The sequence below is a fragment of the Pantoea brenneri genome (genome assembly GCF_038594305.1).
GTDB classification, from domain to species: domain Bacteria; phylum Pseudomonadota; class Gammaproteobacteria; order Enterobacterales; family Enterobacteriaceae; genus Pantoea; species Pantoea brenneri.
In genome coordinates this window covers 1-229,520 of sequence record NZ_JBCGBG010000005.1, presented here as the reverse complement: position 1 = coordinate 229,520, position 229,520 = coordinate 1, and the positions used below count along the sequence as shown (strand labels likewise).

Here is a 229,520-nt window from a genome sequence, read left to right as displayed (position 1 = left end):
ACAGGTGCACAGTGGGTAGTTCAGGCTTTACGCGCGCAGGGTGTCGATACCGTATTCGGTTACCCTGGCGGCGCCATCATGCCGGTATACGACGCGCTCTACGATGGCGGCGTGGAACACCTACTGTGTCGTCATGAGCAAGGCGCTGTGATGGCTGCGATTGGTTATGCGCGTTCGACCGGTAAAACCGGTGTCTGCATTGCGACCTCCGGACCTGGCGCAACCAACCTGATCACCGGTCTGGCCGATGCGATGATGGACTCGGTACCGGTTGTGGCGGTAACCGGCCAGGTCTCTTCCGCCTTCATTGGTACTGATGCCTTTCAGGAAATCGACGTGCTGGGCTTATCCCTGGCCTGCACCAAACACAGTTTCCTGGTCGAGTCGTTAGATGAGTTGCCCGCAATCATGGCTGAAGCATTCGCCCTGGCACAGTCGGGACGTCCCGGTCCGGTACTGGTTGATATTCCTAAGGATATTCAGATTGCGCAGGGGGAGCCTGGGCCGCATCTGGTGCCGGTAGAAGAGGGAATGGATCTGCCACATCAGGCGATTGTCGAAGCCCGCGCGCTGATGGCGCAGGCAAAAAAACCGATGTTCTATATCGGTGGCGGCGTCGGGATGGCGCAGGCGGTGCCGGCGCTGCGTGCGCTGGCTGAAGAAACCGGCATCCCTGCCGTAGCAACCCTGAAAGGGCTGGGCAGCGTCGATGCAGACAGCGAACTCTATCTCGGCATGCTGGGTATGCACGGTACCAAAGCGGCCAACCTGGCGGTGCAGAGCTGCGACTTACTGATCGCGGTCGGTGCGCGCTTTGACGACCGGGTGACCGGCAAGCTGGATACCTTCGCTCCTCACGCCAGCGTCATTCACCTCGATATCGATCCGGCCGAGCTGAACAAATTACGCCGCGCCCACGTCTCACTGCAGGGCGACCTTAATCATTTGCTGCCAGCGCTGAGCCAGCCGTTGCATATCGACGCCTGGCGCAACGAAGTGAAAGCGCTCAAAGCCAGCCACAGCTGGCGCTATGACCATCCAGGTGACGCCATCTATGCGCCACTGTTGCTGAAGCAGCTCTCCGATCGCAAGCCTGCCAGCGCGGTGGTGACGACCGACGTCGGTCAGCACCAGATGTGGGCAGCGCAGCATATGGCGTTTAGCGCGCCAGAGAATTTCATCACCTCCAGCGGCTTAGGCACCATGGGATTCGGCTTACCGGCCGCGATTGGTGCGCAGGTCGCCCGACCGCAGGACACCGTCATCTGTGTCTCTGGCGATGGCTCAATCATGATGAATATTCAGGAACTGGGCACCATCAAACGCGGCAAGCTGCCGGTCAAAATCGTACTGCTGGATAATCAGCGTCTCGGTATGGTCCGCCAGTGGCAGCAGCTGTTTTTCGATGGTCGCTACAGCGAAACCAATCTGTCCGATAACCCCGATTTCCTGACGCTGGCCAGCGCCTTCAATATCCCCGGCCAGCGCATCACCCGTAAAGAACAGGTCGACGCCGCACTTGATGCTCTGCTGAACAGCGAAGGTCCTTACTTCCTGCATGTTGCAATTGATGAGCATGAAAACGTCTGGCCACTGGTACCGCCGGGTGCCAGCAATGCAAACATGATGGAGAAAACCGTATGAACCAGCACCAATTGTCTATCGAAGCCCGCTTTCGCCCTGAAATATTGGAGCGCATCTTACGCGTGGTGCGTCACCGCGGTTTTCAGGTTTGCTCAATGAACATGGCTTCAGTGGCCAACGCTGAAAACATTAATATCGAAATGACCGTTGCCAGCCAGCGCTCCGTCGATTTACTGTCTTCGCAGTTAAGCAAACTGATCGATGTCGCCTGCGTTCAGATTCAACAACAGACAACACAACAAATCCGCGCCTAGCCGCGAGAGGGAATAAAAATGAGCACGAAGAAAGCAGACTTTATTTGGTTCAATGGCGAGATGGTTAAGTGGGAAGAGGCGAAGGTTAGCGTCATGTCCCACGCGTTGCACTATGGTACGTCGGTATTTGAAGGCGTGCGCTGCTACGACTCTCACAAAGGACCGGTTGTGTTCCGTCATCGCGAACACATGCAACGTCTGCACGACTCCGCCAAAATCTATCGTTTCCCGATTAAAAGCAGCGTTGATGAGCTGATGGAAGCGTGCCGCGAAGTCATTCGCGTCAATAAACTGAAAAGTGCCTATATCCGTCCGCTGGCGTTCGTCGGTGATGTGGGACTGGGCGTGAACCCGCCAGACGGTTTCAGCACCGATGTAATCATTGCCGCCTTCCCATGGGGTGCTTACCTCGGTGCCGAAGCGCTGGAAAATGGTATCGATGCGATGGTGTCTTCATGGAACCGCGTAGCCCCGAATACCCTGCCAACAGCGGCTAAAGCGGGTGGTAACTACCTCTCCTCATTGCTGGTGGGCAGCGAAGCCCGTCGTCACGGCTATCAGGAAGGCATCGCACTGGACACCAACGGCTACATCTCGGAAGGCGCCGGGGAAAACCTGTTCGAAGTCAAAGATGGCATTCTGTTCACTCCGCCATTCACTTCTTCAGCGCTGCCAGGCATCACCCGCGATGCCATCATCAAACTGGCGATCGACATGGGTATCGAAGTGCGCGAGCAGACGCTGTCACGCGAATCGCTCTATCTGGCGGATGAAATCTTCATGTCCGGTACCGCAGCAGAAATCACGCCGGTACGTAGCGTTGACCGTATCCAGGTTGGCGAAGGCAAGCGCGGCCCGATTACTGCCCGTATCCAGCAGGCCTTCTTTGGTCTGTTCACTGGCGAAACCGAAGACAAATGGGGCTGGTTAGATCCGGTAAACCCGTAATCAGATTCAGCGCGGGCGTTATCTGACGCCCGCGAGCCTATTCTTACTGGAGTAAATAGAGCATGCCTAAGTACCGTTCCGCCACTACCACCCACGGCCGTAACATGGCGGGTGCCCGTGCCTTATGGCGCGCGACAGGAATGACCGACGACGATTTCGGTAAACCGATTATCGCAGTGGTTAACTCATTCACCCAATTTGTACCTGGCCACGTTCATTTGCGCGATCTCGGCAAACTGGTCGCCGAGCAGATCGAAGCGTCAGGCGGTGTGGCCAAAGAGTTCAACACCATCGCGGTGGACGACGGTATTGCCATGGGTCATGGCGGCATGCTGTATTCACTGCCTTCGCGTGAGCTGATTGCTGACTCCGTCGAGTACATGGTCAACGCGCACTGCGCCGACGCCATGGTCTGCATCTCTAACTGCGACAAAATCACTCCGGGAATGCTGATGGCGTCGCTGCGCCTGAATATTCCGGTGATCTTTGTATCCGGCGGACCGATGGAAGCGGGTAAAACCAAGCTTTCCGATCAGATCATCAAGCTGGATCTGGTTGACGCAATGATTCAGGGTGCCAACCCGAACGTCAGCGACGCCGACAGCGAGCAGATTGAGCGTTCAGCCTGCCCAACCTGCGGCTCCTGCTCCGGTATGTTCACCGCCAACTCGATGAACTGTCTGACCGAAGCGCTTGGCCTGTCACAGCCTGGCAACGGCTCCCTGCTGGCGACCCACGCCGATCGTAAAGAGCTGTTTATCAACGCCGGTAAGCGCATCGTCAGCCTGACCAAACGCTACTACGAGCAGGATGACGTCAACATGCTGCCGCGTAACATCGCCAACAAGGCCGCTTTTGAGAACGCCATGATGCTGGATATCGCCATGGGCGGGTCCACCAACACCGTGCTCCACCTGCTGGCAGCCGCACAGGAAGGCGAAATCGATTTTAATATCTCCGACATCGATCGCCTGTCACGCAAAGTGCCTCAGCTGTGTAAAGTGGCGCCAAGTACGCCGAAATATCACATGGAAGATGTGCATCGCGCGGGTGGCGTCTTCGCCATTCTCGGCGAGCTGGATCGTGCCGGCCTGTTCGACAGCAGCGCCCGTAATATCCTGCAGCAGACCATGCGTGAAACGCTGGATCAGTACGACATCATGCTAACCAAAGATCAGGCGGTAAAAGATATGTTCCGCGCGGGTCCGGCGGGTATTCGTACCACCCAGGCGTTCTCGCAGAATTGCCGCTGGGATACGCTGGATGACGATCGCGCAGAAGGCTGTATTCGCACCCGCGAGCACGCTTATTCACAGGATGGCGGCCTGGCCGTGCTGTACGGCAACATCGCGGAAGATGGCTGCATCGTTAAAACTGCCGGCGTAGATAAAGAGATCCTCACCTTCAGCGGTCCGGCCAAAGTCTATGAAAGCCAGGATGATGCGGTTGAAGCGATTCTGGGCGGTAAAGTGGTGGCGGGCGACGTGGTGGTGATCCGCTACGAAGGGCCTAAAGGCGGCCCTGGCATGCAGGAGATGCTCTATCCGACCACTTATCTGAAATCGATGGGTCTGGGCAAGAGCTGCGCGCTGATCACCGATGGCCGTTTCTCTGGCGGTACCTCTGGTCTCTCCATCGGTCACGCCTCGCCTGAAGCAGCCAACGGCGGCACCATTGCACTGGTCAAAGATGGCGACACCATCGAAATCGATATCCCTAACCGCGGCATCAAACTGGCCGTGCCGGATAACGAACTGCATGCCCGCCGTGAAGAGCAGGAAGCGCGCGGTGATGCGGCGTATACGCCGATCAATCGTCAGCGTGAAGTCTCCTTTGCACTGCGTGCCTACGCATTACTCGCGACCAGTGCTGACAAAGGTGCCGTCCGCGATAAGAGCAAGCTGGGAGGCTAAAATGGCCGAGTCTCAACCGCTACCCGAGGCGCCCTGCGGCGCCGAGTATTTGCGCGCCGTGCTGCGTTCGCCGGTGTATGAAGTGGCACAGGTAACGCCGCTGCAGGTTATGGAAAAAATTTCATCGCGTCTGGGCAACACCATTCTGGTGAAGCGTGAAGATCGTCAGCCGGTGCACAGTTTCAAACTGCGCGGGGCTTACGCGATGATCGCCGGACTGAACGAAGAGCAAAAAGCGCGCGGCGTGGTGACGGCATCAGCCGGCAACCATGCGCAGGGCGTGGCGCTCTCCGCCAGCAAGCTGGGCATTAAATCGCTGATTGTGATGCCGCTGGCGACAGCAGATATCAAGGTTGATGCGGTGCGCGCATTTGGCGGTGAGGCTTATTTGTTTGGCGCCAATTTTGACGAAGCGAAAGCCAAAGCGATTGAGCTGTCAGAGCAGCGCGGCTACACCTTTGTGCCGCCGTTTGACCACCCGGCCGTGATTGCCGGGCAAGGCACGCTGGCGATGGAGCTGTTGCAACAGGATGCACATCTGGATCGGGTGTTTGTCCCGGTTGGTGGCGGCGGACTGGCGGCTGGTGTGGCGGTATTAATTAAGCAGCTGATGCCGCAAATCAAAGTGATTGCGGTTGAGTCTGAAGATTCCGCCTGCCTGAAAGCGGCGCTGGAGGCCGGCCATCCGGTCGATCTGCCGCGCGTCGGGCTGTTCGCTGAAGGCGTCGCGGTCAAACGGATTGGCAGCGAAACCTTCCGGCTGTGTCAGGCCTATATCGACGACATCATTACCGTCGACAGTGATGCGATCTGCGCTGCGATGAAAGATCTGTTCGAAGATGTGCGGGCCGTAGCGGAACCTTCTGGCGCGCTGGCGCTGGCGGGCATGAAGAAGTATATCCAGCAGCACGACATCAAAGGCGAACGGCTGGCGCACGTCTTATCGGGCGCTAACGTCAATTTCCACGGTCTGCGTTACGTTTCTGAGCGCTGCGAGCTGGGCGAACAGCGCGAAGCGCTGCTGGCGGTGACCATTCCGGAACAGCAGGGCAGCTTCCTGCGGTTCTGTCAGACGCTGGGCGGACGGTCGATTACCGAGTTCAACTACCGCTATGCCGATGCCGACAAAGCCTGCATTTTTGTTGGCGTGCGGCTGACCCGCGGTCTGGAAGAGCGCAGCGAAATCATCAGCCAGCTCACCGACAGCGGTTATCAGGTGGTTGATCTTTCGGATGATGAGATGGCCAAGCTGCACGTGCGTTATATGGTCGGCGGACGGCCTTCCAAGCCGCTGCGTGAACGACTGTTCAGCTTTGAATTCCCGGAAGCGCCAGGCGCCTTGCTGAAATTTCTGCAAACGCTCGGTACCCACTGGAATATTTCGCTGTTCCACTACCGCAGCCACGGTACTGACTACGGTCGCGTACTGACGGCGTTTGAGCTGGGTAACGATGAGCCACGCTTTGAGGAGCATCTTACCGACCTGGGTTACGACTTTCACGACGAAACGCAGAACCCGGCATTCCGCTTCTTCCTGGCGGGCAGCTGATTACAACTGGCTCCAGAAAGCACTGATCAGCGGCTCGCCGAGCCGCTTTTTCTGCACGCAGACACCGAGTTCAAACGGTGCCACCGATTCAACATTCTCCAGCATCATGACGCGGTTACGCACCGGTTCCGGACTATTCTCCAGCACCACGTCCGGCAACAGGGCGATACCGCATCCCAGCGCCACCATGGAAACAATCGCCTCATGGCCGGATACCGTGGCGTAAATTAACGGATTCGCAATGCGATGACGGCGGAACCACAAATCGATACGCCGGCGCGCCGGCCCCTGCTCCGGCAGGATAAACGGGATTTGCGACCATTCCGGCAGCGCCTGAGTGGCCTGAGTCCGCACCGCGCAGGGTAACGCTGGCGCGATCAGCACCAGCGGAATCAGCCCGAGCGGCATAAAATCGATGCTGGCCGGTAAGGTTTCAGGCCGTCCGGCAATCGCCAGATCGGCTTCGCCGGTGTGCACTTTCTCTACCGCATCGGCGGCATCACCGGTGTTAAGTTTGATTTCTACCTGCGGGTGCTCGGCACGAAAACGGTCGAGGATCGGCGGCAGGTGGCTGTAGGCTGCGGTCACTGAGCAGAACAGGCGCAGCTCGCCGCTGAGCGACGGGCCGTTGAGATCCATCACGTGGCGCAGCTGCTGATATTGCAGCAGCGTCTGCTGAGCAAACTGGCGCAGGCGTTCGCCCGCTTCTGTCAGCGTGACGGTGCGGTTATCACGCAGAAACAGCGCATGTCCGACATCCTCCTCCAGCCGCTGAATCTGGCGCGAGAGCGTGGAGGGACTGACGTGCATCGCACGCGCCGTGCGGCCGAAGTGACAGCTTTCGGCCAGATGAAGAAACAGTTTCAGATCTCGTAAATCCATATGCGCGTCGCCTTAACGTGATGTTGCATTTATTGCAATGTGACGTTGTTAATATATCAATTTAAGCAACAGAATTCCTGTCATATGATGGGGTCATTCGCGGCGCTGCACTACACGCCGTCCCTGAACAAAAAAAAGCAAACACAACCTCACTGGAGTACCCATGGCTAACTATTTCAACACATTGAACTTGCGCAACCAGTTAGCGCAATTAGGTAAATGTCGTTTCATGGCACGCGAAGAATTCGCCGATGGCGCCAGTTTCCTGAAAGGCAAAAAAGTCGTTATCGTTGGCTGTGGTGCGCAGGGCCTGAATCAGGGTCTCAACATGCGTGATTCCGGTCTGGACGTCGCCTATGCACTGCGTGCTGAAGCGATTGCGGAGAAACGCCCTTCATGGCGCAAAGCGACCGATAACGGTTTCAAAGTGGGTACGTACGAAGAGCTGATCCCTCAGGCGGACCTGGTCGTTAACCTGACGCCGGACAAGCAGCACTCTGCGGTGGTTCAGGCGGTTCAGCCCCTGATGAAAGATGGCGCCGCGCTGGGTTACTCTCACGGTTTCAACATCGTGGAAGTGGGTGAAACCATCCGTAAAGATATCACCGTAGTGATGGTCGCGCCGAAGTGCCCGGGCACCGAAGTGCGTGAAGAATACAAACGTGGTTTTGGTGTGCCGACGCTGATCGCGGTTCACCCGGAAAACGATCCTAAAGGCGAAGGCATGGCGATTGCCAAAGCCTGGGCCGCAGCGACCGGTGGCGATCGTGCTGGCGTGCTGGAATCTTCCTTCGTGGCAGAAGTAAAATCTGACCTGATGGGCGAGCAGACCATCCTGTGCGGCATGCTGCAGGCGGGTTCACTGTTATGCTTCGACAAGCTGGTGGCGGAAGGGACCGATCCGGCCTACGCCGAAAAACTGATTCAGTTTGGCTGGGAAACCATTACCGAGTCGCTGAAGTTCGGCGGCATCACGCTGATGATGGATCGCCTCTCTAATCCGGCAAAACTGCGGGCTTATGCGCTGTCAGAGCAGCTGAAAACCATCATGGCGCCGCTGTTCCAGAAACATATGGATGATATCATTTCGGGTGAGTTCTCTTCCGGCATGATGGCTGACTGGGCCAATGACGATAAAAACCTGCTGACCTGGCGTGAAGAGACCGGCAAAACCGCTTTCGAAACGGCCTCGCAGTATGAAGGTAAAATCGAAGAGCAGGAGTACTACGACAAAGGCGTATTGATGGTAGCGATGGTTAAAGCGGGCGTTGAGCTGGCGTTTGAAACCATGGTCGATGCCGGCATTATCGAAGAGTCTGCCTACTATGAATCACTGCATGAGCTGCCGCTGATCGCGAACACCATCGCCCGTAAGCGCCTGTATGAAATGAACGTGGTCATCTCCGATACCGCTGAATACGGCAACTACCTGTTCTCATTCGCCGCGGTGCCGTTGCTGAAAGAGTTCATGACCACGCTGCAGCCGGGTGACCTGGGTAAAGCGGTTGAAGGAACGCAGGTAGATAACGCGCAGCTGCGTGACGTCAACGAAGCCGTTCGCCAGCATCCGATTGAAGCGGTCGGCCGTAAACTGCGTGGCTATATGACTGACATGAAACGCATCGCTGTTGCGGGCTAATTAGCGTCACCACCGTTTTCAGCAAAACAAACCCCGGCTTGCCGGGGTTTTTTGTTTATCAATCGATGGGCACCTCCTGTAGACGTGCCTATGGTCTGGCCGCTTCACTGTGAAACCGTGGCTGTACAAGCAACACGGTCAGATCGGAAAGACGCAAAATCCGCCTTCCCTGGCACGCCTGGCTCGCGCGATTACGCATCTCATCCCTGAGTGCACCCGTCACCGGGCCAATGACTGGCGTTTTTTTCCCGGGGACGGATGCTTTCCTCCTCTACCCGTATTGCCTGCGCATTGAGTTTATTCGTTGCGGCCAGAATTACCCTGATTGGGTTTGTGAGCCGTCTGAAGCGTTCCGCTGACCGCCTGAAACGTATGCCGAAGTCAACGCGATGAGCGCATACGCCTGTAGCAAAGCATCGCGGGCCAGGGACAAAAACGCCGGGAGCGTTTTTGAACAACGCAAAGCGTTGGCCCGTTTACGGGCGCACCTCAGGGATGAGGTGCGTAATCGCCCGCGCTGAGCATGCCAGGGATGGCGTCTTTTGCGTCTTTGCGAAAGGCGTATGCGCCCTGAGCCTGCGCACTAACCTCAACACGACGCCTTTAGTCCTGAGCCAGCGCACTAACCTCAACACGACGCCTTTAGCCCTGAGCCAGCGCATTAATCTCAACACGACGCCTTTAGTTCTGAGCCAGCCGGTTAACCTCAACACGACGCCTTTAGGGCTGCGCATTAACCTGAGCCTTCAGCCTGCCGTTTTTCTACCTGATGATGCCAGCGCCAGGCGAGAGCCATAAAAAAACCCAGCGGCTGCCGGGTTTTTCACTGACCTTCATACAACGGGATTAGACGTCATACAGCGTCTGATTGCGCGTCTCTTTACAGGCGATCAACGCAATCAGCGTCAGCACCGCCATCGAAGCCAGATAGAACCCTACCGCCTGCAAACCGTAATTCGCATTCAGCCAGGTGGCGATATAGGGCGCGACAGAGGCACCGAGAATCGACGACAGGTTATAGGAAAACGATGCGCCGGTATAACGCACTTCAGTCGGGAACAGCTCCGGCAGCAGCGCGCCCATCGGACCAAAGGTCAGGCCCATAATGCTCAGACCCAGCAACAGAAACGCCATCACCAGCGCCTGCGATCCTGAACCGAGCATCGCCGGGAACAGAAACGAAAAGGCGATAATCATCAGCGTAATGGTGATCATCGTCTTACGGCGACCAAAACGGTCAGCCAGCAGCCCGGCAATCGGCACCATCACGCCAAAGCCAATCACGGCTAACATCAGCATCCACAGCATACTGTTACGCGGAATACCCAGTCCGGCCGGTGCCGGCGTGGTGCCATAACTCATCGAGTAGACGGTCATGATGTAGAACAGGGTATAGGTCGCCAGCATGATAAAAGTGCCGAGAATGGTGGCAGTCAGATGCTTACTCAGCAGCGCGGCAATCGGTACCCGCACCTGCTTTTTCTCTTTCTGCACTTTGGCAAACACCGGACTCTCATGCAGCGACACGCGCACATACAGGCCGATCAATACCAGCACCGCAGAGAGAATAAACGGCACGCGCCAGCCCCACTGCATGAACTGCTCATCGGTCAGCAGCCATGACAGCAGCAGGAAGGTACCGTTAGCGAAGAAGAAGCCAATCGGCGCGCCAAGCTGGGGGAACGACCCATACAGTGCACGCTTCTTCGCCGGGGCATTTTCGGTGGCCAGCAGCGCCGCGCCGCCCCATTCTCCGCCGAGCCCCAGACCCTGACCGAAACGTGCCAGCGCCAGCAGAAGCGGAGCCAGCACGCCGATGGTTTCATAACCCGGCAGCAGGCCGATCACCACGGTCGAGATCCCCATGGTCAGCAGCGAGGCGACCAGGGTTGCTTTACGGCCAATGCGATCGCCAAAGTGACCAAACACGGCCGAACCAATCGGACGCGCAATAAACGCGATCGCAAAGGTCGCCAGTGACTGTAGCGTGGCGACGGTGGCGTCACCCTGCGGGAAAAAGATGTGCGGGAAAACGATCACCGCGGCAGTGGCATAAATATAAAAATCGAAGAACTCAATGGCCGTACCGACCAACGAGGCGATCACCACTTTGCTGCGCGAATTAACCGGCGTGGGGTCCTGTTGCTTGTCGAGTGTTTCTGAGATGGAGGCTTGCATAACTGTTTCTTATTTGTAAATACAGATAAAGAATCTTACGCACCTGCCAGACGTCATTCAATGCTGAAACCCGCGTCGTTACTGGCTTCGCCGGGCAAAGAGAGGATAATTTCTGTCGTCCGGGGAATGTCGGAGGATGCCGGGGTAAACCGGGCTAAATCTGGCGGGATACTCTACGAAAGGGCTAAATAAAAGTGACCCCTCAGCTATTCATCCTGTTATGTGGATAAAAAATAGCCTCGGGGTGATATTTTCCGCTGTTGTTAACCGCTGGTGATTATTGCGGGTGAGAAGGGCGACCCGCCTGTGGCATTTGCGGATCGTCTTTATATTTTGCAGTAGCGATCCAGGCGGCACAGAACAGCGTCAGGCGGGCGAAGAAATAGAAGAACGCCATCAGACCGAGTACCGAGCCAAACGCCGCGCCAGACGGCGAGGTCGCCAGCTTCGGCAGCGTCAGCGTCATGACAAATTTGATCACTTCGAAACCGACCGCCGCCAGCAGCGTACCGCGGAACAGCGCTTTCTTGCGCGGCTTGTGACGCGGCAGGATCCAGAAAATCCAGAGGAACAGCAGGTAGTTAGCCAGCACTGAAATCGAGGTGGCGATAATGGTCATTGCCGGGCGGAGCCAGTCGATGCCGTCCAGTCCCAGTGCGCTGACAATCATCGCCTGTGCCGAACCGGCAACCGAGGTCAGCGACAGCGTAATCACCAGCGCCAGCATCAGGCCGGTCAGCGACAGGAAATCGCGGATATAGCGTTTCCAGATTTTCTCCTTATCGTCGGGTTTGCGCTCCCACACGTCGCGCGACTGGGCCCGGATCGCTTCCCGCAGATTCCCCATCCAGTTAAGACCCGAATAGAGCGCCAGCAGTAACCCGGTAATACCGACGGTAGCGCGCTGCTGAATCGCGGTATTGACGGTATTTTTCAGGGTGGTAGCCAGCGTCGGATCGCTGATGCTGCTGACGATTTTGTTGATGATATCGGTCAGCAAATCCTGATTCGATGCCAGCACAAAACCCACGGCCGCAAACGAGACCATCAGAATCGGGATCAGCGATAAAAAGGAGAAGTAGGTAATCGCTGCGCCAAACTGGCTGCCGAGCCGATCGTTAAACCGTTCCAGCGCGCGGATAAAATGCGCCACCGCCGGAATCGCCTGAAACCAGGCGGCAAAACGCGAAACGCGCACAATCGATTGGTCAACAGAAGGGTTGCCGGTTTTAATATCGATCAGCGGTTTTGGCGGCTGCGTATCCTGTGGATTTTCCTGCTTGTCTGTCATAGACCTTCACTGTCCTGTTTATCATTAAAATCAAAGTATAGCCGCTCAGGTGACGTACTCCTGTAGTACCTGACTCAGCCACTCCATAAATACCCGCACCCGTCGGGCGACATTGCGCCGATGCGGATAGAGCAGGTGGATCGGCATCGGCCTGGCGGGAAAATGGTGCAGTACTTCAACCAGTTCACCCTGCTCCAGCAGCTTCTGAATGCCGATCGCCGGCACCTGAATAATGCCTAAGCCGGCCAGACAGGCGGCGCGGTAGGTCTCGGTGCTGTTCACCGTCACTACGCCACCGGTGTGCACATAGTGGCACTGCCTGCCGTCAAAATATTCAAACCCTGGCGACGGCTGACCCAGTTGCTGGCTGTAGTGCACCATGGCGTGCTGCGACAACTCTTCCAGCCGGATCGGTCTGCCGAAGCGCGAAAGGTAGCCAGGGCTGGCGCAATTGATCAAGGTGTAAGTCCCAATTTTTCGTGCAATTAAACCTGAATCTTTCAGCTCGCCGACCCGAATCACGCAGTCAAATCCTTCGCGGATCACATCGACCTGACGATCGCTGCTGCTTAGCTCAATCTCCACGCCCGGATAGTGCTGTAAGAACTCCGGCAGTCGCGGCAGGATAAAGCCGGTCGCCATCGCCACTGACATATCGACCCGCAGTTTGCCGCTGAGCGTGGCGGGATCGTGCTGAAACAGGCTGTCCATATCGTCAATCATCGACAGCAAATCAAGACAGCGATCGTAATAGACCAGCCCATCCTGCGTCAGCTGCACCCGGCGGGTGGTGCGATGCAACAGGCGGGTCGCCATCTGATTTTCCAGCGCCTGAATCTGCCGCGACACGCTGCCTTTGGGTAAACCTAAACTTTCTGCGGCGCGGGTAAAACTGCCCATTTCGGCAACCCGAACAAACACCTGCATTGCGTGAATTTTATCCATGTTGTGCACCGATTGTTGTTCTTATTGAAACAGTGATCTCTATTTCGATCTGTTTATAGATCAATTATTCAGGAATATCTTTAAACCGTGTTCAATTTTCCAACAGGTGTGCAACATGAATCATAAAATTGCGTTGATTACCGGAGCAAACCGCGGTTTAGGCCGCAATGGAGCGTTAAAACTGGCTGCCAGAGGCGTTGATATCATTCTGACCTATCGCAGTCACGCTGACGAGGCACAGGCGGTGGTGAAAGAAATTGAAGCGCTGGGTGCCCGCGCAGTGGCGCTGGCGCTGGATGTCGGTGAAAGCAGCCGCTTTGATGCGTTTGTTGAGCAGGTCCGCCAGCAGCTGCAGCAGTACTGGCAGCGCGAGCAGTTTGACTATTTAGTGAACAACGCCGGTCATGGCCATTACAAAGCCTTCACCGACACCACCGAACAGGAGTTTGACGCGCTGGTTAACGTCCATTTTAAAGGACCTTACTTCCTGACGCAGAAGCTGCTGCCGCTGATTCAGGATGGCGGGCGCATCCTCAATATTTCCAGCGGCCTGACGCGGCTGGTGTATCCGGGTTCCAGCACCTACGCGGCGATGAAAGGAGCGATGGAGGTCCTGACGCGTTATCAGGCGAAAGAGCTGGGCGCGCGGCGGATCCGCGTCAATATCCTGGCACCTGGCGCGATTGAAACCGACTTCGGTGGCGGTCGGGTGCGTGATACCAAAGAGCTTAACCAACAGATCGCTGGCCTGACCGCGCTGGGTCGGGTGGGATTGCCGGATGACATCGGTGACGCCATCAGCGCCATTCTGAGTGAGGAAACCGGCTGGATCACCGCCCAGCGTATCGAAGCGTCTGGCGGCCAGGGGATTTAATCGCCGGCGGCCTGGCGGACAGCAAATCCACCGGGCCGCGGCGTGTCAGAGTGAAATGGTGCCGTCAATCACCGTCACGGTATTGCCGCCAATCCAGATTTCATCCCCGGCAAAAGTGACCTGCACCCGACCCGCGCGTTGCAGTACGGTGCCCTGACGCACCCGGTAATCCGTGGTCTGGCCGGCCGCCGCGAAGTAGCGGGCCAGACAGGCATTGGCGCTGCCGGTGATCGGATCTTCGGTCAGGCTGCCATATTCAACCAGCAGGCCGCGCACTTCATACTGCTCACTTTCGCCCTGCGGCAAACGGCCAAAGGGCATCACACCCGTCACGCCTGCGTGTTTAATCAGCCGCTGCAGATCGCTGACGTTGGGCTGAAGCGCCAGCACCGCGTCGGCGCTGACCATCGGCACCAGCAGCCAGCGAATCCCCATATCCACCACCGTCGGGCTTTGGGTCAGATCGAACGCGTCGCTGTTTAACGCATTGCCCATCAGGGCGTCCTGCCATGGCGTAATGGTGGCCGCCGGCGCGGCAAACGCCAGCGCGCCGTCTGCGGCAATCTTGATCCGCACGTTACCGACGCCGCACTCCTGCACAATTTCGCCCGGCGTCCGGGTTGGCCAGCCTGCTTCCAGCAGCGCATGCGCGGTGCCGAGCGTCGGATGACCGGCAAACGGCAGTTCACCCTCGACGGTAAAAATGCGCACCCGATAATCGGCCTGGGCATCCTGTGGCGGCAGCACAAAGGTGGTTTCCGACAGGTTGGTCCAGCGGGCGATGGCCGCCAGCTGGCTGTCGCTTAACCCCTGTGCATCCATGATCACCGCCAGCGGATTACCGTTAAAGGCGGATGAGGTAAACACATCGACTTGCTTAAACGCGACCTTCATTGTCACTCCTTGCTTATTGTGGTCAGAATGGCCTTTTCTCTGCCGGATGATTGCTTATAGCAGGTAACAGGACTATGAATAAGTTAAAGATTTCACTGGAGACTGTGAATGTTAACCATCCTCGGACGTACCTCTTCTATCAACGTGCGCAAAGTGTTGTGGCTCTGCGACGAGCTTGACCTCGATTACCTGCGGGAGGAGTGGGGCGATGGCTTCCAGTCAACCCACTCACCTGAATTTATGGCACTTAACCCGAATGCGATGGTGCCGGTGCTGAAAGATGACGATCTGGTCATCTGGGAATCCAACGCCATCCTGCGCTATCTGGCAAACGCCTATGGCGGCGAATGGCTCTACCCGATCCATCCGCAATCGCGGGCACCGATCGATCAGTGGATGGACTGGCAGTCTACCGAGCTCAACACCTCATGGCGCTACGCTTTTATGTCACTGGTGCGTCACTCGCCGGCCCATCAGGACCCACGCCTGCTGGCGGCAGCCTGCAAAGGCTGGTCGCATACCATGAGCATTCTCAACCAGCAGCTGGAAAAAACCGGCCGCTACGTCGCCGGACGTAACTTCACTCTGGCGGATATTCCGATTGGCCTGGCGGTGAACCGCTGGTTTGAAACGCCGCTCGACCATCCTGATTATCCGGCGGTGCGCCACTATTACGAGCGCCTGACCGAGCGCCACGGCTACACCGTCTGGGGCCGCAACGGCACGCCGTGATCCTCGCCAGCGGGCAGGCCGGCTAGCTCGCAGGCTATTTCACCGGCGCGGCGGATTGCCCAGCTGTAGCGATCGTCAAACGGATAGCAGCAGGAGAGACGCAGCGCGTGGTTGTAGCGTTCACTGAGCGAGTAAAGGGCACCAGGCGTGACGCAAATCTGCTCCTGCAACAGCCGGTCAAACATCTCGGTAGTATTGACGCCGCCCGGCAGTTCGACCCAGAAGACAAAGCCACCGCGCGGCAGCGTGGCGCGGGTGCCCTGCGGGAAGTGGCGGGCGATTAACCCGCGCGCCTGATCCAGATTGGCGGCATAGCGACGGCGCAGGGTGCGCAGATGGTGATCATAGCCACCGTTAGCCAGGAATTCCGCCAGCGTTTCTGACAGCAGCGCCGATTCCGCCATCGATGACACCGCTTTTAACCGGGCAATGGCGCTGTGGAAGCGTCCGGCGGCGATCCAGCCGATACGAAAATCGGGTGCCACGGTTTTGGTAAAGCTGGTGCAGTAGAGCACCCAGCCATCGCGATCAAAAGCTTTTACCGCCGGTGAAAGCGGCCAGTCGAACTGCAGTTCGTCATACAGTCCATCCTCAATCAGCGGAACGTGGTAAGTATTCACTAACTTCGCCAGCCGCTTCTTGTTTGCCAGCGACATGCAGTAGCCAAGCGGATTCTGGGCGCTCGGCATGGCGATTAACGCCTTAATACGCTGCTCCTGTAGCAACATCTCCAGCGCATCCAGCGACAGGCCATGCTGTGGATCGGTCGGGATTTCCAGCGCCTTCAGGCCCAGCGACGCCAGCAGCGGAAACAGAAAGAAGTAGGTCGGCGACTCCAGCCCGACGCAGTCACCGGGTTGCGTCACGGCACGCAGCGCCAGCTGCAACGCCTCCATGCAGCCGTGGGTCAGGGTGATCTCATCGGCGGTCAGCGTCTGTCCGGCGTGCAACGCCCGCCGCGCGATCTCCTCCCGTAAGCGCTCACTACCGGGCGGAAGCGCATAGCGCCCAATCATATTGGGATGACGGCGCAGCAGCGCGGCGGTTATCCGGCCAATACGCGCCGCAGGAAACAGCTCACTATCCTGCGGGCAGGCCAGCGAAATATTGATGTAGTCGGGATGATTCTGGGCGGCAAACACCTTATCGATCAGGTCGAGTTTTTCACTGCTGGGATCGCGAACCCGGGCTTTATGTGGATCGTGCCGGGTCACCGCCGGCAGCACACCGCGCACGTAGTAGCCCGACTGTGGACGCGCCTCAATCAGGCCGCGATCTTCCAGCAGCTGCCAGGCATTCAGCACGGTATTGACGCTGACCTGATGCGATTGCGCCACGCGCCGGATGGCGGGCAGGCGTTTGCCGGGCTTCAGCGTGCCCTGATGGATAGCCTCAGCGAAGTTGTCAGCCAGCTGCTGATAGAGACGCTGATCGGGTAAAGGAGCAAGGGACACAATAGCCTCCGGACGCGATGGGTACAATTGCTGTTAATCGAAACTGTAACCATCACAATAGTGATTTTGTGTCACTGTTACCATTCCTTTTCACGCCGTAGCATGAAGCTCTGTTGATAATCAGGAGTGCCATCATGCTTGATCCCTCTTTTTTCAGTTACGTGACCGTTATGTCCATTACGCCTGGCCCGAATAACCTGCTGCTGGCGACTTCAGGCGTCAATTTCGGCATGCGCCGCACGCTGCCGATGGTGTTTGGCATTCTGGTGGGTTGCGCGCTGCAAACGGTGATCGCCGGGGTCGCGCTGGAGGTATTACTGCACTGGATGGCGGCGATTCGCCTGCCGCTGACGCTGGCAGGCTGTGCCTATCTGTTGTGGCTGTCGTGGAAGATTTTTCGGGCTGCGGCACCTGAAGCGCGCAGCAAACCGCAGCCAATGACGTTACTGGGCGGCGCCTGTTTCCAGGCGATCAATCCCAAAGCCTGGCTGATGGCGACCAATGTGGCGTTGTTGTACAGCGCCAGCAGCGGCGTGCTGACGGTGATGCTCGGCTTTATGCTGCTGAATCTGCCCTGCATTTTGATCTGGGCTGCGCTCGGCGATCGCCTGCGCAGCCATCTGCAAATTGCCTGGAAGCGTCAGCTCTTTAACAGCCTGATGGCGCTGTCGCTGGTGGCGACCACCGTCTGGATGCTGACGGACGCGTTGCAGGCCGTTTAATCCGGTGCGCCGGGTGCCGTTGCCGAAGGCCATTTCCAGTTCTGCACCTCCGGCACATCTTCACCGTGTTCACGCACATAGCGATGATGTTCAGCGATGCGCTCCTGCAGATCGTCCAGCAGTTCAGGATGCGCATCGGCCAGCCCCGGCACGCGCAGGATCGCCTCCTGCGCCAGATGATAACGGTCAAGCTCATTCAGCACCGTCATATCAAAAGGCGTGGTGGTGGTTCCCTCTTCAATAAAGCCGCGCACATGGAAGTTACGGTGGTTATTGCGCTGATACGTCAGCCGATGCACCAGCGTCGGGTAGCCGTGGAAGGCAAAAATCACCGGTTTATCCACGGTAAACAACGCATCAAACTCCGGGTCTGACTTGCCATGCGGATGTTGATCCTGGGTCTGCAGCGCCATTAAATCGACCACGTTGACTACCCGGATTCGCAGCTCGGGCAGATAGTCACGCAGCAGGTCGACCGCCGCCAGCGTCTCCATGGTTGGCACATCGCCGGCACAGGCCATCACCACATCCGGTTCAGCATCATCCGGCGTGGTACCGGCCCAGCGCCACTCTCCCATACCCGCTTCGCAATGGCGAATGGCGCTCGCCATATCCAGCCACTGTGGCGCGGGCTGCTTACCGGCCACAATCACGTTGATCCGATCCCAGGTACGCAGGCAGTGATCGCCAACCCATAACAGCGTATTGGCATCGGGCGGCAGGTAGATGCGTACGATATCGGCTTTTTTGTTGGCAACGTGATCGATAAAGCCTGGGTCCTGATGGCTGTAACCATTGTGATCCTGACGCCAGACGTGAGAAGAGAGCAGGTAGTTGAGCGATGAGACCGGTTTACGCCAGCCCAGTTTGCGCGTCACTTTGAGCCACTTGGCATGCTGGTTAAACATCGAATCGACGATATGAATAAAGGCTTCATAGCAGTTGAACAGGCCGTGACGGCCGGTCAGCAGATAGCCCTCCAGCCAACCCTGACACTGGTGCTCGCTCAGGATCTCCATCACCCGGCCATCACGCGCCAGCTGCTCATCGTAAGGTTCTATTGCTTCCAGCCAGGTGCGGCTGGTGGCGTCAAACACCGGCGTCAGGCGGTTAGAGGCGGTTTCGTCCGGGCCAAACAGGCGAAAGTTATCGAGGTTACGCTCAAACAGGACCCGCAGGTAGCGGCCGAGCTGCTCGGTGGCCTGCGCCATCTGCGAGCCCGGCTCGCCGGTATCGAAGGCAAATTCGGCAATGTCCGGTGTATTCAGCTCGCGACGCAGCAGGCCGCCGTTGGCATATGGAGAGGCGCCCATGCGCTTATCGCCCTGCGGAGCCAGCGCCTGCAGCTCCGGTTTCAGCCGTCCCTGCTCGTCAAACAGATCGTCAGGCTGATAGCTTCGCATCCAGGCTTCGAGAATCTGACGATGGCCTTCATCCTCACGGCAGGCCGCGACCGGCACCTGATGCGCCCGCCAGAAACCTTCCACTTTTTTGCCATCCACGGTTTTGGGGCCGGTCCAGCCTTTCGGGCTGCGCAGCACAATCATTGGCCAGCGCGGTACGCCGCTGCTGGCTTTGCCGGTGCGCGCCTGCTGCTGGAAGGCGGCAATTTTACTGAAAGCGTTATCCAGCGCTTCCGCCATCAGCGGGTGCATTTTTTCAGGCTGATCGCCGCTGACGAACAGCGGCTCATAGCCGTAACCGCTGAACAGCTGGCGCAGGTCTTCATCACTGCTGCGGCCGAGGATGGTCGGATTGGCAATCTTGTAACCGTTGAGATGCAGAATCGGCAGCACCGCACCGTCCCGCGCAGGATTGAGGAATTTAATACCGTGCCAGCTGGAGGCCAGCGGTCCGGTTTCCGCTTCGCCGTCGCCAATCACGCACGGCACAATCAGTTCCGGATGATCAAACGCTGCGCCAAACGCATGCGCCAGCGAGTAGCCCAGTTCGCCGCCTTCATTAATGGAGCCGGGCGTTTCCGGTGCCGCGTGGCTGGGAATACCGCCTGGAAAGGAGAACTGCTTAAACAGGCGTTGCATACCCGCTGCATCCTGACTGACATGCGGATAAATTTCGCTGTAGCTGCCTTCCAGCCAGGTATTGGCGACCATGCCGGGACCACCATGACCCGGTCCGCAGACATAGATCAGATTCAGATCGCGCTGGCGAATAATCCGGTTGAGATGAGCATAAATAAAATTCAGACCGGGCGTGGTGCCCCAGTGACCCAGCAGGCGGGGTTTGATGTGCTCTGGTTTCAGCGGTTCGCGCAGCAGTGGATTGTCCATCAGGTAAATCTGCCCGACAGACAAATAGTTAGCCGCGCGCCAGTAGCGGTCAAGAAGCTCGAATTCCGGTGCAACGTTGGGTTGAGACATGCCGTTTCCTTCTGAAAGTTCAGCTAAAACATCTCTTAACCCTAATAGAGAATAGCGCAGTCAACCAGGCGAGCGGCAAACAAAAAGGCCCCACAGCGGGGGCCTTGAGAGAGCAGGGACTGAATTACTTACCGACAACAAAGGCGGTTTCGCGCCCTTCATCGTTGGCAGCCATCGGCGTTACCGGGGTGTAATCGAGCTGCAGAATACGGCTGGTTTCCGCCAGCACTTTCTCGGTCAGCGCCACATCACCGTTCAGCTTGCGTCCCCATGACGGAATAACGGCGCGGATTTTATTCTGCCATTCTGGCGATGCCATCTGCTCAGGGTAGACCTTGTGCAGCAGCTCCAGCATGATCGGCGCAGCCGTTGAGGCTCCTGGCGAAGCACCCAGCAGCGCCGAAATCGAGCCATCCTGCGAGGCAACCACTTCGGTGCCAAGACGCAGTACCGCGCCCTCTTTCTCATCTTTTTTGATGATCTGCACGCGCTGACCGGCGGTGACTAAACGCCAGTCTTCCTGCTTCGCCTGTGGCACATAGGCGCGCAGGGCATCCATCCGATCGCGATCGCTTTGCAGCACCTGATCCATCAGATATTTCACCAGATCAAAGCTTTTCAGCCCCACTTTAACCATCGGCAGCATATTGCTGCTGTTCAGCGAGGTGAACATATCCAGCAATGAACCCTGCTTCAGGAACTTGGTGGAGAAGGTGGCAAACGGCCCGAACAGCAGCACCTGCTTGCCATCCAGCACGCGGGTATCGACATGCGGTACCGACATCGGCGGTGCGCCGACGCTGGCTTTGCCGTAGACCTTGGCCATGTGCTGCGCCACCACCTGCGGATTTTCAGTCACCAGGAATGAGCCGCCTACCGGGAAACCGGCATAGCCGTTGGCTTCCGGTACGCCGGCTTTCTGCAACAGCGGCAGTGCCGCGCCGCCAGCACCGATAAAGATATTTCTGGCGGTCAGCGTGCGGCGGGTGCCGCTCGCCAGACACTGCAGCGTAACCTGCCAGCGACCATCGCTCAGGCGCGTCAGTTCACGCACTTCCTGACGCAGACGCAGGCGGAAATTGGCCTTCTTCTGTAAAGAGGCGATCAGCTGGCGCGTCACTTCACCGAAATTGACGTCGGTTCCCATTTCGGTCCAGGTGGCCGCCACTTTCTGACTGCGATCACGGCCTTTCATCACCAGCGGGATCCAGCCAGCAATCTGCTGCGGATCTTCGGAGTAGGCCATGCCACGGAACAGGGTGCTTTTCTGCAGCGCCTGGAAGCGTTTGCGTAGGAACTCGACATTGTCGTCGCCCCAGACAAAACTCATGTGCGGCGTGCTGTGGATAAAGCTTTTTGGATTGCGCAGGTTGCCCTTCTGCACCTGTGAGGCCCAGAACTGACGGGAAATCATGAACGATTCGTTGATCGTCACCGCTTTAGAGATGTCGATGCTGCCATCGGCACGCTGTGGCGTATAGTTCAGCTCGGCCAGCGCGGCATGGCCGGTGCCTGCATTGTTCCAGCCATTGGATGACTCTTCTGCCACGCTGTCCAGCCGCTCTACCATTTCGATAGACCAGTCCGGTTCCAGATCCTGCAGCCATGCGCCCAGGGTGGCGCTCATCACGCCCGCGCCAATCAGCAACACGTCAACGTCTTTGCGCTCCTGCGCGGTAGTGGTGTCCTTTGCCATAGCGCTCATCGCGAGCGCAAGGTTTACTGCTGAATTGCACATGAGGCGACATCTCCTCTTCTGTTGACCTGAAGCTCAACAGTTTTGCAGGCGAAATAGTCACGCTTCTTTCGAGCGCGTTGCGCTATTTCTCAAAGGTTAAGACTCAGGTATAGGTTAAAGCGGTGATAACGGGTTAACTGCACGTTATGCTTTGTCATGCGAATATAACATTCTCGCATCTGAATTAAACATTTGTTTATTTTTTAAATGCAGAAATGATTCAGCATAAGAATTAATCATGGCGGCAGAGGCAGTATAAGTGATTTTCTATTGATAACTCAGTAGCTTAAGAGAGTTGGTTGTTGCAGGAACGCGCCATCATGGTGCAGCGCCCGCTGAGTGGGTTACAGAGAGGAATTATTTAATTCACTGAATTTCAGGCAGTTATCGGTGAGTAAGGAATAGTCTAAAAGTGCATCAGCGCCGGTTTCAGGCGGTCAGTGTAAAAATAATGTTACATTTTTGTGAGGATGAAATGCGCGCGCCACGGCGCACGCATCGGACTGGCTCACTGACCTGACACAGACGCCGGTAGCTTTTTCAGACTGATTGCCATGCGGTTGTAGGTGTTCATCAGACCGATGGCGATATTCAAATCGACAATCTCTTTGTCGCTAAAGCAGGCCTGCAGTGCGGCATAATCCTCATCGGGTGCGCCCGCGCTGGCGATCAGCGTCAGGCACTCTGCCCAGCGCAGGGCCGCCTTCTCGCGATCGCTGAATAAATTCCCCGATTCATTCCACACCGCGGTCAGCACAATTTTATCCCAGCTCACATTGGCTTTATGCAATGCTTTGCTGTGCATGTCGATGCAGTAGGCGCAGCCGTTAATTTGCGAGATGCGCAGGAACACCAGTTCCAGCAGGGGTAACGGCAAATCGGTTTGTGTCAGATAGTGGTAAACACCGCCGAGCGCTTTCATCCCGGCTGGGGCGACTTGATTAAAATCGATACGTTCACTCATTTTTTTGCCTCATTGATGTGGGTTGAGGCAATTGTCGGCTTTCCCATGGAACAGCAAAAGTGCCAAAAAATGACGATTTAATGGGCCCATCGCTTTTCGCCACGCTGACGCTTAAACGCGGCCAGGCGCGGGGTCTGAGCGAGCAGCTGCGGCAGCAGATTGAACAGGCGATCATCGACCAGCGCTTGCCACCCGGCGCACGGCTTCCTTCCTGCCGTGATTTAGCGGCCCAGCTCGGCGTCGCTCGCGGTACGGTGCGCGCCAGCTATGACATGCTGGTGGATCGCCAGTTTTTGCATACCCGGGGCGCGGCCGGTACCTTTGTGAACCCGCTGCCGGTGCTGAGCGAAGCCGCTGGCGCCCAGGCTGTGGTGCCGCTGTCACTGCGTGAGGGCGGAGAGGATTACGACTCGCCGCCCCTGACGTTCCAGATGGGCATCCCCGCCAGCGATAGCTTTCCGGCCAAAGTCTGGCTGCGCATCCTGCAACGTCAGACGCGGGCACTGGTCGGGAAACCGGCCAGTTACCCCGATCCGCGCGGCACGCCAGCACTGCGTCAGGCACTGGTAGCCTGGCTGGCGGTCGCGCGCGGGGTGCGCTGTCATGCCGATCAAATTTTTATCACCAATGGCTATGCCGGAGCGATGGGGCTGATTGGCCTGGCAATGGATTTTCAGGGGAAGCAGGCCTGGCTGGAAGATCCGGGTTTTATGGTCGCCCGGCAGGCGGTAGAAACCCTGCGGGTAAGGCCGGTTGCGGTGCCAGTCGATGCCGAAGGTCTGCAGGTTGAGGAAGGTCTGGCGCGGGCACCGGATGCGGCGTTTGCGCTGGTCACGCCGGGCCAGCAAGCCCCGCTCGGCGTCACCCTGTCGCCGGCACGCCGCCATGCGTTGCTTAACTGGGCCAGCCATCAACAGCGCTGGATCATTGAGGATGATTATCTGGGCGAACTGCAGCCTGGTCACCGGGCTGCACCGGCGCTGGCGGCGCTCGACAGCGAGGGACGGGTGCTGCATATCGGTACGTTCAGCAAATCGCTGACGCCGCGATTGCGGCTTGGCTTTATTGTGGTCCCGCCCGCCCTGGTCTCGCGTTTTGCGGAAGTTTGTGCGCTGTTAGCACCGGCCTCGTCGGGATTGCTTCATGATGCGGTGGCCGTTTTCCTGCGGGAAGGGCACTTCATGCGGCATCTGCGGCGCATGAAGCGGGTCTACCACGAACGACTGGAGCAGATGATGGCCGCTCTGCAACCCCATTTCCCCGAGGTGCAACGTGCCGGGCTGGCGGTGATTGTCAGGTTGCCGGCCGGTACGCCGGATCAGCTGATTGCGCAGCAAGCATTGGCCTATGGCATGGCCCCGTCACCGCTGTCGATCTGGTATCAGCGCGACGAACAACGCTGTGCCGGACTGCTGCTCGGTGCGGCTCAGTTACCGCGTGATGGCTATGCGCGCAGTGCAGCACGTCTGAAAGCGCTGGTCGATGCGCAGACTGCCTGACTCAGCTCCTGAACCAGCGGCGCCAGACGAAGCGAATCACAAAAAACTCCACCGTGCCCAGCAGTAAAAACCAGATGCAGAACACCACGGTGTAGAGCTGGTTAAGATCCTGCAAATGCAGCATCTGCTGCAGATGCTGTGCCACCGACAGGCTAAAAGCTGGCGCAGGCAGCAGCAGGGCAGAGAGAAACCCCAACAGCAAAATGCCGCCAGGCACGATTAAAGATTCAAAAGGGTTATTCATAACTGGCATCCCGTAATAATAAGCCGGGCATTTTCCGGCAATCAGCGCCGGGGTTCAATCAGGGAATGCAGACGCAGTGGCCAGACAAGCCGATTATCGTTGCGGAAAACTGTCAGAAAATGCTTTACCACCATCGACTTAGCGCGAAACATAGCGAATGATAAAAGTTATAGCCTTTGCTATACTTAAATCCATGATTTTACTGTCTTTTTATCTCTGCGGTTGCGTGGTAGACTGCGCGCACTTTTTCATTACTGAACACTTTGTGTGGTGAATACAGCGTGAATTGCCGCTTTTTCGCCCCAGGTGAATAAATCATGACCTTTATTGCCACCTTAATTCTTGCACTGGGTATGTCGATGGACGCGTTTGCTGCTGCACTGGGCAAAGGTGCCACCTTGCATCGTCCGGGTTTTAAAGAAGCGCTGCGCACCGGTCTGATTTTTGGCTCAATCGAAGCCTTAACGCCGCTGATTGGCTGGGCGCTTGGCCTGGCCGCCAGTCGTTACATCATGGCGTGGGACCACTGGATCGCCTTTATCCTGCTGGCGTTTTTAGGCGGCCGCATGATGATGGAAGGTTTCCGGCAAACCGCCGTCGCAGAACCCTGTGAAGCGCCGCAGAGCCATGGCTTTATGGTACTGGCCACTACCGCTGTGGCGACCAGCCTTGATGCGCTGGCGGTCGGTGTGGGTCTGGCCTTCTTGCAGGTCAACATTATTACCACCGCGCTGACCATCGGGGCCGCCACCACCGTCATGGCCACCACCGGCGTGCTGGTGGGCCGCTTTATTGGTCCGGTACTCGGCAAATGGGCGGAAGTGCTGGGCGGTCTGGTGTTGATTGCCGTCGGCGCGACCATTCTGCTGCAACATCTCGGTCAGGCCGCTTAACGGTTTTTTGCGCAAAATAAACTCAATTTTGTGATCTGGTTCAAAATTTATTGCCGAAAAAACGCGCTGAAGTTATACTTTTCGCATATTTCTTCAACTAATTTTGCATCAGGTGTCACATGAAACGCATTTTTAACTACGTGTTCCGCGCTTACGTCGAAACCTTCAAACACGTACCGCCGGGTGCGATGTACTAAGCACGCCGCAGAAAACCCTCGATAATCGCGGTCAGGGATCGACCGATGATTATCACTTTTTCTTCTGTTCCACCGCCCGCGCTTTACCCCATTCACCGCCTCGTTTCCGCCCGCAATTTGCCGTCAACAGCGATCGCTGACGCCACAGAAAATCCTTTTTGCTGATCATTCCAGCGCTTATTACGCTGCTGAATGATCAGCAGCAGATCCGATGAGCATAACTGTGTACGCTTTTGCCGATGACTTTTGTTACCCTGCGCGCCTCTTTTCTCAGTAAAAATCTGAAAATTCGCGATTACAACGGGGCAGCAATGCAGCTTTGCAGTTTCTCTCTTCCTGACCAGGACAAAAAAAGTTTCGGTATCGTGCGCGAGCACGGCGTGGTGGATCTCGGTTTACGCTTCGGTGCAGCCTGCGCCGATTTAAAAACCTTTCTGAGCCGCTCATCGCTGGCCGATCTCCATGCTTTTCACACCATGCCAATCGACTATCCGTTTAGCGCCATCCGCTTTCTGCCGGTGATTGAGAATCCTGGCAAGGTGTTTTGCGTCGGGATGAACTACGCCGATAAACGAAAAGAGTTTGCCGAGACGCTCGATGCGCCGACCCTGTTTGTGCGTTTCGCCGACTCGCTCACCGGCCATGACCAGCCGCTGCAAAAGCCCGCTACCACTCAGGAGTTCGACTTTGAAGGCGAACTGGCGGTGATCATCGGCAAAGCGGCCCATCAGGTCAGCGCTGCCAACGCGCTGGAGGCGGTGGCGGGTTACAGCTGCTTTATGGATGCGACCGTGCGCGACATGCAGTTTACCTGGTTTACCGCCGGCAAAAACTGGCCGCAGACCGGCGGATTCGGACCCTGGATGACCACTGCGGATGTCATCCCCGATCCGCAGCAGCTGGCGATCAAAACCTGGTTAAACGGGCGGGAAGTGCAGAACGATACCACCGGCAGCATGGTGCATCCGGTAGCAAAAATTATTGAATACATCTCGGCCTTCAGCCCGCTGTCGCCCGGCGATGTGATCATCACCGGTTCGCCGGGTGGCGTCGGTAAAAAACGCACACCGCCGCTGTTTATGTTCTCCGGCGATGTGGTTGAAGTAGAAATTGAGCAGATTGGGCGTCTGCGCAATGTGATTGCGTAACCCCCTCGCCGCGAAGCGCAATTTGTCACACCGTTAATCTGATAACCCGCCTGCTGCGAAATCCCGTCCTACACTGAGTTATCCCCCCGAAACAGGAGCAGCGGATGATCCAGAAGCATCGACGAAAACAGGCGGCCATCGTGGCAGGCGTTGGGTTAGGTGTGGCGGCCACACTGTGGGGCATGAAACGCTGGCAGCAGCTGAAGCAGACGCCGCCGGTGTCGCCGCGCAGTCACCACGCCGGGCTGGCCGGTTATTATCAGCAGATTGGCGACTGGCGGATGTTTACCCGCGTCACACCGAATGAGAGCCAGGGGTTGCCGGTGGTGCTGGTTCACGGTCTGGTGATGTCCGGCCGGGCGATGGAACCGCTGGCGCTGGCATTAAGCCGCGATTATCACGTGCTGGTGCCTGACCTGCCGGGTTTCGGGGCCAGTGCGCTGCCGGCCTCGGCGCCGGTGATGTCGGTGGATCAGCTGGCCGACGCGCTGTGGCTGTGGCTGCAGCACAACGGATTCCAGCGCGCCATCTGGGTGGGCAACTCGTTTGGCTGCCAGATTCTGGCGGCGCTGGCGGTGAAATATCCGCAGGCGGTGGCGGGACTGGTGCTGCAGGGGCCGACGGTCGATCGTCACGCCCGCAGCCTGCCGCGTCAGCTCTGGCGCGACTGGCGTAACGGTCGTCTGGAAGCACGTCGTCCGCCGGGACCGCTGGCGCGCATTGATTACGCCAAAGCCGGTCTGCGGCGCGCCTTCGGCACCATGCGTGCCATGATGCGTGACCATATCGAACATCGCCTGACGTACATTAGCGCGCCAACCCTGCTTTTGCGCGGCTCGCGCGACCTGGTGTGTCCGGCGCGCTGGCTGGATGAACTCGCCGCCCTGATGCCGCACAGCGAAACCCTCACGCTGCGCGACGGGACGCACACCCTGCATTATGTCTATCCGTGGAGTTTCTGTAGCGCCATCCGCCCGTTCCTGGCGCGTATCCAGCAGGAGGATCAGCATGAGTAAACCACCGAAAGGGATTGCCCGTTTCGACTCTGCCGCGGCGATGCTGCTGGCGCTGGCCAATGCGCTGCACGATCGGCCCTTCGCCAGCCCCAGTCAGTCACCGACGCTAGATCGTCTGCTGCCGTCGCTTAACCGCTTGCCGACCGGACTCCGCGAGTGGGGCTACGCGCTGGGCGGCATGGCAGAAGGCATCACGCTGCGTCAGGCCGGTGAGCTGGATGTAGAAGGGATCGCCGAATGGATGGTGAGTGAATACCCGCAGCAGGACTATCCGGCGGCCTTTATCGGCTCCTCGAACGGTGCGCTGATACATCTGGCGGCGGCGATGGGCGTGCCCTGGCTGCCCCAGACTTTCCTCTGCCCGGTGCGGGCCGCCAATAACGATCCGGATGATGCGCAGGCGAGCTTTGAGCAGGGCAAGGAGATTGCCGCCGCGCTGCTGGCTGCCTGGCCACGGCTGGCGGTGCATCACATGCAGGACCCGAATCAGGATCGGCTGATGCTCGATCAGATGCGTTACTTCCGGCTGAAACTGCGTGCGCTGCCGCTGGCGTTCAACGAATTCCTGATGGGCAGCCTGCCGGCCGGATCAACGCTGTTTATCACTCACTGTACCCGACAGTGGCCGGTGACCCGCACCAGCGATCGCTCGTTCTTTCAGTTTGGCGCGCTCGGCGGCGCAACCGAAAAAGAGTACTTACAGGGCGGTCCGCGGGTGGCGGAATACCTGGCGCGCTACGGCATTGATCGCGAACGCTGGACCCCGCCTGCCATTACCGATCACGTGCCGGAAGCGGAATGGGGACTGGATGGTTATCTGATCTCGCCGCTGAAAAAACTGGCGGAGGCTCAGGGCCTGAAGCTGATGGAGATTCGTTATGAAGATCCGGAAGCGATGAGTTATGTGGTGGCGGAGATCTACCGCGACTGGTATCTGGCCGCCGGCATTTTACCGACCCGCCTGACGGTGGACAGTTTTCTGCTGATGGACCCCTGGTGCAGCATGCAGCAGCACGCTATCCCGTTCTGGCTGGTGTTCTGCACCGAGCCCTCTGCTGCGGCACTGCAGCGTTTCCTTGAGAAACAGCCACCGTTCCGCAACATCGACATGATGCTGTTTTCGCACGGCACCGACAGCATCGGGCTGGCGGAGATTGCGCGCTGGCAGGCGCTACTGGCGTATGCCCGGGAGGAGGGTGCATTGATTGGCGTGGATGAGGAGCGCTTCCCGCGCGATTTCGCCACTTTCGCCCGCTTTGACTCGGCATTACGGGAACGGGCGCCGCTGTTACCGCCGCCGCCGCCGCTGAGTGTGGAGAAGGTGATCACCGGCATCCAGCGTTATGGCGCGAAACATGGAGTCACCCTGACGGCGCTGACGTAACGCCTGCGCCGTCAGGCCGGATTACTCGCCGTCGGTGATCGGTTTGCGCACCAGCAGCAGGTAAGCCAGTGCGCCAACCAGCGTCACGCAGGCACAAATCATCAGCGCCATGCTGAACGATTTGGTGGTGTCGAGCACCCAACCGGTGATCACTGGCGCGAAGGAGGCGAAGATAAAGCTGGCGAAGTTCTGGATACTGCCGACCGATGCGGTCATGCGGGCCGTCACATTAGCGTGAATCAGGCCCCAGCATGAGGTGCCGGCGAAGTGAATGCAGAACAGCGCCATGCCAATCAGGGTAACGGCACTGGTGGTATCGGTGGCGCGGGTCACCACGGCGGTAAAGCCGGCGGACAGCAGCATACCGCTGACGATGCAGACCTTGCGGGTTTTTACCGCGTTAAAGCCACGACGCACCAGCGAATCGACCACATAGCCATTCAGCAACATCCCCGCCGCACCAAACAGGAACGGAATCGCCGCCAGCAGGCCGGTACTTTTCAGATCCAGATGGTAGGTCGACTGCAGATAACCCGGCAGCCAGGCGATATAGAGCCACGCGGTATAGTTAATGCCGCTGAAGCCAATCATCATGCCCCACATGGTGCGCTGCTTAAACAGGCCGCGCCACTCTTTGAAGCTGATCGGCTCTTTACGCGAGGCGACGCTGCCCGCCTGCAGATAGTGGATCTCTTCAGCGCTCAGGGTGTTGTTATCGCGATCGCGGTAAACCATGTACCAGCCAATGGCGAGGAACATCCCGAGGATACCAATAGTGACAAACATGCCGCGCCAGCCCATCACCAGCATCATGGCAGCCAGAATCGGTGGCGCTACTGACAGGCCAATCATTGAGGCGGCATTAAACATCCCCATCGGCATGCCGCGATCTTTGATATTGAACCAGTCGTTGATCACTTTAACGCCGCACGGGTTCATCGGCGCTTCACCAATGCCGAGGCCGATACGCACCAGGATGAACTGGGTGAAGTTATGTACCAGACCCGATGCCGCCTGAAACAGCGACCAGATAAACATGCCGATGCCGAGCATAATGCGCGGCCCTTTACGATCCAGCAGCGCGCCACACGGCAGCTGCGCCAGGCCGTAGGCCAGAGAAAACGCGGAGAGCAGGAAGCCGATTTCGGTGGCGCTCAGACCCATCTCCTCGCGGATAGTCATGTTAGCCACCGACAGCGAACTGCGGTCGAGGTAGTTAATAATGGCGGCGAACAGCAGCAACAGCATGGCTGTCACCTGAATTTTACGGATGCGCGGTGAGCGGACGATATCGCCGCGCATTGGAACGTAATCCTGGCCTGGCGCTGCTCCGCCGGACACGTTGTCGTGGCCGGTCACTGATGTCTTTTCCATTGCACTCTCCCGAAGCTGGGTAGTTATCGTTATGGTGAAGAGGGGGGTTCGCGCAGCGGCAAGTGGCCGCCATGACGTTGCAGTCGAGACTAAGAGCAAAGGAGAAGAGATGTTGCAAAGATGTTTCTGAATCGTGCGGGAGCTAATGCTTTGTGGTTTTTAATCGGTTTTTAATTGTACTGACCAATCGAGCGCACCATCGAGGTTTTAGCCGTCGCCAGATGGTTATGTAATGCACAAAGCGCATCGACATCCTGTCGGCCAATCAGCGCGGTCAGAATCGCCATATGCTCCTCCAGCGCCACAATATTTCGTTGCTTCAGATCGCTCTCATCCCACTGATAATGTGAGTGAAATATCACAGAGATGATCTCCAGCGACTGGTTGAAAAACGGATTATTGGCGGCGGATAAAATCAGTGAATGCATCTGCCGATCCAGGGCGGCAAAGTGGCGGTAGTTGCTGGCGATGGTGTCACGCATCGATCGGTGACGATCCAGCAGATCCCGCGCCTGTACCCAGCGTTCATCGCTGGCTGGCAGATTTAAAAAACGGCTCAGCGCGTGGGTTTCCAGCATTTCCCGCAGCTCAAACAGCTTCTCCGCGTAATCCTGGCTGAATTTCTTCATCCGCCACTGGCCCCGTTTGACCGGCTCCAGCAGATCGTATCGCATAAAACGCAGCAGAAACTCCCGCACCACTACCGGACTGACTTTGACCTGCTGAGCCAGTTGCAGCTCGCTGAAGGTGTCGCCAGGCACCAGCTGGCGCTGATTAATCATGTTAAAAAACACCTGTTCGAAGTGGCTGGCCTGCTGCTCAATCGGCGGCGTTAGCGCACTGAACCCGTCGTCTTCGCACGGATCGCGCACGATCACCCAGGTTTGATCGACCTTTTCCAGCACGCCCCGCTGATGCAGATAGTGCAGGGTGTGACGCACCGTGGTGCGGCTGATATTGAACATCTCAGCCAGCGCCGCCTGCGGAGGCAGAGGCGACAGAATATGGCGCTGGGCGATGCTTTCCAGCATCTGGTTAATCACGTTATGTCGTAAATTCTGACTGCGGCTCATCCCGTCCTCCGGTTTTTTACGCATTAAAAACCATTCAAAGCCCAAAAAAATCGTCGTGCTTCACACTTCCCGCCATCGAATCCCGCGCCGCAGGCAGGATTCGCCATAACTGCGTGCAGGACAACCCGGAGAATCACCATGACAACAATGAAAGCACTGGTCATCGCCGAGCCACGTAAGATGGTCTGGGCCACGCGCGAACAACCAACACCCGGCGCCGGTGAAGCGCTGATTAAAATCCTCACCGCCGGAATCTGTGGCACCGATATTCACGCCTGGTCCGGCAACCAGCCGTTCTTCAGCTATCCGCGGGTGCTGGGCCATGAACTCTGTGCTGAAGTGGTGGCGCTGGGCAACGGCGCGAGCGGCGTTGAACCGGGTCAGCGGGTCGCGTTGATGCCCTACATCTCCTGCCTGCGCTGCGACGCCTGTCAGAGCGGCAAGACCAACTGCTGCGAGCAGATTTCAGTGATTGGCGTCCATCAGGATGGCGGTTTCTGCGACTACCTGAGCGTACCGGTCAGCACGCTGCTGGTGGTGGATGATGTCGCGCCGGAGGCGGCCGCGCTGATTGAACCGTTCGCCATCAGTGCCCATGCGGTCAGACGTGCCGCTATCGTGGCCGGTGAGCAGGTATTAGTGGTCGGCGCGGGTCCGATCGGCCTGGGCGTGGCGGCGATTGCGGCTGCCAGTGGCGCTGAGGTGGTGGTAGCCGATACCAGCGCGTTCCGTCGCCAGCACGTGGCTGACCAGCTCGGTCTGGCGGCGCTCAATCCGGCGGAAGAGGATTTTTACACTGCGCTACGCGAGCAGTTTGGCGGGCGTCTGGCGCTCAAAGTGATCGACGCCACCGGCAGCCCGGCGGCGATGAACAACGCGGTGAACCTGATGCGTCATGGCGGCACCATCGTTTATGTCGGACTGCATAAAGGCGATCTGGTGATCCCGGACAGCGAATTCCACAAAAAAGAGACCACCCTGATGGGCAGCCGCAACGCCACCCGTGAAGATTTTGATCGGGTACGTGAGTTAATGGCCAGCGGCGCACTGCGGGCTGAAATGATGCTTAATCACCATCTCGACTTTTCAACGCTGGCGGACACCTTTGAGTCGCAGGTGATCAACAACCGCGAACTGATCAAAGGCGTGATTCATTTCGATCGCTGATTGCTGTGCAGCAGCGTCAGGGTCTGAAAGAAGTGTGACCTTACCGCACCGGCATCTACCGCCAGTGCGATGCGCTGAGACGGCAGACCATCAAACGGATCGTGGCGCGAAGCCAGCGCGCTCAGCTTACGCACCGTCTGGCCGCAGGCGATCCCCTCGGTGATCACCCGCAGCGGGCTTTCCGTTAAGGTGAAGGCCGCCGGCAGACTGAGCCACGCCAGCGCCAGCGTGTCGTGCAGCGCCATGCCGGCAAAGCCCTCTTTCGCCAGGCTATAAGCAAGATAGGGCCGGCAGATGGCGCTCAGAACCGGCTGGTTAAGCCGCTGAACGTCATCGCCGGTGATCAGCACCTGGTGGGTGACATCCAGCGGTATCACCACCACCTTCAGCGCCGACGTCAGCACCTGATCGGCGGCGTGCGGATCTTTCCAGATGTTGAATTCACTGAACGGCGTCACGTTGCCGCTATGGCCGCCGGTACCGAATGCGCCGCCCATGATCACCAGCTCTTTAACCAGCGGAATAATGTCCGGTGCCTGATTAATGGCGCTGGCGATGTTGGTCAGCGGGCCAATCGCCACCAGAGTGATCTGCTGCGGATGGGCCCGCACGCTGTCGATAATGAACTGCACCGCACTGGGCGCTGCGTCGCTGAAAGGGTTATCAAACGCATCGCCCAGCCCATCTTCGCCGTGCAGCGTGGCGGGCGTACTCGTACGCTGCGCCAGCGGCCGGGAACAGCCGCGATAAACGTCCGCCTCAATCGCCATTTTCTGGCAGAACAGCCGGGCATTTTTCACCGCCTGGCCCACCGCCACGTTGCCAAAAACGGTAGTGATGCCCAGCAGCCGCTGAGTGCGTGCCGCGTAGGCCAGCGCAAACGCATCGTCGACGCCAATGTCAGTATCAATAATCAGGGTACGCATAGACTCTCCGGGTCGCTGCCTTCAACGCTCAGCATTACCCTGACCGCCGCGCCGTCGTCAAGGTTTTCAGCGGCAACCGCTGAGGTGGCCAGTCAGTTGCCAGCCGCAGAGTCGCATCGTATTATCCTTCGCTTAAGGTGATGGCGTGCCACCTTCCCCAACCGCCGGCGGGCTTTACCCCGGCTGATGACGCCTGACACTCGGTGTATCCTTTCGCGGGAGCTGAGGTGTCAGGCGCGGTTTATCTCTGCCTCTCCCCTCAGCCCGGCGTGAAATCTGCAATCAGGAGCAAGACATGTTGAAACCGTTGTTCGCCGTCATGATTGGCGGCTCTGCTGGCTGTGTGCTGCGGTGGCTGTTCGCGGTACGTTTCAATGCTTTATTTCCCAACCTGCCGCCCGGCACGCTGCTGGTTAATCTGATCGGCGGGTTGATCATTGGCGCGGCGATGGCCTGGTTTGTCCGCCATCCGGAAATTGACCCGGCGTGGAAGCTACTGATCATCACCGGCCTGTGCGGCGGGCTGACCACCTTCTCCTCGTTTACGGCAGAATTAATGGTATTGCTACAATCAGGTAAGTACCTCTGGGCGATGGCCAGTGCGCTGGTGCATGTCATCGGCTCGCTGCTGATGGCGTTTGCCGGTTTCGCACTGATGACGCTGCTGGCCTGACGGACCGTGAATCGCGGCTTGCCATAACGCTTAAGAGGTAGATACTGTTTTAGCTGCGATGTTGCCCAGGCCGCAAGGTGTGCGGCGTTGCAGCTGATTATTCTTCACCGATTATTCCGGACGATTAAGGAGCAGAGAGATGAGTCGTAATCCAACATTCCTTAACCTGGTGTTGTTAAACGGTGAGCCCGAAGAGAAGCTACAGGCGGCGCATAATGCCGGTTTTGACCAGGTCGAAATCTGGCGTGAGGACGTGGAGGCCTGCGACGGCGGTGCCGCGGCGCTGGCCCGGATTGCCGCTCAGCAGGGACCCGGCTTTACCAATCTGCAGGTGCTGCGTGATTTCACCGGCGCGCCCAGCGCGCTGCGCGGGCAGAAGCGCGAAGAGCTGCGTCAGTTTATCCACATTGCCCAGGCGCTGGGGTGTGACACCATTCAGGCTCCGGCCAGTACCCGTGAGGATTGCCGCGCCGATCAGATTGATGATGATCTGCGCTGGATGGCGTCGGAAGCCGCGCGCTACAACATGCGCATCATGTATGAGCCGATGGCGTGGTGCAGCGTGGATAACACCCTGCCGCTGGCGTGGCAGCGATTGCAGCGTCTCGATCAGCCCAACATCGGGCTGGTGGTCGATCTGTTCCATATCTGTGCGCTGGGCGGCGACGCTTCACAGCTGGATGGCATTCCTGCCGAGCGGATTTACGAGGTGCAACTGTGTGATATGGCTGCCGTTCCGCCGCAGGATAAGCAGAGTCTGATCGACATCGCGCGTCATCAGCGCCTGCTACCCGGTGACGGCATTATCGACATCGGACGCTTTGTGGATAAGCTGAAAAGTGCCGGTTATCAGGGTCCGGTTGGCATTGAAGTGTTTAATGATACGCTGAAACGCCTGCCGCCTGAGGTGGCTGCCCGGCAGGCGTGGCAGGCATTAAGCCGCTACTGGTCGTAGTGTTTAATCCTGCAGGCATTGCCCGATAAACGCGGCGGCATGCAGAGCGCCCTGTGCTGAAATGGTGTGGCCGGTCGCTGGCTCAAACAGGGTTTCAACCGGCACTGCCGCCTGTTTCAGCCGCGCAGCCGCGGATTCGCTCTCCTGCCACGGGATCACCTCATCGGCATGGCCGTGGATCAGCATGGCCGGCAGATGAGGCTGCGGCGTCAGCTCGCCGTCAAACGCCAGACGCCCTGAAAATGCCACCACGCCCGCCAGCGGATAACGGCCGGATGCCAGCGCATCCAGCGCCATAATCGACCCCTGCGAAAAGCCCACCAGCACCACCTCGTGCCAGCGTTCGGCGAAGCCGTGCTGGCTGATAATGTTGCTGAGAGTGGCGTCAAACGCTGCCCGCGCCGCCCGTACCCGCCCCGGACGGTTCTCTGGCGTAACGCCGGCCAGGCTGAACCACTGATAGCCAAAACCGCCATCAAACGCTGCAGGCGCATCCGGCGATGCAAACACCACATCCGGTAATAAGGCCGCCCAGTGACGCCCAATCGGTGCCAGATCGTCGCCGTTACTGCCGACGCCATGCAGAAATATCACCAGTGCTTTTGCCATTGCTGTTCCTTAAAAGGGGCTTTATAAACCGTACTCGCTTAGATCCGGGCCTGCCGGAACAATTCCGTTCGGGTTCAGCGCCGAAATCGAGTAATAACCCTGTTTGATGTGTTCAATGTTGACGGTCTCACGGATGCCGGAGACTGACAGCATGCTTTTCAGATAGCGATTGAGCAACGGGTAATCGCGCACCCGGCGCAGGTTGCATTTGAACAGGCCATGGTAGGCCACGTCAAAGCGAATCAGGGTGACGAACAGCCGGATATCGCTTTCAGTCAAACGTTCACCGAGCAGGAAGGTGCGGCCATCACTGAGCATCAACTCCAGTTCGTCAAGCTGGCTGAACACCTCGCTGAACGCCTGCTGGTAGCTGTTCGCGGTGGTGGCGAAGCCGGCGCGGTACACGCCATTGTTAAGCCGGGGATAGAGACTGGCATTGAGCGCATCAATCTCTGCACGCAGCGCGGCGGGATAGAGATCGAGGCGGTTGTCCGCCAGATCGCCGAAGCCGCTGTTAAACATCCGCACGATGTCAGCCGACTCGTTATTAACGATGGTGGCGGTTTTCTTGTCCCACAGCACCGGAACGGTGGCCCGGCCGGTAAAATCGGGCGCGGCGCGGGTGTAAATCTGATGCAGATAGTGCGCCCCGTCCAGCAGATCGCGGTCAGCAGCGGTCGCCTCACCGAAACGCCAGCCCTGCGCGCCGAGCTGCGGCTCGACCACCGTCACGCTAATCAGCGATTCCAGTCCTTTGAGTTTACGGGCGATCAGCGCGCGCGAGGCCCACGGACAGATCAGCGCCACATAGAGATGATAGCGGTCCGGTTCCGCAGCAAATTCCGTTGAACCATCGTGGCTGATCCAGTGCCGGAAACCGGCATCCTGACGGACAAAACCGCCTTGTTTATCGGTAGCCTGCACCGGATGCCAGTCACCACTCCATTTCCCCGCTACTAACATGATGCCACTCCTCTGTTGATCTGAGCAGTAGCTTAACTGATGACAGAATGAGTGATAATCCAGCCAAAAAGACAATCATTTATTCCATTATGGACGGAATCAATCTGGCGGAACCTCGCTGAAATGGGTGGCGAGAAAGTCAATCAGCAGGCGCGCCCGGTGCGCCAGATGGCGGGCTGGCGGATAGACAGCAAACAGGCCGAGGGGCGGAATATCAAAGTTCTCCAGCAATCGGACGATCTCACCGCGCCGCAGCGCGGGCGCGGCGATGAACCCCGGCAGTCGCGCAATGCCCAGCCCGGCAATCGCCGCCTGCAAACAGGCTTCGGTATTGGCGAAGCGCAGGCGGCCCTGAATCGGGATGCTGACCATCTCGCCGCTGCCATCGGCAAACGGCCAGTGCAGCGGATCGCGAAAGTTGGTGTCGATAATGCACTGATGCTGGCGGATATCCTGCCAGTGCTGCGGTTTACCGAACTGCTCAAGATAGACCGGTGACGCGGCGATGCGCACATGGACCTCGCCCAGCTTACGCGCCACCAGGCTGCTGTCGCTTAAGTTGCCGATGCGAATCGCCAGATCAAATCCCTCATCGACGATGTTCACCGCACGATCGGAAAAGCTGACGTCGAGTTCAATCAGCGGATAGCGCCGGGCGAACGCCACCAGCACCGGCGACAACACGGCGGTGCCGAAAGAGCCGGGTGCGCTGATCTTCAGCCGGCCGGTGGGCGTATTGGCGCTTTCGCGCACGCTGGCATCCAGTGCATCAAAGGCATCCAGCAGGTTTTTTACCCGCTCGTAATAGCTGCGCCCGACGTCGGTTGGCGACAGGGCGCGGGTGCTGCGTTTAAACAGCTGAACCCCAAGCTGTTGTTCCAGCTTCGATACCCGCTTGGAGGCCTGGCTGCTGCTGGTGCCCAGCCGTAACGCCGCCGCCGAAAAACTGCCGGTTTCCAGCACCGTGACAAACATCCGGTCACACTCGAGTCGATCCATGGCGATTCCAGTCAGGAGGCAAAATCGCAGTATAGGGCGTGCGGGCAGGCTGTGCAGCCTTCACATTGCGTGCCTTCACCCTTTCGCTGGCGCAGAAAACCTGCTTGACTGATCGTTCGCCCGTTGCTGTCTGGAGTTTTTCATGTCGCTGTTTCACCTGACTTCGCTGGCGGAGATCGCCGCCGCCGAGTGGGATGCGCTGTTGCCTGACGATCAGCCTTTTTTGCGCCACGCTTTTTTGCTTACCCTGGAACAGAGCGGCAGCGTGCGGCCCGAATCGGGCTGGCAGCCGGATCATCTGCTGTGGCGTGACGGCGGCATCACCCGTGCCGCGCTGCCGGGCTACCGTAAACGCAATTCGTGGGGCGAGTATGTGTTCGATCACGCCTGGGCAGATGCCAGCCAGCGGGCCGGCATCCGCTATTACCCTAAATGGCTGGGAGCTATTCCCTTCAGCCCGGTCAGCGGGGCGCGCCTGCTGGGCGACAGCGTGGCTGCGGCGCAGTTGCTGGCGGCGTTACCGGAAAGGTTGCAGCAGCAGGGGTTAAGCGGGGCGCACATTAACTTTACCGATGCGCAGGCCAACCAGCTGCTGGCCGAACAGCCGGACTGGCTGGCGCGGCTCGGTTGTCAGTATCACTGGCACAACCGCGGCTACCGGGACTTTCAGGATTTCCTCGACACGCTGATGTCGCGTAAGCGTAAACAGCTGCGCAAAGAGCGTGAACAGGTGATGCAAAGCGGTTTTGTGTTCGAGCGCTACCGTGGCGATCGGCTGCGCGAAGATCAGTGGGATTTTGTCTACACCTGCTACGCCAACACTTACGCGGTGCGCGGTCAGCAGCCCTATCTGACGCGGGATTTCTTCAGCCTGCTGGCGGAACGGATGCCGGACAACATCATGGTGGTGATTGCACGCCTGCAGCAGCAACCGGCGGCGATGGCGTTCTACCTGCGGGATGAAAAGGCGTTATACGGTCGCTACTGGGGCTGCCTGGCGGAGTTCGATCGGCTGCACTTCGAAACCTGTTTTTATCAGGGAATGGATTTTGCGATTGAGCACGGCCTGACGCGGTTTGATGCCGGAGCGCAGGGCGAACACAAGCTGGTACGCGGCTTTGAGCCGCAGATTACCCACTCCTGGCACTATCTGCTGCATCCTGGCTTACGCGATGCGGTGGCGGATTTTCTGCAGCAGGAGCGGGAAGGCGTGCGCGGCTGGGTCGAAGAAGCACGCGACGCCTTGCCTTACCGACGCGGCGATTAATCGACGCCGACAAAACCGCCGGTCTGATGCTGCCACAGGCGCGCATACAAGCCGTTGTGCGCCAGTAGCTCAGCGTGGCTGCCGGTCTCGACAATCCCGCCTTTATCCAGCACCACCAGCCGGTCCATCTTCGCGATGGTCGACAGACGGTGCGCAATGGCGATGACGGTTTTGCCCTGCATCAGTGACTCCAGGCTCTCCTGAATCGCCGCTTCCACTTCCGAATCCAGCGCTGACGTCGCCTCATCCATGATCAGGATCGGCGCATCCTTCAGCAGTACGCGGGCAATCGCCACCCGCTGACGCTGACCGCCTGACAGCTTCACGCCGCGTTCCCCGACGTGCGCATCAAGCCCGGTACGGCCCTGCGGATCGGAGAGTAGCGGAATGAACTCGTCAGCACGGGCGCGGCGAATCGCCATCTGCAACTCCGCTTCACTGGCATCGGGACGCCCGTAGAGCAGATTTTCACGTATCGAACGGTGCAGCAGCGAGGTGTCCTGAGTGATCATGCCGATCTGACTGCGCAGACTCTCCTGAGTCACCGTGGCGATATCCTGATCGTCAATCACAATCCGGCCACCGTTCAGGTCATACAGCCGCAGCAGCAGATTAACCAGCGTCGATTTACCGGCGCCGGACGGGCCGATCAGGCCAATCTTCTCGCCGGGTTTGATATCGAGGTTGAGCTGGTTAATCACCTGACGTCCGCCGCCGTAGTCAAAGCGCACATCTTCATAGCGGATCTGGCCGCGTGTCACCTTCAGCTGCTTCGCGCCGGGTGCATCCTGCACGCTGAGCGGCTGAGAAATGGTGTTCAGGCCATCCTGTACCATGCCGATGTTTTCGAAAATGCCGTTCACCACCCACATGATCCAGCCAGACATGTTCACCAGACGGATCACCAGACCGGTCGCCAGCGCAATCGCCCCGACGCTAATCAGCGACTGGCTCCACAGCCACAGCGCCAGTCCGGACGTCGAGACAATCAGCATGCCGTTCAGCGCCGACAGCGTCAGATCCATGCTGGTGACCATGCGACTGGCGTGCTGGGTTTTGTCGGTCTGCTCCTGAATTGCTTCGCGTGCGTATCGTCGCTCCAGATCGCTATGGGCAAACAGTTTGATGGTGGTGATATTGGTGTAGCCGTCGACGATGGTTCCCATCAGCTTAGAGCGCGCTTCTGATGAAACCACCGAGCGCGCCTTGACGCGCGGCACAAAGAAACGCAGCGAGGCGCTGTAGGCCAGAATCCACAGCACCAGCGGGATCATCAGTCGCCAGTCTGCTTCGGCAAACAGCACCAGCGAGGTGACGGAGTAGATCAGCACGTGCCAGATGGCGTCGACCAGCTGTACGGATGAATCCCGCAGCGAACTGCCGGTCTGCATAATGCGCTGTGCGATACGGCCGGCAAAATCGTTCTGAAAGAAGTTCAGGCTCTGACGCAGCACGTAGTTGTGATGCTGCCAGCGGATCATGCTGGTCATGCTCGGGCTGATGCTCTGGTGCACCAGCATGTCGTGCAGGGCGATGAAAATCGGTCGCAGGATCAGCGCCACCGCGCCCATCCACAGCAGCAGCGGCCAGTTATCGCTGAACAGGGTGGCGGGCGTCGAATGATTCACCAGGTCGATAATGCGGCTCAGGTAGCTGAACAGCGCCACTTCGATCAGCGCTGACGCCAGTCCGACCAGCAGCAGGGCAGCAAAACTCGGCCAGACCTGACGCAGATAGTAGGCGTAAAAGGACCAGACCGTAGCAGGGGGCGAATCGCTGGGAGCATCATGAAAAATATTGATAAAACGTTCAAAACGGCGATACAACATAGCAGTACTCTTTCCGTCCGATGAAGAGGTACAGCTTAGTGCATCAAACCCGTTCGGCTAACAGGAGAAAATATGGAAATTACCATCCGGGGACGAGAGCCTCACGATGCCGCCGCCTATCAGCGGCTCTACAGCCATCCTGATGTCTACCCCTGGACGCTACAGCTACCGTTTCCCAGCGTCGCGACCTGGGAGAAAAAGTTCCTGAAAATGGATGGCGAAGGTTATATCGCGTTTGTGGCGGAAATCGACGGGGAGATGGCCGGTGAGCTGACGCTGTTTGTCGACAATAAACCGCGCACCCGCCACAGCATCAGTTTCGGGCTGGGCGTGGATCCGGCATTCAGCGGCCGCGGCGTAGGCGAAAAGCTGATCCGCACCGCGCTCGACTATTCCCGTAACTGGCTTGGCATCACCCGCATGCAACTGGAGGTGTTCCACGACAACGAACGGGCGCTCCGGCTCTATCATCGTCTGGGGTTTGAGCGCGAAGGATTGCTGCGCCAGGCGGCGCTGCGTGACGGTAAGCTGCATGATGTCGTCGTGATGGCGAAATTACTGCATCAGCCGTGACCGATGGCGCGGCATCACGGCCGCGCCAGCCTGCCTTACGGATTTTTATCCTGATAATGCTGCCTGTTTTGTGGCGTCACCAGTTCAAACGGGATCCACTGGTGGGAATCGACCTTTTCACCTTTGATCATCTGCTGCGCCACCTCTACCGATTTTTTACCCTGACCCACGGCGTCCTGGAACACCGTCACCGCTAATTTGCCACTCGCCAGCGCTTTCAGGCCATCCGGCGTGGCATCAATGCCGCCGACCAGAATGGTTTTTTTCGGCTTCGCCTGGGCGATCGCCATGGTGGCGCCAATCGCCATTTCATCGTTGTTGGCGGCAACAATATCGATATCCTCCCCGTTCGACAGCCAGTTGAGCATCAGATCCATGCCTTCATTACGGGCGTAGTTGGCAGTCTGCTTCAGCACCACTTTCATATTGGGGTATTTCGCCACCACCTGCTCCACATCCCGCGTCCGTTGCAGCGCGCCGGCGTCGGTCAGGTTACCGATCATGATGGCGACGTTGCCGCGATAGTTGGCCTGCTTTGCCAGCGCTTCCATCTGCAGCGTGCCGGATTCACGCTCATCTGAACCGACGAACACCACGCCAGGCGGCAGAGTTTTATCGCCCGGCGTGCGGTTAACATAGACCAGCGGGATGTGGGCCTGCTGCGCCAGGCGGGTCAGGGCGGGCGTACTGGCCGAGTCCACTGGATCGACAATGATGGCGTCCACCCCGGCGCTGATAAAACTCTGCACCTGATCGGTCTGACGGCCGACATCGCCGCGCGCATCTTCGAACTGCGCATCCAGCTTGCGCGCTTTGGCTTCCTTATCGATCGCCTGACGGATGATGGTCAGGAAGTTCTGATCGAAATAGGCCATTGAGACGCCAATTTTCTCTGCCAGCGCCGGGGTGGAGAGCGACAGCAGACACAGCATTGCCCATGCACTTTTTTTCATTGCAGACTCCCAGAGGTGAAAGGATGGAATTTATTTTTCATTTATTTAGAAAGTGGATAAATGCGATCATTTGCAGCCTACGAAGGGCGGCAGAGTTTGACAATCGGGCGTTTTCACACTTGCAGGCGAGGCCACATTTTGCGGAAAAATAGCGCAGCCATAGCTGTCGCCTGGCGCTAATTCCTCGATCCTGCGCACATTCTTCTGCACAGCGCGGCGGCTTTTTCTGCTTTTGTGCAGCGCCGCACTGCTGTTTGTGGCGGTTGCCAGAATTAAGCTAAATCAGCGTCAGCGATCTCAACATTCGCACAATGACCAATGGTTAGCCTCCTACCTATATTTCCTCAACAGGGGAATCTCAGCGGTATTCCTGAAAAAAACCTCGCGGCATAACTGGCCGCTTTTTAAGGAATTCACCTCATGGTTAAAGACAAAATGACCACCCGCACTACCCATGTCCGCATCTGGATCCTGTGTCTGATCCTGTTGCTTTCGGTGGTGGCGTACGCCGATCGTTCGATCCTGTCGATCTCCGGATCGGCCATTAAAGAGGAGTTTGGGCTGTCGGCGATCCAGCTCGGCCTGATCCTCTCCGCTTTCAGCTGGGCCTACGTGATCGGGCAGATCCCCGGCGGGCTGTTTCTCGATCGCTTTGGTGCCAAAAAGGTCTATGGCGTGACGCTGGCGCTGTGGTCGATCTCGACGCTGGCGATGGGCTTTGTCGGCGAGTTCTCCAGCGGCCTGACCGGCGCACTGATGCTGATGTTCGGCCTGCGTTTTCTGCTGGGACTGATTGAGGCCCCGAGCTTTCCGGCCAATGCGCGGGTGGTCATTATGTGGTTCCCCGGCGCAGAGCGGGGTCGCGCCTCGTCGCTGTTCAGTTCGTCGCAATATTTCGCCGTTGCCATCTTCTCGCCGCTGTCGGGCTGGCTGGTATCGCGCTTCGGCTGGGAGTGGCCGTTCTTCGTGCTGGGCGGTATCGGCGTGCTGGCGGTGTTTGTCTGGGCCGCTTATATGCGGGAACCGCGCAACCATCCCGGCGTATCGGAAACCGAACTGCAGCACATTATTAACGGCGGCGGGCTGGTGGATATCGACGCCGAACAGACCCTTCGGGCGCGTCCACCGGTCAGTAAAGCGATGTTCAAAAAGCTGCTGACCAACCGCATGCTGTGGTGCGCCTACCTCGGTCAGTACTGCATTATCGCGCTGAGCTACTTCTTTATTACCTGGTTTCCGATCTATCTGGTGCAGGCGCGGGGCATGGACATCATGGAAGCGGGTTTCGCCACTATTGCGCCGGCGGTGTTCGGTTTCCTCGGCGGCATCAGCGGCGGCTATATCTCGGACAAACTGATCGCCCGCGGCTGGAGCGTCTCCTGGGCGCGCAAAACGCCTTATATCGTCGGCATGCTGATGGCGGCCAGCCTGGTTCTGGCGGCGATAATCCCCAGCAACGTCGGCATTGTCGCCGTGATGTCGTTTGCCTTTTTTGGCAAAGGGGTGGCGGCGGGTGCCGGTACCTGGACGGTTATCAGCGACACCGCACCGAAAGAAGCGGTTGGCCTGGCGGGCTCAATCTTTAACGGCATCGGCAATATTGCCGGTTTCACCACGCCACTGCTGTTCGGCATCATCGTCGGCCTGACCGGAAGCTACGGCATCGGGCTGGCATTCGTTGCCGCTCACTGTGTGGTCGCGGCACTGCTGTTCCTGCTGGTAATGGGCCCGATTGAGCGGGTCGGTGAGCAGAGTGAACGTCCGGCATCGTATGAAAAACAGGGGAAAGAAGATGGCATTAAAGCAATGTAATGTGCTGATTAAGGGAAAGTTTCTGCCACCGCAGCTGATAGAGAAAATCGAAAACACTTTTACCGCCTTTCGGTTGTGGGAGGCGGAGGACGAAGCGGCGTTTCTGGCGGAAATGGGGGGCAAAATCGACATGCTGGTTACCAGCGGCAATGCGGTGATGGGCGCATCGGCCGCGCTGATTGCGGCGCTGCCCAATCTCAGGGCGATCTGCAGTAACGGCGTCGGCTACGACAGTATCGATATTGAGGCTGCCCGGGCGCGCAACATTGCGGTGACCAATACGCCGGAGGTGCTGAATGAGTGTGTCGCGGACCTCGGTATGGCGCTGCTGCTGGATGTGGCGCGGCGCATCAGTGAAGCAGACCGCTTCACCCGCGCCGGCCACTGGCAGCAGGGACGTTTCCCGCTGAGCCGCAAGGTGAGTGGCAAAGTATGCGGTATCGTCGGGCTGGGCAATATCGGTCAGGCGGTAGCGAAGCGGGCGCAGGCATTTGATATGGCGATTCACTACTACAACCCGCGCTCACGTCCGGATGTGCCCTATACCCGTCACGACAGCCTCGTCTCGCTGGCACAGCAGGCTGATTTTCTGGTACTGACCCTGCCTGGCGGGGCGGCCACACGGCAGATCATCAACGCGGAGGTACTGCAGGCGCTGGGACCGCAGGGTTATCTGATCAATATTGCGCGCGGCAGCGTGGTCGATCAGCAGGCGCTGATTGCGGCGCTGGAAAGCGGACAGATCGCCGGGGCCGGGCTGGATGTGTTTGAGCAGGAACCGCAGGTGCCTGCGGCGCTGCGTCAGTGCGACAAGGTCGTGATCACCCCGCACATCGCCAGCAACACCACAGAAACCATGGCGGCGATGGCCGATCTGGTGTTCGAAAACATGCTGGCGTTCGCCGCTGGCAAACCGTTGCTGACTCCGGTCATATAGCGCCACTCGCTCCAGAGGCGATGCCGTGGCGGGCATCGCCATCGTACCCGCATCAACCGGTGGACCCGCCGGCTCCCCCCGATGAATGCCGCCTCCTCCGACCACACACTCCGCACAAAACGGCCTGAAGAAATTTTGCGCAGCTGCCGATATCACCTTACCATCCGCTGATATTAAGGAGTGATATCGTGATAAAGCTGATTACCGTTGACGAACTACGTCCAGGCATGTTTATCCACAAGCTGGAGGTCTGGTGGATAAAAGACAAACGTATTCGCAACCAGATGCTGATCACCGATCCACGACAAATCGCTATGTTACGCAACGAAGGGATCCAGCAACTGTGGATCGACCTCGATCGATCGGTGCAGGCTCCGATCGCGCCGGTTGTGGCAAAAAGATCGATAGCCCGGACGCCGTTTTTTCAGGAGCTGGATCAGGCGCAGCAGATCTTTCAGCAGGGCAAATCCAAAGTGCTGGCGATGTTCAACGAGGCGCGCCTCGGTAACAGCCTGAACCTTGATTATATGATCGATCTGGTGGATGAAATCTCCGGATCGATTCGGCGTGAACCCTCTGCACTGCTGAGCGTGGCGCGGCTGAAAAATCACGATGACTACACCTATCTGCATTCGATGGCGGTCTGCGGGCTGATGATTTCGCTGGGGAAAAGGCTCGGGCTGAATGAGATCCAGCTGCGGCGCGTCGGGATGGGCGGCTTGCTGCACGACGTCGGCAAAGCGGCCGTGCCGCTGGAGATCCTTAACAAAGCCGGCAAGCTGACCGAGGACGAGTTTACCATCATGCGTCAGCATCCGATCGTCGGTGCACAGATGCTGATGGAGGCCAGTGCCGATGCCGATCTGCTGGATATTGCGCTGCACCATCATGAAAAATATGACGGTAGCGGTTATCCGCACGGCCTGAAAGGTGAGGAGATCTCGCTGTATGCCCGCATGGCGGCGGTGTGTGATGTCTATGACGCCATCACCTCGACGCGCGTCTACCGCACCGGCTGGACGCCCGCCGAGGCGATGCATCACATGCTGAGCTGGCGTGGCCACTTCGATAACGGCCTGCTGCACGCCTTTGTCCGTACCATCGGCATTTATCCGGTCGGCTCACTGGTACGGCTGGCATCAGGCCGGGTGGCGCTGGTGGTCAAAGCGGGTGAGAAATCGCTGATGAAGCCCTGTGTCCACGTCTTCTGGTCGCTGCACGCCCAGCGCGAAGTCAAACCGGAAGAGCTCGACCTGGGCGATAGCTTCTGTACCGACAGCATTGTCGGGGCGGAAGACAGCACGCTGTGGGGCAATGTCGATCTCAACCGCATCTGGGCGCTGGAAGTCGCCTGATATTTCGCCATTTTTACACTATTTTTACGCCCGCCCGCTGCATTTTAACCCCTTCTTTATACGCCGCCGCGCAAGCTAATCAGCAAATCCAAACCTCTGGAGGTTCCTGTGAGCGTGGGCGTAATAACCGGCATTGTGCTGGTGGTGTTGTTACTGGGCTATCTGATCTATGCCCTGTTAAATGCGGAGGCCTTCTGATGGCGGCCAATGCTTTTTTACTCATCGGATGTTATCTGCTGCTGTTAATGGTGCTGGCGCAACCGCTTGGGCGTGGCCTGGCGGCGCTGGTTGCCGATAAGCCGCTGTTCGCCCGGGTCGAAGCGCCGCTGTGGCGGCTGCTGGGCGCACAGCAAAGCGGGATGCGCTGGCCGCATTATCTGCTGGCGATTCTGCTGTTTAACGCGCTCGGCTTTGCGCTGCTGCTGGCGATTTTACTGCTGCAGGGCACGCTGCCGCTTAACCCACAGGGATTGCCGGGTCTGAGCTGGCATCTGGCGCTGAACACCGCGGTCAGCTTTGTGACCAATACCAACTGGCAGTCCTACAGCGGCGAAAGCACCCTGAGCTATTTCAGCCAGATGGTGGGGCTGACGGTGCAGAACTTCCTGTCGGCGGCCACCGGTATTGCGGTTGCGTTTGCGCTGATTCGCGGATTCGCTCAGCGCGGAAGCGGGATGCTCGGCAACGCCTGGCGTGACCTGACGCGCATCACGCTCTATGTGCTGCTGCCGATCAGCCTGCTGATGGCGCTGATTTTTGTCAGCCAGGGCAGCATCCAGACGTTGTCGCCGTACCACACGCTCACCACGCTGGAAGGCACACAGCAAACGCTGGCGATGGGTCCGGTGGCCTCGCAGGAAGCGATCAAAATGCTCGGCACCAACGGCGGTGGCTTCTTCAACGCCAACTCCGCTCATCCGTTTGAAAACCCGACGCTGCTGACCAACCTGATACAGATGCTGAGCATCTTCCTGATCCCGGCGGCGCTCTGCTTTGCCTTTGGTGAAAGCGTGCGCGATCGACGTCAGGGCCACATGCTGCTGTGGGCGGTGACGCTGATGTTTGTGGTGGCAGTGGCGGTGGTGATGTGGGCAGAACTGCGCGGCAATCCACATCTGCTGACGCTGGGCGCCGACAGCGCGGTCAACATGGAGGGCAAAGAGACCCGGTTTGGCATTCTTAACAGCAGCCTGTTTGCGGTGATCACCACTGCCGCCTCATGCGGCGCGGTTAACGCCATGCACGACTCTTTTACCGCGCTGGGCGGAATGGTGCCGATGTGGCTGATGCAGCTGGGTGAAGTGGTGTTCGGCGGCGTCGGAGCTGGCCTGTACGGCATGCTGCTGTTTGTGCTGCTGGCGGTGTTTATCGCCGGGCTGATGATCGGTCGTACCCCGGAATTCCTCGGTAAAAAAATCGACGTCTGGGAGATGAAAATGACCGCGCTGGCGATTCTGGTGACGCCTGCGCTGGTGTTAATCGGCACTGCGCTGGCGATGATGACCGACGCCGGACGGGGCGCGATGGCTAACCCCGGTATTCACGGCTTCAGTGAAGTGCTCTACGCGGTCTCCTCGGCGGCCAATAACAACGGCAGCGCGTTTGCCGGACTGAGTGCCAACACCCCGTTCTGGAACCTGCTGCTGGCCAGTTGCATGCTGCTGGGCCGCTTCGGCATCATCATCCCGGTGATGGCGATTGCCGGTGCGATGGCGGTGAAAAAAGTGCAGCCGGTGGGCAACGGCACGCTGCCAACGCACGGCCCGCTGTTTATTGCGCTGCTGGTCGGCACCGTGTTGCTGGTCGGTGCGCTGACCTTTATTCCTGCTCTGGCGCTGGGCCCGGTGGCTGAGCATCTGCAACTTGTTCAGGGACAATCCTCATGAGTCGTCAACAACAGGCGTTATTTGACGCGGCGCTGCTGCGTACTTCAGCCTGGGATGCGCTGAAAAAGCTCGATCCTCGGGTGCAATTCCGTAATCCGGTGATGTTTGTGGTCTATCTCGGCAGCGTGCTGACCACCTTACTGGCGCTGGCTATGCTGACTGGCAAGCTGAACGGCAGCGCCAGTTTTACCGGTGCGATTGCGGTCTGGCTGTGGTTCACCGTGCTGTTTGCTAATCTGGCAGAGGCGCTGGCAGAAGGGCGCAGTAAAGCCCAGGCCAGCAGCCTGAAAGGGGTGAAAAAGACCAGCTTTGCGAAAAAACTGTCGGCGGCGCGCTATGGCGCGGACTGGCAGCAGGTCGCGGCCGATCAGCTGCGCAAAGGCGATGCGGTGCTGGTGGAAGCGGGCGATATCATTCCGTGCGACGGCGAGGTGCTGGAAGGGGGGGCGTCGGTGGATGAGAGCGCAATTACCGGCGAATCCGCGCCGGTTATCCGTGAATCGGGCGGCGATTTTGCCTCGGTAACCGGCGGGACGCGCATCCTCTCTGACTGGCTGGTGATTACCTGTAGCGCTAACCCCGGCGAGACCTTCCTTGACCGGATGATCGCCATGGTGGAGGGGGCCAAACGCCGTAAAACCCCGAATGAGATCGCCCTGACCATTCTGCTGGTGTCACTCACTATCGTGTTTCTGCTGGCGACCGTTACCCTGTGGCCGTTCTCGGCGTGGGGCGGGACGCCGGTCAGCGTCACGGTGCTGGTGGCGCTGCTGGTCTGTCTGATCCCGACCACCATCGGCGGCTTGCTGTCGGCGATTGGCGTGGCGGGGATGAGCCGTATGCTCGGTGCCAACGTGATCGCCACCAGCGGCCGCGCGGTGGAAGCCGCGGGCGATGTTGATGTGCTGATGCTGGATAAAACCGGCACCATTACCCTCGGTAACCGGCAGGCGACACAGTTTCTGCCGGCTCCGGGCGTCAGCGAAGAGCAGCTGGCGGATGCCGCGCAGCTCGCCTCACTGGCGGATGAGACGCCGGAAGGCCGCAGCATCGTCATCCTGGCGAAACAGCAGTTTAACCTGCGTGAACGCGATCTCAGCAGCATGGGCGCCAGCTTCATTCCGTTCTCGGCGCAGACCCGGATGAGTGGGGTTAACGTACAGGATCGGCTGATCCGTAAAGGGGCGGTCGATGCGGTACGTCGTCATATTGAAGCCAGCCATGGCGCGTTCCCGGCCGAGGTGAACGCCCGGGTCGAAGAGGTGGCGCGCACCGGCGGCACGCCGCTGGTGGTGGCAGAAGGGGCGAAAGTGCTGGGCGTGGTGGCGCTGAAAGATATCGTCAAAGGCGGCATCAAAGAGCGGTTTGCCGAGCTGCGCAAGATGGGCATCAAAACCGTGATGATCACCGGCGATAACCCGCTGACGGCCGCGGCGATTGCCGCCGAAGCGGGGGTGGATGACTTTCTTTCCGAGGCGACGCCCGAGGCCAAACTGGCGCTGATCCGTCAGTACCAGGCGGAAGGACGGCTGGTGGCGATGACGGGTGACGGCACCAACGATGCGCCGGCGCTGGCTCAGGCGGACGTGGCGGTGGCGATGAACTCCGGCACTCAGGCGGCGAAAGAGGCGGGCAACATGGTCGATCTCGACTCTAACCCGACCAAGCTGCTGGAAGTGGTGCACATCGGTAAGCAGATGCTGATGACGCGCGGTTCGCTGACCACCTTCAGTATCGCCAACGACGTGGCCAAGTATTTTGCCATTATTCCGGCCGCGTTTGCCGCCACCTATCCCCAGCTCAACATGCTCAACGTGATGCACCTGCACTCACCGGCCAGCGCGATTCTGTCGGCGGTAATCTTTAATGCGCTGGTGATTGTGTTTCTGATTCCGCTGGCGCTGAAGGGCGTCAGCTATCGCCCACTGAGCGCGGCCGCCTTACTGCGCCGCAACCTGCTGATCTACGGGCTGGGTGGCCTGCTGGTGCCGTTTGTCGGCATTAAAGCGATCGATTTGCTGTTAGTCCTGTCAGGCATGGCCTGAGGAGAAGAAGATGAGTCAGTTACGTCCGGCGATTTTACTGTTGTTGCTGCTTACCGTTATCAGCGGCGTGGTTTATCCTTTGCTCACCACCGGCCTGGCGCAGTGGCTGTTTCCGGCGCAGGCCAACGGTTCGTTACTGGAGAAACAGGGTGTGGCGCACGGGTCGGCGCTGATTGGGCAGAACTTTACCCAGCCCGGTTATTTCTGGGGTCGTCCCTCTGCCAGCGGCGATCGGCCCTATAACCCGCTGGCGTCGGGCGGCAGCAATCTGGCCGCCAGTAACCCGGCGCTGGATAAAGCGGTCGCCGAACGGGTTGCCGCGCTGCGGGCCGCCAATCCTCAGGCACCGGCCGCGGTGCCGGTTGAGCTGGTGACCGCCTCAGCCAGCGGACTGGACCCGGATATTTCACCTGACGCGGCGCGCTGGCAGGCCCCTCGCATCGCCGCCAGCCGTCAGTTACCGTTAGCCCAGGTAGAGGCGCTGATTGATCAGCAGACCCACCGGCCGCTGATGCCGTTCCTCGGCGATCCGACGGTCAATGTGCTGCAGCTCAACCTGGCGCTCAGCGATCTGTAATGCCGACAAGGACCCTATGAATCAGGAACCGACGCGCCCCGATCCCGATGCTCTGTTGCAGGCTAGCCGCGACAGCCATCGCGGCCGGCTGAAAATCTACTTTGGCGCCTGTGCGGGCGTCGGGAAAACCTACGCCATGCTGCAGGAGGCGCAACGGCTGCGTGCGCAGGGGCTGGATGTGTTGATCGGCGTGGTGGAGACCCACGACCGGCCGGAAACGGCGCAGCTGCTGAGCGGCTTAACCCTGCTGCCGCGCCGGGCGACCGGCCGCTCGCGCCATGCCGAGTTTGACCTTGATGCGGCGCTGGCCCGCCATCCGGCGGTGATCCTGATGGACGAGCTGGCGCACACCAACGTTCAGGGCTCGCGTCATCCCAAACGCTGGCAGGACATTGAGGAGCTGCTGGAAGCGGGCATTGACGTGCTGACCACCGTCAACGTTCAGCATCTGGAGAGCCTCAATGACGTAGTGGGCGGCGTTACCGGTATTCAGGTGCGGGAAACCGTGCCCGACCCCTTTTTCGACAGCGCCGATGAGGTGGTGCTGGTCGATCTGCCGCCTGACGATCTGCGGCAGCGGCTGAAAGAGGGCAAAGTCTATATCGGCGACCGCGCCGAACGGGCGATTGAGAATTTTTTCCGCAAGGGCAACCTGTTCGCCCTGCGTGAGCTGGCGCTGCGCCGCACTGCGGACCGGGTAGACGATCAGATGCGCGCCTGGCGCGATCAGCAGGGACGGGATCGCGTCTGGCACACCCGCGATGCGATTCTGTTGTGTATTGGCGATGATACCGGCAGTGAAAAACTGGTGCGCACCGCTGCGCGGCTGGCGGCGCGACTGGGCAGTGAATGGCATGCGGTGTATGTCGAGACGCCCCGGCTGAACCGGCTACCGGAAGCGCGGCGGCGGGCGATCCTGCGTACCCTGCAACTGGCGCAGGAGCTGGGCGCAGAGACCGCCACGCTCTCCGAGCCTGATGAAGCGGAAGCGGTGCTGCGTTACGCGCGTGAACACAATCTCGGCAAAATCGTAACCGGCCGTCGTCCGCTGCGGCGCTGGCGGCGTGACAGTTTTGCCGAACGGCTCGGCCAGCTCGGCCCCGATCTCGATCTGCTGGTGGTGGCGCTGGATGAGCCGCTGCACGACGCGCCGCATCCGCTGGCGGACGGCCGGGTCACCAGCGACAAGTGGCGTATTCAGCTACGCGGCGTGATGATGGCGCTGGTGCTGTGCATCGCGGTGACCGTTGCCGGCCAGTCGCTGTTGATCGGTTTCGATCCGGCCAACTGCGTGATGATCTATCTGCTGGCGGTGGTGATCGTGGCGCTGCGCTATGGCCGCTGGCCGTCGGTGATCGCCACGGTGATGAATATCCTCGCCTTTGACCTGTTCTTTGTGGCTCCTACCGGCACGGTGGCGGTCTCCGACCTGCAATATCTGGTGACCTTTGGCGTGATGCTGGCGGTGGGGGTGATCGTCGGCAACCTGACGGCCGGGGTGCGTTATCAGGCGCGGGTGGCGCGCTACCGCGAGCAGCGTGCGCGTCAGCTGTATGAGATGGCCAAATCGCTCGGCAGCGCGTTAACGCCGCAGGATATCGCTGCCACCAGTCAGCGGGTGCTGGACGCCACCCTGCAGGCGCGCTGTCTGCTGCTGCTGCCGGATGAGCAGGGCGAACTGCAACCGGTGGGCGATGCGCTACCCGCCAGTGAGCCTGACCGCGCCATCGCTAAGTGGAGCTACAGCAAAGGCCAGCCGGCCGGTGCCGGAACCGACACCTTACCGGCGGTGCCGTATCAAATCCTGCCGTTAAAAAGCGGCGCGCACTGTCGCGGCTTGCTGGTGGTGGAACCGCAAAATCTGCGTCAGCTGATGATCCCCGAGCAGCAACGGCTGGTGGAAACCTTTACCGTGCTGATCGCCAACGCGCTGGAGCGGATGGCGCTGTCGCACAGCGAGGCGGCATCGCGGCTGTCGGCGGAGCGTGAGCAACTGCGCAATGCGCTGCTGTCCGCGCTGTCACATGACCTGCGTACTCCGCTGACCGTGCTGTTTGGCCAGGCGGAAATGCTGATGCTCGACCTCGCCAATGACAACTCGAAATATGTGCCGCAGGCCAGCCAGATCCGTGAGCAGACGCTGAGCACCATCCGCCTGGTGAGTAACATGCTGGATATGGCGCGCATTCAGTCGGGCGGGCTGAACCTGCGTGAGGAGTGGCTGTCACTGGAAGAGGTGATCGGCGGGGCGCTGAGCAGCATGGCACCGTCGCTGAAAGGGCACGAGGTGCAGCTCGATCTGCCGGACGACATCGTGCTGATCAAGGGCGACAGCAGCCTGCTGGAGCGGGTCTTTACCAACCTGATTGAGAACAGCCTGAAGTATGCCGGTAACTGCGCGCCGCGCGGGATTCGTGCCTGGCGTGCCGGGACGCGGCTGGAGATTGCGCTCTGGGATGGCGGACCCGGCATTGCAGAGGCGGATTTAAGCCGGATTTTTGATAAGTTCACCCGGGGTGATAAGGAGTCAGCCGTGCCGGGCGTCGGGCTGGGACTGGCGATCTGTAAGACCATTATTGAGAGTCATGGCGGGCAGATCTGGGCTGAGAATCGGCCCGAAGGCGGCGCTGTATTTCGTCTGTCGCTGCCGCTGCCACCGGTTCCGGAAATTTCTGACGAAGGGCTGAAATAACTTCACAGTTGATCAGTTATACTGCCCGACCTGTCTGATTATTATTGGGAATTTATGGAACGTTTTACCGAAAACCTGATGTATGCATCGCGCTGGTTGCTGGCTCCGGTTTACATTGGACTTTCACTCGGCCTGCTGGCGCTGACCATCAAATTTTTCCAGGAAATTTTCCACCTGCTGCCCAACATTTTCAGCATTGCGGAAAACGATCTGATCCTGCTGCTGCTGTCGCTGGTCGACATGACGCTGGTTGGCGGGCTGCTGGTGATGGTGATGCTGTCGGGCTACGAGAACTTTGTTTCTAAACTCGATATCGACGAAAGCAAAGAGAAGCTGAGCTGGCTGGGCAAGATGGACTCCGGCTCACTGAAAAACAAAGTCGCGGCGTCGATTGTGGCCATCTCCTCGATTCACCTGCTGCGGGTGTTCATGGAAGCGCGCAACGTCGCCAACGACAAGCTGATGTGGTACGTGATTATCCACCTGACGTTTGTGCTCTCTGCCTTTGTGATGGGCTGGCTGGACAATATGTCGCGTGGTGATAAGAAAGGCCACTGATGAAGGCGGGTGCACAGGCACCCGCTTTTTTTTGCCTGCGGCAGCAGCAGCTTATTCCTCTGGCTCTGCCTGACGGCGTGCAGCCGTGGCCGGCCGGGTGCCCGCCAGCTGCGGCATCACCGCTTTAATCATGGTAAAGAAATGCTGCAGCCTGGCCGGATAGTAGCTGGCCCACGGATAGGTCAGCCAGATCGGCAACGGCGGGGCCTGCCACTGCGGCGTCAGCTGAACCAGCCGCCCCTCGGCTAAATCCTGCTGTACCACCCACGACGACACGATCGCCGCGCCCATTCCGGCCAGCGCTGCTTTACGCACCGCATACAGGCTGTCACTGCTCAGCCTTGGGGTAATCGCCAGGTTAACCGGCTGGCCATCGTCGATCTTCTGTAATGCGACTTCATTACGATAAAAGCTGGTCAGCGCCAGCCACGGCAGATCGCGCAACTGTTCAACCTGCTCAATCGGCGGATGACGGGCCAGCAGCCCGGGCGACGCAACCACAATACGCGGCACTTCTGCCAGCAGAATCGCCACCACTGACGGATCGGTCGGCGCGCCAACCTGAATGGCGCAATCGATATTCTCGGCCATAAAGTCAGGCGTGCGGTCATTCAGCATCCACTCAATATTGAGCCGCGGATAGCGGCGCAGGTAGTCGACCAGCGGGGCGATCAGCTGATCCTGACCAAATGCGTGCGGCGCACGGACCCGCAGGGTACCGACCGGATCGTCGCTGGCCCCGGTCAGCTCATCTTCCAGCGCATGCCAGGTCGCCAGCAGTTGCCGCGCCTGAGCGTAACAGCGCTCACCATCATCGGTGAGTTTAAGCGCGTGCGTGGTGCGCAGAATTAACTTCAGCCCGAGCCGCTGCTCCAGCGTTTGCAGCCGCCGGCTGATGGTCGGCTGGGTAGTACCGAGCTGGGCGGCGGCGGCCGATAAACTGCCGCTCTCCACGATACGAATAAAGGTCTGCATCAGTTCGATGCGGTCGCTGGTATTAGGGTTGCTCATACGTACCACGCATAACAGTTTTGTCTGATGGCAGTCTACCGCGTATGGCCGCAGTGTGCGCTAATAGCGTTACGCATTTATGAGGATCACACCATGTCAGCGACCCGCAGTATGACTCATTCTTCGAGCGAAACGCTCCCCGCTCCGCTGGTTTTTACCCTGGCGGCAGGCGCCGGACTGAGCGTGGCATCGATTTACTACAGCCAGCCGATGCTGGATATCATCAGCAAACAGTTTAACGTCGGCGTCGGCGCGGTCGGCATGGTGCCGATGCTGACCCAGGCGGGTTATGCCCTCGGCATTCTGCTGCTGGCGCCGCTCGGCGATCGCCATGACCGCCGCACCATTATCTTTATCAAAGGATTACTGCTGGTGGCGGCGTTGCTGCTGTGTGGCTTCTCCGGCGGGCTGAGCGCGTTGCTGATCGCCAGTTTCGTCACCGGCCTGACCGCCACGGTGGCGCAGGATATCGTGCCAGCGTCGGCGGCGCTGGCACCGGAACGCAGCCGTGGCAAAACGGTCGGTACGGTGATGACCGGACTACTGGTCGGCATTCTGCTGTCGCGGGTGATCAGTGGCGTGGTGGCCGAATACTTCGGCTGGCGCACCATGTATATGGTGGCGGCGCTGGCGGTGCTGCTGATCAGCCTGACGCTCTGGCGGGTGCTGCCGCGCTTTACGCCCGGCACGTCGGTCAGCTATCCGCGTCTGCTGCTGTCGCTGGCGCATCTGTGGCGTCATCATCAGACGCTGCGTCGTGCCGCGCTGGCCCAGGGGCTGCTGTCGGTTGGTTTCAGCGCCTTCTGGTCAACGCTGGCGTTAATGCTCAGTGAGCGTTTTCACCTCGACAGTGCGGTCGCCGGGGCCTTTGGTTTAGCCGGTGCGGCCGGTGCGATGGCCGCGCCGCTGGCCGGCAGCTTCGCCGACCGCATCGGTCCGGCCAGAGTGACCCAGGCCGGTGCCGCGCTGGTGACCGTCTCGTTTGCCCTGATGTTCCTGCTGCCATTACTGCCGCTGCCGGCTCAGCTGGCGTTGATTGTGGTCAGCACCATCGGTTTCGATTTAGGGGTACAGGCGACGCTGGTGGCGCATCAGACGCTGGTATATGGCCTGGCGCCGGAAGCGCGCAGTCGCCTGAATGCGCTGCTGTTTACCGTGGTGTTTATCGGCATGGCAAGCGGTGCGGCGCTGGGGAGCCTGGCGCTGGCGCACTGGGGCTGGAACGGCGTCGTGGCGCTGTCAACGCTGGCTGGCGCGGCCAGTCTTGCGGTGCGCTTCGCCAGCCGCCATCTGAAAAACTGATTTCTGCGGCCGTCAAAAAATGTGCCAGGCTTAGACATAAACCCGAAATAATCTGGAGTGTTATGAGCTTTTTAGCCTGGACAGCCGCGACAGGCGGCCTGCTGCTGCTGATGTCACTGGCTTCCGGTTGGATACACCGGGGGCCGGTAACTTCTTTTGGCCTGTTTCTCATCGCCGGGATGTTATGTGGGCCGTGGGCGTTTGACGTGCTGCACATCGATATCGTCACCCATTCAGAAGCGGTGGCGCATATTACTGAAATCACCATGGCCGCCTCGCTGTTTATTACCGGCCTGAAGCTGCGTCTGCCGCTACAGAATAACTGCTGGCATACCGGCCTGCGGCTGGCTTTCCCGGCCATGCTGCTGACGGTAGCGGCGATGACACTGCTGGCGCACTGGCTGGTGGGGCTGGACTGGCCGATTGCGCTGGCGTTTGGTGCGATTGTCGCCCCGACCGATCCGGTGCTGGCGAGCTTAATCTCGGTCAACGATGCGCAGGATGACGATTCGCTGCGCGTTGCCATCTCCAGCGAAGCCGGGATGAATGATGGCTCGGCGCTGCCGCTGCTGGTGCTGGCCCTGCTGTTGTTCAATGGCGAAAGCCTGAGCGGATCGCTGCTGACCCATTGGGGAGCGAAAGAGGTGATCTGGGCAATCGGCGGCGGTCTGGCGATCGGTTTTGGCCTGGGCCGCTTAATCGGCGTACTGGCCACCAAATTGCGAAACGCCAATGGCGACGTGGCGCCCAACGATTTCCTGGCGCTGGCGCTGATTGCGCTGAGTTATTCGCTGGTGCAGTGGCTGGGTGCCTCGGGTTTCCTGGCGGCCTTTGCTGCGGGTCTGGGATTGCGCCGCGCTGAGCTGGGTGTTTTTCATCGCCATCAGCCCGAGGATCTGTCAGAGGATGAGCGGGTGCTGCCTTCCGAGGCGCTGGTCAATCCGAATAAGCGACTGGCGCATCAGGGCGATAACAGCATGGTGAAGTCGATAGGCTTTGTGGTGGGTGACGCGCTGTCGTTTGGTGACACCATTGAACGGTTACTGGCGGCGGGCATGATGGTGGTGCTGGGCGTCACGCTGGCGCAGCACTGGAACATCTATGGCGTGCTGCTGGGGCTGGTGCTGTTTGTGGTGGTGCGCCCGCTGGCCGTCTGGCTGGTTACGCTACGCGCTGGCCTGCCGATGGGGCAGCGGCTGCTGATTGGCTGGCTCGGTATTCGCGGCATCGGCAGTCTGAACTACATCGCCTACGCCTGGACGCACGGCATGGAAGGGTCGCAGATGGAGATTATGACCAATATGGCGTTAACCCTGGTGGTCTGCAGCGTGGTAATACACGGCATAACCGTGTCACCCCTGCTAAACTGGCGTCAAAGGCGTCTGGAAGCCCTTCAGCGCAAGGTTTAACCCGAAAACAGGAGTAGAGAATGAAAGTGACTCACATACTGCTGCTGAGCGTACTGGCCTCTGGCAGCGCCCTGGCGGCGGACGATAGTGAACAGAATGTCTATGCCAGCCAGCTGTGTCACATTGTCAGCAGCGAAAAACAGGTCGCCAGTGCCGATCAATATGTTGAGCAGATGAAATCTTACGTGGCGCGCAGCCAGTCACCGACGGCGATGAATCAGCCCGGTTTTGATGAAGATACCGCGCGTGAAGTGGCCAGCGCCTGGTTGCAACTGGGTGATGACGAGCGCGCCAAACTGCGCGTCAATGAGCAGCAGTGTGAGCAGGCGGTAATGGCCCAGTTCCAGCAGGAAGATTAATTCCTTCCTTCAAGGCAAAAACGCGCCGTCCGGGCGCGTTTTTTTATGGATTTTGGCAGCGCGTTGCGTACATAATCGCCAGCGTCTGGCACCAGACTTGCATCACACTTTTTTCTGCAGCCCGCCGCAATAGCTGGCTGAGCGTTTTGATATCACTTAACAGGCATCATGATTACGCGTCGACGCTTTATTCTCGGCACGGGAGCGCTTGGGCTCTCCATGACCACCGGCAAATTATTTGCCCGCGATGACATTATTCCTCTCTGGCCGGATGATCCGCCCGGCGGCGGCGGCCCATCGGGCGAACTTCATGTTAATGCCAGCGGCTCGTGGTCGAATATTGTCAGCCCGGCGATTCAGCGCTTTAAACCGGAAAATCCTAACGGTGAGGCGGTGCTGATTGCTGCCGGCGGCGGCTACCGCTGGATTGGCATGGGACGCGAAGCCTGGCCGGTGGCGCGCTGGCTGAATGCCAACGGCTACACCGCCTATGTGCTTAGCTACCGCCTGCCGCATGAGAAGTGGCAGGCCGGCCGGCTTGCCCCGCTGCAGGATGCACAGCGCGCGATTCGGCTGGTGCGCTCGTTTGAGCGTAAGGTCCACGTGCTGGGCTTCTCGGCCGGGGGACACCTGCTGGGCATGGCGGCCGCGCGCCCTAACTTTGAATCTTACCCGGCCATCGATCCGCTGGATGAGGTGGTGCCAAAAGTCGACAGCGTTGGCCTGATCTATCCGGTGATTACGCTGGAAGCCCCCTACCAGCACACCAATACCCATCTGATGATGGTTGGCAAAAACGCCACGCCACAGGATGAAGCGAACTGGTCGGTACAGAATTACGTCACCCGCCAGTATCCGCCGACCTTTCTGGCGCAGGCTGAAGATGACCACACCTCGAATCCGTTTAACACCGAACTGATGCACGACACCTGTCGCCGCAATCGCGTGCCGGTCGAGCTGATTCAGATCAGTAAAGGCGGTCACGGTTTCGGGCTTGGCAAGGCCGGGACGCCCGCGGCGTTATGGGATCAGGCCTATGTGCGCTGGCTGGATCGCGTGAGCTGAATTGCCCCATAGCGGTGCAGGCCTGCACCGCTATGCCTGTCGCAGGCAAAAAAAACAGGCGACCGGAGTCGCCTGTCAGAAGCACACCGCCGTGGCGGCTTAGCGCATGGTGACGAACTCTTCCGCTGCCGTCGGGTGAATCGCTACGGTATTGTCGAAGTCTTTTTTGGTGGCCCCCATCTTCAGTGCCACCGCGAAGCCCTGCAGCATCTCATCCATGCCAAATCCGATACCGTGAATACCGACGATTTTCTCCTCGGCACCGACACAGACCAGCTTCATCCGGCACGGCTGGCGATGCTGGGTGACGGCGGTGTACATGGCGGTGAACGCCGATTTATACACTTTCACCTGGTCGTCGCCATACTGTTCCCGCGCCTGCGGTTCGGTCAGACCGACGGTGCCAATCGGCGGATGGCTGAAGACCACGGTCGGAATGTTGCTGTAGTCGAGATGCTCGTCCGGCTTGTTGTTAAACAGGCGCTCAGACAGGCGACGGCCGGCTGCCACCGCCACCGGCGTCAGTTCTACCGCACCGGTGTTGTCACCGACCGCATAAACGCCTGACACGTTGGTGTTCTGGAATTTATCGACCTTAATGTAGCCTTTCTCGTCCAGCGCTACGCCCGCCGCCGCAATGTTCAGGCTGTCATTGGCCGGTTCACGGCCAATCGCCCATACCAGGCAATCCACCGTGAAGTCGCTGCCGTTTTCCAGCTGCAGCGTCAGGCTGCCATCGTCGTTTTTGATTACCGCTTTCGGGATCGCTTCGGTATGCAGCGTCGGGCCTTCGCTGTTCATCACTTCAACCAGCGTGTCGGTGATCAGCGGGTCGAAGCTGCGCAGCGGAGCATGCCTGCGCACAAACAGGTGGGTTTCCGATCCCAGCGCATTCACCACGCCCGCCAGCTCAACGGCGATATAACCCGCGCCGACGACCGCAGTACGCTTCGGCAGCGCGTCCAGCTCAAAGAAACCGTCGGAATCAATCCCGTACTCAGCGCCCGGAATCGACGGATGGCTGGGACGGCCACCGGTGGCAATCAGAATGTGGTTAGCGGTGATGATCTCGCCGTTCACTTCGACGCTGTGCGCATCGACAAAACGGGCGAAGCCTTTGATCACTTCAACCTTGTTTTTACCCAGCACGTTGTCGTAAGAGGTGTGGATACGATCGATATAGGCGCTGCGGTTTTTGACCAGCGTGGCCCAGTCGAAGCGGTTAACGGTGGTATCGAAGCCGTAATCCGGCCCGTACAGATGGATAGCTTCGGCAATTTGCGCAGCATGCCACATGATTTTCTTCGGCACGCAGCCTACGTTAACGCAGGTGCCACCCAGTTCTTTGGCTTCAATCAGGGCGCATTTCTGGCCATACATGGCCGCACGGTTGATCGAGGCGATGCCGCCGCTGCCGCCGCCGATGGCGAGATAGTCGAAATGTCGGGTCATTGAAGTATCCATCCGGTTGCATGAAAAATTGGCATAGAGTGTAACGCTGCGGGTCGAATTGACGCAAAGTTTGCGCCTATGATTGTAATAGGGTTCTGTTTTTTCTCACACTGACAGGGAAGCATACAATGCACCTTACTTTTCTCGGCACCGGCGGCGGTGCGCCCAGCCTGCAGCGTAACGTGACCGCCATCGCCTTTACCCGGGCGCAGAGTGGCGAAAGCTGGCTGTTCGACTGCGGCGAAGGGACCCAGCTACAGTTCATGCGTTCCGACCTGAAACCGGGCAAGCTGGATAAGATCTTCATCACCCATTTACATGGCGACCATATTTTCGGGCTGCCAGGCTTACTCACCAGCCGTTCTATGGCCGGGCTGACCACGCCGATGACCGTGTATGGCCCCAAAGGTTTAAAAGTCTTCCTTGAAACCGCGCTGTCGATCAGTGGCTCTTACACTGATTATCCGCTGACTATTGTTGAGATTGAGGCGGGCTGGACGCTGGATGACGGTGAGTTCCGCATCAGTGCCTGGCCGCTGAATCATACGCTGGAATGTCTGGGTTATCGGATTGAGCAGCACGATAAGCCGGGTTTTCTCGATGCGCCGCGCCTGAAGGCCGAAGGCGTACCGCGTGGTCCGTGGTATCAACAGTTGAAGCAGGGCGAAACCGTGACGCTGGAGGATGGCCGGGTAATCAATGGCGCGGACTATCTGGGGCCGGCGATTAAAGGTAAAACGCTGGCGATTTTTGGTGATACCGCGCCAACTGAGGTGGCATTACAGCTGGCGGCGGACGTTGATCTGATGGTGCATGAAACCACGCTGGAAGCGGCGATGATTGAGAAAGCCAACGGACGTGGCCATTCGACCACCTTACAGGCGGCGGAAGTGGCGAAGCGCGCCGGCGCAAAACGGCTGATCGCCACGCACTTCAGTTCACGCTATCTGGCGAAAGATATGCCCCGCTTGCTGGCTGAATGCCAGACCATTTTCCCCGCTACCGAGCTGGCCTATGATCTGGCGGTGTTTACTCTTTAATGATGCAGTGCGGGATAAGTGAAAAGCAGTAAATGGGTGATGTTGAGGGCAAAGTGCAGGGCGGTCGAAATCCATAACCGGCCGCTCCAGTGCCACGCCAGCCCATACAGCAGCCCGGCGAGGGTCGCGAAGATCACCAGCAACAGACCGCCGCTCAGATGCACCAGACCAAACAGCAGCGCACTCAGCAACAGCGCGGGTATGCCGCCCAGTGCCAGCGTTAATTTCTGCTGCAGATAACCACGAAACAGCGCCTCTTCCGCCAGCGATACAAAGAACAGATTGGCGAGCATAAAGGTGCCAAGCCAGGCCGGGAAGTGCGGTTCAAACGCTAATCCACCCAGTAATACGGCACTGTATAACAGCAGCGGAACGGCGGCGATCAGCGCCAGCGCGGCCAGCAGCTTATAACGCGGCGGGCTGGCCGGGGCGCGAAACAGCGTCGGCAGACAGGCCAGCAGCACAAAGGGGATCAGCGCTTTATCGAAATTAAACGAGAAGCCGAAAGCCACACTGCGGGCGCCGACCTGCACGTCATCAAGTTTGCGTGGATTATCAAAACCCGGAAACAGATGGAGGAATAACCCGATGGCGATCAGCACCAGCACCGCTTCAGTCAGCATTTGCCGCCGATGATGGTCACGATCGTAAATACGGCATGCCACCACGCCGGCGGTGACCGCGAACAGCAGCAGCGCGGGCCACGCCAGTACGTCCTGATAAAACCCCAGCAGCGTGGCGAGCGCAAGTAATAATAGTGCCAGCCGCCGGGCCGGTTGCAGCGCGGCTAGCGCGCCAGCCAATATGATCCACATGGTGACAGACCTGCAGTACCACGCCGCAGCACCGGCAGTGTGCGGCGTAAAAGGAGAAGAGAGTTATTCGGGTACGATCTGGTTGACCACAAAGTGGCCGGTGCCAGCCGGAACCAGTTTTTTATGCAGCCACGGCAGCAGCTCGTTCATCTGGGCAGCCAGCTTCCACGGCGGATTGATCACAATCATGCCGGATGCGGTCATGCCGCGCTGGTCGCTGTCGGGACGGGCGGCCAGTTCGATCTGCAGAATATTGCGAATGCCGGTCGCTTCCAGATCGCGCAGCATATGCTTGATCTGCTGGCGCAACACCACCGGATACCACAGCGCGAAGACGCCGGTACCGAATCGCTTATGGCCTTCCTGAATCCCTTTCACCACCGCCTGATAATCGCTTTTCATCTCATACGGCGGATCGATCAGAACCAGACCGCGACGGGATGGCGGCGGCAGTTTGGCTTTTAACTGCTGATAGCCGTCACCGCGTTCTACGCGGGCGCGGCTATCTTTACTGAACTCGTTACGCAGCAGCGGATAGTCACTGGAGTGCAGTTCGGTCATTTGCAGACGGTCATCTTCACGCAGCAGATGGCGGGCAATCAGCGGCGAACCCGGGTAATAACGCAGCGTCCCGTTACGGTTGAGCGCACGGATGGCGTCGAAGTAGGGTTGCAGCAGGGCTGGCGCGTCCGGCTGCTGCCAGATGCGGGCGATACCTTCCAGATATTCGCCGGTGCGCTCAGCGTGTTCACCGCTCAGCAGATAACGTCCGGCACCCGCGTGGGTATCGAGATAAAAGAACGGTTTCTCTTTCTCTTTCAGTGCGGTGATGATCAGGCTCAGTACGGTGTGCTTCAGCACGTCAGCGTGGTTGCCAGCATGGAAGCTATGGCGATAACTCAGCATTGTTTATCCTGTTGAATGTATAAGGTTTTAATTGATGGAAAATCAATTTATACCAATTATTACCTCACGTATTACCCACAGAACGACGCACAGCAACCGACGCAGGAACAGCATGAGAACCATTAAGCGGGCGATTATATCAGGGATGTCCCGCCGATGGGTCGAAAGCATGATAACTAATCCCGCCGGGGCCGCACGCTGCAGGTGAAAAGCCGGCAGCTGTCGCAACGGCGGCATTACACCCTAACCGCAGCGGCTGCGCTTTGATGCAACGCAAATTCTGCCGGTCGATCGGCGATCGCATTCCGCTCGTTTCTTCCGCAGCGAAGCCAGGCCCCATTGATTTTCGCTACACTTAGCCGCATGTTACTTAGATTGCGTTGCGCGACCCATCGCGCCCCACACATCAATAAAGGACTGCGCTATGACCAATCCGCTACTGACATCTTTTACGCTTCCCCCTTTTTCTGCCATCCAGCCTGAACATGTGGTTCCTGCCGTTACGGAAGTCCTGAATGACTGCCGCGCGATGGTCGAAAAAGTGGTGGCGCAAGGCGCACCCTATAGCTGGGACAACCTGGTTCAGCCGCTGGCGGAGAGCGATGACCGTCTGAGCCGCATTTTCTCTCCGGTCAGTCATCTGAACTCGGTTAAAAACAGCCCGGAACTGCGTGAAGCCTATGAGCAGACGCTGCCGCTGCTGTCTGAATACAGCACCTGGGTCGGCCAGCATGAAGGCCTGTATCAGGCGTACCGCAACCTGAAAGAGGGTGACCAGTACGCCGCGCTGGATCTGGCGCAGAAGAAAGCGGTCGATAACGCGCTGCGTGATTTCGAACTCTCCGGTATCGGCCTGGCGAAAGATAAACAGCAGCGCTACGGCGAAATTGCTGCCCGCCTCTCCGAACTGGGATCGGCTTACAGCAACAACGTGCTTGATGCCACCATGGGCTGGAGCAAGCTGATCACCGATGAAAACGATCTGGCAGGGATGCCGGAAAGCGCGATGGCTGCGGCCAAAGCCCAGGCGGAAGCCAAAGGTCAGGAAGGCTGGCTGCTGACGCTGGATATCCCCAGCTATCTGCCCGTGATGACCTACTGCGATAACGCCGCGCTGCGCGAAGAGATGTATCGCGCCTACGCGACCCGCGCATCCGATCAGGGGCCGAATGCGGGTAAATGGGATAACGGCCCGATCATGGCGGAAGAACTGGCGCTGCGTCATGAACTGGCGCAACTGCTGGGCTTTGACTCCTACGCCGATAAATCGCTGGCGACTAAGATGGCGCAAAGCCCGTCTCAGGTTATCGACTTCCTTAACGATCTGGCGGAGCGCGCCCGTCCGCAGGGTGAAAAAGAGCTGGAGCAGCTGCGCGCTTTCGCGCAAAAAGAGCACGGCGTGACCGAGCTTAATCCGTGGGATCTCACCTATTACGGTGAAAAACAGAAGCAGCACCTCTACACCATCAGCGATGAACAGCTGCGTCCTTACTTCCCGGAATCCCGTGCGGTGGCTGGCCTGTTCGAAGTGGTTAAGCGTATTTACGGCATCACGGCAAAACAGCGTACCGATGTGGAAGTTTATCATCCTGACGTGAAGTTCTTCGATCTGTTCGATGAAACCGGCGAACTGCGCGGCAGTTTCTATCTGGACCTGTATGCGCGTGAACACAAACGCGGCGGAGCCTGGATGGATGACTGCGTCGGTCAGATGCGTAAAGCCGATGGCAGCCTGCAAAAGCCGGTCGCCTACCTGACCTGTAACTTTAACCGCCCGGTGCAGGGCAAACCGGCGCTGTTCACCCACGACGAAGTGATCACCCTGTTCCATGAGTTTGGTCACGGCCTGCATCACATGCTGACCCGGATTGAAGTGCCTGGCGTTTCCGGCATCAGCGGGGTGCCGTGGGATGCGGTCGAATTACCAAGCCAGTTTATGGAAAACTGGTGCTGGGAGCCGGATGCGCTGGCGTTCATCTCTGGCCACTACGAGACCGGTGAGCCGCTGCCGAAGGCGTTGCTGGATAAAATGCTGGCGGCCAAGAACTACCAGGCGGCGCTGTTCATCCTGCGCCAGCTGGAGTTCGGCCTGTTCGACTTCCGTCTGCATACCGAATTTGACCCGGCTAAAGGCGCCCGGATTCTTGAGACGCTGCGCGAAGTGAAAAGCCGCGTTGCGGTGGTGCCGAGCCCGGAATGGGGCCGTTTCCCGCACGCCTTCAGCCACATCTTCGCCGGTGGCTATGCGGCCGGTTACTACAGCTACCTGTGGGCGGATGTACTGGCGGCAGATGCCTATTCACGCTTTGAAGAAGAGGGCATTTTCAATCGCGAAACCGGCCAGTCGTTCCTCGACAATATCCTGACGCGTGGCGGTTCCGAAGAGCCGATGGAGCTGTTCAAACGCTTCCGCGGCCGTGAACCGCAGCTCGACGCCATGCTGGAACATTACGGCATTCAGGGATAAGTCGTTACGTGAAAATCTGTTTGCTCGATGAATCAGGCGCCGGAGACGGCGCCTTATCACGTTTAGCGCAGCGCTGGCAGCTGGAGCACGACGAAAATGCCTTGCTGGCGCTGGTACAAACCCCGACGCATCTTGAGCTGCGTAAGCGGGATGAGCCGAAGCTGGGCGGCATCTTTGTCGATTTTGTCTCAGGTGCAATGGCGCACCGTCGTCGCTTTGGCGGCGGTCGCGGTGAAGCCGTGGCAAAAGCGGTGGGCATTAAAGGCGACTATCTGCCGGATGTGGTGGATGCCACGGCCGGACTCGGGCGTGATGCCTTTGTCCTGGCGGCACTGGGCTGCCGGGTGCGGATGCTGGAGCGCCATCCGGTGGTGGCAGCGCTGCTGGAAGACGGTTTACAGCGCGGCTATCAGGATGCGGAAATCGGCGGCTGGCTGCGTCAGCGCCTGACGCTGATTCACGCCGCCAGCGCCGAGGCGCTGAGCGATATCACCCCGCAGCCGGACGTGGTCTATCTCGATCCGATGTATCCTCACCGGCAGAAAAGCGCGATGGTGAAAAAAGAGATGCGGGTATTTCAGTCGCTGGTGGGTCCCGATGAGGATGCTGACGCGCTGCTGGAACCGGCCCGTCGGCTGGCAAAGAAGCGGATCGTGGTGAAGCGGCCCGACTATGCGCCGCCGCTGGCAGGCGTGGTTACCCAGGCGGCGGTGGTGACCAAAAGCCATCGCTTCGATATCTATCCCCCACTGGTCAGTTAACCCGATAAAAAAGCCGGCAATCAGCCGGCTTTACGGGTCCTGCACGTCACTCAGGCTTCATCTTCATCGCGTAGCGGCACAATCAGCATGTCGATATGTACGGTGTTGATCAACTGGCGCGCCGACGACATCAGCTTGCTCCAGAAGTCCTGATGATGACCACACACCACCAGATCGACGTCATACTTTTTAATCGCATCCACCAGCACCTGGCCGAGATCGCCGCTGCCGCTCAGGGTTTCACTGATCGGGTAGCCCGCGGAATCAGACAGACCTTTCAGCGCAGAGTGCGTCTCTTCAGAAATACGCTTCTGCATATCGCCCAGGTTGACATCAATCAGGCCGGTGTAGAGATCGGAATAATTCACATCGACGTGAATCAGGGAAATTTTGGCATCGTAAGGGCGGGCCAGCGAAACGGCTTTATCCACCAGTAACTGACTTTCGGGAGAAAGGTCTACTGCAATCAGGATATGTTTATAAGCCATGATAAAACTCCTTTCACGAGATTAAGGATGGCATCCGGGGTTCCTGCCGCGTCACAGCTTAGCGAAATCCTTTGCGCGAGCGGGCGATGAGCGCCACCAAAGTGTGTACCTGCGGTGCAGGTGGTCATGTTGTTATGTCTCTGAGTATAGCCTTCTCTGCGGGCAAATGCTGCCGTTGCCGCCTGGCTTGTGAATAAGATCAACGATGCGGTAATTTTACTCGCGCCAAACGAAATTCATCGCTGGAAAAAATTTAAACATTTCTCCTACACTGAAAAAAGGCGGTCTGGTTTGTTACCGCCCAGGCGTTCAGAACACTATCGCAGTTGGGTGATTCAGAGGTTGGCTATTTCTGTGGGCGTGCTCAGCGTTTTCCCGCTGCGTCTGTTCCTGCGGCTCCAGCCAGGAGGGGAGAATATGATCAGTACTATTGCGCTTTTTTGGGCTCTTTGTGTGGTGTGTATTGTGAATATGGCGCGCTATTTTTCTTCTCTGCGTGCGTTGCTGGCGGTATTACGCGGTTGCGATCCGCTGCTGTATCAGTATGTCGACGGGGCGGGCTTTTTCACCTCTCACGGCCAGCCCAGCAAACAGGTGCGACTGGTGACCTATATCTGGGCGAAACGCTATCTTGATCATCATGATGACGAATTTATTCGTCGCTGCGAGCGGGTAAGGGGACAGTTTATGCTGACCAGCGCGCTGTGCGGACTGGTGGTGATCAGCCTGGTGGCGATGGCGATCTGGCATTAAAAAGGGCGACTTGCGTCGCCCTCTGATCTCGCTGGCATTACACCAGTTTTAAGGCAATCCAGTAGAGCGAACCTGACAGCACAATACATACCGGCAGCGTGAAGATCCACGCCATGGCGATGTTTTTGATGGTCCGGCTCTGCAATCCGCCGCCGTCAACCAGCATGGTACCGGCGACTGACGAAGAGAGGATGTGGGTGGTCGAAACCGGCATTCCGGTATAGCTGGCGACGCCGATAGAGAGCGCTGCCGTGACCTGGGCTGACATTCCCTGTGCATAGGTCATGCCTTTTTTACCAATCTTCTCACCAATGGTGGTGGCAACACGACGCCAGCCAATCATGGTGCCGGTGCCGAGCGCTAACGCAACCGCAACGATAATCCAGACCGGCGCATACTCGATGGTGCCAAGCAGATCGCCTTTCAGCTTATTGAGGAAGCGCTGATCGTCCGGGGTGGTTTCCGGCAGCTTGGCCGCTTTGTCCGCCGTATCTGAGATACACAGCAGCAGGCGACGCATCTGGCCGCGCTGATCCACCGTCAGCTGATCGTAACTTTGCAGATTATTCAGCAGCACCTGTGCGCGCTGAACCGCCTGTAACGCGCGGGCGCTGTCACAGTGGAACTCCTGCGGGCTGGTTGATGGCACTTCTTCCGGCGTCGGCAGCTTAGGCGGCGCCATCTGGATGATATGCGTCAGCGAAGCGTTGTGCTGCTGATAATACTGCTCCAGATGATTGACCGCATCGCGGGTCCGGGTGATGTCGTAGCCCGAGGCATTCATGTTTACCACGAAGCCGGCCGGAGCCACGCCGATCAACACCAGCATAATCAGACCGATGCCTTTCTGGCCGTCATTCGCGCCATGCGAATAGCTGACGCCGATCGCTGAAACAATCAGGGCGATGCGGGTCCAGAACGGCGGCTTTTTCTTGCCGTCGATCTTTTCGCGGTCGGCTGGCGTCATATGGATGCGGGCACGCTTTTTGGTGCTGCTCCAGTAACGACGCAGAATAAAGATCAGGCCACCGGCGATCGCCAGGCCGACAATCGGCGACAGGATCAGAGACAGGAAGATGTTCAGCACTTTCGGGATGTTGAGTGCATCAACCACCGAGGTACCGGTCATCAGGGCGTTGGTCAGACCGATACCAATAATGGCGCCGATCAGGGTATGGGAGCTGGATGCCGGCAGACCCAGATACCAGGTGCCGAGATTCCAGATAATCGCCGCCAGCAGCATAGAAAACACCATGGCGAGACCGTGAGCCGATCCAACATTTAATAACAGATCGGTGGGGAGCATATGAACAATGGCATAGGCGACACTCAATCCACCGAGTAGCACGCCAAAAAAGTTAAAGACGCCTGCCATAACCACAGCAAGCTGGGCACGCATGGCACGCGTATAGATGACCGTCGCAACTGCGTTGGCCGTGTCGTGGAAGCCGTTGATTGCTTCGTAAAACAATACAAACAGCAGGGCAAGAACCAATAACAGGCCAGTACTGAGGTCTAGACCAGCAAACAGATGTAGCATAAACGTTACGCCATTTTTGGAGGACATGAACGCGGCGCATTATCCGCGACAACGTGCTGTATGGGAAAGGAAAATATAGCCTTAATTTGACCTTTAGCAGTAACGTAGCCGGGTTAAAGGGGGAAAAAGGCCCAGATATTAGTCAGTTACATTATGACACATTTACGGCAAATTTTTGACGCTGGCGTCTCAGTGAGCAGATCACTACAATCTGCGCCTTTCCGATTAAGTGAGTAAACCGCCGTGGAACAGTTTGACGTTATCATCATTGGTGCCGGGGCCGCAGGGCTGTTCTGTGCCGCCCAGGCCGGACAGCGCGGGCGTCGCGTATTGCTGCTGGATAACGGCAAAAAGCCGGGACGTAAGATCCTGATGTCGGGCGGAGGGCGCTGCAACTTCACCAATCTCTACACTGAACCGGCGGCCTATCTGTCACATAACCCTCATTTCTGTAAGTCGGCGCTGGCGCGTTATACCCAGTGGGATTTTATCGATCTGGTCAATCGTCACCAGATAGCCTGGCATGAGAAAACCCTTGGCCAGCTGTTTTGTGATGATTCCGCTCAGCAGATTGTCGATCTGCTGCTGGCCGAGTGCGAAAAGGGCCAGGTGACGCTGCGGTTACGCAGTGAAGTGCTGAGCGTGACGCGTGACGACAGCGGCTACACCCTGCAACTCAACGGCAGCACGGTTCAGGCGGAAAAACTGGTCATCGCCAGTGGCGGTCTGTCGATGCCCGGCCTGGGCGCATCGCCGTTTGGCTATAAGATTGCTGAACAGTTTGGTCTGACCGTCTTCCCGACGCGTGCTGCGCTGGTGCCGTTTACCCTGCATAAGCCGCTGCTGGAACAGCTACAGACTTTGTCCGGCGTGGCCCTGGAGACCACCATCGACGCGCAGGATGGCACCCGCTTTAAAGAGGCGATGCTGTTTACCCATCGGGGAATCTCTGGCCCGGCGGTGTTGCAGATCTCCAGCTACTGGCTGCCGGGTGAGTTCGTCACTATCGATCTGTCGCCTGCCACGCCGCTCGACGCCTTTCTGACCGTTCAGCGTGAGGCGCATCCGAACCTCAGCCTGAAGAACAGCCTGGCAAAAATTCTGCCGAAACGGCTGGTGGAGGTGCTGCAAACGCTGAAGGTGGTGCCCGATATCACCCTGAAGCAGCTCAACAGCAAGCAGCAGGCGGAGCTGGTGCAGACGCTGCACGCCTGGCGTATTCAGCCAAACGGAACCGAAGGCTATCGCACTGCTGAAGTGACGCTGGGCGGCGTGGATACCACCCAGCTCTCTTCGAAAACCATGGAAGCACGGACGGTACCGGGCCTCTATTTCATTGGTGAAGTGGTGGATGTGACCGGCTGGCTGGGGGGATATAACTTCCAGTGGGCGTGGAGTTCCGCCTGGGCGTGCGCCCAGGCGTTGTAAATCGCGCGACTACCAGCGCTGATGCACGTAAGGGGCGATCTTCGCCTGATAAATCTGCTTCAGCGCCGCCATGGTCTCGTCAGACAGCGCGTCAACGCTGCTGGCGCGGGCATTGTCTTCAGCCTGCTGGCGATTTTTCGCGCCGGGGATCACCACGCTGACATCGTCGTTCATCAGGATCCAGCGCAGCGCCAGCATCGCCATGCTGATGTCGCCCGGCACGTAACGACGAATCTCCTCTACCGCCTCCAGCGCCACCTCATACGGTACGCCGGAAAAGGTTTCACCCTTATCAAAGGCTTCGCCATTGCGGTTGAAGGCGCGGTGATCGTCGGCGGCAAACTGGCTGTCCGGGCCCATTTTCCCGGTCAGCAAGCCTGATGCCAGCGGGACGCGGGCGATAATCCCGACATTACGCCGTTTTGCCTCTCGCAGCAGCAGTTCCGCCGGACGCTGGCGGAAGATGTTGTAGATCAGCTGAATGGATGAGACGTTGGGAAATTCCAGCGCCTTCAGCCCCTCTTCGACTTTTTCTACCGACACGCCGTAATGGCGAATTTTCCCGGCGGCAACCATCTCATCCATCACTGCAAACACCTCCGGATTGTAATAAACCTCGGTTGGCGGGCAGTGAAGCTGCACTAAATCCAGCGTCCCGGTTTGCAGATTCTCGCGCGAGCGGTCGACAAACGCATTGAGGTTGCTGGCGTTATAACCGTCCGCCACGTGCGGCGACAGCCGCCGGCCCAGCTTGGTTGCCACAAACGGGCGCTCACCGCCGCGCTGATTCAGCACCCCGGCGATAATCTTTTCAGAGCGGCCGTCACCATACACATCGGCAGTATCAATAAAGGTTATGCCGGCATCCAGGGCAGCGTGCAGCGCGGCCTCGGCATCCTGCTGGCTGACTTCTCCCCAGGTCCCGCCAATCGCCCATGCGCCAAAGCCAATTTCGGAGACGCGCTGACCGGTACGACCTAACGTGCGTTGTTTCATCTGAATCTTCCTCAATACAGGGGTGACAGTAAGCTGACAAAGATTGAGCTTAGCGCTAACCGGCGAGGAAGGGATGACGCCCGGTCACAGACTGCTACGCTGAAAAAGGGCAGACGACACCGCCAATCTACTGGTTATGTTGGCTATTTCAGCAAAATGCGGCCAGAGATGAACACTAACCGCTTCGCTAATTAATTGATTTTAAGAAATTTCACCTGAAATTAACCAGGCGAGAGTGCCGTTTCGGTCACATACTTTCTCTTTTAAACCCGATAAGTGGATCGCCATGTTCAAATTTGTTAAATCGCTGTTTGCCAGTCCCGAGAAATTTCTGCAGATCATGTCCCGCCAGGACATCAACGACTCCATCGCTGAAGGTGAACGCATCATCATTGACGAGAACGGCAATATCTCGGTCAACACCCTTAGTGAAGAAGTGCACGAAGATTTTGCCCGCCATGTGAATACGTTAAAGGGAGTCTGAGGTGGGTACCGCAATATTCATGGTGTTAATGGTCAGTGGTTACTGGTACACCAGCCGCGATTTGAATAGCCGCTTTAAAATCCGCCGCTCGTCGGGCTGGGATGTCTATTTTCTGGTTGCCTTATACGGCTGTATTTTTGTTTTGCAGGGCGTGTTTGCCACCGGCATTGTCTGGTTACTGCTGCTCGCTATCTCTGCTATCGCCAATGCGGTACAGATGATCCCGGGCGTCCATCTCAAATGGCAGATGGAGTTTATGAACTGGAGCTTCCTCGGCATCCAGGCACCGATTGTGATCATGCTGGCGTTTGCCATTTTGTTTTGCCTGTATCGTTCGAACTGGGCGGGCAGTGCACGACTTAACGTCTCCGGGCGTAAAGATCTCTATCAGCAACTGTCGCGCTCGAATGGCGTTGAGCAGCTGCTGTTTCAGTGCATGGAAGAGGGTGAACTGGCGTGGATTACGCTCAAGTCGCGCCGCATCTACATCGGGATGGTGCACGCCTCGACCTTTGAGTATGAGAGCACCAAAAATATCGTCCTGATCCCGATGCTCAGCGGCTATCGCGACAGCAAAACGCTGAAGCTGGCGGTAGAGCATAACTACAGCAAGTGGTACGCCGAGCACGGCATCACGCTGGATTCCACGCCCAAAGACGCGATGTCATTTCGTAAAGTGATTATGGTCGATCAGATTGAAAGCCTGTCGCTGTTTGACCCGGCCAGCGCCACTGCACTGTCGATGGGTCATCCGCAGGAAGTCGAGAAGAGCCAGGGCAGCGATGACGGCCAGAGTCCGGATGATGAGAGCCGGGAGCCGCCGCAGTAACCTTTGTGCTGGCCCCTTAATGCGTGAGGGGTTACACCATATTCTCCGCCGTAAACAGCCGGAACGCGACTTTACCCTGCTGATAGACATCCGGCTGATAACCGGTTTCCAGATGCCGCAGCAGCAGGTCAATCGACAACCGGGCGTGCTGCCGGGCGTGCTGATCGAGGGTAAACGCCACTTCATCATTCAGCAGCAGCTGACGGGTCACTGAATAAAGCTCGTGGGTAATGTAAGTACAGCGGCCCAGCAGCTGATGGGCGCGCAGCGTTTCGCTGACGTCAGTATTGCCCATGCCGGTATTGTAGACGCCCGCAATCGCCTGCGACTGGGTCAGATTACGCGCCAGCAGGCTGCGGATGGTGCCGCGGTCGTCCTGACCAAGCAGCACTTCACGCAGGTGACGTTGCGGTGCGCGCTGGCTCATCACTTCGCGGAAACCGGCGATGCGCTGCCGGTGTGCCTGGTAATCGAAACGGCCGCTGACCATCACGATATCGCCGGGCTGATGGCTGGTTTTACTCATCAGCAAACCGGCTGTCCGTCCCGCCTGATACTGGTCGATACCGACATGGCACAGGCGATCGGCGGCGGGCAAATCGGTCACGATGGTGATCACCGGCACGTTACGGCTGCGACACAGCGCCAGCGCGCGATAGATCGGTGGCGAATCGTGGGCGAAAACAATGATGCCGTCACGATTGGCGCTGCGGGCAATAATGCTCTGCGCCAGTTTTTCGGGCTGCGCTTCGGTCACCAGGGTTTTGTGCAGCTTAAGACGGCGATAGCCGAGCTGGCTGGCGACGTCGCTGAAGTGGGCGGTCAGCTGCTGGAAAAACGAAGAACCGTTGTTGCTGAGGAACACTTCTATTTGCCACGGATGCTGATACTCCTCCGGCAGCAGGCGCTTCAGGCCGACTTCGCGTGCTGCTTTCAGCACTTTGCGGGTGGTTTCCAGCGACACGCCGCCACGTTCATTCAGCACCCGATCAACCGTCGCGATGCCGACGCCGGCCATTTTTGCCACCGTGTCTAAGGTGAGCTTTTTCATTCAGACTCCACGTGAAAAAAGCGGGCGAACGTCGCGCAGCCTGCCACTCAATCGATATCTTCTAACCGGTTAAAAGTAAAAGATAAAGCGAAATATTGATGGGAAACCATCAGGGAAAAGTGCCTGGCCGGTTTACCTGCTCGCCGGGCGCATTTTACCGGTTGTGCGGTTGCCGGACGAAATAGCACCTGCGGCTGCTGGCAGGGCGGATTTGCCGTTAAGCTGATAGATGACATCATCAATGAGGAATCAATATGGCTCAGCAAGGTAAAGCATTAGTGATCGGCGCATCACGCGGTATTGGACTGGCGGTGGTGCAGGCGTTTGCCGCCCAGGGCTGGCAGGTGACCGCCACGCATCGCAGCGGCATCCCGGCGCAGGGAGAACAGCCGGGCGTCACGTGGCATGCGCTGGATATGACCGAATCGTCGGCAGTGCAGCAGCTGGCAGGCCAGCTCGCCGGACAGATGTTTGATGCGATTCTGATTAACGCCGGGATTTTTGGTCCGGCGCACCAGACGCTGGCGCAAAGTGAGGCGCAGGAGCTGGCTCAGCTGTTTCTGACCAATGCGGTGGCACCGGTACGCAGTGCCGAAATTTTGCTGCCGCTACTTAGCAAGCAGAAGGGAGTGCTGGCGATCACCTCATCACAGCTGGCCAGCCTGAGCGAAAACCCGCGCGCTGACATGCCGCTCTATTCCGCCAGCAAAGCGGCGCTGAATATGCTGAGCCGGTCGCTGGCTGAGGAGGTTGAAGCCCAGGCCGGCACGCTGGTGACGCTGCATCCGGGCTGGGTAAAAACCGAGATGGGCGGTGAAGCTGCGCCGTTAACCGTTGAGGAGAGCGCTGAGGGTATTGTCCGGCAACTGACCGCCTGGCAGGGCCGCGGCGGTCATCACTACATTGATTACAGCGGTAAAACGCTGCAATGGTAACCCTCTGCGGGGCGGTTACGCCCCGATATCACGCAGGGCTTTGCCCTTCATCAGGTTGCGTTCGATATGCTCCAGCGTCACGTGCTTGGTCTCTGGCACCAGCAGCATGGTCAGCACGATAAACAGCAGATTGAGCGCCCCGTAGAACCAGAAAGTGTTGGCATTGCCCAGCTGATCGAGCATGGTCAGGAAAGTGGCACCGACAATCATGTTACCGACCCAGTTGGTGGTGGTCGAGGCGGTAATGCCGAAATCACGCCCTTTCAGCGGCTGGATCTCTGAGCACAACAGCCAGATCACCGGACCGGCAGCCATCGCGAAACCGACGATAAACATCAGCAGCATGGCAATGGCGAAATATTTGCGGAAGTCAGTCTCCACGCCCAGATGCAGTAATGTCCCGAGCACGCCCATGCCGATCGCCATCACCAGAAAACTGGTGGTGAGCATCGGTTTACGTCCCCAGCGGTCAACCAGGAAAATGGCAATCAGCGTCGCCAGCATATTGACCAGGCCGACGATAACGGTGCCCCACATCTGCTCGCTGGTGCTGGAGAAACCGGCGATATTGAAGATTTTCGGCGCGTAATACATCACCACGTTCATGCCGGTGAACTGCTGCATAATCTGCAACAGCATGCCAAGCCACACGGCGCGACGGAAATGGCTGTTAGAACGAAACAGTGACCAGCCGCGTTGCTTCACCTGCAGGCTTTCACGGATCTCTTCCAGCTCCTGGCGGGCCTGTTCGCTGGTGTTGCGCAGCCGATCCAGCACCCGCTGCGCCTCGTTAAAGCGACCGTGCGCGGCCAGCCAGCGTGGGCTGTTAGGCAGAAACAGCACGCCGACAAACAGGATCACTGCCGGAATAGCGATAATCCCCAGCATCCAGCGCCAGTTACCGCTATAGCTGAAGGCGGTATCGGAGAGGTACGCCACCACGATGCCGGTGGTCAGCATCAGCTGATACATCGAAATCATTGATCCGCGAATACGCTCAGGCGCAATTTCGGCCAGATAGAGCGGGGCGGTATAAGAGGCGATGCCGACCGCCAGGCCCAGCATTACCCGGGCGCAGACCAGCGATTCGACATCCGGTGAAAACGCCGACCACAGCGAACCGATCACGAACAGCGTGGCACCGGCCAGCATGCTTTTCTTGCGTCCCAGCTTTGATGACATCCAGCCAGCACCCAGCGCACCCAGCGCGGCACCAAACATCATTGAACTGACTACCCACTCCTGCTGATGGTTAGTGATCTGCAAATCTTTGGCGAGAAACGGCAGCGCGCCGGCAATCACGCCAATATCCAGGCCAAATAACAGGCCGGATAGCGCGGCCATAAAACAGACGAACCAGGTAAAGCGGTTCTGACGATCCCCCGATCTCTTTGCTGCAGCCATGCTTCTCTCCTTGCTCTGTGACTTTGTCAATATTGTTAATGTTATGTAAACATAGTCGAGGGCAGTGTGTTACCGGTCACAGTTTAAACATCCGCAGCCTGGCCATCGGCGGGAACGGCGCCAGCAGCCCGGCGGCACGCGGCCTGGCGGTCAGCGCGCCGACTGATAACAGCGCACAAATAGGCAAAAGCTCCGCCTGCCCGGGAAATTTTGCAACCGGTGGCGTGCGCTATTACACTGCGGTTTTTCAGCCAATGATTGAAGGTGCTTATGTCTCAGCCTTATCAGCGCCAGCCGCTGCCCTTACCTGGCGGCCACAAAAAAGTCCTTTTGCACTCCTGCTGTGCCCCCTGTTCCGGTGAAGTGATGGAAGCGATGCTGGCATCCGGCATTGACTACACCATTTATTTCTACAACCCAAATATTCATCCGCTCAAAGAATATGAGCTGCGCAAAGAGGAGAATATTCGTTTTGCAGAAAAATTTGGCGTGCCGTTTGTGGATGCTGATTATGACCGTGATGACTGGTTTAAACGGGCGCGCGGCATGGAATGGGAACCGGAGCGCGGCGAGCGTTGTACCATGTGCTTTGATATGCGCTTTGAACGTACTGCCTTGTATGCCCATGAAAATGGTTTTCCGGTGATCACCAGTTCGCTGGGTATTTCACGCTGGAAGAATATGCAGCAGATTAATGATTGCGGAGTGCGTGCGGCGGCCCATTATCCTGACCTGCTTTACTGGGAATTTAACTGGCGTAAGGGCGGCGGATCGGCGCGGATGATTGAAATCAGCAAGCGCGAAAGTTTTTATCAGCAGGAATATTGCGGCTGCGTTTATTCGCTGCGCGACACCAATCGTCATCGCGTCACGCAGGGCCGTGAGCGAATTCAGATCGGTGTGCAATATTATCAACCGGACGATATCTGATCATCACAGGCTACGGGCTGAGTCAGACGTACCATAGTGATGAGCGGATAAGGTGATATTCTGGCTTATTCCGCTGCTGATTTTTTCACGGGTTTCAGGCTGAGCGTAGCGGCATAGCGCACAGGGATTGGCGGCCTCAGATAACTGCTGGCACGTCGCCTCATCCAGCTGACGCCGACGGCAGACGCTCGGCGTACATCCCATCACCTGTTTAAATGAGCGGGTGAAAGATTGCTGGCTTTCAAAATGGTATTTCAGCGCCAGGCTAATAATTGGCGTACGGCTATTTTTTAAATCATTGACACAGGCAGCCAGCTTGCGCTTGCGAATATAACGCGCCAGCGTTTCATTGTGATAGCGGGCAAATAATTTCTGTAAATACCATTTTGAATATCCGGCTTTCTCCGCAATATCATCAACGCTTAACCGCTGATCGAGATTGTTATCAATCCACTCGGTGACAGAGACGATCACACTTTCATTATATTTACGCTCATTCATAACATCCCCCTTTTTATCTTCGGGGCAGTTTAAAATAACTTATCTTTTTCTGCGCATTTCTTACGTAAAGTTTTATCAGGAAATGAATCGTTATCTCCGATAAAGCAGTTTTAATAACTATTTGATAATATAAATGGCTTACTTGTAATTGATATGTTGATGAAGTGAGTGAAATAAGTAGTGTGAATAAGCGGGATGCGTAATATTAATTAAACGGTTTCGCTTAAGCGGGTTTAACCGGTGATAAGACGTCTCAGCGGCAGGGGGATGATCAACATCGCACAGCCCATCAATACACTTTTCAGCACTTCATGCCAGGCTTACACCTCACCTTTAACCTGGAGAACCCTGGATGAGCCCGACATACGCGTTGAAGAAACCGCTTGCCGCCTTGCTCACCTCGCTGACCTTACTCAGCACGGCACCGGCGCTCGCCGCCAACGTTTACGGCGAGCAGCTGGAAGGATTTCACTATCCTTACCCTCTGCAACATTTCAATTTTTCCTCTCAGCAGCAACCGCTGAGCATGGGCTACATGGATGTGAAACCGACGCAAAAAGCCAACGGACAAACCGTGGTGCTGATGCACGGGAAAAACTTCTGTGGTGCGACCTGGGAAGAGACGATTCGCGCACTCAGTCAGCAAGGCTATCGCGTGGTGGCGCCCGACCAGATTGGTTTCTGCAGTTCAACCAAACCGGCGCATTACCAGTACAGTTTTCAGCAGCTGGCGGAGAACACCCATCAGCTGCTGGCGCAGCTGGGGGTAGAAAAAGCGGTGATTATTGGCCACTCCACCGGCGGAATGCTGGCGACACGCTATGCGTTGATGTATCCGGAGCAGACCCGGAAGCTGGTGTTGGTCAACCCGATCGGGCTGGAAGACTGGAAGGCTAAGGGTGCGCCGTGGCGGTCCGTCGATCAGTGGTATCAGCGCGAACTCAAGCTGAGTGCCGAAGGGATTAAGAAGTATGAGCAGCAGACCTATTATGTCGGTCGCTGGAAACCGGAGTATGACAAATGGGTCGATATGCTGGCCGGGCTGAACAGCGGGCCAGGACACCAGAAAGTGGCGTGGAATTCAGCGCTGATTTACGACATGATTTTCACGCAACCGGTGTTTTATGAATTCGGCGATTTGACGGTGCCGACCACCCTGATGATCGGCACTGCCGACACCACCGCAATTGGCAGCGATATCGCACCTGCGGCGGTCAAAGCGCGGCTCGGTGATTACGCGGTGCTGGGTAAAGAGGTGGCGAAGCGGATTCCGGGCGCGCGGTTAATCGAATTCCCGGGAATGGGACATGCGCCGCAGATGGAAGAGCCAGCGAAGTTTAATCAGACCCTGCTCGACGACCTGGCGCGACAGTAACCCCTCAGGTGTAACCGGTCAGGCGCAATGGCGCCTGACGTTACAGCACCGCTCGCTTCTGCTTTTTACTGCGGTACATTTGCTCGTCGCTGTCATGCAGTAACTGCTCCAGCGACTGCGGATGGGCCGCATCAAACTCCACCACGCCATACGAGAAGTGCAGATGGTAACGGCGGTTCAGGCTGATCGACTGCTGGGCTAAGTAGTGGGCAAACTGCTGCAGCAGCGCTTCCGTCTGCTGCTGTTGCAGGCCGTTAAACAGCACCACGAACTCATCGCCGCCTAAGCGGGCAAACAGATCGGAATGTTTAAACACCACTTTCATCGCGTCAGCAAAATCCATCAGCGCCCGGTCGCCCTCACGATGGCCGAGCGAGTCATTAATCTGCTTAAACTTATCCAGATCGAGAAAGGTCAGACAGGCGGGCCGGTTCTTCATCCGGCACTCTTTCAGCACCATCTCGCCCAGCGTCATAAAGCCACGCCGATTGGTAATCTGCGTCAGCTCATCGCAGGTGGCCGCCTGAAACGCCACCAGTTCCGCTTCGGCCATCGCCGCCAGGTCGCGCAGCGTGGCCCGATCTTCTTCGTCGAACTGGCGCGGCTCACGGCCAATGATGCACAGCGTGCCCATTTTCGCGCCACCCGGTGCCCGCAGCGGACAGCCGGCGTAGAAGCGAATGTGCGGCTCGCCGGTCACCAGAGGATTGTCATGAAAGCGCTCATCGGTGGCGGCATCTTCCACAATCATGATCTCATCCTGCAGGATGGCATGGCCGCAAAAGGAGATGTTGCGTGGCGATCCGGCGGGCTCAAAACCCTGCGCCGACTTAAACCACTGGTGATCGGCTTCCAGCAGGCTGACTAACGCAATCGGAACGTCAAACAGCCGGCGTGCCAGACGGGTCAAACGATCAAAACGCTCTTCTGCAGGGGTATTCATAACGTTCAACGCACGCAACTGCGATAAACGTTGTGCCTCATCGGCAGCGATCTCGGGTGCTTTCATCGCAGAGCCCTTTATTTTTTTGGTGAAGCCAGGTTCTGATGTGTGCCTTACGGCAAAGAAAAAAGACAGTGATCGAAGCGATTCAATTCACTGTCTTATTGAGGAGGGGATCAGAGCACTTTTTGTTCGGCGAGATCAAGCGCGAAATAACTGAAAATCAGGTCCGCACCGGCACGTTTAATCGCACCCAGGCTTTCCAATACCACATTACGTTCATCAATGGCACCGGCCTGCGCGGCAAATTTAATCATGGCGTACTCACCGCTCACCTGGTAGGCCGCCAGCGGCAGCTCAGTGCGCTCACGAATATCACGCAGGATATCCAGATAGGCACCTGCCGGTTTCACCATCAGTGAATCTGCACCTTCCGCCGCATCAATCAGTGATTCACGGATCGCTTCACGGCGATTCATCGGATTCATCTGGTAGGTCTTACGGTCACCTTTCAGTGCCGTTCCCGCTGCTTCACGGAATGGACCGTAAAACGATGAGGCGAACTTAGTCGAGTAAGACATGATCGCGGTTTGAGTGAAGCCCGCCGCGTCCAGCGCCTGACGAATCGCCTGTACCTGGCCATCCATCGCCGCAGAAGGGGCGATAAAGTCCGCGCCCGCCGCGGCCGCCACTACCGCCTGCTTGCCAAGATTGATCAGCGTCGCGTCGTTATCAACGCCGTGATCGCACAGCACACCGCAGTGACCGTGGCTGGTGTATTCACAGAAACAGGTATCGGACATGACGATCATTTCCGGTACCGTCTCTTTGCAGATGCGGGACATCCGCGCCACCAGACCGTTTTCATTCCAGGCATCGCTGCCGGTAGCATCGGTATGGTGTGAAATACCAAAGGTCATCACCGAGCGGATACCGGCTTTCGCGATGCGTTCAATCTCATAGGCGAGACGTTTTTCCGGGATACGCATCACGCCAGGCATCGCCTGAATCGCTTTGTAATCGTCGACACCCTCTTCAACGAAAATGGGCAGAGCCAGATCGTTCAGGCTGAGGGAAGATTCCTGGAACATTTCGCGCATTGACGCGCTGGCGCGCAATCTTCTTGGGCGCTGGATAAGGGAATAATCAGACATATTCATTCTTACGCAGGTGAAAAAAGTGACAATAGTTTACTCCCTTTGCCGGGGAGGCATGAAGGTTTGTGTGCGGTAACGGCGCGGGAGAAAAACTCTCCCGCCGGGCGACGGGAGAGGGAAGACGATTACTCGTTAATGTCCGGGTGCTGCTGCACCAGGTTTTTACGTTTCGCTTCGAGGCGGGCGATCTCTTCGTCGATATCTTCGATTTTGTGCTCGATGTTATCGTGATGTTCCTGCAGGATTTCGCGCGCTTCTTCCATATCCGAGGCGGCTGGTGTTGCACCTTTCAGCGGTTTATTGGCGGTCTCTTTCATGAACAGACCGGTAATCAGGCCAATCACCGCGACCACCATCAGATAGTAGGCTGGCATATAGAGGTTGCTGGTGGTTTCCACCAGCCAGGCGGCCAGGGTCGGGGTCAGACCGGCGATCAACACCGAGATGTTAAACGCACTGGCCAGCGCACTGTAGCGGATGTGGGTCGGGAACATCGCCGGCAGCGACGAGGCCATCACACCGGTAAAGGCGTTGAGGATCACCGCCAGCAGCAGCAGACCGGCAAAAATCAGTCCCAGCACGCCACTGTTGATCATCATAAAGGCTGGAATCGCGAAGATCATCAGGGCGATACTGCCGATGATGACAAACGGACGACGGCCGAAACGGTCACTCATCATGCCGATCATCGGCTGGACAAACAGCATACCGATCATGATGGCGATGATAATCATCACCCCATGATCTTCGCTGTAGTGCAGGTTATGTGACAGGTAGCTCGGCATGTACGTCAGCAACATGTAGTAGGTGACGTTAGTGGCGATCACCAGACCGATACAGGAGAGCAGGCTGCGCCAGTGTTTAGTCGCAATCTCTTTAAACGAGACCTTCGGGCCATCCTGCAGGCCTTCGCGGTCGCCCTGTTCCAGTTTGTCCACGTGCTGCTGGAATGCCGGCGTCTCTTCCAGCGCATGGCGCAGGTAAAGACCGATAATCCCCAGCGGCAGCGCCACGAAGAACGGCAGACGCCAGCCCCACTCAAGGAAGCTATCTTCACCAATAATGGAGGAAATCAGCACCACCAGGCCCGCGCCGAGCACGAAACCGGCAATCGAACCAAAGTCGAGCCAGCTTCCCATAAAGCCGCGTTTGCGGTCAGGCGAATATTCAGCCACGAAGATCGAGGCGCCGGTATATTCACCGCCGACCGAGAAGCCCTGCGCCATCTTGGCTAACAGCAGCAGAATCGGTGCCCAGATGCCGATCGAGGCATAGGAGGGTATCAGGCCGATACAGAAGGTACTGACCGACATGATGATGATGGTGATAGAGAGAATTTTCTGACGACCATATTTGTCGCCCAGCATACCGAAGAACAGCCCACCCAGCGGGCGAATCAGGAAGGGAACAGAGAAGGTGGCGAGCGCCGCAATCATCTGAACGCCCGGCGAGACGTCCGGGAAAAACACTTTACCCAGCGCGTAAGCCACAAAGCCATACACACCGAAGTCAAACCACTCCATCGCGTTACCCAGAGAGGCCGCGGTGATGGCTTTACGTAAACGGGCATCATCGATGATAGTCACATCATCAATGCCAATTGGTTTTACACGCTTCCTACGCAATTTCATAGAATTACCCTGTAATGGAACATGAAAGTCCTCAACGGCGCGAACCGAGCGGAATCGTTCAGACCGCGGCGTTGAGGAAATTAAAGCATAGCCGTAAACAGGTGCATTTTATCGGCTAGCCAACGCAATAATTAGTGCCGGGATTATTGCATTAAGCGACAGAGTATACCGTTTTTGTGTGATATCTGTCATGTTTGAGCTAAAACTAACCCCTCTGGCCGATCGTTTACCCCGTTTATCACCCTGAAAAAAATAATCACTCTGCGTGACGAACGACGCTTTTTTCAGCAGAGTTGCCGCCATTTCTGCCGCTTCGGTTAGTTTTCAGGCGATTTACTGCGGAAAGGGGCGGGTGTCAGCGATGCTGAAACATTCAGATACATTTACCGGATCAGCCGAGCGCTGGCGAAAAGATCAGCAGCAGCGAGCAGCGCGGTGAAGCTGGCTGGCGGGTTGAGGCTGGCGAAACGGCAGCCAGGGTCGCCGATATTTCGCGCTGATAACTGGCTGGCAACCGTGGGATGTCAGAGGGGATCGTCATGCTGTAACGGGCGCTGTCCGTGTTGCTCCAGCCAGGCGATCAGCGCAACGTTATCCATCGGGCGGGCATAGTAGTAACCCTGAATAAACACCACTCCACGCTGTTGCAGATAGCGGAACTGCAGGGCGGTTTCAACCCCTTCGCCCAGCACCTCCAGCTGCAGTTTATGGCTGAGGTTAATAATGGCGTCCAGCACCGGCGTTTCACCGTCCAGCGATTCAATGGCGTTAATAAAGCCGCGATCGATTTTCAGGTAGTCCAGTGCGAAGGTCTGCAGATAGCTCAGTGAGCAGTTGCCCGTACCGAAGTCATCAATCGCCACCTTCATGCCGATCTGCCGCAGCTGTTCCAGCTTACGCGCCACGCCTTCGCCATCTTTAATCAGGCTGCGCTCCGTCAGCTCAAGGGTGATCATGAACTGCTTCTCTTTCACCCGCTCGGCAAAATGCAGCATATCGCTGACAAATTCAGGATGCTGCAGATGATCGGCGGCCACATTAATCGCCAGATGGAAGTGCGCAGGTACCTGCCAGCCTTGCACATCCTCCGCAATCAGATCGAGCAGATGACGGGTCAGCGGCACAATCATCCCTTCGGCTTCGGCAGCACCGATAAAAATGTCCGGCCGCACGCCAATGCCATCGGGCATGGTCCAGCGCAACAGCGCTTCTGCACCGCTGCAGCGCTGTAACCGTTCGTCATAAACCGGCTGATAGTGTGCCCTGAACTGGCCGCCAGCGATGGCGCGACGGATCTCATCACGCCAGGAGATACGGCGTCGGAGCCAGTTCGAGGTCAGGATCATCAGCAGAATGGAAAAAATGGCCGCCATCGGCAGGAAGATAAACAGCACCTGTCGCCAGGCCGTTATCAGTTCGCTCGGCGGCGCGACCACCGTAACGCTCAGCGGATAACGCCGGGAAGTGGCCTGGTAAACCAGCGGTTCAAACCAGCCCTGCGCGGTGGTTTGCGCTGCGCCATAAGCGATCGGCGCGCCGCCGCTAAACTGCATGCTCAGGTGATAGCCGCGTGCGCTGCCAATCGCCTGCATAAAATCGATCAGATACTGGCCATCGATCACTGCCCAGAAACCTTCTCCGCCCGGCAGTTCACGCACGAACACCACCGCCGGACGATACGGCACCGCGTACGTCCCGGCGATCGACAGACTCCACCAGGCTTTGCCGGTCACCGGCACATCACGCATCATCATTTGTGATAGCGAGCCAGAATTTAGTCCATAGGCGGAAGAGCAGGCGATCTGATCCTTTTCCAGTTTACCAATGGCACGGAAATAGGCGTTGAGGGTACCGAGTCGCTGCAGGGTGTTTTCAATCTGGCTGCAGGGTTGGTTCTGAAACTGGCGTAGTGAGCTGATCATATCCCAGGCGCTGTCGCTCATTTTCTCAGCCTGAGATAAAAGCGTATTGGCGGCGCTCACCTGCTGTTGGTGGACCGTATGGCGCGCATCGAGGGCGGTGAAAAAAATGCCAAGTATTAAAGGCAACACGCCGGATACGATGATAATCAGCCTGGCGTAATCGCGTTTTCGTTGCAATATCGGCACCGCAAAATCCTCTGAGTGTTATAGGCGTTATGAGGAGGTGCTAATCAATCGGCGCAGCATAGCATGTCTCCGGGCGATGCAGGTTAGCGTTTTGGCCACCAACAGAACTGATTAAGGTCAATTATCGTCCAGAGAATGCATTAGTTGACAATGTTTTGCTTTTGCTGGCATTCAGACATGATTTTAAACGTATTCCGAAAGAAAGGGCAGGTCGCGGGCGGCAACGCCGGTTGCTGTGGCATGGCGGGCACCGGACAAGAGGGCGGCAGAACGGAGCGCTCAACGGCGAAACCAGCCCCGGCCAGCTTCAGGCCGGACCCAGGGCCAGTCGGGTTAACTCAGTGGTTAAAATAGATCTGTTTCAGGGCCACTTCGACACCACGTAATTCCGCCAGTCCTTTCAGACGTCCAATGGCAGAGTAGCCGGGGTTGGTGCGTTTGTGCAGATCGTCCAGCATCTGATGTCCGTGATCGGGCCGCATCGGGATAGCCCGGCCGTTGCCAGCCTGACGGCGACGCTGCTCTTCAGCCAGAATCACTTTGATCACCCCGACCATATCAACGTCACCTGCAAGGTGGGCAGCTTCGTGGAAGCTGTTGGGATTGTCCTCACGCTTGGTGGCGCGCAGGTGCACAAAATTGATGCGGTCGGCAAAGGCTTCCGCCATCTCAACCAGCGGGTTATCGGCGCGAACGCCATATGAGCCGGTACAGAAACAGAAGCCGTTGTGCAGACTGTCTACCGTCTGTTTCAGCCACTGCATATCTTCCTGAGTCGAGATAATGCGCGGCAGGCCGAGAATCGGGCGCGGCGGATCGTCCGGATGCACCGCCAGTTTGATGCCCACCTCTTCCGCCACCGGCACAATGGCGCGCAGGAAGTTGGCCATATGCTCGCGCAACCGGGCTTTATCGATGCCGTCATATTGCGTCAGCTGTGCCTGGAACTGCTCAAGGGTGTAGCCCTCTTCGGCACCGGGCAAACCGGCAATAATATTGCGCACCAGGGTGTTTTTCTCTTCTTCGCTCATGGCGGCGAACAGTCGGGCGGCGGCCTGCTGTTCGGCGACGCTGTAATCCTGTTCGGCACCCGGCCGTTGCAGCAGATGCAGCTCAAAGGCGGCAAAAGCGTCGGCGTCAAAGCGCAGCGCTTTCGCCCCATCCGGCAGAGTCCAGGCGAGGTCGGTGCGGGTCCAGTCCAGCACCGGCATGAAGTTGTAGCAGACGGTATCAATGCCACAGGCGGCCAGATTACGTATCGACTGCTGATAGTGAGCAATATAGCGCAGGTAGTCGCCGCGCTGGGTCTTGATCGATTCATGCACCGGAATGCTCTCGACCACCGACCAGACCAGTCCTTTCTCTGCCAGCAACGCCTGGCGGGCTTTAATCTCTTCTACCGGCCAGATTTCGCCGTTAGGAATATGGTGCAGCGCGGTTACGATGCCGGTTGCGCCAGCCTGACGGGCATCATCCAGCGAGACCGGATCGTTCGGACCGTACCATCGCCATGTATGTTCCATGTTTACTCCTCAACTGTGATGTGGCCCAGTGGTCAGGCCGCTGGACCAAGAGTATGATAGTCAGCAAAATGAGGCCGTGATCCCGATCGCAGCATGACAAACTGCGCGATCGGTGAAGCCAGATAACAGGAGTGGATGATGGCGCTGCCAGTGGTAAAAACCGAACGTCTTTATCGTCAGATTGCCAACGCCATTATGGCGGGTATTGATCGCGGCGAGTTTGTCGCCGGTGGGATGCTGCCGCCGGAACGTGAGCTGGCGAAGCAGCTGGGGGTCAGCCGCTCTTCAGTACGTGAGGCGTTAATTGCGCTGGAGATGACCGGCTGGGTCGATATCCGTACCGGCACCGGCGTCTTTGTCTCTCAGCCGTTGCCCGAGACGGCAACCCCGCAGGAGAGCGAAGCCTGCAGCCTGCAGGATCTGTTACAGGCCAGAGAAGCGTTTGAAGGGATGCTGGCGGGATTTGCCGCGCGCAACGGCACCCCGGCACAGCGCGCTGCCCTGCTGGCGCTGCTGGCGCAGCTGCAACAGCACGCGCAAAATGATGCTGCCTTTCTGGAGCAGGATAAACGCTTTCATCTGTTGATCAGTGAGATGAGCGGCAACGACCTGCTGCGCGAGATGCTGGAGCAGCTATGGAACAAGCGCCACAGTCCGCACGTGCAGCGGCTGGAGCGCCATTTCGCCGATAACAGTTTTGCCCTTGAGATGAACGCCGATCATCAGCAGATCGCCAACGCGATCGTGGCCGGTGACGAAGTGGCGGCCCGTCAGGCGATGGAGAATCATCTGCGTCACGTCCAGCAACGACTACTTGGTTAAGCCTCGCGCCCGTTTTGGTCGCCCGGTGCCCAGCATAATCGCCAGCCGGCTACCGCCCGGCGTGGTCTCCATCAGGATTTTGGTAATGCTGGTGAGCGGCACCGATAATAGCATCCCGACCGGACCGAGCAGCCAGCCCCAGAACACCAACGACAGAAACACCACCAGAGTGGATAAACCCAGTCCCCGGCCCATCAGGCGCGGCTCCAGCATATTGCCAAACACCATATGGATAGCGGTAAACAGCGCCGCCACCATCGCCGCATCAAACAGGCTGTTGAGTAATAACGCCTGCAAAAACGGCGGAATGCCGGCAATGATCGGGCCGATATTGGGAATGAAGTTGAGGATAAACGCCACCACACCCCACAGCAGGGCGAATTTCACATCCAGCAGATAGAGGCTGAGCCACACCGACAGGCCGGTTATCACACTGACCAGCGTCTTCAGCGCCAGATAGTGCGTCACCCCTTTCAGCGCTTTATGCAGTCCGGCGATACGGATCTTGGGATTAACCAGCGCATTACGCATTTTGTAGGGCAGGTGATGCACTTCAAACAGCATAAAAACCACGGTCAGGATCAGCAGCACCGTATTGGTCATGGCACCCGAAAAGCCGCTCAGCGCCACCGTTGCCAGGTTCATCATGGTGTTCGGGTCGAAGCGCTGAATTAACACATCGGTCGAGATGTTGAGGTGAAAGCCAGCCGCCAGATGCTGCAATATCGTCATTTTCTGCTCCATGGTGGCGCGCAGCTGCGGGTAGAGATCGGAGAACTCACTCATTGAACTGGCCAGCACCGCGCCAAGCAGCAGGATGACGAAGAAGATCACCGTGATAACCAGCGTAATCGCCAGCCCACGGCGAAAACCGCGCCGCATCAGCATGGTGACCAGCGGGTTGAGCACAATGGCAAAAAAGGCCGCCAGCAACAGTGGCACCAGAATATCGGACGCGGCCCGCACGCCGGCGAGGATAATCACCAGCATCGCCAGTTTGATCAAAATATTTTGTCCGATTTTTTCCCGTTGCAGCTCGCTCATTCCCTCTCCCATCACACAAATTGGCTGAGCAAAGTGTAGCTGAAGTAAAATTAACAAGCTGATTTATCAGAGAAACGGTAAAAACAGCCGCCGGATTTGAGACCACCGGGACCTCTGGCGCGTCAGCCAGTGAATCCCCTGTCGGGTCTGACTCCGCCGTTTGCAGCATTTGCGCGGATGGCAAAAATAACGCCACCGGATGGCCGCCGTGATGCGTTGCCGGTGAAAGCAGGTATAGTTAACAGCTAACCGTTACCTTTCAGCCAACTACGCGCGCGAGGACTGATGCCTGACCAACCTGCAGCGGAGCCGACTACCGCATCCGGTAGCGTAAAAATATCTCTGCTGATCCTCTCTATCGTGATCTACAACTTCGCCAGTTATCTCACTATTGGTCTGCCACTGGCGATTCTGCCGGGCTGGGTGCACGACACGCTGGGCTTTAGCGCCTTCTGGGCCGGGTTAGTGATCAGCCTGCAGTATGTGGCGACGCTGCTGAGCCGGCCGCATGCCGGACGCTATGCCGATCTCTGGGGGCCTAAGAAAGTGGTGGTGATCGGGCTGGTGGGTTGCCTGATCAGCGGCGTCTGTATCCTGCTGGCGGCGCTGACGCTCGACAGTCCGTTGCTGAGCCTGACGCTACTGTGCATCGGCCGGTTGATCCTCGGGGTGGGGCAGAGTTTCACCGGCACCGGCACCTCATTGTGGGGCGTGGCGCGGGTTGGTTCGTTGCACATTGGCCGGGTGATCTCATGGAACGGCATCGTCACCTACGGCGCGATGGCGATTGGCGCGCCGCTCGGGGTACTGATTTACCGGCTCGGCGGGCTGCTGTGGCTGTCGGGGATCATCATCGCCATCTGCCTGGTAGGGATTGCCGGGGCCTTGCCGCGTCCGGCCGTCAAAGGCAGTAAAGCCAGACCGCTGCCGTTCCGCGCGGTGCTGGGAAAAATTGCCGGCTTCGGCGCGATTCTGGCGATGGGCTCTGCCGGTTTCGGCGTCATTGCTACCTTTATTACCCTGTTTTATCAGGATAAAGGCTGGGGAGGCGCCGCCTTTGCGCTGTCGCTGTTCAGCGGGGCTTTCGTCGGGGCGCGGCTGTTGTTTCCGAACGCCATCAACCGGCACGGTGGTTTGCGGGTTGCCAGCATCTGTCTGGCGGTTGAAGCAATCGGACTGTTTCTGGTAGCCGCCGCTGGCGATCCGTGGATGGCCAAAGCGGGGGCGTTTCTTACCGGAGCCGGTTTCTCGCTGGTGTTCCCGGCGCTGGGGGTGGTGGCAGTAAAAGTGGTGCCGCAGCAAAATCAGGGCAGCGCGCTGGCAACGTACACCGCCTTTATGGATCTGTCGCTCGGCATTACCGGGCCGATCGCCGGGCTGATCATGAGCTATGCCGGGGTTTCTCAGGTCTACCTGCTGACGGCACTGCTGGTCTGTCTGGCGTGCGTCTGCACTCTGCGTCTGCAGTTGAGGCAACCGGCTACAGAGCCACATCAGGGATAAAAAAAGGGCCCCAACCGGGGCCAAACGTCTTTTCAGACACAGACAAGAAGATGTTCGGACGATGATTTGTGCAGGCTCAGGCCTGCAGCAGTTCGATACTGTGACGAATCTGGCGTTCAATCTCAGCCGGTGTCCAGCTATCCAGCTGGCTGGAGAAGGGTTCAAACGCGTAAATTCCCTTGTAACCCAGCATCTCCAGCCGCTTGACCTGCACCACGCTGTTCAGCACATCGCCATCGCTTAACATCACCCGTTCCTCATCAGTCAGTTCCGCCGTCGGGCGCAGATCTTCCACGCCAGAGAGATGCACCAGCCCGATTTGCTCAACCTCAATGCCCAGCGGAAACTCCTGTTCAGCCTGCTCATAGAGATGATGATGGAAGGTATCCAGCACCAGCTTAAACGGCACCGCTGCCTCAGCAATCAGCTGTTGCGCCTGCACGGCCGAACGCAGTGAGCTGACCGGAAATCCCAGCGGCTCGACCAGGCCCTGAATCCCATAATGGGCAAAGCGCGGAGCCAGCTGCTGCAGCGCCGCCACGGTTTGCTGCGGCGATACGCTGATTCCCTCGTTGAGCGGACACATCACCAGCGCACGGGCGCCAATCCGTTGCGCCTCCTGTAACAACGCCTCCGTCCGGGTCAGCAGATCGTCATCAATGCGGTTAAAGGGATAGAGGGCGTTAATGGTGACAATATCAATGTGGTATTTGTCGGTCAGCGCGCGCAGCTGTTCAGCAGTGAGGCCGTCAGTCACCCTGCCGCCCGGCATATCATTACGCAGCTCCACCTTACTCAGCCCCAGGCGCTGGACCAGCTGGAAAAAAGCCTCCAGTGAGAGCCGGGGCGCGATTTTACGATTAATACAGAAGCGGGTGGGATCGATGGCCATGCTGCGACTCCGGTGACAGGAAAGAGGAAGATGGGGCTAAAGAGAACATTTATTTCATTATTTATGAATTATGAAATGGTAATTATTAGATCCGTCTCGCATTAATTCCATATTCCGTTTCACTGCGGACCGGTAAAACCCGATCGCGCCAGCAAAAACCGTGACTTTTTCACCCGGCTAACGGATTTGTCAGCGGCCGTAAAGCGCCTGACAGGCTGGCTTTGGCCCGATATCAGGCTGCCTCGATCGGGTGACGATAAAAATGCGATCTGTGCCGCTAAAAAGAAATTTTCTAAAAATATCCATTTGAAAAATTTGTTCCACTGTAATAGTTTCATAGCACGCTTTCAGGTTTGCCTGATCAGGCTGCGGGACAGGCCGCACAGTGAGTCTGCAGGGAACTTAACCATTTAAAGAGGCAACATCATGACTATCACAGGAAACTTTATTGGCGGTAAAACCACCTTCAGCGCCAGCAACGAAACCATCCCGGTTTACGATCCGGCAACCGGAAAAGTGGTACGTGAACTGACGCAGAGTACTGCTGACGAAGTGGCTCATGCGATTGAGGTTGCGCACAACGCCTTCCCGGCCTGGTCGAAAACCTCACCGCTGCGCCGTGCCCGTGTGCTGTTCAACTTCAAAGCGCTGATGGAACAACATCGCGATGAACTGGCGGCGCTGATTGTCTCCGAACATGGCAAAGTCTGGTCTGACGCGCTGGGCGAACTGACCCGCGGCATTGAAGTGATTGAGTTTGCCTGCGGGATCCCGCATCTGCTGAAAGGGGAATACTCACCGAATGTCGGCAGTGGCGTTGACAGCTTTTCGCTGATGCAGCCGGTCGGGGTTGTGGCGGGGATTACGCCGTTTAACTTCCCGGCGATGGTGCCGCTGTGGATGTTCCCGATCGCTCTGGCCTGCGGCAATACCTTTGTTCTGAAGCCGCCTGCGCTTGATCCGTCTGCCGCGGTCCGCATGGCGGAACTGCTTACCGAAGCGGGTCTGCCAGATGGCGTATTCAACGTGGTACACAGCTCAAATGAAGATGCTGAACAGTTGTACAAAGATCCGCGCATCGCAGCGGTGAGCTTTGTCGGGTCATCCGGCGTAGCAGAACACATCTACAAAACGGCCAGCGCCCACGGTAAGCGGGTACAGGCGTTTGGCGCCGCCAAAAACCACGCCATCGTGATGCCGGATGCCGATCTGGATGCCACCGTGAACGCCATTATGGGTGGGGCGTTTGGATCAGCGGGTGAGCGCTGCATGGCGCTGCCGGTGGTGGTCGCGGTTGGTGATGATACGGCTGACAAACTGATTGCCCGCCTGACGCCGCTGGTAAAAGCGCTGCGTGTCGGGCCTGGCATCAATAAAGGCGCAGAAGAGAATGAGATGGGGCCGGTGGTTTCGGCGGCGCATCAGAAGAAAGTGCTCGGCTACATTGATAAAGGTGAGCAGGAAGGTGCGAAGCTGGTGGTGGATGGCCGCACTATTCAGGTGGCCGGACACGCCGAAGGTTACTACGTCGGCGGCACGCTGTTTGATAACGTCACCTCTGACATGGTGATCTGGCGTGAAGAGATTTTTGGCCCGGTGCTGAGCATCATGCGTGCGCCGGACTACGACAGCGCGCTGCAACTGGTCAACAGCCATGAGTTCGGCAACGGCAGCGCCATTTTCACCAGCAACGGCAACACCGCGCGTGAATTTGTCCAGAACGTTGAAGCCGGCATGGTCGGGGTGAACGTGCCGGTTCCGGTGCCGATGGCTTTCCACAGCTTTGGTGGCTGGAAGCGTTCGGTGTTCGGCGCGCTCAACGTCCACGGTCCGGACGGTGTGCGTTTCTACACCCGGATGAAAACCGCCACGGTGCGTTGGCCAGCGGGTCAGCAGACCGTTTCAGAATTCAGTATGCCTACGCTAAGTTAATTCAATGAACTCTGTTTGAGGTGCCCGACCGGCAGGCCGCATTACGATGGCCTGCCGGTTAGCGGTTTCAGGCGGCTGGTTAAATCCGGGCCACTGCGACGGCAAGCGCATCTATCATGCAGAGAGGAGGAATGGGATGTCTTTACTTTCGAAAGCACAAGCACCAGACAGTCAGGGTCGCATTCAGCACGTCACGCCGGAGCGCGCCGGCTGGCGTTATGTCGGTTTCGACGTTTATCTGTTGAAGAAGGGAGAAACCCTGCGCCTCAGCAGCGGTGATAACGAGCTGTGCCTGGTGTTAGTCGCCGGGCTGGCCTCGGTTAAAACCCGCCACGCAGAATTCCCTGGCATCGGTAAGCGCATGTCACCGTTTGAGCGCGTACCGCCGTGGTCAGTCTATGTCCCGCATGACGATGAAGTCGACGTGCAGGCCGACAGCGATCTGGAACTGGCAGTCTGTAGCGCGCCGGGCCACGGCAATCTGCCTGCGCGGCTGATTGCGCCGGAAGATGTCGGGGTGGAGCATCGTGGCAAAGGACGTAACCAGCGGCTGGTACACAATATTCTGCCGGATAATAAACCGGCTGACAGTCTGCTGGTGGTGGAAGTCTATACCAATGAAGGCGATACCAGCTCTTATCCCAGCCACAAGCACGACCAGGAAGAGAGCGAAGACGAAACCTATCTGGAAGAGACCTATTATCACCGTTTCGATCCGGAACCGGGCTTTGCCATGCAGCGGGTTTACACCGACGATCGCTCGCTGGACGCGTGCATGGCGCCCTACAATCGCGATGTGGTGATAGTGCCGCGTGGCTATCATCCGGTGGCGACGCTGGCGGGTTACAACAACTACTACCTGAACGTGATGGCCGGACCGGTGCGGCTGTGGAAGTTTACCTGGGAGAAAGATCACGCCTGGGTCAACAGCGACGACTATCCGCGTCAGTCATAACTGTCTCACCGTCAGCCGTAACCGTTCTACAGCCGGCCGTGATTAAGCTCACCGCCGACCAATAAAAAAGGCAGCCAACAGGCTGCCTTTTTTAATCGCCTGAATCAGGGCGTTTCCGCATTGTTCAGTGCCAGTGACACCGCCAGCGTCTGCGCCAGACAAAGTGATGCAACCTGCGACCGGAAGCCATCCACCTGCGCTTCACGCACCACAAAACAGACGTCGCTGAAGGCGGCCAGCGGGCTGACCTGGCTGTCGGTGATGGCAATCTGATGCGCACCGCGCTTGGCACCCATTTCAACCACTTCGACCGCTTCACGCGCATACGGCGAGTAGCTGATGGCAATCACCACATCTTTAGGATTCACCAGGCTGAGCTGTTCGGTAAACATGCCGCCGAGGCCGTCGATCAGGAAGGCCCGGCGTTCCAGATGGCGCAGCGCATACACCAGATAAGAGGCGACGCTGAAAGAACGGCGCAGGCCAATCACATAGATATTCTCGGCCTCGTTCAGCAGCTTCACCGCTTTGTTCAGCTGCTCCGGATTAACCTGCATCGCCAGCTGCTGTAACGCCTGGCTGTTAACCATGGTAAACACGTTGAGGATCTCAGCCGGGCTTTCAGGCGCACTGGCGCTGTCATCGGTTGAGGTCTGACGAAACAGACGGGCGCGTTCAGTGTAGTTAACCGTCTCTTCCATCAGGTGCTGACGAAAAACCTGTTTCATTTCATTGAAGCCGCTAAAGCCAAAAGCGTTGGCAAAGCGAATCAGGGTTGATGGTGGGACATCAGCCTGCTGGGCAATAGAGGCCACGGTATCAAAGGCAATGCTATTGCTGTTATCAAGAATGTAACGCGCAACCTGTTTAAGACGTTTGCTCAGCGTTTCGTAGCGGCGACGAATATCGTCCTGCAATAAAGAAAGTTGGGTGGGATTATTGGTCATTACTTCTGCCCGTGTAATAAGAATAATGGCTGGATAATGAGCGCTATAGTACCAGATGGATGGAAAATTTCATTTGTTTGCGTCAACAGAGCGGTTTATTTCATGGCTTTATGAATTGCTTCACAGAATGTCCCGGCGTGGCCAGCCGGAGAGGCGGTTCGTGGCGCACAAGGATAAAACGGCGCTGATTTGCGGCTGTCAGGATGGGGAGAGTGAGGATAGCAGGGCGGGCGACAGCAGAAGGATGACGGTGTAAGACATAAAAAACGCCACCCTCTGAGCAGGATGGCGTCTGGCGGGCTGCATCAGGCGCGGGCGGCGCGCCAGTACTCAATCAGCCGCAGGTAGTTGCCTTTCACGGTGTCGATCAGCGACTGATCGTCCAGTTCGCCCTGTAACCACTGGCGCGATGGCTGACCAAAAATCGTCCGGCCGACAGCAAAGCCTTTTACCCATGGCGCTTTCGCCGCAGCGGCGAAGCCAGCTTTGAGCTTCTCTTCCGGCGCGTCCAGACCGAGTAACAGAATGCCGCGGCAGTGCGGGTCCTGCTGTTCGATCAATCCGCTGATCGCCTGCCAGCTTTCGGCCGACAGCGGCGGCAGTTTCCACCAGTCCGGCTGAATGCCGAGGCTGTAGAAGTGACTGAGAATATCAAAATAGTAACCTTCATTACGATCCGGGTTGCTCTCCGGCAAAATCACTTCCAGCAGCAGTTCATGGCCACTTTTGTTACAGCCGTTCCAGACATCCAGTACCTGCTCATCCTGCTCTTTACGCAGTTCGGCACTGTCGTGCGGATGATAAAACACCAGGCATTTCACGACGTGTTCGGCTGGCCAGTCGATTAGCTGTGAGCCGATGTTGCCATGTTCCAGCCGCAGCGGGCGCGAACCCGGCAGTTCAATCGGGCGACCAATCCACCACTGTTTACCGGTGATGGCATTCAGCGCTTTCTGGCCGTAAGTGGTATCCGCCAGAATACCGCTTTTGTTCTCCAGTCCGGCGGTTTGCGCCGCTTCCTCGGCCGCTTTCAGCAGCAGCAGTTTAAGCTGTGGAATTTTGCTCTCATCGACGCCCGCTTCGCGCGCCATATCCACCAGCTGTTTACGATGGTCAAAGGCGAACACGTTCAGTTCCGGCCACTGCTGTTTGCGGGTGGTCACGCGGTGCAGATGGTTGAGGCGACTGTCGAGATCGGGCCGTTTCACCTCTTTATCGCGACTCAGGAAATCATCCAGCTCCGCTTTGGTGGGCATGGCGGGCGCGCAGCCGTGGCGTGACACCACCAGCGCTCCGCAGGCGTTGGCGTAACGGCACGCCTGTTCCCAGCCTTCATCGTTCAGCCAGCCACGCAGCAGGCCGGACATAAAAGCATCGCCTGCGCCCAGCACGTTTAGCACTTCGACCCGCACCCCGCTGTGCAGCCGGGTCTGTTCCCAGCTATCCGGGATCTCACCTTCAAACACTACGCAGCCCAGCGGACCGCGTTTGCAGACCAGCGTCGCCTGACTGGCCTGACGCACGTTCTTCAGGGCGGTCAGCGTATCGGTGCTGCCACCGGCAATATGAAACTCTTCTTCGGTACCGACGATTAAATCGAAATAATGCACCACTTCCTGTAGCTGTTGCGTCACCTGCGACGATTCAATGAAACGGGTTTCACCGTCGCCGAGCGAGGTCAGTCCCCACAGCACCGGACGATAATCGATATCCAGTGCGGTACGCAGGCCGTTGCGGCGGGCAATATCCAGTGCTTTGAGCACCGCTTCGCGGGTCTGCGGGTGGGATAAGTGGGTGCCGGTCACCGCGACCGCGCGCGAAGAGGCGATAAAATCTTCCTGCACGTCGTCCGGTACCAGGCCCATATCGGCGCAGTTATCACGGTAGAAAATCAGCGGAAAAGTCTCTTCATCTTTAATACCGAGGATCACCATGCCGGTCAGGCGTTTTTCGTCGGTGATTAAGGCATCGGTATTACAGCCGACGCGCTGCAACTCTTCGCGCAGAAAGCGACCATTGTGCTCATCTCCCACCCGCGCCAGCATCGCCGATTTCAGGCCCTGAATCGCGGTGCCATAGGCGACGTTGCCTGAGGAACCCCCGAGATATTTGGCGAATGAGGTGACATCCTCCAGCCGCGCCCCGATCTGCTGACCATAAAAATCGACGGCGATGCGCCCGATACAAATCACATCAAGCCGCTTCTGTTGTGTACTCATACCTGTGGTTTCCTTCTGTGATTAGCAGACACTGCGGGCGAAAAGCCCGACGTTGCGCGCTTTGCTTCCGGGTCTATAGGTGCCTGATTGGCTATGAGGGCAGTATGAGGAATAAAAATTCCAAGTTCAACATGAAATGAAATATCCATCGCGATTTTGTGAACCAGGTAAAACTCCTGATTCCACTCAGCGATCGGCAGAGCCAGGTTGACGGCGCCCGGCATATCAGGGTTGTGAGAGAGATCGCAGGAATATCCCCATTAATAGAGGAAGCTGCTGAAGTGAAATGAATTTTTTCATCATTCGGTGATGTCCATAAAACGTTCCAGTTTTCCCGGTCCGGATCGCCTGTCAGCCCCGGCAGCGTCACTAAATTTGATCTCACTCGCAAAATGAAATGTTTCTTCTGTAATTGTATTTTATGAAAAATATATTTGTTTATAATCGCCTCACGTTTCAATTATACCGGTCGCCTTTTCCGCAGTATGACTTCGCCTGGCGCGTTGTACCGGAGTCAGGTACCACCAGCATGTAAAGGAAGAGCATATGGGCACAATCAGACTGACCACTGCACAGGCGCTGGTTAAATTTCTTGATAATCAATACATTGATGTTGATGGCGTTGAGACTAAGTTTGTAAAAGGCATCTTCGCCATTTTCGGTCATGGCAACGTGCTGGGAATGGGACAGGCGCTGGAGCAGGATAGCGGCGATCTGGTGGTGTATCAGGGACGCAATGAGCAGGGCATGGCGCATGCCGCCACCGGCTTTGCTAAACAGTCACTGCGTCGTCAGATCATCGCCTGCAGCTCGTCAGTCGGACCCGGCGCCGCCAACATGATTACCGCGGCTGCCACCGCCACCGCGAACCGTATTCCGCTGCTGCTGTTGCCCGGCGACGTGTTCGCTACCCGCCAGCCCGATCCGGTTTTGCAGCAGATTGAGCAGAGCTACGATCTTAGCATCAGCACCAACGACGCCTTCCGGGCCGTCAGCAAATACTGGGACCGCGTCAGCCGTCCGGAACAGCTGATGTCGGCCTGCATTAACGCCCTGCGCGTGCTGACCGATCCGGCCGAAACCGGCGCGGTAACGCTGTCGCTGCCGCAGGATGTGCAGGGTGAAGCCTGGGATTACCCGGACTATTTCTTCCAGAAGCGGGTGCACCGACTGGATCGTCGCCTGCCGGTTGCGGCGCAGCTGGCCGATGCCCTGACGCTGATCGGCCGTAAGCGCAAGCCGCTGATCGTCTGTGGCGGCGGGGTTAAATACTCTGAAGCGGGTGAGGCGCTGCGCCAGTTCGCCGAGCGTTATCAGATTCCGTTTGCCGAAACGCAGGCGGGCAAAGGCACGGTGATCTCCGACCATCCGCTTAACGTCGGCGGCGTCGGTGAAACCGGCTGTCTGGCCGCCAACCTGCTGGCAAAAGAGGCTGATTTAGTCATCGGCATCGGTACCCGTTACACCGACTTCACCACCGCCTCGAAATGGATTTTCCAGAATCCGGACGTCAGCTTCCTCAATATCAACGTCAGCAATTTCGACAGCTACAAGCTGGATGGCGTACAGCTGCTGGCCGATGCCCGTGAAGGGTTGACCGCGCTGACGGCCGCGCTGGCGTCACAGCATTACAGTAACGACTGGGGCAGCCAGATTGAACAGGCGCAGAGCAAACTGCTGAAAGAGACTCAGCGTGTCTATCAGGTGGAGTATCACCAACAGGACTTTGTGCCGGAGATTGCCGACCATCTCGATCGTGAAGCGGTATTCGCCGAGTTCAACCGCCTGACCCAGTCAGTCCTGACGCAAAGCAGCGTGCTCGGTACGCTGAACCAACAGTTACCCAAAGAGGCGGTGATTGTTGCGGCAGCGGGCAGCTTGCCCGGCGATCTGCAGCGCGTCTGGCGCACCAAAGATTACAACGCCTATCACGTGGAGTACGGCTACTCCTGTATGGGTTATGAAGTTAACGCCGCGCTGGGCGCAAAACTGGCGCAGCCGCAGCGAGAAGTCTATGCGCTGGTCGGCGACGGCTCTTTCATGATGCTGCATTCCGAGCTGGTTACCTCGATTCAGGAAGGGGCGAAGATCAACGTGGTGCTGCTGGATAACATGACCAACGGCTGCATCAATAACCTGCAAATGGAACACGGAATGGACAGCTTCACCACCGAGTTCCGCTTCCGTAATCCGGAAGGTGGCAAGCTGGATGGGGGCTTCGTGCCGGTTGATTTCGCCGCTATCGCGGCAGGCTACGGCTGTAAAACCTACCGCGTCACCACGCTGGAGCAGCTAAAAGCCGCGCTGGAAGATGCCAGAACGCAGACCGTTTCCACGCTTATTGACATCAAAGTGCTGCCGAAAACCATGATCCACAAATATTTCAGCTGGTGGCACGTTGGCGTCGCGCAGGCCTCCGATTCTGAACGGGTTCAGGCGGTAGCGGATAAGCTGAAAACCCATCTGGATCAGGCGCGTAAATACTAATTTCAGGGCCGGATCACGGCCCCTTTCCTCTTATCTCAGCACGAACCCTACACAGGTGTAATTATGACTTTGAAACTTGGCGTCATCGGTACAGGTGCAATTGGTCAGGAACATATTCGCCGCTGCAACCACGTGTTGCAGGGCGCACAGGTGGTTGCCGTCTCGGATATCAACGTTGACGGCGCGCGCGCTGCGCTGCAGCGCCTGAACATCGAGGCGCAAGTGTTCCAGAACGGACTTGACGTGATCCAGTCACCAGAGGTGGATGCGGTGCTGGTGACGTCATGGGACCCGACCCACGAAGAGTTCACCTTAGCTGCGATTGCCGCGGGCAAACCGGTGTTCTGTGAGAAGCCGCTGGCGATGAGCGCCGAAGGCTGTCGCCGGGTGGTGGACGCTGAAATCCAGGCCGGCAAACGGCTGGTGCAGGTCGGCTTTATGCGCCCTTACGATGCTGGCTACCGCGCGCTGAAAAAAGTGATTACCGACGGGGATATTGGCGAGCCGCTGATGCTGCACTGTGCGCACCGTAACCCGACCGTGCCGGAAAATTACACCACGCCGATGGCGATCACCAACACGCTGATCCATGAACTGGACGTGCTGCGCTGGCTGACCAATGACGATTATAAAACGGTGCAGGTGGTCTTCCCGCGCGTCACCTCAAAATCCCATGCCCAACTGAAAGATCCGCAGATTGTACTGTTTGAGACCCAGAAAGGGGTACGCATCGACGTCGAGATCTTCGTCAACTGCGCCTATGGCTATGACATCCAGTGCGAAGTGGTTGGGGAAGAGGGCATTGCCCGGTTGCCTGAGCCGTCGTCGGTGCAGCTGCGTAAAGATGCCCGATTGTCGAACACCATTCTGGTTGACTGGAAAGATCGGTTTATCGAAGCGTATGACGTGGAGCTGCAGGCGTTCATCAACGACGTGAAAGCGGGCACGCTGACCGGTCCGTCTGCCTGGGATGGCTTTGCCGCCTCAGTGGCCGCCGATGCCTGTATCAAAGCGCAAAACAGCGGTGCGATTGAAACGGTAGAGATGCCGCCACGTCCTGCTTTCTACTCTTAATTCAGCCCAGACAGGCGGGATGACCGCCCCGGCTCAGGAATAAAATGATGAACAAAGACAATGTAAAACTGGCTATCGCCCCGATTGGCTGGACCAACGATGACATGCCGGATCTCGGCAGTGAGAACACCTTCCAGCAGACGGTGAGCGAGATGGCGCTGGCCGGTTTTACCGGTAGCGAAGTCGGCAGTAAATATCCGCGCGATCCAGCGATTCTTAAACCGATGCTCGACATTCGCGGCATTGAGATCTGCAACGCCTGGTTCAGCACCTTTTTTGCCAACGGCGACAAAGCTAAAACCATCGACGAGTTCGTTAACCACATGAACTTCCTGCATGCGATGGGTGCGCGGGTGATTGGCTGTTCAGAACAGAGCAAAAGTATTCAGGGCACCACGCTGGCGGTGTTTGAGCAGAAACCGGTGTTCAGTGATGAGGAGTGGCAGCTGACGGCAGAAGGCTATAACGAACTGGCGCGGATTGCGGCTGAGAAGGGGATGCGGGTCACGCTGCATCACCATATGGGGACCGGTATTCAGACGACTGAAGAGATAGACCGCTTTATGGCCCTGACCGACGATCAGGTTGGCCTGCTGTATGACACCGGTCACGTCTACTACTCTGAGGGATCGCAGCAGAAGATGCTGGCGGTGCTGGAAAAATATCTGCCGCGCATTTTCCACGTCCACCTGAAAGACGTGCGTGACGAGGTCGTCGCCGAGGTGCGCGACAATCATCTCTCCTTCCTGGAAGGGGTGAAAAAGGGCACCTTCACCGTACCGGGCGATGGCGTGATCGATTTCAAACCGGTGTTCAAAATCCTCGACGATTACGGCTACAAAGGCTGGATGGTGGTGGAAGCGGAGCAGGACCCGGCGCTGGCTAACCCGTTTGAATATGCGGTGAAAGCGCGCAAATATATTCGTGAGAACGCAGGATTGTAAGCGCAGGCGGGAAACCGTGAGATAAACCGGCTTCCCCCAGATGGGGGAAGCCGCAAGCCAGCAGGGCAGTCGCCCGGCCTTATTTCAGCGCAATACTCTTCACAATATTGTCGGCATCGCTTTGTGCCTGCTGCTGGTTGTCGCCTGGCAGGGTAATCTGCAGCGTCACCAGTTTGCCGTCGACTTTGGCCAGAATCACCGATGACCATGAGGTCTGGTTATTGGCAGAAATCACCGTATCCAGCTGCTGTGCCGGCTGATCTTTCAGCGTGACCGCTTTGTTCGAGACCACCTGCAGTTGCGGATCGCGGTTGCGCTGCTGCTGCTCCATACGCTGTGACAGCACGTCCAGCCCATCACTGGTCGGCTCACCGGCAATCACAATAATCGCGCGCGCACCGGTTTCGTCGGCATACACGTGCATATTGGTGGTCTGTGAACCGAGCTTGCCGCTCTTGTCCGACATGCCCGGCGGCAGCGAGAAGCTCAGTTTGCCATCCATCAGCGTCACGGTCTGCGCCGACTGACTGGCGCTGACGCCGTTGTCATTCGCCGCGTCATCTTTCTTCTGGTCACAGGCGGCTAAGCCCAGCACCAGTAAGCCCATTCCTACATATTTCACCAGGTTGCGCATCAGAATCCCTTTTTTAAGTTTCCAGTCAGCCGTTAATACAACAGGAATCAGGTTGCAAACGCAACCTGATGATTGTCAGCAGATCTTAGCGGGTAATGGCGTAAATCGGTATGGCGGGTTAGCCGAAATTTATCTGGCTGGTGGCACGGCGCTCAGCCAGGCGTTTCAGCGCGGCATTGAGCAATACGCCGTAGGCCGGCAGGAAGAACACCATGCAGATCAGCACCTTGAAGCTGTAGTCAACCAGGGCGATCTCCACCCAGTGCTGGGCCATAAACGCATCAGGGCTTTTATAAAAAGCGATGAAGAAAAAGGCCAGCGTATCGCTGATGTTGCCGAGGAACATGGCGCAGCCTGGAGCGATCCACCATTGCGGCAGGGCGCGCAGACGGTTGAAGACGTGCACGTCGAGGATCTGACCCAGGGCGTAAGCCATAAAGCTGGCGCAGGCGATACGCGCGACAAACAGATTCACCTGTTCCAGTGCCGCCCAGCCCTGCCACTGACCCTGATAATAGAGCGAAGAAACGGCATAGGAGATAAACAGCGCCGGGATCATCACCGCCAGAATAATGCGTCGGGCCAGCGGCGCGCCAAAGATGCGCACGGTCAGATCGGTTGCCAGGAAGATAAACGGGAAGCTGAACGCGCCCCAAGTGGTGTGGAAGCCGAAAATGGAAATCGGCAGCTGCACCAGGTAGTTACTGGAGGTGATCACCAGCAGGTGAAACAGCGATAACCAGAACAGCGCGTGCATGCGCTGACGCGAAGAGAATGCGAGCATAATCAACCTTTTTAATGTTGGGGTGAGGGAACCCATTGCGGGACGCCGTTCGGGCAGCGCCTGGCAGTTTTATGAGCAAAAAGCGGCGGCATCTTACCGCGTTGTGCTATTTATGCAATGGTTAATTTTAGCGCAATCGTTATCGCCTTGCGTCAACGGCACCACGCGCTAGAATGAGCGCCCCAAACCTGAACCGAGTCCATTATGAGCGATGCTTTTTCCTCTGCCGACCATCAACTGGATGCCCGTGGCCTGCGTTGTCCGGAGCCGGTGATGATGGTGCGCAAAACCGTTCGCAGCCTGCAGGATGGCGATACGCTGTTGATCATTGCCGACGATCCGGCCACCACCCGCGATATTCCCGGCTTCTGCCGCTTTATGGAGCATCGCCTGCTGGCGCAGCAGACCGATAACCTGCCTTATCAGTTCCTGATCCAGAAAGGGATGGCGGAGTAACGCTGGGTGCCCATTGGCAGCGCGGCCCGTCATCTGACCGGCCGCTCGTCTTCAGCTTCGGTTGCGCAGTAATCGCAGCGCGTTAGCGGTGACCAGCGCCGTTGCGCCGGAATCCGCCAGCACCGCCAGCCACAATCCGGTCAGTCCCAGCAGGGTCGTGACCAGAAATACCGCCTTCAGCCCCAGCGCAATGGTCAGGTTCTGACGAATGATGCGGCGCGTACGGCGCGCCAGTACAATCATCGGTGCCAGATTGCTGAGCTGATTGCGCGTCAGCGCGGCATCGGCCGCCTCCAGCGCAACGTCGGTGCCGCTGCCCATCGCGATCCCCAGCGTCGCCGCTTTCATCGCCGGCGCATCGTTAATGCCATCCCCGACCATCGCCAGCGGCTGCTGCTGACTCAGTTCTGCTATCGCCGCCACCTTGTCGGCCGGTAACAGGCTGGCACGGTACTCAATGCCCAGTTGCCGGGCGATGGCTGCCGCTGCACGCGGGTTGTCGCCGGTCAGCATCAGACTCTCAATGCCCAGTTTTTTCAGCGCCTGTAATGCGGCGATCGCATCGCTGCGCAGCTGATCGCGCAAGGCCAGCGCGCCCAGCGCCTCGCCATTGCGGGCCAGCACCACCACCGTTTCACCTGCTGCTTCACGCTGGGTGATCTGTTCGGTTTGCTGCGCCGTCAGTCCGGTCATCTGCGCGGGCGTCAGCAACCGGATCGGCTGGCCATTGACCACCGCCGTAATGCCCCGTCCCGCCTGAACCTGCTGATCGCGGGCGGCCGGGATGGCCAGATTGCGTGCCGCCGCCGCCGCCACAATCGCACTGGCCAGTGGATGCGTCGCGCCCTGTTCAACTGCCGCGCTGAGCGCCAGCATCTCTGCTTCGCCGGTCTCGCCAAAGCGCAGAATCCCGGTGAGCTGCGGCTTGCCAACGGTCAGGGTGCCGGTTTTATCGAACGCCATCATGCGCAGGGAACTCAGACGTTCTAAGGCCGCGCCGCCTTTGATCAGCGCGCCCTGACGTGCAGCGGCAGCCAGCCCGGAGGTAATCGCCGCCGGCGTGGAAATCACCAGTGCACAGGGGCAGCCAATCAGCAGTAAGGTCAGGCCCTTGTAGATCCACGGCTGCCATTCTCCCGCGCCGAGCAGCGGGGGCACCACCATCACCAGCAGCGACAGCAGCATCACCAACGGCGTATAGAGACGGCTGAACCGATCGATAAAGCGCTCAACCGGGGCGCGGTGGGTTTCTGCTTCTTCAATCAGCTGCAGTATCCGGTCAATCGCGCTTTCGCCCGGTTTCGATACCACTTCCAGCGTGACCAGCCGGTCAATGCTGGTGGCACCGGCCAGTATTTTTTCGCCGCTGCTGCGCGTCACCGGCAGCGACTCGCCGGTTAACGCGCTTTCATCAAAGCTGGCGAGCGGCGTGATTAAGCGGCCATCGACCGGCAGGCGACTGCCGGCTGACACTTCAATCTGATCGCCGGGCTGCAGCGCAGCCAGTGGCACGTCGCTGCGCCGACCCTGCTCAAGACGGACCGCCGATTCCGGCCGCAGCGCCATCAGACGGGTCACGCCACTGCGCGCCCGCGAGGCGGCATAGCTTTCGAGCTGTTCGCCAAGCTGAAACAGCACCAGCACCATCGCTGCTTCGGCGTGAGCGCCGATGATCAGCGCACCCGCTGAGGCCAGCGTCATCAGGGTTTCGATGGTGAAAGGCGAGCCGCTGCGCAGCCGTTGCCAGGCGCTGCGCGCCACCGGAAACAGGCCGATCAGGGTAGTGACAATAAACAGGCGATCGCCCCACAGCGGCGCGAAATGGCTGAGCAGGCTGCTGGCGAGCACCAGCAGCGCCAGCGCAATCAGCATGCGGTTATGCTGCCAGCGTGGGACATCGGCTGCCGTTTCGGTCTGCGTACTGAGCTGGAAGCCGGCTTTTTTGACCGCCTGCTCCACCGCCTGGCGCACGTCGCTGTCCGCATTGACCACCAGTTTTTCACTGCTGAACAGGACGCGCGCCTCGGTGACGCCCGCGACCTGCTGAACGGCGGTTTCAATGCTGCGGGCGCAGCCGGGACAATCCATCCCGCTGACCTGCCAGCTATAAGGTAGAGTGCCGACGCGTCGTCGGTCACTTTCCTCATCGGCGTCGTTGCCGGGACTGCTGTTACTGTCGCAGCAGCAGCCCGCACTATCCGGCGTGACCGGAGTCGCGGCATGAATATAGAGCGTCAGGGGACGGGACTGAGGGATCTGGCACAGGGGTTTGGCTGCGGCGTGGCTGGCACGCGGTTTACCGCAGCCACAGGCGTGATGTTGATGCATATGACCTCCGGAAAAGGGATGGACGAAGCTGCCCATCCCGCTATCCTACACTCTGGAGTGAACTCCAGAGTCAAGGTCAATTTTTTAAATCACCCACAGCGAACGGACAATCATAAAGTGACCGGCAAAGTAGCAGGCCGCAACGATAGCGCTGTCGGCACTGAAACGACGGCGATAGTGGCTGATAAACCAGACAATGTTAGCCAGCAGCAGCAGACCTGCACCGACCATGATTGAGAAGCTGTAATCGGTAGGACGGAAGAAGTATTGCTCAGTAGCGATCCAGGTCATCACCAGCGTCATGCCGATAAAAGTACAAATCGGCCAGCGCAGATCTTCCAGTCTGCTCCACAGAATGCCAATCAGCACCACGCCGATAATCAGCAGCGTCAGCGGGATCGGCCAGAAAAAGGTCATGGTCATGCTGGCGGCAAAACAGAGGGTATACAGCAGATGCGACAGGAAAAATGCGCCAATCGCATAGAGCATCTGCTGACGGGGCAATAGCGTTAGCGCATCACCGACCAGCGTGGCGATCAGGCCGGCCAGAATCAGATAGTCAGTGGTATTCAGCGTCGGAGCCTGCCAGGCCAGGCCGACCAGCAGCAACAGTGTGACCGGTTTAAACAGCCAGCGTTGCCATTGCGGACCGCGATAGGTGGCATCAACGTAGAGCCAGCCGGAGAAAAGTACAGCGAGGAAAGACCAGAGCATTGTTTCTCCCTTTTTTAACCAAAATGGTGAAAGATCCCAAAATATCCCTTCCAGTTTAGGTTACGTCCCGACGATGTGACAATCAGGCAACTCTGGTTGTATGCTTTGCCGCGCAGTTAACGCCATCCGCACCCTTTAAGCCCGAGAGAATTATGAGCAAACCACCGCTAATCTTTATTATCGTTCTGGCAATTATCGCCGTGCTGGCAACCCGTCAGTTCATCAAGCAGCGCCGGGAAACCGCCGTCAATGACGCCTCTCCGGTGCGATCCCTGACGGCACAGGTTAAAACCAAACGGGAGTTTCCGGCACCCAATCGCCGCTCACGTCAGCGTGAAGTGATTGCCGGAGAAGAGATGCGCTACGAAGCGCTGTTTCATCCGCTTAACGGTGCCAGCGACATTAAAGTGCAGCTTCAGGAAGCGCAGTATCATCAGCTGGATAAAGGGGCGAAGGGCGAATTAAAAATGCAGGGGACGCGCTTTATCAGCTTTACGCCAGCGCAGTAATCAGCGGGCAGGGTGCCCGCTCTGAAGACTACTTTTTCCGCGGGAAGTGCTTTTTCTGCCAGGCGACCAGCTCAAATACGCCGAACACAAACACTTTCACCTGGGTCAGGCGGTCGATTGGCGGGGCATCTTTGGTCTGCGTTGCACGCAGTAACACCAGCTGCAGGCCGTGCATCATGATCATGAAAAACAGCGCGACATTAATGAAGTAGGTCAGCGGTTTCGGGTAGGGATGGACCACGTTAACCAGCAAAAAACCCCATACGCACAGCATCAACAGACGCCCCAAATTAAGTAACATCCTGCGTCTCCAGTTGACGTTGATATAAACGATAAGCCACTTGTCCGGCTATTTTCTCGCGATAAAGGTTCCACTCTGGCGGCACCGGCGGCGCGCCATTTTCCACTTCACTTTCGACGTAGATCAGCGCCTCGTCTGCCAGCCAGTGATTCTGTTCCAGCAGCTGCAGCGTCTGTTCCAGCAGGCCCTGACGAAACGGCGGATCGATAAACACCACGTCAAACGGTTGGCCCGGCTGGGCCAGAAAGCTCAGGGCATTGGTCTGAATCACTTTGCCGTTGCTGGCGTTCAGCGTCTGCAGATTCTTCATCAGTTGCTGTGCCACCGGACGCTCCAGCTCCAGTAGCGTAGCCGATCCAGCGTAACGCGACAGCGCTTCCAGACCTAACGCGCCGCTGCCGGCGAAACAGTCGAGACAACGTGCGTCGGGCAGTACCGGCGCCAGCCAGTTAAACAGCGTTTCACGTACCCGATCGGTGGTCGGGCGCAGTCCGGCACTATCGGGCACCGGCAATTTGCGTCCGCGCCATTGTCCGCCGATGATGCGGATCTGGCCGGCACCGCCGGTACTGCGGGGGTTTTTAGTCATCTTGCTCACAACTCGTCATAATTTGTTGCGTAGTTTAACGGGCGAATCGGTGAGAAGAAACGTTAAAAAAGGGTTCTGTGGTGAGCTGGCTGGAAAGTGTTAGACTACTGAGTTGCTGAAGTCATGCAGTATTCTGCGGTTTTACGCCGGTCTGGCGTTAGCCAATTTTAATTGATTCACCCCTGGAAACGACGTGCGACCGGGACAAAGCCATCGAGGAGTGTAGTCACACAATGGCAAAAGAGAAAAAACGTGGCTTTTTTTCCTGGCTGGGATTTGGCAAAGAAGAAGAGAAGCAACCCTCTGCGGAGGAGCAGGCGCAGCAGGCGGCTGAGTCTGCTCAGCAGCAGTCAGAGCAGCAAGCCGCAACCTTAACGCAGGCTGAAGCGCAAGCGGAAGAGACTGTCGCCATCACCGAAACGGTGGCCGGACAGCAGCGTGATGCGGATGTGACGGCCGCTGCGCCACACGAAGCCGCGCCGGAAGCCCTGGCGGAGCCGGAGCCGATTCAGGCTGACCCGGAAGCCTTACTGGAAACGGCGAGGGTGCCGGAGGCTGACGTTGCCCCGGTCGTCGAGGCTGATGCCGTTATCACACCAGCGGCTGATGCTGAACTGCATCAGGCCGACGCGCCGCTGAGCGATGAAGAGCTGGAAGCGCTGGCGCTGGGCGATGCAGAGATCATCGAAACGCCACCGGCCGACGCGCCGCTGAGCGATGAAGAGCTGGAAGCGCTGGCGCTGGGCGAGGCAGAGATCATCGAAACGCCACCGGCCGATGCGCCGCTGAGCGACGAAGAGCTGGACGCGCTGGCACTGGGCGAGGCAGAGATCATCGAAACGCCACCGGCCGACGCGCCGCTGAGCGATGAAGAGCTGGACGCGCTGGCGCTGGCAGAAAGCGAAGAAGCCGATGTCGTGCCGGATACCGTCAGCGATCTGCCGTTAGCCGCTGCGCCAATCATCACGCAGGAGCAGGAACGTCCCAGCAAGGAGGGCTTCTTTGCCCGCCTGAAGCGCAGCCTGGTGAAAACCCGTCAGAACCTCGGTTCCGGTTTTATCAGCCTGTTCCGTGGCAAAAAGATTGATGATGACCTGTTTGATGAGCTGGAAGAGCAGTTACTGATTGCCGACGTCGGCGTCGATACGACCCGCCGCATCATTACTCACCTGACTCAACAGGCGAACCGTAAGCAGCTGCGTGACGCAGAAGCGCTCTACGGCTTGCTGAAAGCCGAAATGGCCTCGATTCTGGCCAAAGTCGATGCGCCGCTGGATGTCTCCGGCAAAACGCCGTTTGTCATTCTGATGGTTGGCGTCAACGGTGTGGGTAAAACCACCACCATCGGCAAACTGGCGCGTCAGTATCAGGCCGAGGGCAAATCGGTGATGCTGGCTGCCGGCGACACCTTCCGTGCCGCTGCGGTAGAGCAGCTGCAGGTCTGGGGCCAGCGCAATAATATTCCGGTGATTGCCCAGCATACCGGTGCGGATTCCGCTTCGGTGATCTTCGATGCGATTCAGGCAGCCAAATCACGCGGTGTGGATGTTCTGATCGCGGATACCGCCGGTCGTCTGCAGAACAAATCGCACCTGATGGAAGAGCTGAAGAAAATCACCCGCGTAATGAAGAAGCTGGACGAAGATGCGCCGCATGAAGTGATGCTGACGCTTGACGCCAGCACCGGGCAGAATGCGGTCAGCCAGGCCAGACTGTTCCATGAAGCGGTTGGCTTAACCGGTATCGCGCTGACCAAGCTGGATGGCACGGCCAAGGGCGGTGTGATCTTCTCGGTCGCCGATCAGTTCGGTATTCCGATTCGCTATATCGGTGTCGGGGAAGGCATCGAGGATTTACGGCCGTTTAAGGCGGAAGATTTTATTGAGGCACTGTTTGCCCGAGAGGACTAATTAGGATGATTCGCTTTGAAGAGGTCAGTAAGGCATATCTCGGCGGACGTCAGGCACTGCAGGGGGTGGATTTCCATCTGCGTCCCGGCGAAATGGCGTTCCTGACCGGCCACTCCGGTGCCGGTAAAAGTACGTTGCTGAAGCTGATTTGTGGCATTGAGCGTCCGAGTGCCGGACAAATCTGGTTTAGCGGCCACGATATTTCCCGCTTGCGTAACAGTGAAGTGCCTTTCCTGCGCCGTCAGATTGGCATGATCTTTCAGGATCACCACCTGCTGATGGATCGTTCGGTGTATGACAATGTGGCGATCCCGCTGATTATCTCCGGTGCCAGCGGCGAAGATATCCGTCGTCGTGTCTCAGCAGCGCTGGATAAAGTCGGCCTGCTCGACAAAGCGAAAAGTTACCCGATTCAGCTGTCAGGCGGTGAACAGCAGCGTGTCGGTATCGCCCGTGCGGTGGTAAACAAACCGGCGGTGCTGCTGGCGGATGAACCAACCGGTAACCTTGATGAAGCGCTGTCGGAAGACATTCTGCGGCTGTTTGAAGAGTTCAACCGCGTTGGCGTCACGGTATTAATGGCGACGCACGACAACGGCTTAATCGCCCGTCGTAACTACCGCGTCATGACGCTGAACCAGGGACGCCTGCACGGAGGCCACGATGGTCAATAAACGCAATAAACGCCCGACGGCGCAGAAAGCGAAGCAGCAGCCGTCAAAAAGCAAAGCGCTGAAAGGTGGCTGGCAGGAGCAGTGGCGCTACGCGCTGCGCGGTACGCTGTCTGACATGTGGCGTCAGCCGCTGGCGACGCTACTGACGGTGATGGTAATCGCCATTTCGCTGACCCTGCCAAGCGTCTGCTATATGGTGTGGAAAAACGTCAGTCAGGCGGCGACGCAGTGGTATCCGGCACCGCAACTGACGGTCTATCTCGACAAAGCTCTGGATGACACCGCCGCGGAAAACGTGGTGGCGCAGCTCAAACAGGTTGATGGCGTGGATAACGTCAATTACCTGACGCGGGAAGAGGCGCTCAACGAGTTCCGCAACTGGTCAGGCTTTGGCGGTGCGATGGATATGCTGGAGCAGAATCCGCTGCCTGCGGTGGCGATTATCACGCCGAAGCTCAATTTCCAGAATTCCGACACCATGCAGAGCCTGCGCGATCGGGTCACCAAAGTGCAGGGCGTAGATGAAGTGCGGATGGACGACAGCTGGTTCGCACGGCTGGCGGCGCTGACCGGGCTGGTAGGGCAGATTGCCTCAATGATCGGCGTGCTGATGATTGTGGCGGTGTTCCTGGTGATCGGTAACAGCGTACGGCTCAGCATCTTTGCCCGTCGCGATACCATCAACGTACAAAAGCTGATTGGTGCGACCGATGGCTTTATCCTGCGGCCGTTCCTGTATGGCGGCGCGTTGCTGGGCTTCAGCGGCGCGGTACTGTCGCTGGTGCTTTCAGAAGTGCTGGTGCTGCGGTTACAGTCGGTGGTGGCCCACGTGGCGACCGTATTCGGCACTACCTTCTCACTGGAGGGATTCTCCTGGGATGAGGCGCTGCTGTTATTACTGATTGCCGCGATCATCGGCTGGGTGGCCGCCTGGCTGGCGACGGTACAACATTTACGCCGATTTACGCCCCAGTAAACGCCTGCAACATTTTTTTGTTATAATACTCCTCTGCTGCCGAAGACCGGATGCAGAGGACGTATTACCTCTTCCCTTCCTGTCATCTGTGTGTAAAATATTCACTGCTATAATTGTTGTTGTGGATAACTTTGTTGTCCCGGTAGCACAGATTGCTTTCGGATTTCGCGCGACGTTGACATACTGTATCGTCTGCGCAAGGAAATGTGCGGCAATTCCACTGAATTTGTGAGGGTTTGAATGACCAAAGAAATGCAAACTTTAGCTATTGCTCCTCTTGGTAACCTGGAGTCTTACGTCCGGGCTGCCAATACCTGGCCGATGCTATCGGCAGAAGAGGAAAAAGCGTTGGCTGAACGGCTGCATTACCAGGGCGATCTGGATGCGGCAAAGACGCTGATCCTGTCTCACCTACGCTTTGTAGTTCATATCGCTCGTAACTACTCCGGCTACGGCTTGCCGCAGGCTGACCTGATTCAGGAAGGTAACATCGGCCTGATGAAAGCGGTGCGTCGCTTCAACCCTGAAGTGGGCGTGCGCCTGGTCTCATTTGCCGTGCACTGGATTAAAGCCGAAATTCACGAATACGTGCTGCGTAACTGGCGTATCGTGAAAGTCGCGACCACTAAAGCACAGCGTAAGCTGTTCTTTAACCTGCGCAAAACCAAGCAGCGTCTGGGCTGGTTCAACCAGGATGAAGTCGAGATGGTGGCGCGCGAGCTGGGCGTGAGCAGTAAAGACGTGCGTGAAATGGAATCACGTATGGCGGCGCAGGATATGACCTTTGATATGTCGGCCGACGATGAGAGCGGTGAAGGCAAATCAATGGCGCCGGTGCTCTATCTGCAGGATAAAACCTCTGACTTTGCCGATGGCATTGAAGAGGATAACTGGGATGCCCACGCTGCCGATAAGCTGAGCTATGCGATGGAAGGTCTGGATGAGCGTAGTCAGCACATCATTCGTGCCCGCTGGCTGGATGAAGACAACAAAACCACGCTGCAGGAGCTAGCCGATCAATACGGCGTCTCAGCGGAACGTGTCCGCCAGCTGGAAAAAAACGCCATGAAAAAACTGCGCATGGCGATCGAAGCGTAATACCGCAAGGTAACCTTCAGGGGCGACATTATCATGTCGCCCTTTTTGTTTTCTGCGCCCGCCTAATCGACCGCTAATACCCAGCCATCCGCCTGCGCCCTGAAGCCACACGCCTGCATAAACGCCGCCCGCACCTGCTGATCGTCGCTGCCATCGTCTGCCATCCACCAGTCCGCTAATGACCCGTTCTGCCTGATGGTCTCTTCCAGCAAATATTGCCCGACTCCTCGGCGACGGGTGACATCGCGCACCGCCAGCCGCTGGATCTTGCCGTGAATACCTGAAATCTCCAGCTGTAACGCGCCCAGCAGACGATCGTTGAAGCGTGCCGCATAAAGGCGATGCCGTTCATTCAGGCGCTGTTCCAGACGATCAATCTCCAGATCCGGCCAGATTTTAGCCAGATCAATGCGGTCCTGCGGCGTCAGCGCGGTTAAACGCTGGATGGTGAGCTTCATGACAAACACCTGTACTTGTAAAAGGGGAAAGTGTAGCGAAAGTATACAACCAGAGCGCTGACACATTTTCATCAATAAAACAGGTCAAAAGATGGCCTGGCTGCCAGAATGATAGTTGTAAACAGGCCCTGGATGCGATCAATCCAGCATAAGCCGCTGGCAAAGTGGTGAAAAACCGGCCGTTGCATCCAGTGTATTATGCTGTTGCACTCAGGCAATTCTGAATATGCCAGTTGATTTACAGAAGAAACTTCCTGTTTAATAACCTGAAAAATAAAGCCTTATTACTAATAAATGCCAGAAAAGTGCGCTAACTCATTATTGCTTAATCAGTTTTTGATCTTTATCTGGCAGTTTGCACTCACACATACACGACATAACACATGGGGTAGTCCGGATGAAAATGAAAGGTCGCGCATTACTGGCGGGATGCGTAGCACTGGCGATGAGCCATGCAGCGCTGGCTGAAGATATTAAAGTGGCGATTGTTGGGGCGATGTCTGGCCCGGTTGCGCAGTATGGCGACATGCAGTTTGCCGGGGCTACTCAGGCGATTGAAGATATTAATGCCAAAGGCGGCGTCAACGGCAACAAACTGGTTGCGGTGAAATATGACGATGCCTGCGACCCGAAACAGGCGGTGGCGGTAGCCAACAAAGTGATCAACGACGGCATCCGCTATGTTATCGGCCATCTCTGCTCCTCATCGACCCAGCCGGCGTCTGACATTTATGAAGATGAAGGCGTGCTGATGATTACCCCTGCCGCCACCGCGCCGGATCTCACCGCCCGCGGTTATAAACTGATTATGCGCACCACCGGTCTCGACTCCGATCAGGGCCCGACCGCGGCCAAATACGCCATGACCGAGCTGAAGCCGCAGCGTATTGCCGTGGTTCACGACAAGCAGCAGTATGGCGAAGGCCTGGCGCGTTCAGTGCAGGATAGCCTGAAAAAGCAGGGCGCCAACATCGTGATGTTTGAAGGTATCACCGCAGGCGATAAAGATTTCTCCACCCTGGTGGCGCGCTTTAAGAAAGAGAACGTCGATTTCGTCTACTTCGGCGGTTACTACCCGGAGATGGGCCAGATTGTTCGCCAGGCGCGTGCAGCCGGTCTGAAAACCCAGTTCATGGGTCCGGAAGGGGTCGGTAACGCCTCGCTGTCCAACATCGCCGGTGCCGCCTCTGAAGGCATGCTGGTGACCTTACCGAAACGCTACGATCAGGTTGAGACCAACCAACCGATCGTTGATGCGCTGAAAGCGAAGAAACTCGATCCAACCGGTCCGTTCGTCTGGACCACCTATGCTGCCCTGCAATCGCTGGCGGCCGGGATGGAGCGCAGCAAGAGCGCAGAGCCGGAAGATATCGTGAAAAACCTCAAGGAAGGCGCTGCGGTGCCAACCGTGATGGGCAACCTGAGCTGGGATCAGAAGGGCGATCTGAAAGGCTTTGAGTTCGGCGTCTTCAAATGGCATGCCGACGGTACCTCGACCGCTGTGAAGTAAATCAGGCTGTTTACTGGCGGGTCAGGTAGCGGGTAACCGCTGCCTGCTCCCCTGCAACACTAACGCCTGGTCTGTGCTGCCAGGCGTTTTTTGTACTCCGTTCGGTCACGAGCGGATAAGTAAGGGTTAAGGTATGTCCGAGCAGTTCCTCTATTTTATCCAGCAGATGTTCAACGGTGTTACCCTCGGCAGCACCTATGCGCTGATCGCCATCGGTTACACCATGGTTTACGGCATCATCGGCATGATTAACTTCGCCCACGGCGAGGTTTACATGATCGGTAGCTACGTCTCCTTTATCGTGATTGCCGCCCTGATGATGATGGGCATCGACACCACCTGGCTGATGATTGCCGCCGGGTTTGTGATGGCGGTGATTATCTCCAGCGCCTACGGCTGGAGCATTGAACGCGTCGCTTACCGGCCGGTGCGCTCCTCCAAGCGTCTGATTGCGCTGATTTCCGCCATCGGGATGTCGATATTCCTGCAAAACTACGTCAGCCTGACCCAGGGATCGCGCGACCTGGCGCTGCCGAGCCTGATTACCGGTCAGTGGACCGTCGGCGAGAGCAACGGCTTTGCCGCCACCATCTCCACCATGCAAATTGTGATCTGGGTGGTGACGTTCCTGGCGATGCTGGCGCTGACCACCTTTATTCGCTATTCGCGTATGGGCCGCGCCTGTCGCGCCTGTGCCGAAGATCTGAAAATGGCCAGTCTGCTGGGTATCAATACCGATCGCGTCATCTCACTGACCTTTGTTATCGGTGCCGCCATGGCGGCGGTCGCGGGCGTGCTGCTGGGCCAGTTTTATGGATCGATCAACCCGTTCATCGGCTTTATGGCCGGCATGAAGGCGTTCACCGCCGCAGTGCTGGGCGGCATTGGCAGTATTCCGGGCGCGATGATTGGTGGCCTGGTGCTGGGAATCGCCGAAGCGCTGACCTCCGCCTATCTGAGCACCGAGTATAAAGATGTCGTCTCCTTTGCCTTACTGATTGTGGTACTGCTGGTGATGCCGACCGGGATTCTGGGCCGTCCGGAGGTGGAAAAAGTATGAAGTCTTCCTTGCTCAACGCCCTGATTTCGTCGCTGATGTTATTGCTGCTCGCCAGCTTCTTTATGGGTCTGCGCCTGAATCTGGACGGCACTAACCTGGTGGTGCAAAACGCCGGCAGCGTGCGCTGGAACTGGATTGCCGTCGCCTGTGTGGTGGTATTTCTGTTCCAGCTGCTGCGGCCGGTCTGGCAGAGCGGCCTGAAGAAAATCTCGGGTCCGGCGCTGGTGCTGCCAGGCATTGATGGCTCAACGCCGAAGCAAAAACTGGTGATGGCGGTAATGATCGTGGCGGCGCTCGCCTGGCCCTTCCTGGTGTCGCGCGGCACGGTCGATATTGCCACCATGACGCTGATCTACGTGATGCTCGGTCTCGGACTGAACGTGGTGGTCGGCCTGTCGGGCTTACTGGTTTTAGGTTACGGCGGCTTCTATGCCATCGGCGCTTACACCTTCGCTTTGCTGAACCACTATTACGGGCTTGGCTTCTGGCAGTGCCTGCCGCTCTCGGGCATGGTGGCCGCGCTGTTTGGTCTGCTGCTGGGCTTCCCGGTCTTGCGGTTGCGCGGCGACTATCTGGCGATTGTGACGCTGGGCTTTGGTGAGATCGTGCGTATTCTGCTGCTCAACAATACCGCTCTGACCGGTGGCCCGAACGGCATCAGCCAGATCCCGAAACCGACCTTCTTTGGTCTGGAATTTGGCCGTACACCGCGTGAAGGCGGCTGGGATACCTTTCACCACTTCTTTGGCCTGAAATACGATCCCAGTGACCGGATTATCTTCCTCTATCTGGTGGCATTGCTGCTGGTGGTGCTGACGCTGTTTGTGATTAACCGTCTGTTGCGCATGCCGCTGGGCCGCGCCTGGGAAGCGCTACGTGAGGATGAGATCGCCTGCCGTTCGCTTGGCCTCAGCCCGACCCGAATTAAACTGACTGCCTTCACCATCAGCGCCGCCTTCGCCGGCTTTGCCGGCAGCCTGTTCGCCGCGCGTCAGGGCTTTGTCAGCCCGGAATCCTTTACCTTTGTCGAATCGGCTTTTGTGCTGGCGATTGTGGTACTCGGCGGCATGGGCTCGCAGTTTGCGGTGATACTGGCCGCCATTCTGCTGGTGGTCTCTCGCGAGCTGATGCGTGATCTCAATGAGTACAGCATGCTGGTGCTGGGAGGCTTAATGGTGCTGATGATGATCTGGCGTCCGCAGGGACTGTTGCCGATGAAGCGTCCGCATCTGAAGCTCAGACAAGGTAAACAAGGAGAACAGGCATGAGTCAGCCTTTATTAGCCGTTGAAGGTTTGATGATGCGCTTCGGCGGCCTGTTAGCGGTTAACAACGTGGCGCTGGCGCTGCATCCGCAGGAAATCGTCTCGCTAATCGGGCCGAACGGTGCCGGTAAAACCACGGTGTTTAACTGCCTGACCGGCTTCTACAAGCCGACCGGTGGCAGCATTAAACTGCGTGAGCAGCATCTGGAAGGATTACCCGGCCAGAAGATTGCGCGGATGGGGATTGTGCGGACCTTCCAGCACGTTCGTCTGTTTCGTGAAATGACGGTGATTGAAAATCTGCTGGTGGCGCAACATCAACATCTGAAGAGCGGGCTGTTTGCCGGTCTGCTCAAAACCCCGGCGTTTCGTCGCAGTGAAAGCGAGGCGCTCGATCGCGCAGCCAACTGGCTGGAGCGGGTCGGCTTGCTGGATCTGGCTAACCGTCAGGCCGGTAATCTGGCTTATGGTCAGCAGCGGCGTCTGGAGATTGCGCGCTGCATGGTGACGCGTCCGGAAATCCTGATGCTGGATGAACCGGCGGCCGGTCTTAACCCCAAAGAGACGCACCAACTGGATGAGCTGATTGCCGAACTGCGCGGTGAACACAAGGTTTCAGTGCTGCTGATTGAACATGATATGAAGCTGGTGATGGGCATTTCTGATCGCATTTACGTGGTCAATCAGGGAACGCCGTTGGCTAACGGCACGCCGGAAGAAATTCGCAATAATCCGGACGTGATCCGTGCCTATTTAGGAGAGGCGTAAGATGGCAAATGCGATGTTAACCATTGAGAACGTGAGCGCCCACTACGGCAAAATTCAGGCGTTGCATAACGTCAGCCTTTACATCAATCAGGGCGAGATCGTCACGCTGATTGGGGCCAACGGTGCCGGAAAAACCACGCTGCTGGGGACGCTGTGTGGCGAACCGCGTGCCACTCACGGCACCATCACCTTTGACGGTAAAACCATTACTGACTGGCAAACGGCGCGCATCATGCGTGAAGCTATCGCCATCGTACCGGAAGGCCGGCGGGTGTTTTCGCGTATGACGGTGGAAGAGAATCTGGCAATGGGCGGCTTTTTTGCCAGCCGTCCGCAATATCTGGAGCGGATCAAGCGCGTTTATCAACTGTTCCCGCGGCTGGAGGAGCGCAAAATCCAGCGTGCCGGCACCATGTCAGGTGGTGAGCAGCAGATGCTGGCGATTGGCCGTGCGCTGATGAGCCAGCCCCGCCTGCTGTTGCTGGATGAACCGTCGCTGGGTCTGGCACCGATTATTATTCAGCAGATCTTCGACACCATCGAACAGCTGCGCAGCGAGGGGATGACCATCTTCCTGGTGGAGCAGAACGCCAACCAGGCGCTGAAGCTGGCGGATCGTGGCTACGTGCTGGAAAACGGCCATGTGGTGCTGGAGGATAGCGGGGCTGCGCTGCTTTCCAATGAAGCCGTCCGAAGCGCGTACCTGGGAGCTTAATATTCAGAGGCCTGGCTTACTGGTCAGGTTGTGGTTGGGCAGTGCTCGTAATCCTCACGTACTGAATGTACGCTCCGGTTACTGCGCGCTGTCCGCCCGCAACCTGCCTGCGCCGCCGACGGCCTTCGATATAAATGCTCGCTGCGCCGCCGACGGCCTTCGATATAAATGCTCGCTGCGCCGCCGACGGCCTTCGATATAAATGCTCGCTGCGCCGCCGACGGCCTTCGATATAAATGTTCGCTGCGCCGCCGACGGCCTTCGATATAAATGCTCGCTGCGCCGCCGACGTCCTTCGATATAAATGCTCGCTGCGCCGCCGACGGCCTTCGATATAAATGCCCGCTGCGCCGCCGACGGCCTTCGATATAAATGCTCGCTGCGCCGCCCACGGCCATCAAAATGGGTGCGTAATCGCGCGGGCCGGGCATGTCATGGATTGGCTTTAGCGTCTTTCCGATCTGACCGTGTTCTCTGTGCAGGGCTCAGCCTTACAGCAACCAGGCCAGACGTTGTCAAAAATCTCAGCCCGGCCGGTAGCCGCTCCGCCTTTTGCACGCTTAAGCCTGTCATCTGGCTGTCATCCGCCCGTTATTAATCCGTCATTTTCCCGTGTCATGTTACTTCGCGAACCACAAATGCGTGATTTCACGCGTATTTACCTGCACAGGAAAATTCTATGTCCGTCGTTACCTATCGTCGTAGCCTGATCGGCGTGCTGCTTGGCCTGACGCTCAGTGGCCAGGCGCTGGCCGCCACTGAGATCCCGTTCTGGCACTCTATGGAAGGCGAGTTAGGCAAAGAAGTTGACTCGCTGGCGCAACGCTTTAACCAGGCCCATCCCGATTACAAAATTGTTCCGACCTACAAAGGTAACTACGAGCAGAGCCTGGCGGCAGGTATCGCGGCAGTGCGCACCGGCAAAGCACCCGCCGTGTTGCAGGTGTATGAAGTCGGTACCGCCACCATGATGGCGTCGCAGGCGATTGTGCCGGTGCATCAGGTGTTTAAAGATGCCGGTATTCCGTTTGATGAAAAACAGTTTGTGCCGACGGTGGCGGGCTACTACAGCGACAGCAACGGTCAGCTGATCTCTCAGCCGTTCAACAGCTCGACGCCGGTGCTCTACTACAACAAAGACGCGTTCAAAAAAGCGGGTCTTAACCCGGACCAGCCCCCCAAAACCTGGCAGGAACTGGCGAAAGATGCGGCGGCGCTGCGTAAATCGGGCATGAGCTGTGGTTACGCCAGCGGCTGGCAGGGCTGGATTCAGATCGAAAACTTCAGTGCCTGGCATGCCCTGCCGGTAGCGACTAAAAACAACGGTTTTGACGGACGCGATGCGGTCCTGGAGTTCAATAAGCCGGTGCAGGTTCGTCATATCCAGATGCTGGAAGAGATGAATAAACAGGGCGACTTCACCTACTTTGGCCGCAAAGATGAATCCACCGCCAAGTTCTATAACGGCGATTGCGGTATCACCACCGCCTCATCCGGCTCGCTGGCGGATATTCGTCATTACGCCAAATTTAACTTCGGCGTCGGCATGATGCCGTATGACGACAGGGTTCCTGAGGCACCACAAAACGCCATCATCGGCGGGGCCAGCCTGTGGGTGATGAAGGGCAAAGACGCGGCTACCTACAAAGGCGTGGCTGAGTTTATGCAGTTCCTTGCCCAGCCGGAAATCGCCGCTGAATGGCATCAGAAAACTGGCTATCTGCCAATCACCACGGCTGCCTATGAGCTGAGCAAACAGCAGGGCTTCTACGATAAAAATCCGGGTGCTGATATCGCGACCCGTCAGATGCTGAACAAGCCGCCGTTACCGTTCACCAAAGGGATGCGTCTCGGCAACATGCCACAGATTCGTACCGTGGTGGATGAAGAGCTGGAAAGCGTCTGGACCGGTAAACAGTCGCCGCAGGGCGCACTGGATAATGCGGTGAAACGCGGCAATGAACTGCTGCGTCGTTTCCAGCAGCAGGTGAAGTAATCCGCTGTATCGGGCCAGCACCGGCCGGCCCTTTCTCTTTCTGAATCAGAGTGCGCCATGTCCTCATCTCGTCCGGTATTTCGCACCAGCCTGTTGCCCTATCTTTTGGTGCTGCCGCAACTGGTGATCACCGCCATCTTCTTTCTCTGGCCGGCTGGCGAAGCCTTGTGGTATTCGCTGCAAAGCCTCGATCCTTTTGGTCTCTCCAGCACCTTCGTCGGGCTGGATAACTTTAAACGGCTGTTTGCCGATCCTTACTATCTGGATTCATTCTGGACCACCATCAAATTCAGCGGTCTGGTCACGGTGTGCGGCATGGTGTTATCGCTGCTACTGGCGGCGCTGGTGGATTACGTGGTGCGGCTGCGCAAGCTTTACCAGACGCTACTGCTGCTGCCGTATGCCGTCGCGCCGGTCGTGGCAGCGGTGCTGTGGATGTTTCTGTTCAATCCCGGCCTTGGCCTGTTCAGCTACCTGCTGAACCACATCGGCTACAACTGGAACTACGCGCAAAACAGCGGCCAGGCGATGTTCCTGATTGTGCTGGCGTCGATCTGGCAGCAGATGAGCTACAACTTCCTGTTTTTCTTCGCCGCGCTGCAGTCGATCCCCAAATCGCTGGTTGAAGCCGCCGCGATTGACGGTGCCGGACCGGTGCGCCGTTTCTTTAATCTCTCATTACCGCTGATTACGCCGGTCAGCTTCTTCCTGCTGGTGGTGAACCTGATTTATGCCTTCTTCGATACCTTCCCGGTGATCGATGCCGCCACCGGCGGCGGACCGGTGCAGGCCACCACCACGCTGATCTACAAAATCTATCGCGAAGGCTTCACCGGCCTGGATCTCTCCTCATCCGCTGCTCAGTCGGTGGTGCTGATGGTGTTGGTGATCGGTCTGACGGTGATTCAGTTCCGCTTCGTTGAACGTAAGGTGCAATACCAATGATTGAGAATCGACGCGGGCTGGATATCTTCAGCCACATCGTGCTGATACTGGGCGTGCTGACCATCCTGTTCCCGCTCTACGTCGCCTTCGTGGCGGCCACGCTGGATAACGATGCGGTCTATCAGGTGCCGATGACGCTGGTACCCGGCACTCACCTGTGGGAAAACGTCTCGCGCATCTGGACCCACGGTGTGAACGGTAACGGCCCGGCATTCGGCCTGATGCTGCTGAACAGCACCATCATGGCGCTCGGGATCACCGTCGGCAAAATCACCGTCTCGATGCTCTCGGCATTTGCGCTGGTCTGGTTCCGCTTTCCGCTGCGGACGCTGTTCTTCTGGCTGATTTTCATCACCCTGATGCTGCCGGTCGAGGTGCGTATTTTCCCGACGGTGCAGGTGATCGCCGATCTGAATCTGCTCGACAGTTATAGCGGCCTGACCCTGCCGCTGATGGCATCGGCGACCGCCACCTTTTTGTTCCGCCAGTTTTTTATGTCACTGCCGGATGAACTGGTGGAAGCCGCCCGGATTGATGGTGCCAGCGCGATGCGTTTCTTCCGCGATATCGTGCTGCCACTGTCGAAAACCAATCTGGCGGCGCTGTTCGTTATCACCTTTATCTACGGCTGGAATCAGTATCTCTGGCCGCTGCTGATCATCAATGACGCCAGCCTCGGCACGGCGGTGGCGGGGATTAAAAGCATGATCTCCACCAGCGGTTCACCGACCCAGTGGAACGAAGTGATGGCGGCGATGTTATTAACCCTGATCCCACCGGTGGTGGTGGTGTTAGTCATGCAGCGTGCCTTTGTGCGCGGCCTGGTTGAGAGTGAGAAATAAGATGGCAGGCGTAACCCTTCAGGCAGTGACCAAGTCCTACGATGGTAAAAATCAGATCATTCAGCCGCTGAACGTCACGGTAAATGATGGTGAATTTATGGTGATGGTGGGCCCCTCCGGCTGCGGTAAATCGACGCTGCTGCGGATGGTGGCGGGCCTCGAGCGCGTCAGCTCCGGCGACATCTACATCGACAACAAACGCGTCACGCAGGAAGAGCCAAAAGATCGCGGCATTGCGATGGTGTTCCAGAACTATGCGCTCTATCCCCATATGTCAGTGGAAGAGAACATGGCCTATGGCCTGAAGATCCGCGGCATGGGCAAAGAGCAGATTCGGCTACGGGTGCTGGACGCCGCGCGCAGCCTTGAGCTGGATCATCTGCTGACCCGCCGGCCGCGTGAACTCTCTGGCGGGCAGCGTCAGCGCGTTGCCATGGGCCGCGCGATTGTGCGTGAACCGGCGGTCTTTCTGTTCGATGAGCCGCTCTCCAACCTTGATGCGCGCCTGCGGGTGCAGATGCGTCTGGAGCTGCAACAGCTGCATCGGCGTTTGCAGACCACCAGCCTGTATGTCACCCACGATCAGGTTGAAGCGATGACGCTGGCGCAGCGGGTAATGGTAATGAACAAAGGCGTGGTCGAGCAGCTGGGCACGCCGGTTGAGGTTTACGAGCGTCCCGCCAGTCAGTTCGTCGCCTCGTTTATCGGCGCACCGGCAATGAACCTGCTGAAAGGCGCATTCAACAGTGATGGCAGCCGCTTTAATCTGGACGCGTCGCATGCCCTGCCGCTAAGCGAGAGCAAAGCGAAGTGGGCCAACCGTCCGGTGGTGCTGGGTATCCGGCCGGAACATATCCAGCTCAGCAGCCGTGAACAGGGTGGGGTACCGCTGCGGGTTGATACGCTGGAAATGCTGGGGGCTGACAATCTTGCCCATGGCCGCATCGGTGATACGCCGCTGGTGGTACGCTTAGCCCACAGCGAGCGGCCACAGCCCGGCAGCACGCTGTGGCTGCATCTGCCCGCAGATGCGTTACACTTCTTCGATTCAACCCATGGAAAGCGTCTGGAATGAGCACACAACACTGGCCCTATCCGCACATCGTCGCGCATCGCGGCGGCGGCAAACTGGCACCGGAAAACACCCTGGCGGCAATTGACGTCGGGGCGAAATATGGTCATCAGATGATTGAATTTGATGCCAAATTATCGGGCGACGCGCAGATCTTTCTGCTGCACGACGACACGCTGGACCGCACCAGTAATGGCTGGGGTGTCGCGGGGCAGCTGCCGTGGGAGAAACTGTCGCAACTTGATGCCGGCAGCTGGTTCAGCAAAGCGTTTAACGGCGAGAAGCTGGCACGGCTGGATCAGGTCGCCGATCGCTGCCGTCAGCATCAGATGATGGCGAATATCGAAATAAAACCGACCACCGGCAGCGAGGCGGAAACCGGGCGGGCAGTGGCGCAGGCAGCAGCCAGCCTGTGGCAGGGGCAAACGCCGCCGTTGCTCTCATCCTTCTCGTACGTCGCGCTGGACGCGGCGATGCAGGCTGAACCGCAACTGCCGCGCGGTTTACTGTCGCACAGCTGGGATGACCAGTGGCGCGACAAGACCTCGGCGCTGGCCTGCGTTTCGATCCATCTCAATCACAAAGTGCTGACCGAAGCGCGGGTGGCGGAGCTGAAAGCGGCGGGCCTTAAAATTCTGGCTTATACCGTTAACAGCCCGGAGCGGGCGCGGGAACTGCTGAAATGGGGCGTTGATGCCATCTGTACTGACTGCATCGACATCATCGGCCCCGATTTTAGCTAGTTCTGATTCTGGTTCTGCTGGCCCGGCTGGGTGGTGATCACGCGTTGCTGGGCGCTGTTGCGTTGCTCCTGCATCTTACGCTGCATATCCTGCGTCTGACGCTGCTGGTCCTGACGCAGCTTCAACTGCTGTTGTTGCTGTTGCGCCTGCATCTGGCTCTGCATCCGTTGCTGGCTCGGGTTATAGCCGGGCCGGTTAGGATCGTTGGTACTGTTCAGCGTATTCGCCAGCGTGGCGAAGGGCAGCAGAGCCGCCAAAGCAATAATCCACTTCTTCATCATTCCTCCTTCCTTAAAGCGACAGGTGCTGGATGCTGAACGCCATCGTCCGGCGTCCAGGGTCGCATGCATAAGTTTACGCGATATCACAGACCTTACCTTCAGATGTATTCCTGATTTGACTTAACCCTGACTAATTTGCTGTATTTGTAGCCACTTGCGGAAATGATAAAAAAATGTAAATAACAAATAAGGATGGTGGCGGGATGAAAATGCAGGCAACAGTGCGCCAGCTCGGCTGGTCGTTGGTGATGAGCTTTACCGTGGTCGCGGGGGCGAACGCGGCCCCGACTCAGGCACCGCCGGTTTCCTACGGCGTCGACAGCGATACCTTCCACCCGGTAAAAGCACAGCACGGCATGGTGGCGTCGGTCGATGCGATGGCAACCCAGGTCGGAGTCGAGATTCTGCGTCAGGGCGGCAACGCCGTTGATGCCGCAGTGGCGGTGGGCTTTGCGCTGGCCGTCACCCATCCACAGGCCGGTAACCTCGGCGGTGGCGGCTTTATGCTGCTGCGCACGGCGTCCGGCCGCACCAGCGCCATCGATTTCCGTGAAATGGCACCGGGCCACGCCTCGCGTGACATGTTCCTCGACAAGCAGGGAAATGCCGACAGTAAGCTGTCGCTCACCTCGCATCTGGCCTCCGGCACACCCGGTACGGTGGCGGGCCTGGCGCTGGCAGCCCATAAATATGGCACGCTGCCGCTGAGTACGCTGCTGGCTCCGGCGATCAAACTGGCGCGCGACGGCATCGTGGTCAATGATGCGCTGGCGGATGACCTGAAAACCTACGGCAAAGAAGTGCTGATTAACCATCCCAACAGCAAAGCGATCTTCTACAAAGCGGACGGCACGCCGTGGCAGAAGGGCGACCGGCTGGTGCAGAAAAACCTCGCCCACAGCCTGCAATTAATTGCCCGTCAGGGACCGGATGCCTTTTATAAAGGCGCTATCGCCGATGAGATTGCGGGCGAGATGGCGCAGCACGGCGGCCTGATCAATAAAGCCGATCTGGCGGCCTACCGCGCGGTTGAACGTAAGCCGATCAGCGGCACCTACCGTGGTTATGAGGTCTTCTCAATGCCACCGCCGTCGTCCGGTGGCATCCACATCGTGCAGATCCTCAATATCCTCGAAAACTTCGATCTGGCGAAGATGGGCTTTGGCAGTGCTGACGCGATGCAGGTAATGGCCGAAGCGGAGAAATATGCCTATGCGGACCGCTCTGAATACCTTGGCGATCCCGATTTCGTTAAGGTGCCGTGGCAGGCGTTAACCAGCAAAGCCTATGCCAGAACCCTGGCGCAGCAGATTGATGTCGCCAAAGCGCGTCCTTCCAGCGAGATCAAACCCGGCAAGCTCGAACCCTACGAAAGTAACCAGACCACCCATTTCTCGGTGGTGGATAAACAGGGCAATGCGGTGGCGGTCACTTACACGCTGAATACTTATTTCGGCAGCGGTATTGTGGCGGGCAACAGCGGCATTCTGATGAATAACGAGATGGACGATTTCTCAGCCAAACCGGGAACGCCAAACGTCTATGGGCTGGTCGGCGGTGAGGCCAATGCGGTGCAGCCGGCGAAACGTCCGCTCTCTTCCATGTCACCGACCATTGTGGCGAAAGGCGGCAAAACCTGGCTGGTCACCGGCAGTCCGGGCGGCAGCCGTATTATCACCACGGTCTTGCAGATGGTGGTGAACAGCATCGATTTCGGGATGAATGTCGCCGAAGCCACCAATGCACCGCGTTTCCACCATCAGTGGCTGCCCGATCAGCTGCGCGTTGAGAAAGGCTTCAGCCCCGATACCCTGCGTCTGCTGGAAACCAAAGGTCAGCATGTGAAAGTGCTGCCAGCGATGGGCAGTACGCAGAGCATTATGATCGGGCCGGATGGGATGTTGTATGGCGCGTCCGATCCGCGCAGCATTGACGATCTCAGTGCCGGTTATTAAGGCGCAAGGTGTAATGCTCGTCAGTTAAGCAGCAGGTGATAACGCAGTCTGGCGCCGCTCAGGGGCTGGCGGTCCTCGCGCCGCTGTGCGGTTCCTTCACTTCATTCGTCTGCCTGACGGACCGCCGGAGATGGCTCATCCTGTGCTGCCCCGCCTTTCGCCCGCGTCCTGCGGGCTCTCCTGGCAGACTCATTCTGTTCAGCGCTGCGGATTGCCTGCCCCTGATCGGCACCCGCCTGCTCTGAAGCTTCAGTGTGTGCTGTTGAAAGGGCATGAGAGTGGTGCTCAGGCCCGCATTCCGGCACGCTCGCCCAGTAAAAAAAGCTGCCACGTTTGACCGTGACAGCCTTTACAAATTTAACCTTAACTGACGAGCATTATACCTCAGGGTGCCCTTTTTTATTCTGAGGCGTCAGGATTTCAGCCGCGCCATATAATACGCGTCGATCAGTTCACCGTGCCGCATTGCGAAGCCCTTAGCCGTTCCCTCGATCTCAAAACCGAAACGACGATAAAGGGCGATGGCCGGCGCATTATCAACAAACACCGTCAGTTCCATCCGCGAGACCTGCAGCCAGTTGTCGCACAAGCTGACCATCTCCTGCATCAGGGCACGGCCCACACCGCGCTGGCGGTAACGTTCGTCGACCCCCATGCCCAGCGTGGCGGAGTAACGCCGTCGGGCGCGCTCGGGCACTTCCAGGGCGCATTGCCCGACCACCTCGTCATCCATACAGGCGACCAACAGACGTACGCCTGGCTGGGGAGTGCTGAGCCGGGTTTGCCACATCTGTAACGACGAGTGGGGCAGATGTAGCGTATTCGCCTGGGTATCGGGCTGACTATAAATCCTGTGCAGTGCAGCCGCATCTTCCGGCATAACGTGGCGAATGGTTATCTCATTCATGGTGCCTCCCCCTGCGAATTAAATGGATAAATCCCTTTTAACATCAAGGGATTCACTCCAATAATCAACAAAAAAATCGGCAAAATCGCTTTACAGACGCGAATGATAATGATTATTATTGCGATGCGTTCTCGGGCAGTCGCCCGACAGCCTGAGAAAGCACGACATTGCTCACATTGCTTCCAGTATTACTTTAGCCAGCCCGGGTGCTGGCTTTTTTTTTGACTGACACTCACCGATCGGCAGGGATAAGCAGCAGGCACTCTGATCATCGTATCCAGCAGGATGACCCTGCGGTTAATATGCTGTCTGGCCGCCAGCGTAACCGCCTTCCTCTTCGCCACCTCTTCAGCTACAGCCATCATTCAATCAAAAATAAAGCCAGAAGGTTATATTGGGTGGTGTCAGTTGTTAATAAAAAACCTGTGTGGCGGTTTTTTACTGCGTCCTGAAATACCGAGACGAAACGGTATTGATGACGCGGGAAAATAAAGCCCGTGCGATGGGTTTATGTATAGCGGTTAACATCACACTTTCTCCCTACCCGTTGCCGTCGGCTGGTTAATAAATAACTTACCTTGATGCTAATGCTGTTATTTCAAAATTATCTGCTTTATTTAGCAGCTGGTTTACTCAATAATTTATTCTGTATATCCAGTAATGAGGTATTGATATGCGTTTTAATACGCTGTCCGATGGCGCCATTATTTCTGAATTGTGCTGCAGAATTAAAGAAACCCGTATGCAGCTTGGGCTCTCGCAGATTGAGCTTGCTGAACGCGCACGCGTCGGCACGGCCACCATTAAACGGGCAGAGTTGGGTGAATCAGTCACCCTGAGCACCTTAATTGGAATATTGCGTGGTCTTGGACGATTGCATCAGCTGGAGTCAATTTTGTCCGATTCACACATGCGAACCTTTAACGCGCAGTTTACCGCTGCGCCACCTGCCCGTATTCGTATCCGGAAAAAACAGAGCAGCCAGTTACCGGCGGCGGATACCACTGAAGCTGTTGCTGAGCGTCCTGCCAGCGCAACCATAAATGAGTGGTACACCTCTTCTGAAGTGCGCAGCATGGTCTGGTCCGATCTGGCCACGGAAAGCGAATCAAAATAACCCGACTCAAAGCATAACCTCTGTCAGGTCCGGGTTAATTAAAAAAACCGCCAGCCTCGCCGCCAGCGGTTTTCAGGCCGTTACGATTCACATATCGCAACTTTGATCGCCAGACCGCCGCGGGCTGTTTCACGGTATTTGGCATTCATGTCTTTGCCGGTTTCAAACATGGTTTCAATGATCTTATCCAGCGACACTTTGGGATCGCTGGTGCGGTACATCGCCATACTGGTTGAGTTAATGGCTTTGACGGCAGCAATCGCATTCCGCTCTATACAGGGCACCTGCACCTGTCCCGCAACGGGATCGCAGGTCAGACCAAGATTATGCTCCATGCCAATTTCAGCCGCGATGCAGACTTTCTCCGCATCGGCCCCCAGCAGTTCGGCCAGACCCGCCGCCGCCATCGAACAGGCCACGCCGACTTCTCCCTGACAGCCGACTTCAGCGCCGGAAATTGACGCATTCATCTTATAAAGAATGCCAATTGCGCCTGCCGTCAGGAAATAACGCATATAGAGTTCAGGCGTTACCGGCTTGATGAATCGATCATAATAAGCCAGTACCGCCGGGATAATGCCGCATGCGCCATTGGTGGGGGCGGTGACCACCCGTCCTCCGGCGGCATTTTCTTCACTCACCGCCATAGCGAACATATTCACCCAGTCCATGGCACTCAGGGGATTAATAGACTGGCTCTGTGGTGCCAGAATGCGATGCAGAGAAGAGGCCCGACGCGGCACCTTCAGCGGACCGGGTAATACGCCTTCAGTACTGATGCCACGGGTAATCGCATTACGCATGGTTTGCCACAGTTGTGCCATGTTGTCTTCGACTTCACGGCGGCCATAGCGTGCTATCTCGTTCTTCATCATGACGGCCGAAACCGACAGGTTGTTATTATGGCAATGCGCCAGCAGGTTACGGGCGGAGTAGAAGGGGAAGGGAATATCGACTTCGCTATCCAGGTTTTTACCAAAATCGTCTTCGGTGACAATAAAGCCGCCTCCGACAGAATAATAGGTCTGGGCGTGAACGATTTTTCCGTCACAAAAGGCGGTTATGCTCATGCCGTTTTCATGTAACGGCAGGAACTCGCTGTGAAAGCGCATGCACTCTGCCACCGGGAAGGCAATCTCCCGCCGCCCTTCTTCGATACGCAACTGTTGCAGCGTATTCACGTCGCGAATGATCGCTGGGATCTGATCGATATCCACGGTGTCAGGCAGATAGCCACTCAGGCCGAGAATAATCGCAATATCGGTATGATGACCTTTTCCCGTCAGGGAAAGAGAGCCATAAATATCCACCACCAGCCGGCTCACGCGATCCAGCAGGCCCTTTTCTTTTAGCGTATCAACGAAATGTTTACCCGCTTTCATCGGTCCGACCGTATGCGAACTGGATGGCCCGATGCTGATTTTAAAAATATCGAAAACGCTAATCATGATTCACCCATGCGGATTGCAATATGAAAGAGGCGCTGACCGGTACGGCAAGCGACGGCATTAGCTAACTAAAGAGAAAGCGATGGCGGAGATAGCAATCAGGCCAATGATGACGACAAAGAGATTACTCAGATGACCGCTATATTTGCGCATAGCCGGCACTTTATTAATGGCGTACATCGGCATCAGGAACAGGATCATGGCGATAACCGGTCCGCCCAGGGTTTCAATCATGCCAAGAATGCTGGGGTTGAGGGTGGCAACAATCCAGGTGGTAGCCAGCATAAAGAAGGCGGTGATCCGGTTCAGTTTATTAATTTCTATCGACTTGCCTTTGCTGCGAAGCGATTTAATCACCATGCCGTTGAAACCTTCACGCGCGCCCAGATAGTGGCCGAGAAAAGATTTGGTGATGGCGATAATGGCGATAATCGGGGCCATCCAGGCAATTAACGGGGCGTTAAAATGGTTAGCAAGGTAGGAAAGGATGGAAATATTCTGCGCCTTCGCCTCTGCCAGGTTTTCCGGGGAGAGACTCAGAACGCAGCTGAAGACGAAGAACATTACGGTGAGGACCATCATGATATGGGCACAGGCCAAAATGCGTGAACATTTTGATGCCGCCTGATCGCCGTACTCCTGACGCTTGGCTACCGCAAACGATGAAATAATCGGGGAGTGATTGAAGGAGAACACCATCACGGGAATGGCCAGCCACAGCGTGAGCCATAATCCGCCGCCGGTGGTTTCAGAACCACTCATCGAGAGCGTATTCAGAATGGCTCCGTTCCATTGCGGGATCAGATACAGCGCGAGCAGCATCAGTGCGGCCACGAACGGGAACACCAGAATACTCATCGCCTTCACGATAGCCTTTTCGCCGAAGCGCACGATGGCCATCATGCCGACAATCAGAATGAAAGCCAGTACCGCACGCGGCGGCGATATCAGGTGAAGCTGGTGGGTGAGAAAGCTGTCGACGGTGTTGGTAATTGCGACGCTATACACCAGTAGAATAGGGTAAATAGCAAAAAAGTAGAGCAGGGTGATGAGTTTTCCCGCGCCGATACCAAAATGTTCCTCCACCACTTCAGTAATGTCTTCTCCCGGATTCTTGCCGGAAAGAACAAAACGGGTGAGCCCACGATGGGCAAAGAACGTCATCGGGAAAGCCAGCAGTGCCATAATGATTAACGGCAGTAAACCACCGGTACCGGCATTGATCGGCAAAAACAAAACGCCAGCACCAATTGCAGTGCCATACAGTCCCAGCATCCAGACGGTATCGCTTTTTCTCCAGCGTGGAGTTTCATCTGATATCAGCGTATTTTGAACGGCATCCATAATTGGGTTCCTAATAATAATCAGAAATAAAATGAATCGGAGGGTATTTAAAGCAACAGGCTTTTTATTTGCTGACTATTTTAGTAGGGTTTATGAGGACAGGTTATTTACGGCGATCACATTATTCATTTTATAAATAAACTTTTAAGGTATCAAAAATCATCCCTTATTTAGCGTTATTTTTAAGGTATCATTTTTAATGCCTTAATAAGGTTGTGCGTGCTTTCACCTGAGCATAAATATGCCTGAGCCGGTGACGCGGCAAAATAAATTAACTGCTGACTATCCCGCGGCTATTATCCGGCAGATTTATCCGATTAACCTGTATGTCAGGTGTCCCTTCATCCCTTCATCCCTTCATCCCTTCATCCCTTCATCACATCCGGTTCGTTCGATCTGTTTCAGTGATAAGCCCGCTTTTGTTCAATGATTTTGAACAGAGGCGTGAAGTTTTTCAGCTATCAATCAAAGCGCCTCAGGGAGAGACTATAAAAAACATTGAGGAGATTTGAACATGATTTATGTACGTAAAGCTGAAGAACGCGGTCACGCTAACCACGGCTGGCTCGATAGCTGGCACACCTTTTCCTTCGCCAGCTATCACGACGCTAACTTTATGGGTTACTCCGCGCTGCGGGTGATCAATGAAGATGTGGTGGAAGGCGGCCAGGGTTTTGGTACCCATCCGCATAAAGATATGGAAATTCTGACCTACGTGCTCTCCGGAACAGTTGAGCATCAGGACAGCATGGGCAACAAAGAGCAGATCCCGGCCGGAGAATTCCAGATCATGAGCGCCGGCACCGGTGTGCGTCACTCGGAGTACAACGCCAGTGCCAGCGAGCCGCTGCATCTTTACCAGATCTGGATCATTCCTGAGCGTACCGGCATTGAGCCACGCTACGATCAGCGTCGCTTCCCGGATGTGCAGGGACGTCAGCTGGTGCTGAGTCCGGACGCGCGTGATGGCTCGCTGAAGGTTTATCAGGATATGACCTTATCGCGCTGGGTGCTGGCGGCGGGTGAGCAGGACAACGTCGCAATTGATGCCGGTCGTCGCATCTGGATTCAGGTGGTTAAAGGTGATGTCACCGTCAACGGTCAGGCGGTCACCACCAGCGATGCGCTGGCGATCTGGGATGAAAGCGCACTGACCATTGAGGCCAGCAGCGCCGCCGAAGTACTGCTGTTTGATCTGCCACCGGTCTGATTCGGGTACGGGCGCGCAACGTCGCGCCCGGTTGGCAATTTGGTGACAGAAAAGTGATAGACTCATCGTACTTAAGCTATGAGGGCGATCCCAGGCGCTACGATGAAGAAGAAAAGACCGGTATTACAGGACGTTGCCGATCGCATCGGCATTACTAAAATGACCGTCAGCCGTTACCTGCGCAATCCTGAGCAGGTCTCCATTGCCCTGCGCGATAAGATTGCCGTGGCGCTGGATGAGCTGGGTTATATCCCTAATCGCGCGCCCGACATGCTTTCTAATGCGACCAGCCGCGCCATTGGCGTGCTGCTGCCGTCGCTCACCAACCAGGTTTTCGCCGACGTTCTGCGCGGCATCGAAGCCGTCACCGATGAGGCGGGCTACCAGACGCTGGTGGCTCACTTCGGCTATAACCCCCAAAAAGAAGAGTTACAGCTGCGCTCGCTGCTCGGCTGGAACATTGATGGGGTGATCCTGACCGAACGCACTCACACTCCCGGCACGCTGCGGATGCTGGAAGTGGCCGGCATTCCGGTGATTGAGGTGATGGACAGCGTGACGCCCTGCCTGGATATGGCGGTAGGCTTCGACAATGTGGAAGCGGCACGTCAGATGACCCAGGCTATTCTGCGTAAAGGCCATCGTTATACGGTTTACCTTGGTGCGCGGCTTGATGAACGTACGCTGCAAAAGCAGCGCGGTTATGAAGCGGCGATGCGCGAAGCGGGGCTGACGCCGCGCAGCGTGATGATGGAAGATGCCTCGTCGTTCAGCGCCGGTTGTGATCTGCTGCGAGAAGCGCAACGACTCTATCCTGAAACCGACAGTCTGTTCTGTACCAACGATGACCTGGCGGTCGGCGCGATGTTTGAATGCCAGCGGCAAGGGTTGCAGGTGCCGAGCCAGATGGCGATTGCTGGTTTTCACGGTCACGACATCAGTCAGGTGGTGACGCCGCAACTGGCAACGGTACTGACGCCGCGCGACCGGATGGGACGTGAAGCGGCGGCGCTGCTGCTGGCGCGTATCGCCGGTGACAGCAGCGTGAATCAACCGCTCGATGTCGGTTTTGAAATCAGTGAAGGTGGCAGCATCTGATTCTGGCGATTTTATGAGTCAGCTCACACTTTCGTGCTTTTCCCGGTAAAAAGGTTGCCAGGCTGTTAAGCGGTCAAGACAATGAGAAACGACATTGTTATCGGTAACATTGGCAAATTCATCCCTGCCGGAGCAGAAAAATGACAACGCAATCCCCGTCGCATCACGTTTTTATCCTGATGGGCGTTTCAGGCAGCGGTAAGTCTGCCGTCGCCAACCAGGTTTCGCATCAACTGAATACCGCCTTTCTCGACGGTGATTTTCTCCACCCGCGTGCCAACATCCTGAAAATGGCCGACGGTCATCCGCTGGATGATAACGATCGTCAGCCATGGTTACAGGCGCTGAACGATGCCGCTTTTGCGATGCAACGTACCCAGGCGATTTCAGTGATTGTCTGCTCGGCGCTGAAAAAAAGTTATCGCGATATTCTGCGTCAGGGTAATGACAACCTGCGTTTCGTCTATCTGAAAGGCGACTTCGACACCATCGAAGCCCGTCTCAAAGCGCGTAAAGGTCACTTCTTCAAGCCGCAAATGCTGGTCACTCAGTTTGCGACGCTGGAAGAGCCCGGCAGCGATGAGTCAGATGTACTGGTGGTGGATATCGATCATTCACTCGACGAGGTTGTGGCGGCTACGGTTGCGACTATCAGGGACGCAATCAGCCAGGGTTAGAGATGAATACCGCAACACTTGTTTTGACCGCAGCAGGCTCTGTCCTGCTGCTGCTTTTTCTGGTGATGAAAGCGCGCATGCACGCCTTTGTCGCCCTGATGTTAGTGTCGATTGGTGCCGGTTTGTTCTCCGGCATGCCGCTGAATCAGATCGCCGAAACCATGCAGAAGGGGATGGGCGGTACGCTCGGCTTCCTCGCCATTGTGGTGGCGCTGGGCGCGATGTTCGGCAAAATCCTGCACGAAACCGGTGCCGTCGATCAGATCGCTATCCGGATGCTGAAAACCTTTGGTCAGAGTCGTGCCCACTATGCGATGGGCATTGCCGGCCTGATCTGCGCGCTGCCGCTGTTTTTTGAAGTGGCGGTGGTGCTGCTAATCAGTATCGCTTTTGCCGTGGCGCGGCGTACCGGTGGCAATCTGGTCAAGCTGGTCATCCCGCTGTTTGCCGGGGTCGCCGCCGCTGCCGCCTTCCTGTTGCCTGGCCCGGCGCCGATGCTGCTGGCCTCGCAGATGCACGCTGACTTTGGCTGGATGATCCTGCTTGGCCTGTGCGCGGCGATCCCCGGCATGCTGATTGCCGGTCCGCTGTTCGGCAATTTCATCGGGAATCATGTCTCCTTCAGCGCACCGCCGGAAAATCATCAGCCGGATGTCGATGAGAGTAAGCTGCCGTCGTTTGGCTTCAGCCTGTCATTGATTCTGTTCCCGCTGGTGCTGGTCGGCCTGAAAACTATCGGCGCGCGCTTCACCACCGAAGGCACCCCTTTATATGAGTGGCTGGAGTTCATCGGTCACCCGTTTACCGCCATTCTGCTGGCGTTGCTGGTGGCGATTTATGGTCTGGCCTACCGTCAGGGCATGGACAAAGAGCGGGTGATGCAGGTGTGCGGCAGTGCGCTGCAACCGGCGGGTATTATTCTGCTGGTGATCGGTGCGGGCGGGGTGTTTAAGCAGGTGCTGGTAGATTCCGGCGTCGGCCCGGTGCTGGGTAATGCGCTGACCGGTGCGGGACTGCCGATTGCACTGGCCTGCTTTATCCTGTCGGGCGCAGTGCGGGTGATTCAGGGATCGGCGACGGTCGCCTGTCTGACCACGGTCGGCTTGATTATGCCGGTGATTGAACCGCTGCACTACAGCGGCGCTCAGCTGGCGGCACTGTCGATTTGTATCGGCGGCGGGTCGATTATCATCAGTCACGTCAATGATGCCGGTTTCTGGCTGTTTGGTCGCTTCACCGGGGCCAGCGAAGCAGAGACCCTGAAAACCTGGACTCTGATGGAAACCATTCTCGGCACCGTTGGCGCGGTGGTGGGGATGATCGCCTTTACGTTGTTATCGTAACGGCGTGGCCACTCTGGTTCCGTTCTTCCCTGCTGTGACCGGGAAGAACGGAACTGACTACAGCTTCAGGTAGGCCCGAATCCCATCGAGGAACATCTGGGTCGCCAGCATAATCAGAATCAATCCCATCAGCCGCTCCAGCGCATTCACCCCTTTGTCGCCCAGCAGGCGGAGGAACAGGCCCGACAGCAGCAAAATACCGACCGTTACGCCCCAGGCAATCAACAGTGCGCCCACCAGATGCGTCATCTGTTGTGGGTACTGATGTGACAACAGCATCAGGGTCGCCAGCAGCGACGGTCCGGCGACCAGCGGGATCGCCAGCGGCACCAGGAATGGCTCTTCGCCTGCCGATAAGCCAGTACTGCTGCTCTCCGCCGACGGGAAAATCATCTTGATGGCGATTAAGAACAGGATTACCCCACCGGAAATCGACACCGTCTCGGTACGCAGATTCAGAAAAGCCAGAATGCGCTCACCGGTAAACAAAAACAGCAGCATGATGATTAACGCGATCAGCATTTCACGTATCAGTACCACTCGCCGCCGTTTCGGTTCCAGATGCTTTAAAACCGACATAAAAATGGGCAAATTGCCCAGTGGGTCCATAATTAACAACAATAATATGGTTGCTGAAATCATTTCAGTCATTCGTTTTGCGCCGTCTCGTGATCTAAAAATGGCTGTTATTAGTTACGCTGCTGAAAAAGTTAGCGTAATCGCATTAATTCACTTGCCAGAAAGCCTGCATTTTGTAGAGTTGGTAGTCACAGGTAAATCTTATTATTACGCAGAGCGACGTGAAATTAACACGTCGTTCTCTCCTCTGAAATGAAAAGCAGGTGTGAAACCGCCTGAGACGGACACGACATGAAGAATGTAGGTTTTGTTGGTTGGCGCGGTATGGTCGGCTCAGTGCTGATGTCCCGCATGAGCGAAGAGCGTGATTTTGATCTCATCAATCCGGTCTTCTTCTCGACGTCGCAGCACGGCCAGGCCGCACCCGCCTTTGGCGGTAAGCAGCAGGGCGTACTGCAGGATGCATTTGATATCGAGGCGCTGCGTGCGCTGGATATCATCATCACCTGCCAGGGCGGCGATTACACCAGCGAGGTCTATCCGAAGCTGCGCGAGAGTGGCTGGCAGGGTTACTGGATCGATGCCGCCTCTACGCTGCGGATGAAAGACGATGCGATCATCATCCTCGATCCGGTTAACCATCAGGTGATCCGTGAAGGTATCGATCGTGGCATCAAGACGTTTGTCGGCGGAAACTGCACCGTCAGCCTGATGCTGATGTCACTCGGCGGGCTGTTTGCGCAGGATCTGGTGGAATGGGCCTCGGTGGCGACCTATCAGGCGGCTTCAGGCGGCGGTGCGCGCCATATGCGTGAGCTGCTGACCCAGATGGGCATGCTGCACGATCACGTGGCACCTGCGCTGCAGAATCCGGCGTCAGCCATTCTCGACATCGAGCGTAGCGTCACCGACTTCACCCGCTCCGGTACCCTGCCGACCGATAACTTCGGCGTGCCGCTGGCTGGCAGCCTGATCCCGTGGATCGACAAGCAGCTGGATAACGGTCAGAGCCGTGAAGAGTGGAAAGGGCAGGCGGAAACCAACAAGATTCTCGCCACCCGTAATGTGATTCCGGTTGATGGACTGTGTGTACGCGTCGGTGCGCTGCGCTGTCACAGCCAGGCGTTTACCCTGAAGCTGAAACGCGACCTGCCGCTGGCCGAAATCGAGCAGCTGCTGGCTGCGCATAATGAGTGGGTCAAAGTGGTGCCGAACGATCGCGAACGGACAATGCGTGAACTGACGCCAGCGGCGGTGACCGGCACGCTGACCACGCCGGTTGGCCGTCTGCGTAAACTGAATATGGGGCCGGAGTACCTCTCCGCCTTTACCGTCGGTGACCAGTTATTATGGGGTGCGGCTGAACCGCTACGCCGTATGCTGCGGTTGTTAACCAACTAATCGATGAGACTCGCCAAGGGCCGGATTTATCCGGCCTTTTTTGTTTTTGTTGCGGCATCTTTGCGCTGCCGTTTCGCTTACTAAGTGATCAGCTTCCCTTTTTTACCGCTCGGTGAATAATTTTTTGTTTTCAGCCATGGCAACTGCCGCTACCAAGCTATGATTTAACCATGATGTGCCGCAAGTTGACTGTTTTGCTTTCCGGACTAAATGGTTGTTGTACACGGCAAAGACACTTTTCCCATGGAATGGCCTGACTCCTTTTGTCGTCGTACGTATGGCTCAATGAAGAGCAGTGCATTTGAAGCGCGACGAGCCGTGTCGTGTTGCTCATTTCGCCTGCCAAATATCACAGGAAGAAAGTCATGTCAGAGCTTCCCGATCGCGATGCGATCAATGCCCTGTTTGCAGGTAATTATTCTGACCCGTTTGCGTTACTGGGGATGCACCAGACTCAGCAAGGCCTGGAAGTCAGGGCGTTGTTACCTGAAGCGCTTGAGGTGTGGGTAATCGAAACCTCCACCGGGCGCAAACTTGCTCAGCTGGCGTGCGAAGATGCACGCGGCTTCTTCAGCGGCGTGATCCCACGCCGTAAAAACCGTTTCCGCTACCAGCTGGCGGTGAACTGGCACGGTCAGCAGAACCTGATCGACGATGCCTACCGCTTTGGCCCGCTGCTGCAGGAAATGGACCTGTGGCTGCTGGCCGAAGGGACCCACCTGCGCCCTTACGAAACGCTGGGCGCCCACGGTGACGTGATTGATGGCGTCACCGGTACCCGTTTCTGCGTCTGGGCGCCCAATGCCCGTCGCGTGTCGGTAGTGGGTGATTTCAACTTCTGGGATGGCCGCCGTCACCCGATGCGCCTGCGTAAAGAGATGGGCATCTGGGAGCTGTTTGTGCCAGGCGCGGTTAACGGCCAGCTGTATAAATTTGAAATTATCGATGCCAACGGCCAGCTGCGCATCAAAGCGGATCCGTTCGCCTTTGAAGCGCAGATGCGTCCGCAAACGGCTTCGATGATTTGTGGTCTGCCCGATGCTATTGAGATGAAAGAGGAGCGCAAGGCGGCCAACGCCTTTGATGCGCCGATCTCAATTTATGAAGTGCATCTCGGTTCATGGCGACGCCACACCGACAATAACTTCTGGCTGAGCTACAAAGAGCTGGCTGAGCAGCTGGTGCCCTACGTCAAAGAGATGGGCTTTACCCATATCGAACTATTGCCGATCAACGAACACCCGTTTGATGGCAGCTGGGGTTATCAGCCGCTGGGCATGTATGCGCCAACCCGTCGCTTCGGAACCCGTGACGAATTCCGTGCCTTTATCGACAGCGCCCATGCCGCCGGCCTGAACGTGCTGCTGGACTGGGTGCCGGGCCACTTCCCGAGCGATGACTTTGGTCTGGCAAAATTTGATGGTACCGAGCTGTATGAACACAGCGATCCGCGTGAAGGTTTTCATCAGGACTGGAACACCCTGATCTACAACTTTGGCCGGCGCGAAGTCAGCAACTACCTGTCGGGCAATGCGCTCTACTGGGTCGAACGCTTTGGCATTGATGGTCTGCGCGTCGATGCGGTGGCGTCGATGATTTACCGCGACTACAGCCGCGCTGAAGGCGAGTGGGTGCCTAACCAGTATGGCGGGCGTGAAAACCTCGAAGCGATTGAGTTTCTGCGCTACACCAACCGCACGCTGGGCACCGTGGCCTCCGGATCGGTGACCATGGCGGAAGAGTCGACCGATTACCCTGGCGTGACGCGCCCGACCGAAGGCGGTGGGCTGGGCTTCTGGTTCAAATGGAACCTCGGCTGGATGCACGACACGCTCGACTACATGAAACTCGATCCGATCCATCGCCGTTATCATCACAACCTGATGAGCTTCGGCATGATGTACAACTACACCGAGAATTTTGTGCTGCCGCTGTCACACGACGAAGTGGTGCACGGTAAGCGCTCGATTCTCGACCGCATGCCGGGCGACGCGTGGCAGAAGTTCGCCAACCTGCGCGCCTATTACGGCTGGATGTGGGGCTTCCCGGGCAAGAAACTGCTGTTTATGGGCAATGAGTTCGCCCAGGGCCGCGAGTGGAATCATGACGTCAGCCTCGACTGGCATCTGCTGGAAGGCGGTGACAACTGGCACCACGGCGTGCAGCGTCTGGTGCGCGATCTCAACCATACCTATCAATATTACACGCCGCTGCATCAGCTCGACTTCGATCCGCAGGGATTTGAATGGCTGGTGGTCGACGATGCGGAGCATTCGGTGTTTGCCTTTGTCCGTCGCGACCGTGAAGGCAATGAAGTGATTGTGGTCAGTAACTTTACGCCGGTGCCGCGGCCGGGATATCGCTTTGGCGTGAACCAGCCAGGCAAGTGGCGCGAAGTGCTGAATACCGACCAGCATGAATATCACGGCAGCGACGTGCGCAACCACGGTGTGCATACCGATCAGCAGCCGAGCCATGGGCGACCGCAGTCGCTGAGTCTGAATCTGCCGCCGCTGGCGACCCTGTGGCTGGTGCGGGAGGGCGAATGACCATAACGGCCGGCGATCCGCAGCCGCCTGGTGCCAGTTACGATGGCAAAGGCGTCAATTTCACCCTGTTTTCACAGCATGCCAGCCGCGTTGAGCTATGCCTGTTTGATGAAAACGGCGTGGAGCAGCGTATCGATCTGCCGGGCCGCAGCGGCGATATCTGGCATGGCTATGTTCCGACGCTAAAGCCAGGGCAGCGTTACGGCTATCGGGTTCACGGTCCATGGGCGCCCCGCCAGGGGCATCGTTTTAACCCGGCTAAGCTGCTGGTCGATCCTTGCGCCCGCGCGGTAGAAGGCGACGTGCCGGACGATGCCCGTTTTCACGGCGGCATTAACGCGCCTGACCCGCACGACAGCGCGGCGATCGCGCCGAAGTCACGGGTGGTGGCCGAAGATTTCGACTGGCAGGACGACGTTGCGCCGCGTACGCCGTGGGGCAACACGGTGATTTATGAGGCGCACGTGCGCGGCCTGACCCGGCAGCATCCGGAAATTCCGGAAACGCTGCGCGGCACTTACGCGGCGCTCGGCCATCCTGTTATGGTGGATTACCTGCGTCGTCTCGGTATCACGGCGATTGAACTGTTGCCGGTTGCCCATTTTGCCAGCGAACCGCGTTTGCTTCAGTTGGGGCTGAGCAACTACTGGGGCTATAACCCGTTTGCGCTCTGGGCGGTCGATCCGCGCTACGCCTCCGGACAGGATGGGCTGACCCCGCTGCAGGAGTTTCAGCAGGCGATCAAAAACCTGCATGCGGCCGGGATAGAAGTGCTGCTGGATGTGGTGTTTAACCACACCGCCGAACTGGACGCCATCGGTCCGACGATTTCAATGCGCGGCATCGATAACGCCAGCTATTACTGGCTGGACGAGCAGGGCGACTACCAGAACTGGACCGGCTGCGGCAACACGCTCAATCTGCATCATCCGCAGGTGATGGCGTGGGCGCTGGATGCGCTGCGCTACTGGGTGCGCGTCTGTCACGTCGACGGTTTCCGTTTTGATCTGGCACCGGTGCTGGGGCGTACGCCCGACTACCAGCGCGATGCACCACTGTTTGAGGCGATACGCGCCTGTCCGCTGCTGTCACAGGTCAAGCTGATTGCCGAACCCTGGGATATCGGACCCAATGGCTACCAGGTCGGCCATTTTCCTGCGCCGTTTGCTGAATGGAACGATCGCTTCCGCGACACCGCGCGACGTTACTGGCTGCACGGTGCGATGAGCAACGGCGAGTTTGCCCGTCGCTTTGCCGCCTCCAGCGATCTTTTTCAGCATGAGGAGCGGCAGCCACACGCCACCGTCAACCTGATCACCGCTCACGACGGCTTTACGCTGTGGGATGTGGTGAGCTTCGAACGCAAGCACAACGAAGCCAACGGGGAAGATAACCGTGACGGACACGGCGATAACTACAGCCATAATCATGGCAAAGAGGGGCTGAACGTCAGCTTCGATGTGATTGAGCGCCGCCGTCGCAGCGTGCGGGGCTTGCTCACCACCCTGTTACTGTCGCAGGGCACGCCGATGCTGCTGGCGGGCGATGAGCGCGGCCACACGCAGCACGGTAACAACAACGCCTACTGTCAGGACAATGCCCTGAGCTGGCTTGACTGGCAGGCGGATGAGAAGGGATTGGTCGGATTCACTGCGGCCCTGATCCAGTTGCGTCAGCGCATTCCGGCGCTGACGGCGGATCGCTGGTGGCAGGAAGGTGATGGCAATGTGCAGTGGCTCAATGCCGGTGGCCAGCCACTGCAACACGATGAATGGGCACAGGGGACGCACAGATTGCAGATCCTGCTGTCCGGCCGCTGGTTAATAACAATAAACGCCACGGACTCGGTGAATGACATCGTGTTACCAGACGGAGAATGGCGTGCCCTTCCTCCTTTCGCCGGGGACGATAACCCCATCCTGTTAACTGTCTGGCATGGTCCCGCACACGGTGTGTGCGTGTTCCAAAAGCAATCATAAGGAGTCAGACATGGTTAAATTAGACAGAACAGATCACCTGATGCTGGCGCGCCAGCTCCCTACACAAACGGTTGCTCTGATCCTCGCCGGTGGACGCGGTACACGGCTGGTCGACCTGACGGCAAAACGCGCCAAACCGGCGGTGCACTTCGGCGGCAAGTTCCGCATTATCGACTTTGCCTTGTCCAACTGCGTTAACTCCGGTATCCGCCGCATCGGCGTGATTACCCAGTACCAGTCCCACACCCTGACCCAGCACATCCAGCGTGGCTGGTCGATCTTCAATGAAGAGATGAATGAGTTTGTGGATTTGCTGCCAGCGCAGCAGCGCTTCTCCACCGAACAGTGGTATCGCGGCACCGCCGATGCGGTAACGCAAAACCTTGATGTGATTCGCCGTTATCAGGCGCAGTACATCGTGATCCTCGCCGGGGACCACATTTATAAGATGGATTATTCGCGCATGCTGCTGGATCACGTGGTCAATGAGGCGAAATGTACCATCGCCTGTTTGCCGGTGCCGGTGCATGAAGCCACCGCGTTTGGCGTGATGGCGGTTAACGAAGAGAACATGGTGATCGACTTCGTCGAGAAGCCGCCAAAACCGCCGACCATGCCGGGTGATGACACTCAGGCGCTGGCCAGTATGGGGATCTACGTCTTCAACGCCGATTATCTCTATGCGTTGCTGGAAGAAGATCTGCAGACCCCAGGCTCAAATCACGACTTTGGCAAAGATATTCTGCCGAAAATCGTAGCGAGCGGTGAAGGCTACGCGCACTCCTTTGCGCTCTCCTGCGTGCAGAACGACGACAAAGCGCCGCCTTACTGGCGCGATGTCGGCACGCTCGAAGCTTACTGGCGCGCTAACCTCGACCTGGCCTCGGTAATGCCGGAACTGGATATGTACGACGTGACCTGGCCAATTCGCACCCATATGGAGCCGCTGCCACCCGCCAAGTTTGTCCAGGATCGGTCCGGCAGTCACGGCATGACCATGAACTCGCTGGTATCGGGCGGCTGCATCATCTCCGGCTCGGTGGTGGTGAACTCGGTGCTGTTTCCCCGGGTGCGCGTTAACTCGTTTTGCAATATTGATTCAACCGTGCTGCTGCCCGATGTGGTGGTTGGCCGATCCTGCCGTCTGCGCCGCTGTGTGATTGATCGCGCCTGCGAGCTGCCAGAAGGAATGGTCATCGGCGAAAACCCTGATGAAGACAGTCGCCGGTTTCACCGTTCGGATGAAGGCATCGTACTGGTTACCCGCGCCATGCTGGCTAAATTGGCCAATGCGGGGCAGTAAGCGATAGCGGAACACACGCAATCGGCACGCGGATCGTGCCTGATAACTTAATGAGGTCGAGGATGCAGGTTTTACATGTCTGTTCAGAACTTTTCCCGCTGCTCAAAACGGGCGGACTGGCTGATGTAGTCGGGGCATTACCTCAAGCACAAATTGCGGGTGGCACGGATACGCGGGTGTTATTGCCCGCTTTTCCAGCATTGCGCAAGGGCATACCTGATCTTCAGGTGGTAACAGAATTGGATACGTTTGCCGGACATGTGCGCTTACTGTTTGGTGAGTTTAACGGGGTAGGCATCTACCTGATCGATGCGCCGGCGCTCTACGACCGTCCGGGCAGTCCGTATCATGATGAGTCGCAGTTTGCCTACGTCGATAACTATCTGCGCTTCGCGCTGCTCGGCTGGATGGGCTGTGAGCTGGCGTGCGGTCTGGATACGATGTGGCGTCCGGATATCGTTCACGCCCACGACTGGCATGCCGGCCTGACCTGCGCCTATCTGGAAGCGCGGGGCCGTCCGGCCAAATCGGTGTTCACCGTGCATAACCTGGCTTATCAGGGACTGTTCGCGGCGCATCACATGGAAGAGATCGGCCTGCCGTGGTCGTTTTTCAGCATGTACGGACTGGAGTTTTTCGGTCAGATCTCTTTCCTCAAAGCGGGCCTTTACTACGCCGATCACGTCACAGCGGTCAGTCCGACCTATGCGCATGAAATCACCTCGGCCGAGTTCGGTTATGGCATGGAAACCTTACTGGCGCAGCGTATGCGTGAAGGTCGCCTGAGCGGCATTCTGAATGGCGTGGACCCGTCAATCTGGGATCCGGCGCATGACCTGCTGCTCAACGCGCGCTATAACCGCGACACGCTGGAAGCCAAGGCGGAAAACAAACGCCAGCTGCAGGTTGCGATGGGGCTGAAGGTGGATGATAAGGCCCCGGTATTCTGCGTCATCAGCCGTCTGACCAAACAGAAAGGGCTGGACCTGGTACTGGAAGCGCTGCCGGGCCTGCTGGCACAGGGCGGACAGCTGGTGCTGCTGGGGCAGGGCGATGCCGAGCTGCAACAGGGATTCCTGGCCGCGGCGGCAGAGCATCCGGGTAGCGTCGGGGTGCAGATTGGCTACCACGAAGCATTCTCACACCGCATTGTCGGCGGCGCGGACGTAATTGTGGTGCCGAGCCGATTCGAGCCGTGCGGCCTGACTCAACTTTATGGCCTGAAGTATGGTACGTTGCCGTTAGTGCGTCGTACCGGCGGCCTGGCCGATACGGTCAATGACAGTTCATTAGAGAATCTGGCGGACGGTATCGCCAGTGGCTTCAGTTTTGAAGATGCAAATGCCTGGTCGCTGTTGCGGGCCATCCGGCGTGCGTTTGTGTTGTGGTCTCGTCCTTCGCTGTGGCGTTACGTTCAGCGCCAGGCCATGGGGATGGATTTTAGCTGGCAGGTGGCGGCACAAGCCTACCGTGATCTCTACCAACGTTTGATGTAACGGATTGGGAATACTGGATATGAATGCACCTTTCACTTACGCCTCACCAACGTTGACGGTTGATGCCTTAAAGCATTCGATTGCCTACAAACTGATGTTTACCATCGGTAAAGATCCTTCTATTGCCAATAAGCACGAGTGGCTTAACGCCTCGCTGCTGGCGGTGCGCGACCGGATGGTTGAGCGCTGGCTGCGTTCCAGTCGTGCCCAGCTGTCACAGGACGTGCGGCAGGTTTATTACCTGTCGATGGAGTTCCTGATGGGCCGCACGCTGGGCAATGCGCTGCTGGCGATGGGGATTTATGACGATCTGAACCAGGCGCTGGATGAGATGGGGCTGGACCTGGCCGAGCTGATGGAAGAAGAGAACGATCCTGGCCTCGGTAACGGCGGTCTGGGTCGCCTGGCGGCCTGTTTCCTCGACTCCCTGGCAACGCTGGGTATGCCCGGCCGCGGCTACGGCATTCGTTATGACTACGGCATGTTCAAACAGAACATTGTGGAAGGTGAGCAGAAAGAGTCGCCGGATTACTGGCTTGAGTACGGTAATCCGTGGGAATTCCAGCGCTTCAATACCCGTTACAAAGTGCGTTTTGGCGGCCGGGTGCAGCATGAAGGGGCGAAGGTGCGCTGGCTGGAGACAGAAGAGATTCTGGCGATGGCGTATGACCAGATCATCCCGGGTTTCGACACCGATGCCACCAACACCCTGCGGTTGTGGGGGGCGCAGGCGAGTAACGAGATCAACCTCGGTAAATTTAACCAGGGCGACTATTTCGCGGCGGTGGAAGATAAAAACCACTCCGAGAACGTTTCCCGCGTGCTCTATCCCGATGATTCAACCTATTCCGGCCGTGAACTGCGGTTGCGTCAGGAGTATTTCCTGGTGTCCGCCACCGTACAGGACATTCTTAATCGTCACTGGCGGATGCACCAGACCTGGGACAACCTCGCCGATAAAATCGCTATCCACCTGAATGACACCCACCCGGTGCTGGCGATCCCCGAACTGATGCGTCTGCTGATCGACGAACATAAGTTCAGCTGGGGCAACGCGTTTGACGTCTGCTGTCAGGTGTTTTCTTACACCAACCACACGCTGATGACCGAAGCGCTGGAGACCTGGCCGGTCGATATGATTGGCAAAATTTTGCCACGTCATCTCAGCATCATTTTCGAGATTAACGACTTCTTCCTGAAAACCATTCAGGACTACTACCCGGATGACTGGGATCTGCTGTCGCGCATTTCGATCATCGATGAGAACGACGGCCGCCGGATCCGCATGGCGTGGCTGGCGGTGGTGGTCAGCCATAAGGTCAATGGCGTCTCTGAACTGCACTCCAATCTGATGGTACAGTCGCTGTTTGCTGATTTCTCGCGGCTGTTCCCCGGCCGTTTCTGCAACAAGACCAATGGCGTGACGCCGCGTCGCTGGCTGGCGCTGGCGAACCCGGCGCTCTCTGAAGTGCTGGATGAGGAGATCGGCCGCAACTGGCGTACCGATCTCAGCCAGCTCGGCGAGCTGAAAGCGCAGATTGATTATCCGGCCTTTATCGAAAAAGTGGCGGTTGCCAAACATCAGAACAAACGTCGGCTGGCTGACTGGGTGGCGAAAAACCTTGATGTGGTGCTGGACCCGAACGCGCTGTTTGACGTGCAGATTAAACGTATCCATGAGTACAAGCGGCAGCTGCTCAACGTGCTGCATGTGATCACCCGCTATAACCGCATCAAAGCCGATCCGCAGGCGGACTGGGTGCCGCGCGTCAATATCTTTGCCGGCAAAGCTGCCTCGGCCTATTACGTCGCCAAGCACATCATTCATCTGATTAACGATGTCGCTAAAGTGATCAACAACGATCCGCAGGTGAAAAATAAGCTGAAGGTGGTCTTCATTCCGAACTACAGCGTCAGCCTGGCGCAGATCATCATCCCGGCGGCCGATCTTTCTGAGCAGATCTCTACGGCCGGTACCGAAGCCTCCGGCACCAGTAATATGAAGTTTGCCCTCAACGGCGCGCTGACCATCGGTACGCTGGATGGCGCCAATGTCGAGATGCTGGATCACGTCGGCGAGGAGAATATCTTCATTTTCGGTAACACCACGCCGCAGGTTGAAGCGCTGCGTAAAGGCGGATATAACCCGCGTCAGTACTACGAAGAGGACCCGGAGCTGCATCAGGTGCTGACCCAACTGGCCTCTGGCGTATTCAGCCCGCAGGAGCCAGGCCGCTACCGTAACCTGTTTGATTCGCTGGTGAATTTCGGCGATCACTATCAGCTGCTGGCGGATTACCGCAGTTATGTCGATACCCAGGATAAGGTGGATGCGCTCTATCGCCAGCCGGATGAATGGCAGCGGCGTGCGGCGATGAACATTGCCGGCATGGGCTATTTCTCGTCGGACCGCACCATTCAGGAGTATGCCGATGAGATCTGGAATATTTCGCCGATAAGGTTATAAGACGCGCACGTCACCGTCCGCGGTGACGTTATCATTCGCGGCGGCCGAGGGAGCGGCCGCACTGCTTCACGCCCGTCATTTCCGCTACCGCCGATCCACCGTGACGTTCAGCGCTTCCCCTGACCAGGCTGATACCTGTACTCATCCCGCTTTGCCGCGACGGCAGCGGATCGCCGATCCCGCCCGATTGACTCCCCGGCAGAAGTACCACGGCAGACATGCCAGATCATAACGCTCTCGCTGAGGTATCGGCTATTATGCAGCCCGGCTTACATGCGTTTCATCTTTTGACCAGACAGGCAGAACAGACAATGAGTGACAACATCAATCACGAGATTACCTTTCGCAAGCTCAGCGTCTTCATGATGTTTATGACCAAAGGCAATATCGCCCGCACCGCAGAAGCGCTGGAACTGAGCAGCGTCAGCGTCCATCGTGCGCTGCACACGCTGGAAGAAGGCATCGACTGTCCGTTGTTTATCCATAAAGGCCGCAACCTGGTGCCGCTGCCCGCCGCCTGGACGCTGCTGGAGTATTGCCGGGATGTGACGGCGCTGATGGGGAAAGGGATCGAAGAAGCACGGCTGGTGGCTGGCGTGGGCTGTGGTCGTCTGCGGATCGGCACGCTCTACTCGCTGACGCTGGAAACCATCCCGCGACTGATCATGGGCATGAAGCTGCGCCGACCGACGCTCGAGCTTGATCTCACCATGGGCTCAAATCAGATGCTGCTCAACATGCTTGAGGATGATGCGCTTGATGCGATCCTGATCGCCACCAACAACGGCGAGTTCAGCGATTCGCTGTTCGATGTGGTCCCGCTGTTTTATGATGACATTTTCCTGGCCGCGCCAGCCGGTGAAACGCTGGATCTGAGCCGTCCGGCGGATCTGCGCGACTATGCCGATCGCGATTTCGTTTCGCTGGCCGAAGGCTTTGCCACCTATGCCGGTTTTCAGGAGGCGTTTCAGGTTGCCGGATTTGAACCGCGAGTGGTGACGAAGGTGAATGACATCTTTTCGATGGTCAGCCTGGTGCAGGCTGGCATGGGGCTGGCGTTAATTCCGGGACGGATGAAAAAAGTCTACGAAAACAATATCCAGCTGGTCAGCCTGGCCGAGCCTTATCAGATGCGCCAGCAGATTTCGATTGTCTACTCACACCGCCGCGAACGCGATCAGGAGCTGCTGGCGCTGGCCGCAGAAGGGCGAATGTATGCCCGCGGCCTTACTGACTCAGCCGTTTAGCCAGATGCAGTGCCACCTCAACGCTGTTGCGCTCCATGCAAATGGCTTCGCCCTGCCAGCCCGCCTGCAGGGTGAGGCCGGTCAGCACATTGCCTGGCGGCATTTCAATCGCCAGGCGGGCATCGCGCTGGTTGGCTGAAATCACCGCATCATTCCACTGCACCGTTCGCGCCATGTTATAGGCGAGGTCGTCGGCAATTTTGCCCGGCTCCCAGATTACCCGACCGGTCGAACCGCTCAGGTAAGCGCAGCCAGGGCGAGAAAGACTGACAGACTCAAACGCGGCAGCCAGTTCAGCAGCAGGCTTATCCAGCAGTGCGCAGTGAGAAGGCACGCTGACCGCCAGCCTGACCGCTTTGCTGGCACCGGCCGCCAGCGCTTTTTGCGCCACCCGCGCCATATCCTCATCCCGTCCGGCAATCACGATCTGCGTTTCTGCATTGAGGTTGGCAATATAAGTATTGCTGTCGACCAGCAGCTTCTCCAGCCGGCTGAGCGTCAGTCCGGTAATTGCGGTCAGGCCGTAGCCCTGCGGATAGGCCTGCTCCATCAGATCGCCGCGCAGAGCCACCAGCCGTAGCGCATCGCTGAAATCGAGTGCGCCAGCAATCACCGCGGCGGGATAAGCGCCAATCGACAGGCCGCTGACAATGTCTGGCTTCAATCCGTGTCTGATCAGCTCACGCGCCCAGGCTACGCCGGCAATCAGCAGGCTGAGCTGGACGGCGCGGGTATGACGCAGTGCGTCAGCGCTGTCGAGCAGGTCGGTCTCTTCACCAAGCACGGCGCGCGCGCTGTTTAACACCGCCTCACCGTCGGGAAGATGTTGCAACATACCGACCCGCTGGGTGCCCTGGCCGGGAAAAGTAAAAAGGATTTTCATGCGGGATCTCTGCTCCAGGGTGACGCGGTCAGTCTCGGACCGGTGGCGGTTTTCAACAGTACGCGGCCTTCACGCAGCCATTCGTTGAGGGCAAAAGCGCCGAGCGGCGTTTCCACCTGCGTATCGACGCGGCAGGGCAGCGTTTCAGTCTGGCTCTGCCACTGCTGCAGCTCGTCGCGCGCCAGCGGCTGCGGCGCACGAATCAGTAAGTCCAGATCGCTGGCGGCGTGCAGCGTCGGCCGCTGTGTCGCCAGGGCATAACCGGTGCTGCCGGTGACGCCCCAGTACCATGGCCAGACGCTGTCGCTGAGCGCGATCGCCGCCCTGACCGGCGGATAATCAACAAACGGCGACGCGAGCAGTTGGCTGCGATCAGCCAGCATTTCCGGTGTGACGACGCGTTCAATATCGGCCGCGTCTGTCCATCCGGCGGCGCGCTGTTCACGTTTTTCACCGCGCACGCCGACCGGAATCAGCCCCGATTGATTCACATCGCGCCGCACCACCACTGGAAAAGCGTGCTGCCAGTGCTGGCTGACCCAGGCGTCGCTGATGGCTAACAGCGCGCTGTCTGAGCGCAGCCAGAGGAGATCGTGGGGGCGCGGTGTGAACGTCATATTACATTCCGGAAGTCAGAGTAATGAACAGGGGTAACGATAAAATACACAGAATCGAACTTAACAGCAGCACGGCTTCAGCATCCGGCGACTGCACACCGAAGCGGTTACCAAACACCACGCCAAAGAAGCCGGCTGACAGCGCAATCATCAGAATCGCAGTAATCGCCACCGGACCACTCAGACCCAGCGCCAGCACCAGACCCCAGGCAATAAAGGGCTGAATCAGCAGTTTGGTAATCGTGCCGACACCAACCACGGCGTTGAGTTTCAGTTTACGCGCAGAGAGGATCACCCCGGTCAGGAACAGCGCGGCTGCGGTCGCCGCCAGGCCCAGCGGTTTAATCGCCGCCAGCACCAGATCCGGCATTTTAACGCCCAGCGCTGACAGCACCACACCAATCAACGGACCCATCACGATCGGTTTCTTTACTGAACGCCACATCAGGATCGGCAGCATGGTCAGCGTTGAACCGTGTGCGGTTCCCGCCGCAAAGGCTTTTTCGCGTTCCAGAATCAGCAGGCACAGCGGCGTCAGCAGGACTGAACCACAGGCAATGGATACCGCTACAGAGAGCGAAGTTGTTGGGTTTTCACCCAGAACGCTGGCAAGAATCGGCAGGCCGAGTGCAGCGTAGTTTGGCAGCGCAACGGTCAGCGTCAGCACTGCGGCATCCTGCGGCGACTTTTTGAAAATTTTAGTCGCGGCAAAATAGATACCCGCGTAGGTGATCCACATGGCACCGGTAAGCACCACGATTAACGGCCATTGCGCCACGATGCCTGGCCAGGGGGTTTGTACTGTCGCGCTGAACAGGGCAGCGGGCAGGGCAAAATCCATTACAAAAATATTAAGCAGTGAAACGTCTTTGTTGTTGACCATTCCAGCCTTACCGGCCCAGAAACCCAGCAGCATGATCACAAAGATTGGAGCAAGGGCATGAACAATTATATAAATCATAAATCACCTGTATTTTAAGAAGAATTCTTGGCTAACACGATGTTTATAATTCTAAAAGCGGCCCTTATTGCGGGGCGGTCATCCGCCCCGTCCAGGCCGTTTCCGGCAGGTTTTTTTGTTTTGTAGTCGGGTTTACCAGCTGGCGCGCATCCGCTCACGGACCAGCGAGGAGCTGCGGCGATTTTCAGCGCCCAGCCGGTTTTTCAGGCTCGGATCCTGACGGGCATCAGCGATAGCTTTCTGCAGGGCAATCTCAACCATCGCCAGATCGGCATCTGACGGTGCATCAGGATCGGCCACGGTCAGCAGGTCAGACAGCAGGCCCAGGGTGTGGAAGTTGCTGACGTCATAGGCCATCGGTGGAATGGTGGCCGCCAGTTTTTCCAGCGCGTCGACGGTACGCAGCGTGATGCGCGCAGCGGACTCTTTGCCCATTGCATGCACCAGCACGCCCTGGTCGTTGAGCGCGATCAGCCGGTTCGCCTGATAGCCGTGCGCCAGAAATGCGCCGGACATCGCTTTACCGACAATCAGGCCAATCACCGGATGACCGGCCAGACGGGCTTTCGCATAGGCACCGGCGGCACCGGCCAGCGCCTGGTGAATACCAAACGCCTCTTCACGGCGGCCATAAGCCTGACTCGGCACATCGATCACTGCCACAATCGGACGTTTCACCGCGCTGTTGCTGTCAGCGTCGATGGTTTCATTTACCACTTTCGCCAGCGTCCAGCCTTCCAGCAGGCCGACTTCACCTCTGGCGGCACGGGGATAGTGATTGTCTGCGTCAGGGACTACGGCGATAAAGCGGACGCTTTCGCCATTAAGTTCGCCGTCAGCGACCTGAACAGAGGGGCACAGCCCACTCAGGCGTTGCGCATCGGGTGCGAGTTTTGCCAGCCATGTTGCACCGCGGCTGTTGGTCTGGGTCATTATTTATCCTCCCGGGCGAAAAGCTGTTTAATCGTAGCGGTATCGGCCTGCTGACGGGTGTCGAAGTTGCTCAGACGTGGCAGGAAATCCGCATATTTATCACTGCGATGCTGCGCCGGTACGCCTTTGGCAATGAAGTCATTCATGGCAGTTTTAACCGCATTGACGCCATCGCTGACCAGCGCATCCACCAGGCCGCTGGCGTAGCGGATTTCGCCGCCGGTCATGCTCCAGATAAACGGACGGTCGCGAGAGTCATACTCTTCAATGCCCGCTTCCTGCTCGATAACCTGTGGTCCGTTAAGGCCGAGGCGTGCTTCGCGTGTCACGATCAGGTAGCTGCAGAGCGCGGCAGCGATAGACATGCCGCCAAAACAGCCGACGGTGCCGGCAATGATGCCGATAACCGGGGTATAACGACGCAGGTCGACAATCGCCGCATGGATGTCGGCAATCGCCGCCAGTCCCAGATTAGCCTCCTGCAAACGGACGCCGCCGGTTTCGAGGCACAGCACCGCCTGAGTCGGTATTCCGTTGCGATTGTCTTCAGCGGCCAGTTCGAGCGCCGCGGCCATTTTCGCGCCGGATACTTCGCCCATGCTGCCGCCCTGGAAGGTGCCTTCGATGGCAATCACCACCGCCGGCTGACCGTTCAGCGTACCGCGTGCCACCACCATGCCGTCATCGGACTGTGGCACCACACCCTGCGGTGCCAGCCACGGCGACATAATGCCTTCGAAGGGATCCAGCAGTTCGCGATAGCTGCCGTCGTCCAGCAGCGCACGCGCACGCTCACGGGCACGTAATTCAATAAAACTGGCATCGTTACGCATGGCTCACCTCTTCAAATACCTGTTCAATACGGATACGCGCGACGCCGGGCGTTGCGCCAAAGTCGTGAATAACCAGCTGTCCGGCAGGCAGGCCGCTGATTAAATTCAGGCGGTCAAACAGCGCCTTCCAGCGGGCGTCGCTGTTATCCAGTGAAGTGGTGATATCAATATTCAGCGTTTGCCCTTCGGTTGCGGTGTACAGGACTTCCATATCACCGGAACCAACGACCCCTGCCAGGGCTTTACCGCTGAGTGCGCGGTTAGCAGGGAAAGATAATGTGATGTGTTCCATAACGACCTCTAATTAAAAGAGTGGTTGGTGGCCGGACATACCCTGTCGACAAACAGCGTAGCGGCCAGCAAATCGGCGGCACCGCCTGGGGATGCGTTCAGTGCCAGCATGCGGCGATCCAGACGGGCGAGGGCGGCCTGACCTTCAGCGGTACCGCAGCCACCGGCCAGCAGCACCGCGCGGGCACCGCGCTGCATGGTTTCCAGTCCGGTCATGCCGGCGCGTGACAGCACGCAGGTATCGCTGAGTGAGGTCATGATCGCCATCAGCGCATCCAGACGGGCTTCGCTTTCGCTGGCACCGGCTGCCCGGCTGCGCAATAACTGCGGCAGCGCCAGCTGCATCACGTGAGGAAAAGCCTGTTGCGCCTCCTCACGTGCGCCGGGTACCTGATAGCGGTGACTCGCTTTCAGCCCCTTGCTGAACACTTTCGGTGCCGCCCGATCGGGCAGGCTTGCCAGCATTGCGGCTGTCTGCGTCAGGCTGTCAGCCGTGGCGTGTCCGCCGTGCATTGCGGCCGCGCTGACCAGCAGACCCAGCGCCCAGATAGCACCACGATGGGTATTCACGCCGCCGGTGGCCGCCATCATCTGCCGCTCGCCCTCACGTCCCAGACGACCCACCGTTTCGCGCAGGGCGATGTCGGCTGGCCGCATCCAGCTCTGACGGGCCAGCGCCAGGAAGGTTGGCACCAGGCTTTCGGCGGAACGCTCCATCAGGGCCAGCGTCAGGTCCTGATGCGCCCCGTTTCCCCGACTGTCGACCAGACCCGGCTTGGGACTCAGCCGCGCTTCATCGGTCAGACAATCGCGCGCTGTGATCGCCAGCAGGCTGGCCTGCGCCTCGGGTTGAGTCTGCGACAGGAGTTTCATTACCAGCTCCGGAATTTTGCCGGTGGGTTATAAAGACCGCCCGACCATTCAACCAGGTCTGAGACACTGCTGGCGGCGAGCAGCGAGCGGGTCGCATCTGAACGACGGATGCCCATGTCTTCCGGATAGACGACTTTGCCGCTTTTACGCAGGGCTGCTACGCGTGCCGCATCAACGCCAAGACCGATATCGGTAATCCCGGCCACCGCAGCGACCATGGCGCGGCGCTCTTCAAGACTTTCTGCCCGATAGAGATAGGCAATACCTTCTTCGGTCAGCACGTGGGTAACGTCATCGCCATAAATCATCACCGGTGCCAGCGGCATGCCGGTCGATTTTGCGACCTCTACCGCATCCAGCGTTTCAACGAAGGTAGGTTTTGCACCGGCCTGGAAGGTTTCAACCATCTGAACCACCAGTTTTTTACCGCGCTGCATCGGATCTGGCTCGGTGATCATATTGAGCCAGGCGGGCGAAGCATGGCGGCGGCCGTGCGGATCGTGGCCCATGTTAGGCGCCCCGCCGAAGCCGGAAAGGCGACCGCGGGTCACGGTAGAGGAGTTCGCCAGCCCATCAACCTGTAAGGTTGCGCCGATAAACATATCAACCGCGTACTGGCCTGCCAGCTGACAGAAGGCGCGGTTAGAGCGCATAGAGCCGTCGCTGCCGGTGAAGAAGATATCGGGGCGGGCGCGAATGTACTCTTCCATGCCCAGCTCACCGCCGAAGCAGTGCACGCTCTCAACCCAGCCGCTCTCAATCGCCGGGATCAGCGTCGGATGCGGGTTCAGCGTCCAGTGCTTACAGATTTTGCCTTTCAGGCCGAGTTGTTCACCGTAGGTTGGCAGCAGCAGTTCAATCGCGGCGGTGTTAAAACCAATGCCGTGGTTAAGCGACTGCACCTGGTGTTCAGCGTAGATCCCTTTGATCGCCATCATCGCCATCAGGATATGTTCCTGCTTGATCAGGCGTGGGTCGCGGGTAAACAGCGGTTCGATAAAGAAAGGTTTGTCCGCCACCACGATATAGTCGATCCAGGAACCGGGGATGTCGACGCGTGGCAGGTCGGTTTCGTCATCGACCAGTTCATTCACCTGAGCAATCACGATACCGTCACGAAACGCGGCAGCTTCTACCAGCGCCGGCGTATCTTCGGTGCTTGGGCCGGTATACAGATTGCCTTTACGGTCAGCTTTATAACCGGCAATCAGCGCGACGTTCGGGCTCAGATCAACGTAGAGGCGGGAATAGAGTTCGATATAGGTGTGAATCGCGCCTATTTCCAGTTGTCCATCTTCTAACAGCTGGGAAATACGCAGGCTTTGCGGGCCGGAAAAAGAAAAATCGAGTTTGCGGGCGATACCTTTCTCGAAAATATCAAGATGTTCGCTGCGGCCGACGCTCGGCATAATCATATGCAGGTCGTGGACTTTGGCTGGATTAACTTCCGCCAGGGTACGCGATAAAAAATCTGCCTGTTTCTGGTTATTACCTTCCAGCACGACCCGGTCACCGGGCGCAATCAATTTTTCAAATGCTTCAACAGCTCTTTCAGTAGGAATGACTTTGCCATCAACAGGGAAGGATGCCAGACGCCGCGCTTTCTCACTGCGGCGTGTGTTCCATTCCCGGGCAGGCGTTTGGCCTGTGTTCATTTCAACCTCCTGATTAAAATAACGGATATGTCGTTTTTGCTGAGAGAAGTCTGAACTTTCTGGTTGCATGGTTCAATTAAGCAAAACACGCGAACGTTAGATTTTAAGTAACGATGAGCACGGCGTGGCCGGGATAACCGAAACATGAAAGATTGAGTTTAGGCGGTAATTCAGAAATTAAATGAATAAATATTGATCGGGGTTAATATTGGCGTGAATCTGACAGGATTAATAAAAATTTAATAAAAAGGAGATCTTCTGCTAATGCGGCTTAATAGCGGTGACCGCATGACAGTTATATTACCGTTAAATAACCTCAGCACTGACGTGACAATTCGCGACTGACGCTTACCGCGAAAGCCTGTTGCCGTAACCCGGTTGCGGCAGTTAAAAAAAGCAGGCCGGAGCCTGCTTTTTTCCGTGTTGCCTGATTATGACGCCAGTGACAGCGTGGGTTTGGCTTTCTGCGCCAGCCATTCTGCCACACGGGCCTGCTGCTCTTTGCTCAGCCACATGCCCTGCTTGGTACGGCGCCAGATGGCATCGTCAACTTCACGCACCCATTCATGCTGTACCAGGTAACGTAATTCGGCCTCGTAAAACTCATGACCAAAATTCTCACCCAGATCGTCCAGACTCTTCGCGCCGGCTAACAGCGTTTCGGTGTTGCTGCCGTAGGTACGGGCGAAGTGGCGCGCCATATTTTCGCTAATGAACGGATAACGGCGACGCAGGCTGGCGGCGTAATCTTCACGGGTACCGGAGATATTACCGCCCGGCAGCACGCAGTTCTTCGTCCAGGCCGGACCGGCATTCGGGTAGTACTTCGCCAGTTTCTCCAGCGCATGTTCCGCCAGCTTACGGTAGGTGGTCAGCTTGCCGCCGAACACCGACAGCAGCGGTGCCTGGCCGTTATCGTCACGCACATCCAGCGTGTAATCACGGGTAATCGCCTGCGGTGAATCGGATTCGTCATCACACAGCGGACGCACACCGGAGTATGACCAGACAATATCGTCCGTGGTCAGCTGCTTTTTAAAGTGGCCATTGAACACTTTCAGCAGGTAGTCGGTTTCGCTGTCGTCGATGTGAACGTTTTTCGGATCGCCTTTGTACTCCACGTCAGTGGTGCCGATGATGGAGAATTCATCCATCCACGGGATCACAAACACGATACGGTTATCTTCGTTCTGCAGAATGTAAGCCTGCTTCTCGGTATGCACGCGCGGCACCACGATGTGGCTGCCTTTGATCAGGCGAATGCCATACGGCGATTTTAACTTCAGGCTGTCGTCGAACAGCTGTTTAACCCACGGGCCTGCCGCGTTGACCAGGCCTTTAGCGCGCCAGGTGTAGGTTTTGCCGCTGTCGACATCTTCCGCTTCGACCATCCACAGGCCGCCTTCACGCCAGGCGCGGGTGACGCGGGTACGGGTACGCACTTCACCGCCACGCTTCACCACTTCCTGCGCATTCAGCACCACCATGCGGGCATCATCTACCCAGCAGTCGGAGTATTCGAATCCGCGCGTGATTTCTGGCTTCAGGGCCGAATCCGCGCCAAAACGCAAGCTCTTACTGCCTGGCAGACTGGTTCGTTTACCCAGATGGTCATACATAAACAGGCCGGTACGGATCATCCAGGCCGGACGCAGATGCGGGCGGTGCGGCAGGCGGAAGCGCATCGGGAAAGCGATATGCGGGGCCATTTTCAGCAGCACTTCACGTTCGGCCAGCGCTTCACTCACCAGACGAAACTCGTAGTGCTCCAGGTAACGCAGGCCACCATGAATCAGTTTTGAACTGGCGGAGGAGGTCGCGCAAGCCAGGTCCCGCGCCTCCAGCATCAGCACCGACAGTCCGCGTCCTGCAGCATCTGCTGCAATGCCGGCACCGTTGATGCCGCCGCCGATCACGATCAGGTCTTTGGTTTCCACGTCATCTCCTCCGATGTTCGGAATAGTTCATTAATGTTCGTTTTCGAGCATAATCATAATCGCAAACCAACATTGATGCCAGCTTTTAACCAGGTAAAAACAATTTTGCGTGATATAGCTAACATTCTGCCGGGGAAAAAATTACAAAGCCGCAATGATTGTCAGGTTATAGGCGCTGATTCTCGGGTTACACTAGGCGCCATTGTGACGATGTTATGAGAGACACCATGGAAACGTTTGAATGTATTAATGTGCAGCAGGCGCAGGACCGTCTGGCGCAGGGTGCCCTGCTGGTCGATATCCGTGACCCACAAAGCTTTGCCCTCGGTCACGCCGCCGGCGCACTGCATCTGACCAACAGCAATCTCAGCGACTTTGTTGCCGGCGCGGACCATAGCCTGCCGGTGCTGGTGATGTGTTATCACGGCAACAGCAGTAAAGGCGCCGCACAATTTCTGCTGGGCCAGGGATTCAGCGCCGCCTATAGCATTGACGGCGGGTTTGACTCCTGGCGTGCCGCTTTTCCCCAGCAGGTTGCTCACGGCAGCGAATAAATTGCCGCTCGTCACATGGAGAGTTACTGATGCGCATTACCCAATTTAACCAACCGCGCATGGCGCAGGCGTTTGTTGACTACATGGCAACGCGCGGCGTCACGCTGCGTATTGAACGTGAAAGCCACTACGTCATCATGCTGGATGATGAAAGTCAGCTGGAGATGGTCGAAAACGAACTTCAGCAGTTCGTGCAGGATCCTAACCATCCGCGCTATCAGGCGGCGAGCTGGCACAGCGGCAAAACGGACAGCGGCTTACGCTATGAGCGCAGCAACATCTGGGCCAACATCCGCGAGCGTGCCGGTCCGCTGACCATGACGGTGATGCTGCTCTGCATTGCGGTGTTTATCCTGATGCAGATCGTCGGCGATCGCACCGTGATGTCCTGGCTGGCGTGGCCGGACACCGATCAGCATCTTGAGGTCTGGCGCTGGTTCAGCCATGCGCTGCTGCACTTTTCACTGCTGCACATCCTGTTCAACCTGATGTGGTGGTGGTATCTGGGCGGCGCGGTAGAGAAGCGGCTCGGCAGCGGCAAGCTGTTCGTGATTATGCTGATCTCCGCGCTGCTGAGCGGCTGGATGCAGGCCAAATTCAGCGGCATCTGGTTTGGCGGTCTGTCGGGCGTGGTGTATGCGCTGATGGGCTATTGCTGGCTGCGCGGTGAACGCGATCCCGACAGCGGCATCTATCTGGAACGTGGATTGATCGGCTTCGCGCTGGTCTGGCTGGTGATTGGCTGGTTTGGCGCGTTTGGTCTGGCGATCGCCAACGCGGCGCACGTCGCCGGTCTGGTGGTCGGCTTAGCCATGGCGCTGGTCGATACGCGAAAAATCGCGCGCCGTTAGTCGCGGCATTTCAGGAATAAGCGAGAAAACAGGAGAGGAACGTGAAGCAGACGCAACGTCATGACGCGATTATCGATTTAGTCCGACGTCAGGGATATGTCAGTACTGAGGAGCTGGTGGATCATTTCGAGGTGAGCCCGCAGACCATTCGTCGCGACCTGAACGATCTGGCCGATCAAAATAAGATTCAGCGCCATCACGGCGGCGCGGCGCTTCCCTCCAGTTCTGAAAACACCGCCTGGCACGATCGTAAGATGATGTTGTCGGCGGAGAAAGCGCGGATTGCGCAGCGGGTGGCCAGCCAGATCCCGGATGGTGCCACGCTGTTTATTGATATCGGCACCACGCCAGAAGCGGTGGCGCATGCGCTGCTGAACCATAACGATCTGCGGGTGGTGACCAACAACCTGAACGTGGCGATGCTGCTGATGGGGAAACCCGATTTTCGGGTCATCATCGCCGGTGGCGAAGTGCGTACCCGTGACGGGGCGGTAATGGGAGAAGCCACGCTCGACTTCATCTCTCAGTTCCGCCTTGATTATGGCATTCTCGGCATCAGCGGAATCGATATGGATGGCTCACTGCTGGAGTTCGACTATCACGAAGTGCGTACCAAGCGCGCCATCATTGAAAACTCACGCTGCGTGATGCTGGTTGCGGACCACTCTAAATTTGGCCGTAACGCGATGGTTAACCTCGGCAACATGAACCTGCTGGATCATCTCTACACCGATAAAATGCCGCCAGCCAGCGTGATGAAGGTGATTGAGCAGCATGAGGTCCACCTCGAACTCTGCTGATTTCCGCCCTCGCCAGCTGCCCGGCTGGCGTTTTTGTTTGATTGCTGTCGCTTTTTTCCCCACTCCCGTCTTTACTTAACACGTCGCTGGCACCCTGTTGCCAGCCCGTGCGCTTGCTCGTTTTGCTTCACCTCATTGCGTAACAGAAGGGAGTGATATGCCGCAGCAAAAATTCAATAAAGCCCGTTTCAACGCCGCACTAACCCGTCAATGGCAACACTTAGGTCTCACCTCCGCACAACAGATGACCACGCACCAGTGGTGGCAGGCGATTAGCGCTGCGCTGGCGGAATTACTGGCTGCGCAACCGGCTCCCCGCGTCTCTGAGCGGCAGCGCCACGTCAATTATCTGTCGATGGAGTTTCTGATCGGTCGCCTGACCGGCAATAACCTGCTCAATCTTGGCTGGTATGACGACGTAAAAGCGCTGCTGGCTGGGCAGCAAATCGATCTAACTGAACTGCTGGAGCAGGAGGTTGATCCGGCGCTCGGCAACGGCGGGCTGGGTCGACTGGCGGCCTGCTACATGGACTCCATGGCCACCGTCGGTCAGTCGGCCACCGGCCACGGGCTCAACTATCAGTACGGCCTGTTTCGCCAGTCGTTCGATCAGGGACAGCAGATTGAAGCGCCGGATGACTGGCAGCGCGAACGCTATCCGTGGTTCCGCCACAATGCGGCACTGGATGTTGAGGTGGCGATGGGCGGCAGCGTGGAGAAACTGGAGCAGGGCGGCGTACGCTGGCAGCCCGATTTTTATCTGCGCGGCGAGGCGTGGGATCTGCCGGTTACCGGCTACCGCAATGGCACCACGCTGCCGCTGCGTTTGTGGCAGGCGACCAGCGCCCATCCTTTCGATCTGACCCGCTTTAACGACGGTCAGTTTTTGCAGGCGGAGCAGCCCGGCATTGATGCGGCAAAACTGACGAAGGTGCTGTATCCCAACGACAACCATCAGGCGGGCAAACGCCTGCGCCTGATGCAGCAATATTTCCAGTGCGCCTGTGCGGTGGCCGATATTCTGCGCCGTCACCATCTGGCGGGGCGCAGCATTCATAGTCTGCCCGATTTCGAAGTGATTCAGCTTAATGATACCCATCCGACCATCGCCATCCCGGAAATGCTGCGGCGGTTGCTGGACGAGCATCAACTGAGCTGGGATCAGGCCTGGCATATCACCAGCCGGTTATTCGCCTACACCAACCACACGCTGATGCCCGAAGCCCTGGAGCGCTGGGATGAAAAACTGATGCGCAGCCTGCTACCGCGTCACATGCTGATCATCAAAGAGATCAATCAGCGCCTGAAAAAGCAGGTGAAGCAGCGCTGGCCGGATGACAAAGCGCTATGGCACAAGCTGGCGGTGGTGGCGGACGGTGAGGTGCGCATGGCGAACCTTTGCGTGGTCAGCGGTTTCGCGGTAAACGGCGTGGCGGCGTTGCATTCCAGCCTGGTGGTGACCGATCTGTTTCCGGAGTATTACCAGCTGTGGCCGCAGAAATTCCATAACGTCACCAACGGCATTACGCCGCGCCGCTGGTTAAAACAGTGTAACCCGGCGCTGGCGTCCCTGATTGATGACACGCTGAAGGTGGAGTGGGTCAATAACCTCGATGCGCTCAAAGGGCTGGAAGCCTATGTCGACGATCCGGCGTTTTGTCAGCGTTACCGCAGCATCAAGCAGCAGAATAAAGCGCGGCTGACCGACTACATCGCACGGCACACCGGCATTATCGTCAACCCGGATGCGATGTTCGACGTGCAGATCAAGCGGTTACATGAGTACAAACGCCAGCATCTCAGCCTGCTGCATATCCTGCACTGCTATCAGACCCTGCTTGATAACCCGGACGATGCCCGCTTTATTCCGCGCGTCTTCCTGTTTGGCGCCAAGGCGGCTCCCGGCTATTACCTCGCGAAAAATATTATTTACGCTATCAATAAAGTGGCGGAAGTGGTCAACAACGACCCGCGGGTCGGCGACAAGCTCAAAGTGGTGTTCATTCCCGACTACCGGATCACCGTGGCGGAGATGATGATCCCGGCCGCGGACTTATCTGAGCAGATTTCCACCGCCGGTTATGAAGCGTCCGGCACCGGCAATATGAAGCTGGCGCTGAACGGCGCGCTGACCATCGGCACGCTGGACGGGGCTAATGTCGAAATCGCTGAACAGGTCGGCGAGGAGAATATCTTTATCTTCGGTCATCGCGTTGATGAGGTGAAAGCGCTGAAAGCCGCCGGGTATAACCCGAAAAAAGTGCGCAAGCAGAACAAGGGGCTCGACGCGCTACTCAAATCACTGGAGAAGGGCAAATTCAGCGGCGGGGACAAACAGGCGTTTGACCTGATGCTGGCGAGCCTGACCAAAAACGGCGACCCGTGGCTGGTACTGGCAGATTTTCAGGCCTACATCGAGGCACAGCAACGCGTGGAAGCGCTGTGGCGCGATCCGCTAAGCTGGACCCGCGCCGCCATCCTCAACACCGCGCGAACCGGCATGTTCAGCTCGGATCGCGCGATTAGTGATTATCAGCAACGTATCTGGCAGGCAGCACGCTAAGGAGCAGCATGAAACAGAACTCACTTGATCAGGCCGCCCGTGCGGCCGGTATTTCACTGGATTACATTAACGTTAACGGCGAGAAAGAGGCGATCAGCGACGACACCAAACGCGCGTTGCTGGCGGTGATGGGCGATCCTCATGATGCAAAGAAGTCACCCTTACCGCCGGTCGCGGTCTTCAGCGGCAGCGGTAAACGTCAGCTCACGCCGCAGGGTAGCGGTGTTTATCACTGGCAGCTCCAGACCGAGAAGGGCAAGCAGCTCAGCGGTGAACTGACGGCCGGCGAATCCTTTACGTTGCCAGGTCCGCTGGCGCAGGGCTATCACCAGCTGACGCTGAGTAAGGGAAAAAAGCAGTGGCAGACCCGCATCATTGTCACGCCGCGCCGCTGCTATCTGCCGCCGGCGCTGGAAGCGGGCGAGAAGCGCTGGGGCGCACTGGTACAGCTCTATACGGTTCGTTCGGCGCAGAACTGGGGCATCGGTGACTTCGGCGATCTGCAGACGCTGCTGGAGCAGCTGGCGGCCCGCGGCGGCGATTTCGTCGGGCTTAATCCGCTGCATGCGCTCTATCCGGCCAGCGCCGATTTTGCCAGCCCCTACAGTCCGTCGTCGCGTCGCTGGCTGAATATTATCTATATCGACGTGGGTCAGGTGGTCGACTTCCAGCAGAGCCCGGCGGCGCAGAAGTGGTGGAAAAGCGCTAAAACGCAGCGGGCGCTGAGCAAAGCGCGTGAGGCGGAGCTGGTCGATTATGAAGCGGTGATGGCGCTTAAGCTGGCCGCGCTGCGCCTCGCCTGGGCACACTTCCAGGCGCGGGATGCAGAGAGCGAAGATAAACAGTCGTGGGCTGCCTTTGTCCGTGAGGGCGGAGACAGCCTGCGCTATCAGGCGGCCTATGATGGCATACAGCTTGAGCGGCGGGCGGGCAATGCGCAGCACTGGGGCTGGCCCGCGTGGCCGGAAGGCTGGCGTAACAGCCAGTTGCCGGAGGTGCAGCACTGGTGCGAGCAGCACCAAGAGGAAATTGCCTTCTGGCAGTGGTTGCAGTGGCTGGCACAGCAGCAGTTCTCCCGCTGCTGGTCGCGCAGCCAGGCGCTGGGGATGAGCGTGGGTCTTTATCGCGATCTGGCGGTCGGCGTGGCGGAAGGCAGTGCTGAAACCTGGCACGATCCGGAGCTGTATCGTCTGCAGGCGTCGATTGGCGCGCCGCCCGATCGCCTCGGTCCGCTGGGTCAGTACTGGGGCCTGCCGCCGATGGATCCGCACGTGATGCAGGCGCGAGGTTATCAGCCGTTTATCGACATGCTGCGCGCCAATATGCGCGATTGCGGCGCGTTACGAATCGACCATGTGATGTCGCTGCTGCGCCTCTGGTGGGTGCCGGCCGGAGAAACGGCCGATAAAGGTGCCTACGTGGCCTATCCGGTTGATGATCTGCTCGGCATTCTGGCGCTGGAGAGCCACCGGCTGCGCTGCATGGTGATCGGGGAGGATCTTGGCACCGTACCGAAAGAGATCGTCAGCCTGCTGCGTAAAAGCGGGGTGTTTTCATGGAAGGTGCTGTGGTTCGAGCAGGAGAAAAACGGCAGCTATCGCGCTCCCGCAGCCTACCCGCGCCAGTCAATAGCCAGCGCCAGTACCCATGATTTGCCAACGCTGACCGGGTTCTGGGAGCAGGGCGATCTGTCGCTGGGCGAGAAGATTGGCCTCTATCCGGGTGATGCGGTTAAGGCGCTGCATCAGCAGCGGGCAGAACAGAAGCAGGCGCTGCTTGATGCGCTGCATCAGGCGGGAGCGCTACCGGCCCGCAGTCCAAAAAAAGCCGATAAGCTGGCGATGACGCCGACGCTGAACCGGGCGATACATCGCTTCCTGGCCGATACCGACAGCGCCCTGCTGGGCCTGCAGCCGGAGGACTGGCTCGGGATGACTACGCCGGTAAATGTGCCGGGCACGGTTGAGCAATACCCCAACTGGCGGCGCAAACTGAGTAAAACGCTGGAAGAGATGTTTGCTGACGAGGAAGTGAATAAGCTGCTTAACGCGGTCAGCCAGCAGCGTAAGCCTGGCTGAACAGATCAGCGCGACAGCCGGGCTGTCGCGCGTGATCATCAATAGAACGAGTGCTCACCGCGCTGGTGCTCGGTGATATCGCGTACGCCTTTCAGTTCCGGGAAGGCGGCCAGCAGCTCTTTCTCGATGCCATCTTTCAGGGTGACGTCGATCATTGAACAGCCATTACAGCCGCCGCCGAACTGCAAAATGGCGTAACCGTCATCGGTGATCTCCATCAGCGACACGCGACCGCCGTGGCCAGCCAGCTGTGGGTTGATCTGCGCCTGCAGCAGATACTCAACGCGCTCTACCATCGGCGCATCGTCAGAGACCTTACGCATTTTGGCGTTAGGCGCTTTCAGCGTCAGCTGCGAACCGAGGTTATCGGTGACGAAATCGATTTCAGCGTCTTCCAGATAGGGCGCGCTCAGTTCGTCAACGTAGGCGGAGAGCTTTTCGAACTTCAGCTCGGTATCCGTCGCTTCAACCGCATCGGGTGGGCAGTAAGAGACACCGCATTCGGCAGTTGGCGTACCCGGGTTAATCACGAATACGCGAATCTGGGTGCCATCTTCTTGTTTGGATAGCAGTTTGGAAAAATGCTCTTGGGCAGAATCAGTAATTCGGATCATGTCGATTGCTCAATAGTTGACTAATTTAGTTGGTTATAATACGCCCATCAATGACGCTCTACAAGGTACGGCACAGGCACCAGATCTGCACGCTGGCCGCTCCCTGCGCCAGTAACAGGCGACTGATTTCTTCTACCGTGCTGCCGGTGGTGACCACGTCATCCAGCAGGGCGATATGGCGTCCGTGCACCGCCATTTCAAGGCGGAAGGCACCGCGAAGGTTTCTGCGGCGCTGGCGGGCGTTCAACTGATGCTGTAACGCCCCCTGTCGCTGACGATGTAATCCCATCCCCCGCTCGCAACCCAGCCAGTGCGCCAGCGGCGCGGCCAGCAGATCGGTTTGATTGTAGCCGCGCTGCCAGCATCGTCGCGGGTGCAGCGGGACCGACAGTAGCAGGTCAGGGCGTGGCAGGTTGCCACGTCGGTAGCTATCCTGCCAGCTTAGCAAAAGCAGCCGCGCCAGCATCACCCTGAGTGCGGTAACGCGAGAAAATTTGAGCTGATTAACCCAGCGACTGAACGGCGGACGGTAGCTGTTTACGCAGATCAGCGCCTGCCAAGGCGGCGGCTTCAGCAGACAGCGTCCGCAGGGCAGCCGCAGGTTACCGGCTGGCAATCCGCAGCGCGGGCAGAGCCGCGGCAGGGCGGGCAGCTGACGTAAACAGAGGCTGCACAGACCGTGTTGCGCGATTCGCAACGGCAACCGGCATAGCCAACACAGGGCAGGCATTGATAGCATAGCGACCTCCTTATCACTTTCGGGATAGTAACTGATGACGTCGCTTTACTGGCACACCTGTGGAACAGGGAATGTGGATCTTGTGCTACTGCACGGATGGGGACTGAATGCGGAAGTCTGGCAAAGCATTATTCCGCGACTCAGCTCGCACTATCGCCTGCATCTGGTCGATCTGCCTGGCTATGGCCGCAGTCAGGCGTTTGGCGCGCTGACGCTGGACGAAATGGCGCAGCAGTTACTGCCGATGCTGCCTCCGCAGGCGATCGTCGCAGGCTGGTCGCTGGGCGGTCTGGTGGCAACCCAGCTGGCGCTGAACGCGCCGCAACGGCTGCGTGCGCTGATTACCGTGGCATCCTCTCCCTGTTTTACCGCCAATGCAGAGTGGCCAGGTATTAAACCCGACACGCTGCAAAATTTTCAGCAGCTGCTCAGCAATGATTTTCAGCGCACGGTCGAGCGCTTTCTGGCGCTGCAAACCCTGGGAACAGAGACCGCCCGGGCCGATGCGCGCCGCCTGAAAGAGGTGGTGCTGTCGCAGCCAATGCCATCGGTGGCGGTGCTGGATAGCGGACTGGATATTTTGCGGCAGGTCGATCTGCGCAGCGCGTTGCCGCAGATATCGCTGCCGTTCCTGCGGCTGTACGGCGCACTGGATGGTTTAGTGCCGCGCAGCATTGCTGCCCGCCTTGATCAGACGCTGCCCGCTTCGCCTTCGCGGGTGATAGACAAAGCCGCCCACGCGCCTTTTATTTCCCATCCGGAGGCGTTTTGTCAGCAGATTATGAATTTCATCAACGATTTGCCGACATAATTGCGCCGGTGACTGGCAAATTTGCCGGTAGCGGCAATACTTCTCTTCGTGAGCAAGGCCGCTGCATTTTTATGTGATTAGTCACGGAGGACTATGCCGTTCCATATAGCCTTACGCGTTTCGCGGCTGCTTACATCTCACAATGGACCATGAATGAGGGTAAACATAATGAAGGTTTTTAAATGGGTTGTGGCTTCAATGATGATGGGCGCGATTTCATTTTCTGCGATGGCGGCGAAAGAGGTCACCAAAGAAGAAGTTAAGAAGATGAACCTGCAGAAGATTGGTACGGTCAATACCACGGCGGAAACCACCTCGCCAATGGATGCGAAAAAAGTGCTGTCGCAGCTTGCTGATGAGAAAGGGGGCAAATATTACCTGGTCATCGCGGGCCGTGAGCACGGTAAATTCAGCGCCACGGCTGACGTCTATAAATAATTAGCGTAACCACATAAACTGCCAGGCATCCAGCCTCACCGGCTGGGTGCCATCAACCTTCCTGCCACTCACCACATCCTGCAAGGTATGCGCCACCGGCAACCGGGTCTCAACCGGACGCCCGCCGAGATTAAACACGCACAGCAGTCCGTCACCGCTTTCTGGCTGATGCCGCCGCATCACCAGCAGCGCATTTTCGCTGTCGTAGAGCGTCATCGGGTTATCGGGATGAAACGCCGGCTGACGACGACGCAGCTGAATCAGCTTACCCAGATGGGTATAGATTTGCTGGCGCAGCCAGTCACCTCCTGCCAGCGCTGCCTCAATCTCTTTTAAAGGGTACTTCTGACGATTAATTGCCCGGTTATGTCCTGCCGCCCGCACGCCATCATAGTGGTTGCGTGAGCCGAGAATGCTCTGGATGTAGATAGCCGGCACGCCGGGGAAGGCCAGCAAAATGGCATGCGCCAGTAAAAATCGCTGCAGGCGGGTCGCGTCATCATCGGTTTCGCGGTTTAACGCATCCAGGTAGGTGACGTTGATTTCATACGGGCTGGTGCTGCCGTCCGGGTTGTTTTTATAGGAGACCAGCGCGCCCTCCAGCGCCAGATCGCGCACCAGCGCCACAATCTCCACCTCGCTCAGAATGCCGCGCGCCGGATTCAGCCCGATACCGTCGTGCGACGCCAGGAAGTTGAAGAAGGTGGTGTCATTACTGCTGAGATCGAGGCTGCTGGCCCACTGTCGCAGTGCGCGCGCCGAGCCGGTGTGGATGCCGTGCAGCACCAGCGGTGGCAGTGAAAACTGGTAGACCATCTGCGCCTCATCATGGCCGTTGCCCAGATAGCTGATGTTGTCCTGATGCGGCACATTGGTCTCGGTGATAATCACCGTGCCCGGCGCGACAATATCGGCGATGGCGCGGAACAGTTTCACCAGCTGATGGGTCTTTTCCAGATGAATGCAGCGGGTGCCGGGCGTTTTCCACATGTAGCCCACCGCATCCAGCCGCACATAATCCGCCCCGCGCTTCAGGTAGTCGAGCAGTACGTTGACCATGCGCAGCAGCACCATCGGATTGGCGAAGTTGAGGTCAATCTGATCGGCGCTAAAAGTGGTCCAGATAAAGCGGGTCTCGCCATCGGCCATCTGAAACGGCGTCAGCAGCGGTGAAGTGCGCGGGCGGGTTACCGCGCTGAGATCGGTGGCGGGCGGCATGCTGATAAAGAAGTCATCCCAGCCCGGGTCCTGCGCCAGAAAGTGTCTGAACCACGCGCTGTGCGACGACATATGGTTACAGACAAAATCAAACATCAGCCGGGTTTCCTGATGCAGCCGCGCCACATCCTGCCAGTCGCCACACAGCGGATCGACCTGATGATAATCAATCACCGAGAAGCCATCGTCAGACGACCAGGGGAAGAACGGCAGCAGGTGCACCAGCGGGAAAATAGACTGCAGGTGCTGCTGATAGAAACGGGAAAAGGTGCTGAGCGTCGGCTTATCGGCTTCGCGAAACTGATCGGCGTAGCTGATCAGCACCACGTCCTGCTCATCCCAGTGCGCTTTACGCGGCAGCTTGATGACATCGCGCGCTTGCGCAATATCCGCCAGCAGCTGAGTACGCGTTGCCGCGGGAAAAGTGCCAGCATAAATCTTATCGATTAGATCGGTGATCGTTTCCATCGTGAGTTGGGTGCCACAGCAGGTGTTGTTTTTATGACAGGCGTCTTTCTAGCGTAGCGCTATGGCAGGGATTTTCCACTGAGGGAGTGAGATTGAAAGGGGGGCAAGCTGCGCCCCCCTGAAAAAGCTAGCGTTTCTTACCGAATGCGGCGGCCAGCGCATCGCCCATCGCGCTGTTACCGGCTGGCTGGCTGGCCGGACGAGGACGTCCTTTACCACCGGCGGGCCGTTTGTCGTCGCGCGGCGCGGCGTTTTTCGCTCCGCCACGGGCGTTGCCTTCACCGGGCTGCTCATCCAGACGCATCGTCAGGGCAATTCGCTTGCGCGGCAGGTCGACTTCCATCACCTTCACTTTGACGATATCGCCCGCCTTCACCACCTGGTGAGGATCGTCGACGAAGCGGTCGGAGAGTGACGAGATGTGTACCAGACCATCCTGATGCACTCCGATATCGACGAATGCGCCGAAGTTGGTGACGTTGGTTACCGCACCTTCCAGAATCATGCCCGGCGTCAGGTCATTCAGCGTTTCGACGCCTTCAGCAAACTGCGCAGTTTTGAATTCAGGACGCGGGTCGCGGCCCGGCTTCTCCAGCTCTTTCATGATGTCAGTTACGGTCGGTAAACCGAAACGCTCATCGGTGAAATCGTGGGCGCGCAGATTACGCAGGCTACCAGGGTTGCCCATCAGGTCGCTCAGCGCCTGTTCGGTGGCGGCCAGAATCCGCTCCACCACCGGATAGGCTTCCGGGTGGACGGTCGAGGCATCAAGCGGGTTGTCGCCATGATTGATGCGCAGGAAGCCGGCACACTGTTCAAAGGCTTTCGGGCCCAGACGGCTGACTTTCAGCAGCTGCTGGCGATTCTGGAACCGGCCGTTCTCATCACGCCAGCCGACAATATTCTGCGCCATCATTCGCGTCAGACCGGCAACGCGGGTCAGCAGGGGCACCGACGCGGTATTCAGATCCACACCGACGGCGTTCACACAGTCTTCCACCACCGCATCCAGTTTCTTCGCCAGCTGACTCTGACTGACGTCATGCTGGTACTGGCCGACACCGATCGACTTCGGGTCGATCTTCACCAGCTCCGCCAGCGGATCCTGCAGACGCCGCGCAATGGAGACTGCGCCGCGCAGCGAAACATCAAGATCCGGGAACTCCAGCGCCGCCAGTTCAGACGCCGAGTACACCGAGGCGCCGGCTTCGCTGACAATCACTTTCTGCGCCGTGACCTGCGGGAACTGCTGTTGCAGATCGAGGAAGAAACGCTCGGTTTCGCGCGACGCGGTACCGTTGCCAATCGCCACCAGCTCAACCTGATGTTTGATGCAGAGCGCGGCCACGGCAGCGGCCGCTTTCGCCGTCTGGCCGGTGTGTGGATAAACGGTATCGGTCGCCACCAGTTTGCCGGTCGCATCCACTACCGCCACTTTGACACCGGTACGCAGACCCGGATCGAGGCCCATGGTGGCGCGCATGCCAGCCGGTGCCGCCATCAGCAGATCGTGCAGGTTGCGGGCGAAAACGTTGATCGCTTCATCTTCAGCACGCTCGCGTATCGTGCCCATCAGCTCGGTTTCCAGATGCAGCATCACCTTGATGCGCCAGGTCCAGCTCACCACCGCTTTACGCCAGCTGTCCGCCGGGGCGTTATTCAGACGCAGGTTAAGGTGCTCGGCAATCAGCGTTTCGCCATGGCTTTCACGTGGCGCTTCATCGAACTGCGGATCGGCGTTGAGCGACAGCTGCAGTACGCCTTCATTACGGCCACGCAGCATCGCCAGCGCACGGTGTGACGGCACGCTGCTCAGCGCTTCATGGTGATCAAAATAGTCGCGGAACTTGGCACCCGCTTCTTCTTTACCTTCCACCACGCGCGAAACCAGATGGGCATTCTTCCACAGGTAGTTACGCACTTTCGCCAGCAGGGCGGCGTCTTCGGCGAAACGCTCCATCAGGATATAGCGAGCGCCATCCAGCGCGGCGCGCACGTCAGCCACGCCTTTATCGGCGTCGACGTAGCGTTCAGCCAGCTGTTCAGGCGAGTGGGACGGATCCTGCCATAAGGTGTCGGCCAGCGGTTCCAGACCGGCTTCAATCGCGATCTGACCACGGGTGCGGCGTTTCGGTTTATAGGGCAGGTAGAGATCTTCAAGCTCGGTCTTGCTGAGGGTGGTATTGATGGCGCGAGCAAGGTCGTCGGTGAGTTTACCCTGCTCGTCAATCGACTTCAGAATCGACTGACGGCGCTCTTCAAGTTCACGCAGATAGCTGAGGCGGGTTTCCAGCTGGCGCAGTTGGGTATCATCCAGCCCACCGGTGACCTCTTTACGATAACGTGCGATAAACGGCACGGTATTCCCTTCATCTAACAGGCGAACGGCGGCATCAACTTGCTCTGCCCGCGCCTGTAGCTCACTGGCAATTATCTGGCTCAGAACTTTCATCATCAGGACTGTCTTGCTTTCCGGGTTGAGAAATAGCGGACAGTTATACGGATTGATGGTTGAAATTGCCAGAGATGCGGCCGGCTTTCAGCGATATTCTGAATCACCCTTCCTGATAGCGGATTTCATTGACATACCACAGCGCCGGACCGGCTGGCGTCTCGACGGTAGCGGCATCACCAACCTCTTTTTTCAGCAACGCGCGTGCCATCGGCGAGTCAATGGAGATGTAATCTTTGCGGCCGAAAATCTCATCATAACCCACAATGCGAAAGCGCTTAACGTCACCGTCATCGTTTTCAATTTCGACCCAGGCACCAAAGAACACTTTGCCATCCTGCTGCGGCGAATAGTCTACGATGCGCAACTGTTCCAGACTTTTGGTCAGGTAACGTACGCGACGATCAATTTCACGCAGGCGCTTTTTGTTGTACTGATAATCGGCGTTTTCACTGCGATCGCCGAGGCTGGCAGCCCAGGTGACTTTTTTGGTCACTTCCGGTCGCTCTTCACGCCACAGGTAGTCGAGTTCTGCTTTCAGCTTATCGAAGCCTTCGCGGGTAATCAGTCGGGTTTTCATGCTGCATTGGCCAGAAAGAATCAAAGAGCGTCAGTGTAAGGCAAAGGGGGCGTGGCAAAAAAGAGTCGGGGAACGGGTTTTTAAAGTCTAAAAACCCACGTTGACTTCCCCGGCGGCGAAAAGGGTGGCTGCAAAAACGTGTTCTGAAGCCGATAGTGACTGAAGCCAATAAAGCAGAGGGTAAAAATTATTTTCCGGCGTGGGTCGCCGTGGTCGTCGAGGTGCTGCCGTGTCCGTCACCACCGCCACCGGCGGTAGCCAGTGCGACACCGAGCAGGGCGGCAACCGCGCCGACGCCGATGGCATTAGAGTTCCCTTGTGCAGTGGTGGTCGCCTGAGCGCCCGCCGCTTCACCTGTAGCGATAGCTGCGTAAGTTGGGCTGACGCTGCCAAATGCCAGCGCGCTCAGCAGTAAAATTGTTTTTTTCATTGTGTTATCCCCGTTGAGACGTCAATTGATGCCAGAGCAGTCTGGTTGAAATTTTCCGGGGCGAAAAGTTGGCTTTACTGATTGATTTAATGAACTTTATTTTTAACTGGCCTTGCTAAAGGCGTCGGTCAAAATAATCCGAGAGAAGTCTGGCGGGAATAAACGGTTTGCTGGAATTTTATGCTGCGAAAGCGGCAATGCTGTAGATTATCTGGAGCTAATCAATAATGATGGCTGATGTTTAAGTCAAATTCTCTGTTAACCTGCTGAATTTGCTGGCTGAATAAAAACTGGCGCGTTTCTGACGCCAGCGATGAAGAGAAATCAGAGCGATATTTCGGAATTGCCGTAATTCTATTTTTCAGGCTGAAAAGCGGTTATATCCCGGTGCTGATGCGGTTAAATTAAATATAAGCTGCTGTTTAATATGCTTTGTAACAATTTCGGCTAGAATATAAACCATTAATGACTGTCACTATAAGGCATCTTTTTTTAACAATGTTGGCTCAGGCAATAGCGCCTTTGGGAGTTGAAAATGCAAGAGAACTACAAAATTCTGGTCGTCGATGATGATATGCGTCTGCGTGCACTGCTTGAACGCTATCTCACCGAGCAGGGCTTTCAGGTGCGCAGTGTTGCTAACGCCGAGCAGATGGACCGTTTGTTAACCCGTGAATCTTTTCATCTGATGGTGCTCGACCTGATGTTACCTGGCGAAGATGGCCTGTCGATCTGTCGCCGTCTGCGCAGCCAGAGCAACCCGATGCCAATCATTATGGTGACCGCCAAGGGCGAAGAAGTGGATCGCATCGTCGGGCTGGAAATCGGCGCGGATGACTACATCCCGAAACCGTTTAACCCGCGTGAACTGCTGGCCCGTATCCGGGCGGTGCTGCGTCGTCAGGCCAATGAACTGCCGGGTGCGCCTTCACAGGAAGAGGCGGTCATCGCCTTTGGTAAGTTCAAGCTCAACCTCGGTACCCGTGAGATGTTCCGCGAAGATGAGCCAATGCCACTCACCAGCGGCGAGTTCGCGGTGCTGAAAGCGCTGGTCAGCCATCCACGTGAGCCGCTGTCGCGCGATAAGCTGATGAACCTGGCACGTGGCCGCGAATACAGCGCCATGGAACGTTCGATCGACGTACAGATCTCCCGCCTGCGTCGTATGGTGGAAGAGGACCCGGCGCATCCGCGTTATATCCAGACCGTCTGGGGCCTGGGCTACGTCTTTGTACCGGACGGCAGTAAAGCATGAGGCGACTGCGCTTCTCGCCACGCAGTTCGTTTGCCCGCACCTTGCTGTTGATCGTTACCCTGCTGTTTGTCAGCCTGGTAACGACCTACCTGGTGGTGCTGAACTTCGCCATTCTTCCCAGTCTGCAACAGTTCAATAAGGTGCTGGCCTACGAAGTGCGTATGCTGATGACCGACCGGTTGCAGCTGGAAGATGGCACGCAGCTGGAAGTGCCACCGGCGTTTCGCCGGGAAATCTACCGCGAACTGGGGATCTCGCTCTATACCAATGCAGCAGCAGAAGAGAGCGGATTGCGATGGGCGCAGCACTATGAATTCCTGAGCGAGCAGATGGGCCAGCAGCTTGGCGGTCCTACCGACGTGCGGGTTGAAGTTAATAAGAACTCCCCGGTAGTGTGGCTGAAAACCTGGCTGTCACCTGACATCTGGGTGCGGGTGCCGCTGACCGAAATCCATCAGGGCGATTTTTCGCCGCTGTTCCGCTACACCCTGGCGATTATGCTGCTGGCGATCGGCGGCGCCTGGCTGTTTATTCGCATTCAGAACCGACCGCTGGTCGATCTGGAGCATGCCGCCTTGCAGGTCGGACGCGGCATTATTCCGCCGCCGCTGCGCGAATATGGTGCCTCGGAGGTGCGTTCGGTCACCCGTGCCTTTAACCAGATGGCGGCAGGCGTGAAGCAACTGGCCGACGATCGCACCCTGCTGATGGCGGGCGTCAGCCACGATTTGCGTACTCCGCTGACCCGCATCCGTCTCGCCACCGAGATGATGAGCGAGCAGGATGGCTATCTGGCAGAGTCGATTAATAAAGATATCGAAGAGTGCAACGCCATCATCGAGCAGTTCATCGACTATCTGCGTACCGGTCAGGAGATGCAGACCGAGCGCGCCGATCTCAACAGCGTGCTGGGCGAGGTGGTGGCCGCTGAGAGCGGATATGAACGTGAGATTGAAAATGCGGTGATGCCGGAAGAGCTGATGCTGGATATCAATCCGCTGTCGATCAAACGCGCGCTGGCGAATCTGGTGGTTAACGCGGCGCGGTACGGTAATGGCTGGATCAAGGTCAGTAGCGGACGGGAACTGCATCGCGCCTGGTTTCAGGTGGAAGATGATGGTCCGGGCATCAAGCCGGATCAGCTGGCGCATCTGTTCCAGCCGTTTGTGCGCGGTGATAGCGCCCGCAGCACCAGCGGTACCGGGCTGGGGCTGGCGATTGTGCAGCGTATTATCGATGCGCATCAGGGATCGCTGGAGATTGGTGAGAGTGAACGCGGCGGGTTACGGATCCGTGCCTGGCTGCCGTTAGTTGAAACTCTGGCGCTGAGCCACAACAACAGCAGCAACAGCGTTTCAGGCTAAAAAAAACCGGCGCGGGCAGGGTGCCGCGCCGGTTTTTTTTAGCGTTGCGGACCGGCTTTGACCAGCGCCGCACCGGCTTCGTTATCGGTATATTTGGCGAAGTTATCAATAAACCGCTGCGCCAGACCCTCGGCTGCTGCGGTCCACTGCTCCTCGCTTTCCCAGCTGCGACGCGGATCGAGCGTATCGGCATTCAGCTCACCCAGACTCACCGGCATCTGCAGATTAAAAATCGGCAGCGTTTCTGTCGGTACATCATCCAGTTCACCGGCCAGAATCGCATTGATGATGGCGCGGGTGTTCTTCAGAGAGATACGTTTGCCGCTGCCGTTCCAGCCGGTGTTAACCAGATAAGCCTGCGCCCCGGCCGCTTCCATCCGCTTCACCAGCACTTCGGCGTACTGCGTCGGATGCAGCGTCAGGAACGCCGCGCCGAAGCAGGCAGAGAAGGTCGGCGTCGGCTCAGTCACACCGCGCTCGGTACCGGCCAGCTTGGCGGTAAAGCCCGACAGGAAATGATACTGAGTCTGCTCAGGGGTCAGGCGGGAGACCGGTGGCAGCACGCCAAAGGCATCGGCGGTCAGGAAGATCACCTTCTTCGCGTGGCCCGCTTTGGAGACCGGCCGCACGATGTTGTCGATATGGTCGATCGGGTAAGAGACGCGGGTATTTTCGGTTTTACTGCCGTCGGCGTAATCGACGCTGCCATCTTCGCGCACCACCACATTCTCCAGCAGCGCATTGCGGCGAATCGCATGGTAGATCTCCGGCTCGGCCTGCTCAGAGAGGTTGATGGTTTTGGCGTAGCAGCCACCCTCGAAGTTAAACACCCCGTCGTCATCCCAGCCGTGCTCATCATCGCCAATCAGCTGACGCTGTGGATCGGTGGAGAGCGTGGTTTTGCCGGTGCCGGACAGGCCAAAGAACACCGCAACGTCGCCCGCTTTGCCGACGTTGGCGGAACAGTGCATAGAAGCAATGCCTTTCAGCGGCAGCAGGTAGTTCATCACCGCGAACAGCCCTTTTTTCATCTCGCCGCCGTACCAGGTTCCGCCGATCAACTGCATCCGCTCGGTCAGGTTGAAGGCAACGAAATTCTCTGAATGCAGCCCCTGCGCCTGCCAGTCCGGGTTGGTGCATTTCGCGCCGTTCATCACCACGAAGTCGGGGGTAAAGCTGGCCAGCTCCGCCTCATCCGGCTGGATAAACATGTTTTTCACGAAGTGCGCCTGCCAGGCCACCTCGGTGACGAAGCGCACGCTCAGACGGGAGTCGGCATTGGCCCCGCAGAAGGCATCCACCACAAACAGGCGCTTGCCGGAAAGCTGCCGGGTAACGCACGCTTTCAGCGCGTTCCAGGTCTCCTGCGACAGCGGCTGATTATCGTTTTTGCCGGTGCCCTGATCGTTCCACCACAGGGTATCGCGCGTGGTGTCGTCACGCACAATGTACTTATCCTTTGGCGATCGCCCGGTAAAAATCCCGGTATCCACGGCAATCGCGCCGCTCTGCGTCAGGGTGCCACGTGCAAAACCATCGAGGTCCGGGCGTGTCTCTTCCTGAAACAGCGTGTCGTAATCAGGGTTGTAGACCACTTCCGTGGTATCCACGATGCCCAAAGCGGCAAGGTCTTGCGAGGTCAGGCCGTTAACGCGCATTTTACTGCTCCTTAAATCGGTGTCTGTTCTGCAAAGCAGAGATAGGTTGGGATCGTGCCGCCCGGCACCCTTCATTGAGGGTTAACAGCCCGTCGCCAGCTTGCCGCATCCGAAAAGCAGGCCGGTTCAGGCATCTGCCTCTGGATTATGGGCGGCTGCACGATCGCGCGCAGTTTACTCCTCTGCGTTTCGGGAAAAAGTCTGGTGATCTAAAAATGCGACTCAGGGCGCGTTAAGACTATGTTTCGAACGTTTTGAAGATGTTATGAAAGTAAAAAAAGATAATTTCTCAAGAAAATTATGGGGATAGGCGGAGCGGGGCGGGAAAGGGCGGCTAAAGCCGCCCGATAAATCAGTGCAGACGGTCGTTGTTTTCCAGCGAATGGCTACGGATGCCGGCAATATCGACAGCATCAAACACGTAGTTTGAGCCGCAGTAATCACAGTGCATGTCGATTTTGCCATCTTCCGCGATGATCTCATCGACCTCTTCCTGCGGCAGCGTTTTCAGGACTTCGCCACAGCGCTCACGCGAGCAGGTGCATTTGTAGATCACCGGCTGCGGATCGTAGAGGGTCGCTTCTTCCTGATGGTAGAGACGCCACAGTACCTCATTGGCCGGCAGATCGATCAGCTCGTCGGTTTTGATGGTTTCGGTCAGCGTTGCCAGATGGTCGAACGCTTCTTTCTCCGTCTCCTGCGCTGGCATAACCTGCAGCAGGATACCGGCTGCGCCTTTCTCGCTGGTGCGGATAAACAGCCGCGTCGGCAGCTGCTCTGAGCGCATGAAGTAATCTTCCAGGCATTCGGCCAGCGTCTCGCCTTCCAGCCCGACCACGCCCTGATAGCGTTCACCTTTCTCCGGAGAGATGGTGATCACCAGATAGCCGTTGCCGACCATGCTTTTCAGCGTGCTGTCGGCCGGAATGTCGCCTTTAATCCGCGCCACGCCGCGCAGCTCCTGATTGTTGTTGCCGTTAATTACCGCCAGCGACAACGGACCGTCACCCTGCAGCTGCACGGTGATTTCGCCGTCAAACTTCAGCGTGGCGGTCAGCAGGCTGGTTGCCACCAGCATCTCACCCAGCAGGGTATTCACCGCGGCCGGATAGTCGTGGTTCTTCACGGTTTCGCGCCAGGTGTTAGAGACGTTCACCAGCTCGCCACGTACCGCGGCATTTTCAAACAGATAACGGTGCAGTTGATCCTGGACTGACATATTTTTTTCTCTCGTTGGGGCGGGGCGGTGACGCGTCAGTTAAGACGGCGCTACTCATCGCCCGATAATTTAAACTTCATCAAATCGCGACGCTCTTTCTTATCAGGTCGCCGATCGGGATGTGGCATCGTCAGGGCATTCATCTTGCGCGCCTGCGCCACTTTCTCGCGTTTTTCGATGCTGGCATCCGTTTCCCGATAGAGCTGCTGGGCTTCACTGGCCGGGCGGCGTTGATTACTGATTTCCACCACCACCACCGTCCGTTCATCGTTGCCCTGGCGGAGTGTCAGCTCTGCATTCAGCTCCACCAGCTTGCCGGGTTTGCTGCGCTGACCGTTGTAATGCACCTTGCCGCCTTCAATCATCTCGCGCGCCAGCGCACGGGTTTTATAAAAGCGGGCTGCCCACAGCCACTTATCGAGGCGCACGCCTTCGCTGCTTTTCTCTTTCATTGCTGCTCCTGACTCAGATCAGCGTCTGGTAATCGCTCACCGCGACGTGACGCTCGAAGATTTGCTCAGGACGGCCCGAATCGGGATTACTTACGCCTAAGCACCAGCCGATGCCGGCTAACTTCGCCGCATCCAGAATCACTTCGCTGTCATCGATAAACAGCGTACGCCGTGCGCAATAGCCGGTGTGCTGTTGTACCGCCTGCCATAAACGTTGGTCTTCTTTCGGATACCCAAAGGTATGGGTAGAAAGTAATAAATCAAGGTGTGGCGCTAAACCTGTCTGCGCCAGTTTGACGTCCAGATTGTAAGGATGCGCATTGGTGAGCAGGATGGTGCGCTTGCCTGCGCGTCGCAGTGCCTGCAGAAACGGCAGCGTATCGGCACGAAGCGCCACGCGGCTGCGCAGTTCCCAGGTCATGGTGCGGATATCCAGCGCCAGTGCCTGCGCCCAGTAATCCAGACAATACCAGTTTAGCGTATGAGCTACGGCCTGATACTTTTCCGCGATGATCTGTTCCGCCTCATCCGGCGTGATGCCGCGTTGCTGGCTGAGGATGGCAGGCACATGCTCCAGCCAGAAGTGACGGTCAAACGCCAAATCCAGCAGCGTGCCGTCCATATCCAGCAGTACGGTATCAATCTCAGACCAGTCGACGATCATGGTGTCTCACCCTGTAAAAAACCGGGCGACAGGGTAGCACAGAAGGGCAGGGCTCAGAATAACGAGCGCACACCCTGCAAAGTGCCGAGGTTATGGTTGAAGCACTTGTCGTAATAGTGCTGGATATCGGTCATCCGCTGACGATTACGGTGCATGCGGCGCAGCGCCAGCAGACCGTTGATCACTGCGCAGGTAACCAGCACCAGCAGCAGCAGGGCGGTGCCGAGATAACGCCACTGCGCCATCGCATCCGGCTCATTATGCAGCGCGATGTGGCGGGTGCCGTTGGCATCGGTCGACAGGCTGGTGATAATGCCGCTGGCGCTGAACGGCGTGTGCAGCAGCATAGCGGACATACGCTGCAGCTCGCGCCACTGAGACGGCGGATCGAGGTCAAACAGGGAAACGCTCGGCTGAGGCTGATTCACCAGCTGGCGACCCTCATCGCTGACAATCAGGAAACCGCCTGGCGGTGGGCTGTTAAGGTTTTCCGCCGCGCGCCGGGTTTCACGAAAGAAGAAGGTCGAGGTGGCGGTATTCACCAGGTTTTCCAGCGCCTCGGCACTGACCGGACGCAGCAGCACATTCATACCGTTCAGCTGACCCGAGTCGGCCCGGCGCACCAGCGCTTCCCAGTCTTTCGCGTTGCCTAAATTGACCAGTGCGTTCTTTAACCGCACGCAATCCTGCGGCTGATTACACAAATCCTGCGTCTTCATCACCAGATCGGAGAAGTCATCCAGCAGGATCATGCCGGATTTCTGAATCGCGGAGGCCAGCTGCGGGTTCAGTTTCGGATCGGTGTTGGTTTCCGGGTGCAGCTGCCGTGTCGTGGTCTCCAGCAGGGCGGCGGCCTTGTCGATGATGTCCGACTGCGGCTGCGGCAGAGGCGTCGCGTTATTCCAGTAGACCGCCGAGCAGTCGAACGGCATAAAGGCGTAATTACGGTTGCTCTGATAATTGTCAGGCACCGAACACATGCCGGTGCCGGTGACCTTGAGGCTATCACCGATATTCAGCGGCACGCTGCTGAGCTTATCAACGCTGCTCACTTCCAGACTGTCGGTGCCTTTAGCCCAGGCCAGGCTGAGTTTGATCGGCATGCTGAGCGGGATCCAGGTCACCAGCAGAGCCAGCACCGCCAGCGAACCACAGGCCAGCACCACGTTTTTACGCCAGCGCTGGATGGGAAAGTTTTTCACTTCATCCTGCAGCGAAAGGAACCGGCCCTGACGCACCACCTGACGGTTCAGGTAGATTTCCACATCGGTAACCTGACCGAGATCGTGCGCCACATAAGGTTGCCAGTGCGGCGGATAGGCGAGGTCGATAATCCCCAGCGTGATGTTGCTCTGTTCCTGATTAGACTCGCTGAACAGGCCCCAGCGCTTCGGCGCGCCGCGCAGACAGTGAATATCACGCAGGCCGCGTTCACCAGGAACCCGATAGAGCAGCCACAGGCTGGCGGCGATCATCGCTGCGCCAGCCAGCACCAGCCAGATCATCAGGGTGGCCGGCACCAGCAGGCTGAAGAAGAATAACAACAGGGCGAGCGAGATAATGACCGCTTCACGGGTGCCATCCGGACGCGACAGACGATACTCTTCCGGCGTCTCTTTACGCACCTTAAGCAGCTCAACGCTCTCGGTTTCCGCTTTGCGGATCGACGCATTGGTTGAGACCGGACGCATCAGCGTCGGCAGACTTTGTTGATCAACAGCGTAATCGACCAGCGAATGACCGTTTAGGGAGATTACCAGCGGGATCGATTGGGTTCGGATCAGTTCAACGTAGTTTTCATCGGTGATGTACTGCTCCCACAGCGGCGGCAGATGAACTTCGACTTCATCGAGGTAGTAGCGCCATTTATGGGGATCGTCGGTCGACAGGCCGTAGCGGGTAATCGCACGGGTGACCGGATAGACGTTATTACTTTGTGCGGTCAGGGTCAGACGTTCAGGCGCGGCGCGTTTGCCCGTTGTAACGGTAGTGCGCGGCTGCTTTTCCAGCGCAGCGACATACTTATCGACCGCCTTACGCTCCTGATCAGACAGTTTGCGGCAGGGCGGACTGATAAATGGCAGTGGTTTCGCCAACGGCGGACGATGCCGCATAGCGTACCAAAACCCAATGCCTGCCAGAATTGAACAGGTTAGCACTATGGCCAATATCGTAAAGATTGTGCTCATACTCTGCTCAACTCAGCCAAAATGCTGTCTTCACTTTAAACTTACGCTCCCGGATACACCCATTATTTAAGACAAATTATGGGGGGTTAAACAACTCTGACGAGTCAAGCATACAAAAAAATAGTACTGAAAATCATTAAATTAGCATTTGTTAAACCCTGCCTTGCCCGAATGGTAACCGTCTCAGACTGAATTAAATATCGGTATTATCTGAAACTGATCGGGGTGTATTGACTAATGCAAATTTTTTCATACTGATAACCACAAGGGGGTAGTGGCTAACCGTAAACGGCGTAACGACAACCTCATGGTCTGACTGTCGCACAATTGTCTGCGGTTAGGTATGCTAATTCGTTCCTGAGAGCCGGCGCAGTAAAGTTTGAGGCTGATATGAAAAACCCGTTAAAAAAACCTGACATCCTCAATGTAACAGCCGTGGCGCGTTCACGATTGTTTACCATCGAAGCGGTCGATCTGGCCTTTAGCAATGGTGCGCGGCGCGTTTATGAGCGGATGAAACCCTCAGAACGTGAGGCGGTCATGATTGTGCCGATCATTGATGACCATCTTATTCTGATTCAGGAATATGCCGTGGGGCTGGAAAGCTATGAACTGGGCTTTCCCAAAGGGCTGATCGATGCCGGTGAGTCGGTTAATCAGGCCGCCGACCGCGAACTTAAAGAAGAAGTGGGCTTTGGCGCAGGTCAGCTGACCCCGCTGGGCAAGCTGACGATGGCACCCTCCTACTTTTCCAGCAAAATGAACATCGTGATTGCTGAAGGGCTGTATGCCGAAAAGCTGGAAGGGGATGAACCAGAACCGCTGATCGTGCATCGCTGGCCGCTGAGCGACATGTTGTCACTGTTACAGGAGCCTGATTTCCGTGAGGCGCGTAACGTCAGTGCACTGTTTATGGCGCGCGAATGGCTGGTGAAGCAGGGGCGTCTGGGTTACTGAGTCAGACCTACTGAGTAAAACATTCTGCATAAAAAAAGGCCGACATCTGTCGGCCTTTTATGATCTGCGTTGCACATCAGAACAGTTCGTGGCTCTGGCCATTATCCATAATGGTGGTGCCGACATCATGTACCGAATATTCGGTTGGCTGAGTCCCTTCGATGAAGTATTCCTGACGGGTGTTGCCACCGCCGTTCGCCAGCTTGCCGGTACTGCGATCGATGGTCACCGTGACAATGCCTTCTGGCGGCGTTAACGGCTGCACCGGCACGCCATCCAGCGCACTCTTCATAAATTCATCCCATGCTGGCTGCGCGCTCTTCGCACCGCCTTCATAGCCTGAAATCTGATCGGGGATCGCGCCTGACAGCGTGCTGCGGCCCAGATTGCGGCGGGCATCGTCAAAGCCAATCCACACTGAGGTCACCACGCCCGGACCGTAACCGGAGAACCAGGCATCTTTCGAGCTGTTGGTGGTACCGGTTTTACCGCCGATGTCATTACGCTTGAGATCACGACCGGCGCGCCAGCCGGTACCCATCCAGCCTGGCTCGCCGAAGATATTCGAGTTCAGCGCGCTCTTGATCAGGAAGGTCAGCGGCGTGTTGATCACGTGCGGCGCATAGTTGCCCTGCTCAGGCGGGGTGGGCACCTGCTCCAGTTCGGGCTGTGGCACCGCCTGATTCTGGTTTTTATCGGATGCCGCCACGTTTTCAACGCTCTCTTCGTTCAGTGCCAGCGCTTTTTTGGTATCGCCGTAGATCACCGGCAGATTGCACTGCGGACAGGCAATTTTCGGTTTCTCTTCAAACACTACGCCGCCCTGTTCATTCTCGATGCGGGTGATGAAGTAAGGGTCGACCAGGAATCCGCCGTTAGCCATCACTGAGTAGCCGCGAACCACCTGTAACGGCGTAAACGAGGCCGCACCCAGCGCCAGCGACTCGGTATGCACGATGTTTTGCGCCGGGAAGCCGAAACGCTGCAGATACTCTGCGGCATAATCGACGCCCATTGCCCGCATCGCACGTACCATCACCACGTTCTTCGACTGGCCTAAGCCCTGACGCAGACGAATCGGGCCATCATAGGTTGGCGGGGAGTTTTTCGGCCGCCAGTCAGCACCGGCACCGGCATCCCAGCGTGAAATCGGCACGTCATTAAGAATCGAAGCCAGCGTCAGGCCACGATCCATCGCGGCGGTATACAGGAAAGGTTTGATGTTCGAACCCACCTGACGCAGCGCCTGAGTCGCACGGTTAAACATGCTCTGGTTGAAATCGAACCCGCCGACCAGCGCACGCACTGCGCCGTCGTTCGGATCGAGTGAGACCAGTGCGGAGTTCACATCCGGAACCTGACCCAGCCACCATGCATCGTCGACCTTGCGCACCCAGATCTGCTGGCCGGGCTGTAATACCTGGCTGACGCTTTTCGGCGTTGGGCCCTGCACGGTGTCAGACTTATAAGGACGGGCCCAGCGAACGCCCGCTAAGGTCAGCGAGACATTGCTGCCATCTTTCATCATCACGGTCGCCTCATCGCTCCGTGCTTCGGTGACGACCGCCGGCTGAAGCGGGCCGTAGACCGGCAGCGTCTTCAGCGCTTTCTCGATCCGCGCCTGATCCCACGCCGGTTCGCCAACTTTCCATAGCACGCTGGTCGGGCCGCGATAGCCATGACGCATGTCGTAAGCCATCACGTTATTGCGCACCGAGGTCTGCGCCGCCTGCTGCAGGCGACGGGTCACCGTGGTGTAAACCTTGTAACCGTCGGTATAGGCATTTTCACCGTACCGTTTCACCATCTCCTGACGCACCATCTCGCTGAGATAAGGGGCGGAGAAGGCGATTTCCGGACCATGATACTTCGCCACCAGTGGCGTATTACGCGCCTCGTCGTACTGCTGCTGGGTGATGTAATGCTGATCCAGCATGCGCGCCAGCACCACGTTGCGACGTGATAAGGCGCGGCTGTGCGAGTAAAGCGGGTTGAACGTCGAAGGCGCTTTCGGCAGACCGGCAATCATCGCCATTTCACTCAGCGACAGCTGATCGACCGGCTTACCAAAATAGACCTGCGAGGCAGCACCGACGCCGTAGGCGCGATAGCCGAGGTAAATTTTATTGAGGTAGAGCTCAAGAATTTCATCTTTATTCAGCAGCTGCTCAATACGAATCGCCAGAAACGCTTCCTTTATTTTACGCATCAGCGTGCGTTCCGGACTCAGGAAGAAGTTACGCGCTAACTGTTGAGTAATGGTACTGGCGCCCTGTGAGGCGTGGCCCGACACCAGCGCAATGCTGGCGGCACGGAAGATGCCGACCGGATCGACGCCATGATGCTCATAAAAACGGCTATCTTCAGTCGCAATAAACGCTTTCACCATCTCAGGCGGGACTTGCTGCAGCTTTAAAGGAATACGGCGCATTTCACCGTACTGCGCGATCAAATCGCCCTCAGCGCTGTAAACCTGCATCGGCGTTTGCAGACGCACATCTTTCAGCGTGTTCACATCGGGCAACTGTGGCTCTATGTATTTGTACAAACCATAAATCGAGCCTGCTCCCAACAACATGCAACACACTGCAAGGATCAATAAATACTTTACGAACTTCACCTGGAATTTCCCATCTGTTGTCGTTTGAGCAGTTTATAAACAACCGCGCGGTAGTATAAAGGCAAGCCAGACGCTTTGATATGTCCATTTTCCCCGGACGATAAGGAGATCGCGCGCATGGCTTTTCATACCTGGCAAATTGGGCTGGATATTCAGAATAGGCAGATTTGTGCCCTGGCCCTCCAGCCTCAACGTGATGGCTGGCAGCTACGCCACTGGTGGCAGCAGCGGCTGCCGCAAGATACGTTAAGAAACGGCGTGCTGCAATCTTCGCCTGAATTACTGGCGGCCTTAACCGCCTGGCGACAGCGCCTGCCACGGCGCTATTCGCTGCGCGTCGGTTTGCCGGTTCAGCTGGTATTACAGCGCCAGCTACCGCTCCCGGCACAGCCGCTGCACGAGCCGGCTCTGGGGCACTATGTGCAGGCGGCGGCACGGCGTCTTTTCCCGCTGGAGCCCACTGCGCTGGCGCTGGATTACCGACAGGATGCTGCGGGCGAACAGCTCTGTGTTACCGCCGCCCGGCTGGAGGTGATCGACCAGTGGGCAGCACCGCTGCTGCAGGCTGGATTAACGCCACAGGTGTTTGAACTGACCACTGAGGCGCTGAAACGGCTGGCTCAACAGGCCCGCTTACGCGCCGGCAACGTGCTGGTGTTGCAGCAGGATGAGCGCTGGTTGTGGAGCGATGGGCAAACCGCTGCGGATGCGGGCGACGCGGCTTCGGTTGAGGCGTTGCAACAGCAGGCATTTCCGCAGGCCTCGCAGATACTGGCCTGTGCCTCGCAGTCCGTCACCTGGCCTGCAGTCGTGACACCGTTCTCACCCTTCGATCTGTTCCAGTATAAGCAGCCGCCGTTGCCCGCCAATCCGGGTGCATTCGCGCTGGCGGCCGGTCTGGCGCTGCGGATTAAGGATTGCTGATGGTGGCGGTCAATCTGCTGCCCTGGCGGCAGCGACGCGATTTGCAGCAGCAACGGCAAAGCCTGACGGTGCTGCTGCTGGTCGCCGTCAGTCTGATGCTGGTGGTGATTCTGCCGTTGTGGCGGATAAAGGCACTACAGCAGCGGGCTGCAGTGGAAACCGCCACGGTGCAGCTGGCGCTGGACGATTTGCTTGCGCGTTTAGCCCGGCAACAAGCGCTGATGGAACAGCTCGCGGTACAGCAAGCGCTGCGCCATAAACAGCAGCAACAGGCGATGCAGCGGGCAGCCTGGCAGCAGTTCTGGCTGGATTTACCCGTGTTGCTGCCCAGGACCGCCTGGCTGAAGCGGCTGGAGAAACGCGACAGCCAGTTCACGCTGGAAGGCCAGGCGCAGGATATGCAGGCGATACGGCAATTTCGTCAACGGCTGGCGGCGCTGCCGCTGTTCAGCCGGATAGCGCAGGGCCGCGTTCAGCATCAGCCTGGCGGGGGATATCATTTTACTCTGCGGGCACAGCTTCAGGCGGTTGGCGATGAGTGAGTGGTGGACGGGCTGGTGGCAGTTAAAGGCAATGGCACGCTACGGCGCGCTGGCAGCTGCGGCCGCCGGTTTACTGATGCTGAGCTGGCTGGTGTGGCTGCGGCCGGAACTCAGAGCGCTGACAGCTGAACAGCAGCGCCTGAAGCCGCTGACCACGACGCTGCAGCTGCGCCAGCAGCAATGGCGTCAGAATCCGCCGAATGCGCTGCTGCAGGCTCAGTTGATATCACCCGCAGTGCGTTCTGCATCAGGAGCCTCAGGGACCTCAGGCCAGGCGATAGAAATCCTCCTCACTTCACGACGCGACCAGCTGGAGCAGTGGCAGCCCGATACCCAGCCACGTACTCTGACGCTGCATCTGCAATGGCAGGAATTCCAGCCGCTGTTTACTGAACTTGTTCAGGCAGCGGCCCCGTTTCCGGCGCATTTCCTGCTGCTGGCGCAGCCAGAGCATCTGGTGGCACAACTCTGGCTGGAGCCTGACGATGCGCCGTAGCCTGCTGATTCTGGTGCTGTGCTGCAGCAGCGCGCTGGCCCGCGATCCGTTTCAGCCGCTTGCCGGGGCCGCCTGCCTGCCAGCGGCAGAACCGCTGACCGGCTGGCGTCTGCAGGGGATCGTTGGTCGCGGATCACGTTTTCACGGCTGGCTGCTGACGCCGCAGGGGCAGGTGAGGGCGATACGGGCCGGGCAACCTTTTGCACTGACGCCGTGGCAGCTCATTGCCATTGACCGGCGCAGCCTGACCTTAGCGATCAAAAACAGCTGCAGTGCACAACGTCATTCATTTTATTTAAAAGGAAGCCCGCATGAGAACCCTTCTGACGTTATTGCTGGCAGTCAGTTGCCTGTCGCCGGCCCGCGCCGCTGACGATCAGCGTCTCAGCCTGGCATTTGATAATGCGCCGGTTGAGCGCATTTTGCAGGCCCTGGCAGACTACCAGCAGATCAACCTGATTATTGCACCCGAGGTTGAGGGATCGTTGTCGCTGCGGCTGGATGATCTGCCGTGGCAGCAGGCACTGGATCTGGTGGCCCGGATGGCAAAGCTGACGCTGGTTGAGCACGAAAATGTGCTGCTGGTCTATCCGGAAAGCTGGCAGCAGGCGCAACGGCAAGCTCGGGATGAACAGCAGAAAGAGCGGTTGCAACAGATGCCGCTGCAACAGCGCGCGGTGCTGCTGCATTATGCCAGCGCCAGCGAGGTACACCGCAGCCTGCTGAGTGAGCGCCAGTCACTGATGACCGCGCGCGGCAGCGTCACGGTCGATAAACGCACCAACACGCTGTTACTGCGTGATACGGCGGCGGCGTTGCAACAAACGGAGCGCTGGCTAAAGGCGCTGGATCTGCCGCTGGAGCAGATTGAACTGGCGGCGCATATCGTGACCATCAGTGAAGAGCATTTACAGGAACTCGGCGTGAACTGGGGATTACAGGCTGGCGACGCGGCGGTCACGAATGTGCTTCATCATCCGCGGCTGGCGATTCCACTGGCGCTAAGTTCGCCCGGCGTGAGTGTCGGTATGGCGCTGGCGCGTATCGGCGGCCAGCTGCTGGATCTGGAGTTAAGCGCGCTGGAACAGGAGAACCAGATCGAAATTATCGCCAGTCCGCGTCTGTTTACCTCGCATCAGCAAACGGCCTCGATTAAGCAGGGCACGGAAATTCCGTATGAAGTGTCGGCGGGCAACAGCGGCGCCACCAGTATTGAATTTAAAGAAGCAGTACTGGGCATGGAAGTCACGCCCAGCATTTCCGGCAATGGCCGTATCCAGCTCAACATTCACATCAGCCAGAACATGCCTGGCCGCAGCATCCGGACCGGCGATAGCGAGGTGCTCTCGATTGATAAACAGGAGATTGAAACTCAGGTCACTGTCAGGGATGGGCAGACGCTGGCGCTGGGCGGTATATTTCAGCAGCAGCGAACCCGGGGCGAAAATCGGGTGCCGTTACTGGGCAACCTGCCGCTGATCGGCGGGCTGTTTCGTCAGCAATCTGAGCAGCGTAAAAAACGGGAGCTGGTGATCTTCATCACGCCGCGATTGGTCAGGGAAGCAGCGCTTACGGCTGGATAAAACGGAAAATTCGTCCCAGAGGGCCATCCGAATTGACGCAGGGCAGGAATTAGCTTACAAGGTTTAGCGATTTTCAATACGGTGTAACCGTCTATGTTGGGTAAATCCCAGCAAACAGATCAGAAAATTCCTCTGTGAGCAGCGTTGTAAAGACGCAGCGCTGGCGCGTTACAGTTTCGCGAACCACAGGCCAATTCAGAAATGGATCAGCTGCAGGCAATATAATCGGTTGCCAAACAGCCTTGAGTGTTGAGATAATTTTTCGTCTGACTCTTGCTAACGCTCATGAGGTCTCAGTTCCTGTCCCGCCAGCAAATGCTGAACGCGGGGTATCATTAACGAATTCTTAGTAATACCGACAAAATGGCAGAGAAACGCAATATCTTTCTGGTTGGGCCGATGGGTGCCGGCAAAAGCACTATTGGTCGTCAGTTGGCTCAGCAACTCAACATGGAGTTCTTCGATTCCGATCAGGAAATTGAGCGACGCACCGGAGCGGATGTGGGCTGGGTTTTTGACGTCGAAGGCGAAGCTGGCTTTCGCGATCGCGAAGAAAAAATCATTAACGAACTGACTGAAAAGCAAGGCATCGTCCTGGCAACAGGCGGTGGCTCCGTCAAATCCCGGGAAACGCGTAATCGTCTCTCCGCCCGCGGCGTCGTGGTTTATCTTGAGACCACCATCGAAAAGCAACTGGCGCGCACTCAACGTGACAAAAAACGTCCGTTGCTGCAGGTGGATTCACCGCCGCGTGAAGTGCTTGAAGCGCTGGCTGGCGAACGTAACCCGCTTTACGAAGAGATCGCCGATGTGACTATTCGCACAGATGATCAAAGTGCGAAAGTGGTGGCGAATCAGATTATCCACATGTTGGAAAAAAGTTGATCCAACGTTCGAAGGCTCTTTAACAGGTATCGAGCATCATGGAGAAGATCACCGTCTCACTGGGGGAACGCAGTTACCCCATCACTATCGCCGCCGGACTGTTTAACGATCCGGCTTCTTTTTGGCCGCTGACCGCGGGCGAAAACGCCATGGTGGTGACTAACCAGACGCTGGCTCCGCTTTATCTCGACAAACTGACAGCGCTACTGACGGCGGCGGGTGTGAAAGTGGATCAGGTGATTTTACCCGACGGCGAGCAGTACAAAACGCTGGCCGTGATGGATCAGGTCTTTACCGCTTTACTGCAAAAACCGCACGGTCGTGATACGACGCTGATCGCCCTGGGCGGTGGCGTTATTGGCGATCTTACCGGTTTTGCTGCGGCCAGTTATCAGCGTGGCGTGCGCTTTATTCAGGTGCCGACCACCTTACTGTCGCAGGTTGACTCTTCGGTTGGCGGCAAAACAGCCGTAAACCATCCGCTCGGCAAAAACATGATTGGCGCGTTTTATCAGCCCGCTTCGGTGGTGATTGATACCGCGTGTCTGCACTCGCTGCCGGCACGTGAACTGGCGTCCGGTCTGGCCGAAGTAATTAAGTACGGCATCATTCTTGATGGTGCGTTTTTCCAGTGGCTGGAGCAGAACCTTGACGCCTTGCTGGCGCTGGATGAACAGGCGCTGGCTTATTGCATTCGTCGCTGTTGTGAACTGAAAGCGGACGTGGTGGCTGCCGATGAACGGGAAACCGGACAGCGCGCACTGCTCAATCTGGGCCATACCTTTGGTCATGCCATTGAAGCGCAGATGGGCTACGGCAACTGGCTGCACGGTGAAGCAATTGCTGCAGGCATGGTGATGGCCGCGCGTACCGCTGAACGTCTGGGCCAGTTCAGCCCGCAACAGACTGAACGTATCATCACGCTGCTGCAGCGTGCCGGTTTACCGGTGCACGGTCCGCAGGAGATGAGCGCAGAGATGTACTTGCCTCATATGATGCGCGACAAGAAAGTACTGGCGGGTGAATTACGGCTGGTGCTTCCGTTGTCAATTGGCCGCTCTGAAGTGCGTGGCGGCGTGGCGCATGATATGGTGCTGGCTGCAATTAACGATTGCCAGAAATCTTGATATTAAGCAGTTAAGTGGTGACGCGGCGCGCCGGGTGCGCAGTGCGGAATGCCGCTTTACGGAGGAGGCATAATGGATGAGTTCAAACCGGAAGACGAGTTAAAACCTGACGCCAGTGACCGTCGTCCCTCGCGCCCACGTAAGGCGTCTACCGCAGCAAAAATACCGGTTTCACGCCAGCGCATCATGATGGGTGTGGGGATTCTGGTGCTGTTGTTACTGGTGCTGGGCATTGGTTCGGCGCTGAATGGCCCGGATGATAAGAAGCCCGCGACCGGCGGCAATGCGCCCGCCACTGGCGGTGGATCGAACAGCGAGAAAAATATTGATCTGACCGGCTCCTCTTCAATGTCGGGTGGTCAGACCTCTCTGACGGCGACCGAAAATAGCGCGCCGGCCAGTGGTGATGCGGCCAGCAACCCGCAGCGCGATGTCTCGATGCCGCCGGTGGCCTCAACGCCAACCCAGGCAGCCCCGGTTGATACGCCAGCCAATCAGCAGCGCGTCACTTTACCTGGCGATCTCAACAGCGCACTGACGAATCAGCAGCAGCAGGTCGACAGTGCCGCGACCGGCGCGCAAAATGGTAGCTCGCTGCCAACTGCGCCGGCCACCGTCAGTGGCAATGCCGGAACCGCAGCCAACCCGGTCACCGCCCCGGTCAGCCGTCAGACGCCGAACAAAGCGACGTCGCCGACGCGCCCTGCGCACGACGCCGGCCGCAAGACTGCCTCGAAGCCTGCGACTACCAGTGACAGCCGGACGCATACGACGCCAGCCCGCACGCCTACCGGCAATACCGCGGCCAGCAGTTCGGCCGCAGCCAGCAGCAGTTCAGCCAGCAAATCACTGCCAGGCGGCAGCTATACGCTGCAACTGAGCGGCGCGTCCAAAGCGGAAAGTCTGAATGCCTGGGCGAAAAAACAGAATCTGAGTGCGTATCACGTCTACAAAACCACCCGCAACGGTCAGTCGTGGTACGTGCTGGTGAGTGGATCATACGCAACACCGGCAGATGCCAAACGCGCTGTGGCATCGCTGCCAGCGGAAGTCCGGGCACAGAATCCGTGGGTTAAACCGGTTAGCCAGGTTAAGAAAGAAGCCAGTCAATAATTGATGTGGGGCCAGCGTTACTGGCCCCGTTTTAAGCGCAGATCTGCTGTCGGTCCAGCCACAGCCTCACAATAAGATGTAATAACCACGACAGCATGAAAAAAAATCGCGCTTTCCTGAAATGGGCAGGGGGAAAATTTCCCTTAGTAGAAGAGATCCATCGCTACCTGCCGCAAGGCGACTGTTTGATCGAGCCGTTTGTTGGTGCGGGATCGGTGTTTCTCAATACCGATTTTGATCGCTACCATCTTGCCGATATCAACAGCGATCTGATCAATCTCTACAACATTGTCAAAACGCGCACGGCGGATTTTATTCGTGACGCGCAGCTGCTGTTTACCCCGGAAGGTAACAACGAAGCCTGCTATTACCTGCGTCGTACCGAATTTAATCTCAGCACCGACGCCTACCAGCGCGCGCTGCTTTTCCTCTATCTGAATCGTCACTGTTACAACGGTTTATGCCGCTATAACCTGCGTGGCGAATTCAACGTGCCGTTTGGCCGCTATCGCAAACCCTACTTTCCGGAAGCAGAACTGTTATGGTTTGCCGAGCGCGCGCAAAAAGCGACGTTTGTCTGTGAATCGTACGATGTTACCCTGAACAATGCCGGTAAAGGCTCCGTGGTATATTGTGATCCGCCCTATGCGCCGCTGTCGGCGACGGCGAACTTCACGGCTTATCACACCAACAGTTTTAGCCTGCGCGAGCAGCAGCATCTGGCGACGTTAGCGGCACAGCTGGCCTCGTCAGAACACCGGATTCCGGTACTGATTTCTAACCACGACACTGCACTGACGCGTTTGTGGTATCAGGATGCAGTGTTACATGTGGTCAAAGCCCGGCGTTCCATTAGCCGAAGCATAGCCGGTCGCACTAAGGTCGACGAACTGCTGGCGCTCTATAGCTAGTCTGTTTCGTCCGCGACCAACGCATTACGCCAGCCGCAGGGCTGGCGCACAACAGTGGGAGAATCGGATGAAACAATATTTGCTGGCCCCTTCAATCCTTTCGGCGGACTTTGCTCGCCTGGGCGAAGATACCGCGAAAGCGCTGGAGGCCGGAGGCGACGTAGTTCACTTCGACGTGATGGATAACCACTATGTTCCCAACCTGACCATGGGACCGATGGTACTGAAAGCGTTGCGCGACTATGGCATCACCGCGCCGATCGATGTCCATCTGATGGTCAAACCGGTGGATGCGTTGATCCCCGAGTTCGCCCGTGCAGGCGCGACCTACATCACCTTTCATCCCGAAGCCAGCGAGCACGTTGATCGCACCCTGCAGCTGATTAAAGAACATGGCTGCAAAGCCGGGCTGGTATTCAATCCGGCAACCCCGCTGAGCTACCTCGATTACGTCATGGATAAGCTGGATATTATTCTGCTGATGTCGGTTAATCCGGGCTTTGGCGGCCAGTCGTTTATCCCTGGTACGCTGGATAAGCTGCGTGAAGCGCGCAAGCGTATCGATCAGAGCGGTTACAATATTCGTCTCGAAGTGGATGGTGGCGTGAAGATAGATAACATCGGTCAGATCGCGGCTGCTGGCGCCGACATGTTTGTCGCCGGTTCTGCCATCTTCGGTCACCCGGATTACAAAAAAGTGATCGACGAGATGCGTAACGAACTGGAGAAAGCCAATGGCTCATTTCACTGATATCCGGGCGCTGGCGTTTGACCTCGACGGCACGCTGGTCGATAGCGCGCCGGGTCTCGCTGAGGCGATCGATCGGACGCTGAAAGATCTCAGCCTGCCGGTCGCCGGCCTTGAGCGCGTCTCAACCTGGATTGGTAACGGAGCGGACATCATGATGTCGCGCGCCCTGACTTTTGCGCTGGGCCGTGAGCCGCAGCCGGACGAGCAGCACGATGCGCGTGCCCTGTTCGACAAACACTATGCTGACACGGTTGATGCGGGCAGCACGCTGTTCCCGCAGGTGAAGCAGACGCTGGCTGCGCTGCAGGCCACCGGTTTACCGCTGGCGATTGTCACCAATAAGCCGACGCCCTTTGTCGCGCCACTGCTGCAATCGCTTGGCATTGCAGAGGCTTTTTCGCTGATTATCGGCGGTGACGATGTGCCGGTGAAGAAACCGCATCCTGCCGCGATCTTTCTGGTGCTGGGGACCTTTGGTGTCCTGCCCGATCAGCTGCTGTTTGTCGGCGATTCGCGTAACGATATTCAGGCTGCCCAGGCGGCTGGCGTGCCCAATGTCGGCATGACCTATGGCTACAACTATGGCGAATCGATTGCCAGTAGCCAGCCCAACGTCACACTCGACTCTTTTGACCAACTTTTGCCCGCTCTCGGGCTGTAATTATCAGGACTTAAGCATGAGCAAACCCATTGTTTTCAGCGGCGCACAGCCGTCCGGCGAACTGACCATTGGCAACTATATGGGTGCGCTGCGTCAGTGGGTGCAGATGCAGGATGATTTCCACTGCATTTACTGCATCGTCGATCTGCACGCCATTACCGTTCGACAGGATCCCGTCGCGTTGCGTAAAGCCACGCTGGATACGCTGGCGCTCTATCTCGCCTGCGGTATCGATCCGCAAAAGAGCACCATCTTTGTTCAGTCGCATGTGCCAGAGCACACCCAACTGAGCTGGATCCTTAACTGCTACGCCTATTTCGGTGAACTCAGCCGTATGACGCAGTTCAAGGATAAGTCGGCGCGTTACGAAGAGAACATCAATGCCGGCCTGTTCGACTATCCGGTGCTGATGGCGGCCGATATTCTGCTCTATCAGACCCATCAGGTCCCGGTTGGTGAAGATCAGAAGCAGCATCTGGAGCTGAGCCGCGATATCGCTCATCGCTTCAATGCGCTGTATGGCGACGTTTTCAAAGTGCCAGAGCCGTTTATTCCGAAGTCAGGCGCGCGCGTCATGTCGCTGCTGGAACCGACGAAGAAAATGTCCAAGTCAGATGAAAACCGTAATAACGTGATCGGCCTGCTGGAAGATCCGAAATCGGTCGTGAAGAAGATCAAGCGCGCGGTAACCGACTCCGAAGAGCCGCCAGTGGTGCGCTACGACGTGAAAGAGAAAGCGGGCGTCTCTAACCTGCTGGATATTTTGTCGGGCGTGACCGGAAAAAGCATCGTTGAGCTGGAGCAGGAGTTCGAAGGCAAGATGTATGGCCACCTGAAAGGGGCGGTAGCGGATTCGGTCTCAGGCATGCTGTCCGAGCTGCAGGAACGCTATCATCGTTTCCGTAACGACGACGCGTTGCTGGAGCAGGTGATGCGTGACGGTGCGGCGAAAGCCCGTGCCCAGGCGCAGGAAACCCTGAAAAAAGTCTACGAAGCAGTCGGCTTTGTCGCCATGCCGTAACGGCATTGCCAACAGCACAGACGGCGGGCTTATAGCCCGCCGTTTTCTTATGCGTTGCTCAACCGTTAAAACCAGCGCAGCTTATCGCGCAGGCTGACCACGCTGCCGATGATCATCAGGCTCGGGCTGCTGACCTGTTGCGCCAGCGCTGCCAGTTCGGTCAGGGTGCCGGTGACCACGCGCTGACGGGGGCTGGTACCGTTTTCTACCAGCGCGACCGGCATATCGCTGCGCATACCGTGCTGCAGCAGCTGATGCTGAATCTCTGCGGCCTGCGTCAGCCCCATATAAAACACCAGCGTTTGCTGCTCCGCCGCCAGCGTCTGCCAGCAGAGCGTTCCCTCTTTCTGCAGATGCCCGGTGACCAGCCTGACGCTTTGTGCATGATCGCGGTGGGTCAGGGGAATGCCGCTGTACGCCGCACAGCCTGAGGCCGCCGTGATGCCGGGCACCACGCTGAACGGAATCTGGTGCTGCGCCAGCATCTCCAGCTCTTCGCCACCGCGGCCAAAGATAAATGGATCGCCGCCTTTCAGCCGCACCACCCGTTTACCGCGCTGCGCCTGCTCCAGCAACAGCTGGTTGATCGCCTCCTGCGGTACGCAGTGGTGACCGGCGCGCTTGCCGACAAAGATACGCTCGGCATCGCGTCGCACCAGGTTAAGCACCTGTTCAGAGACCAGCCGGTCATACACCACGATATCTGCCTGCTGGATCTGCTGCAGCCCTTTCAGCGTCAGCAAACCGGCATCACCGGGACCGGCACCCACCAGCGTCACTTCACCCTGCGTCGGCAAATCCGCCGCAAACAGCGCCTCAGTTAACTGCTGAGCACGTTCGCCATCGCCGTTTGCCAGGGTTTGCGCCAGCCGCTCACTGCTAAAAAAACGCTCCCAGAAGTGTCGGCGTGCGGCAATCGATGCAAACTGCTGCTTTACCTGCGCCCGTAAGCTGCCTGCCCGCTGCGCCAGTTGGCCCAGATGTTGCGGCAACATTGCTTCCAGTTTCTCCCGCAGTAAGCGGGCCAGCACCGGCGCACGGCCACCCGATGAGACCGCCACCATCAGCGGCGAACGGTCAATGATGGAGGGCATAATGGCGCTGGCCTGTTGCGGCGCATCGACCAGGTTGCAGAAAATTCGCTGACGTTCGGCCACCGCTGCCACCTGCTGATTGACCGCATCATCGTTGGTGGCGGCTACTACCAGCCAGCAATCGGTCAGCCAGTGCGGATCAAACTCGCCGGGCAACAGGGTCACGGCTTGCTGCTGCGCCCATTGCCGGAAGGCGGGCGAGAAGTCGCGTGCGCCAACCCACAGATCGGCCCCGGCCTCCAGCAGCAGGCGGGCTTTGCGCTCAGCCACTTCGCCCGCGCCAACCAGCAGGCAACGTTTGCCCTGCAGCCGACAAAACAGCGGGAAATAGTCCATAAGCGGTCCTCAAAAAAAAGCCCGCCAGCGGCGGGCAGTAGACGGGAATCAGAGACAGACTTCGACCTGGCCCGCATTCACCCGCACCGGATACGCTGCCACTGAGCGCGTTTCATCTTCCATGCAATAGCCATCGCAAAGACGAAAGTGCTGTTTTTTCAGCGGGCTGGCGACCCATAACGTTGACTGATGCTCGGCGATAATGCCGCGCGATAACACGCTGGCCTCGGCAAACGGGTCGATATTGCTGATGGCATACAGTTGCTCATCGTTCCGTGGACGAAAGATAGCAATCTGCTGACCTTTCACCAGTGCGCAAACACCGGTGGCGGGCAGGATTTGTGTCAGCTGACACACTGCATTCCACTGGCTCATTATTCAGTCTCCTCAATCAGGGTGACGGCGATGCGTTCTTCAGGGCGCGCCGGACGATGCTGATCGCGTTCGGCCACCACCTGTATCGCCGGATCGCGCTGCGATGAGTTAATAAAGTGAGCGAAGTGCGTCAGGTTGCTGTTCTCTTCGAGCGTAGCTTTCCACTCGCAGTGGACGCTGGCACGCAGCCGCTTCATTTCCTGCTCGAGATGGCTGTTGAGGCCCAGCTTATCGTCAACGATCACTTTACGCAGATAGTCGATACCGCCTTCCAGACTCTCCAGCCACGTTGAGGTACGCTGCAGGCGATCGGCGGTGCGGATATAGAACATCATGAAGCGGTCAAGATAGGTCACCAGCGTCTGCTGATCGAGATCCGCTGCCAGCAGATCGCCATGGCGTGGTTTCATGCCGCCGTTGCCGCAGACGTAGAGATTCCAGCCTTTTTCGGTGGCGATGATGCCGACATCTTTACCCTGTGCTTCAGCACACTCACGGGTACAGCCGGAGACGCCAAACTTCATTTTATGCGGGGTGCGAATGCCTTTGTAGCGATTCTCCAGCATCACGCCAAAGCCGAGGCTGTCGCCCACGCCATAGCGGCACCAGGTACTGCCAATACAGGTTTTTGCCATGCGCAGCGCTTTGGCGTAGGCCTGGCCTGTCTCAAAGCCCGCGGCAATCAGCTCAGACCAGATGGCGGGCAAATCCTCTTTGCGGGCACCGAACATGCCGATGCGCTGCGAGCCGGTAATTTTGGTGTAGAGCTGGTAGCGTTCGGCAATATCGCCCACCGCTTTCAATCCCTGCGGCGAGATTTCACCGCCCGGCGAGCGCGGGATCACCGAATAGGTACCGTCTTTCTGGATATTGCCGAGATAGAGATCGTTGCTGTCCTGTAGCGGGGCATGTTGTGGCTTGAGCACATACTCATTCCAGCACGAAGCGAGCAGGGAACCGACCGTCGGTTTACACACTTCACAGCCGTAGCCCTGACCATATTTCGCCAGCAAATCGTCAAACGTTTTGATCTCTTCGACCTGAATCAGGTGATACAGCTCCTGACGCGAATAAGCGAAGTGTTCGCAAAGATGGTTATTGACCTCAATTCCCTGACGGCTCAGTTCGCTGTTCAGTACCTGAGTAATCAATGGAATACAGCCGCCGCAGCCGGTGCCGGCGCGGGTGGCGCTTTTCAGCGCCGCTACCGTGTGGCAGCCAGCCTGTACCGCGTTAATGATGTCACCTTTGCTGACGTCAAAGCAGGAACAAATTTGCGCGCTGTCGGGCAGCGAGTCGACCCCGATGGCCGGTTTTTCGCCGCTGCCGGCCGGTAAAATCAGCGCTTCCGGATTGGCGGGCAGCGGTATCGCATTCAGCACCAGCTGCAGCAGGTTGCCGTAGTCGCTGGTATCGCCCACCAGCACTGCGCCGAGCAGGGTTTGCTGATCTTCGCTGAGAATTAAACGTTTGTAGATCGATTTACTCTCATCCAGCCACACCACACTGCGTGCGCCTGGCGTGGTGCCACGCGCATCACCAATGCCGCCCACATCGACACCCAGCAATTTCAGTTTGGCGCTCATGTCGGCACCGGTGAAGGCGTTGGGGCGGCCCAGCAGGGTATCGCTGGCGACCTGCGCCATTTTGTAGCCTGGTGCTACCAGTCCGTAGACCCGGTTCTGCCAGGCGGCGCATTCACCGATGGCGTAGATGTCGCTATCGCTGGTCAGGCACTGATCATTAATGGCGATGCCACCGCGCGGCCCCAGTGCTAATCCACACTGTTTTGCCAGCTTGTCCTGCGGCCGGATACCGGTCGAGAAGACGATGAAATCGACCTCCAGCTCGCTGCCATCGGCAAATTGCAGCGTTTTACCGCCGTTTTCATGATGGTGGATCTGTTGGGTATTTTTACCGGTATGTACCCGCACGCCCATCTGCTCGATTTTACGGCGTAACTGCTCGCCGCCTTGCCGATCGAGCTGTTCAGCCATCAGCACCGGCGCGAACTCAATCACATGGGTTTCGACGCCGAGGTTTTTCAGCGCGCCCGCCGCTTCCAGTCCCAGCAGTCCACCGCCGATTACCGCACCGCGTTTGCTGCGGCGCGAGCAGGCTTCGATAGCGTTAAGATCTTCGATGGTGCGATAGACAAAGCAGTCGCTGCCTTCTGCGCCGTTAATCGGCGGGATCCACGGATAAGATCCGGTGGCGAACACCAGCGTGTCGTAATGCACCGCGCGGCCGGTATTGGAGTGAATCAGCTTCTCGTCGCGGTTGATGGTAATGGCGCGTTCACCCAGCAGCAGGTTGACCTGATGCCGCTCATAATACCCGTCGCGAACCAGGGATAGCTCTTCGGCTGTGTGGTGAGAGAAGTAGGCGGAAAGGTGGACACGATCGTAGGCGACACGCGGCTCTTCACAAAAGACGGTTAGCGAAAACTGGTCAGGTTCAGCCTTCTCAAGTAATTCTTCTATAAAACGGTGCCCGACCATGCCGTTACCGATAATGACGACATTGTGCTTGCTCATTTTTGCCTCAAATTTACGATATCTGCGGCTACAATAGCGCGCCATTTCTGGCGCTCATTGATATACATCAACCGCTCCTTCATATACCTATTTAGAGGTAGGTGGTTGATTTGAATTAACTTTATCCGGTAAGCCTGTAAAGGGGTTAAGGGCGTTGTCCGCGACGCGGTGAATCGTGCTAGTTTTAACCGCAGACGGTTAACCGGAAAAGGAGCGGCTAATGGCTTCACTTAAGTGGATTAATAACGTGCGTTTACCCTGGCGAGAGGGCTTATGGCAGATTGAAATTGCCGACGGTCACATTGCCCGTATCACTCCCCAGCCGCAGCAGGCGACGCCGGTGGAGGCATCGCTGGACGGTGAGGGCGGCCTCGCCTGTGCGCCGTTCATTGAACCGCATATTCATCTTGATACCACCCAGACTGCCGGTGAACCGACCTGGAATCAGTCCGGTACGCTATTTGAAGGCATTGAGCGCTGGGCTGAGCGCAAGGCGCTGCTCAGTCATCAGGACGTGAAGCAGCGGGCATTACAGACGCTGAAATGGCAGATCGCCAACGGCATTCAGTTTGTCCGTACCCATGTCGACGTCTCCGACCCCAGCCTGACCGCGTTAAAAGCGATGCTGGAGCTGAAAGAAGAGGTGGCACCGTGGATAACTCTGCAGATTGTCGCTTTTCCGCAGGAGGGCATTCTCTCTTATCCCAATGGTGAAGCGTTGCTGGAAGAAGCATTGCGGCTCGGCGCAGATGTCGTCGGGGCGATTCCGCATTACGAATTCACCCGCGAATATGGCGTTGAGTCACTGCACAAAACTTTTGCGCTGGCCAACCGCTACGACAAGCTGATTGATGTGCACTGCGATGAAATTGACGATGAGCAGTCGCGCTTTGTCGAAACCGTGGCGGCGCTGGCGCATCGTGACGGTAACGGCGCGCGGGTCACCGCCAGCCACACTACCGCTATGCACTCTTATAACGGTGCCTACACCTCGCGGCTGTTCCGTCTGTTAAAACTGTCAGGCATTAATTTTGTCGCTAATCCGCTGGTTAACATTCATCTGCAGGGCCGTTTCGACCACTATCCTAAGCGGCGCGGCATTACGCGGGTGAAAGAGATGCTGGAGGCGGAGATTAACGTCTGCTTCGGGCACGATGATGTGTTTGATCCCTGGTATCCGCTGGGCACCGCGAACATGCTGCAGGTGCTGCATATGGGATTGCACGTCTGCCAGTTGATGGGTTACGAACAGATTGATGCCGGCTTAGATCTGATTACCCATAACAGTGCCAGAACTCTGCAGCTTTCCGGCTACGGTATTCAGAGCGGCCACGAGGCCAGCCTGATCATTCTGCCTGCCGAGAGCGGCTTTGATGCGGTAAGAAGACAGGTTCCGGTGCGCTATTCACTGCGTCGCGGTGAAGTGATTGCGGCAACCAGACCGGCTGAGACTGAGATTTACTGGCGGGAGCAGGAGCGCGTCGACTTCCGGCGCTGACAAGCAGGGCGGCGAAGGATCGCCGCCCGGCGAGATTAATGGGTGACGTGACCGTGCGAACGATGTTTGGTCACCAGTCCCAGCAGGACACACATGACAAACACCACCGCATACAGACCGTTAGCGGTGACCAGCGCGGTGTGCACGCCGCTCTTCTCGACGATAGGCGCGGTAACCACAAAGGTCAGCATGGTGCCGACGGTGCCGCAGGTCAGAATGAAGTTCACCAATTTTGGTGAAGCTACTTTGGTTTGCAGCGAGCCGAGCGTGATGATGGTGGTGTAAATCGCGCTGGAGCTAAAGCCCAGAACCATGATGATCCACTTCAGCATGCCGGCATCCTGGCTGCTGACGAACCAGTACATCAGCAGCGTCGCCAGGCCAGCCAGCACCATCAGGATACGTTGCAGATCGAAGAAGCGCAGCAGGAAGCTGAACGCCCACATTCCGACCATATAGGCGGTCCAGAAGCTGCCAACCAGCTGTCCGGCATTATCGATATTCATGCCCATCACTTTGGTGGCGTATTCCGGTACCCACGAGATAAAACCGAGCTGACCGAGGATGTAGCACAGGGCGGCAACCGCGAGCAGCAGCACGCCAACGCCCCATTTTTCCTTTTCAACTGTCGGGCTGTTTTCCGGCTTGCGCAGTACCGGGAACTCGACAAACAGCGTCATGATGAAAATCGCCACATAGATGAAGCCGATGCAGACATAAACCCAGTACCATGGCAGTTGACGTGCCAGCAGGATACCTGCCAGCACCGGGAACAGCGTGCCCGCCATGCTGAAGAAGGAGTCGGTAAACAGCAGACGTGATCCGCGCTGGCGACCTTCATACATATGGGTAATCAGGAACGTCCCGATCGACATGGTAATGCCGCTGACCACACCCAGCACGAACATGCAGAGCGAGAAGATGCTGAGATCGCGGCTGGTCATTAAGCCAATGATCGCCAGCACCATCAGGACGAAACCGAAAATCAGCTGGCGCTTGAGTGGCACGATCACCATCAGCCAAGCATTGAGGAAAACGGCGGCCAGGATCCCGCTGTTCAGGAAGGTGAAGGTGTTACTCATGCTGGAGATGGGGATCTGGAAATCTTTCGCGATATCGCCCATTACCATGCCGGTAACGATTACCAATGCGCCGGTAAGCGCATACGAAAAGAAGCTTATCCAGGTAAGGCCGATACGATTACGGTTTGTCATGTTCTGAACCTGTTAGGAAACCGGTGGCAAAAAGTGTCAGAAAGTGTAAACGGAACTGTGATCTTAATAAACAACCAGTGAAACTGGAGATCTACATTTCATGTGTTGTGTGATTTTAATCACGCATTTGCCGGGTTTTATCGATTGCTCGCGCTTTTTAAGCCGCAGCGTAAATATAGGTAAAACGCTGGCTCTTGTATTACATGCTCTTTACAATCAATCACGTTTTTGAGCTAGCTCTCCAAGGTAAGGAATCTTTCATGTTTAAACGTACTTTAACAGCGGCAATTACCCTGTTAGCGCTCTCATCTGTTTCTGCCTCGGCCCTGGCCGCAAAAGGCGATACCCATGTTCTGCTCACCACCTCCGCCGGCAATATCGAACTCGAACTGAATGACCAAAAAGCGCCGGTCTCGGTGAAAAACTTTGTTGATTACGTCAACAGTGGCTTCTACAACAACACCATTTTTCATCGCGTGATCCCAGGCTTTATGGTGCAGGGCGGCGGCTTTACCACCGACATGCAGCAGAAGCAGACCAATGCGCCGATCAAAAATGAGGCGGATAACGGCCTGCGTAACCTGCGCGGCACCATCTCAATGGCCCGTACCGCCGATAAAGACAGCGCCACCAGCCAGTTCTTCCTCAACGTGGCCGATAACGCCTTCCTCGACCATGGCCAGCGTGATTTTGGCTATGCGGTATTCGGTAAGATTGTGAAAGGTCAGGATGTGGCTGAAAAAATTTCTCAGGTACCGACCAAAGATGTCGGTCCTTACCAGAATGTCCCGTCTAAACCGGTAGTTATCCTCTCCGCTAAAGTTCTGCCTTAATACTTCATGCCGCCATCTGTCGATGGCGGCGCTTTCCCGCATCCGGCAAAGCCAGAAAATGCTCTTATACTTAGGGCAAAACCTGAGCAGGAGGCGGCATGGCGAACAAACTCACCGAGAAACAAAAGGCCACATTGTGGCAACAGCGGCGCAGCGCCAGCTATCAGGCCAGCTGTCGGCTGGAAGGCTTCAGCCACAATGAACCCGCGGTAAAAGGCGACGAGGCGGCGGCACGTCTGGCTTCGCTGAGGAGGCAATATGGTGTCTAATATCGCGGTCAGCCAGGATCCCTACCTGTGGCACAACGACAACGTGCTGAAGAATCTGCTCGATATTCATGACGCGGCACAGCTGCGTAAAGCAGAGCTGAGCTTCAGTGCTGCCCGTCTGGCGACGCTGGAGTTAGGGCCGCGTAATGCCGGCTTGCCGTGGCTGCAGCTGATCCACCGTACGCTGTTCCAGGATGTTTACAGCTGGGCCGGTGAGTTGCGTACCATCGATATCTGGCGCGATGAGACGCCGTTCTGCCATTTCGAATATATCGAAAAAGAGGGGAATGCCCTGATGGCGGCGCTGGAAGAGGAAAATGGCCTCGCCGACCTGCCGCGTGACGCCTTTGTACAGCGTATTGCCCACTACTACTGCGAAATCAACGTGCTGCATCCTTTCCGTGAAGGAAATGGCCGCGCGCAACGCATCTTTTTCGAGCAGCTGGCGCTGCATGCCGGTTATCTGCTGGCGTGGGAGGCGATCGATGCCGAAAGCTGGCGAGTGGCGAATCAGGCAGGCGTTGCAGGCGACCTGCAGCTGCTGGAGCAGGTTTTTGCGAAAGTGGTGAGCGAGCCGGCGTAACCGCGTAGAATAGCGGCGCTGGTAACCACTCTGGATTAGTCATGCTGCTGCTGATCGACAACTACGACTCCTTTAGCTGGAATCTCTATCAATATTTCTGCGAGCTGGGCGCGCAGGTTCGGGTGGTGCGCAACGATGCCATCACCCTGCAGCAGATGGATGCGCTGCCGCTGACCCATCTGGTGATTTCCCCGGGACCCTGTACCCCCAACGAATCCGGCATTTCACTGGCGGCGATTCGCCATTTTGCCGGACGCCTGCCGGTGCTGGGCGTTTGCCTCGGACATCAGGCGATTGCGCAGGCCTGGGGCGGCGAGGTCGTGCGCGCCCGTCAGGTGATGCACGGTAAAACCTCGCTGATTCAGCACAGCAACAGCGGCGTGTTCCGCCAGTTGAATAATCCCCTCACCGTTACCCGTTACCATTCATTGATCGTAAAACGCGATACGCTGCCTGACGTCTTTGAGGTCACCGCCTGGAGCCTGCGTGACGGACAGCCCGACGAGATCATGGGCATCCGCCATAAAACCCTGGCACTGGAAGGGGTGCAATTCCATCCTGAAAGCATTCTCAGCGAGCAGGGACACCAGCTGCTGCGCAATTTCCTGTCGCAATAGTTTGCCTTTGAGTGATTTTTTATGCATATTTTGTGATTATTATTTCACAGCAGTACAACAATCATTCAAATGGGGTCACTAATGGCAGCCGAAAAAATTGCGGTCACACGGGAAACGTTCGATAACGTTATTTTGCCTGTTTATGCACCAGCGCAGTTCGTGCCGGTCAAAGGCAAGGGCAGCCGCGTCTGGGATCAGCAGGGCAAAGAATATATCGACTTTTCGGGCGGCATCGCCGTGACTGCGCTCGGCCATTGCCATCCTGGGCTGGTGGAAACGCTGAAAAGCCAGGGCGAAACGCTGTGGCATACCAGTAACGTCTTCACCAACGAACCGGCACTGCGTCTCGCCAGCAAGTTAATCAATGCCACCTTTGCCGAGCGGGTGTTTTTCGCCAACTCCGGTGCAGAAGCGAATGAGGCGGCGTTCAAGCTGGCACGCTATTACGCCTGCAAACGTCACAGCCCGTTCAAAAGTAAGATCATCGCCTTCCACAATGCTTTCCACGGCCGGACGCTGTTTACCGTGACGGTCGGCGGACAGCCAAAATATTCCGATGGCTTTGGCCCTAAACCTGCCGATATCGTCCACGTGCCGTTCAACGATCTGGCCGCGGTTAAGGCGGTTATCGACGATCACACCTGCGCTATCGTGGTCGAACCGATTCAGGGTGAGGGCGGCGTGGTGCCCGCAACCGAAGAGTTTATGCACGGGCTGCGTGAACTGTGCGATCAATACCAGGCACTGCTGGTGCTGGATGAAGTGCAGAGCGGTATGGGACGCAGCGGCAAGCTGTTTGCTTATGAGCACTATGGCGTGCAGCCCGATATTCTGACCTCGGCCAAAGCGCTGGGTGGCGGTTTCCCGGTCAGCGCCATGCTGACTACCCATGAGATCGCCTCCACCATGGCCCCTGGCGTGCACGGCACCACCTACGGCGGCAATCCGCTGGCCTGCGCCATTGCCGAGACCGCGCTGGATATCATCAATACCCCGGCAGTGCTGGAAGGCGTTGGCGTCCGGCGTCAGCAGTTTGTCAGCGCGCTGCAGGCGATTGATGCGAAGTACGATCTGTTCAGTGATATTCGCGGCAAAGGCCTGCTGATTGGCGCGGCGCTGAAGCCTCAGCATGCCGGCAAGGCGCGCGATATCCTCAATGCGGCAGCCGCTGAAGGGGTAATGGTGCTGGTGGCCGGCACGGACGTGATGCGTTTTGCACCTTCGCTGATCATCGAACCCGCCGACATCGAAGAGGGTATGCGCCGCTTCGCCACCGCCGTCGGCAAGGTGATTACCGGCTGATTTAGTTTTTGCGTAACCGTCTGCTCAGCCAGCGGCCATGTTGCGGTCGCTGGCTCCACGCCAGAGATGAAATGGTGTGCATCACGCTCAGATGATCCAGAATGCGGCGTACATGCTGTTCCACCACCGTGACCGGCCCTTCATTAATGTTTTCCAGCTCATCCAGCAGGTTAACCTGCGAACTGGCACCATCATATTCCAGTCGCTGCTGACAACGTTGCAGCGCAATTTCGCAGGACTGCAGATAACGCTCAGCTAACGTGGCGGTCAGCATGGTGTGTTCACGCGCCAGAATCGTCATTGCATTGATGTGCTCAACAATAAACTGGCTGTGGGTGACCCACAGACGCATATCCTTGAGGTACTGAGCGTTAAAAGCCGGTTCCTGCATCGCCTGGTTCAGGGAGTTAAACAGCGCATTGTGAGCCTGATTGACCCGTACCCGCTGATACGCCAGTTTCTCCGGTGACTGTTCCGCCCCCAGCAGCAGCCGTAGCGCATCCTGATAGGTTTCCAGCGCGTCATGGGCGTTTTGCCGCAATAAGCCACTCTGCCACTGCGGCCACAGCCACAACATTCCGCCAAAGGCGATCAGGCAACCCATCAGCGTATCCATCAGGCGCGGCAGCAGGAACTGCGCCCCATTCAGCGACAGCAACTGCAGCGAGTAAACCGCCGTCACCGTAAAGCCGATCATCGACCAGCCGTAAAACTGGCGGGTAAACCGGTAGCTGATAAAGGTGATCACCAGCATGATCAGCAGCACCAGCGACTCCGGCACCGCCAGGCGTAAGGTGGCAGCCGCAATCACCAGGCCGGCAAAGGTGCCCAGTGCCCGGTGCTGGATGCGAACGCGGGTGGCGCTGTAGCCGTTCTGGCTGACGAACATAATGGTCATCAGAATCCAGTACGGTTTAGGGATGTTGAAAAACAGCGCCAGTGCGCTGCCCAGCATCAGCATCACCGCAAAGCGCCCGGCAGTGCGCAGTGCCGACGAACGCCAGGACAGATAGCTGCGCAGCGCCGGCAGAAGCGGCAGACGGCGCTGACGATCGGCCATCAGGTCACGTTGATAGAGCGGTTTTTGGGTGCGCAGCACCCGCGCAATCCGATTGAAGTGGTAGAGACAGAAATTTCCCACCGGATTGTCAGGATGCTGGCGGGCGATTTTTTCCAGCGCGCTGAGCTGCTTCTCCATGCCAAAACGATCCGGCAACTGGTGATAGAGAATGTTATCCGCCAGCACCCGTAAGCGGGCCGAAATAGTCTGGGCGTTCCAGCGGATCACCGCTTCGGCATAGCTCTGCTCCACCAGTTTCTGCACCTCTTCCGGCTGATGCAGGCTGACCGAGATGTGCTCCTGCAGGTCCAGCGCCACCTGAAAGGCGCGGGTCAGCCGCTTATGGCTGTGATCCCGGCTGGCGGAAAGCATGTGCATCTGCTGGTAACAGGTGGTGATCATATCGACCACTTTTTGCTGACGCGCCAGCAGCGGCGGCAGGGCCTTTTCCGGATCGGTCAGCTGAGTCAGCAGGGTATATTTGGCGTCGCAATAGTTGGCCAGCTCACGGTAGATCAGGCTCAGGCTTTCACGCATCGGCTGCTCTTTCCACAGCCAGAACCAGAACCAGTTAAACAGCCCATACCATAGCGTGCCGCCGATATAGAGCAGCGGCGGCACATAGATCGGCATACGGCCAATCAGGCTCAGCGTGAAGATGGCGGCGATCAGGGTGCCGGGCAGCAGACGGCCGTGCAGCGGGCTGATTTCGCCGGTGACCCCCAGCAGCAACGGCAAGGCGAACAGAATCAGCGGCAGCGGAATGGCGTGCTGCGTCAGCCACTGAATCAGAAAGCTGCCGAGCGCAAACAGGCTGCCGCCGACAATCAGGCGTTTGAAGAAGCGTTTATGCGGGGTATCCAGACCGGCGATATTGCAACAGGCGGGAACTAACGAGAACAGCAGACCTTTTTGCAGGTCGCCAGCCAGCCAGCCCAGCGCCACTGGCAGACAGAGCACCAGGGTTTGCCGCAAGGCGTAATTGACTTCAGGATGGTAAATAATTCGACGCCACATCGGCCCAACACAAACAATAACGGCGCGATGTTGCCATCACGCCGTGGGTGACAGGAATTAGCGGGTGCCGTAAACGACGATGGTTTTGCCGTGTGCAGAGATCAGGTTCTGATCTTCCAGCATCTTCAAAATACGGCCCACGGTTTCACGTGAACAACCAACGATTTGGCCAATTTCCTGACGAGTAATTTTAATTTGCATGCCGTCGGGATGCGTCATGGCGTCTGGCTGCTTCGCCAGGTTAAGCAGAGTCTGAGCAATGCGTCCGGTCACATCGAGGAAAGCGAGATTACCCACTTTTTCCGACGTAACCTGCAGGCGACGCGCCATCTGCGACGACAGTCGCATCAGGATATCCGGGTTAACCTGGATCAGCTGACGGAATTTCTTGTAAGAAATCTCCGCCACTTCGCACGCGGTTTTGGCACGTACCCAGGCGCTGCGCTCCTGACCTTCTTCGAACAGGCCAAGCTCGCCAATGAAATCGCCCTGATTCAGGTAAGAAAGAATCATCTCTTTGCCTTCTTCATCTTTGATCAGAACCGCAACGGAACCTTTCACGATGTAGTAAAGCGTTTCAGCTTTTTCACCTTGGTGAATCAGCGTACTTTTGGATGGATACTTGTGAATATGGCAATGGGACAGGAACCATTCGAGTGTAGGGTCTGTTTGCGGTTTGCCGAGAACCATTCGCTATTATCCTCTGTTGTAATCGTGCCCAAAATACAGGGGGCAGTTTCCCTGTCAGGCGATGAAAGCTTCAAGCGTTTCCCTTACAGGAAATTATTCGGGCTGCATTCGGCGCAGTGCGCATCATTCTTCCCGGCTTCGCCATCGGGTGACGAAAAATATTTTCAGCACTGTTTGTAGCACAGCTTTTGCCGACTGTCTTCTGTTGTCTCGCTTCAGCTAACGGCGGATTTCTCTGGATTGCTGTTTACCAGGCGAAAGCGTACTCTGACGGCAAAACCGCATATTCTGGAGCGAAAATCATGCAGGCAAGAGTGAAATGGGTAGAAGGGCTGACATTCCTCGGTGAGTCGTCATCCGGACATCAGGTATTAATGGATGGCAATTCGGGTGATAAAGCGCCCAGCCCAATGGAGATGGTGCTGATGGCGGCGGGCGGATGCAGCGCCATCGACGTCGTTTCAATTCTGCAAAAAGGTCGCAACGATGTGGCTGATTGTGAAGTAAAACTGACCTCAGAACGTCGTGAAGAGGCGCCGCGAATCTTTACGCACATCAACCTGCACTTTATCGTGAGCGGCAAAGCGCTACAGGATAAGGCGGTCTCACGCGCGGTGGATCTTTCTGCTGAAAAATATTGCTCGGTCGCCATCATGCTGGGTAAAGGGGTTACCATCACCCACAGCTATGAAGTGATCGAACTGTAGTAGCCGCAAGGGTCATTGCAGACCTGCTAACTTCACTTCCAGTATCTGATGCAGGTTGCTTTAAGTCTGTGCCTGGGCAGGGAATCCGTTTTGATACTGTGCCTGCGCAGGGAACCGGGTCAGATCGGAAAGTCGTTTAAGCCAATCCCTGGCCGCTCGGCCCGCGCGATTACGCACCTCATCCCTGAGGCGCGCCCGTAGCCGGGCCAACGCTTTGCGTTGTTCAAAAACGCTCCCGGCGTTTTTATCCGGGCGGCGGGACGCTTTCCTCTTCTGACCCGGTTCCCAGCGTGTTGAACTTATCTATTGCTGCCAGATTCTTTCTGCCCAGGGGTTGTCTGTAGCGACCTTCCTGAAACCGGATGCGGTTGTCGAACGTGAAGCGAAGGGAGCATATGCCTGTAGCAAAGCATCGCGGGCCAGGGATGGCCCGTGCTGAGCCTGCCAGGGATAGCGGTTTTGCGTCTTTGCGAAAGGTGTATGCTCCCTGAAGCCTGCCCAGGGATAAGTCTTTAGCCGCAGGAAAGCCAGTTTTACTCTCTTTGTTAAAGACATCTGCTCTCAGAGCGGTTTTTGCTGGCCTCTTATTCTATCCGCTTGCCTTCCACCAGCCGCTTCACCAGCGGACCCATGATCAGCTCCATCGCCAGCCCCATTTTTCCGCCCGGTACCACCAGCGTATTGATATGCGAGATGAACGATCCCTGCAGCATCGCCAGCAGATAAGGGAAGTCGATATCGTCCAGCGCCTGGAAATGGATCACCACGAAGCTCTCATCCAATGACGGAATAGCGCGGGCGGCAAACGGATTTGAGGTATCGACCGTCGGCACTCGCTGGAAGTTAAGATGGGTGCGCGAGAACTGCGGCGTAATGAAGTTGATGTAATCCTCCATTGAGCGCACCACCGAATCCATTACCGCTTCACGCGAATGGCCGCGTTCGCTGGTGTCACGCACCAGCTTCTGAATCCACTCGAGGTTAACAATTGGCACCACGCCCACCAGCAGGTCGACATGCTCCGCTACGTTATGCTGGGCGGTCACCACGCCACCGTGCAGTCCTTCGTAAAACAAAATATCGGTGTTTTGCGGCAGCGGCTGCCACGGCGTAAAGGTGCCCGGCACCTGATTCCACGGTACCGCTTCGTCATAGGTGTGCAGGTATTTACGCGACTGGCCCTGGCCGTTGAGCCCATACTGCCTGAAGCTCTGCTCCAGCAGGCCAAAGTCATTGGCTTCCGGACCGAAATAGCTGACATGACGGCCCAAATCGCGCGCCTTGCGGATTGCCATATCCATTTCAGGCCGGGTGAAACGGTGGAAACTGTCGCCTTCCAGTTCGGCAGCGTGCAGATCGAGCTGCTGAAAGATTTTACGGAACGCGAGACTGGTGGTGGTGGTCCCCGCGCCGCTGGAACCGGTGACGGCGATTATCGGATGGCGTGCTGACATAAAAAAGCTCCCTGTGAAGTCGGGCCATGCGCATTGTTAACATGAATTGCCGCCGGCTGCATCAGCCGCGAAATTCTTTGCGCGGCATAATATTGACCGATTCATGCAGTTCCGACCACACCAGCACCACTTCGCCGGTTTCCAGCTGACGGCGCACGTCAGCCACTTTTTCGCTCAGGCTGCGTTCCTGCTCGCCGTAGTCGGTGCCTTCACGCAGTACGAAAGTTTCAATCAGATTTTCAAGCGTCTCAGGTGAGACCTGTTGCCAGGGAATAATCACAACGTTAGGTATCCAGAAAAGGGGCAATCCACTGGGGTATGCGCTGTTCAAGCCACATTTCGGGCTGGCGCAACGTCCCGCCGACAAAGCCAACGTGACCGCCGTGCGGCGTCAGTTGATAAGTAATAGTGGCAGATAATTGGCTGCTGTGCGGGATCACCTCATCACTCATGAACGGGTCATCTTTGGCATGAATGATCAGCAGCGGCTTATCGACCTGTTTCAGCCAGGGCAGGGCGCTGGCGCGCTGATAATAGTCAGCCGCATCGCTGAAACCGTGGGCGCGGGCGGTGATCGCGTCATCGAAGTCGCGTAGCCGGCGTAGCGCTTTAAGCTGCGTCAGATTCACCGGCAACGTTTCCGGCCAGGCGTGCAGTTTGCGCCGGGCGTTCTTCTTCAGCTGCGCCAGTAAATAGTATTGGTAAAAGCGCGAGAAGCCGCGCTCCAGTTTGACGCTGCACGGCTCCAGCAGCAGCGGCGCGGAGACGATGACGCCCGCGTTAACCGGCGCATCGGATCCCTGCTGACCCAGCAGGCAGCCCAGCATGTTACCGCCGAGCGAAAAACCCACCGCCACGGTCGGTACCCGACCCCAGCGGGTTTGCAGCCAGTGCAGAAAATAGCGTGCATCTTCGGTTTCACCGGAATGATAGATACGGTTCAGCCGGTTAGGTTCGCCGCTGCATCCGCGGAAGTGCATCACCACCGCCAGCCAGCCGCGTGCGCGGCAAATTTCCATCAGCCCGTGGATATAGGGGCTGTGGAAACTGCCTTCCAGTCCGTGAAACAGCACCACCCGGGGTTTGTGCTGTGCCAGATGCGGATCTTCACTCCAGGCGAGATCGACAAAATCGCCATCGGGCAGATCGAGACGCTGCCAGTGAGGATCGAGCTTGATCTGCCGCCGTAGCAGGCGTGGCAGTACCGTTTGCAGATGCGCATTGCGCATGCCGGCTAACGGCGTAAATTGATCCGTGTCGGGTGCGATTAATTTCATCGGGTAAAAGCTTGTCTGTTCCATATCGCGCTGTTAGCTTCGATAGGTTTTTTGCTTGCTGGGGGTGAGGAGCACCCGATTGCTATGGAACTGAGTCTTTTCTTGTCGATGTTAGGATTCCTTTGGGTCGCCGCGATCACGCCAGGCCCTAATAATATGTTACTTACTGCGGGCGGCGCCAATTTTGGCTTCCTGCGGACCATTCCTCTGATGATTGGCATCATGATCGGCATGCAGGTCATGCTGCTGATGGTGGCGTTTGGCGTCGGCGGACTGATCCTGCTCTATCCCTCACTGCATCTGGTGCTGAAAATCGCCGGTAGCCTCTACCTGCTGTGGCTGGCATGGAAAATTGCCACCGCCAGCTACGAAAAACTGGAAACCGATCAGGTGCCGGAGTCGCCCATGCCGTTCTGGCAGGGCGGATTACTGCAGCTGATCAATCCCAAAGCCTGGCTGATGGCGCTGGGCGCGGTCGCCAGCTTTAGCCTGGCTGGCGATGCCTATCGTCAATCGGTGATGGCGATCAGTCTCGGCATGTTTATCGTTAATCTGGTGTCCGGCCTGATCTGGATGGGATTCGGCGCAATGATTGGCCGCATTTTACGCAGCCGCCGCGCCTGGAAAATCTTTAATCTCGCCATGGGATTGCTGACGGCAGCCTGCGTGCTGTTGATCTGGCACTGAGTTAACTGGAGGCGCGTTCAACGCGCTTCCAGGGCAGGACTTCACGGATTACCGGCGCGTGCGGCTGACGGATTTTCTGCAACAACAGCTGCACGCTTCGCGCCCCGAGCTGATACATCGGTTGTTCGATGGTGGTCAGCGGCGGGTTAAGGCTGCCGGTAAATGGAATGCCGTCAAAACCCACTACCGCCAGATCTTCCGGCACGCGCAGCCCCGCTTGCAGCGCGGCATGAATCACCCCCACAGCCAGCACATCCGACACGGCAAAAATCGCATCCGGCGGTTGCGGCATCGCCAGTAATTGTTGTAGTGCCTGGCTGCCCGCTTCCGTGGAGATATCGCTGGCGTAGGCGACCCCTGACCACTGCAGTCCCAGCGCGTTTATCGCCTGCTGGTAGCCCTGTTCACGATGGTGCGAATAGAGGTAGCGCATATCCCCGTTAACCAGCCCGATGCGTTTGCGGCCTTTGCCGGCAAGGTAGTGGACGGTATCGCGTGCCGCGTCGAGATGATCGATGGTGACGGAAGAGGCCGGGATAGCCGGATCGAACTCCGAGCACTGGACCCACGGCGCGCCTGCAATGATGTGCTGCAAATCCTGCAGTCCCGACGCCGCATCCATGGTGATCACGCCATCCACTACTTTGCCGGTCAGCAGCGTGAGATAGGCGGCTTCACGCTGTAACTGCGAGGCGGAGTGGCAGAGCAGGATGTGATAACCGTGCAGCTCGGCTTCCGCCTCAATGCCCTGTACCACCCGCGAGCAGAAGGGATTGGTGATGTCCGAAATCAACACCAGCAGCATGTGGCTTTGCGCCGTGCGCAGTTGTCGGGCTAATAAGTTGGGCTGGTAGTCACAGGCGGCGATAGCCGACAGCACTTTCTCACGCGTATCGGGTTTGACGCCGGGATGGGCGTTGAGAACCCGCGACACCGTGGCTTTAGAGACGCCAGCCAGCTGAGCGACTTTCTCAATCGACATCGAACACAAAGACCTTTTACAAGCAAGAAACGGGAACGCATATCAATAGCACAGGCCGAATGTGAGCGCCTGACATTTTTTTATGCTGGCGCTGTTTTCAGCATTTGCGATTTTTAGCTTAGTTTTGCAGATAGTGATCTAAGAACTTATTTCTATTAGGGATAATTTTTAATTCCTTGGTGAAATTATTGCCGCCAGAGACACTGCTTCCATCATAAAAAGGGTGGGGTAGCAATCATGGCAGTTACAGCACGTTTATCGTTTTTAGCCGCAGCGCTGGCGCTGCTGGCCTTCCGGGCGGACGCGGTCAATGTCACCGTGGCGTATCAGACTTCTGCCGAACCGGCCAAGGTGGCGCAGGCGGACAACAGTTTCGCCAAAGAGAGTGGTGCCAGCGTTGACTGGCGTAAGTTTGACAGCGGTGCCGGTGTGCTGCGCGCGCTGGCGTCGGGCGACGTACAAATCGGCAATATCGGCTCCAGTCCGTTAGCGGTCGCTGCGGCGCAGAAGCTGCCCATCGAAGCCTTTTTGCTGGCTTCTCAGCTCGGTAACTCTGAAGCCTTAGTGGTGAAGAAGAACATCACAACACCGCAGGATCTGATCGGTAAACGCATCGCCGTGCCGTTCATCTCTACGACCCATTACAGCCTGCTGGCGGCGCTGAAACACTGGGGCATCAAGCCGTCACAGGTGCAGCTGGTCAATCTGCAGCCGCCCGCGATTATCGCTGCCTGGCAGCGTGGCGACATTGATGGTGCCTACGTCTGGGCACCTGCAGTCAATGAGCTGGAGAAAAACGGCAAGGTGCTAACCGACTCTGCGCAGGTGGGAAGCTGGGGATCGCCCACTCTCGACGTCTGGGTGGTGCGCAAAGACTTCGCCCGGCAGCATCCGGAGATCGTCACCGCCTTTGCCCGCAGCGCGCTGGCCGCGCAGCAATCCTATCTCGACAATCCTGATAGCTGGCTGAAGCAGCCTGATAATCTCAGCAAGCTGTCACGCCTGAGCGGCGTACCGGAAGCGCAGGTGCCCGGCCTGGTAAAAGGCAACACCTACCTGACGGCGCAACAGCAGATTGAACAGCTGGGCAAGCCGGTGAACAAGGCGATTGTCGACACGGCCCAGTTTCTGAAAGCGCAGGGCAGAGTGCCGCAGGCGGATAACGATTACAGCAGTTACGTGACCTCCCGCTTTGTCGCGCCGTTAGCCAAACCTTAAGGAGTCCTCATGCTACGCATCGCTCATCTGAATGCGCGTTATGCCGGGCAACCGGTGTTGCAGGATATCAATCTGCAGATCGATCGCCGTGAACTGCTGGTGGTGCTGGGGCCGTCAGGCTGCGGTAAGACCACGCTGCTCAACCTGGTAGCCGGTTTTTTGCCGGTGGAATCGGGCAGCATCACGCTGGATAACCAGCCGGTCACCGGACCGGGGGCTGACCGCGGAGTGGTGTTTCAGCATGAAGGCTTACTGCCGTGGCGCAACGTGCTGGATAACGTCGCCTTCGGTTTGCAACTGGCTGGCATGGCGCGTCAGGAGCGTGAAGCCATTGCGCGCCGGCTGATCAGGCAGGTCGGACTGGAAGGCGCGGAAAAGCGGGCAATCTGGCAGTTATCAGGCGGTCAGCGGCAGCGGGTTGGCATTGCGCGCGCGCTGGCGACCGATCCGCGCCTGCTGCTGCTGGATGAGCCGTTTGGCGCGCTTGATGCCTTTACCCGCGAACAGATGCAGACCTTGTTGCTGACGCTGTGGCGCGACAGCGGCAAACAGATCCTGCTGATTACCCACGATATTGAAGAGGCGATTTTTCTCGCCAGCGAACTGATCCTGCTGTCGCCGGGACCCGGACGCATTGTCGAGCGGCTGCGGCCCGATTTTGGTCAGCGCTTTGCCGATGGAGAGCCGTGCCGCAGCATCAAATCCGATCCGCAGTTTATTGCTCAGCGCGAATATGTGCTGAGCCGGGTGTTTGAGCAACGGGAGGCGTTCGCATGAGTGCGTTAATCAACGACAAAACCTTGCCGGTGCGACGCCGACTGCGCTGGCCTTTTTCTACCCGCTTTTCATTAAGCGTACTGAGCGTATTACTGCTGTTACTGGTGTGGTGGGGCGTGACCGCGCTGGGGTTAATCGCGCCGCTGTTTTTACCGCCGCCGCAGCAGGTATTCAGCAAACTGCTGCTGATTGCCAGCCCACAAGGGTTTATGGACGCCACGCTGTGGCAGCATCTGACAGCCAGCCTGACCCGCATGTTGATCGCGCTGTTTGCCGCCGCCGCTATCGGAATTCCGGTCGGGATTCTGATGGGCCTGAGCCCGGTGGCGCGTGGATTGCTTGACCCGCTGATCGAACTTTATCGTCCAATCCCACCGCTGGCCTACCTGCCTTTGATGGTGATCTGGTTCGGCATTGGTGAGACCTCGAAAATCCTGCTGATTTATCTGGCCATTTTTGCGCCGGTCACCCTCTCTACCTTAGCCGGGGTGCGTAATGCGCAACAGGTACGCATCCGGGCGGCACAGTCGCTGGGCGCTTCCCGCTGGCAACTGCTGCGCTGGGTCATTCTGCCTGGCGCGCTGCCCGAAATTCTGACCGGACTGCGCATCGGTCTGGGGGTCGGTTGGTCAACGCTGGTGGCTGCTGAACTGATCGCCGCCACCCGGGGGCTCGGTTTTATGGTGCAGTCCGCCGGGGAGTTTCTTGCCACCGATGTGGTGCTGGCGGGCATCGCGGTCATCGCCTTAATCGCGTTTAGTTTAGAACTCGGCTTACGGGCCCTGCAGCGCCGTCTGACGCCGTGGAATGGAGAACAATCATGAATGAACGTCTGAATTTTCAACCGCTTGGTCCGTATATTGGCGCCCAGGTTTCCAACCTTGATGTTTCACGGCCGCTCAGTGATGCGCAGTTTGAACAGCTCTACCATGGCCTGCTGCGTCATCAGGTACTGTTTCTGCGTGACCAGGTGATTACGCCGGAGCAGCACCGGGCGCTGGCGATCCGCTTCGGCGATCTGCATATTCACCCGGTCTATCCGCACGCCGACGGGGTTGAAGAGATCATCGTGCTGGACACGCATCAGGACAATCCACCGGATAACGATAACTGGCATACCGACGTGACGTTTATCGAAACGCCACCGGCGATTGCGTTGCTGGCGTCAAAAGTTCTGCCGGAGGCGGGAGGGGACACGCTCTGGACCAGCGGCATTGCTGCTTATGAGGCGCTCTCGGCACCGTTTAAAGCCCTGCTGGCCGGCCTGACCGCCGAGCACGATTTCAAAAAGTCTTTCCAGGAATATAAGTACCGCAAAACGGAAGAGGAGCATCAGCGCTGGCAGCAGGCGGTGGCGAAGCATCCGCCGGTGCAGCATCCGGTAATCCGTACACATCCGGTCAGCGGCAAAAAAGCGCTGTTTGTGAACGAAGGCTTTACCACGCGGATTGTTGATCTGAGCGAGAAAGAGAGTGAGACGCTGCTGAGCTTCCTGTTCAGCCACGTCACTAAGCCGGAATTCCAGGTGCGCTGGCGCTGGCAGCCGAACGATTTGGCTATCTGGGATAACCGGGTTACCCAGCATTATGCTAATGCCGATTACTATCCGGCGCGGCGGATAATGCAGCGGGCAACGGTGCTGGGGGATAAGCCGTTTTAAGACGCAGAGTCAGCGGCGCTCTCCCCCGGTTAAAGGGAGAACGCCAGCCGTTTAACTGGCCATCATCTGCTCTAATTTTTCCTGCGCGTCCAGCCAGGCCATCTCGACCTCTTCCAGCGCCGACTTACTCTCGGCCTGACGCTGCAGGGCGGCCGTCAGATCCGCCTTACGGCTTTGCTCATAAATCGCGCTGTCGGCCAGCTGGTTTTCCGCTTCGGCCAGCTGGCTTTGCCAGCGGGTCATCTGCTTTTCCAGCTTCTCAATCTCTTTGCGTAGCGGTTGCGTTTGCGCGCGTAGCTCTGCGTCCCGGCGCTTCTGATCTTTACGGGCCTGGGCGCTGTTGCCGTTATCCAGCTTCGGCGGCGCATCCTGTTGCGCCTGCTGTTTCTGCAGATCGCTCAGCCACTGCTGATAATCTTCGAGGTCGCCCTCAAACACATCCACTTTGCCGTCATGCACCAGATAGAGATCGTCGGTGGTAGCGCGCAGCAGGTGGCGATCGTGCGATACCACCACCAGCGCGCCTTCGAAATCGATCAACGCTTCGGTCAGCGCCTGTCGCATATCCAGATCGAGGTGGTTAGTCGGTTCATCAAGCAGCAGCAGGTTAGGACGCTGCCAGACGATCAATGCCAGCACCAGTCGCGCCTTCTCCCCGCCCGAGAAGCGTTCGGTGATTTCGCTGACTTTGTCACCCTGAAAACCAAATCCGCCGAGGTAGTCACGCAGCTGCTGCTCCAGCACGTTTGGTGCGATGCGCGCCAGATGCTGTACCGGCGACTCATCAGCCCGTAAATACTCCAGCTGATGCTGTGCGAAGTAGCCCAGCTTGATCCCTTTTGCCAGACCAATCTTGCCTTCCATCGCCTCAAGTTCGCCAGCCAGCAGCTTGATCAGGGTCGATTTACCGGCGCCGTTACGGCCGAGCAAACCGATGCGTGAGCCGGGTACCAGGTTGAGTTTGATCGCGTCGAGGATAATGCGATCGCCATAACCCGCCGTGACTTTTTCCATCTTCAGCAACGGATTCGGCAGGTTTTCTGGCGCGCGGAAGCTGAAGCTGAACGGGTTATCGACGTGGGCAGGCGCAATCATCTCCATGCGTTCCAGCATTTTGATGCGGCTCTGTGCCTGCTTCGCCTTGGTGGCCTGAGCGCGGAAGCGGTCGATATAACTCTGTAGGTGCGCCACTTTCTCCTGCTGGCTCTCATACAGTGACTGCTGCTGTGCCAGTTTGGCGACGCGCTGCCGCTCAAACGAGGTGTAGTTGCCGGTATATTCGTACATCGCCTGCTGTTCGATGTGCACAATCTTGTCGACCACCGGATCGAGGAAGTCGCGGTCATGGGAGATCAGGATTAGCGTGCCTTCGTAGCTTTTCAGCCAGCGCTCCAGCCAGATCACCGCATCGAGATCGAGGTGGTTGGTTGGTTCATCAAGCAGCAGCAGATCGGAACGGCAGATCAGCGCCTGCGCCAGGTTAAGACGCATGCGCCAGCCGCCGGAAAAGTCGCTGACCGGCCGTTGCAACTGCTCCTGACTGAAGCCCAGGCCGTGCAGCAGGCTGGCGGCGCGCGCATGGATGCTCCATGCCTGTACCGCATCGAGCTTGCCGTGCAGCAGGGCAATGGCATTGCCGTCGTCGCGCTGGTTGGCGTCTGCCAGTTCCGCCTCAAGCTGGCGATACTCACGGTCACCGTCAATCACGTACTCCAGGGCCGGTTTACCCAGCGCCGGCGTCTCCTGATTGACCCAGGCCAGCGCCCAGTTGGACGGAAAAGTGACTGAGCCGGCATCGCTGGTGATCTCACCTTTTAACAGCGACAGCAGCGTGGATTTACCACAGCCGTTTTTACCCACCAGACCGACCTTCTGGCCAGGATTGATGGTGGCGGTGGCGTTATCGAGCAGAACGCGGATGCCGCGGCGAATTTGTAAGGAAGAGAAGACAATCATGTAAGCGCCGTATCGTCAGAATATGTTAATTTACAGGCAACATAATGAGATTTTGCTGCGTCGTGCATGGTAGCGGAAAACCGCACCAATGACGACGCTTTGGAGGGAAAGGATGTCGCAGCCACCCAAGGTTTTGCTGCTTTATGCTCATCCGGAATCGCAGGATTCGATTGCGAATCGGATTTTACTGCAGTCGGCTCAGGCGCTGGAGCATGTCACGGTGCATGATCTCTACGCCGCCTATCCGGATTTTTTTATCGACATTCATCATGAACAACAGCTGCTGCGCGAACACGAGGTGATCATTTTCCAGCATCCGCTCTATACCTACAGCTGCCCGGCGCTGCTGAAAGAGTGGCTGGATCGGGTGCTGTCGCGCGGGTTTGCTAACGGTGTGGATGGCAATGCGCTGGAAGGTAAGTACTGGCGCAGCGTGATCACCACCGGCGAACCGGAAAGCGCCTTTAAACACCATGGTCTGAATCGCTATTCGATGAACGACATTATGCGGCCGTTCGAACTGACGGCGCAGATGTGCCGAATGCACTGGATGCCGCCAATGATTGTCTATTGGGCGCGTCGTCAGAATCCCGATTTAATGAAAAATTATGCCCGCGCCTATGGCGACTGGCTGGCAGCACCGCTGCCGAATGGAGGGGTGTAGATGGAAGGACAAACGCTGCTGACCGCGGGGGTGATTTATCTGGTGGCGGCGGTACTGATCGTACCGGTGGCGGCTCGCCTCGGTATCGGTGCAGTTCTGGGCTATCTGGTGGCGGGTATTGCCATTGGTCCGTGGGGATTAGGCTTTATCAGCGACGTCGATGAGATCCTGCACTTCTCTGAACTGGGTGTGGTGTTTCTGATGTTTATCATCGGGCTGGAGCTGAACCCGGCCAAGCTTTGGGCACTGCGGCGTTCGATCTTTGGCGTCGGGGCCGCGCAGGTGATCTTCTCTGCCGCGATTCTGGGCGGCCTATTGTGGCTGACCCACTTTAGCTGGCAGGCGGCGGTTATCGGCGGGATTGGCCTGGCGATGTCCTCCACCGCCATGGCGTTGCAGCTGATGATGGATAAGGGCATGAACCGCAGCGAAGCGGGGCAGTTGGGCTTTTCGGTGTTGCTGTTTCAGGATATCGCGGTCATCCCGGCGCTGGCGCTGATTCCGCTGCTGGCGGGCACCGATAGCGGGCATGTCGACTGGATGAAGGTCGGCATGAAGGTGCTGGCCTTTGCCGGCATGCTGGTGGGTGGACGCTACCTGTTGCGGCCGATCTTCCGTTATATCGCGGCTTCCGGGGTGCGCGAAGTGTTTACCGCCGCCTCGCTGTTGCTGGTGCTGGGCTCGGCGCTATTTATGGATGCGCTCGGCCTGTCGATGGCGCTCGGTACTTTTATTGCCGGCATTTTGCTGGCGGAAAGTGAATATCGCCATGAGCTGGAAGTCGCCATCGACCCGTTTAAAGGGCTACTGCTTGGGCTGTTCTTTATTTCGGTCGGCATGGCGCTTAACCTCGGGGTGCTCTATACCCATATTATTACCATCCTGCTGGGCGTGCTGACGCTGGTGGTGGTCAAAACGCTGGTGCTGTACGTGCTGGCGCGGATTTACGGTTTGCGCAGTTCAGAACGGCAGCAGTTTGCTGGCGTGCTGAGCCAGGGCGGTGAATTTGCCTTTGTGCTGTTTTCCGCCGCTGCCTCTGCGAAGCTGTTCTCTGGCGATCAGCTGCCGATGCTGCTGGTGACGGTAACGCTGTCGATGATGACCACGCCATTACTGATGCAGGGCGTCGATCGCCTGCTGGCGCGCCGTTTCAACGAGCCGGACGACGAGGCGGAAAAACCGTTCGTCGAAGACGATCAGCCGCAGGTGATTGTGGTCGGCTTTGGTCGCTTTGGGCAGGTGGTGGGTCGTTTACTGATGGCAAACCATAGCCGCATTACCGTGCTGGAACGCGATATCAGCGTGGTCAGCCTGATGCGGAAATATGGCTATAAGGTTTACTATGGCGACGCCACTGAACTGGAACTGTTACGCGCAGCCGGGGCCGCCAGCGCGCAGTCGATCGTTATTACCTGTAACGAACCTGAAGATGCAATGACGATCGTGCATTTATGTCAGCAGCATTTTCCCCATCTGCAGATTCTGGCGCGTGCCCGTGGTCGTGTCGAAGCGCACGAGTTATTGCAGGCCGGCGTGACCCAGTTCTCGCGTGAAACCTTCTCCAGTGCGCTGGAGCTGGGCCGTAAAACGCTGATGTCGCTGGGGATGCATCCCCATCAGGCGCATCGCGCTCAGCAGCATTTCCGTCGGCTGGATATGCGCATGCTGCGTGAACTGATGCCGAATCTCACCGATTCCGCCCAGGTGTCACGGGTACGTGAAGCGCGGCGTGAACTGGAGGATATCTTCCAGCGCGAAATGCAGCAGGAGAAGCGGCAGCTTGATGGCTGGGACGATGATGAATAACGTGATTAAACAGGCGGGATATCATGCGTAAACGTTTTATTGCCGGTGCGACCTGTCCGCACTGTCAGGAAAAAGACACGCTGGCGATGTGGCGTGAAAACAATGTCGATGTGGTGGAGTGCGTTAAGTGCGGCCACCAGATGCGTGAGGCCGATAAGCAGGCCCGCGATCAGGTTCGCACCAATGAGCAGGTTATCGGGATTTTCCATCCCGAGTAGCGGAATGGCTCAGCTTTTTTTAAGCTTAAACTTACAGCGGGATTGAATTCCGTTACAATTGGCGCCATTAACGCTGTGGTCGCAAGAGAAAGGTTATGTCCTCTTGCACTCAGCAACGAACCTTTCTGGTTGGTGTTATTGCACGCAAGAATAGACCAATGAGACGGGATCTCAGCTCTCAACGGTTAGGAGATATCATGAAAGTAGCAAAAGACCTGGTGGTAAGCCTGGCCTATCAGGTACGTACAGAAGACGGCGTGTTAGTTGACGAGTCACCGGTGAGTGCACCGTTGGACTATCTGCACGGTCATGGTTCCCTGATTTCTGGTCTGGAAAATGCGCTGGAAAACCACGTAGCAGGCGACAAGTTTGACGTGCATATTCCGGCAAACGACGCGTACGGTCAGTACGATGACAACCTGGTACAGCGTGTGCCGAAAGACGTTTTCATGGGCGTTGACGAACTTCAGGTTGGCATGCGCTTCCTGGCAGAAACCGATCAGGGTCCGGTACCGGTAGAAATTACCGAAGTGGAAGACGATCACGTCGTGGTTGATGGTAACCACATGCTGGCGGGTCAGAACCTGAACTTTAACGTCGAAGTGGTCGCGATTCGTGAAGCCACACCGGAAGAACTGGCCCATGGTCACGTTCACGGTGCAGATGGCCATCATCACGACCACGACCATGATCACGGTCATGACCACGATCACGGTCAGGGCGGTTGCGGTACTGGCGGTTGCGGCTGCAGCCACTAAGACCGATTATCCGTATCAGGGCCACCTTCGGGTGGCCCTTTCTTTTGGCGGCCATCCGCGTACCGGTATTGCCGGTTCAGGCTGATCCGGCCAGACGGCAGATCAGTAGTGCGGCGGCGGCGTCTCTTCAGACTGTGACGCGACCATCGACGGCGCGTTGGCTTTGAGTTTGTCGGTCAGAATACGCATCTGCTCACGCATCTTATTCATCTCCAGTTCGTGCTGCACCACCGCGCTGTTTAACTGCTCAATGGTCATCTCCTGGAAGGCCAGTTTACTCTCTAACGTCTCCAGACGCTGTTCCCACTCAGATTGTTGCATGACCTGTTCCTCTGTTAAGGTGCGACTCGGACGTGATTCTACGGGCTGGACGCGAAGAATCACCTGATTTTTAAACTATCTGCGGCGTTTCGCTTGAAAAAGCGCAGCGCGGCATCATCTCTGATGAAACTTCCTGATGCAAAAAAGGTCGGAGGTTAACCGGGTAATTACATTGTGGCAGTGTTCGCCACTGCCACGTAAAGTTATAGTGTGGACTCTGAAGTCCGCAATGATTCCCGAGGTTAGACGCTTCGGTTTTGGAGAATGGATGAAATCACTGTTTAAAGTCACATTGTTAGCTACCACTATGGCCGTCGCGCTGAATGCACCGCTGACAATGGCGGCAGAAACCGCGGCTGCACCGGCAACGGCTGCGGCACCACAGTCTGCTCCTCAGGCACCGAAAAATGCTGCCTTCAAAGATGAAGACCAGCAGTCTGCCTACGCACTGGGCGCCTCACTGGGTCGCTACATGGACAACTCCCTGAAGGAGCAGGAAAAACTGGGCATCAAGCTGGATAAGCAACAGCTGATCGCGGGTGTTCAGGATGCCTTTGGTGGCAAGAGCAAGCTCTCTGATGAAGAGATCGAGCAGACGCTGCAGGCTTTTGAAGGCCGCGTGAAAGGCGCAGCCTCCGCGAAAATGGAAAAAGATGCGAAAGAGAACGCCGAAAAGGGTGATGCTTACGCAACCAAATTCGCGAAAGAGAGCGGCGTGAAGAAAACTGAAAGCGGCCTGCTGTATAAAGTCGAGAAAGAAGGCACCGGCGCAGCCCCGACTGATAGCGACACGGTGGTTGTGAACTACAAAGGGACGCTGATCGACGGTACCGAGTTCGATAACTCCTATACCCGTGGTGAGCCGCTTTCCTTCCGTCTGGATGGTGTGATTCCGGGCTGGACTGAAGGTCTGAAGCACGTGAAGAAAGGCGGTAAGATTAAGCTGGTGATCCCACCACAGCTGGCTTACGGCAAAAATGGCGTTCCGGGTATTCCGGCTAACTCCACGCTGGTATTTGATGTCGAACTGCTTGATATCAAACCGGCCCCTAAAGCAGACGAAAAAGCGCAGGCACCTGCGGCTGACGCGAAAAAAGCACAGTAATCTGCTCACCGCCGCCTTCGGGCGGCGGTTTCATTTCTGCTTCATGACAAACCACTGGCATAAGCCGACGACATTTGCCAGACTAGCGCCTGCCTAATTATCCCAATATTGAGTCTGCCCATAAGCCGCTGTGACAGGCTCCAGCCATTCAGGGTGATCTCTTCAATGTCTAATCCATTCAATCCCGGTGAACTGAGCGACTTCGATCTGCTGGAGCAACGCCCGTTCGAACAAACAGATTACGATATTCTGAAATCATACGAGGCTGTCGTCGATGGACTGGCGATGCTGATCGGTTCGCATTGCGAAATCGTCCTGCACTCGCTGGAAGATCTTAAATGTTCGGCAGTGCGTATCGCAAACGGTGAGCACACCGGCCGTAAAGTGGGATCGCCTATCACCGATCTGGCGTTACGGATGCTGCATGACATGCACGGCGCCGACAGTAACGTCTCTCGCGCCTACTTTACCCGCGCCAAAAGCGGGGTGCTGATGAAATCCGTCACCATCGCCATCCGTAACCGGCAGCAGCGGGTGATTGGTCTGCTTTGCATCAACATGAACCTGGATGTGCCGTTCTCGCAGATTATGTCGACCTTCCTGCCGCCGGAGATGCAGCAGGTGGATTCCAGCGTCAACTTTGCCAGCTCTGTCGACGATCTGGTGATGCAGACGCTTGAATTTACCATCGAGGAAGTCAGCGCCGATCGCAACGTTTCGAACAACGCCAAAAACCGGCAGATCGTCCTGAACCTGTATGAGAAGGGGATCTTCGATATTAAAGATGCAATCAACCAGGTTGCCGAGCGTCTCAATATTTCGAAGCACACGGTTTATCTCTACATTCGCCAGTTTAAAAACGGCGATTTTCAGGGACAGGATCGGTAATGCGTTACACCTTACTGGTTACCGGTCCGGCGTACGGCACGCAGCAGGCGACCAGCGCGCTACTGTTTGCCCGGGCGCTGGTAGCGGCCGGTCATCAGCTGGAGAGCGTTTTCTTCTATCGTGAAGGGGTGCTGAATGCCAATCAGCTTACCGCGCCGGCCAGTGATGAATATGATCTGGTACGGGCATGGCAGGCGCTGAATCAACAGCAGGGTGTGGCGCTTAATATCTGCGTTGCGGCGGCGTTGCGCCGTGGCGTGACCGATCAACAGGAAGCGGCACGCCTGCAGCTGCCCGGCAGTAATCTCCAGCCAGGGTTTACCCTGAGCGGTCTGGGTGCGCTGGCCGAAGCGGCGCTAAGCTGCGAACGACTGGTGCAGTTCTGATGAATCGAGTGGCTTTTGTATTTACCCACGCACCGCACGGCAGCAGTGCCGGACGTGAAGGGCTGGATGCCGCCCTGGCGACTGGCGCACTGAGTGACGACATCGGGCTGTTCTTTATTGGCGATGGTGTACTGCAGCTCAATACACAGCAACAGCCCGAGGCGATAGAGAGCCGCCACTATGCGCCGACCTTTGGCGTGCTGGCGCTGTACGACATTGAGCACTGCTATCTCTGTCAGGAATCGCTCACCGCGCGTGGAATGCAGGTTGACGCCGCCCGGGTGATGGATGTTACGCTATTGTCCGCGGTGGAACTGCGCCAGACGCTGGCCGGTTATGACCGCATTCTTACCTTTTAAGGGCTCTTCATGCTGCATACTCTCCTGCACTCACCGGCTTACAGCGATCTTGAGACTCTGCTGTTAATGGTGGATGCGGATGACGACATACTGTTACTGCAGGATGGTGTGATCGCCGCCTTAGCCGGTAGTCGGGCACTGCAACAGCTTTCAGGCTGTGCGGCTGCACTGTGGGTACTGGACGAAGATGTGCGTGCTCGCGGCCTGGCTGGACAAATTTCGACCAGTGTGCGTCCGGTGGACTATACTGGTTTCGTCGCGCTGACGGTAAAGCATCCGCAACAAATGACCTGGTAATCGTCTAAAACCTGGTTATTTCTTGACACCCTTTTGACGCAGCCCTAAAATTCTGCCTCCTCGTAATTCTACGAGGCGATTTATTACGTGTTTACGAAGCAAAAGCAAATCCAGGAGCTATTTAATGGCAACAGTTAACCAGCTGGTTCGCAAACCACGCGTCCGCAAAGTTGCAAAGAGCAACGTGCCGGCGCTGGAAGCTTGCCCGCAAAAACGTGGCGTTTGTACTCGTGTGTACACCACCACTCCTAAAAAACCAAACTCAGCACTGCGTAAAGTTTGCCGTGTGCGTTTGACTAACGGTTTTGAAGTTACCTCCTACATCGGCGGTGAAGGTCATAACCTGCAGGAACACTCCGTGATCCTGATCCGTGGCGGTCGTGTAAAAGACCTGCCAGGTGTGCGTTACCACACCGTTCGTGGCGCGCTTGACTGCTCAGGTGTTAAAGACCGTAAGCAGGCTCGCTCCAAGTACGGCGTGAAGAAGCCAAAGGCTTAATGGTTCTCCGTTAAGTAAGGCCAAACGTTTTAAATTAAATGTCAAAATAAACTCGTAGAGTTTTGGACAATCCTGAATTAACAACGGAGTATTTCCATGCCACGTCGTCGCGTCATTGGTCAGCGTAAAATTCTGCCAGATCCTAAGTTCGGATCAGAGCTGCTGGCCAAATTTGTAAATATCCTGATGGTAGATGGTAAAAAATCTACTGCTGAATCAATCGTTTATACCGCGCTTGAGACCCTGGCTCAGCGTTCAGGTAAAAACGAACTGGAAGCCTTTGAAGTAGCCCTGGAAAACGTACGTCCGACTGTCGAAGTTAAGTCACGTCGCGTTGGTGGTTCTACCTATCAGGTACCAGTAGAAGTCCGTCCGGTTCGTCGTAATGCTCTGGCAATGCGTTGGATCGTAGAAGCTGCTCGTAAACGCGGTGATAAATCAATGGCTCTTCGCCTGGCGAACGAACTTTCTGATGCTGCAGAGAACAAAGGTACTGCAGTTAAGAAACGTGAAGACGTTCACCGCATGGCAGAAGCCAACAAGGCGTTCGCACACTACCGTTGGTAATCACCACGTAGATGTTAAACCAGCGGGCGCTCAATCAGCCAACCCGCTGGGGTCGACTTACCTTGAACGCCCGAGAATCAGAGGAATCAAATGGCTCGTAAAACACCCATTGCTCGCTACCGTAATATCGGTATCAGTGCGCACATCGACGCCGGTAAGACTACCACTACCGAACGCGTTCTGTTCTACACCGGTGTAAACCACAAAATCGGTGAAGTACATGACGGCGCAGCAACCATGGACTGGATGGAGCAGGAACAGGAACGTGGTATTACCATCACTTCCGCTGCGACCACCTGTTACTGGTCTGGTATGGCCAAGCAGTTTGAACCACACCACATCAACATCATCGACACCCCAGGACACGTTGACTTCACCATCGAAGTTGAACGTTCTATGCGTGTGCTTGATGGCGCGGTAATGGTTTACTGTGCAGTTGGTGGCGTTCAGCCACAGTCTGAGACCGTATGGCGTCAGGCTAACAAATATAAAGTTCCACGCATTGCGTTCGTTAACAAAATGGACCGCATGGGTGCTAACTTCCTGAAAGTTGTTAACCAGATGGAAGTTCGTCTGGGCGCAACTCCAGTTCCTCTGCAGCTGGCTATCGGCGCAGAAGAGAAATTCACTGGTGTTGTTGACCTGGTGAAAATGAAAGCAATCAACTGGAACGACGCAGACCAGGGTGTAACCTTCGACTACGAAGATATTCCAGCTGATATGCAGGAACTGGCTGAAGAATGGCATGCGAAGCTGGTTGAAGCCGCTGCTGAAGGCTCTGATGAGCTGATGGAAAAATTCTTCGGTGGTGAAGAACTGACTGAAGAAGAGATCAAAACATCTCTGCGTAAGCGTGTTCTGAACAACGAAATTATCCTGGTAACCTGTGGTTCTGCATTTAAGAACAAAGGTGTTCAGGCGATGCTGGATGCAGTTGTTGAATATCTGCCAGCACCGACTGACGTTACCGCGATCAACGGTATGCTGGACGACGGTAAAGACACGCCGGCTGTTCGTCACTCTGATGACAACGAGCCGTTTGCTGCACTGGCGTTCAAAATCGCTACCGACCCGTTCGTGGGTAACTTAACCTTCTTCCGCGTTTACTCTGGTGTTGTTAACACGGGTGACACCGTGTTCAACCCGGTTAAGTCAAACCGTGAGCGTCTGGGCCGTATCGTTCAGATGCACGCTAACAAGCGTGAAGAGATTAAAGAAGTTCGTGCGGGTGATATCGCAGCTGCGATCGGCCTGAAAGATGTGACCACTGGTGACACCCTGTGTGACCCAGATAACGTCATCATCCTTGAGCGCATGGAGTTCCCGGAGCCGGTAATCTCTATCGCCGTTGAGCCAAAAACCAAAGCTGACCAGGAAAAAATGGGTCTGGCTCTGGGCCGTCTGGCAAAAGAAGACCCATCATTCCGCGTATGGACTGATGAAGAATCTAACCAGACCATCATCGCCGGTATGGGTGAACTGCACCTCGACATCATCGTTGACCGTATGAAGCGTGAGTTCAACGTTGAAGCAAACGTGGGTAAACCACAGGTTGCTTACCGTGAAGCGATTCGCACCAAAGTTACCGATGTTGAAGGTAAACATGCCAAGCAGTCTGGTGGTCGTGGTCAGTATGGTCATGTTGTTATCGACATGTACCCACTGGAGCCAGGTTCGAACCCGAAAGGCTACGAATTTGTCAACGACATCAAAGGTGGTGTGATTCCTGGTGAATACATCCCTGCGGTTGACAAAGGTATCCAGGAGCAGCTGAAATCAGGCCCTCTGGCTGGTTACCCGGTTGTGGATCTGGGCGTGCGTCTGCACTTCGGTTCTTACCACGATGTCGACTCCTCAGAACTGGCGTTTAAACTGGCCGCGTCTCTTGCCTTCAAACAAGGCTTTAAACAAGCGACACCTGTTCTGCTTGAACCTATCATGAAGGTTGAAGTTGAAACGCCAGAAGAGAACACGGGTGATGTCATCGGTGACCTTAGCCGTCGTCGTGGTATGCTCAAAGGGCAGGAATCTAACGCTACTGGCGTTCAGATTCACGCTGAAGTTCCGTTGTCTGAGATGTTCGGATACGCAACTCAGCTGCGTTCTCTGACCAAAGGTCGTGCTTCTTACTCCATGGAGTTCCTGAAGTATGACGATGCGCCGAACAACGTAGCGCAGGCCGTTATTGAAGCTCGTAGCAAATAAGCTACGGTTTAAATTTGAACTGATGCCTTCACCGAGACGGTGAAGGCACAACGTAAGGAATTATCGCCATGGCGAAAGAGCAATTTCAGCGTAACAAACTGCACGTAAACGTGGGCACCATCGGTCACGTCGACCACGGTAAAACCACCCTGACTGCAGCTATCACCACCGTACTGTCTAAAACTTACGGCGGCCAGGCGCGTGCATTCGATCAGATCGATAACGCACCAGAAGAGAAAGCACGTGGTATCACCATCAACACTTCACACGTTGAGTATGAAACCCCGACTCGTCACTATGCACACGTTGACTGCCCAGGCCACGCCGACTATGTGAAAAACATGATCACCGGTGCTGCGCAGATGGACGGCGCGATCCTGGTTGTTGCTGCGACTGATGGCCCAATGCCACAGACCCGTGAGCACATCCTGCTGGGTCGTCAGGTTGGCGTTCCTTACATCATCGTGTTCCTGAACAAGTGCGACATGGTTGATGATG

211 protein-coding genes and 1 riboswitch (1 of these 212 running past the window's edge) are annotated in these 229,520 nt (G+C 57.4%); of the genes, 128 read left to right on the top strand and 83 right to left on the bottom strand.

What is annotated here, in order from left to right:
- The 5 genes from ilvG to ilvA all read left to right on the top strand — a co-directional run.
- Nucleotides 1–1,644 carry the 3' portion of an acetolactate synthase 2 catalytic subunit gene (gene ilvG / locus AABB92_RS18430; protein ID WP_031377327.1) on the top strand. The gene continues 3 nt to the left of window position 1, outside the view, so the window shows 1,644 of its 1,647 coding nt (coding positions 4–1,647); its start codon lies off the left edge, out of view; the stop codon is at nucleotides 1,642–1,644.
- A complete protein-coding gene (gene ilvM, locus AABB92_RS18425) occupies nucleotides 1,641–1,898 on the top strand; it encodes an acetolactate synthase 2 small subunit (RefSeq protein ID WP_008926359.1) in 258 nt (85 codons plus the stop codon). The genes ilvG and ilvM overlap by 4 nt, the downstream gene beginning before the upstream one ends.
- An 18-nt stretch (nucleotides 1,899–1,916) precedes the next feature.
- The gene (locus AABB92_RS18420) at nucleotides 1,917–2,846 is read left to right on the top strand and encodes a branched-chain amino acid transaminase (RefSeq protein ID WP_031377328.1); all 930 of its coding nucleotides are present in this window, start codon (nucleotides 1,917–1,919) and stop codon (nucleotides 2,844–2,846) included.
- A gap of 62 nt (nucleotides 2,847–2,908) precedes the next feature.
- Entirely contained in the window at nucleotides 2,909–4,759 is a 1,851-nt protein-coding gene (gene ilvD, locus AABB92_RS18415; protein ID WP_031377329.1) for a dihydroxy-acid dehydratase, read from the top strand.
- 1 nt (nucleotide 4,760) lies between these two features.
- The gene (gene ilvA, locus AABB92_RS18410) at nucleotides 4,761–6,308 is read left to right on the top strand and encodes a threonine ammonia-lyase, biosynthetic (protein ID WP_031377330.1); all 1,548 of its coding nucleotides are present in this window, start codon (nucleotides 4,761–4,763) and stop codon (nucleotides 6,306–6,308) included.
- On the opposite strand, the gene ilvY is transcribed toward ilvA, so the two are convergent.
- Entirely contained in the window at nucleotides 6,309–7,190 is an 882-nt protein-coding gene (ilvY, locus tag AABB92_RS18405) for an HTH-type transcriptional activator IlvY (protein WP_031377331.1), read from the bottom strand.
- A 163-nt stretch (nucleotides 7,191–7,353) separates the two neighbouring features.
- On the opposite strand from ilvY, the gene ilvC reads away from it, so the two are divergent.
- Nucleotides 7,354–8,829 (top strand): ketol-acid reductoisomerase, encoded by a 1,476-nt coding sequence (gene ilvC, locus AABB92_RS18400; RefSeq protein ID WP_031377332.1) that lies wholly within the window; start codon nucleotides 7,354–7,356, stop codon nucleotides 8,827–8,829.
- Nucleotides 8,830–9,279: 450 nt separating this feature from the next.
- The gene (locus tag AABB92_RS18395; RefSeq protein WP_161797057.1) at nucleotides 9,280–9,627 is read left to right on the top strand and encodes a hypothetical protein; all 348 of its coding nucleotides are present in this window, start codon (nucleotides 9,280–9,282) and stop codon (nucleotides 9,625–9,627) included.
- A 48-nt stretch (nucleotides 9,628–9,675) separates the two neighbouring features.
- Here the strand turns inward: AABB92_RS18395 and AABB92_RS18390 are convergent, their stop codons facing one another.
- The 3 genes from AABB92_RS18390 to AABB92_RS18380 form a co-directional block, all read right to left on the bottom strand.
- Nucleotides 9,676–11,007 carry an MFS transporter gene (locus AABB92_RS18390; RefSeq protein WP_031377333.1) on the bottom strand — a complete coding sequence of 444 codons (1,332 nt, stop codon included), beginning with the start codon at nucleotides 11,005–11,007 and terminating at the stop codon, nucleotides 9,676–9,678.
- A 277-nt stretch (nucleotides 11,008–11,284) separates the two neighbouring features.
- The gene (gene yhjD / locus AABB92_RS18385) at nucleotides 11,285–12,298 is read right to left on the bottom strand and encodes an inner membrane protein YhjD (RefSeq protein ID WP_031377334.1); all 1,014 of its coding nucleotides are present in this window, start codon (nucleotides 12,296–12,298) and stop codon (nucleotides 11,285–11,287) included.
- 45 nt (nucleotides 12,299–12,343) lie between these two features.
- Nucleotides 12,344–13,243 (bottom strand): LysR family transcriptional regulator, encoded by a 900-nt coding sequence (locus AABB92_RS18380; protein ID WP_031377335.1) that lies wholly within the window; start codon nucleotides 13,241–13,243, stop codon nucleotides 12,344–12,346.
- Nucleotides 13,244–13,358: 115 nt separating this feature from the next.
- Here AABB92_RS18380 and AABB92_RS18375 point away from each other — a divergent pair, with 115 nt between their 5' ends.
- Nucleotides 13,359–14,117: an SDR family NAD(P)-dependent oxidoreductase gene (locus AABB92_RS18375; protein ID WP_031377336.1), complete on the top strand. Its 759-nt coding sequence runs from the start codon at nucleotides 13,359–13,361 to the stop codon at nucleotides 14,115–14,117.
- Nucleotides 14,118–14,162: 45 nt separating this feature from the next.
- Here the strand turns inward: AABB92_RS18375 and AABB92_RS18370 are convergent, their stop codons facing one another.
- Entirely contained in the window at nucleotides 14,163–15,011 is an 849-nt protein-coding gene (locus AABB92_RS18370; protein ID WP_031377337.1) for a PhzF family phenazine biosynthesis protein, read from the bottom strand.
- A gap of 108 nt (nucleotides 15,012–15,119) precedes the next feature.
- Here AABB92_RS18370 and AABB92_RS18365 point away from each other — a divergent pair, with 108 nt between their 5' ends.
- Nucleotides 15,120–15,743, top strand: coding sequence for a glutathione S-transferase family protein (locus tag AABB92_RS18365; RefSeq protein ID WP_031377338.1), 624 nt, complete (start codon nucleotides 15,120–15,122; stop codon nucleotides 15,741–15,743).
- On the opposite strand, the gene AABB92_RS18360 is transcribed toward AABB92_RS18365, so the two are convergent.
- A complete protein-coding gene (locus tag AABB92_RS18360) occupies nucleotides 15,710–17,197 on the bottom strand; it encodes an aminotransferase-like domain-containing protein (protein WP_046289383.1) in 1,488 nt (495 codons plus the stop codon). The genes AABB92_RS18365 and AABB92_RS18360 overlap by 34 nt on opposite strands.
- Nucleotides 17,198–17,331: 134 nt before the next feature.
- On the opposite strand from AABB92_RS18360, the gene AABB92_RS18355 reads away from it, so the two are divergent.
- Nucleotides 17,332–17,919: a LysE family translocator gene (locus AABB92_RS18355; RefSeq protein ID WP_031377050.1), complete on the top strand. Its 588-nt coding sequence runs from the start codon at nucleotides 17,332–17,334 to the stop codon at nucleotides 17,917–17,919.
- Here the strand turns inward: AABB92_RS18355 and AABB92_RS18350 are convergent.
- From AABB92_RS18350 to AABB92_RS18340, 3 genes are all read right to left on the bottom strand, one after another.
- Nucleotides 17,916–20,300, bottom strand: a complete 2,385-nt coding sequence (locus tag AABB92_RS18350) for a phosphoketolase family protein (protein ID WP_046289382.1) — start codon at nucleotides 20,298–20,300, stop codon at nucleotides 17,916–17,918. The genes AABB92_RS18355 and AABB92_RS18350 overlap by 4 nt on opposite strands.
- Before the next feature lie 124 nt (nucleotides 20,301–20,424).
- Nucleotides 20,425–22,038 (bottom strand): malate dehydrogenase (quinone), encoded by a 1,614-nt coding sequence (gene mqo / locus AABB92_RS18345; RefSeq protein WP_046289381.1) that lies wholly within the window; start codon nucleotides 22,036–22,038, stop codon nucleotides 20,425–20,427.
- Between the two features lie 508 nt (nucleotides 22,039–22,546).
- On the bottom strand, nucleotides 22,547–23,002 hold the full coding sequence (locus tag AABB92_RS18340) for a carboxymuconolactone decarboxylase family protein (RefSeq protein ID WP_031377049.1): 456 nt from the start codon (nucleotides 23,000–23,002) through the stop codon (nucleotides 22,547–22,549).
- A gap of 59 nt (nucleotides 23,003–23,061) precedes the next feature.
- Here AABB92_RS18340 and pdxR point away from each other — a divergent pair, with 59 nt between their 5' ends.
- A complete protein-coding gene (gene pdxR / locus AABB92_RS18335; RefSeq protein ID WP_031377048.1) occupies nucleotides 23,062–24,501 on the top strand; it encodes a MocR-like pyridoxine biosynthesis transcription factor PdxR in 1,440 nt (479 codons plus the stop codon).
- 1 nt (nucleotide 24,502) lies between these two features.
- Here the strand turns inward: pdxR and AABB92_RS18330 are convergent, their stop codons facing one another.
- The gene (locus AABB92_RS18330; RefSeq protein ID WP_031377047.1) at nucleotides 24,503–24,745 is read right to left on the bottom strand and encodes a DUF1158 domain-containing protein; all 243 of its coding nucleotides are present in this window, start codon (nucleotides 24,743–24,745) and stop codon (nucleotides 24,503–24,505) included.
- A gap of 317 nt (nucleotides 24,746–25,062) precedes the next feature.
- Here AABB92_RS18330 and mntP point away from each other — a divergent pair, with 317 nt between their 5' ends.
- The 5 genes from mntP (at nucleotide 25,063) to AABB92_RS18310 (ending at nucleotide 29,383) form a co-directional block, all read left to right on the top strand.
- Nucleotides 25,063–25,638, top strand: coding sequence for a manganese efflux pump MntP (gene mntP, locus AABB92_RS18325; protein ID WP_031377046.1), 576 nt, complete (start codon nucleotides 25,063–25,065; stop codon nucleotides 25,636–25,638).
- 119 nt (nucleotides 25,639–25,757) lie between these two features.
- Nucleotides 25,758–25,835: a stress response protein AzuC gene (gene azuC, locus AABB92_RS23485; protein ID WP_122983632.1), complete on the top strand. Its 78-nt coding sequence runs from the start codon at nucleotides 25,758–25,760 to the stop codon at nucleotides 25,833–25,835.
- Between the two features lie 311 nt (nucleotides 25,836–26,146).
- Nucleotides 26,147–26,983 (top strand): fumarylacetoacetate hydrolase family protein, encoded by an 837-nt coding sequence (locus AABB92_RS18320; protein WP_046289387.1) that lies wholly within the window; start codon nucleotides 26,147–26,149, stop codon nucleotides 26,981–26,983.
- A gap of 104 nt (nucleotides 26,984–27,087) precedes the next feature.
- Complete coding sequence (locus tag AABB92_RS18315) at nucleotides 27,088–27,999, top strand: alpha/beta fold hydrolase (protein WP_342550281.1); 912 nt, start codon at nucleotides 27,088–27,090, stop codon at nucleotides 27,997–27,999.
- Nucleotides 27,992–29,383 (top strand): hypothetical protein, encoded by a 1,392-nt coding sequence (locus tag AABB92_RS18310; protein ID WP_046289379.1) that lies wholly within the window; start codon nucleotides 27,992–27,994, stop codon nucleotides 29,381–29,383. The genes AABB92_RS18315 and AABB92_RS18310 overlap by 8 nt, the downstream gene beginning before the upstream one ends.
- Nucleotides 29,384–29,404: 21 nt before the next feature.
- On the opposite strand, the gene AABB92_RS18305 is transcribed toward AABB92_RS18310, so the two are convergent.
- The gene (locus AABB92_RS18305) at nucleotides 29,405–30,757 is read right to left on the bottom strand and encodes an MFS transporter (RefSeq protein WP_031377152.1); all 1,353 of its coding nucleotides are present in this window, start codon (nucleotides 30,755–30,757) and stop codon (nucleotides 29,405–29,407) included.
- 170 nt (nucleotides 30,758–30,927) lie between these two features.
- Nucleotides 30,928–31,830, bottom strand: coding sequence for a GntR family transcriptional regulator (locus AABB92_RS18300; protein ID WP_031377153.1), 903 nt, complete (start codon nucleotides 31,828–31,830; stop codon nucleotides 30,928–30,930).
- Nucleotides 31,831–31,968: 138 nt separating this feature from the next.
- Between AABB92_RS18300 and AABB92_RS18295 the strand changes: the two genes are divergently transcribed.
- On the top strand, nucleotides 31,969–32,997 hold the full coding sequence (locus AABB92_RS18295) for a zinc-binding alcohol dehydrogenase family protein (RefSeq protein ID WP_031377154.1): 1,029 nt from the start codon (nucleotides 31,969–31,971) through the stop codon (nucleotides 32,995–32,997).
- Here the strand turns inward: AABB92_RS18295 and AABB92_RS18290 are convergent.
- Nucleotides 32,982–33,923: a nucleoside hydrolase gene (locus AABB92_RS18290; protein ID WP_031377155.1), complete on the bottom strand. Its 942-nt coding sequence runs from the start codon at nucleotides 33,921–33,923 to the stop codon at nucleotides 32,982–32,984. The two genes, AABB92_RS18295 and AABB92_RS18290, sit on opposite strands and share 16 nt — an antisense overlap.
- A gap of 127 nt (nucleotides 33,924–34,050) precedes the next feature.
- Nucleotides 34,051–34,126, top strand: a riboswitch (Fluoride riboswitch).
- A gap of 92 nt (nucleotides 34,127–34,218) precedes the next feature.
- On the opposite strand from AABB92_RS18290, the gene crcB reads away from it, so the two are divergent.
- The gene (crcB, locus tag AABB92_RS18285) at nucleotides 34,219–34,596 is read left to right on the top strand and encodes a fluoride efflux transporter CrcB (RefSeq protein ID WP_031377156.1); all 378 of its coding nucleotides are present in this window, start codon (nucleotides 34,219–34,221) and stop codon (nucleotides 34,594–34,596) included.
- Between the two features lie 139 nt (nucleotides 34,597–34,735).
- A complete protein-coding gene (locus AABB92_RS18280) occupies nucleotides 34,736–35,551 on the top strand; it encodes a sugar phosphate isomerase/epimerase family protein (protein ID WP_031377157.1) in 816 nt (271 codons plus the stop codon).
- A 3-nt stretch (nucleotides 35,552–35,554) separates the two neighbouring features.
- Here AABB92_RS18280 and AABB92_RS18275 read toward each other — a convergent pair whose 3' ends face one another.
- The 3 genes from AABB92_RS18275 to AABB92_RS18265 form a co-directional block, all read right to left on the bottom strand.
- Entirely contained in the window at nucleotides 35,555–36,160 is a 606-nt protein-coding gene (locus tag AABB92_RS18275) for an alpha/beta hydrolase (RefSeq protein ID WP_046289378.1), read from the bottom strand.
- 21 nt (nucleotides 36,161–36,181) lie between these two features.
- A complete protein-coding gene (locus AABB92_RS18270; protein ID WP_031377158.1) occupies nucleotides 36,182–37,123 on the bottom strand; it encodes a glutathione S-transferase family protein in 942 nt (313 codons plus the stop codon).
- Between the two features lie 99 nt (nucleotides 37,124–37,222).
- On the bottom strand, nucleotides 37,223–38,122 hold the full coding sequence (locus AABB92_RS18265) for a LysR family transcriptional regulator (protein ID WP_031377159.1): 900 nt from the start codon (nucleotides 38,120–38,122) through the stop codon (nucleotides 37,223–37,225).
- A gap of 142 nt (nucleotides 38,123–38,264) precedes the next feature.
- Here AABB92_RS18265 and AABB92_RS18260 point away from each other — a divergent pair, with 142 nt between their 5' ends.
- On the top strand, nucleotides 38,265–39,389 hold the full coding sequence (locus tag AABB92_RS18260) for a GNAT family N-acetyltransferase (protein ID WP_031377160.1): 1,125 nt from the start codon (nucleotides 38,265–38,267) through the stop codon (nucleotides 39,387–39,389).
- Here the strand turns inward: AABB92_RS18260 and AABB92_RS18255 are convergent.
- Entirely contained in the window at nucleotides 39,386–41,218 is a 1,833-nt protein-coding gene (locus AABB92_RS18255; RefSeq protein WP_031377161.1) for an ABC transporter ATP-binding protein, read from the bottom strand. The two genes, AABB92_RS18260 and AABB92_RS18255, sit on opposite strands and share 4 nt — an antisense overlap.
- Before the next feature lie 72 nt (nucleotides 41,219–41,290).
- Here AABB92_RS18255 and AABB92_RS18250 point away from each other — a divergent pair, with 72 nt between their 5' ends.
- On the top strand, nucleotides 41,291–41,791 hold the full coding sequence (locus AABB92_RS18250; RefSeq protein ID WP_031377162.1) for a GNAT family N-acetyltransferase: 501 nt from the start codon (nucleotides 41,291–41,293) through the stop codon (nucleotides 41,789–41,791).
- Nucleotides 41,792–41,826: 35 nt separating this feature from the next.
- On the opposite strand, the gene AABB92_RS18245 is transcribed toward AABB92_RS18250, so the two are convergent.
- Entirely contained in the window at nucleotides 41,827–42,744 is a 918-nt protein-coding gene (locus tag AABB92_RS18245) for a sugar ABC transporter substrate-binding protein (RefSeq protein WP_031377163.1), read from the bottom strand.
- Nucleotides 42,745–43,164: 420 nt separating this feature from the next.
- Between AABB92_RS18245 and AABB92_RS18240 the strand changes: the two genes are divergently transcribed.
- The 9 genes from AABB92_RS18240 (at nucleotide 43,165) to AABB92_RS18200 (ending at nucleotide 54,606) form a co-directional block, all read left to right on the top strand.
- Entirely contained in the window at nucleotides 43,165–44,556 is a 1,392-nt protein-coding gene (locus AABB92_RS18240) for an MFS transporter (protein ID WP_031377164.1), read from the top strand.
- Nucleotides 44,537–45,493, top strand: a complete 957-nt coding sequence (locus AABB92_RS18235; RefSeq protein WP_031377165.1) for an NAD(P)-dependent oxidoreductase — start codon at nucleotides 44,537–44,539, stop codon at nucleotides 45,491–45,493. The genes AABB92_RS18240 and AABB92_RS18235 overlap by 20 nt, the downstream gene beginning before the upstream one ends.
- Before the next feature lie 188 nt (nucleotides 45,494–45,681).
- Nucleotides 45,682–46,848 (top strand): HD-GYP domain-containing protein, encoded by a 1,167-nt coding sequence (locus AABB92_RS18230; RefSeq protein WP_031377166.1) that lies wholly within the window; start codon nucleotides 45,682–45,684, stop codon nucleotides 46,846–46,848.
- Nucleotides 46,849–46,956: 108 nt separating this feature from the next.
- On the top strand, nucleotides 46,957–47,046 hold the full coding sequence (gene kdpF / locus AABB92_RS18225; RefSeq protein WP_010253443.1) for a K(+)-transporting ATPase subunit F: 90 nt from the start codon (nucleotides 46,957–46,959) through the stop codon (nucleotides 47,044–47,046).
- Nucleotides 47,046–48,734 carry a potassium-transporting ATPase subunit KdpA gene (gene kdpA, locus AABB92_RS18220; protein ID WP_031377167.1) on the top strand — a complete coding sequence of 563 codons (1,689 nt, stop codon included), beginning with the start codon at nucleotides 47,046–47,048 and terminating at the stop codon, nucleotides 48,732–48,734. The genes kdpF and kdpA overlap by 1 nt, the downstream gene beginning before the upstream one ends.
- A complete protein-coding gene (gene kdpB, locus AABB92_RS18215) occupies nucleotides 48,731–50,779 on the top strand; it encodes a potassium-transporting ATPase subunit KdpB (RefSeq protein WP_046289376.1) in 2,049 nt (682 codons plus the stop codon). The genes kdpA and kdpB overlap by 4 nt, the downstream gene beginning before the upstream one ends.
- A gap of 10 nt (nucleotides 50,780–50,789) precedes the next feature.
- Entirely contained in the window at nucleotides 50,790–51,356 is a 567-nt protein-coding gene (kdpC, locus tag AABB92_RS18210) for a potassium-transporting ATPase subunit KdpC (RefSeq protein ID WP_031377168.1), read from the top strand.
- A 16-nt stretch (nucleotides 51,357–51,372) separates the two neighbouring features.
- A complete protein-coding gene (gene kdpD / locus AABB92_RS18205) occupies nucleotides 51,373–54,048 on the top strand; it encodes a two-component system sensor histidine kinase KdpD (protein WP_046289375.1) in 2,676 nt (891 codons plus the stop codon).
- Nucleotides 54,049–54,102: 54 nt separating this feature from the next.
- Nucleotides 54,103–54,606: a TIGR00645 family protein gene (locus AABB92_RS18200; RefSeq protein WP_031377731.1), complete on the top strand. Its 504-nt coding sequence runs from the start codon at nucleotides 54,103–54,105 to the stop codon at nucleotides 54,604–54,606.
- Between the two features lie 51 nt (nucleotides 54,607–54,657).
- On the opposite strand, the gene AABB92_RS18195 is transcribed toward AABB92_RS18200, so the two are convergent.
- On the bottom strand, nucleotides 54,658–55,617 hold the full coding sequence (locus AABB92_RS18195) for a LysR family transcriptional regulator (RefSeq protein ID WP_046289374.1): 960 nt from the start codon (nucleotides 55,615–55,617) through the stop codon (nucleotides 54,658–54,660).
- A 93-nt stretch (nucleotides 55,618–55,710) separates the two neighbouring features.
- Between AABB92_RS18195 and AABB92_RS18190 the strand changes: the two genes are divergently transcribed.
- The 4 genes from AABB92_RS18190 (at nucleotide 55,711) to AABB92_RS18175 (ending at nucleotide 59,752) form a co-directional block, all read left to right on the top strand.
- Nucleotides 55,711–56,919 carry an MFS transporter gene (locus AABB92_RS18190; RefSeq protein WP_046289373.1) on the top strand — a complete coding sequence of 403 codons (1,209 nt, stop codon included), beginning with the start codon at nucleotides 55,711–55,713 and terminating at the stop codon, nucleotides 56,917–56,919.
- Nucleotides 56,920–56,981: 62 nt separating this feature from the next.
- Nucleotides 56,982–58,328, top strand: a complete 1,347-nt coding sequence (locus tag AABB92_RS18185) for a cation:proton antiporter (protein WP_046289372.1) — start codon at nucleotides 56,982–56,984, stop codon at nucleotides 58,326–58,328.
- A gap of 20 nt (nucleotides 58,329–58,348) precedes the next feature.
- Complete coding sequence (locus AABB92_RS18180; RefSeq protein ID WP_031374853.1) at nucleotides 58,349–58,687, top strand: hypothetical protein; 339 nt, start codon at nucleotides 58,349–58,351, stop codon at nucleotides 58,685–58,687.
- A gap of 168 nt (nucleotides 58,688–58,855) precedes the next feature.
- The gene (locus tag AABB92_RS18175; RefSeq protein WP_031374852.1) at nucleotides 58,856–59,752 is read left to right on the top strand and encodes an alpha/beta hydrolase; all 897 of its coding nucleotides are present in this window, start codon (nucleotides 58,856–58,858) and stop codon (nucleotides 59,750–59,752) included.
- 99 nt (nucleotides 59,753–59,851) lie between these two features.
- Here the strand turns inward: AABB92_RS18175 and gorA are convergent, their stop codons facing one another.
- The gene (gene gorA / locus AABB92_RS18170; protein ID WP_031374851.1) at nucleotides 59,852–61,204 is read right to left on the bottom strand and encodes a glutathione-disulfide reductase; all 1,353 of its coding nucleotides are present in this window, start codon (nucleotides 61,202–61,204) and stop codon (nucleotides 59,852–59,854) included.
- Nucleotides 61,205–61,332: 128 nt separating this feature from the next.
- Here gorA and rnz point away from each other — a divergent pair, with 128 nt between their 5' ends.
- Nucleotides 61,333–62,244, top strand: a complete 912-nt coding sequence (gene rnz / locus AABB92_RS18165) for a ribonuclease Z (protein ID WP_031374850.1) — start codon at nucleotides 61,333–61,335, stop codon at nucleotides 62,242–62,244.
- Here rnz and AABB92_RS18160 read toward each other — a convergent pair.
- Nucleotides 62,241–63,059, bottom strand: coding sequence for a CPBP family intramembrane glutamic endopeptidase (locus tag AABB92_RS18160; RefSeq protein WP_031374849.1), 819 nt, complete (start codon nucleotides 63,057–63,059; stop codon nucleotides 62,241–62,243). The two genes, rnz and AABB92_RS18160, sit on opposite strands and share 4 nt — an antisense overlap.
- Before the next feature lie 63 nt (nucleotides 63,060–63,122).
- On the bottom strand, nucleotides 63,123–63,965 hold the full coding sequence (locus AABB92_RS18155; RefSeq protein ID WP_031374848.1) for a 23S rRNA (adenine(2030)-N(6))-methyltransferase RlmJ: 843 nt from the start codon (nucleotides 63,963–63,965) through the stop codon (nucleotides 63,123–63,125).
- A 424-nt stretch (nucleotides 63,966–64,389) separates the two neighbouring features.
- On the opposite strand from AABB92_RS18155, the gene prlC reads away from it, so the two are divergent.
- Together prlC and rsmJ are read left to right on the top strand one after the other, a co-directional pair.
- A complete protein-coding gene (gene prlC / locus AABB92_RS18150; protein WP_031374847.1) occupies nucleotides 64,390–66,432 on the top strand; it encodes an oligopeptidase A in 2,043 nt (680 codons plus the stop codon).
- Nucleotides 66,433–66,440: 8 nt separating this feature from the next.
- Nucleotides 66,441–67,193, top strand: a complete 753-nt coding sequence (gene rsmJ, locus AABB92_RS18145) for a 16S rRNA (guanine(1516)-N(2))-methyltransferase RsmJ (protein ID WP_031374846.1) — start codon at nucleotides 66,441–66,443, stop codon at nucleotides 67,191–67,193.
- A gap of 50 nt (nucleotides 67,194–67,243) precedes the next feature.
- Here the strand turns inward: rsmJ and uspA are convergent, their stop codons facing one another.
- Nucleotides 67,244–67,681, bottom strand: coding sequence for a universal stress protein UspA (uspA, locus tag AABB92_RS18140; protein ID WP_031374845.1), 438 nt, complete (start codon nucleotides 67,679–67,681; stop codon nucleotides 67,244–67,246).
- 417 nt (nucleotides 67,682–68,098) lie between these two features.
- Here uspA and uspB point away from each other — a divergent pair, with 417 nt between their 5' ends.
- The gene (uspB, locus tag AABB92_RS18135) at nucleotides 68,099–68,434 is read left to right on the top strand and encodes a universal stress protein UspB (protein WP_031374844.1); all 336 of its coding nucleotides are present in this window, start codon (nucleotides 68,099–68,101) and stop codon (nucleotides 68,432–68,434) included.
- A gap of 37 nt (nucleotides 68,435–68,471) precedes the next feature.
- Here uspB and pitA read toward each other — a convergent pair whose 3' ends face one another.
- Nucleotides 68,472–69,974 carry an inorganic phosphate transporter PitA gene (pitA, locus tag AABB92_RS18130; protein WP_128088259.1) on the bottom strand — a complete coding sequence of 501 codons (1,503 nt, stop codon included), beginning with the start codon at nucleotides 69,972–69,974 and terminating at the stop codon, nucleotides 68,472–68,474.
- 243 nt (nucleotides 69,975–70,217) lie between these two features.
- Between pitA and AABB92_RS18125 the strand changes: the two genes are divergently transcribed.
- Nucleotides 70,218–71,402 carry a BaiN/RdsA family NAD(P)/FAD-dependent oxidoreductase gene (locus AABB92_RS18125; protein WP_031374842.1) on the top strand — a complete coding sequence of 395 codons (1,185 nt, stop codon included), beginning with the start codon at nucleotides 70,218–70,220 and terminating at the stop codon, nucleotides 71,400–71,402.
- A 9-nt stretch (nucleotides 71,403–71,411) separates the two neighbouring features.
- Here AABB92_RS18125 and AABB92_RS18120 read toward each other — a convergent pair whose 3' ends face one another.
- Complete coding sequence (locus tag AABB92_RS18120) at nucleotides 71,412–72,398, bottom strand: aldo/keto reductase (RefSeq protein ID WP_031374841.1); 987 nt, start codon at nucleotides 72,396–72,398, stop codon at nucleotides 71,412–71,414.
- A gap of 286 nt (nucleotides 72,399–72,684) precedes the next feature.
- Here AABB92_RS18120 and AABB92_RS18115 point away from each other — a divergent pair, with 286 nt between their 5' ends.
- Together AABB92_RS18115 and AABB92_RS18110 are read left to right on the top strand one after the other, a co-directional pair.
- Complete coding sequence (locus tag AABB92_RS18115; RefSeq protein ID WP_031374840.1) at nucleotides 72,685–72,882, top strand: hypothetical protein; 198 nt, start codon at nucleotides 72,685–72,687, stop codon at nucleotides 72,880–72,882.
- A 1-nt stretch (nucleotide 72,883) separates the two neighbouring features.
- Nucleotides 72,884–73,711, top strand: coding sequence for a hypothetical protein (locus AABB92_RS18110; protein ID WP_031374839.1), 828 nt, complete (start codon nucleotides 72,884–72,886; stop codon nucleotides 73,709–73,711).
- Between the two features lie 31 nt (nucleotides 73,712–73,742).
- On the opposite strand, the gene AABB92_RS18105 is transcribed toward AABB92_RS18110, so the two are convergent.
- On the bottom strand, nucleotides 73,743–74,762 hold the full coding sequence (locus AABB92_RS18105) for a LacI family DNA-binding transcriptional regulator (protein ID WP_031374838.1): 1,020 nt from the start codon (nucleotides 74,760–74,762) through the stop codon (nucleotides 73,743–73,745).
- 254 nt (nucleotides 74,763–75,016) lie between these two features.
- Between AABB92_RS18105 and AABB92_RS18100 the strand changes: the two genes are divergently transcribed.
- On the top strand, nucleotides 75,017–75,697 hold the full coding sequence (locus AABB92_RS18100; protein WP_031374837.1) for an SDR family oxidoreductase: 681 nt from the start codon (nucleotides 75,017–75,019) through the stop codon (nucleotides 75,695–75,697).
- 15 nt (nucleotides 75,698–75,712) lie between these two features.
- Here the strand turns inward: AABB92_RS18100 and AABB92_RS18095 are convergent, their stop codons facing one another.
- Nucleotides 75,713–77,101: a sugar porter family MFS transporter gene (locus AABB92_RS18095; protein WP_031374836.1), complete on the bottom strand. Its 1,389-nt coding sequence runs from the start codon at nucleotides 77,099–77,101 to the stop codon at nucleotides 75,713–75,715.
- 270 nt (nucleotides 77,102–77,371) lie between these two features.
- Here AABB92_RS18095 and AABB92_RS18090 point away from each other — a divergent pair, with 270 nt between their 5' ends.
- The gene (locus AABB92_RS18090) at nucleotides 77,372–78,031 is read left to right on the top strand and encodes an epoxyqueuosine reductase QueH (protein WP_031375263.1); all 660 of its coding nucleotides are present in this window, start codon (nucleotides 77,372–77,374) and stop codon (nucleotides 78,029–78,031) included.
- 3 nt (nucleotides 78,032–78,034) lie between these two features.
- On the opposite strand, the gene AABB92_RS18085 is transcribed toward AABB92_RS18090, so the two are convergent.
- Nucleotides 78,035–78,532, bottom strand: coding sequence for a helix-turn-helix domain-containing protein (locus AABB92_RS18085; protein WP_031375262.1), 498 nt, complete (start codon nucleotides 78,530–78,532; stop codon nucleotides 78,035–78,037).
- Nucleotides 78,533–78,884: 352 nt separating this feature from the next.
- Between AABB92_RS18085 and AABB92_RS18080 the strand changes: the two genes are divergently transcribed.
- Nucleotides 78,885–79,907, top strand: coding sequence for an alpha/beta fold hydrolase (locus AABB92_RS18080; protein ID WP_031375261.1), 1,023 nt, complete (start codon nucleotides 78,885–78,887; stop codon nucleotides 79,905–79,907).
- Nucleotides 79,908–79,947: 40 nt separating this feature from the next.
- Here the strand turns inward: AABB92_RS18080 and AABB92_RS18075 are convergent, their stop codons facing one another.
- The 6 genes from AABB92_RS18075 to uxuA form a co-directional block, all read right to left on the bottom strand.
- Nucleotides 79,948–80,916 (bottom strand): GGDEF domain-containing protein, encoded by a 969-nt coding sequence (locus tag AABB92_RS18075; protein WP_031375260.1) that lies wholly within the window; start codon nucleotides 80,914–80,916, stop codon nucleotides 79,948–79,950.
- Nucleotides 80,917–81,026: 110 nt separating this feature from the next.
- Entirely contained in the window at nucleotides 81,027–82,004 is a 978-nt protein-coding gene (gene hemB / locus AABB92_RS18070) for a porphobilinogen synthase (protein WP_031375259.1), read from the bottom strand.
- Between the two features lie 128 nt (nucleotides 82,005–82,132).
- The gene (gene proP / locus AABB92_RS18065) at nucleotides 82,133–83,638 is read right to left on the bottom strand and encodes a glycine betaine/L-proline transporter ProP (RefSeq protein WP_031375258.1); all 1,506 of its coding nucleotides are present in this window, start codon (nucleotides 83,636–83,638) and stop codon (nucleotides 82,133–82,135) included.
- 391 nt (nucleotides 83,639–84,029) lie between these two features.
- Nucleotides 84,030–84,179, bottom strand: a complete 150-nt coding sequence (locus tag AABB92_RS18060; RefSeq protein WP_161797056.1) for a hypothetical protein — start codon at nucleotides 84,177–84,179, stop codon at nucleotides 84,030–84,032.
- Nucleotides 84,163–85,746: an EAL domain-containing protein gene (locus AABB92_RS18055; protein WP_031375257.1), complete on the bottom strand. Its 1,584-nt coding sequence runs from the start codon at nucleotides 85,744–85,746 to the stop codon at nucleotides 84,163–84,165. The genes AABB92_RS18060 and AABB92_RS18055 overlap by 17 nt, the downstream gene beginning before the upstream one ends.
- A gap of 338 nt (nucleotides 85,747–86,084) precedes the next feature.
- Nucleotides 86,085–87,269 (bottom strand): mannonate dehydratase, encoded by a 1,185-nt coding sequence (gene uxuA, locus AABB92_RS18050; RefSeq protein WP_031375256.1) that lies wholly within the window; start codon nucleotides 87,267–87,269, stop codon nucleotides 86,085–86,087.
- Nucleotides 87,270–87,407: 138 nt separating this feature from the next.
- Here uxuA and AABB92_RS18045 point away from each other — a divergent pair, with 138 nt between their 5' ends.
- Nucleotides 87,408–88,091 carry a FadR/GntR family transcriptional regulator gene (locus AABB92_RS18045; protein WP_031375255.1) on the top strand — a complete coding sequence of 228 codons (684 nt, stop codon included), beginning with the start codon at nucleotides 87,408–87,410 and terminating at the stop codon, nucleotides 88,089–88,091.
- Here AABB92_RS18045 and AABB92_RS18040 read toward each other — a convergent pair.
- Nucleotides 88,080–89,135, bottom strand: a complete 1,056-nt coding sequence (locus AABB92_RS18040; RefSeq protein WP_031375254.1) for an AI-2E family transporter — start codon at nucleotides 89,133–89,135, stop codon at nucleotides 88,080–88,082. The two genes, AABB92_RS18045 and AABB92_RS18040, sit on opposite strands and share 12 nt — an antisense overlap.
- A gap of 285 nt (nucleotides 89,136–89,420) precedes the next feature.
- Here AABB92_RS18040 and AABB92_RS18035 point away from each other — a divergent pair, with 285 nt between their 5' ends.
- Nucleotides 89,421–90,638, top strand: a complete 1,218-nt coding sequence (locus AABB92_RS18035) for an MFS transporter (RefSeq protein ID WP_046289371.1) — start codon at nucleotides 89,421–89,423, stop codon at nucleotides 90,636–90,638.
- A gap of 76 nt (nucleotides 90,639–90,714) precedes the next feature.
- On the opposite strand, the gene AABB92_RS18030 is transcribed toward AABB92_RS18035, so the two are convergent.
- A complete protein-coding gene (locus AABB92_RS18030) occupies nucleotides 90,715–91,530 on the bottom strand; it encodes a TIM barrel protein (RefSeq protein WP_031375253.1) in 816 nt (271 codons plus the stop codon).
- Nucleotides 91,531–91,956: 426 nt separating this feature from the next.
- Between AABB92_RS18030 and AABB92_RS18025 the strand changes: the two genes are divergently transcribed.
- Both AABB92_RS18025 and iolB read left to right on the top strand, forming a co-directional pair.
- Nucleotides 91,957–93,462, top strand: coding sequence for a CoA-acylating methylmalonate-semialdehyde dehydrogenase (locus AABB92_RS18025; RefSeq protein ID WP_031375252.1), 1,506 nt, complete (start codon nucleotides 91,957–91,959; stop codon nucleotides 93,460–93,462).
- Between the two features lie 136 nt (nucleotides 93,463–93,598).
- Complete coding sequence (gene iolB, locus AABB92_RS18020) at nucleotides 93,599–94,417, top strand: 5-deoxy-glucuronate isomerase (protein ID WP_031375251.1); 819 nt, start codon at nucleotides 93,599–93,601, stop codon at nucleotides 94,415–94,417.
- Nucleotides 94,418–94,521: 104 nt separating this feature from the next.
- On the opposite strand, the gene AABB92_RS18015 is transcribed toward iolB, so the two are convergent.
- A complete protein-coding gene (locus AABB92_RS18015; protein ID WP_046289370.1) occupies nucleotides 94,522–95,364 on the bottom strand; it encodes a MurR/RpiR family transcriptional regulator in 843 nt (280 codons plus the stop codon).
- Nucleotides 95,365–95,669: 305 nt separating this feature from the next.
- Nucleotides 95,670–97,583: a bifunctional 5-dehydro-2-deoxygluconokinase/5-dehydro-2-deoxyphosphogluconate aldolase gene (locus tag AABB92_RS18010; RefSeq protein WP_031375249.1), complete on the bottom strand. Its 1,914-nt coding sequence runs from the start codon at nucleotides 97,581–97,583 to the stop codon at nucleotides 95,670–95,672.
- Nucleotides 97,584–98,129: 546 nt separating this feature from the next.
- Between AABB92_RS18010 and iolD the strand changes: the two genes are divergently transcribed.
- The 3 genes from iolD to iolE all read left to right on the top strand — a co-directional run bounded on the left by iolD (nucleotide 98,130) and on the right by iolE (nucleotide 102,088).
- Nucleotides 98,130–100,070 (top strand): 3D-(3,5/4)-trihydroxycyclohexane-1,2-dione acylhydrolase (decyclizing), encoded by a 1,941-nt coding sequence (gene iolD / locus AABB92_RS18005; RefSeq protein ID WP_031375247.1) that lies wholly within the window; start codon nucleotides 98,130–98,132, stop codon nucleotides 100,068–100,070.
- A gap of 63 nt (nucleotides 100,071–100,133) precedes the next feature.
- Entirely contained in the window at nucleotides 100,134–101,144 is a 1,011-nt protein-coding gene (gene iolG, locus AABB92_RS18000) for a bifunctional inositol 2-dehydrogenase/D-chiro-inositol 1-dehydrogenase (RefSeq protein WP_031375246.1), read from the top strand.
- A gap of 47 nt (nucleotides 101,145–101,191) precedes the next feature.
- Nucleotides 101,192–102,088, top strand: coding sequence for a myo-inosose-2 dehydratase (gene iolE / locus AABB92_RS17995; RefSeq protein WP_031375245.1), 897 nt, complete (start codon nucleotides 101,192–101,194; stop codon nucleotides 102,086–102,088).
- A 79-nt stretch (nucleotides 102,089–102,167) separates the two neighbouring features.
- Here iolE and AABB92_RS17990 read toward each other — a convergent pair whose 3' ends face one another.
- Nucleotides 102,168–102,722, bottom strand: a complete 555-nt coding sequence (locus AABB92_RS17990) for a DcrB family lipoprotein (protein WP_031375244.1) — start codon at nucleotides 102,720–102,722, stop codon at nucleotides 102,168–102,170.
- A gap of 118 nt (nucleotides 102,723–102,840) precedes the next feature.
- Nucleotides 102,841–103,506, bottom strand: coding sequence for a 7-cyano-7-deazaguanine/7-aminomethyl-7-deazaguanine transporter (locus AABB92_RS17985; protein ID WP_031375243.1), 666 nt, complete (start codon nucleotides 103,504–103,506; stop codon nucleotides 102,841–102,843).
- Nucleotides 103,507–103,710: 204 nt separating this feature from the next.
- Between AABB92_RS17985 and tusA the strand changes: the two genes are divergently transcribed.
- Nucleotides 103,711–103,962: a sulfurtransferase TusA gene (tusA, locus tag AABB92_RS17980; RefSeq protein ID WP_031375242.1), complete on the top strand. Its 252-nt coding sequence runs from the start codon at nucleotides 103,711–103,713 to the stop codon at nucleotides 103,960–103,962.
- A 51-nt stretch (nucleotides 103,963–104,013) separates the two neighbouring features.
- Here tusA and AABB92_RS17975 read toward each other — a convergent pair whose 3' ends face one another.
- Both AABB92_RS17975 and AABB92_RS17970 read right to left on the bottom strand, forming a co-directional pair.
- Nucleotides 104,014–106,290 carry a zinc/cadmium/mercury/lead-transporting ATPase gene (locus AABB92_RS17975; RefSeq protein ID WP_046289369.1) on the bottom strand — a complete coding sequence of 759 codons (2,277 nt, stop codon included), beginning with the start codon at nucleotides 106,288–106,290 and terminating at the stop codon, nucleotides 104,014–104,016.
- An 84-nt stretch (nucleotides 106,291–106,374) separates the two neighbouring features.
- The gene (locus AABB92_RS17970) at nucleotides 106,375–107,004 is read right to left on the bottom strand and encodes a lysoplasmalogenase (RefSeq protein WP_031375241.1); all 630 of its coding nucleotides are present in this window, start codon (nucleotides 107,002–107,004) and stop codon (nucleotides 106,375–106,377) included.
- Nucleotides 107,005–107,156: 152 nt separating this feature from the next.
- Between AABB92_RS17970 and AABB92_RS17965 the strand changes: the two genes are divergently transcribed.
- Complete coding sequence (locus AABB92_RS17965) at nucleotides 107,157–107,513, top strand: DUF2500 domain-containing protein (RefSeq protein WP_031375240.1); 357 nt, start codon at nucleotides 107,157–107,159, stop codon at nucleotides 107,511–107,513.
- Between the two features lie 28 nt (nucleotides 107,514–107,541).
- On the opposite strand, the gene AABB92_RS17960 is transcribed toward AABB92_RS17965, so the two are convergent.
- Nucleotides 107,542–107,814 carry a DUF1145 family protein gene (locus tag AABB92_RS17960; RefSeq protein ID WP_031375239.1) on the bottom strand — a complete coding sequence of 91 codons (273 nt, stop codon included), beginning with the start codon at nucleotides 107,812–107,814 and terminating at the stop codon, nucleotides 107,542–107,544.
- On the bottom strand, nucleotides 107,804–108,403 hold the full coding sequence (gene rsmD / locus AABB92_RS17955) for a 16S rRNA (guanine(966)-N(2))-methyltransferase (protein WP_031375238.1): 600 nt from the start codon (nucleotides 108,401–108,403) through the stop codon (nucleotides 107,804–107,806). The genes AABB92_RS17960 and rsmD overlap by 11 nt, the downstream gene beginning before the upstream one ends.
- Nucleotides 108,404–108,636: 233 nt before the next feature.
- Between rsmD and ftsY the strand changes: the two genes are divergently transcribed.
- The 4 genes from ftsY to rpoH all read left to right on the top strand — a co-directional run bounded on the left by ftsY (nucleotide 108,637) and on the right by rpoH (nucleotide 113,061).
- A complete protein-coding gene (gene ftsY, locus AABB92_RS17950) occupies nucleotides 108,637–110,313 on the top strand; it encodes a signal recognition particle-docking protein FtsY (RefSeq protein ID WP_342550279.1) in 1,677 nt (558 codons plus the stop codon).
- Between the two features lie 5 nt (nucleotides 110,314–110,318).
- Nucleotides 110,319–110,987, top strand: a complete 669-nt coding sequence (gene ftsE, locus AABB92_RS17945) for a cell division ATP-binding protein FtsE (RefSeq protein WP_031376707.1) — start codon at nucleotides 110,319–110,321, stop codon at nucleotides 110,985–110,987.
- On the top strand, nucleotides 110,977–111,963 hold the full coding sequence (ftsX, locus tag AABB92_RS17940; protein WP_046289368.1) for a permease-like cell division protein FtsX: 987 nt from the start codon (nucleotides 110,977–110,979) through the stop codon (nucleotides 111,961–111,963). The genes ftsE and ftsX overlap by 11 nt, the downstream gene beginning before the upstream one ends.
- 240 nt (nucleotides 111,964–112,203) lie before the next feature.
- Nucleotides 112,204–113,061, top strand: coding sequence for an RNA polymerase sigma factor RpoH (rpoH, locus tag AABB92_RS17935; protein WP_031376708.1), 858 nt, complete (start codon nucleotides 112,204–112,206; stop codon nucleotides 113,059–113,061).
- A gap of 62 nt (nucleotides 113,062–113,123) precedes the next feature.
- Here rpoH and panM read toward each other — a convergent pair whose 3' ends face one another.
- Complete coding sequence (gene panM / locus AABB92_RS17930; RefSeq protein ID WP_031376709.1) at nucleotides 113,124–113,519, bottom strand: aspartate 1-decarboxylase autocleavage activator PanM; 396 nt, start codon at nucleotides 113,517–113,519, stop codon at nucleotides 113,124–113,126.
- Nucleotides 113,520–113,916: 397 nt separating this feature from the next.
- On the opposite strand from panM, the gene AABB92_RS17925 reads away from it, so the two are divergent.
- From AABB92_RS17925 to ugpQ, 10 genes are all read left to right on the top strand, one after another.
- Complete coding sequence (locus AABB92_RS17925) at nucleotides 113,917–115,029, top strand: branched-chain amino acid ABC transporter substrate-binding protein (protein ID WP_031376710.1); 1,113 nt, start codon at nucleotides 113,917–113,919, stop codon at nucleotides 115,027–115,029.
- Nucleotides 115,030–115,162: 133 nt separating this feature from the next.
- Nucleotides 115,163–116,089: a high-affinity branched-chain amino acid ABC transporter permease LivH gene (gene livH / locus AABB92_RS17920; RefSeq protein WP_009087789.1), complete on the top strand. Its 927-nt coding sequence runs from the start codon at nucleotides 115,163–115,165 to the stop codon at nucleotides 116,087–116,089.
- Complete coding sequence (locus AABB92_RS17915) at nucleotides 116,086–117,357, top strand: high-affinity branched-chain amino acid ABC transporter permease LivM (protein WP_031376711.1); 1,272 nt, start codon at nucleotides 116,086–116,088, stop codon at nucleotides 117,355–117,357. Before livH ends, AABB92_RS17915 begins: the two co-directional genes overlap by 4 nt.
- Nucleotides 117,354–118,121 (top strand): high-affinity branched-chain amino acid ABC transporter ATP-binding protein LivG, encoded by a 768-nt coding sequence (gene livG / locus AABB92_RS17910; protein ID WP_031376712.1) that lies wholly within the window; start codon nucleotides 117,354–117,356, stop codon nucleotides 118,119–118,121. The genes AABB92_RS17915 and livG overlap by 4 nt, the downstream gene beginning before the upstream one ends.
- A 1-nt stretch (nucleotide 118,122) precedes the next feature.
- Entirely contained in the window at nucleotides 118,123–118,836 is a 714-nt protein-coding gene (gene livF / locus AABB92_RS17905; protein WP_031376713.1) for a high-affinity branched-chain amino acid ABC transporter ATP-binding protein LivF, read from the top strand.
- 679 nt (nucleotides 118,837–119,515) lie between these two features.
- Nucleotides 119,516–120,832, top strand: coding sequence for a sn-glycerol-3-phosphate ABC transporter substrate-binding protein UgpB (gene ugpB / locus AABB92_RS17900; RefSeq protein WP_031375615.1), 1,317 nt, complete (start codon nucleotides 119,516–119,518; stop codon nucleotides 120,830–120,832).
- Between the two features lie 57 nt (nucleotides 120,833–120,889).
- Nucleotides 120,890–121,777, top strand: a complete 888-nt coding sequence (gene ugpA / locus AABB92_RS17895; protein WP_046289367.1) for a sn-glycerol-3-phosphate ABC transporter permease UgpA — start codon at nucleotides 120,890–120,892, stop codon at nucleotides 121,775–121,777.
- Nucleotides 121,774–122,619, top strand: a complete 846-nt coding sequence (ugpE, locus tag AABB92_RS17890) for a sn-glycerol-3-phosphate ABC transporter permease UgpE (RefSeq protein ID WP_031375616.1) — start codon at nucleotides 121,774–121,776, stop codon at nucleotides 122,617–122,619. The genes ugpA and ugpE overlap by 4 nt, the downstream gene beginning before the upstream one ends.
- A gap of 1 nt (nucleotide 122,620) precedes the next feature.
- The gene (locus tag AABB92_RS17885; RefSeq protein WP_031375617.1) at nucleotides 122,621–123,694 is read left to right on the top strand and encodes a sn-glycerol-3-phosphate import ATP-binding protein UgpC; all 1,074 of its coding nucleotides are present in this window, start codon (nucleotides 122,621–122,623) and stop codon (nucleotides 123,692–123,694) included.
- On the top strand, nucleotides 123,691–124,434 hold the full coding sequence (gene ugpQ, locus AABB92_RS17880) for a glycerophosphodiester phosphodiesterase (RefSeq protein WP_031375618.1): 744 nt from the start codon (nucleotides 123,691–123,693) through the stop codon (nucleotides 124,432–124,434). Before AABB92_RS17885 ends, ugpQ begins: the two co-directional genes overlap by 4 nt.
- Here ugpQ and AABB92_RS17875 read toward each other — a convergent pair.
- The gene (locus tag AABB92_RS17875; protein ID WP_031375619.1) at nucleotides 124,431–124,712 is read right to left on the bottom strand and encodes a DUF2756 domain-containing protein; all 282 of its coding nucleotides are present in this window, start codon (nucleotides 124,710–124,712) and stop codon (nucleotides 124,431–124,433) included. The two genes, ugpQ and AABB92_RS17875, sit on opposite strands and share 4 nt — an antisense overlap.
- A 206-nt stretch (nucleotides 124,713–124,918) precedes the next feature.
- Here AABB92_RS17875 and ggt point away from each other — a divergent pair, with 206 nt between their 5' ends.
- Entirely contained in the window at nucleotides 124,919–126,670 is a 1,752-nt protein-coding gene (gene ggt / locus AABB92_RS17870) for a gamma-glutamyltransferase (protein WP_031375620.1), read from the top strand.
- 412 nt (nucleotides 126,671–127,082) lie between these two features.
- Here the strand turns inward: ggt and AABB92_RS17865 are convergent, their stop codons facing one another.
- Nucleotides 127,083–127,577, bottom strand: coding sequence for a GNAT family N-acetyltransferase (locus AABB92_RS17865; RefSeq protein WP_031375621.1), 495 nt, complete (start codon nucleotides 127,575–127,577; stop codon nucleotides 127,083–127,085).
- Between the two features lie 673 nt (nucleotides 127,578–128,250).
- Here AABB92_RS17865 and AABB92_RS17860 point away from each other — a divergent pair.
- Nucleotides 128,251–128,694, top strand: a complete 444-nt coding sequence (locus tag AABB92_RS17860) for a helix-turn-helix domain-containing protein (protein ID WP_031375622.1) — start codon at nucleotides 128,251–128,253, stop codon at nucleotides 128,692–128,694.
- A gap of 80 nt (nucleotides 128,695–128,774) precedes the next feature.
- Here the strand turns inward: AABB92_RS17860 and AABB92_RS17855 are convergent, their stop codons facing one another.
- Both AABB92_RS17855 and AABB92_RS17850 read right to left on the bottom strand, forming a co-directional pair.
- A complete protein-coding gene (locus AABB92_RS17855; protein WP_031375623.1) occupies nucleotides 128,775–130,142 on the bottom strand; it encodes an L-serine ammonia-lyase in 1,368 nt (455 codons plus the stop codon).
- Between the two features lie 60 nt (nucleotides 130,143–130,202).
- Entirely contained in the window at nucleotides 130,203–131,486 is a 1,284-nt protein-coding gene (locus tag AABB92_RS17850; protein ID WP_031375624.1) for an HAAAP family serine/threonine permease, read from the bottom strand.
- Between the two features lie 514 nt (nucleotides 131,487–132,000).
- On the opposite strand from AABB92_RS17850, the gene AABB92_RS17845 reads away from it, so the two are divergent.
- The 4 genes from AABB92_RS17845 to gntU all read left to right on the top strand — a co-directional run bounded on the left by AABB92_RS17845 (nucleotide 132,001) and on the right by gntU (nucleotide 135,814).
- Nucleotides 132,001–132,696 (top strand): pirin family protein, encoded by a 696-nt coding sequence (locus AABB92_RS17845; protein ID WP_031375625.1) that lies wholly within the window; start codon nucleotides 132,001–132,003, stop codon nucleotides 132,694–132,696.
- Between the two features lie 102 nt (nucleotides 132,697–132,798).
- The gene (gene gntR, locus AABB92_RS17840) at nucleotides 132,799–133,794 is read left to right on the top strand and encodes a gluconate operon transcriptional repressor GntR (RefSeq protein ID WP_031375626.1); all 996 of its coding nucleotides are present in this window, start codon (nucleotides 132,799–132,801) and stop codon (nucleotides 133,792–133,794) included.
- Between the two features lie 140 nt (nucleotides 133,795–133,934).
- Entirely contained in the window at nucleotides 133,935–134,471 is a 537-nt protein-coding gene (gene gntK / locus AABB92_RS17835; protein ID WP_031375627.1) for a gluconokinase, read from the top strand.
- 2 nt (nucleotides 134,472–134,473) lie between these two features.
- Nucleotides 134,474–135,814 carry a gluconate transporter gene (gntU, locus tag AABB92_RS17830; RefSeq protein WP_031375628.1) on the top strand — a complete coding sequence of 447 codons (1,341 nt, stop codon included), beginning with the start codon at nucleotides 134,474–134,476 and terminating at the stop codon, nucleotides 135,812–135,814.
- Nucleotides 135,815–135,871: 57 nt separating this feature from the next.
- Here gntU and AABB92_RS17825 read toward each other — a convergent pair whose 3' ends face one another.
- Nucleotides 135,872–136,423: a YhgN family NAAT transporter gene (locus AABB92_RS17825; RefSeq protein WP_236566404.1), complete on the bottom strand. Its 552-nt coding sequence runs from the start codon at nucleotides 136,421–136,423 to the stop codon at nucleotides 135,872–135,874.
- Here AABB92_RS17825 and AABB92_RS17820 point away from each other — a divergent pair.
- The 8 genes from AABB92_RS17820 to AABB92_RS17785 all read left to right on the top strand — a co-directional run bounded on the left by AABB92_RS17820 (nucleotide 136,314) and on the right by AABB92_RS17785 (nucleotide 148,835).
- Nucleotides 136,314–136,649, top strand: coding sequence for a hypothetical protein (locus tag AABB92_RS17820; RefSeq protein ID WP_238585855.1), 336 nt, complete (start codon nucleotides 136,314–136,316; stop codon nucleotides 136,647–136,649). The genes AABB92_RS17825 and AABB92_RS17820 overlap by 110 nt on opposite strands.
- Before the next feature lie 35 nt (nucleotides 136,650–136,684).
- On the top strand, nucleotides 136,685–137,794 hold the full coding sequence (gene asd, locus AABB92_RS17815) for an aspartate-semialdehyde dehydrogenase (RefSeq protein ID WP_031375630.1): 1,110 nt from the start codon (nucleotides 136,685–136,687) through the stop codon (nucleotides 137,792–137,794).
- Between the two features lie 365 nt (nucleotides 137,795–138,159).
- Nucleotides 138,160–140,343, top strand: a complete 2,184-nt coding sequence (gene glgB / locus AABB92_RS17810; RefSeq protein WP_031375631.1) for a 1,4-alpha-glucan branching enzyme — start codon at nucleotides 138,160–138,162, stop codon at nucleotides 140,341–140,343.
- Complete coding sequence (gene glgX / locus AABB92_RS17805; protein ID WP_031375632.1) at nucleotides 140,340–142,322, top strand: glycogen debranching protein GlgX; 1,983 nt, start codon at nucleotides 140,340–140,342, stop codon at nucleotides 142,320–142,322. The genes glgB and glgX overlap by 4 nt, the downstream gene beginning before the upstream one ends.
- A 10-nt stretch (nucleotides 142,323–142,332) precedes the next feature.
- Nucleotides 142,333–143,625: a glucose-1-phosphate adenylyltransferase gene (glgC, locus tag AABB92_RS17800; protein WP_031375633.1), complete on the top strand. Its 1,293-nt coding sequence runs from the start codon at nucleotides 142,333–142,335 to the stop codon at nucleotides 143,623–143,625.
- Between the two features lie 62 nt (nucleotides 143,626–143,687).
- A complete protein-coding gene (glgA, locus tag AABB92_RS17795; protein WP_031375634.1) occupies nucleotides 143,688–145,121 on the top strand; it encodes a glycogen synthase GlgA in 1,434 nt (477 codons plus the stop codon).
- A gap of 19 nt (nucleotides 145,122–145,140) precedes the next feature.
- Nucleotides 145,141–147,588, top strand: coding sequence for a glycogen phosphorylase (gene glgP, locus AABB92_RS17790; protein WP_046289366.1), 2,448 nt, complete (start codon nucleotides 145,141–145,143; stop codon nucleotides 147,586–147,588).
- Nucleotides 147,589–147,899: 311 nt separating this feature from the next.
- A complete protein-coding gene (locus AABB92_RS17785) occupies nucleotides 147,900–148,835 on the top strand; it encodes a LysR family transcriptional regulator (protein WP_031375635.1) in 936 nt (311 codons plus the stop codon).
- Here the strand turns inward: AABB92_RS17785 and mdcH are convergent.
- From mdcH to glpD, 9 genes are all read right to left on the bottom strand, one after another.
- Nucleotides 148,816–149,718: a malonate decarboxylase subunit epsilon gene (mdcH, locus tag AABB92_RS17780; RefSeq protein ID WP_046289365.1), complete on the bottom strand. Its 903-nt coding sequence runs from the start codon at nucleotides 149,716–149,718 to the stop codon at nucleotides 148,816–148,818. The two genes, AABB92_RS17785 and mdcH, sit on opposite strands and share 20 nt — an antisense overlap.
- On the bottom strand, nucleotides 149,715–150,335 hold the full coding sequence (locus tag AABB92_RS17775) for a malonate decarboxylase holo-ACP synthase (RefSeq protein ID WP_031375636.1): 621 nt from the start codon (nucleotides 150,333–150,335) through the stop codon (nucleotides 149,715–149,717). The genes mdcH and AABB92_RS17775 overlap by 4 nt, the downstream gene beginning before the upstream one ends.
- 1 nt (nucleotide 150,336) lies before the next feature.
- Entirely contained in the window at nucleotides 150,337–151,296 is a 960-nt protein-coding gene (locus AABB92_RS17770) for an AEC family transporter (protein WP_031375637.1), read from the bottom strand.
- A gap of 132 nt (nucleotides 151,297–151,428) precedes the next feature.
- Nucleotides 151,429–152,229 (bottom strand): biotin-independent malonate decarboxylase subunit gamma, encoded by an 801-nt coding sequence (gene mdcE, locus AABB92_RS17765; RefSeq protein ID WP_031375638.1) that lies wholly within the window; start codon nucleotides 152,227–152,229, stop codon nucleotides 151,429–151,431.
- Complete coding sequence (locus tag AABB92_RS17760; RefSeq protein WP_031375639.1) at nucleotides 152,229–153,062, bottom strand: biotin-independent malonate decarboxylase subunit beta; 834 nt, start codon at nucleotides 153,060–153,062, stop codon at nucleotides 152,229–152,231. The genes mdcE and AABB92_RS17760 overlap by 1 nt, the downstream gene beginning before the upstream one ends.
- Nucleotides 153,055–153,354, bottom strand: a complete 300-nt coding sequence (gene mdcC, locus AABB92_RS17755; RefSeq protein WP_031375640.1) for a malonate decarboxylase acyl carrier protein — start codon at nucleotides 153,352–153,354, stop codon at nucleotides 153,055–153,057. Before mdcC ends, AABB92_RS17760 begins: the two co-directional genes overlap by 8 nt.
- Nucleotides 153,355–153,362: 8 nt before the next feature.
- Nucleotides 153,363–154,226 (bottom strand): triphosphoribosyl-dephospho-CoA synthase, encoded by an 864-nt coding sequence (locus AABB92_RS17750; RefSeq protein ID WP_046289364.1) that lies wholly within the window; start codon nucleotides 154,224–154,226, stop codon nucleotides 153,363–153,365.
- Nucleotides 154,226–155,881 carry a malonate decarboxylase subunit alpha gene (mdcA, locus tag AABB92_RS17745; protein ID WP_031375641.1) on the bottom strand — a complete coding sequence of 552 codons (1,656 nt, stop codon included), beginning with the start codon at nucleotides 155,879–155,881 and terminating at the stop codon, nucleotides 154,226–154,228. Before mdcA ends, AABB92_RS17750 begins: the two co-directional genes overlap by 1 nt.
- A gap of 431 nt (nucleotides 155,882–156,312) precedes the next feature.
- Complete coding sequence (glpD, locus tag AABB92_RS17740; protein WP_031375642.1) at nucleotides 156,313–157,818, bottom strand: glycerol-3-phosphate dehydrogenase; 1,506 nt, start codon at nucleotides 157,816–157,818, stop codon at nucleotides 156,313–156,315.
- 227 nt (nucleotides 157,819–158,045) lie between these two features.
- Between glpD and glpE the strand changes: the two genes are divergently transcribed.
- From glpE to malQ, 5 genes are all read left to right on the top strand, one after another.
- On the top strand, nucleotides 158,046–158,372 hold the full coding sequence (gene glpE / locus AABB92_RS17735) for a thiosulfate sulfurtransferase GlpE (RefSeq protein ID WP_031375643.1): 327 nt from the start codon (nucleotides 158,046–158,048) through the stop codon (nucleotides 158,370–158,372).
- 29 nt (nucleotides 158,373–158,401) lie between these two features.
- Nucleotides 158,402–159,223, top strand: coding sequence for a rhomboid family intramembrane serine protease GlpG (gene glpG / locus AABB92_RS17730; RefSeq protein ID WP_031375644.1), 822 nt, complete (start codon nucleotides 158,402–158,404; stop codon nucleotides 159,221–159,223).
- A gap of 41 nt (nucleotides 159,224–159,264) precedes the next feature.
- A complete protein-coding gene (locus AABB92_RS17725; protein WP_031375645.1) occupies nucleotides 159,265–160,023 on the top strand; it encodes a DeoR/GlpR family transcriptional regulator in 759 nt (252 codons plus the stop codon).
- Between the two features lie 157 nt (nucleotides 160,024–160,180).
- Nucleotides 160,181–162,586 carry a maltodextrin phosphorylase gene (gene malP, locus AABB92_RS17720; RefSeq protein ID WP_031375646.1) on the top strand — a complete coding sequence of 802 codons (2,406 nt, stop codon included), beginning with the start codon at nucleotides 160,181–160,183 and terminating at the stop codon, nucleotides 162,584–162,586.
- Nucleotides 162,587–162,594: 8 nt separating this feature from the next.
- Nucleotides 162,595–164,664: a 4-alpha-glucanotransferase gene (malQ, locus tag AABB92_RS17715; protein ID WP_031375647.1), complete on the top strand. Its 2,070-nt coding sequence runs from the start codon at nucleotides 162,595–162,597 to the stop codon at nucleotides 164,662–164,664.
- A gap of 38 nt (nucleotides 164,665–164,702) precedes the next feature.
- On the opposite strand, the gene nfuA is transcribed toward malQ, so the two are convergent.
- Both nfuA and gntX read right to left on the bottom strand, forming a co-directional pair.
- Nucleotides 164,703–165,278, bottom strand: a complete 576-nt coding sequence (gene nfuA / locus AABB92_RS17710) for a Fe-S biogenesis protein NfuA (RefSeq protein WP_031375648.1) — start codon at nucleotides 165,276–165,278, stop codon at nucleotides 164,703–164,705.
- Between the two features lie 58 nt (nucleotides 165,279–165,336).
- Nucleotides 165,337–166,017 carry a DNA utilization protein GntX gene (gene gntX / locus AABB92_RS17705; RefSeq protein WP_031375649.1) on the bottom strand — a complete coding sequence of 227 codons (681 nt, stop codon included), beginning with the start codon at nucleotides 166,015–166,017 and terminating at the stop codon, nucleotides 165,337–165,339.
- 34 nt (nucleotides 166,018–166,051) lie between these two features.
- Here gntX and bioH point away from each other — a divergent pair, with 34 nt between their 5' ends.
- The gene (bioH, locus tag AABB92_RS17700) at nucleotides 166,052–166,828 is read left to right on the top strand and encodes a pimeloyl-ACP methyl ester esterase BioH (RefSeq protein WP_031375650.1); all 777 of its coding nucleotides are present in this window, start codon (nucleotides 166,052–166,054) and stop codon (nucleotides 166,826–166,828) included.
- A 168-nt stretch (nucleotides 166,829–166,996) separates the two neighbouring features.
- Entirely contained in the window at nucleotides 166,997–167,266 is a 270-nt protein-coding gene (locus AABB92_RS17695; protein ID WP_031375651.1) for a YdgH/BhsA/McbA-like domain containing protein, read from the top strand.
- Here the strand turns inward: AABB92_RS17695 and AABB92_RS17690 are convergent, their stop codons facing one another.
- From AABB92_RS17690 to yjbE, 4 genes are all read right to left on the bottom strand, one after another.
- The gene (locus AABB92_RS17690; protein ID WP_046289363.1) at nucleotides 167,267–168,952 is read right to left on the bottom strand and encodes a sugar phosphorylase; all 1,686 of its coding nucleotides are present in this window, start codon (nucleotides 168,950–168,952) and stop codon (nucleotides 167,267–167,269) included.
- A gap of 127 nt (nucleotides 168,953–169,079) precedes the next feature.
- Nucleotides 169,080–171,407 carry a Tex family protein gene (locus AABB92_RS17685; RefSeq protein WP_031375652.1) on the bottom strand — a complete coding sequence of 776 codons (2,328 nt, stop codon included), beginning with the start codon at nucleotides 171,405–171,407 and terminating at the stop codon, nucleotides 169,080–169,082.
- Nucleotides 171,408–171,507: 100 nt separating this feature from the next.
- A complete protein-coding gene (gene greB / locus AABB92_RS17680) occupies nucleotides 171,508–171,984 on the bottom strand; it encodes a transcription elongation factor GreB (RefSeq protein ID WP_031375653.1) in 477 nt (158 codons plus the stop codon).
- Nucleotides 171,985–172,171: 187 nt separating this feature from the next.
- Nucleotides 172,172–172,414, bottom strand: coding sequence for an exopolysaccharide production protein YjbE (gene yjbE / locus AABB92_RS17675; RefSeq protein WP_031375654.1), 243 nt, complete (start codon nucleotides 172,412–172,414; stop codon nucleotides 172,172–172,174).
- Between the two features lie 535 nt (nucleotides 172,415–172,949).
- Between yjbE and ompR the strand changes: the two genes are divergently transcribed.
- Together ompR and envZ are read left to right on the top strand one after the other, a co-directional pair.
- Nucleotides 172,950–173,669 carry an osmolarity response regulator transcription factor OmpR gene (gene ompR / locus AABB92_RS17670; RefSeq protein ID WP_001157751.1) on the top strand — a complete coding sequence of 240 codons (720 nt, stop codon included), beginning with the start codon at nucleotides 172,950–172,952 and terminating at the stop codon, nucleotides 173,667–173,669.
- A complete protein-coding gene (gene envZ, locus AABB92_RS17665) occupies nucleotides 173,666–175,033 on the top strand; it encodes a two-component system sensor histidine kinase EnvZ (protein ID WP_031375655.1) in 1,368 nt (455 codons plus the stop codon). The genes ompR and envZ overlap by 4 nt, the downstream gene beginning before the upstream one ends.
- Before the next feature lie 38 nt (nucleotides 175,034–175,071).
- Here the strand turns inward: envZ and pckA are convergent, their stop codons facing one another.
- From pckA to AABB92_RS17640, 5 genes are all read right to left on the bottom strand, one after another.
- Nucleotides 175,072–176,691 (bottom strand): phosphoenolpyruvate carboxykinase (ATP), encoded by a 1,620-nt coding sequence (gene pckA / locus AABB92_RS17660; RefSeq protein ID WP_031375656.1) that lies wholly within the window; start codon nucleotides 176,689–176,691, stop codon nucleotides 175,072–175,074.
- Nucleotides 176,692–177,043: 352 nt separating this feature from the next.
- Nucleotides 177,044–177,910 carry an Hsp33 family molecular chaperone HslO gene (hslO, locus tag AABB92_RS17655; protein ID WP_031375657.1) on the bottom strand — a complete coding sequence of 289 codons (867 nt, stop codon included), beginning with the start codon at nucleotides 177,908–177,910 and terminating at the stop codon, nucleotides 177,044–177,046.
- A gap of 50 nt (nucleotides 177,911–177,960) precedes the next feature.
- Nucleotides 177,961–178,362, bottom strand: a complete 402-nt coding sequence (gene hslR, locus AABB92_RS17650) for a ribosome-associated heat shock protein Hsp15 (RefSeq protein WP_031375658.1) — start codon at nucleotides 178,360–178,362, stop codon at nucleotides 177,961–177,963.
- A gap of 13 nt (nucleotides 178,363–178,375) precedes the next feature.
- Nucleotides 178,376–179,026, bottom strand: coding sequence for a GMP/IMP nucleotidase (gene yrfG / locus AABB92_RS17645; protein ID WP_031375659.1), 651 nt, complete (start codon nucleotides 179,024–179,026; stop codon nucleotides 178,376–178,378).
- Nucleotides 179,027–179,079: 53 nt separating this feature from the next.
- Complete coding sequence (locus tag AABB92_RS17640) at nucleotides 179,080–181,215, bottom strand: intracellular growth attenuator family protein (RefSeq protein WP_031375660.1); 2,136 nt, start codon at nucleotides 181,213–181,215, stop codon at nucleotides 179,080–179,082.
- A 390-nt stretch (nucleotides 181,216–181,605) separates the two neighbouring features.
- On the opposite strand from AABB92_RS17640, the gene nudE reads away from it, so the two are divergent.
- Nucleotides 181,606–182,172: an ADP compounds hydrolase NudE gene (gene nudE / locus AABB92_RS17635; protein WP_031375661.1), complete on the top strand. Its 567-nt coding sequence runs from the start codon at nucleotides 181,606–181,608 to the stop codon at nucleotides 182,170–182,172.
- A 76-nt stretch (nucleotides 182,173–182,248) separates the two neighbouring features.
- Here the strand turns inward: nudE and mrcA are convergent, their stop codons facing one another.
- On the bottom strand, nucleotides 182,249–184,792 hold the full coding sequence (gene mrcA, locus AABB92_RS17630) for a peptidoglycan glycosyltransferase/peptidoglycan DD-transpeptidase MrcA (protein WP_031375662.1): 2,544 nt from the start codon (nucleotides 184,790–184,792) through the stop codon (nucleotides 182,249–182,251).
- A gap of 117 nt (nucleotides 184,793–184,909) precedes the next feature.
- On the opposite strand from mrcA, the gene pilM reads away from it, so the two are divergent.
- The 12 genes from pilM (at nucleotide 184,910) to trpS (ending at nucleotide 194,806) form a co-directional block, all read left to right on the top strand.
- Complete coding sequence (gene pilM / locus AABB92_RS17625; protein ID WP_031375663.1) at nucleotides 184,910–185,716, top strand: type IV pilus biogenesis protein PilM; 807 nt, start codon at nucleotides 184,910–184,912, stop codon at nucleotides 185,714–185,716.
- Nucleotides 185,716–186,258, top strand: coding sequence for a PilN domain-containing protein (locus AABB92_RS17620; RefSeq protein WP_031375664.1), 543 nt, complete (start codon nucleotides 185,716–185,718; stop codon nucleotides 186,256–186,258). Before pilM ends, AABB92_RS17620 begins: the two co-directional genes overlap by 1 nt.
- Nucleotides 186,251–186,754, top strand: coding sequence for a HofO family protein (locus tag AABB92_RS17615; RefSeq protein ID WP_031375665.1), 504 nt, complete (start codon nucleotides 186,251–186,253; stop codon nucleotides 186,752–186,754). The genes AABB92_RS17620 and AABB92_RS17615 overlap by 8 nt, the downstream gene beginning before the upstream one ends.
- Nucleotides 186,744–187,127, top strand: coding sequence for a HofP DNA utilization family protein (locus AABB92_RS17610; protein ID WP_031375666.1), 384 nt, complete (start codon nucleotides 186,744–186,746; stop codon nucleotides 187,125–187,127). The genes AABB92_RS17615 and AABB92_RS17610 overlap by 11 nt, the downstream gene beginning before the upstream one ends.
- Nucleotides 187,066–188,337, top strand: coding sequence for a DNA uptake porin HofQ (gene hofQ / locus AABB92_RS17605; RefSeq protein ID WP_072051026.1), 1,272 nt, complete (start codon nucleotides 187,066–187,068; stop codon nucleotides 188,335–188,337). Before AABB92_RS17610 ends, hofQ begins: the two co-directional genes overlap by 62 nt.
- A gap of 363 nt (nucleotides 188,338–188,700) precedes the next feature.
- Nucleotides 188,701–189,222: a shikimate kinase AroK gene (gene aroK, locus AABB92_RS17600; RefSeq protein WP_003852989.1), complete on the top strand. Its 522-nt coding sequence runs from the start codon at nucleotides 188,701–188,703 to the stop codon at nucleotides 189,220–189,222.
- Nucleotides 189,223–189,260: 38 nt separating this feature from the next.
- The gene (gene aroB / locus AABB92_RS17595) at nucleotides 189,261–190,349 is read left to right on the top strand and encodes a 3-dehydroquinate synthase (protein ID WP_046289362.1); all 1,089 of its coding nucleotides are present in this window, start codon (nucleotides 189,261–189,263) and stop codon (nucleotides 190,347–190,349) included.
- A 72-nt stretch (nucleotides 190,350–190,421) separates the two neighbouring features.
- Entirely contained in the window at nucleotides 190,422–191,462 is a 1,041-nt protein-coding gene (locus tag AABB92_RS17590) for an SPOR domain-containing protein (protein WP_046289361.1), read from the top strand.
- 95 nt (nucleotides 191,463–191,557) lie between these two features.
- A complete protein-coding gene (gene dam / locus AABB92_RS17585) occupies nucleotides 191,558–192,373 on the top strand; it encodes an adenine-specific DNA-methyltransferase (RefSeq protein WP_031376790.1) in 816 nt (271 codons plus the stop codon).
- A gap of 67 nt (nucleotides 192,374–192,440) precedes the next feature.
- Nucleotides 192,441–193,124 (top strand): ribulose-phosphate 3-epimerase, encoded by a 684-nt coding sequence (gene rpe / locus AABB92_RS17580; protein ID WP_031376791.1) that lies wholly within the window; start codon nucleotides 192,441–192,443, stop codon nucleotides 193,122–193,124.
- On the top strand, nucleotides 193,108–193,785 hold the full coding sequence (locus AABB92_RS17575) for a phosphoglycolate phosphatase (protein ID WP_031376792.1): 678 nt from the start codon (nucleotides 193,108–193,110) through the stop codon (nucleotides 193,783–193,785). Before rpe ends, AABB92_RS17575 begins: the two co-directional genes overlap by 17 nt.
- A 16-nt stretch (nucleotides 193,786–193,801) precedes the next feature.
- Nucleotides 193,802–194,806 (top strand): tryptophan--tRNA ligase, encoded by a 1,005-nt coding sequence (gene trpS, locus AABB92_RS17570; RefSeq protein WP_031376793.1) that lies wholly within the window; start codon nucleotides 193,802–193,804, stop codon nucleotides 194,804–194,806.
- A 65-nt stretch (nucleotides 194,807–194,871) separates the two neighbouring features.
- Here trpS and cysG read toward each other — a convergent pair whose 3' ends face one another.
- Genes cysG through nirB form a run of 3 tightly spaced genes read right to left on the bottom strand, consistent with a single transcriptional unit; the run spans nucleotide 194,872 to nucleotide 199,148 of the window.
- Nucleotides 194,872–196,236: a siroheme synthase CysG gene (cysG, locus tag AABB92_RS17565; protein WP_031376794.1), complete on the bottom strand. Its 1,365-nt coding sequence runs from the start codon at nucleotides 196,234–196,236 to the stop codon at nucleotides 194,872–194,874.
- A 48-nt stretch (nucleotides 196,237–196,284) separates the two neighbouring features.
- Nucleotides 196,285–196,611 (bottom strand): nitrite reductase small subunit NirD, encoded by a 327-nt coding sequence (gene nirD / locus AABB92_RS17560; protein WP_031376795.1) that lies wholly within the window; start codon nucleotides 196,609–196,611, stop codon nucleotides 196,285–196,287.
- Complete coding sequence (nirB, locus tag AABB92_RS17555) at nucleotides 196,611–199,148, bottom strand: nitrite reductase large subunit NirB (RefSeq protein ID WP_031376796.1); 2,538 nt, start codon at nucleotides 199,146–199,148, stop codon at nucleotides 196,611–196,613. Before nirB ends, nirD begins: the two co-directional genes overlap by 1 nt.
- Before the next feature lie 220 nt (nucleotides 199,149–199,368).
- Between nirB and AABB92_RS17550 the strand changes: the two genes are divergently transcribed.
- Nucleotides 199,369–200,646, top strand: a complete 1,278-nt coding sequence (locus tag AABB92_RS17550) for a cytosine deaminase (RefSeq protein WP_031376797.1) — start codon at nucleotides 199,369–199,371, stop codon at nucleotides 200,644–200,646.
- Nucleotides 200,647–200,681: 35 nt separating this feature from the next.
- Here the strand turns inward: AABB92_RS17550 and tsgA are convergent, their stop codons facing one another.
- Nucleotides 200,682–201,860 (bottom strand): MFS transporter TsgA, encoded by a 1,179-nt coding sequence (gene tsgA, locus AABB92_RS17545; RefSeq protein WP_031376798.1) that lies wholly within the window; start codon nucleotides 201,858–201,860, stop codon nucleotides 200,682–200,684.
- A gap of 260 nt (nucleotides 201,861–202,120) precedes the next feature.
- Between tsgA and ppiA the strand changes: the two genes are divergently transcribed.
- The 5 genes from ppiA (at nucleotide 202,121) to argD (ending at nucleotide 205,464) form a co-directional block, all read left to right on the top strand.
- Nucleotides 202,121–202,693, top strand: a complete 573-nt coding sequence (gene ppiA, locus AABB92_RS17540) for a peptidylprolyl isomerase A (protein WP_031376799.1) — start codon at nucleotides 202,121–202,123, stop codon at nucleotides 202,691–202,693.
- A gap of 98 nt (nucleotides 202,694–202,791) precedes the next feature.
- Nucleotides 202,792–202,962, top strand: coding sequence for a YhfG family protein (locus tag AABB92_RS17535; RefSeq protein WP_072051025.1), 171 nt, complete (start codon nucleotides 202,792–202,794; stop codon nucleotides 202,960–202,962).
- Nucleotides 202,952–203,545 carry a putative adenosine monophosphate-protein transferase Fic gene (locus tag AABB92_RS17530; RefSeq protein WP_031376800.1) on the top strand — a complete coding sequence of 198 codons (594 nt, stop codon included), beginning with the start codon at nucleotides 202,952–202,954 and terminating at the stop codon, nucleotides 203,543–203,545. The genes AABB92_RS17535 and AABB92_RS17530 overlap by 11 nt, the downstream gene beginning before the upstream one ends.
- A gap of 41 nt (nucleotides 203,546–203,586) precedes the next feature.
- On the top strand, nucleotides 203,587–204,162 hold the full coding sequence (locus AABB92_RS17525; protein ID WP_031376801.1) for an aminodeoxychorismate/anthranilate synthase component II: 576 nt from the start codon (nucleotides 203,587–203,589) through the stop codon (nucleotides 204,160–204,162).
- An 81-nt stretch (nucleotides 204,163–204,243) separates the two neighbouring features.
- Nucleotides 204,244–205,464, top strand: a complete 1,221-nt coding sequence (gene argD / locus AABB92_RS17520; RefSeq protein ID WP_031376802.1) for a bifunctional acetylornithine/succinyldiaminopimelate transaminase — start codon at nucleotides 204,244–204,246, stop codon at nucleotides 205,462–205,464.
- A 1-nt stretch (nucleotide 205,465) separates the two neighbouring features.
- Here the strand turns inward: argD and AABB92_RS17515 are convergent, their stop codons facing one another.
- Both AABB92_RS17515 and crp read right to left on the bottom strand, forming a co-directional pair.
- A complete protein-coding gene (locus AABB92_RS17515) occupies nucleotides 205,466–207,541 on the bottom strand; it encodes a YccS/YhfK family putative transporter (RefSeq protein ID WP_031376803.1) in 2,076 nt (691 codons plus the stop codon).
- A 57-nt stretch (nucleotides 207,542–207,598) separates the two neighbouring features.
- Nucleotides 207,599–208,231: a cAMP-activated global transcriptional regulator CRP gene (gene crp, locus AABB92_RS17510; RefSeq protein ID WP_000242758.1), complete on the bottom strand. Its 633-nt coding sequence runs from the start codon at nucleotides 208,229–208,231 to the stop codon at nucleotides 207,599–207,601.
- A gap of 302 nt (nucleotides 208,232–208,533) precedes the next feature.
- Here crp and AABB92_RS17505 point away from each other — a divergent pair, with 302 nt between their 5' ends.
- The gene (locus tag AABB92_RS17505; RefSeq protein ID WP_031376804.1) at nucleotides 208,534–208,938 is read left to right on the top strand and encodes an OsmC family protein; all 405 of its coding nucleotides are present in this window, start codon (nucleotides 208,534–208,536) and stop codon (nucleotides 208,936–208,938) included.
- A gap of 584 nt (nucleotides 208,939–209,522) precedes the next feature.
- On the opposite strand, the gene AABB92_RS17500 is transcribed toward AABB92_RS17505, so the two are convergent.
- The 3 genes from AABB92_RS17500 to AABB92_RS17490 all read right to left on the bottom strand — a co-directional run bounded on the left by AABB92_RS17500 (nucleotide 209,523) and on the right by AABB92_RS17490 (nucleotide 211,693).
- On the bottom strand, nucleotides 209,523–210,392 hold the full coding sequence (locus AABB92_RS17500; RefSeq protein WP_031376805.1) for a phosphoribulokinase: 870 nt from the start codon (nucleotides 210,390–210,392) through the stop codon (nucleotides 209,523–209,525).
- 61 nt (nucleotides 210,393–210,453) lie between these two features.
- The gene (locus AABB92_RS17495; protein ID WP_031376806.1) at nucleotides 210,454–210,672 is read right to left on the bottom strand and encodes a YheU family protein; all 219 of its coding nucleotides are present in this window, start codon (nucleotides 210,670–210,672) and stop codon (nucleotides 210,454–210,456) included.
- 4 nt (nucleotides 210,673–210,676) lie between these two features.
- The gene (locus AABB92_RS17490; protein WP_031376807.1) at nucleotides 210,677–211,693 is read right to left on the bottom strand and encodes a hydrolase; all 1,017 of its coding nucleotides are present in this window, start codon (nucleotides 211,691–211,693) and stop codon (nucleotides 210,677–210,679) included.
- A gap of 60 nt (nucleotides 211,694–211,753) precedes the next feature.
- Here AABB92_RS17490 and AABB92_RS17485 point away from each other — a divergent pair, with 60 nt between their 5' ends.
- Complete coding sequence (locus AABB92_RS17485) at nucleotides 211,754–212,356, top strand: LysE family translocator (RefSeq protein WP_031376808.1); 603 nt, start codon at nucleotides 211,754–211,756, stop codon at nucleotides 212,354–212,356.
- A gap of 1 nt (nucleotide 212,357) precedes the next feature.
- Here AABB92_RS17485 and AABB92_RS17480 read toward each other — a convergent pair whose 3' ends face one another.
- Nucleotides 212,358–213,338: a LacI family DNA-binding transcriptional regulator gene (locus AABB92_RS17480; protein WP_031376809.1), complete on the bottom strand. Its 981-nt coding sequence runs from the start codon at nucleotides 213,336–213,338 to the stop codon at nucleotides 212,358–212,360.
- 237 nt (nucleotides 213,339–213,575) lie between these two features.
- Between AABB92_RS17480 and tauA the strand changes: the two genes are divergently transcribed.
- Genes tauA through tauD form a run of 4 tightly spaced genes read left to right on the top strand, consistent with a single transcriptional unit; the run spans nucleotide 213,576 to nucleotide 216,993 of the window.
- Entirely contained in the window at nucleotides 213,576–214,556 is a 981-nt protein-coding gene (gene tauA / locus AABB92_RS17475) for a taurine ABC transporter substrate-binding protein (protein ID WP_031376810.1), read from the top strand.
- 9 nt (nucleotides 214,557–214,565) lie between these two features.
- Complete coding sequence (gene tauB / locus AABB92_RS17470) at nucleotides 214,566–215,333, top strand: taurine ABC transporter ATP-binding subunit (RefSeq protein WP_031376811.1); 768 nt, start codon at nucleotides 214,566–214,568, stop codon at nucleotides 215,331–215,333.
- Entirely contained in the window at nucleotides 215,330–216,157 is an 828-nt protein-coding gene (tauC, locus tag AABB92_RS17465) for a taurine ABC transporter permease TauC (RefSeq protein WP_031376812.1), read from the top strand. Before tauB ends, tauC begins: the two co-directional genes overlap by 4 nt.
- Nucleotides 216,154–216,993, top strand: a complete 840-nt coding sequence (gene tauD, locus AABB92_RS17460) for a taurine dioxygenase (protein WP_031376813.1) — start codon at nucleotides 216,154–216,156, stop codon at nucleotides 216,991–216,993. Before tauC ends, tauD begins: the two co-directional genes overlap by 4 nt.
- A gap of 51 nt (nucleotides 216,994–217,044) precedes the next feature.
- Here the strand turns inward: tauD and AABB92_RS17455 are convergent, their stop codons facing one another.
- Complete coding sequence (locus AABB92_RS17455; RefSeq protein WP_031376814.1) at nucleotides 217,045–218,949, bottom strand: ABC transporter ATP-binding protein; 1,905 nt, start codon at nucleotides 218,947–218,949, stop codon at nucleotides 217,045–217,047.
- Nucleotides 218,950–219,061: 112 nt separating this feature from the next.
- Between AABB92_RS17455 and kefG the strand changes: the two genes are divergently transcribed.
- The 4 genes from kefG to slyD all read left to right on the top strand — a co-directional run bounded on the left by kefG (nucleotide 219,062) and on the right by slyD (nucleotide 222,395).
- Nucleotides 219,062–219,613, top strand: a complete 552-nt coding sequence (kefG, locus tag AABB92_RS17450; protein WP_031376815.1) for a glutathione-regulated potassium-efflux system ancillary protein KefG — start codon at nucleotides 219,062–219,064, stop codon at nucleotides 219,611–219,613.
- Nucleotides 219,614–221,419, top strand: a complete 1,806-nt coding sequence (gene kefB / locus AABB92_RS17445; protein WP_031376816.1) for a glutathione-regulated potassium-efflux system protein KefB — start codon at nucleotides 219,614–219,616, stop codon at nucleotides 221,417–221,419.
- A gap of 23 nt (nucleotides 221,420–221,442) precedes the next feature.
- A complete protein-coding gene (locus AABB92_RS17440; protein WP_010253033.1) occupies nucleotides 221,443–221,637 on the top strand; it encodes a YheV family putative zinc ribbon protein in 195 nt (64 codons plus the stop codon).
- Between the two features lie 197 nt (nucleotides 221,638–221,834).
- On the top strand, nucleotides 221,835–222,395 hold the full coding sequence (slyD, locus tag AABB92_RS17435; RefSeq protein ID WP_031376817.1) for a peptidylprolyl isomerase: 561 nt from the start codon (nucleotides 221,835–221,837) through the stop codon (nucleotides 222,393–222,395).
- Between the two features lie 102 nt (nucleotides 222,396–222,497).
- Here the strand turns inward: slyD and AABB92_RS17430 are convergent, their stop codons facing one another.
- Nucleotides 222,498–222,716: a SlyX family protein gene (locus AABB92_RS17430; RefSeq protein ID WP_013359251.1), complete on the bottom strand. Its 219-nt coding sequence runs from the start codon at nucleotides 222,714–222,716 to the stop codon at nucleotides 222,498–222,500.
- A 268-nt stretch (nucleotides 222,717–222,984) separates the two neighbouring features.
- Here AABB92_RS17430 and fkpA point away from each other — a divergent pair, with 268 nt between their 5' ends.
- From fkpA to AABB92_RS17385, 9 genes are all read left to right on the top strand, one after another.
- The gene (gene fkpA / locus AABB92_RS17425; RefSeq protein ID WP_031376818.1) at nucleotides 222,985–223,821 is read left to right on the top strand and encodes an FKBP-type peptidyl-prolyl cis-trans isomerase; all 837 of its coding nucleotides are present in this window, start codon (nucleotides 222,985–222,987) and stop codon (nucleotides 223,819–223,821) included.
- Nucleotides 223,822–223,986: 165 nt separating this feature from the next.
- Entirely contained in the window at nucleotides 223,987–224,709 is a 723-nt protein-coding gene (locus AABB92_RS17420; RefSeq protein WP_031376819.1) for a helix-turn-helix transcriptional regulator, read from the top strand.
- Nucleotides 224,709–225,095 carry a sulfurtransferase complex subunit TusD gene (tusD, locus tag AABB92_RS17415; protein WP_031376820.1) on the top strand — a complete coding sequence of 129 codons (387 nt, stop codon included), beginning with the start codon at nucleotides 224,709–224,711 and terminating at the stop codon, nucleotides 225,093–225,095. Before AABB92_RS17420 ends, tusD begins: the two co-directional genes overlap by 1 nt.
- Entirely contained in the window at nucleotides 225,095–225,454 is a 360-nt protein-coding gene (gene tusC, locus AABB92_RS17410) for a sulfurtransferase complex subunit TusC (RefSeq protein ID WP_031376821.1), read from the top strand. The genes tusD and tusC overlap by 1 nt, the downstream gene beginning before the upstream one ends.
- Before the next feature lie 9 nt (nucleotides 225,455–225,463).
- Nucleotides 225,464–225,751, top strand: coding sequence for a sulfurtransferase complex subunit TusB (gene tusB / locus AABB92_RS17405; RefSeq protein WP_031376822.1), 288 nt, complete (start codon nucleotides 225,464–225,466; stop codon nucleotides 225,749–225,751).
- A gap of 124 nt (nucleotides 225,752–225,875) precedes the next feature.
- Nucleotides 225,876–226,250: a 30S ribosomal protein S12 gene (rpsL, locus tag AABB92_RS17400; RefSeq protein WP_003852912.1), complete on the top strand. Its 375-nt coding sequence runs from the start codon at nucleotides 225,876–225,878 to the stop codon at nucleotides 226,248–226,250.
- Nucleotides 226,251–226,346: 96 nt separating this feature from the next.
- Nucleotides 226,347–226,817 (top strand): 30S ribosomal protein S7, encoded by a 471-nt coding sequence (gene rpsG, locus AABB92_RS17395; protein ID WP_013510774.1) that lies wholly within the window; start codon nucleotides 226,347–226,349, stop codon nucleotides 226,815–226,817.
- A gap of 90 nt (nucleotides 226,818–226,907) precedes the next feature.
- Nucleotides 226,908–229,022, top strand: a complete 2,115-nt coding sequence (gene fusA / locus AABB92_RS17390; protein ID WP_031376823.1) for an elongation factor G — start codon at nucleotides 226,908–226,910, stop codon at nucleotides 229,020–229,022.
- 68 nt (nucleotides 229,023–229,090) lie between these two features.
- On the top strand, nucleotides 229,091–229,520 hold a 430-nt coding region (locus AABB92_RS17385; RefSeq protein ID WP_046289359.1), incomplete at its 3' end, for a GTP-binding protein.

Coding starts and splice junctions, on each gene's coding strand:
- ilvM (WP_008926359.1), top strand. CDS start 1,641: ATGAACCAGCACCAATTGTCTATCGAAGCCCGCTTTCGCCCTGAAATA.
- AABB92_RS18420 (WP_031377328.1), top strand. CDS start 1,917: ATGAGCACGAAGAAAGCAGACTTTATTTGGTTCAATGGCGAGATGGTT.
- ilvD (WP_031377329.1), top strand. CDS start 2,909: ATGCCTAAGTACCGTTCCGCCACTACCACCCACGGCCGTAACATGGCG.
- ilvA (WP_031377330.1), top strand. CDS start 4,761: ATGGCCGAGTCTCAACCGCTACCCGAGGCGCCCTGCGGCGCCGAGTAT.
- ilvY (WP_031377331.1), bottom strand. CDS start 7,190: ATGGATTTACGAGATCTGAAACTGTTTCTTCATCTGGCCGAAAGCTGT.
- ilvC (WP_031377332.1), top strand. CDS start 7,354: ATGGCTAACTATTTCAACACATTGAACTTGCGCAACCAGTTAGCGCAA.
- AABB92_RS18390 (WP_031377333.1), bottom strand. CDS start 11,007: ATGCAAGCCTCCATCTCAGAAACACTCGACAAGCAACAGGACCCCACG.
- yhjD (WP_031377334.1), bottom strand. CDS start 12,298: ATGACAGACAAGCAGGAAAATCCACAGGATACGCAGCCGCCAAAACCG.
- AABB92_RS18380 (WP_031377335.1), bottom strand. CDS start 13,243: ATGGATAAAATTCACGCAATGCAGGTGTTTGTTCGGGTTGCCGAAATG.
- AABB92_RS18375 (WP_031377336.1), top strand. CDS start 13,359: ATGAATCATAAAATTGCGTTGATTACCGGAGCAAACCGCGGTTTAGGC.
- AABB92_RS18370 (WP_031377337.1), bottom strand. CDS start 15,011: ATGAAGGTCGCGTTTAAGCAAGTCGATGTGTTTACCTCATCCGCCTTT.
- AABB92_RS18365 (WP_031377338.1), top strand. CDS start 15,120: ATGTTAACCATCCTCGGACGTACCTCTTCTATCAACGTGCGCAAAGTG.
- AABB92_RS18355 (WP_031377050.1), top strand. CDS start 17,332: ATGCTTGATCCCTCTTTTTTCAGTTACGTGACCGTTATGTCCATTACG.
- AABB92_RS18350 (WP_046289382.1), bottom strand. CDS start 20,300: ATGTCTCAACCCAACGTTGCACCGGAATTCGAGCTTCTTGACCGCTAC.
- mqo (WP_046289381.1), bottom strand. CDS start 22,038: ATGTGCAATTCAGCAGTAAACCTTGCGCTCGCGATGAGCGCTATGGCA.
- AABB92_RS18340 (WP_031377049.1), bottom strand. CDS start 23,002: ATGAGTGAACGTATCGATTTTAATCAAGTCGCCCCAGCCGGGATGAAA.
- AABB92_RS18330 (WP_031377047.1), bottom strand. CDS start 24,745: ATGAATAACCCTTTTGAATCTTTAATCGTGCCTGGCGGCATTTTGCTG.
- mntP (WP_031377046.1), top strand. CDS start 25,063: ATGACCTTTATTGCCACCTTAATTCTTGCACTGGGTATGTCGATGGAC.
- azuC (WP_122983632.1), top strand. CDS start 25,758: ATGAAACGCATTTTTAACTACGTGTTCCGCGCTTACGTCGAAACCTTC.
- AABB92_RS18320 (WP_046289387.1), top strand. CDS start 26,147: ATGCAGCTTTGCAGTTTCTCTCTTCCTGACCAGGACAAAAAAAGTTTC.
- AABB92_RS18315 (WP_342550281.1), top strand. CDS start 27,088: ATGATCCAGAAGCATCGACGAAAACAGGCGGCCATCGTGGCAGGCGTT.
- AABB92_RS18310 (WP_046289379.1), top strand. CDS start 27,992: ATGAGTAAACCACCGAAAGGGATTGCCCGTTTCGACTCTGCCGCGGCG.
- AABB92_RS18305 (WP_031377152.1), bottom strand. CDS start 30,757: ATGGAAAAGACATCAGTGACCGGCCACGACAACGTGTCCGGCGGAGCA.
- AABB92_RS18300 (WP_031377153.1), bottom strand. CDS start 31,830: ATGAGCCGCAGTCAGAATTTACGACATAACGTGATTAACCAGATGCTG.
- AABB92_RS18295 (WP_031377154.1), top strand. CDS start 31,969: ATGACAACAATGAAAGCACTGGTCATCGCCGAGCCACGTAAGATGGTC.
- AABB92_RS18290 (WP_031377155.1), bottom strand. CDS start 33,923: ATGCGTACCCTGATTATTGATACTGACATTGGCGTCGACGATGCGTTT.
- crcB (WP_031377156.1), top strand. CDS start 34,219: ATGTTGAAACCGTTGTTCGCCGTCATGATTGGCGGCTCTGCTGGCTGT.
- AABB92_RS18280 (WP_031377157.1), top strand. CDS start 34,736: ATGAGTCGTAATCCAACATTCCTTAACCTGGTGTTGTTAAACGGTGAG.
- AABB92_RS18275 (WP_046289378.1), bottom strand. CDS start 36,160: ATGGCAAAAGCACTGGTGATATTTCTGCATGGCGTCGGCAGTAACGGC.
- AABB92_RS18270 (WP_031377158.1), bottom strand. CDS start 37,123: ATGTTAGTAGCGGGGAAATGGAGTGGTGACTGGCATCCGGTGCAGGCT.
- AABB92_RS18265 (WP_031377159.1), bottom strand. CDS start 38,122: ATGGATCGACTCGAGTGTGACCGGATGTTTGTCACGGTGCTGGAAACC.
- AABB92_RS18260 (WP_031377160.1), top strand. CDS start 38,265: ATGTCGCTGTTTCACCTGACTTCGCTGGCGGAGATCGCCGCCGCCGAG.
- AABB92_RS18255 (WP_031377161.1), bottom strand. CDS start 41,218: ATGTTGTATCGCCGTTTTGAACGTTTTATCAATATTTTTCATGATGCT.
- AABB92_RS18250 (WP_031377162.1), top strand. CDS start 41,291: ATGGAAATTACCATCCGGGGACGAGAGCCTCACGATGCCGCCGCCTAT.
- AABB92_RS18245 (WP_031377163.1), bottom strand. CDS start 42,744: ATGAAAAAAAGTGCATGGGCAATGCTGTGTCTGCTGTCGCTCTCCACC.
- AABB92_RS18240 (WP_031377164.1), top strand. CDS start 43,165: ATGGTTAAAGACAAAATGACCACCCGCACTACCCATGTCCGCATCTGG.
- AABB92_RS18235 (WP_031377165.1), top strand. CDS start 44,537: ATGGCATTAAAGCAATGTAATGTGCTGATTAAGGGAAAGTTTCTGCCA.
- kdpA (WP_031377167.1), top strand. CDS start 47,046: ATGGCGGCCAATGCTTTTTTACTCATCGGATGTTATCTGCTGCTGTTA.
- kdpB (WP_046289376.1), top strand. CDS start 48,731: ATGAGTCGTCAACAACAGGCGTTATTTGACGCGGCGCTGCTGCGTACT.
- kdpC (WP_031377168.1), top strand. CDS start 50,790: ATGAGTCAGTTACGTCCGGCGATTTTACTGTTGTTGCTGCTTACCGTT.
- kdpD (WP_046289375.1), top strand. CDS start 51,373: ATGAATCAGGAACCGACGCGCCCCGATCCCGATGCTCTGTTGCAGGCT.
- AABB92_RS18200 (WP_031377731.1), top strand. CDS start 54,103: ATGGAACGTTTTACCGAAAACCTGATGTATGCATCGCGCTGGTTGCTG.
- AABB92_RS18195 (WP_046289374.1), bottom strand. CDS start 55,617: ATGAGCAACCCTAATACCAGCGACCGCATCGAACTGATGCAGACCTTT.
- AABB92_RS18190 (WP_046289373.1), top strand. CDS start 55,711: ATGTCAGCGACCCGCAGTATGACTCATTCTTCGAGCGAAACGCTCCCC.
- AABB92_RS18185 (WP_046289372.1), top strand. CDS start 56,982: ATGAGCTTTTTAGCCTGGACAGCCGCGACAGGCGGCCTGCTGCTGCTG.
- AABB92_RS18180 (WP_031374853.1), top strand. CDS start 58,349: ATGAAAGTGACTCACATACTGCTGCTGAGCGTACTGGCCTCTGGCAGC.
- AABB92_RS18175 (WP_031374852.1), top strand. CDS start 58,856: ATGATTACGCGTCGACGCTTTATTCTCGGCACGGGAGCGCTTGGGCTC.
- gorA (WP_031374851.1), bottom strand. CDS start 61,204: ATGACCCGACATTTCGACTATCTCGCCATCGGCGGCGGCAGCGGCGGC.
- rnz (WP_031374850.1), top strand. CDS start 61,333: ATGCACCTTACTTTTCTCGGCACCGGCGGCGGTGCGCCCAGCCTGCAG.
- AABB92_RS18160 (WP_031374849.1), bottom strand. CDS start 63,059: ATGTGGATCATATTGGCTGGCGCGCTAGCCGCGCTGCAACCGGCCCGG.
- AABB92_RS18155 (WP_031374848.1), bottom strand. CDS start 63,965: ATGCTGAGTTATCGCCATAGCTTCCATGCTGGCAACCACGCTGACGTG.
- prlC (WP_031374847.1), top strand. CDS start 64,390: ATGACCAATCCGCTACTGACATCTTTTACGCTTCCCCCTTTTTCTGCC.
- uspA (WP_031374845.1), bottom strand. CDS start 67,681: ATGGCTTATAAACATATCCTGATTGCAGTAGACCTTTCTCCCGAAAGT.
- uspB (WP_031374844.1), top strand. CDS start 68,099: ATGATCAGTACTATTGCGCTTTTTTGGGCTCTTTGTGTGGTGTGTATT.
- pitA (WP_128088259.1), bottom strand. CDS start 69,974: ATGCTACATCTGTTTGCTGGTCTAGACCTCAGTACTGGCCTGTTATTG.
- AABB92_RS18120 (WP_031374841.1), bottom strand. CDS start 72,398: ATGAAACAACGCACGTTAGGTCGTACCGGTCAGCGCGTCTCCGAAATT.
- AABB92_RS18115 (WP_031374840.1), top strand. CDS start 72,685: ATGTTCAAATTTGTTAAATCGCTGTTTGCCAGTCCCGAGAAATTTCTG.
- AABB92_RS18105 (WP_031374838.1), bottom strand. CDS start 74,762: ATGAAAAAGCTCACCTTAGACACGGTGGCAAAAATGGCCGGCGTCGGC.
- AABB92_RS18100 (WP_031374837.1), top strand. CDS start 75,017: ATGGCTCAGCAAGGTAAAGCATTAGTGATCGGCGCATCACGCGGTATT.
- AABB92_RS18095 (WP_031374836.1), bottom strand. CDS start 77,101: ATGGCTGCAGCAAAGAGATCGGGGGATCGTCAGAACCGCTTTACCTGG.
- AABB92_RS18090 (WP_031375263.1), top strand. CDS start 77,372: ATGTCTCAGCCTTATCAGCGCCAGCCGCTGCCCTTACCTGGCGGCCAC.
- AABB92_RS18085 (WP_031375262.1), bottom strand. CDS start 78,532: ATGAATGAGCGTAAATATAATGAAAGTGTGATCGTCTCTGTCACCGAG.
- AABB92_RS18080 (WP_031375261.1), top strand. CDS start 78,885: ATGAGCCCGACATACGCGTTGAAGAAACCGCTTGCCGCCTTGCTCACC.
- AABB92_RS18075 (WP_031375260.1), bottom strand. CDS start 80,916: ATGAAAGCACCCGAGATCGCTGCCGATGAGGCACAACGTTTATCGCAG.
- hemB (WP_031375259.1), bottom strand. CDS start 82,004: ATGTCTGATTATTCCCTTATCCAGCGCCCAAGAAGATTGCGCGCCAGC.
- proP (WP_031375258.1), bottom strand. CDS start 83,638: ATGAAATTGCGTAGGAAGCGTGTAAAACCAATTGGCATTGATGATGTG.
- AABB92_RS18060 (WP_161797056.1), bottom strand. CDS start 84,179: ATGACGATCCCCTCTGACATCCCACGGTTGCCAGCCAGTTATCAGCGC.
- uxuA (WP_031375256.1), bottom strand. CDS start 87,269: ATGGAACATACATGGCGATGGTACGGTCCGAACGATCCGGTCTCGCTG.
- AABB92_RS18045 (WP_031375255.1), top strand. CDS start 87,408: ATGGCGCTGCCAGTGGTAAAAACCGAACGTCTTTATCGTCAGATTGCC.
- AABB92_RS18040 (WP_031375254.1), bottom strand. CDS start 89,135: ATGAGCGAGCTGCAACGGGAAAAAATCGGACAAAATATTTTGATCAAA.
- AABB92_RS18035 (WP_046289371.1), top strand. CDS start 89,421: ATGCCTGACCAACCTGCAGCGGAGCCGACTACCGCATCCGGTAGCGTA.
- AABB92_RS18030 (WP_031375253.1), bottom strand. CDS start 91,530: ATGGCCATCGATCCCACCCGCTTCTGTATTAATCGTAAAATCGCGCCC.
- AABB92_RS18025 (WP_031375252.1), top strand. CDS start 91,957: ATGACTATCACAGGAAACTTTATTGGCGGTAAAACCACCTTCAGCGCC.
- iolB (WP_031375251.1), top strand. CDS start 93,599: ATGTCTTTACTTTCGAAAGCACAAGCACCAGACAGTCAGGGTCGCATT.
- AABB92_RS18015 (WP_046289370.1), bottom strand. CDS start 95,364: ATGACCAATAATCCCACCCAACTTTCTTTATTGCAGGACGATATTCGT.
- AABB92_RS18010 (WP_031375249.1), bottom strand. CDS start 97,583: ATGAGTACACAACAGAAGCGGCTTGATGTGATTTGTATCGGGCGCATC.
- iolD (WP_031375247.1), top strand. CDS start 98,130: ATGGGCACAATCAGACTGACCACTGCACAGGCGCTGGTTAAATTTCTT.
- iolG (WP_031375246.1), top strand. CDS start 100,134: ATGACTTTGAAACTTGGCGTCATCGGTACAGGTGCAATTGGTCAGGAA.
- iolE (WP_031375245.1), top strand. CDS start 101,192: ATGAACAAAGACAATGTAAAACTGGCTATCGCCCCGATTGGCTGGACC.
- AABB92_RS17990 (WP_031375244.1), bottom strand. CDS start 102,722: ATGCGCAACCTGGTGAAATATGTAGGAATGGGCTTACTGGTGCTGGGC.
- AABB92_RS17985 (WP_031375243.1), bottom strand. CDS start 103,506: ATGCTCGCATTCTCTTCGCGTCAGCGCATGCACGCGCTGTTCTGGTTA.
- tusA (WP_031375242.1), top strand. CDS start 103,711: ATGAGCGATGCTTTTTCCTCTGCCGACCATCAACTGGATGCCCGTGGC.
- AABB92_RS17975 (WP_046289369.1), bottom strand. CDS start 106,290: ATGCATCAACATCACGCCTGTGGCTGCGGTAAACCGCGTGCCAGCCAC.
- AABB92_RS17970 (WP_031375241.1), bottom strand. CDS start 107,004: ATGCTCTGGTCTTTCCTCGCTGTACTTTTCTCCGGCTGGCTCTACGTT.
- AABB92_RS17965 (WP_031375240.1), top strand. CDS start 107,157: ATGAGCAAACCACCGCTAATCTTTATTATCGTTCTGGCAATTATCGCC.
- AABB92_RS17960 (WP_031375239.1), bottom strand. CDS start 107,814: ATGTTACTTAATTTGGGGCGTCTGTTGATGCTGTGCGTATGGGGTTTT.
- rsmD (WP_031375238.1), bottom strand. CDS start 108,403: ATGACTAAAAACCCCCGCAGTACCGGCGGTGCCGGCCAGATCCGCATC.
- ftsY (WP_342550279.1), top strand. CDS start 108,637: ATGGCAAAAGAGAAAAAACGTGGCTTTTTTTCCTGGCTGGGATTTGGC.
- ftsE (WP_031376707.1), top strand. CDS start 110,319: ATGATTCGCTTTGAAGAGGTCAGTAAGGCATATCTCGGCGGACGTCAG.
- ftsX (WP_046289368.1), top strand. CDS start 110,977: ATGGTCAATAAACGCAATAAACGCCCGACGGCGCAGAAAGCGAAGCAG.
- rpoH (WP_031376708.1), top strand. CDS start 112,204: ATGACCAAAGAAATGCAAACTTTAGCTATTGCTCCTCTTGGTAACCTG.
- panM (WP_031376709.1), bottom strand. CDS start 113,519: ATGAAGCTCACCATCCAGCGTTTAACCGCGCTGACGCCGCAGGACCGC.
- AABB92_RS17925 (WP_031376710.1), top strand. CDS start 113,917: ATGAAAATGAAAGGTCGCGCATTACTGGCGGGATGCGTAGCACTGGCG.
- livH (WP_009087789.1), top strand. CDS start 115,163: ATGTCCGAGCAGTTCCTCTATTTTATCCAGCAGATGTTCAACGGTGTT.
- AABB92_RS17915 (WP_031376711.1), top strand. CDS start 116,086: ATGAAGTCTTCCTTGCTCAACGCCCTGATTTCGTCGCTGATGTTATTG.
- livG (WP_031376712.1), top strand. CDS start 117,354: ATGAGTCAGCCTTTATTAGCCGTTGAAGGTTTGATGATGCGCTTCGGC.
- livF (WP_031376713.1), top strand. CDS start 118,123: ATGGCAAATGCGATGTTAACCATTGAGAACGTGAGCGCCCACTACGGC.
- ugpB (WP_031375615.1), top strand. CDS start 119,516: ATGTCCGTCGTTACCTATCGTCGTAGCCTGATCGGCGTGCTGCTTGGC.
- ugpA (WP_046289367.1), top strand. CDS start 120,890: ATGTCCTCATCTCGTCCGGTATTTCGCACCAGCCTGTTGCCCTATCTT.
- ugpE (WP_031375616.1), top strand. CDS start 121,774: ATGATTGAGAATCGACGCGGGCTGGATATCTTCAGCCACATCGTGCTG.
- AABB92_RS17885 (WP_031375617.1), top strand. CDS start 122,621: ATGGCAGGCGTAACCCTTCAGGCAGTGACCAAGTCCTACGATGGTAAA.
- ugpQ (WP_031375618.1), top strand. CDS start 123,691: ATGAGCACACAACACTGGCCCTATCCGCACATCGTCGCGCATCGCGGC.
- AABB92_RS17875 (WP_031375619.1), bottom strand. CDS start 124,712: ATGAAGAAGTGGATTATTGCTTTGGCGGCTCTGCTGCCCTTCGCCACG.
- ggt (WP_031375620.1), top strand. CDS start 124,919: ATGAAAATGCAGGCAACAGTGCGCCAGCTCGGCTGGTCGTTGGTGATG.
- AABB92_RS17865 (WP_031375621.1), bottom strand. CDS start 127,577: ATGAATGAGATAACCATTCGCCACGTTATGCCGGAAGATGCGGCTGCA.
- AABB92_RS17860 (WP_031375622.1), top strand. CDS start 128,251: ATGCGTTTTAATACGCTGTCCGATGGCGCCATTATTTCTGAATTGTGC.
- AABB92_RS17855 (WP_031375623.1), bottom strand. CDS start 130,142: ATGATTAGCGTTTTCGATATTTTTAAAATCAGCATCGGGCCATCCAGT.
- AABB92_RS17850 (WP_031375624.1), bottom strand. CDS start 131,486: ATGGATGCCGTTCAAAATACGCTGATATCAGATGAAACTCCACGCTGG.
- AABB92_RS17845 (WP_031375625.1), top strand. CDS start 132,001: ATGATTTATGTACGTAAAGCTGAAGAACGCGGTCACGCTAACCACGGC.
- gntR (WP_031375626.1), top strand. CDS start 132,799: ATGAAGAAGAAAAGACCGGTATTACAGGACGTTGCCGATCGCATCGGC.
- gntK (WP_031375627.1), top strand. CDS start 133,935: ATGACAACGCAATCCCCGTCGCATCACGTTTTTATCCTGATGGGCGTT.
- gntU (WP_031375628.1), top strand. CDS start 134,474: ATGAATACCGCAACACTTGTTTTGACCGCAGCAGGCTCTGTCCTGCTG.
- AABB92_RS17820 (WP_238585855.1), top strand. CDS start 136,314: ATGATGATTAACGCGATCAGCATTTCACGTATCAGTACCACTCGCCGC.
- AABB92_RS17825 (WP_236566404.1), bottom strand. CDS start 136,423: ATGGACCCACTGGGCAATTTGCCCATTTTTATGTCGGTTTTAAAGCAT.
- asd (WP_031375630.1), top strand. CDS start 136,685: ATGAAGAATGTAGGTTTTGTTGGTTGGCGCGGTATGGTCGGCTCAGTG.
- glgB (WP_031375631.1), top strand. CDS start 138,160: ATGTCAGAGCTTCCCGATCGCGATGCGATCAATGCCCTGTTTGCAGGT.
- glgX (WP_031375632.1), top strand. CDS start 140,340: ATGACCATAACGGCCGGCGATCCGCAGCCGCCTGGTGCCAGTTACGAT.
- glgC (WP_031375633.1), top strand. CDS start 142,333: ATGGTTAAATTAGACAGAACAGATCACCTGATGCTGGCGCGCCAGCTC.
- glgA (WP_031375634.1), top strand. CDS start 143,688: ATGCAGGTTTTACATGTCTGTTCAGAACTTTTCCCGCTGCTCAAAACG.
- glgP (WP_046289366.1), top strand. CDS start 145,141: ATGAATGCACCTTTCACTTACGCCTCACCAACGTTGACGGTTGATGCC.
- AABB92_RS17785 (WP_031375635.1), top strand. CDS start 147,900: ATGAGTGACAACATCAATCACGAGATTACCTTTCGCAAGCTCAGCGTC.
- mdcH (WP_046289365.1), bottom strand. CDS start 149,718: ATGAAAATCCTTTTTACTTTTCCCGGCCAGGGCACCCAGCGGGTCGGT.
- AABB92_RS17775 (WP_031375636.1), bottom strand. CDS start 150,335: ATGACGTTCACACCGCGCCCCCACGATCTCCTCTGGCTGCGCTCAGAC.
- AABB92_RS17770 (WP_031375637.1), bottom strand. CDS start 151,296: ATGATTTATATAATTGTTCATGCCCTTGCTCCAATCTTTGTGATCATG.
- mdcE (WP_031375638.1), bottom strand. CDS start 152,229: ATGACCCAGACCAACAGCCGCGGTGCAACATGGCTGGCAAAACTCGCA.
- AABB92_RS17760 (WP_031375639.1), bottom strand. CDS start 153,062: ATGCGTAACGATGCCAGTTTTATTGAATTACGTGCCCGTGAGCGTGCG.
- mdcC (WP_031375640.1), bottom strand. CDS start 153,354: ATGGAACACATCACATTATCTTTCCCTGCTAACCGCGCACTCAGCGGT.
- AABB92_RS17750 (WP_046289364.1), bottom strand. CDS start 154,226: ATGAAACTCCTGTCGCAGACTCAACCCGAGGCGCAGGCCAGCCTGCTG.
- mdcA (WP_031375641.1), bottom strand. CDS start 155,881: ATGAACACAGGCCAAACGCCTGCCCGGGAATGGAACACACGCCGCAGT.
- glpE (WP_031375643.1), top strand. CDS start 158,046: ATGGAAACGTTTGAATGTATTAATGTGCAGCAGGCGCAGGACCGTCTG.
- glpG (WP_031375644.1), top strand. CDS start 158,402: ATGCGCATTACCCAATTTAACCAACCGCGCATGGCGCAGGCGTTTGTT.
- malP (WP_031375646.1), top strand. CDS start 160,181: ATGCCGCAGCAAAAATTCAATAAAGCCCGTTTCAACGCCGCACTAACC.
- malQ (WP_031375647.1), top strand. CDS start 162,595: ATGAAACAGAACTCACTTGATCAGGCCGCCCGTGCGGCCGGTATTTCA.
- nfuA (WP_031375648.1), bottom strand. CDS start 165,278: ATGATCCGAATTACTGATTCTGCCCAAGAGCATTTTTCCAAACTGCTA.
- gntX (WP_031375649.1), bottom strand. CDS start 166,017: ATGCTATCAATGCCTGCCCTGTGTTGGCTATGCCGGTTGCCGTTGCGA.
- bioH (WP_031375650.1), top strand. CDS start 166,052: ATGACGTCGCTTTACTGGCACACCTGTGGAACAGGGAATGTGGATCTT.
- AABB92_RS17695 (WP_031375651.1), top strand. CDS start 166,997: ATGAAGGTTTTTAAATGGGTTGTGGCTTCAATGATGATGGGCGCGATT.
- AABB92_RS17690 (WP_046289363.1), bottom strand. CDS start 168,952: ATGGAAACGATCACCGATCTAATCGATAAGATTTATGCTGGCACTTTT.
- AABB92_RS17685 (WP_031375652.1), bottom strand. CDS start 171,407: ATGATGAAAGTTCTGAGCCAGATAATTGCCAGTGAGCTACAGGCGCGG.
- greB (WP_031375653.1), bottom strand. CDS start 171,984: ATGAAAACCCGACTGATTACCCGCGAAGGCTTCGATAAGCTGAAAGCA.
- yjbE (WP_031375654.1), bottom strand. CDS start 172,414: ATGAAAAAAACAATTTTACTGCTGAGCGCGCTGGCATTTGGCAGCGTC.
- ompR (WP_001157751.1), top strand. CDS start 172,950: ATGCAAGAGAACTACAAAATTCTGGTCGTCGATGATGATATGCGTCTG.
- envZ (WP_031375655.1), top strand. CDS start 173,666: ATGAGGCGACTGCGCTTCTCGCCACGCAGTTCGTTTGCCCGCACCTTG.
- pckA (WP_031375656.1), bottom strand. CDS start 176,691: ATGCGCGTTAACGGCCTGACCTCGCAAGACCTTGCCGCTTTGGGCATC.
- hslO (WP_031375657.1), bottom strand. CDS start 177,910: ATGTCAGTCCAGGATCAACTGCACCGTTATCTGTTTGAAAATGCCGCG.
- hslR (WP_031375658.1), bottom strand. CDS start 178,362: ATGAAAGAGAAAAGCAGCGAAGGCGTGCGCCTCGATAAGTGGCTGTGG.
- yrfG (WP_031375659.1), bottom strand. CDS start 179,026: ATGATCGTCGACTGGTCTGAGATTGATACCGTACTGCTGGATATGGAC.
- AABB92_RS17640 (WP_031375660.1), bottom strand. CDS start 181,215: ATGAGCACAATCTTTACGATATTGGCCATAGTGCTAACCTGTTCAATT.
- nudE (WP_031375661.1), top strand. CDS start 181,606: ATGAAAAACCCGTTAAAAAAACCTGACATCCTCAATGTAACAGCCGTG.
- pilM (WP_031375663.1), top strand. CDS start 184,910: ATGGCTTTTCATACCTGGCAAATTGGGCTGGATATTCAGAATAGGCAG.
- AABB92_RS17620 (WP_031375664.1), top strand. CDS start 185,716: ATGGTGGCGGTCAATCTGCTGCCCTGGCGGCAGCGACGCGATTTGCAG.
- AABB92_RS17615 (WP_031375665.1), top strand. CDS start 186,251: ATGAGTGAGTGGTGGACGGGCTGGTGGCAGTTAAAGGCAATGGCACGC.
- AABB92_RS17610 (WP_031375666.1), top strand. CDS start 186,744: ATGCGCCGTAGCCTGCTGATTCTGGTGCTGTGCTGCAGCAGCGCGCTG.
- hofQ (WP_072051026.1), top strand. CDS start 187,066: ATGAGAACCCTTCTGACGTTATTGCTGGCAGTCAGTTGCCTGTCGCCG.
- aroK (WP_003852989.1), top strand. CDS start 188,701: ATGGCAGAGAAACGCAATATCTTTCTGGTTGGGCCGATGGGTGCCGGC.
- aroB (WP_046289362.1), top strand. CDS start 189,261: ATGGAGAAGATCACCGTCTCACTGGGGGAACGCAGTTACCCCATCACT.
- AABB92_RS17590 (WP_046289361.1), top strand. CDS start 190,422: ATGGATGAGTTCAAACCGGAAGACGAGTTAAAACCTGACGCCAGTGAC.
- dam (WP_031376790.1), top strand. CDS start 191,558: ATGAAAAAAAATCGCGCTTTCCTGAAATGGGCAGGGGGAAAATTTCCC.
- rpe (WP_031376791.1), top strand. CDS start 192,441: ATGAAACAATATTTGCTGGCCCCTTCAATCCTTTCGGCGGACTTTGCT.
- AABB92_RS17575 (WP_031376792.1), top strand. CDS start 193,108: ATGGCTCATTTCACTGATATCCGGGCGCTGGCGTTTGACCTCGACGGC.
- trpS (WP_031376793.1), top strand. CDS start 193,802: ATGAGCAAACCCATTGTTTTCAGCGGCGCACAGCCGTCCGGCGAACTG.
- cysG (WP_031376794.1), bottom strand. CDS start 196,236: ATGGACTATTTCCCGCTGTTTTGTCGGCTGCAGGGCAAACGTTGCCTG.
- nirD (WP_031376795.1), bottom strand. CDS start 196,611: ATGAGCCAGTGGAATGCAGTGTGTCAGCTGACACAAATCCTGCCCGCC.
- nirB (WP_031376796.1), bottom strand. CDS start 199,148: ATGAGCAAGCACAATGTCGTCATTATCGGTAACGGCATGGTCGGGCAC.
- AABB92_RS17550 (WP_031376797.1), top strand. CDS start 199,369: ATGGCTTCACTTAAGTGGATTAATAACGTGCGTTTACCCTGGCGAGAG.
- tsgA (WP_031376798.1), bottom strand. CDS start 201,860: ATGACAAACCGTAATCGTATCGGCCTTACCTGGATAAGCTTCTTTTCG.
- ppiA (WP_031376799.1), top strand. CDS start 202,121: ATGTTTAAACGTACTTTAACAGCGGCAATTACCCTGTTAGCGCTCTCA.
- AABB92_RS17535 (WP_072051025.1), top strand. CDS start 202,792: ATGGCGAACAAACTCACCGAGAAACAAAAGGCCACATTGTGGCAACAG.
- AABB92_RS17530 (WP_031376800.1), top strand. CDS start 202,952: ATGGTGTCTAATATCGCGGTCAGCCAGGATCCCTACCTGTGGCACAAC.
- AABB92_RS17525 (WP_031376801.1), top strand. CDS start 203,587: ATGCTGCTGCTGATCGACAACTACGACTCCTTTAGCTGGAATCTCTAT.
- argD (WP_031376802.1), top strand. CDS start 204,244: ATGGCAGCCGAAAAAATTGCGGTCACACGGGAAACGTTCGATAACGTT.
- AABB92_RS17515 (WP_031376803.1), bottom strand. CDS start 207,541: ATGTGGCGTCGAATTATTTACCATCCTGAAGTCAATTACGCCTTGCGG.
- crp (WP_000242758.1), bottom strand. CDS start 208,231: ATGGTTCTCGGCAAACCGCAAACAGACCCTACACTCGAATGGTTCCTG.
- AABB92_RS17505 (WP_031376804.1), top strand. CDS start 208,534: ATGCAGGCAAGAGTGAAATGGGTAGAAGGGCTGACATTCCTCGGTGAG.
- AABB92_RS17500 (WP_031376805.1), bottom strand. CDS start 210,392: ATGTCAGCACGCCATCCGATAATCGCCGTCACCGGTTCCAGCGGCGCG.
- AABB92_RS17490 (WP_031376807.1), bottom strand. CDS start 211,693: ATGGAACAGACAAGCTTTTACCCGATGAAATTAATCGCACCCGACACG.
- AABB92_RS17485 (WP_031376808.1), top strand. CDS start 211,754: ATGGAACTGAGTCTTTTCTTGTCGATGTTAGGATTCCTTTGGGTCGCC.
- AABB92_RS17480 (WP_031376809.1), bottom strand. CDS start 213,338: ATGTCGATTGAGAAAGTCGCTCAGCTGGCTGGCGTCTCTAAAGCCACG.
- tauA (WP_031376810.1), top strand. CDS start 213,576: ATGGCAGTTACAGCACGTTTATCGTTTTTAGCCGCAGCGCTGGCGCTG.
- tauB (WP_031376811.1), top strand. CDS start 214,566: ATGCTACGCATCGCTCATCTGAATGCGCGTTATGCCGGGCAACCGGTG.
- tauC (WP_031376812.1), top strand. CDS start 215,330: ATGAGTGCGTTAATCAACGACAAAACCTTGCCGGTGCGACGCCGACTG.
- tauD (WP_031376813.1), top strand. CDS start 216,154: ATGAATGAACGTCTGAATTTTCAACCGCTTGGTCCGTATATTGGCGCC.
- AABB92_RS17455 (WP_031376814.1), bottom strand. CDS start 218,949: ATGATTGTCTTCTCTTCCTTACAAATTCGCCGCGGCATCCGCGTTCTG.
- kefG (WP_031376815.1), top strand. CDS start 219,062: ATGTCGCAGCCACCCAAGGTTTTGCTGCTTTATGCTCATCCGGAATCG.
- kefB (WP_031376816.1), top strand. CDS start 219,614: ATGGAAGGACAAACGCTGCTGACCGCGGGGGTGATTTATCTGGTGGCG.
- AABB92_RS17440 (WP_010253033.1), top strand. CDS start 221,443: ATGCGTAAACGTTTTATTGCCGGTGCGACCTGTCCGCACTGTCAGGAA.
- slyD (WP_031376817.1), top strand. CDS start 221,835: ATGAAAGTAGCAAAAGACCTGGTGGTAAGCCTGGCCTATCAGGTACGT.
- AABB92_RS17430 (WP_013359251.1), bottom strand. CDS start 222,716: ATGCAACAATCTGAGTGGGAACAGCGTCTGGAGACGTTAGAGAGTAAA.
- fkpA (WP_031376818.1), top strand. CDS start 222,985: ATGAAATCACTGTTTAAAGTCACATTGTTAGCTACCACTATGGCCGTC.
- AABB92_RS17420 (WP_031376819.1), top strand. CDS start 223,987: ATGTCTAATCCATTCAATCCCGGTGAACTGAGCGACTTCGATCTGCTG.
- tusD (WP_031376820.1), top strand. CDS start 224,709: ATGCGTTACACCTTACTGGTTACCGGTCCGGCGTACGGCACGCAGCAG.
- tusC (WP_031376821.1), top strand. CDS start 225,095: ATGAATCGAGTGGCTTTTGTATTTACCCACGCACCGCACGGCAGCAGT.
- tusB (WP_031376822.1), top strand. CDS start 225,464: ATGCTGCATACTCTCCTGCACTCACCGGCTTACAGCGATCTTGAGACT.
- rpsL (WP_003852912.1), top strand. CDS start 225,876: ATGGCAACAGTTAACCAGCTGGTTCGCAAACCACGCGTCCGCAAAGTT.
- rpsG (WP_013510774.1), top strand. CDS start 226,347: ATGCCACGTCGTCGCGTCATTGGTCAGCGTAAAATTCTGCCAGATCCT.
- fusA (WP_031376823.1), top strand. CDS start 226,908: ATGGCTCGTAAAACACCCATTGCTCGCTACCGTAATATCGGTATCAGT.